The following is a 230,686-nucleotide window of genomic DNA, read 5'->3' on the forward strand; positions in this document are numbered from 1 at the left end:
CGAAGGAAGGTGCTAAGGTCATCGGTTTGGACCGCTCCGCCTCCATGGGCGCCACCAACGCCTCCATGGTGTCCGGCGTGTGGGCCATCGAGTCCACGCCCGAGCTGGCCGAACCGAACTACCTCACGGTGAAGGACATGTTCGATTTCATTTGGACGGGCACGCACTACCAGACCAATGCGCCGCTGCTGCGCAATGTGCTGCCGGCTTCGGGCAAGGGCATCGATCTGATGATCGAAGGCGGCGTGCCCTTCATGTTCGCCTTCCAGGGCGCCGACGAGAACACGCTCATGCTGAACCGCGGCGGACACATCTACGCCACCGCCGGTGCCGAGCGCGCCGAAGCGCTTCAGGGCATGCTGGACAAGTTCGGCGTGGATTCCCGTTGGGACGCCGAGGTGACCAGCCTGCTTGTCGAAGACGGCAAGGTAGTGGGCGTGCGCTATCAGGACGGCTCGAAGGCCATCGACGTGAAAGCCGCCAACACCATCGTCGCCACGGGCGGCTTCATCCAGAACGAGGATATGCTGCGCGAGTACTACTCCGGTGCGGTGATGTACAGCACGGGCAACCAGTACAACGACGGCGCCGGCATTAAGCTGGCCCAGTCGGCCGGCGCGCAGATGGGCAAGAACTTCAGCACCTCTATCAACGAGTCGGGCGCCTGCAACATGAAGTCGAGCGCCCGCTTCGTCAGCCTGGAGGACTGCAACGCCACGCCGGTGTTCAGCCTGCCCCTATTCGGCGGTCTTATGGTGAACAAGCGCGGCTCTCGCTTCATGGACGAGGGCACCATGGCCAAGCACACCATGTACTGCGGCGAGCCTCTTTTGCGCGAGGGCGTGTACTACATGGTCATCGACGATGGTCTGATTCAGGAACTGTCCACCACGCCCATCATGGATTTCATCTCCGAGGACGCCTTCGGCAACATGGCCCCTGGCGTGCAGATGGGCTTTGAGGGCAAGACGCTGACGGCGCTGCCCGACATGGTGCAGCAGGGTATCGACGAGGGCTGGATTTGGAAGGCTGACACCGCTGAGGCGCTGGCCGAGGCCGTGGGCATGGAGAACCTGGTCGACACCCTTGCGACCTACAACGGCTACTGCGCCGCCGGCGTGGACGACGAGATGTTCAAGGAGGCCCAGTTCCTGCGCGCCGTGGACACTGGTGCCCTGTACGTGGTGGAGCTGAACATCGCTGCCTGGGTGACGCTTGGCGGCATCAAGACCGACGGCTTCTGCCGCGCGGTGGACGCCGAGGCCAATCCCATTCCCGGCCTGCTTGTGGCCGGCGTCGACGGTGACTTCTGGGCCGTGCCCTACTTCGAGGGCGGTTCCGCTCAGGGCTTCTGCGTGGGCTCGGGCTATCTGGCTGGCATCACGGCGGCCCAGGCCTAGGGGTTGAGGGCCGCGCCGGGCCTTCTCCCGCCCCGCCCCTCCTTGCGCCCATTGCCTCCCCTCTCTGGAAGGGCGTCGCTTCGCCGAGCGGCGCCCTTCCTTTTGCGTGGCGGGGAAGGCGCGCAGGGCTCGGTGCAGTATGATGAGCGGGGAAGCGAAGGGAGGGCATCCATGGACATACGGCAAATCGAGTACTTCTGCCGGGCGGCGAAGGCCGGCTCGTTCTCGGCGGCGGCCAAGAGCGCGTTCGTGACCCAGCAGACGCTGTCGGCGTCGGTGGCATCGTTGGAAAACGAGGTGGGAGCGCCGTTGTTCCATCGCCGCCGCCAGGGCATCGAGCTCACCGATTTCGGCGCTCAGTTTCTGGCCAAGGGCGAGGCGGTGCTGAATGCCGTGCGCGAGGCCGAGGACTTTGCGGCCCGTTGGCGCGAGAGTGCCCAGCGTACAGCCGCCTTCGCCTATGCGACTGCCAGCCTGCAGGATGACGGCGACGGCTTCACCCGCGAGACGTTACGGGCCTTCCGCGCAGCCCATGACGAGGTGGACCTGCGTCTGTTCGAGCTGACGAGCGATGCCTGCCTGGCCGCGGTGGAGCGCGGGTCGGTGGACATGGCCTTCGTGGTGGGCCGCCCCGATCCCGAGGTGTTCGAGTTCACCCACCTGGGCGATGGCCATCTGCTCGTTGCGGTGCCTGCCGGCCATCCGCTGGCTGCCCGTGAGGCGATCAGCTTCGCCGACTTGGCCGACATCGAGCTGTTCCCCGTGCCCGATCTGGATATGTCCTATCGCCGCATCGTGGAGGGGTTCGCGCGCTACGGCCTGACGCCCCGCTACGCCCCAGTGCCCTTCAGCCTGGACGCCGCCCGCGAATTCGTGCGCAGCGGCCGGGGCGTTGATTTCTCGCCCGCGCACAACGCCGAGACGCCGCATGAGGGCATCGCCTACGTTCCCCTCGCTGAACGGGACGCCTTCACCCTGCCCCTCGGTCTGGCCACCAAGCTCGGCGCCGCCGAAAAGCCCGTGATCGCCGCCCTGAAGCAGGCCGTAAGGCAAGCGGCGTCTCGGTAGGGATCCGCCACAACGCTTTCCCCGCCCCTTCCGTCACCGCCTCAAATCTTACCAGCCGGTAATCGGGGTTAATCGATTACCAGGGTGGTTACCGTCATGCTATCTTGTGGGCAGGTCGGGCGCTCTTTATATTGGGATGCGTTGAAGGCGGCGGCGTCGATCGATACGAGCCCCGCGACGAGAGCGAGACGGAAAAGAGGGGAAGCGATGAGCAATACCATTGCCGCCGACGGGCGTCGATTGACCCGACGCAGCTTTCTGGCCGCGACGGCTGCCGGGGCGGCCGCAGCGGGGCTGGCGAGTCTGACCGGTTGCGCTCCGCAGCCGAGCGCGAGCGGGAGTTTGGCGGAGACGGGCGACCAGGCGCCCATCGACGAGGGAACGTGGATCGCCGCTGCGTGCTGGGACAACTGCGGCGGCCGCTGCGTGAACCGCGTGCTGGTGCGCAACGGGGAAGTGGTGCGCCAGGGAAGCGAGACGTCGCACGAGGACAGCTTCGGCTGGCTGCAGCAGCGGGGCTGCCCGCGCGGACGCGCCCGGGCCCAGCAGGTGTACGGCGAGGACCGCGTGAAGTTCCCCCTGAAGCGCAAGCACTGGCAGCCTGGCGGCGGAGAGAACGCGCGCGGCGATTTGCGCGGCACCGACGAGTGGGAGCAGATCAGCTGGGACGAGGCCCTCGGTTACATCGCCCAGGAGGCCGAGCGCATCTATCGCGATTTCGGTCCCACGGCGGTGATCGGCACCAAGGCCTTGGCCGTAGGCAAGATCCTGCATCAGCTGGGCGGTCACGTGAATCTGTCCGACACCAGCTCGGCCGGCACCTATTCTTTCAACCTGGGGCCGCTGGGGTTGCCCTCCCAGGACTTGGGGAAGCTCAACGACCGTTTCGACAACAAGAACGCCGAGACTATCGTGCTCATGGGCGGCAATTCCGCCTGGTCGTCGGGCGGTAGCACCATGAACAACTTCAACGAGGCCGTCGATGCCGGCGTGCAGTTCGTCTACGTAGGCCCCTCCTACAATGCGACAGCCGCCTACTTCGATGCCCGTTGGATTCCCGTGCTGCCCGGCACCGACACCGCCTTCATGCTGGGCGTGTGCTATGAGATGCTCGCCCAGGGCGTGGCCGATCTCGACTTTCTGCATACCTACTGCGTCGGCTTCGATGCCGAATCGATGCCCGCCGACGCCACCACCGACGAGCACTTCCGCGGATATTTGGAAGGCGCCTACGACGGCGTGCCCAAGACCGCTGCGTGGGCCAGCGCCCTGTGCGGAACGCCGGTCGACGACATCGTGTGGTTCGCTGAGACCATCGGGCGCGACCATGCGGTTATGCTGATGCACAATTACGCCCTGGCCCGATGCAACGGCGCCGACAACGTTCCCCAGCTGTTCATGACCATGGGGGCCATGGGCGCGCACTTCGGCAAGTCGGGGCACGCTTGCGGCGGCGCCTACAAGACCTATGCGGGCGCCGGCGGTCCCGAGCTGGTCACCATGGGAAAGACCGGTTTGCCGGCAACGAAGAATCCTGTGGCTGACACGATGCCCGAGCCGCTGATGTGGCAGTGCATCCAGGAGGGCCGCTACAACAGCACCGGCGCCGCCTACGGCACTGAGTTCAATGCCGAGACTATCAAGGAGGCCGACTTCAAGTGGCTGTGCGTGGAGGGGCGCAACACGTTGCAGACCGCTGTGGGCACCATGGCGGCGATGGAGGCCATCAAGAAGCTGGACTTCGTGACCGACGTGGCCTACACCTTCGACACGACGGCTCGTTTCGCCGATATCGTGCTGCCCTGCGCGACGGAATGGGAACGCGTGGGTGGATTCCCCGGCCATCAGCGCTCGCGGGAGACGCTTGTGGTGTACAACCAGGTGACCGAGCCCTTGTGGGAGGCCAAGACCGAGTTCGAGATCGGCCGTGCCCTTGCGCAGAAGCTGGGCATGAATCCCGATGAGCTGTGGCCCATCAGCGAGAAGCAGGCGTTCTTCAACCAGATCGCCACGAGCACGTACCTGACGCCCGGGGGCGAGACCGCGCCGCTCGTGACGATCACGGCGGACGACATCGCCGAGTGGGGCGTTGACGGCGAGCCCCAGGAGGGCGACATCGCTCTGGCAGATTTCCTGGCGGCCGGCTGCTATACGGTGAAGCGCTCGGAAGGGGATGCTTACTCCTTCATTGGCTACGCCGACTTCGTGGCCGACCCAGCGGCTAATCCGCTGCCGAGTCCGTCGGGCAAGTTCGAGATCTATTCCCAGTACAAGGCCGATACGCTGAACGCCATGGGCTACAGTCCCGCGGGTACCTACAAGCCCTATCCCAATTACGTCGAATCGCCCGAGGGCCGTGAGGGCACCTTCCGCGACCGCGAAGTGGGCGGCGAGGCGAGCGAGTACCCCTTCATCATGTACAACCCGCACTATCTGCGGCGCGCCCACGGCGTGATGGATTCCTCGCCGTGGTTGCGCGAGGCCTGGGCGAATCCGGTCTTCCTGAACGCCGTCGATGCGACGGCGCGCGGTATCGCTGACGGCGACACGGTGCGACTGTTCAACGCCCACGGCGCCACGCTGCGCACGGCGACGTTGACCGAGACGATCATGCCGGGTTGCGTGGCCCTGCCCCATGGCGCGTGGCTCAACTACGATGCCGATGCAGGCGTGGATCGTGGCGGCATGGACAACGTGCTGTGCGGTCAAGTAACGAGCGGCATGGGAACGTCGGGGTACAACAACTACAACTGCAATTACGAGAAATACGACGGCGAGGCCCTCGTGCCCGATTGCGAGCTGCCCCAGCGCGCCGTCGAAGTGGCGTAAGGGAGGCGTGTCATGACTCGCATTGGCTTCTACTACGATCAAACGCGCTGTGCCGGCTGCAAAACCTGCCAGGTTGCGTGCAAGGACAAGAACCGCTTGGGCATAGGGCCTGTGCTGCGCAAAGTGACGAGCCATCAGGTGGGCGCCTATCCCGCAGTGAAGATGTACCACGTGTCGGCATCGTGCAACCACTGCGATGCGCCGGCCTGTATGGCGAAGTGCCCCACCGGTGCCATTGCCAAGAACGACGATGGCACGGTGGTGCGCGATGCCGAGGCGTGCATCGGCTGCTCTACCTGCGTGAACGCCTGTCCGTTCGGACATCCCGCCATCGACGAGACCACGGGACTGTCGGTGAAGTGCGACGGGTGCGCGGCTTGGCGCGAGGCGGGTTATCTGCCCGCGTGCGTGGAGGCCTGTCCCTATCGCGCCCTTGATTTCGGCGATGTGGACGAGCTGGCGGCGAAGTACGGGGCCGATCTGGTGCACGCCCTTCCCGCCATCGGCGAGGGCGACACCGGGCCCAGTACGCAGATCAAGGCCCGGCCCGTGGCCCTGACCGATGCGGGCGCGCCCCTCGTCCTGTAAGCGAGCGCGTGTTGTCTTTCGTGCCGCAAGCCCATCTCGGGCTTGCGGCCTTTGTCGCCTTGGGGATAAAGTAAATCGGTGGCGCAGAGACGAAAGCCGAAGGGAGAGGCCATGGGGGAGCGACTGGAGAAAAGCGCGCGCCGTCCACGACCGCTGGCGGTGCAGTACATTGCGCTCATGACGCTGATCGGTGCGGTGCTGATTGCCCTGTACGGCTGGTGCTCGTACCAGGAGCAGGCCCAGTCCATGGAGCGCCAGATGTTGGCCGAGGCCCGCGTGCTGGAGAAGTCGGTGCGCGCCACTTGGGACTTCATCGACCACGAGCAGCCCAATATCAATTACGACCGTGACGGCACCTACAACTTCAAGGGGCTGTACTGCTCGCTGGTGGGCAAATCGGTGGGCAAGCTCTTCACTATGAGCACCGACTACCAGTACCTGCTGCGCTACACGCGCCTGAATCCGCGCAACGTGATGGACGAGCCCGACGACTTCGAGCGCGCGGCTTTCGCGGCCTTCGAGAACGAGGGCGCGACCGAGTACACCGGCTTCGTGGACAACGGCGAGGGCAAGCGCGAATTCCGCTACGTGGGGGCCATCTATCTGACCGATACCTGCATGGAATGCCACGGCGGCCCGGCCGGCGAGCTGGATGTGACGGGCTTTGAGAAAGAGGGCATGAGCGTGGGCGACATCGGCGGCGCGGTCAGCATCACGATGCCCACCGACTTGTACCAGAGCGCCATCGATCGCAGCACCATCCTCATGATCGGCTTCTTCCTTTTGTTTCTGACGGCCACCTTCGGAGGGAGCCTGCTGTTCTTTCGCCGCAAAGTGACCGGTCCTTTGACGAACCTGGAAGAGGCTGTCGGCGAGATGGGGCGCGGCAATCTGAAGGCGCCGGTGGCCGACGGCGGCAGCGTGAGCGAGATCAGCGCCCTGGCCCAAGGGGTGAAGTCCATGGCCGGCGAGCTGGGCGAGCTGTACGCGACGCTGGAGGAGAAAGTTGATACGCGCACGCGAATGTATCGCGAGGCCAATGAGATGCTGGAAGAGCAGCGCGGCGCTCTGGCTCGGGCGAACGCCCTGCTCGAGCAGGCCAACGAGAAGCTGGCCGAGGAGAACGAGTACCGCACCAACATCGTGGCTATCTTAAGTCACGAGCTGCGCACGCCGCTCACGTCCATCCTGGCGTTCGTCGATCTGTGGGAGGCTTCCGGCGAGCAGCACAGCCGCGAGAGTCGCGAGTGCTTCGAGAAGATCAAGCGGCAGAGCCACGTGCTTTTGGAGATGGTGAACAATGTGCTGGACATGGTGCGGGTGGAGTCGGGCACTCTGGAGATTGCCGACGATGTCATCGATGCCGTGGATTTCGCGGCGACGGTCATGGCGCCCATCGAGCCTTTGGCCGCCCAGCGCGGGGTGGGCACTGCGTGCGAGGTATCTCCTGCGGTGCCCTTGGTGCGCAGCGATTGGGCGCAGTTGGAGAAGATCGTCGGGAACCTGCTGAGCAACGCGGTGAAGTTTACCGATGCGGGCGGTCGGGTGCGCCTGGCCATTGATTTCGATGAGGCGGCGAGTATGCTGGTGCTGTCGGTTTCCGACGACGGTATCGGTATTGCGCCCGATCGGCTCGAGGGGATCTTCGACCGGTTCGTTCAGGCCGATGCCTCCATCTCGCGCAAGTACCGGGGGAGTGGCCTGGGCCTTTCCCTGGTGAAGAAGACGGCCGAGGCCCTGGGCGGCTCGGTGGCGGTGGAAAGCGTGCTGGGTCAGGGTAGCGTGTTCACCGTGCGCGTGCCTGTGACGGTGATAGACGAGGAGGGCCTCGATGAAGATTTTGATTGCCGATGACGAGCGGGATATCTGCGAGGCGGTTCGGCGCATCGTGGAGCGCGCCGGGCACACCTGCATCGCGGTGTACGACGGCGCTTTGGCCTTGGAGGCCTACGAGCGGGAGCGGCCCGATCTCGTCATCGTGGATGTGATGATGCCCGAGGTGAACGGGTTCGATCTCTGTCGCGACCTGCGGGCTCGGGATGCGCGGGTGCCCATCATCATGCTGTCGGCCAAAAGCGACATTGTGGACAAGGGCGTGGGCTTTGCTGCCGGGTGCGATGATTACGTGGCCAAGCCCTTCAACAGCCAAGAGCTGGCCATGCGCATCGAGGCCCAGTTGCGGCGGGTGCGCCTGGCCGACGATGGGCCCGCGCGTCGCAGTCGGGCCGTGGTGAAGGTGGGCGACATGGAGGTGCGCCTGAAGCGCAACGAGGTGCTGGTGCGCGGCGGCTATGTGAATCTGACGCCCAAGGAGTTCCAGATCATCGCGTTTTTGGCGAACCATCCCGCCGAGGTGTTCTCCGCTCAGGAGATCATGGCCAACGTATGGAGCGAGGCCTATCAGCCCGACTCGGCCAGCATCGCCGTGTTCGTGCGCAAGATTCGCGCGAAGATCGAGGACGATCCTGCCAAGCCCCGCTATCTGCAGACGGTATGGCGCGAGGGCTACCGCCTCGGTGATGAGTCGATGATCGACGGGCAGCGGTGATAGCGCAGGGCGAGCGGGCGGCGGCTGTGGCGCGAGCGGCCTTGGTAGCGCGTTTCAAATTGTGCGGGCTGAAAGTGGCGCTGGAGTTCAAAAAGTAAACACGGTGTGCGTACTTTTCGAGCTTTAGCGCCATCGCCCGTTGGAAGCAGTGGCATTTTCCCTGGTAAATGCACGGTGGCTGGCAGGCTGCCGCTAGGCTGGGGCGAGTATCGCGTACTTTTCGCAATCGAGTGCCACTTTTTGGCGAATTTTCTCGAAAAGTTCTGTCGGTGCGATTTGAAGGTGAGGCTCGCAATACGCTCGCATATTCGATTGCGAAGGGCATCATGTCCGAGTTGCCGGGCGGTTCGAATATGTGTCGCCCAAGAAAAAGGGGCCTCCAACAGGCGACAGGCCACGGTCGCGGCGGCCCCGCCGGCCACGTCCCCGACGGGCACCGTCAGCACGGGCCTCCCGCCCGCGCCCGGCGCCGACAGCGAGAACCTCCCCACGTCGGACGCAGCCACCGACGGCGCCTTCGAGAGCGCGCGGTCGGCGATGGCCGCCGACGGGTTGTCCAGCCTCACGGACCTCTCGTCCAGCTCCAGGCACGCCGGCAGCGGGTCGGTGACCACCGCGTCGGTCCACAGCGACCCCTTGGCCCCGTTCGAGGCCGTCACCGTGTAGCGGATGCGGTCGCCGGGCTGCGTCGGGCCGCCCGGGTGCGTCAGGTTCTCGGCCCTCTTGACGAGCTTCGGCGCCGGGGCGATAGCGGGATCGGGGTCCACCTGCACCGGCGCCCAGGGGGCCTCCGAGTCCCCGGAGGGCTCCTCGCTGGCCAGGTAGTTCGCCGGCGCGCCCGTGGCCTGCTGGTCGGCGTCCGGCGGCAGGAAGCGGACCGACACCCGGTGCTCGCCCGCGCCCGCGGTCACCGCGTCGAGCCCCGCGGCGGCCGCCGTCACCGACAGCGACACCCGCGTGCGGTGGCCCGCGGCGTCGTCGCCCTCGCGCACGGCGTTGGCGGGCAGCACGGTGCCGTCGGGCAGCGTCGCGTCCTCGAAGCGCAGCTCCACCGGATCGCCCACGGGCTTCCCGTCCACGTACAGCTGCACGCGGCCCTCGGGCGAGGCGCAGGTGGGCTTGGTGAGGTTCGACCCGTCGGCTGCCGGCGCGGCCCCGTCCACGGTGGCGCCCCGCTCGACGACGGCCTCCACGGCCAGCGCTCGGTCGGCGCCCTCCCCGGCGCCCCACGAGGCCTTCACATCTGTCACCCTCGAGGGGATGGCCCATATCTCGCACCACCCGAAGGCGCGGTGTCCCCAGTAGTTCTCCTTGAAGCCCTCGGTGGTGGAGTACTGCCGCGAGATCATGATGAACTTCATGATCCCGACGTCGGAGGGCATCTTGTTGCCCGTGGACACCTCGCCGGACACGGCGTTTCCGCCCACGGCGTCGAAGCGCTGGTACTTGTAGTCGCAGGCCAGGGGGTCGTTCAGCACGCGGTCGGGGTCCTTCGGCGGGGCGATGGGCCTGGCGGCCAGGTCGTAGGCCTCGAGGGGCAGTCCGTCGTAGTACTTCTTCAGGCCGGCCAGGTAGGACGGGTCCAGCTCGAACTCTTCGTAGCGCTTCAGCTTCGTGCGGTTCGGGTCCTCCGGGTCGGCGGGGCTCGCGGGATCGCGGAACAGGGTGTCCGGCTCCACGCGCGTCCCGTCCTCCCTCTCGTAGCCCAGGTCGATGGAGATCACCTTGTCCTTGGCCGACGCGGGCAGCCAGAGGTACAGCTTGCCCTCGTGGAACTGCGCGGGCGCGCCGTAGCCCTGCGGCACCCCGTCGATGCTCAGGCCCCATTTGTTTATGGTCTCGTTGCCGACCCCGTCCGAGGCTAGGTCGACGGTGATCATGAACACCTTGTCCTCTTCTCGGTACTCGCCTTCGCTGCCGTAGGCTGTACCGCCGAGGCCTTGGAAGCGGCCCGATGAGAAAACCGAGCCTCCCGCGATGACGACACGCCCTTCGCTTCCAGCATCGAAGTCCATGAACGTGCTGCCGAGAGTACTAGGGATCAGCGTACCGCCCGTCACCTTAATGACGTTGCCGGCGTTTGTGCCGCCGTGGCAGCTGGTGCCGAAGCCGCCGCCGTGAGAGCCGCCCACCGAGGTGATGAGACCTCCGTTTATCTCAATGTTGCCAGCGAGAGGGTAGTTGTAGTTTCTGCTCAGAATAGTGTCTGGAGGAGCGAGCGAGGCGAAGTTATTGCCGTTCCAGGCGCCCGCTCCGATGCCTGCTGAATGAAAGCCGCCATGGCTTTCGATACGCCCTGAATTGATAGCGAGCGTCGTGTCAGTGGTATTGCCGCCCGATCCTCCTCCGATCCCCGCTCCTGTGTCGGAATCGTTGCCGCCATACGAGGCGCTTGCTGTTATCTTGCCCCCGTTAATAGTGATTCTGCCGCCGCTTTCCTGACATGAGCCTCCGATGCCCGCGGCCGCCCCGCTGCCTGAAACAGTGAGTACTCCGGGGCTACGACTGTCGAGGGCGGTGTGGGTGCTGTTTGCGGTCAATTTCTTACCGTCTATGAGCGTGACTTCGCGGTTGATAACACCACCGATGGGAATCACCATGTTTCCGGCTGCATCGAGGTTGCGAACGGCATCGTCAATGACGAGATCCGAGCCCTCTCCGCACCGAATGCCAGGGCGATGTCCACCCGACGACGCGAGGCTGTTGTCGCTTTGGTCGGCCAGTACCAGATATAGGCTTGTCCGGTTCCTGACCTGCGCGCCTTCCATCGCCTTTGTTCCGTTGTCGGTATCGAGGCTATGGGTCATGACATTGAGGGGTATCTGATGGGAGACATGCACGCCGTTCAAGGTGATGGCCGCGTGCACGCCGGGGTTCACCTGGATGCCCGTGGCGCCCGGCGCGTCCTTGCTGTGGCCGGCGGCATCCGAGAAGACGAGGGGCGCGGAGGTGAGCACCTCCACGACGTCCGATGTGCCGTAATCAGCCCCGTTGTACTGCACGGCGCCGGGCGTGTACGTGAAGTCCACGCCGTAGGTCCCGCCCTTCACGCGCAGGTCGCCGCAGGTGACCCACCCCTGTGCGTCGGGGGAGGGATCGGCCAGGGGCGCGGCGGCGAGGGGGAGTCCCGCCTCGGCGAGGGCGCGCGCCACGGGGTCGGGGGCGCTGCCGGGCGCTACGTCGGGAGCGCCCGTCTGGGGAGCGGTGTCGGATTTTTCGGAAGAGGGAGAAGCGGAGCCTGCGGCATCGGGGCCCTGCGGTTGGCTGTCGGACGGATCGCCCTCGGCCGGGGTGGTCTCGCCGGGGTCGGTAGCGTCGGCTACCGGCTCAGAAAACTCGATGGGGGGGGGTCTCTGTGATTTGGGCCTCTGGCTCGGCGAGCGCGACCGCGGGCGTCATCCCGCAGGCGAGCGCCGCCGCTAATCCGAGGCGCAGAAGCGACCCCTGCCGCTTCTCTTTCATGGTGCTTCTCCTTCTCTCGGGCGCCTTTTCGGCGCGAGGTCTGACCGAATATACCCCTTCGCTCCGTTTTCCGCAAGCCTGTTCGTTGTAGTCGGGGTTGCGGGCGCCACGGGTGGGGCGGCGATCGTCCGCTTGCTGTGCGGGCGGCCTGTAAGGGCGCCTCAGGCTTTCCAGAGGGTATCGTCTCTGATGGCGGAGGTGAGCCAGGTGCCGTGCTTGGCGAGGTTGCCAACCCAGGAGAGGACGCCGTTGGTCCAGCGGGCAATGGCAACGAATTCAACGGTGTTGTCGAGGAGGACGGCTTCATGGCAGAGGGGCAGAGCGTGCGAGAGGTTGCGTAACGAGGCGCGATAACGGCGGCGCACTGTCTGCTCGTCGATGGGGTGGCCTCCCACGGCCACCCGGTGAGCGATACGATGCAGGGCATCTTCGGGTGTGGCGACGCCAATATAGTACAAGACCACGCGATAGCCGGCAGCGCGGGCGCGCCTGATGTTTCGCACGGCCGTATGCCCCGTCAGCGTGGTCTCTTGGTTAAAGCTCGTGCCCGACTCGAAGTACCGGCCGATAAGCGCCAAAGCCGTACGGCCCGCTTTGATCTGATCGGCATCGGAGCGCGGGTCGCCGCCGTGACAGATGACGATCTCGTCGGAGTTGACGCGCGGCAGACAGGTGGGCAAGTCGTCGGTGCGCCAAAAGCCGGTGTGAAAGAAAGTCGACTTCCCCGCGCCGTTGACTCCTCCGAACACCAGGTAGGTTGGCTGCATCAGAACACTCCGCGCGCAATGAGATCGGCCTGGCGCTGTTGAAGGAAGAAGTCGGCCACGGCCATGTAGAACGAGGCCTCTTCCTGGCTTTCGGCCGCGGCGATGAGCGCACTAGAGGGGCAATGCTGGAAATGGTCGCGGCACTGGCGGTACAGCTCGCGGGCTTTCTCGGGCGCTTCCTGATCGACGTGCTTTTCGACGGGTTGGATAGGGGGGCGGCCGGCCCGAGGGCGCTGTGTCAGCCGTGCGAGCACGTCCTCCTCGCGGAGCACCCAGTTGCGGCCGCATTTGCGGGCGGGAAGACTCTGGGCCTTGATAAGCGCCCGTACGCGAGCCGGTGACACGCCCAGCTGTTCGGAGGCTTGGGAAACTGACAGCATGGCGGTTCCTTCCATTATTATTGCGATAACGCAATAATAATATCATGTCCAGCTATGGAAAAGGGCCCCGGCGGGACCCTTTGTGAAAGTAGGTTATGCGAGCAGTCCGGGCGGGCCGAAGCCCGTCCCTACAGGGTGCCGCGAGCGGCGGCTCTGGGGGGGTCGTAGGGGCTGGTAGAGGTTCGTAGAGGGGAGGGCTCTAGTCCGCCCTCAACCCACGACTCGGCCCACAACCAGCTATTCGGGGAAGAACACCGCCAGGTTGGCATCCTTGCGCTGCTTGCCCGCAAGGCTGCCAACCAGCATGAGCACGGCCGCCACGACAATGCCGATCACAATCTGGTGCAAGTCGGCCACCTTGAAGCCGACGGCCATGCAGGCGCAGTAGGCGAGCGTGCCCCCGGCCATGGACAGCAGGGCGCCGGTGGCGTTGGCGCGCTTCCAGAACAGGCCGCAGACCAGCACAAAGAAGAAGGCGGTCTCCAAGCCGCCGAAGGCGAACATATTGATCTTCCAGATCACGTCGGGCGGCACGATGGACAACACGAACACGATGACGCCGATGACCAGCGTGGTCGCCTGGCTCCATACGGCCACCTTGCGCTCGCGGGGCTGAACGCCGTGGGTGGCACAGGCGTGCAGGCAGATGTCCTTGATGATGGCCGATGCCGACGAGATGAGCAGCGACGACACCGTGGAGATGGAGGCGGCCACGGGCCCCACGATGGCCACACCGGCCAGAAGCGGCGGCAGCGACTCCACGATGACCGTGGGGATGATGTTGTCCACGCTGCCCCCGTAGGCGGCCAGATCTTCCATGAGCACGCCGGCCGACAGCACGCCCAAGGAGGTGACGCCGATCATCATGGCGCCGATGATCACGGTGCCCCAGATCATGGCCGAGTGCAGCGATTTGGTGTCCTTGTAGCCCAACGTGCGCACCACCGACTGAGGCAGCACGAAGGTGAACACGCCCACGAGCAGCCACTGGGTGAGGTACAGCGAGGGCGGCATGGCCCCGTCGGAGAAGGGCTCCAGCATGGCGGGGTTGGTGGCAGCGATGGTTTCCATGATGTTCTCGTAGCCGCCGCCAGCCTCCAGGATGCCTCCGGCCAGCACCACGATGCCCACGAGCATAGCGATACCGCACAGCGCGTCGGTTACGGCCACGCCGCGGAAGCCGCCGATGGTGGTGAACAGGATGACGGCAATGCCGAACAGGGCCAGTCCCACGGTGTAGGAGTAACCGGTCACCGCCTCGAACAGCTTCGCGCCGCCGACGAACTGGGCCACCATGGTGGCGGCGAAGAACAGCACGATCACCAGGGCCGAGATGTTGGCCAGGGCATTGGAGCCGTAGCGGGCGCGCACGATGTCCACCACGGTCACGGCGTTCAGCTTGCGCCCCACGAGCGCCATCTTCTTCCCGAAGATGCCGTAGAGAAGCACGAGCGCGGTCACCTGCACCACGGCCATGTACACCCAGCCGAAGCCGATCTGCCAGGCCTGGCCGGGGCCGCCCACAAAGGAGCTGACCGAGCCGTAGGTGGCGATGGTGGTCATGGCCAGCACGAAGCCGCCCAGGGCGCGGTTGCCGATGAAGTAGCGGTTCACGAACGAGCCGCCGGCAGCACGGCTGCGAGCGCGCACGATGATGCTGACGACAAGGGCCACCAGCAGAAACAGCACGAGGGGTGCCAGCGGGATGAGCATATCCAAGGTGCCGTCGCTGCCGAAGGATTCCAGCAGGCTATTCATGGGCGGCTCCTTCCTCATCGTCGTCATCGAGGCTGAAGTTGGCGAACACGCCGCGGGCCAGCACGATGGCCGCCAGCACCGCCACCAGCCAGGTGCCCACGGTTCCCCCGATGATCCAGACGGGAGTGGAGAACACCTCGATGCCCGAGTCGGCCAGCCCGATGCCGCCGGCGAACCAGGCGGCCACAATCACGGCGAGCGCCACGACGGTGGCCACTGCCTCTCGGTTTGCCTGCCGCATCTTGGCGGCGTAGGTGGCGAACCTCTTCTTTCCCATGGGTTTTCCTCTCATTGAAAAACGACACCGAGGGCAGTGTACCCTCGGTGTCGCGCGGCATGGGTCGCAAGACCCATAGAATTTGGCGATAGGTTAGATCGCGGCGTCCCTGATCACGTCCAGGAACTTGGTGCGGTCCCACTGGCCCAGATCGCCCTCGGAGCGGTCGCGCACCGAAACGACGCGCTCCTCCACTTCCTTGTCGCCCAAGACCACCATGTAGGGGATCTTCTGGCTCTGGGCCTTGGCGATCTTCACCTTCATGGGCTCGTTGGCGTCCATCAGATCCACACGGCCGCCGACGGCTTTGATCTCGCCGGCGAACTCGGCCGCCGCTTCCTTGTGACGGTCGGCGATGGGGATGACGGCCACCTGCACCGGCGCGAGCCACAGCGGCAGGGCGCCCGCGTAGTGCTCGATGAGGATGCCGAGGAACCGCTCGATGGAGCCGAAGATGGCGCGGTGCAGCATCCAGGGAGTCTCCTCGGTGTTGTCCTCGGTGCGGTAGGTCAGCCCGAAGCGCATGGGCATGTTGAAGTCGATCTGCACCGTGGAGCACTGCCAGGTGCGGCCGATGGCGTCCTTCACCTTGATGTCGATCTTCGGGCCGTAGAAGGCGCCGTCGCCCTCGTTGATCTCATAGGCGAGCCCCCGCTGTTTGCAGGCCTCCATGAGCGAGTTGGTGGCGTGCTCCCACATATCGTCGGTGCCGATGGACTTGTCGGGGCGCGTGGAGATCTCGGCCTCGTAGGTGAAGCCGAAGGTGTCCATGATGTAATCTACCAGCTCCAGAATCGCCACTACCTCGTCGACCACCTGGTCCTTGGTGCAGAACACGTGGGCGTCGTCCTGGGTGAAGCCGCGGGCGCGCAGAAGCCCGTGCACCACGCCGCTCATCTCGTGGCGGTACACCGTGCCGAACTCGAAGTAGCGCAGCGGTAGGTCGCGGTAGGAGTGCAGCTCGTTCTTGTACAGCAGCACATGGCCCGGGCAGTTCATGGGCTTCACGCCGTACTCGGAATAGCGCGGCTCCTCCTCGGTGCCCTCGTTGATCTGGAAGAAGTACATGTTCTCGTGGTAGAAGCCGTAGTGGCCCGAGGTCTTCCACACGTCGGCGTTGTAGATGTGCGGGGTGATGACCTCCTCGTAGCCGCGCTCGTACAGATCGCGGCGCAGCCATTCCTGCAGGGTGCGGATGACCCGCGCCCCCTTGGGAAGGTACAGCGGCAGGCCCACGCCGGCCATGGGTTCCATCATGTAGATGCCCAGCTCGCGCCCGAGCTTGCGGTGGTCGCGCTTCTCGGCCTCGGCCAGGTTGTGCAAATGCTCCTCCAGGTCCTTCTTGTTGAAGAAGGCGGTGCCGTAGATGCGGGTGAGCATCTCGCGGTCGGAATCGCCCTTCCAATAGGCGCCGGCAACCTTCGTCAGCTTGTAGGCGCCCAGTTTGTCGGCGCCGGGCATGTGCGGCCCGCGGCACAGGTCGGTGAAGGCGCCGAGGCGGTAGACGGAGATGGTCTCGTCCTCGGGCAGCTCGTCGATGAGCTCCAGTTTCAGGGGCTGGTCGGCGAACAGGGCGCGGGCCGCCTCGCGGGTGACCTCCTCGCGCTCGATGGCCGGGGCGGCCTTGGCGATCTCGGCCATGCGGGCCTCGATGGCCGGGAAGTCCTCGGGGGAGAGGGAGACGCCCTCGGGCAGCCGCACGTCATAGTAGAAACCGTTCTCGATGGCCGGGCCCACGCCGAACTTCACGCCGGGGTACAGGTCGGTGAGGGCGGCGGCCATGAGGTGGGCCGTGGAGTGGCGCAGCAGATCGAGGGCCTCAGGGCTCTTGGCGGTGACGATGGCCACGGTGTCGCCGTCGGCCACGGGAGCGGTCAGATCGACGGGGGTGCCGTTCACGATGCCGGCCAGGGCCGCGCGCGTCAGACCCGCGCCGATGGAGGCGGCCACGTCGGCAACGGTGGCACCGGCTTCCAGGGTCTTCTTCGATCCGTCGGGCAATACGATTTCCATACTGGTTCCTTTCCGGCGCCGGGTGCAGACAGAGCACCTGCGCCTTTCCGCCCGGGCGTTGACTACCAGAGCGATTGACAGAGTGGCCGGCGTTTCCGGCCCGTACTATTAAAACAGAGCCGCCGGGGCGACTCTGCTCTAATCGGAAAACAAGGGGGAAACAAACGGATTCGCCTCCCCGCAACAGGCTCGTGCTTACTTCTGCGAGCCGGAGCGGCCCTGCGAGCTGCGGCGACGACCGGTGGAGGCGGCCGGCGCGCCCACGGGGGTGGCGCAGTAGGGGCACACCGTCCAGGAGGGCTCCAGCGCGTGGTTGCAGCGCATGCAGAGGTTCTTCAGCTGAGTGTGGCAGTTCGGGCAGAGCACGAAATCGGCCTCCACGGGGTAGCCGCAAGCGGCGCACTCGCCGTACTTCATCAGCTGGCGCTGCTTCAGGGCGATCTCCAGCTCCTGCTCGTCGCGGTCGAGCTGCAGCAGGGGCGGACGCAGCAGGCAGTAGGCGATCACGCCGAGCACCGGCACCAGCGACACGATGGCCCAGATGTACCAGGCGGTGCCGCGCAGGTAGGCGTCGCGCACGACCCACACGATGGAGAGCACGTACAGGATGACCAGAAGAACCAGCACGACGGTGAAGGCAGCTTGCAGCTCCGGTGTCCAAAGCTGCGCCAAAAGCTCGCTCATTGAAAACCTCTTCTTTGAATCCTCTGGCCGCTCGCGGGGGCGCGCGGCGGACCGATGAATGACTAGGTCACCAGAATTGATGACACGGCCCCATAGTATAGCAAAAAAGAAGCGCCGTCTGAGATACCTGCACGAATGTACCGCATATCCCGCCATTGGCGCGGGGCCGCGCTCCTAGCGGCCGTCGTCCTCGGCTTCGGGGGCGGGGCACACGCCGCCCGGGCAGCGCTCGGTGAGGTCGAAGACGTCGCTGTGCCTAAGGCCCGCGGCGCGCAGGCGCTCCTTCAGCTGGCGGTGCAGCTCGCGCTCGCGGCGGCGGTGCTCGGCGAGGATGTGCCCGACGGCCCGGGGATGCTCGCGGATTTCCCGTAAAGCACTTCCCAGATCGGCGTTGACCGAGTGGGCCGTGAGCGATGCCAGAAGCGGCATGATGAACACGGTGATGCCGCCGGCGGCCACGAGCACGCTGGCCGTGGCCTGACCCATGGCCCCGGCGCTTACGGCCACGGTGGTGACGGCCACGATGATAGGCAGGGCCGTGGTGCAGTAGAAGGCCACGGTCAGCCGCTCGGGCACGGTCATGTCGCGGGAGGTCTTCCCCAGGCTGAGGGAGATGAAGATGGGCAGGGCCCGCACGAACAGCAGAAGCCCGATGAACATGAGCAGAAGTCCCGGGTTCGCGGCGATGGCGGTCACGTCGATCTTCGCGCCGGACACGACGAAGAACAGCGGGATGAAGAAGCCGTAGGCCATGGCCGAGTGCTTCATCTCCAGGGTGGGGTCGCCGTCGGGGATGAGGTAGCGCATGATGAAGCCGGCGGCGAAGGCCCCCAGCACGATGTCGAGGTCGAACAGGGCCGAGATGGCCGTGAGTCCGATGAGCATCAGGTTCACCGTGCGCACGAGCATCTGGGAGTTGGTGTTGGCATTTTCCACCACGAAGCGGTAGACCCAGCCGCCCAGCCGCTCGGCCCGCTTCGGCACGGCGGCAGTGAGCAGGGCGATGGCGACGAAGGCCATGAGGATGAGCATGGTCTCCCACTTCGCCCGGGTGGACAGGAGCAGGGTCATGGCCAGCACCGGCAGAAGCTCGCCCCAGGTGCCGTAGGCCAGAATCTCGCTGCCGATGCGCGTGTCCATGAGCTTGCGCTCCTGCAGAATGGGGAGCAGGGTGCCCAGGGCGGTGGTGGTGAGCGCGATGGCCACGGCCATGCCGTCCACGGAGAACAGCGAGAACGAGGGCCACGCTGCCACGACGACGGCCGCGATGGCGAAGGTGACGGCCCAGGTGGCCGCCCCGCGCTTGCCCTCGGCGCCGGTGAGGTTCTTGGGGCTGATCTCGTAGCCGGCCAAAAGGAACAGGAAGGCCAGGCCCAGATCGGACAGAAGCGACGTGGCGTCGGTTACTTGCACGATGTTCAGCACGTGGGGGCCGCACAGGGCGCCGGCCGCCAGCAAGAGCACCGTTTCCGGTACTGCCTTGTTGGGGATGAGGCGGCAGAGGATGGGGCAGAGAAACGCGATGAGCGCGATGAAGGCGAGGGATACGAGGTCGGTTACCATAGGGGGTCCTTCTCCGAGTGTGACCATTGGCCTTATGATACACCGAGTGTCGCCCTGCAGCGCGGGCGGCCGCCCATCGGGGATCGCACGATTTTGTGTCAATAGGTTGACAATCCCGCTTACCCGAACGCCGCTGTCGGCGGGACGCTACAATTTGAAGCACTGCGGCGCGGCAGATGCCCGTCGTCGCTTTGTTCGGATTCCCTACTTCCTAGGAGGTTGATCATGGCAGAGGTAATCAAGACTGCCGATGAGTTCCAGACCAAGGTGCTCGAGGCGACCACTCCGGTGCTTGTGGACTTCTTCGCCACCTGGTGCGGCCCGTGCCGCATGGTGGCTCCGGTCATCGACGAGATCGCGGCTGAGAAGGCCGGCTCGGTGGCCGTGTACAAGGTGGACATCGATCAGAGCCCGGATCTGGCCTTCAAGTACCAGGTCTCCAGCGTGCCTACTCTCATCGTCTTCGAGAACGGCCAGATCAAGAACGAGCGCCTCGGCGCCCAGCCCAAGCAGAACATCCTGGCGATGCTTTAAAGTTCCGCCGTTGCTAACGCAACGACGGGAACGTCGATGCTGCGGTTTCGACAGGCACCTGGCCTTGCCATTCAGCGCTTTCCCTCGCGGCGCGAAGGCCGCTCGGCCGCGCTTCAGGGCAATTCCAGGCACCTGTCGAAACCTCGCTGACTTCCTTGGGCGAACCGATGGGGTGAGATGGTAATTATTTTTTAGGGGCGGCCTTTCGGTCGCCTTTTTCCGAAAGGGGAGCGTTTATGACAGAACAGGCTGGGGCCGCGGAGCGCGAGGTGCTGGATGTGGCCATTGTCGGCGCCGGGCCGGCCGGGCTCACAGCGGCATTGTACGCGTCGCGGGCGGGGCTTTCCTGCGCCATGTTCGAGATGCTCTCGCCCGGCGGCCAGTGCGCCCAGACCGAGCACTTGGAGAACTACCCGGGATACACTCGCTCCACGAGCGGCTTCGAGCTGTCCATGGACATGTACGAACAGGCGTCCTCCTTCGGCGCGGGCACCATCTCCGAGGAGGTGACGGCGGTCGACTTCTCCGCCGAGCCGAACAAGCTGACCACGCCCTTCGGCATCTACTACGCGCGTACGGTCATCGTGGCCACGGGCACCAAGGCGGCCCAGCTGGGCCTGCCCCGGGAAGAGGAGCTGCGCGGTCGCGGGGTGTCCTACTGCGCCACCTGCGACGGCAACTTCTTCCGCGGCAAGGACGTGGCGGTCATCGGCGGGGGCAACACCGCCGCAGCCGACGTGATCTATCTGGCGCGCATCTGCCGCAAGGTGTACCTGGTGCACCGTCGCGACAAGCTGCGGGCCACGGCCATCTACCATCAGCGCTTGGCCGAGCTGGACAACGTGGAGCTGTGCTGGGACAGCGTGGCCGTCGAGTTTCTGACCGAGAACGACGAGCGGCCGCGCGTGAGCGGCCTGCGCATTCGCAACCAGAAGACCGATGGCGTGCGCGACCTGGCCGTGTCGGCGGTGTTCATCGCCGTGGGCACCACTCCCAACACCGAGTTCCTCGGCGGGGCCTTGGCCCTGGATGCGGGCGGCTACATCATCGCCGACGGCACCGGGCGCACCGCCACCGCCGACGTGTTCGCCGCCGGCGACGTGCGCACCAAGGAGCTGCGCCAGGTGGTGACCGCCGTGGCCGACGGGGCCAACTGCGCCGAATCGGCCGCCGACTTCCTGAACGCCTAAGGCTCCCTGCCGGCCTTCCGCATTGTCGCGCCTGTGGGCATTGGCCGACAGGCGCCTCATCGGTGTGCCTTTCTGCTACAATATGACGTTGCGCTTGCGGGCGCTATTGAACCCACCCCGTTTCACGCAAAGGACGCACCCATGCAGGAAACTGATATGAAGGAAAAGCTCGTCAAGATCATCGAGGCCTACGACGAGCTGCAGGCCAAGATGGGCGATCCGGCGGTGCTCGCCGACCAGAAGGAGTACAACCGCCTGGCCAAGGAGTACGCCGCCCAGGGGCCGCTGGCCAAGAAGGCCGCCGAGTACGTGGCGGCCATGGACGATTTGGAAGCGGCCAAGGAGATGCTCTCCGACGCCGACATGAAGGAGTTCGCCCAGGAGGAGATCGCCGGCATCGAGGCGCGGCTGCCCTCGTTGGAAGAGGACATCAAGTTCATGCTCATCCCGGCCGACCCGGCCGACGAGAAGGATATCATCGTGGAGATCCGCGCGGCGGCCGGCGGTGATGAGGCCGCCATCTTCGCCGGCGACCTCTACAAGATGTACGAGCGCTTCGCCGCGGCCCAGGGCTGGAAGACCGAGACTATGGACGCTTCGGCCTCCGAAGCCGGCGGCTTCAAGGAGATCCAGTTCAAGGTGAAGGGCGACCACGTGTACTCGGTCATGAAGTTCGAGAGCGGCGTACACCGCGTGCAGCGCGTTCCCAAGACCGAGAGCCAGGGCCGCATCCATACCTCTACGGCCACGGTGGCGGTGCTGCCCGAGGCCGACGAGGTGGAAGTGGAGATCAACGAGGGCGACCTGCGCATCGACGTGTACCGCGCTGGCGGCCCGGGCGGCCAGTGCGTGAACACTACCGACTCGGCCGTGCGCATCACACACCTGCCTTCCGGCCTGGTGGTGCAGTCCCAGGACCAGAAGTCCCAGCTGCAGAACAAGATCGCGGCCATGGCCGTGCTGCGCGCCCGCCTCTACGAGAAGATGCTCGCCGAGCAGCAGGCCGCCGAGGGCGCCGAGAGGTTGGCCCAGATCGGCTCGGGCGACCGCTCCGAGAAGATCCGCACCTACAACGGCCCGCAGGACCGCGTGACCGACCACCGCATCGGCTTCAACTCCACCTACAACGGCGTGCTTCTGGGCGACAACCTGGGCGATGTGATCACGGCCCTGCAGGCCGCTGATCGCGCCCAGAAGCTGGAAGCGGCGGTTTAATGGTTCCGTTCGCCCTGACGGGACGAGCGGACGAGCCGATGCTGCGGATCCGACAGGCACCTGGCGTTGCCATTCAGCGCTTTCCCTCACAGCCCTGAGGCTGCTTGGTTCTGATCGGCGATGCCGCTCAGAACGCGCCCTCTCGGGCGCATGGACGGTGCCGAACAGCCCACGGGGCTGTTCGCTCAAGGCAATTCCAGGCACCTGTCGGATCCTCGCTGACTTCCTTGGGCGAACCTATGTGACAAAGGGCGATATTGTTGAATAATATCTGGACCATAAAATCTGCTCTGGAGTGGACTGAGGGGTATCTGGCCGAGAAGGGGGATGAGAACCCGCGGCTGTCGGCCCAGTGGCTTCTGTCCGAGGCCACGGGGCTTTCCCGCACCCACCTGTTCGTGAACTTCGACCGGCCGCTCTCGGAAGAAGAGCGCGGGGTGCTGCGCGACTTCGTGCGGCGGCGCGGGGCGGGGGAGCCCTTGCAGTACATCACCGGGGAGGTGGCCTTCCGCCACATCACGGTGAAGGTGCGCCCCGGCGTGCTCATCCCCAGGCCCGAGACCGAGGTGCTCGTGAGCGAGGTGCTGGCGGCCCTGCCGGCTCCCGGCAAGCGCGAGGCGCGGTGGAGCACCGAAGCGGCCGAGCAGGAGCGCGAGGCCGTGGAGGCCGTGAAGAAAGCGCTGGAGGAAGCGGGGGTCGCTTCGGCAGAGTCGGTCGGAGGCCTCGCCGCGGGCGGGCTGAAGCCCGCCTCCACGAAAGGTGTCGCCGACCGCCCCGCATTGGCCGACGGTTCTGCGACCGCAGGTGACGGGAACGTCGCCTACCGCCCCGTAGGGGACGGCTTCGGCCGTCCCGCATCAGCCGAGGACGCTGAGCAGGCCGCGCCCGCGCGCCCGCTGCTCTTGGCCGATTTGTGCACGGGGTCGGGGTGCATCGCCTGCTCGCTGGCCTTCGAGCATCCCGATGTGCGGGTCATCGCCACCGACATCGCCCCTGAGGCCGTGGCTTTGGCCCGCGAGAACATCGAGGCGCTGGGGCTTTCCGATCGCGTGGCGGTGCTTCAGTGCAGTTTGGGGTCGGGTATCGGCGAGAAGCGCCTCGGCACCTTCGACGCCGTGGTCTCCAACCCGCCCTACGTGCCCGCCGAGGTGATGGCCGCCCTGCCGGCCGAGGTGGCTGACTTCGAGCCGACCTTAGCCTTGGACGGGGGCGCCGACGGGCTCGACCTGTTCCGTCCCCTGGTCGCGTGGGCCGCCCGCGCGCTCAAGCCCGGCGGTGTGCTCGCCTGCGAGCTGCACGAGGGCCACATGGACGCGGCCCGTGCCGTCGCCGAGGCGGCTGGTTTTGCCGACTGTCGCATCGTGGACGACCTGACCGGCCGTCCGCGGGTGCTGGTCGGCCGCAAGCCGCCCGCCCGCTGATGTCCGGATGCGCGCAACGGTTGCCTGCTTCCCTTTGCGGGTGCCGCTTCTTTTGACAAAAAAGCTCTGAAAGTGGCGCTAAAATACGAAAAGTAAACGCCCTTGGCTACTTTTCGCGTTTGAGCGGCAGAAAAGAAAAACGCGACCCCGCAAAATGCGCATCTATTTGGCGCAAAACAGCGAAAAGTGGGTTCGGGCGTTTACTTTTCGCAATCGAGTGCCACTTTTTCGTCCATGGACAAGAAAAGCGGTTCGAAGCATCGAGAATATAAAGGAGAACGGAGAATCCTCATGGTACGTGGCGGCCTTCTGGAAACGCTGGACGCGGCGCAGGCGGTGATGGAGGAGCGGCTCGGCGCCTTCCGGCCCGACGTGGCGCTCATTCTGGGATCGGGGCTGGGGTCCTTGGCCGAGCGCATCGCCGATCCCGTGCTTATTCCCTTCGGCGAGGTGCCGGGCATGGGAACGTCCACGGCCAACGGGCACGTGGGGCGCTTCGTGGCCGGTATGCTCGGCGGCCGGCCGGTGCTGGCCATGCAGGGGCGCCTTCACGGCTACGAGGGCTACACGGCCCAGGAAGTGGCCTTCCCCGTGTGGCTCATGGAGCGCCTGGGAGCGGCGACGCTCATCACCACCAATGCGGCCGGGGCCATCAACGAGAGCTACCGAGTGGGCGATTTCTGCATCATGGCCGACCAGCTGAACTTCACCGGGCGCAATCCCATTGTGGGCACCGAGCCCGACGCCATGGCCCCGCGGTTCTTCAGCATGCTGGACGCCTACGACCCTGCGCTGCGCCAGCTTGCCCGCGAAACGGCGGCCGAGCTGGCCATCCCCGTGCAGGAAGGAGTGTACCTGGGGCTTCTGGGCCCCTCTTTCGAGACGCCGGCGGAAATTCGGATGTTTCGCGCCTGGGGAGCCGATACGGTGGCCATGTCGGTATGCGAGGAGGTGATCGCCGCGCGTCATCGGGGGATGCGCGTGCTCGGCATGTCGCTCGTGAGCAACATGGCCTGTGGGGTGGAAGGGGCGAGCCCCTCCGACGAGGAAGTCCACGAGGTGGCGAAAACCCGTGAGGAGGACTTCTGCCGCCTCGTCGAGGGAATTCTGGAGCAGCTGTAGGAGGCCGGTGGCCGCAAGCGGGCTGGGGAAGGGGCGGACGGTGAGCATCGAGGCGCTTACGTTGTTCGAGGGGATGTATCGAAAAGGGTCGGTGTCCAAGGCGGCCGAGGCGTGCTTCATGACACCGCAGGGGGCAAATCGCGCGCTGCGCGGATTCGAGGCGGAGTTGCGCTGATCGGATATGGCCGAGCGGTTGCTTTCCTTCGCCTGCTCCCGCGCCAACTGAGCCTGCACGCGTCGCGGCCCGGCAGGCAAGCGAATTGGGTTGCTTGCCTGCCGGGCCGACAGGGCGCCGGGCTGCGCTCGTCTTACGCCAGGGCGATGGTGCGGATGTCGCCGGGCAGGTCGGCACCGTAGTAGAGGATGCCCTGCTCGGCCAGATCGTGACCCACCGCCGCGTAGCCCTCGGCGGCCTCTCGGTTGCTGGCGATCTCCTCGGCGGTGAGGGCGCGGCGCACCTTGCCCGGCACGCCCACCACGAGCGATCCCTCGGGAATTTGGGCCCCTTCCGTTACCAGGGCGCCGGCTGCGATGAGCGAGTTCGACCCCACCACAGCGCCGTTCATCACCGTGGCCCCCATGCCCACGAGCACGTTGTCGCCCAGGGTGCAGCCGTGCACGATGGCCCCGTGCCCGATGGTGCAGCCGCGGCCCACGGTGCAGTCTTGGTGGTAATCGAGGTGCAGGCAGCTGTTCTCCTGCACGTTGGAGCCCTCGCCGATGCGGATGCAGCTGTCGTAGTCGCCGCGCATGGTGACGTTGAACAGCACGGTGGCGGTGCGATCGATTTCCACATGTCCGATGATGGTGGCGTTGGGCGCAATGCGCGCCTCGGGGTGAATCTTCACTTGGCGGTAATCCATGTCTCTGTCCTTCTCCGGTTGCCTGCAAGGATTGCTCCTGCCCACCTTAGCGCAGAACGGCTGTGGAAAAAACGCCCAAAGTGCGCGAAACGTCGCATTGGCGCGGGAAAACGGGGCCGTCTCAGGCGGCGCGCACTTCGAAGACCTTTTCGGCGGCGCCCACGATGTCGGTGAACAGCCAGCCCTTGCCCGAGCGCGTGGGGCTCGTGGGATCGTGCAGCACGATGTGGCTGTCCCGGTCGATGTCGTCCAGTACCACCACGATGGCCGTAGGGGCGAAAGTGCCGGGCCGGGTGACCACGAGCACGGGCGTGTTCGACACGATGGCATGGCGCAGGGCGCGCCCCTCGGCCTTGATGGGGGTGAGCGCAAGACCGAAATCGGGGGCCGCAGAGGTGAGGTAGGCGTCCACGGTGTCGGCCCCGGAGGCGGTGAGGTCGTGGTCGATGGCCCACTGGGCGAAGTCGGCGGGAGCGCGGTCGGTGTTACCCGTGACGGCCACATAGGCCATGGCCAAGGCACAGGGGGCCGCGCCGGCCTCGCCCAAGGTAGCCTGGCCGTAGGGCATGTCGGCCCAGGCGGGGTCGGCCTGGTAGAGCGAGGGGATGGTGCCGGCCTTCCACAGGGCTGACGAGGTGCTCTTCGCCTCGCCCACCTCGGCGGTGAGATAGGGTGAATCGGCATCGGCGGTGGCCGGTGTGAGACAGAAGTAGGCGACGAAGAGGGCGGCCGCCAGGGCCGCGGCTCCCAGCACGGCGATGATCGCGCAGCGCAGGGTGCGCCGCTCGCGCATCATGGTCGCAAGTCCTACCGTGCTCAGCTCGGCCAGGTCGGCTCCGTCGGTGATGTAGTGGCAGAACGATCCCACCGAGGGCGCGCGCAGCAGGTAGGTGCCCCGTAGCGACCGGCCCGCGATGACGGGATCGGCGCGGAAGGCGCCCCAGGCGCTTGCGACCGGGCGGCTCGTGGCCGGGCGCATGCGGCTTGTCAGGCTGCGTGCCGCGGTGCGGACGGCTGTGGGGGCGGGGGCGGCTGCCGCGGACACGGGAGCTCCCGCCGAGGCCACGGGCGGCATGATGGCTTCCAGCTTCGGTGTCTTCGGTTTCGAATGCGGCTTTCGACGATGCACTTTAACCTTCGGCGCGCCCATGGTCACTTCCCCTCTCTCGTCGGCGCCTGGCACTGCATCTTCGATCATAGGGGCCGCAGGGTCGCTCGCGGTGACGGCCCGTCAACCGTCACGGCGCAGATGACGACCTGTCACGGGGTCGATTGCTCGTTGTTACGCGCTGTAGGGCGCCCGTTTCCGAGCCGTCGAAAAGAAAGTTGAGCGTTTCGCCTTGCGTTGGCGCGGGGAAGGGGTATACTGCGCAGCCAAGTTCATAGCGCACATGCGTTGACGAGGACCAGTAGGGGCCAAGCCGACTGACAGCAAGCCTGCGGAATCTGCGAGCAGGCGTCGGCCGTTCCGAACAAGCCCTCCGAGCAGTTTGGTGAGAACGACGCCCGCGCTGCCGGCTTACCGCCGGGTGCGGGTGCGCAAGTAGCACCGGACCGGCGACACCGTCATATGTCGAGGCTCTTCTATGGTCAGGCTTGCCCTGGCGTAGGTTGGCTCATCCCGGACCCGGTGCGAAAGCAGCGGGTTTTTTGTTTGCCGGGGCAAAAGCCGGCACGGGAAGAAAGGAGAGCCAGTGGCACTGCGCAGCGACCAGATCAAGCGCGGGGTGGCTCGTGCGCCGCATCGGAGCCTGCTGAAGGCCGACGGTATCACCGACGAGGAGATGGAGCGCCCCTTCATCGCCGTCGTCAACGCGCGCAACGACATCATCCCCGGGCACACCCATCTCGACAAGATCTGCGAGGCCGTGAAGGCCGGCATCTATATGGCCGGCGGCGTGCCCTTCGAGATTTCCACCATCGGGGTGTGCGACGGCATCGCCATGAACCACGAGGGCATGCACTACTCGCTCGTGAGCCGCGAGGTCATCGCCGACTCGGTGGAATGCGCCGTGGCCGGCCACGGCTTCGACGGCATGGTGTGCATCCCCAACTGCGACAAGATCGTGCCCGGCATGATCTTGGGCGCGCTGCGGGTGAACGTGCCCACGGTGTTCGTCTCGGGCGGCCCGATGCTGCCCGGCGTGGCACCCGACGGCACCGCCACCGACCTGAACACGCTCTTCGACGGGGCGGGGAAGGTGGCCGCCGGCACTATGACCGAGGAGGAGCTGGCCTATTTCGAGGACACGGCCTGCCCCACCTGCGGCAGCTGCTCGGGCATGTTCACGGCGAACTCCATGAACTGTTTGTGCGAGGCCTTGGGCATTGCCCTTCCCGGCAACGGCACCGTGCCCGCGGTGTACTCCGAGCGCATCCGGCTGGCCAAGCGCGCCGGCATGAAGGTGATGGAGCTCGTGGGTGAGAACGTGCGCCTGAAAGACATCCTGAACGGGGCGGCCGTGCGCAACGCCATGGGATGCGACATGGCCTTCGGCGGCTCCACCAACACGGTGCTGCACCTCACGGCCATCGCGAATGCGGCGGGCTGCCCTATCACCATGGACACATGGGATGCCGTCAGCGCCCGCACGCCGCATCTGGTGAAGCTCGCGCCGGCCGGCCCGCGCCCGCTCATCGACCTGTACCGCGCGGGAGGGGTGCCGGTGGTGCTGGCCGAGCTCGACCGGCTGGGCCTCATCGACCGGGACGCCCGTACCTGCATGGGGCCCATGGGGGACTACCTCGATTGCATGCACGCCGCCTGCGCCGGGGCCGACGGCGAGGTCGTCCGCGCCCACGACAACCCCTTCTCGGTCGAGGGCGCCCTGCGGGTGCTCCACGGCAACATCGCGCCGGACGGGGCCATCGTGAAGAAGGCCGCCGTGGCCCCTTCCATGCTGTGCCACACCGGCCCGGCCCGGGTGTTCGACTCCGAGGAGGAGGCCTGCGCGGCCATCAACGGCGGGGCCATCGTTCCCGGCGATGTGGTGGTCATCCGCTACGAGGGGCCGGCCGGCGGCCCGGGCATGCGCGAGATGCTCGCTCCCACCTCGGCCATCTGCGGCCGCGGGCTGTCCGAGAGCGTGGCACTCATCACCGACGGCCGCTTCTCGGGCGCCACCAAGGGGCCGGCCGTGGGGCATGTGAGCCCCGAGGCGGCCGCCGGCGGCCCCATCGCGCTCATCTGCGAGGGCGACTCGGTCACCGTGGACATCGAGGGCGGCCTTCTGACTCTGAACGTGGAGGTCGACGAGCTCGCCCGGCGCCGCGCCGCTTGGGTGCCGCCGGCGCCCAAGCACCACCACGGGGTGCTGGCCAAGTACGCGAAACTGGTAACTTCTGCCGACAAGGGGGCGATCATCCAATGACCGAGACCGATAACAGGGAAGGGGCGCAGCCCGCGCGCCGCAGCGCCGCGAGCGAGGGCGCGTGCCGCGGTCTGGGAAGCCGCACGGCCAAGCAGGGCGCCTCCATGCTCGGGGCCGAGGCGGTGGTGGCGAGCCTGGAGGCCGAGGGCGTCACGACGGTGTTCGGGTACCCGGGCGGCCAGGCCATCAAGCTCTACGACGCCCTGTACGGCTCCGAGCAGATCACCCATGTGCTCGCCCGCCACGAGCAGGGGGCCGTGCACATGGCCGACGGCTATGCGCGGGCCACGGGGCGGCCGGGTGTGGTGATGGTCACCTCGGGCCCGGGCGCCACCAACACCGTCACGGGCATCGCCACGGCCTACATGGATTCGGTGCCGCTCGTCGTCATCACCGGCCAGGTGGGACGCGGGGTCATCGGCACCGACTCGTTCCAAGAATCCGACATCGTGGGCATCACCATGCCCGTGGTGAAGCACTCCTACCTGCTGCAGTCCACCGACGAGCTCACGCGCACTATCCGCGAGGCCTTCCACATCGCCGTCACCGGGCGGCCCGGCCCGGTGCTCATCGACATCCCGAGCGATGTGGCCGGCGAGGAGATGGTCTTCGAGTACCCCGACGAGGTGAGCCTGCCCTCCTACAAGCCCACCTACCGCGGCAACGCCAAGCAGATCCGCACGGCCTGCCGCCTTCTGGAAGAGGCCGAGCAGCCGCTTTTGTACGTGGGCGGCGGCGTCGTCTCCTCGGGGGCCACCGAGGAGCTTGTGGCCCTCATGGACGCCATGCAGGTGCCCGCGGTTGTCACCCTCATGGGCAAGGGCGGCGTGCCGGCGAGCCATCCGCTGAACTTAGGGCCGGTGGGCATGCACGGGGCGAAGTACTCGAACATGGCCATGACCGAGGCCGACCTCATCATCGCGGCGGGAGCCCGCTTCTCCGATCGCGTCACCGGGCGCGTGTCCGAGTTCGCCCCCAACGCCAAGATCGTGCACATCGACATCGACCCGGCCGAGATCGGCAAGATCCGCGATGCTGACGTGCCCATCGTGGGAGACTTGAAGGGCGTGCTCGCGGGCATGCTGGAGTGCCTGGCCAAGGCTGGGGCCGCCCCGCGCGACGACCAGTGGGTGGCCGACATCGCCGCCTGGCGGGAGCGCTACCCGTTCTACCACCCCAACATGGCGGTGAACGAGGAAGAGGACGAGATCGTGCCCGAGCTGGTCATCGCCGAGCTCGGGCGCCAGCTGGACCCGGACGCCTCCATCGTCACCACCGAGGTGGGCCAGCACCAGATGTGGGCCCACCAGTTCCTGCACCGCGAGCGGCCGCGCACCTTCCTGTCCTCCGGCGGCCTGGGCACCATGGGCTTCGGCTTCCCGGCGGCCATCGGGGCCGCGGTGGCGCGCCCGGAGGCCACGGTGGTCTGCATCGCCGGCGACGGGTCGTTCCAGATGAACTCCCAGGAGATGGCCACCGCCGCCATCAACGGCGTTCCCGTGAAGGTGATGATACTCGACAACCGCTGCCTGGGCATGGTGCACCAGTGGCAGAAGCTGTTCTACGGCCGCCGCTACTCCCAGACGCTTTTGGCGCCGGTGCCCGATTTCGTGAAGCTGGCGGAGGCCTACGGCTGGGAGGGCGAGCGCGTGGAGGCGCCCGGCGAGGTGGCCGGGGCCATCGCCCGCATGCTGGCCGCGCCGGGCCCCTACCTCTTGGACGTGGCCATCTCGCCCGAGCAGAACGTGTATCCCATGGTGGCCCCGGGGGCGGCCCTCGACAACGTCATGGGCGCCATCGACGTGGCCGTGGGGGCCGTGCGCACCGATGTGCCCGCCGCTTCTGGATCCCCGCGGGCCCGCACGGCCGGCGCGCCGTCCGGGGCCGCGTCGCCGTGCGCGAAGATCGACGCCCAGTTCGGCGGTCGATGGGAGGTCGACCCGCAGGACACCGGCGCGCGTTTGGGCCAGGACGGCTCCACGGTGGACGTGCGCCCCGAAGACTGGAAGACCCTCTTCCGCGCCGGCGACGAGGGAAAGGAGGACCGGCGATGAAGCACATCCTGTCCGTTCTGGTGGAGAACCGCCCCGGCGTGCTCTCCCGCGTGACCGGCCTCATCTCCCGGCGCGGCTTCAACATCGAGTCGCTGTCGGTAGGCCCTACCGAGGATGCCACCATGTCGCGCGTCACCGCCATCGTCATGGCCGACGATGTGGCCTTCGAGCAGATCACTAAGCAGCTGCACAAGCTCATCAGCGTCCACAAGATCACCGATCTCACCGACGAGGGGGCCATCGAGCGCGAGCTGGCGCTGTTCAAGGTGAGCGCGCCTCCCGAGCGAAGAAGCGAGGTCATCGAGATCGCCAACATCTTCCGCGCGAAGATCGTGGACGTGGGACGTGCGACGCTCACCGTGGAGGCCACCGGCGACGACGCGAAGCTCACGGGCCTGGAGGATCTGTTCCGCGCCTACGGCATCAAGGAGATCGTCCGCACCGGCAAGATCGCCCTGTCGCGCTCGAGCCGCGACTAGCTTCTATTTACCGAACATCAGCCAACGACGAGAAAGGAAACCCATGGCTGTCACCATCTACTACGAAAAGGATTGCAACCCCGAGGTTATCAAGGATAAGAAGATCGCCATCATCGGCTACGGATCCCAGGGCCACGCCCATGCGCTGAACCTGAGGGATTCCGGCTGCGATGTGCGCGTGGGCCTGCGCGAGGGCTCGGCGTCCCGGGCCGCGGCCGAGGAGGCCGGGCTGCGCGTGTGCGACATGGCCACGGCCGCCGAGGAGGCCGACCTCATCATGATCCTCGTGCCCGACGAGCTGCAGCCGGCCGTCTATGAGGAGTTCATCGCCCCGCACCTGAAGGCCGGCGACACGCTCGCCTTCGCCCACGGCTTCAACGTGCACTACGGCTATATCACCCCGCCCGAGGACGTGGATGTCATCATGTGCGCGCCGAAGGGCCCCGGCCACATCGTGCGCCGCCAGTACACCCAGGGCTCTGGCGTGCCGGACCTCATCTGCGTGGCCCAGGACGCCACGGGAGGCGCCTGGGACACGGCGCTCTCCTACGCCTGGGGCGTGGGCGGGGCACGCTCCGGCATCATCAAGTGCACGTTTGCCCAGGAGACCGAGGAGGACCTCTTCGGCGAGCAGGCGGTGCTCTGCGGCGGTCTTGTGGAACTGGTGAAGGCCGGCTTCGAGACGCTCGTGGAGGCGGGCTACCCGCCCGAGCTCGCCTACTTCGAGTGCTACCACGAGATGAAGATGATCGTGGACCTTATGTACGAGAGCGGCATCCACTTCATGAACTACTCCATCTCCAACACCGCCGAGTACGGCGAGTACTACGCCGGCCCCAAGGTCATCAACGACGAGAGCCGCGAGGCCATGCGCGAGATTCTGGCCCGCATCCAGGACGGCTCCTTCGCCCGGGAGTTCGTGGCCGACTACGAGAAGGGAAGCCCCTGGCTCCATGAGCAGCGCGAGGCCATCAATGAACATGAGATCGAGAAGACCGGCGAGCGTATTCGCTCCATGTTCTCGTGGACTTGCGAGTAGGGAAGTCTCCCATCCCCATCCCAGAGGGGCCGACCTCGGTCGGCCCCTTTTCTCTTAACCGTTCTGAACAGGGCAAACGGTCTTTGTCACGTAAAGGGGTGACGGGAAAATTTTCGGCTTGCGTGACAAAATCACGGGTCTGCGTGATAGGCGGCGGCCGGCTTTGAGGGCATAGTGGGCGGCGTTGAAAGCGCAGATACCTTGGAGCGCTCGGCGGCGCGAAAGTCGCCGGCGCATCGAAGCAAGAAGGAGCTGAACTCATGAAAATCCTCGGACTGGGCGTACCGGAGCTCGTCATCATCCTCATCGTCGTGCTGCTTATCTTCGGCCCGAAGAACCTTCCCAAACTGGGCGCGTCGCTCGGCAAGACGGTGAAGAGCCTGCGCGACGGCATGGCCTTCGACAAGAAGGACGACGAGGAAGAGGAAATGGTGGAGATCGTCGAGGACGAGCCCGCCCCCGCTACCGCCAGTGCCAAGACCACCGCGGTCAAGAAGGTCGTCAAGAAGAAGGCCGAGTAACTTCCTTTCGTGAACCGACCCCGTCGCCCTCAGGCGCGGGGTGTTCAACCCTCCCTCCCCAAACGAAGCGGCTGCTGCCTTTTGGCAAGCGTCGCTTCGTTTCGTTTTGGGGTACAATAGACGGCTGGTAACGAACGACGAATGAGAGGGGAGGGCTCGTGGGCTATCCGGCATCGCCGCGGCTGCGGCAGGCGCGATGCGCCATCATCGGGTTCGGCTGCAACCAGGCCTTCCTCTTCACAATGCTGTATCTGGACGGCTCGGTGGCCGGGCCCGAGCACGGGTTTCTGGCCGATCGCGCCGATCTGCTCTGCCTGCTCGCCGTGATGGCCGTCACCTTCGCCCTCATGCTGCACCGTCGATGTCGTGCGGCGCTGCTGGGGGCCGGCGACGGGCTCGTGAACCTGTTCGCCGCCCCGCTCGTACTGGCCCTCGTGGCCCTCGTGGCGCTGCGAGCGTTGCTGCCCGAGGCGCCGTGGATCGGGCTCGCCCTGCTGGAGGGCCTGCTCGTGGGGGTGCCCCTGGCGCTGCTGCTGTGCCTGTGGGGCCGCGCCCTGGGAGCGGCGCCCATCGACCGGTCGGTGCCCGAGGTGTTCATCGGCAGCGCTCTGGGGGCGGCCGTCTGCTTTCTGGTAGCGGCGCTGCCCGTGGCCGGGGCCACGCTGTTGCTGTACGCCCTGCCCCTGGGAAGCGCCTGGGGGCTGCGGGCCCTGGCGGCCCTGGCCGATGCCGATCCTGCGGGCGGCAGGGCTTCCGCGGGCGGGGAAGGTGCTGCCGGTGAGACCGCCGGCACCGCGGGTACCTCCGATGCCCCCGACGACGAGGCCTCGAAGCTGTCGGGTCGCATCCTGGCGGGTACCGTGGTGTTCGGCCTGGCCACCGGTGCCATCGAGGCCATGACGGCCCGGGCCCAGGCAGCCTCCCATACCTCGCTCTCCGTCACCTTCATCCTATTCGTGCTCTACTGTGTGGCAGCCCTGCAGCTCTACGGCGCGCGCCCGCTGTCGCTCGGCACCCGGGCGGTGCTGCCGAGCGGCTCCGGCCAGGAGACGGGCCCGCTCGGCGGCGCCTACCGCTTGGCCGTGCTGCTCATGGTGGGCGGCTTTATCGCCGTGCCGCTTCTGGAGCGCGTGGGGGTGGCCGGCGTGGCCGTGGTGCTGGCGGGCTATCTCGGCGTGTTCTCGGTGCTCGTGTCGCTGTTCCTTGTCATGGGCCGCATCGCCGGCCGCGACGCCACCGCCTCCATCGCCCGGGGCTTCGCGGCCCTGTTCGCCGGCGAGATCCTCGGCGTGCTGGTCGGCGCCGGGGCCCTGGCGGCCTTCGGTGGGGCGGGGGCGGCTCCGGTCCTGGTCACGCTGGCCGGGGTGGCGGCGCTCTACGCCTACTTGTTCCTGTTCACCGACCGCGACATGGCGGCCCTGTCGGTGGTGGTCTCGCGCACCGATCGCTTCGAGGAGGCCTGCGCTCTTATCGCGGCGAGCGCCAGGCTGTCCAAGCGCGAGTCCGAGATTCTGCCTCTGGCCCTGCGCGGCCGCACCGCCGAGCGCATCGCCGGCGAGTTCTTCATCTCGAAGAACACCGTGGACACCCACCTGCGGCGCATCTACGCGAAGTGCGGGGTGCACACGCGTCAGGAACTCATCGATTTGGGCGAGCGCACCGAGCGCGAGCTTCATGAAAGGAACTAGCTTTCTATGGACGTTACCCTGTACTCCGACGGCTCGTCCCGCGGCAATCCCGGGCCGGGCGGCTACGGCACCATCCTGCGCTATCGGGCCCCTTCGGGCACCGTGCACGAGAAGGAGTTCTCGGCGGGCTTTTCCTGCACCACCAACAACCGCATGGAGCTGTTGGGGGCCATCGTGGGCCTGGAGGCCCTCAAGCGCCCCTGCAACGTGACGCTGTACTCCGATTCCCAGTACCTGGTGAACGCCTTCAACCAGAACTGGGTGGCCGGCTGGCTCAAGCGCGGCTGGAAGAACGCGCAGAAGCAGCCGGTGAAGAACGTCGATCTGTGGAAGCGCCTGCTGGCGGCCAAAGAGCCTCACACGGTGACCTTCGTCTGGGTGAAGGGCCATGCCGGCCACGCCGAGAACGAGCGCTGCGACGCCCTGGCCACCGCCGCTGCCGACAATCCCGCCTGCCACCAGGTGGATGCGGGGTTTCGCGCCTAGGCCATGGCGCCGACCTGCTCCAGTTTCGGCGGGATGGGCAGCATGATGACAAGGGTGAACCGGTCGCCCTCGACCGACCAGGACAGGTGACCGCCATACTTCTCGGCGGTCCTTTTCATAGAGCGCATGCCGATGCCATGGGTCCCGTCGTCTTTCTTGGTCGTGCGGGGCAGCACTGTGCCTGCGTCGATGGCTCCATTGAAGCGATTCACGCAGCGGATGACGGCGATGTCGGCGCGGTAGGTGACCGAGAGCGAGAAGTCCCGCGGCTCATCGGCGCAGAGCCGGGAGGTGGCTTCCATGGCGTTGTCTGCGGCATTGCCGATGAGGGCGCACAGGTCGAAGTCGTTGACGAAGGAGAGGCGGCTGCCATCCACGAAGAAGTGGGGACGCAGGTTGCTTCCGAGGCATTGACGGTACTTCTCGGTTAGCAGGACATCGAGGACGTCATTGCCCGTGCGCACATCGGGGACGTAGGGGTCGATCTCGCGTTGGAGGGTTCCGGCGAATGCGCGCAGCTCGTCGAGGGAGTCGTCGGAGCCGCTCTCGGCGAGGGATTCCAGTTGGGAGATAACGTGCTTGAGATCGTGGTGGCGGCGATTCACTGCTTCGACGGCGCTGCGCTGGGTGATGATGTGAAGATGCTGGTCCCGAAGGAGCTGTTGCATGGAGAGCACCTCGTTGGCGCTTACCTGGGCCGCCAAGTTATGGGCGTTGGCCACGATGATGACGACGGTGCACAGGCTCAGGAGCAGCAGCACGATGACCATGTCCTGGTAGAGGGCGGGGTTTGAGTAGTCGTACACATAGCCGGCATTCCGAATGAATGTGTAGGGGATGAGGGGCAGCATGATGAAAAGGCTCTGCCCCCACGAGAGCAGGCTGATGCCCGCACAGAAGACCCATCGGCGAACGACGGCGAGGGCCACGGCGCTGAAGAGGGTGGACAGAGCGATCCATAGTGCAGCGATGGCCTCAGCGGGCAGGGGGGCCAAGGTCCCGTAGAGCGGCTGCATGCACAGGTCCACGGCGACAATCTTCCCGATTTCCGTGCAGAGCAGGAACACGCAGGCCAGATAGAGGGCCTGGCCGCGTTTCGTGCGACGGGTGAGCGCGATGAAGGCGGTCACGAAGACGATATTGATGAGGAAGTCGAAGGCGAAATCGAGGTGCAGCAGGTGGTTGCCGTGCCAAAGCAGGGCCAAAGCCGCCATCGTTCCCCCGACCACGGCCGGGTGACGGAAGACCCGAGGCTCTAAGGGTCGCACGAACAGGAGGAGAAGACCGAGTTCCAGGATGGTGGAGGCCAGCCAGAGGGGGGAGGCGTAGTGGGTCATGAGATCGGTTATCATAGGGCGCTCCCCATGTAGCGGGCCAAGGTGTCGAGAAAGCGGCGCCGACGATGTTTGCTGACAGGCAGGGACGTGCCGCCCACCACGACATCGGTGGGGGTGATGGTTTGGACGAAGGCGAGATTGGCGAGGTAGGCATTGTGGATGCGGAAGAAGGGGTGCCCGTCGAGTTTTCCCTCAATGATCTTCATGGTCTCGCTGCAGGGAAGGGCGCCGCGCTTGGTGTGGATGACCACATGTTTGCGCTCGGTCTCGATGTAGAGGATTTCGCCTGCATCCACGAAGATGGCCTGCTTGCCTTGCTTGAACTCTGTGAGGCGGGGTCGGCGGTATGCGCTGGCCACGCGGGCGCGCTCCATGATGGAGGCGAACGCCCGATAGCTGACGGGCTTGACGAGGAAACCCATGGCCTCGACGGCGTAGCCCTCCGGGGCGAGGGAGCCGTAGTTTGTCATGAAGCATAGCGGGGCATCGACGCCGCGCTCCCGCAGGCGCCTCGCCGCATCGAGGCCGTTGAGCCGCGGCATGTCGATGTCGAGGAGCACAAGATCGGCGTCCCCGGCCAGCCCCGAGGCCACCGCCTCGCCGTCGGGGTAGTGGACAAGGTGCCCCTCTTCATGCTGATCGGCGAGGAAACGGTTCAGATGGTCTCGGATGATGCGGGCGTCATCCGGAGAGTTTTCTGCCATAACGACAGTGAGCATGGTCATCCCTCCTTCCTCCCAGTATAGCCGTCCTGCCGGGGGCGGCGGTGCCCAACTGGTCGCGGTAGCGGGCCAACGAGTCGATGGCGATTGCGCCTGGGGTTCCGGCGGGGCCATGATGGCTTCTGGCGGGCGAGAGGAGCCCGGTCCATGGAAGGGAAAGAAGGAGACTATGGACAACAGAGAGAATACCATGGGAACCCATTCGATGGAGAAAGCCTGCACGCGTCGCTCATTCCTCGCGGGCTCTCTTGCGGCCGGTGCCGGGTGCGCTTTGGTCGGTCTGACGGGATGCGCTCCCCAGAAGTCCGCTCCCGCGGGCGGTGCCATGGCTGCCACGGGCGAGGCCGCGGCAGCCAACGGGACGGTTGAGGCGGGCTATCTGACCTACTTCGATTGGCTGGGGGCGCCGCCGGAGATCGATGAGACTGCGATCACGGATACCGTGGAGGCCGATATCGTTGTTATCGGCGGCGGCAATTCCGGCGTCTGCGCCACCCTGGCCGCAGCCGAAGCCGGCGCCCGAGTGGCGGTCGTGGAGGCGCAGACCGAGGCCGACTACACTTTCTTCGGCCACGATATCGGTCACTTGAACTCGGCTTGGGCCCGAGAGCATGGCGGGGATGCCATAGACGAGATTGAGTTCATTCAGGATTGGGCTCGGCGCAACATGAATCGCACCAACCCGCTGCTTGTGCGCCAGTTCGCGTCCCGTAGCGGCGCCACCCTGGATTGGATTCTCGATCACCTCGATAGTGCCATTGTCGAGAATTGCGGCATCTTCGGCGTGCCGAAGCCTACGGCCTATCCGGGCGAGATATCCGGCTATAAGTGCTGGTCGTCGGCCATCCACTTCCAGGATGAGGGCACCGACTGGCCCGATGCCGCCAAGGCGCTGAAGGCGGCCGCAGAGGCGCTGGGCGCCACGTGGACGTTCGACTGCCGGGCCGTGAAGATCGTCATGGAGGATGGCCGGGCAACCGGGGTGGTGGGGCAGACTTCCGAGGGCTCTCAGCGTCTGTTCACGGCGACCAAGGGGGTTATCATCGCGGCCGGCGACTACAGCGGCAACCCCGAGATGGTATTTGCGCTGAACGACGAGTACCGCGACTTCGTGCAGGCCCGCGGCCAGGACTACACCGAGATTGTCGGCAACGGTCGGGCCGGCGACGGTCAGCGTCTCGGCTGCTGGGCTGGAGGCCGTATGGAGCCGGGCCCGCGAGCCTCTATGGGGCGGGCCATGGGCGCCGGTGCCTTCGGCGGCATCGCCGTTCCGCAGTTCAACCGCGACGGCAACCGCTTCATGAACGAGGGCATGCTCGGCGTGTGGGGCAATTTCTTCCAGGTGATGCGCCAGCCTAAGGGCATCGTGTTCGGCGTGGCCGACGCGAATTGGAAGGACTATGTGCAGAAGAACGCTCCCGAGCATGTGTACCCCGGCACGGGCGGCTTCCACGACGGTGGATTCCTCCAGTCGCTGGAGGAGGAGCTGCCCCAGGTCATGGCTGCCGGTGCCGAGGGCCACAAGATTCGCGGCTGCGTGACTTACGGGGCGGACACCCTGGAGGAGCTTGCCGGATACCTGGGGCTTGAGGACGAAGTTCGGGAGACCTTCCTTGCCGAAGTGACCCGCTACAATGAGTTGTGCGCAAAGGGCGTCGATGAGGACTTTGGAAAGGATAGCTTCCTGATGGACCCCATCGCCACGCCGCCTTTCTACGCCTCCTGCATCGATAGCAGCGAATTCAAGCTCGGTCTCGTGGAGCTGTCGGGTTTGGTGACCGACGGAAACCAGCAGGTGCTCGACGGCGACGATCGTCCCATTCCCGGTCTGTACGCCACGGGCAACAGCTGCGGCGGCCGTTTCGCCCTTCAGTACTGCACGCCCATCGCCGGCATCAGTATCGGCTGGGCTACCACCATGGGCAAGATCGTCGGCGAGACCGTGGCCGCGCTGTAGGACATCTCGTCTTCAATTTAACCCTCCCCTGGACCCCGCCCTAGGGCGGGGTCCCTGTTTGGCCGAACCCTACAGGTCGGCGCAGTAGCCGCGGGTCTGGATGCGGCGGGTGCTTCCGGGGAACAGGTGCTCGTAGATGGCGACGAAGTAGCTGTCGGTCATGCTTGCCATGTAGTCCACCACGATCTGATTGGGCTCGCCGGCCAGGTAGCCCTCGGGTGTGATGGAGCGCGACTGGGCGCAGAGGCGCTTTACGTGGTGGCGGAAGATGGGGGAGTCCTCGCGACCGGCCACCAGGTCGTCCAGCAAGCGCGCGTACATGTCCTCGAACATCTCCTCCACGATGTTCTCCGTCTCGTCGACCATGCCCTCCTTCAAGTAGATGACCTCGTAGTTCTGGCGCTTGGCCGCCTTCAGGTCGCAGAACACCTCCTCGCTTAAGGCGATGCGGTCCTGGCCGTAGGAGTTGTTCACGATGTCCACGGTGAGGTTGTTGATGATTCGCGCGTTGGTGGTGCCGATGACGTCGGAGTCGAAGGCGCCGTAGTCGCCGAGCACGCCCATGGCCAGGGCGTCCTGGCGGTCCTTCCCGATGTAGGCGATCATGTCGCTCACGCGCACCACGCAGCCCTCCAAGGTGGTGGGCCGCAGGGTCTTGATGGCCTGCTCGTCGGCGTTGCAGGCCGCCACCAGATGATCCAGCTGCTCGAAGGAGGTCGTGTCGCCCACGCGCAGCACCTGTTGGGCGAACTCGCCGTTGTGGCAGAGCACGCCGTCTAAGGTCTGCAGCGAGATGTTGCGGCGGTACAGCTCGTCCAGCACGCGCACCGAGTGCACGTTGTGGTTGAAATAGCGTCCCGTTCGGCGGTGGTAGCAGGCCGACAGGAAGCGCTCCCCGGCGTGGCCGAAGGGGGTGTGGCCCACATCGTGGCCGAGCGCGATGGCCTCGATGAGGTCGCAGTTCAGACCGAGCAGCCCGCCGATGCCCCGGGCGATGCGGCTCACCAGCTGCACGTGCAGGCCGCGGCGGGAGATCTCGTCGTTCTGCACGAAGGAGAACACCTGGGTCTTGTCGGCGTAGCGGTTGTAGGCGGGGATGTTCAGCACTTTCTCGATGTCGCGCACGAAGGCGGGGCGGGTGAGGGTGGCCGCGTCGTGGGGAAAGTCGTCGCGGCGCACCACGGCCGCATCGGGGGTGCGCCAGGGCGACAGCGTGTGGGTGGCGCGGTCTTCCAAAATGGCCTGCTCCACCAAGGGATCCAAGGTCAGGTAGGCGGGACGGGTAGGGCTCACGGCTCGCTCGCTTTCTCGCTTCTCGCGTTCGTCGGTGTTTGCGGCCTATTGTAGCGTCGGAACAAATGTTTGCGGCCGAGGTGCTATACTTCACAGGAAAAAGCACAGCGGAAAGGGGAGCGGCAGCGTGGCGGGCATCAGCGACGAGGACATCCAGAAAGTACGCGACGCCAACGACGTGGTGGCCGTTATCGGCGAGCGGGTGCCGGTGAAGCAGAAGGGCCGCGATTTCTGGTGTTGCTGCCCGCTGCACCAGGAGAAGACGCCGTCGTTCAAGATCGATCCATCTACCCAGTTATGGCACTGCTTCGGCTGCGGCGAGGGGGGCGATGTGTTCTCCTTCATCATGAAGACCGAGGATATGACCTTTCCCGAGGCGGTGCGCCGCTTGGCCGAGCGCGCCCACATCGACATCGTGGAGGCGGGCGGCCGCGGCTCGGTGCCGGCTAGCCGCAAGGCGCGCCTGAAGGACATCTGCGCCCGCACGGCCGAGTTCTACCACACCCAGCTCATGCGCGGCCGCGGTGCCGAGGCCGATGCGGCCCGCTCGTACCTGGCGAGCCGCGGGTTCGGCGGGAAGGTGCCGGGGAAGTGGTGTCTGGGCTTCGCTCCGGGCCGCGGGGCACTCGTGCGCCACCTGTCGTCGCTCGGTTTCAAGGCCGACGAGATGGTGGCGGCCAACGTGGCCCTCGACGGCCGCGGCGCCCTGCGCGACCGCTTCTACAACCGGGTGATGTTCCCCATCTTCGACGTGTCGGGCGACTGCATCGCCTTCGGCGGCCGGGTGATCGGCACCGGCGAGCCGAAGTACCTGAACTCCCAGGAGACGCCCTTGTTCCACAAGTCCCAGGTGCTCTACGGGCTCGATCATGCCAAGGCCGCCATGGCCGCCACGGGCGTGGCCATCGTGGTGGAGGGCTACACCGACGTGATCGCCCTGCACGAAGCGGGCATCGAGAACGCCGTGGCCACCTTGGGCACGGCGCTGACCATGCGGCACATCCGGGTGCTGTCGCGCCATGCCTCCAAGCGCATCGTGTACCTGTTCGACGGCGATGCCGCCGGCCAGCGGGCGGCCGATCGCGCGCTGGCCTTCATCGACAAGTCCATGACGCCCGAGGCCGGGCGCTCCCAGGTGGATCTGGTGGCCGTCACCCTGCCCGACAACCTGGACCCGGCCGAGTTCGTTCAGGCCCGCGGCTCCGATGCCCTGCGCGAGCTCGTGGACGACGCGAAGCCGCTTCTGGAATACGGCATCGATCGGCGCCTGGCGAGCCACAATCTGGATTCCGCCGAGGGCCGCGCCCGGGCCCTGGACGACTGCCTGGCGGTGCTCGCCCCCATCAAGGAGTCCATCCTGGCCAAGGACTACGCCGTGCGCCTGGCGGGCCGTCTGCGCCTGCGGGAGAACGACGTGCTGGAGGCGCTGGCAGCGAAGGAGCCGCCCCGCTTCCAGGGCCGCGACGATGAGGAGGCGGCTGCGGCGCCGCCCCCGCGGGCGAAGCGCGCCCTGTCCCGGGCCGAGCGCAACCGCCTGCGCTTCGAGCGCGAGTTTCTGAGCCTGGCAGCCCAGCATCCCCTAGTGGCCCTGGCCCACGCCGACACTCTGGCCCAGATCCAGTGGCACGAGGAGGTGCACCGCCTTCTGGCGGATTCCATCCTGGCCACCCTGGCGGAGAACCCCGCCGCGGCCGGCGTGGACATCGTCACCCGCGCCACCCTGGTCACGCCCCATGCGCCGCGGGTGCTCACCGGCGGGCTTCAGCGCGAGGGGGCCGAGCCGGAAGCCGTGGGCGCCTACCTGGCCGAGGAGCTGGCCCTGGGCGATGCCGAGGAGGCCATCGGCGCGCTTACCGCCCAGCTGGCCGGCGGGGCGGCTCCCGAGGAGGCCGAGCTGCTCCACGCCGCCATCGCCACCTTGCAGATGGACGTGGCCGCCCGCCGCGTGGCCCATCGCGCCGTGCAGCATTCGTAGATTTCGCGGCCCGTATGGACAGAGCGGTCCGCACAGGTCACAATATATAAGTTAAACGCAGCTTCATGCCATCCCCGCCCGCCCCAGGGCGTGGGATTCCATACAAGAGAAAAGGAGCCTCGGTGCTGCCCATCGTCATTTCCCCCGATCCCATCCTGGCCACGGTATGCGAGCCGTGCGACCTCGGGGACAAGTCTTTGAAGCGCCTCTCCAAGCAGATGGCCCACGCCATGTACAAGAACTACGGCTGCGGTATCGCGGCGCCCCAGGTGGGCGTGACGAAGCGGCTCGTGGTGATCGATGTGGACTGGGACGGTGAGAAGGGGGAGAAAAACCCCATCGTGCTGGTGAATCCCGAGATCGTGGAGCTGGCCGGCGAGCCGGAGGAGGGCGGCGAGGGCTGTCTGTCATGCCCCGGCGTCACCGTGCCCGTGAAGCGCCAGCCCTGGGCCCGCGTGCAGTACTACGACCTGGACGGCGAGCTGTGGGAGATCGAGGGCGACGGTCTTTTGGGCCGCTGCCTGCAGCACGAGATCGATCACCTGAACGGCAAGACCCTCTTCGAGAGCTGCGATGCGGCCACCCGCATCGAGGCCCTGCGCGCCTACGAGGAGGCCCGGGCCGCCGGGGCCCGTCCCGGCGACACCGACATCGAGGTGAAGTGACGTGCGCATCGTGTTCATGGGCACCCCCCAGTTCGCGGCCGATATTCTGGAGCAGTTGATCCCCCAGCACGAGATCGCGGCCGTCTATACGCGCCCCGATGCCGTGCGCGGCCGGGGCAAGCAGCTGGCGGCCTCGCCGGTGAAGATGGTGGCCGAGGCCGCTGGCATTCCCGTGCGCTGCCCGCGCACTCTGCGCGATGCCGACGAGCAGGCGGCGCTCGCCGCCCTGGCCCCCGAGGTCATCTGCGTGGCCGCCTACGGGGCCATCCTGCCCAAGGAAGTGCTCGACATTCCGGCCCATGGCTGCTTGAACGTGCACGGCTCGCTTCTGCCCCGCTGGCGCGGCGCGGCCCCCATCGAACGCGCCATCCTGGCGGGCGATGAGGAAGTGGGCGTGTGCATCATGGCCATGGAGGAGGGGTTGGACACCGGCGACTTCTGCGTGTGCCGCTCCATTCCCGCCGAGGGCGCCACGGCAGCGCAGCTCACGGCCGATCTGGCCGATCTGGGCGCGAGCGCGCTTCTAGTGGCGCTGAACCAGGTGCAGGCGGGCCATGTGAACTGGGTGGCCCAGAACGAGGACGAGGTCACCTACGCCGAGAAGATCGCCAAGGGCGAGCTGAACCTGGACCCCGCAGTCTCGGCGGTGGTAAACGATCGCCGCGTGCGGGCGTCGGGAGCGGCGCATCCGGCGCGCTGCGTTATCGCGGGCCGTCCCGTGACGGTGCTTTCCGGGCGCGTGGTCGCAGGGGGCACGCCGGCTCTGGCCGAGGGCCACGCGGTCTTGGCGGCCGGCAAGGTGTACCTCGGCTGCGCCGAGGGTGTTTTGGAAGTAATCGAAGTAAAGCCCGATGGCAAGCGCGCCATGGAGGCTTCTGCCTTTGCAGCCGGCGTGCCCGCGCTGCGGGGCGAGGAAGGAACTTGGTCCCGTGCATAACGATCATCGCTCTCACAATCAGCGTCGCTCCTACGACCGCGCCTCCCAAGGCGACCGCAACGCCCAGGGCGGCGCCCGCCAGAATCGCGGCCCCCGTTCGGGCGGCCCGCGCGGCGACCGCGACTTCCGCGGCCCGAAGCGCGACGGCAGCGGCTTCAAGGGCCCGCGCGGCCCGAAGCGCGACGACGGTCGCGACGACGGCTTCCGCAAGGGCGGCCCCCGCGACGACCGCGGCCCGCGCAAGGATTTCCGCGACCGCGACGGCAAGCCCGGTGGCTTCCGCGGTGGGAAGCCGGGCGGCCCGCGCGGCGATCGCGACTTCCGCGGCCCGAAGCGCGACGGCAAGCCCGGCGGTTTTCGCAAGGACGACCGCGGGCCCCGCAAGGACGGCCCCCGCGACGGCAAGCCCTTTGAGAAGCGATCCTTCGACGGGGATCGTCCGCGCGGCCCGCGCAGGGACTTCCACGACCGTGACGGCAGGCCGACGGGCGATCGCGGCCCCCGCAAGGATTTCGCGCCTCGCGGCGAGGACGGTTTCCGCAAGGACGACCGCGGCCCGCGCCGCGATTCCCGCGAACGGAGCCATCCGCGCGAGGTGTTCGTCGATGGGAAGCTGATGGCCGCTCCCGACCAGGAGGAGCCCCGTTCCCGCGAGGATCGCGATGGCGGTTTCGGCGGCGGTAATCGTGCCGGCGGCCCGCGTCGCGACGCGGTGCAGGGCGTGAAGGCCCGCCACGCCACCACGGCGCGGCAGCTGGCCCTGGCGGCTCTCCACCAGATGCGCGGCCGCGACGCCTTCGCCCAGGACATCATCGCCAAGACCATCGACACCTCCCGCATCTCGCGGGAGGATCGCGCCTTCGCCACGCGCCTTGTGCTCGGCGTGGCCAGCACGCGCGGCACCCTGGAAGAGATCGTGTCCGGCTGCATGGACTCGCCCCAGGATGCGGCGCCCGCGGTGCGCGACGCGCTGTGCCTGTCGGCCTACGAGATCATCTTTTTGCAGAAGAGCCCGCATGCGGCGGTGGATCAGGGTGTGGAACTGGTGAAGTCGGTGGCCCCGCGCGCCGGCGGTTTGGCCAACGCGGTGCTGCGCCGCGTGGTGCGCGCCAAGGAACGCTTCCCCTTCGGCGACCCGCGCACCGACATCGCGGCCTACGCGCGCCTGCACGGATTCCCCGTGTGGCTCGCCGAGCGCCTCATCGCCGAGCTGGGCCCCCAGGGCGCCCGCGACTTCATGGTGGCCTCCAACGAGCCGGCGCCGGTCTACATTGCCGTGAACGCTGCCAAGGTCGCCGACGACGCGGAAGTCACCAGCGTGCTGGCCGCGGCCCATGGCGAGCCGGAGCCCGTCGCCGTGGGCGGCCGTCCCGTGCCCGGCTGCTACCGCGTGTGCTCGGGCGTTCCCCTGCTCGACGGGCGCGTGCGCCGCATGTTCAGCCAGGGGCTGTTGCTCGTGTCCGACGCCACCTCCCAAGCCGTGGCCGGCCTGGTGGTGGGGGAGGACGCCCCCGCGTCGTTTCTGGAGATCGGTGCCGGCCGCGCCACGAAGACCATCCTCGACCAGAGCGTGTCGTGCCGCCGCTTCGGGCATCAGATTTCCGACTACGTGACGGTGGACCTGCACGCCTTCAAGACGAAGGTCCTGGAAGAGCGCGTCAAGGAGTACGGGGTGGACGTGGCCGAGTCCATCATCGGCGACGCCACCGACCTGACCGAACTGGTGGGCGAGCGCACCTTCGACCGGGTGTTCATCGACTCGCCCTGCACGGGCCTGGGCACCCTGCGCCGTCATGCCGACATCCGCTGGCGCCTGCGCCCCGAGACCATCGAGGAGGCGGCCGAGCTGGACGCGCGCCTGCTCGCCAGCGCCGCGCCCCACGTGGCCGAGGCCGGCATCCTGGCCTATGCCACCTGCACCATCACCCACGAGGAGAACGCCGACGCCGTGGAGAAGTTCCTCGCCACCGAGGCCGGCGCCGCCTTCGAGGTGATTCCCTACACCGATCCCGAGCTGGGCATCGAGACCCCGTTCTTCTCCGTCACCCTGGAGCCCGGCAGCCCCGACGCCCACTTCCTCGCACTTTTGCGGCGGAAGGCCTAGAGTCGGAAACGAGAGCGAACCTGAGAGTGCGGCCCCGGCTGGAAACAGCCGGGGCCGTTTGTTTCGCATGCAGCCGGAAGCTGGTCTGTCGGTCGTCCTGCCCTGGCACCCCGGTGGCCGCTTTTTCGGGTCGCGACATCGTTTGCGGGAGCCAAACCCGTCATGTGAGACAGTCGCGAGAAGTTTTGTGGCGCAAACGACCGGTTTGGTTCCCTTTTGCGTGGCCGAAACAAGGGGTTTGGTTCCCTTGCGCAGCAAAACCGCAGGTCGTGAAAAGCTGGAAAAGCAGCCTGGGGAACCAAACCAGTCGTTTGTGACAGAAAAAAGTCGTTTCTGGCACCTCGACGATGGCCGCCCCTTCGTTTCGCTTCGAGCTATGGCTTGCCTGTGGGAAAAACTATGGGCGCGCGGCCGATTAATTAACATTTTCGAAATGTCGATCGGCGCAGTGTCAGTAAAATGAATCGTTACATCAACCGTCAGGGAACGCGTGCCGCGCGGGCATGCCGAGATCGAAAAGGAGGTCGCAGGTCGTGGAGCCGAATATCAAAGAGGTGGCGGGGCGCATCCGTGCTCTGCGCGAGGACTTGGATCTCACCATGCAGGAGATGGCCGAGGCCACGGGCCGCAGTGTGGCCGAGTACGCCGCTCAGGAGGCCGGCGAGGAGGATTTGTCCTTCACCTTCCTGTACAAGTGCGCCGAGAAGTTCGGCGTGGACGTCATCGAGCTGCTCACCGGCGAGAACCCGCACCTGACGGGCTACTCGCTCACCCGCGCCGGCACCGGTCTTTCCATCAAGCGCCGCGCGGGCTTCGAGTACCTGCACAAGGCGCCGCACTTCCGCCACAAGCTGGCCGAGCCCTTCGTGGTGACGGCACCGTATCTGGAAGAGCAGCAGAACGTGCCGGTGCATCTGTCGCGCCACGAGGGCCAGGAGCTCGACTTCATCATCTCCGGCCAGATGCGCTTTGCCTACGAGGACCACGAGGAGATTCTGAATCCCGGCGACGTGGTCATGTACGACTCCGGCCGCGGCCACGGCATGATCGCCACGGGAGGCGCGCCTTGTGTGTTCCTCGCCATCGTGATGAAGCCCGGCGACGAGAAGATTATCTAGGCGGCCCGGCTCGCCGCGGTGCACTCCGCGGTCCTGGCGTCGCCCGACTCCATGAGACGCGCCTTCGGGCGCTGCGCCTCCGCAGTGGGTCGCAAAGGCCCTCGCTGCGGAGTCGCCCCTGATCTTTTCGCACCCGACTTCACCTGAGGAACTATCATGCGCAATATCAACGAACGCTACGTCACCGAGGCCTATGACGAGAACGGCCTGCTCACCCAGTTCGACGTGGACGTGCCCGCCGACTTCAACTTCGCCTACGATGTAGTGGACGACATCGCCGAGCACGACCCCGACCGCACCGCCATGGTGTGGTGCAACCCGGAAGGGGAGGATCACGTCTTCACCTTCGCCGATATGAAGCACTGGTCCGACAAGACGGCCAACTTCTTCGCGGAATGCGGCATCGGGCGGGGTGACTTCGTCATGGTCATCCTGCGGCGCCATTACCAGTTCTGGTTCACCATGCTGGCTCTGGAAAAGCTGGGGGCCGTGGCGGTGCCCGCCACCTTCATGCTGAAGGAGCACGATCTCATCTATCGTTTGAACGGGGCCGACATCAAGGCCGTGGTGTGCACGAGCGCCGGCGACATCGCCGATGTGGTGGACGCCGTGGTCGCCGAGTGCCCCAGCGTGGAATCGCTCATTCTGGTGAACCCGGCCGGCGCGGGGCTGACGCCCCAGAACGCCGACGGAAGCTGGGCGCTGCCCGAAAACGAGCCCGCCGGCCCGGCCCTCTCGGGCCCTGAGGGCATCTGCGCGGCATCTGCGGCCCGCGAAGGCTGGCGCGACTTCAACAGCGAGGTGCGCGCCGCCAGCGCCGACTTCGCCCGGCGCGAGACGGCCGCGGCCGATCCCATGCTCATGTACTTCTCCAGCGGCACCACGGGCAACCCCAAGATGGTGCTGCATAATTCCGGCTACGCCGTGGCCCACCTCATCACGGCCAAGCACTGGCACAACGTGAACCCCGAGGGCCTGCACTTCACCATCGCCGACACCGGCTGGGGTAAGGCCGTATGGGGCAAGTTCTTCGGCCAGTGGCTCATGGAGGCCGCCGTGCTCACCTACGACTTCGACCGCTTCGATGCCGCCGACATCCTGGGGCTCATCGGCCGCTTCGGGGTGACCACCCTGTGCTGCCCGCCCACCATGTACCGGCTCATGACTGAAGTGGACATGGACGCTTTCGACCTGTCCAGCCTGGAGTACTCCACCACGGCCGGCGAGGCGCTGAACCCCGATCTGTTCGACTTCTGGCGCGAGCACACGGGGCTGACCATCTACGAGGGCTTCGGCCAGACCGAGACGCCGCTCACCGTGGCGAACCTGACGAACTCCACGCCGCGGCCCGGCTCCATGGGCAAGCCCGTGCCCCTGTACCAGATGGCCATCCTGCGCGGCGACGGCACCGAGTGCGACACCGGCGAGACCGGCGAGATCTGCATCCATGTGGATCCGCATCCGGCGGGCATCATGATGGAGTACTACCGCAACCCCGAAAAGACCGCCGAGGCCATGGACGGCACCTGGTACCACACCGGCGATACCGCCTGGCGCGACGAGGAGGGCAACTACTGGTACGTGGGCCGCAACGACGACGTCATCAAGTCGAGCGGGTACCGCATCGGCCCCTTCGAGATCGAGAGCGTGCTTCTGGAGCACGAGGCCGTGCGCGAGTGCGCCGTCACCGGCGTGCCCGACCCGGTGCGCGGCTTCGCGGTGAAGGCCACCGTGGTGCTGGCCGACGGATGGAAGGGCTCCGACGCCCTGACCCAGGAGCTGCAGAAGTGGGTGAAGCGCCAGACGGCCCCCTACAAGTACCCGCGCATCATCGAGTACGTGGACGATCTGCCCCGCACCGTGAACGGGAAGATCCGCCGCGCCGCCATCCGCGAGGCCGACCAGACCCACCGCGCGTCGGAGAAGACCCCCGAGGGGCTGATCTAGCCATGGAGCGGGAGACCGCGCCCTTCGAGGTGTCAAGCCTCGCGCCCGTGGTCGTGGTGGTGGGTCATTACGGGGTGGGGAAGACCAACTTCGCCCTGAACTTGGCTCTGGATGCCGCTGCGGCCGGGCGGGCGGTCACCTTGGCCGACATGGACGTGGTGAACCCGTACTTCCGCTCGAGCGAGTACGCCGCAGTCCTGGACGCCGCCGGCGTGCGCCTCGTCGCCCCCGTGTTCGCCGGGGCGGGCACGAGCTTGGACGTGCCCTCGCTCACCGGGGCGGTGGTGCCCGCTATCCAGGCGGCCTATGCGGAGGCGGCGGCCCCCGCGCCGGTCGCCTCAGGGGCCGTCGGGCGTCCCCTCGTCATCATCGACGCGGGCGGCGACGACGTGGGCGCCACGGCCCTGGCGCGCTTCGCCGGCGCCATCCAGGCGGGGCCCCACGAGGTCATCTACGTGGCCAACGCCTTCCGCAACCTGACCCAGGAGCCGGCCGAGGCCGTGGCGGTGCTGCGCGAGATCGAGGCGAAGAGCCGCCTGGCCGTCACGGCCGTGGCGGGCAACTCGCACCTGCAGGGCGAGACCCGTCTGGGACACATCATCGAATCTGTTCCCTTTGCCCAGATGACAGCGGCGCAGGCCGGGCTGCCCCTCCGTTGCATTACGGTGCCAATGTCGGCCATTCGGCGGGAAAACGCCGAGGCGGCCGCGCTGGCCACCATCCCGAAAAGCTATCCTGTACGGGTGCTTGTGTCGGTGCCCTGGGCGCCGGCCGACGCATAGACGCCAAGCGAGAGAAGGGGCCGCCCGCGCGGTGCGCCCGAGGAGATACGAGCGCGAGAGAGGTATGTATGGCACGAATCACCGTTGACGATTTCTTCTGCAAGGGCTGCGGCCTGTGCGTGGACGTCTGCCCGGTTTCCATCCTGGAGCTCGATCCGGACGTCATCACGGCCAAGGGGTACCACCCGGCCCACTGCACCGATCAAGAGAAGTGCACGGGCTGCGCGACCTGCGCGCTCATGTGCCCCGACGTGGCCATCACGGTAGAAAGGTAGCTCCATGGCTCAGAAAGTACTGATGAAGGGCAACGAGGCCATGGCCGAGGCGGCCATGCGCGCCGGTTGCCGCTTCTTCTTCGGATACCCCATCACGCCCCAGACCGAGGTGGCCGCCTACATGGCGAAGAACATGCCGAAAGTGGGGGGCACCTACCTGCAGGCCGAGTCCGAGGTGGCGGCCATCAACATGGTCTACGGCGCCGCCGCGGCCGGCGCCCGCGTCATGACCTCGTCCTCGTCGCCGGGCATCTCGCTGAAGAGCGAGGGCATCTCGTACATGGCCGGCGCCGATCTGCCGGGCGTCATCATCAACGTGCAGCGCGGGGGCCCGGGCCTCGGGTCCATCCAGCCCTCCCAGGCCGATTACTGGCAGGCCACCAAGGCCACCGGCCACGGCGACTTCCAGATCGTGGTGTACGCGCCCTCCACGGTGCAGGAGATGGCCGACTACGCATTTGCGGCCTTCGATACCGCCGACAAGTACCGCGTGCCCGTGATGATCATGGCCGACGGCCTGCTCGGTCAGATGATGGAGCCGGTGGTGCTGCCGGAGCCCAAGGCCGCGGGCGATTTGCCCGAGAAGCCCTGGGCCACCTGCGGCCACGGCATGGCGCGCCCCCACAACGTGGTGAACTCGCTGTACCTGACCGCCGAGGACCTCGACGCTCTCAACCGCGAGCGCTACGAGCGCTACGCCGTGATCAAGGAGAACGAGCAGGAGGCCGAGTGCTACCGCACCGAGGACGCCGACATCGTGCTCGTGGCCTACGGCGCCTCGGCCCGTATCGCCCGCTCGGCGGTGAACGCCGCCCGCGATGCGGGCATCAAGGCGGGGCTCGTGCGCCCCATCACCCTGTGGCCCTTCCCCGAGCGCGCCGTGGGCGCCCAGGTGGATGGCGCCAAGGCCTTCCTGGTCGTGGAGATGTCCATGGGCCAGATGGTGGAGGACGTGCGCCTGGTGGTGGAGGGCCGCGTGCCCGTGGAGTTCTACGGCCGCGCCGGCGGTGTGATTCCGACCCCCGACGAAGTGCTGGCCGCCATCGTCGCGCTGAACGAGAAAGTAGGTGAGTAGCATGGCCGAGACCGAGAGCAAGGACATGAAGGTCGTCTATGAGCGCCCCCATTCGCTGCTGCCCGTGGTCACGAACTTCTGCCCGGGCTGCCCCCACGGCATCGTGGAGCGCCTGATCTGCGAGACCATGGACGAGCTGGGCATCGAGGGCGAGACCATCGGTGTGGCGCCGGTGGGCTGCGCCGTTATCTCCTACGACTTCTTCGGTTGCGACATGATCGAGGCCGCCCACGGTCGCGCGCCGGCGGTGGCCACGGCGGTGAAGCGCGTGCATCCCGACAAGGTGGTCTTCTCCTACCAGGGCGACGGGGATTTGGCCTCCATCGGCATGGCCGAGACCATCCACGCGGCCACGCGCGGCGAGAACATCACCGTCATCTTCATTAATAACGCTATCTACGGCATGACCGGCGGCCAGATGGCCCCCACGTCGCTGCCGAACCAGGTGACCCAGACGAGCCCCTACGGCCGCGATGTGGCCACGGCGGGCAACCCTATCCGCGTGAGCGAGCTTCTGAACGCGCTGGACGGCCCGGCCTATATCGAGCGCGTGACGGTGGATTCGCCCAAGAACGTGCGCAAGGCGAAGAAGGCCATCAAGAAGGCCTTCCAGAACCAGATCGACGGCGTGGGTTACTCGTTCATCGAAGTGGTGTCCACCTGTCCCACGAACTGGGGCATGACGCCGCAGGCCGCCTTCGCGTGGATGCGCGAGAACATGTTGCCCTACTACCCGCTCGGCGTCGTGCGCGACGTGGTGGCCGACGGCTTTGCCAACGCCGCCGAGGCCGCAAGCGCCCGCAACGCCGCGTGCCCCATCGCGCACCCCGAGAAGGCCGAGGAAGGTGAGGCGAAATGAGCCAGGATCTGAAATGCGTCGTGGCCGGCTTCGGCGGCCAGGGATCGCTGTTCGCCGGCAAGGTCATCGCCACCGCCGGCCTCATGGAGGACCGCGAGGTGTCGTGGATGCCCTCCTACGGTCCTGAGATGCGCGGCGGTACCGCGAACTGCTCGGTGACCTTGTCCGATGAGCCCATCGGCAGCCCGCTCGTGCTGGATCCCAATGCGCTCATCGCGCTGAACCAGCCCTCCTTCGACAAGTTCCTCGACACCGTGGTGGAAGGGGGCGTCGTGGTGGTGGACACCGCCATGGTGCCGAACGTGGAGGAGCGTCCCGGCATCGAGGTCATCGGCATCCCCGCCACGAAGATGTGCGAGGAAGCGGGGCTGAAGGGCCTCGGCAACATCGTGCTCATCGGCAAGCTGTGGGCCACCACGGGCTTCTGCACCCGCGAGTCGCTCGACGCGGCCATCGCCAGCGTGGTGCCCGCCAGCAAGCCCGAGAAGCTCGCCCAGAACCGCCAAGCCATCGAGCTCGGCATCAACGCGTAGGAGGTTTGCTGTGGACGAGAATCTGAAGGATCTAGGCGCGCGCGTGCAGGGTCTGCGCGAGGCCTGCGATGTGTCCCGCCACACCATGGCCGAGGAGCTCGGTGTGGACATCGACACCTATCGGGGGTGGGAGGAAACCGGCGAGGACATTCCCATTTCCGCTATCTACCATATGGCACGGAAGTTCTCCGTGGATCTCACCGAGATCCTCACGGGCACGGCGCCCAAGCTCGACACCTACCACTTGGTGCGTCGCGGCGAGACCGAGAAGGTGGAGCGCTTCCCCGGCTACCACTACGAGGACATGGCCAGCCGCTACGCCCGTAAGATCATGCAGCCGCTGCTGGTCATCTTGGATCCGTGCGATGCGCCCGCCGAGTTGGTGTGCCACGACGGCCAGGAGTTCAACTACGTGCTGGAAGGCTCGCTCATACTCACCTTCGGCGATCGCGACATCCAGTTGGACGCCGGCGACAGCATCTACTTCAACCCGGCCTATCCCCACGGGCAGCGCTGCAACGGCGAGGCGCCCTGTAAATTCATCACCATCATCGCGGAGTAGGAAACCATGGATCACGTTCTGAAGAAATACTGCCCGAGAATCGACTTCGACTCCTACGAGGACTTCGCTGAGAACTTCCGCATCGAGGTGCCCGAGGCCTTCAACTTCGGCTTCGATGTGGTGGACGAGTGGGCCGCCGTCGAGCCCGACAAGCGGGCCCTTCTGTGGACCAACGACGCCGGCGAGGAGCGTACCTTCACCTTCGCCGACATCAAGCGCCTGTCGAACCAGGCCGCCAACGCCTTTGCGGAGCTGGGTATCGGCAAGGGAGATGTGGTGCTGTGCATCCTGCGCCGCCGCTGGGAGTACTGGATCTGTGCCGTGGCCCTGTGCAAGCTGGGTGCCACCATCATCCCCGCGTCGCTGCAGCTGACGCGCAAGGATGTGGTCTACCGCGTGAACAGCGCTGATGTGAAGGCCATTGTGGCCGTGAACGACGACTACGTGTGCACCCAGGTGGAACAGGCCATGCCCGACTGTCCGAGCGTCATCGAGAAGTTCATCGTGGACGGCAGCCGCGAGGGCTGGGTCGACTTCGACGATCTCATCGCCGGGTTCCCCGACACCTTCGAGCGGCCCACGGGCGATGCTGCGGTCACCTCGAAGGACATCATGCTCATGTACTTCACGAGCGGCACCACGGGCAATCCCAAGGCCGTCGAGCACAACTTCGCCCATCCGCTGGGCCACATCATCACGGCGAAGTACTGGCAGCAGGTACGCGAGAACGAGCTGCACATGACCGTGACCGATTCGGGCTGGGCCAAGTTCGGCTGGGGCAAGATCTACGGCCAGTGGATCTGCGGCGCGTCCATCTTCGCCTACGACATGGACAAGTTCGTGCCCGAGAAGCTGTTGCAGAAGATCCAGGACTACCGCCTGGCCACCTTCTGCGCGCCGCCCACCATGTACCGTTTCATGCTGCAGGAGGACGTGGCGGCCTACGATTTGTCCAGTGTGCACAACTTCGCCACGGCCGGCGAGCCTTTGAACGCGGAAGTGACCATCCAGTGGGAGAAGCTCACGGGCAAGAAGATCCGCGAGGGCTTCGGCCAGTCCGAGGGCCCCGTGCTTCTGGCCACCTTCCCGTGGATCGAGCCGCGCCCCGGCTCCATGGGCAAGCCCTCGCCCTTGCTGAATGTGCGGCTTTTGGACGATGACGGCCGCGAGGTGGAGGACGGCGAGGAGGGCGCCATCTGCGTCACGGGCCTGAAAGAGGCCTATCCGCCGGGCCTGTTCGTCGGCTACTACGGCGAGCCCGAGCGCACGGCCGAGGCCGTGGGCGGCGCCTACTACAACCTGCACGACCTGGCTTGGCGCGACTCGGACGGTTACTGCTTCTTCGTGGGCCGCGACGACGACGTCATCAAGTGCTCCGGCTACCGCATCGGCCCCTTCGAGGTGGAGAGCGCGCTGGTGGAGCACCCGGCCGTGGTGGAGTGCGCCGTCACGGCGGCACCGGATCCTATCCGCGGCAAGGTGGTGAAGGCCACGGTGGTGCTGGCCCGGGGCTACGAGGGCACCGACGCACTGACCCGCGAGCTACAGGAGCACGTGAAGAAGACCACCGCGCCCTACAAGTACCCGCGCATCATCGAGTACACCGACGAGCTGCCCAAGACCATCGGCGGCAAGATCAAGCGCAAGCTGATCCGCCAGACCGACGGCATCAAGGAGTAGCCCCGGAGCGACCGCTCCGTCCGCCGCAGCCCCTCGTTTCCCGCGCCGCCCGCCCTTATCGCGCATCGCATCGTGGCAACGGGTCCCCGCGGTGGTAAAATAAGAGTGCCCTGCGCTCCGCGAGGGTGCGCTCTCGGGCCTTCACCAGGGGAGGGGTGGAGGCGACGGACGCGCAGGGCATTGGCGAATGAGACGCGGCTCGCCCCAGCGTAACGGCGTCCCCGATGAGGGGTGTCGCGGTTGCGCGACAGGGAAAGGGGCCGCTGGTTCGGGGAGCCCTTGCCAAGGCGAGCGGTTCGATATACGGAGTCAATGGAGAGGGCCGCCCCGCGAGGGCGGCTTTCTTGCAAATAGTCGAAAATCCGTTGCCCTGAACCATGTACGCGAGCGTTAATTTCGGGTATCATCGTTGCGAAGCGAAACCGCAAGGGGCCAGTGCGTCATCATATGGCGTCGCCATGGTCTCTCGTGGTTGGGTCAGCTGGGGAGGGCAGATCTGCTCGCTTCGATAAGAAGGAGGCCTGATGCCTCGAAGATCCCCAGATGAAAGGATGTAAAGCATGTCCGAAGAAGAGAAGAGCGTCGCAGAGGACGTGGTGGTCGAGGAGACCGCCGCGCCCCAGAAGAAGCGCAAGAAGTGGCCCGTGGTCGTCGGCGTGGTCGTGGCCGTGCTCGTGGTGGCCGGCGCTGGCTTTTTCGTGTGGCACGAGCAGCCGAGCTTCTGCAACGCGATCTGCCATACTCCCATGGACGCCTATCTCCCCACCTATGAGGCCGAGGTCGATCAGGCCGGTATCGACAAGTGGGGCAACGAGGTGACCAACAGCCGTGCCATGATGGCCGCGCTGCACCGTGCCGAGGGCGACAACACCACCTGCCTCGGCTGCCATGTGCCCACCCTGGGCGAGCAGATCCAGGAGGGTATGAACTGGGTGACGGGCAACTACGAGGTCTACCATACCCAGGCCGGCCTCACGGTGCCCACCGAGAAGACCCTCGAGGACCTCGTCGCGGCCCGCGGTCTTGAGCCGGACCAGTTCTGCCTGAACGAGTCCTGCCACAACATGACTCGCGATGATCTGATCCAGGCCACCTCTGACATGAAGCGCAACCCGCACGTGGCTCAGCACGGCGAGGTCGCTTGCGGCGAGTGCCATAAGGCTCACCGCGCGTCGGTGATGTACTGCTCCAACTGCCACAACGACGCCGAGGTGCCCGATGGCTGGATCACCGGCGCCGAGAGCAAGAAGCTCGTCAAGGCTGTGGAGGCCGGCGAATAGCCAATCAACCAGCTGCTCTTGCGCAGATGCGGGGCCGTCCTTCGGGCGGCCCCCTTTTTTTTGTTTGCAGAACCGTAAGGGCGACGTTACGGTTGGTTGTCCGATGGACAACGCCCCGCCGTTCGATGAGCGTCGCGGTTCACTATGGAAGGCGACAGCACGGCGCGGCGGCGATGCTGTCGATGTCGTCGCCGCGACCCCCATCGGACCGAGCAAGGAGCGCACCTATGGAACTCGAGAAATCCCAAACCTGGAAGAATCTGGAATCGGCTCTGAGCCAGGAGGCCGTGGCCTATGCCGAGTACACCTTCTACGCCCAGCAGGCGGCCAAAGACGGCTACACCCAGATCTCCGACATCTTCAACGAGACGGCGGCCAACGAGCTGCACCACGCCAAGTTGCACTTCAAGAAGATGCACGACGGTGTCGTGCCCCATACGCTGCAGAACCTGAAGGACGCGCGGTCCGACGAGGACGCCGAGGTGAAGATCTACACCGATTACGCGCGCGTGGCCCGGGAGGAGGGCTTCGCCGATCTGTCGGACTTCTTCGAGGGCCTGGCCGCCATCGAGAAGAGCCACGAGGACCGCTTCGATCTGCTCATCGAGCGCATCAACAATGACGAGGTGTTCCGCCGCAAGGAAGTGAAGGTGTGGGTGTGCACCGTGTGCGGCCACATCGAGATCGGCACCGAGCCTCCGGAGAAGTGCCCCGTGTGCGCCCACCCCCGCGGTCACTTCGAGATCAAGGCCGAGAACTATTAGGAAGGTGATGCGGGGCGCGCGAGGCGCCCCGTTTTCTGCCTTTTCCGAAAAAATCTAAACCAATGCTTGCGCGTCAGCGTTTCGGGGTGTATGGTGCAACCGTCCTTTAAATGCGGTACAGAGAGGCCGACAAGGTACACCCCGTGCGCGGGGGCGCGACTGGCAAGCGTCGCGAACATAAGCGCACTCAGTGAGCCTCGTCGTCCGACGGGCTTTTTTATTGCCCGCCGGCGGCAGCGGAAGCGCGGAAAACTCGGACGCGCTTTCGGGTTTCGTCTGTACGCACTGAACCTGAGAAGGGAGTGTGTATGAACGACGCAAGCTTGGTCAAGTCCGTCTGCATGGATGCAGACGAGATCGAGCGGTCGGTGACGCGCATCGCGCACCAGATCCTCGAGGCCAACAAGGGGGCTGAGAACCTGGCGCTCGTGGGCATCGTGACCCGCGGCGATCTTCTCGCCAAGATGCTCGCCCACAAGATTCAGGAGATCGAGGGGGTGGACGTGCCCCTCGGCAAGCTGGACATCAGCTTCTACCGCGACGACTTCGCGACCCATTTCGCCCCGGAGGTCCATTCCACCGACATCTCCTTCGATATCGACGGCAAGACCGTCGTGCTCGTAGACGACGTGCTCTACACCGGTCGCACCATCCGCGCGGCGCTGGATGCCCTCATGGACATCGGCCGCCCGGCCGCCGTGCAGCTGGCGGTGCTCGTGGACCGCGGCCATCGCGAGCTGCCCATCCGCGCCGATTTCGTGGGCAAGAACGTGCCCTCCGCCTCCGACGAGAACGTGCGTCTGTTCCTCGAGGAAGTGGACGGCATCTCCGCCGTGGAGATCCTGGAAATCGAGCCGGGCAAGCGCGCCGGTTCCGCGCCGATCAAGAACAACGGGGGTGAGTAGGGCCATGGCCTTCAACCACAAGCATCTCATCGACATCACGGAGTATTCCGCCGACGATATCATGACCATCCTGGAGACGGCCAAGAACTTCAAGCAGGTCAACGAGCGCCGCATCAAGAAGGTACCGACGCTCAAGGGCTTCACCGTGGTGAACATGTTCAACGAGCCGTCCACCCGCACCCGCTCCTCCTTCGAGATCGCCGAGAAGCGCCTGAGTGCCGACTCCCTGAACTTCGGCGGGTCTTCCACGGCTACGGTGAAGGGCGAGAGCCTCGTGGACACCGTGAAGACGCTGTGCTCCTACAAGATCGACTGCATCGTGGTGCGCGACCGCTGGGCCGGCGTGCCCCGCAAGATCGCGGATGTGTCCGGCGTGTCGGTCATCGACGCCGGCGACGGCAAGCATCAGCATCCCACCCAGGCCCTGCTCGATCTGTACTCCATCTGGGAGGAGAAGGGCGACCTCGCCGGCCTGCACGTCGGCGTGGTCGGCGACATCGCCCACTCCCGCGTGTGCGGCTCGCTCATCCCGGCGCTGAAGATCATGGGCTGCGAGGTGACGGTGGTGGCCCCGCCGACGCTTTTGCCCGCTCGCCCCGACATCCTGGGCGCCGACCATGTGACGAGCAACCTCGACGAGGCCCTGCCGGAGCTTGACGTGGTGTACATGCTGCGCATCCAGCGCGAGCGCTTCGAGGGCGCGCCCTACCCGAACCTGCGCGAGTACAACCTGCTCTACGGCCTCACCGAGCAGCGCGACAAGCTGTTGAAGCCCGATGCCTGCGTGTGCCACCCGGGCCCCATCAACCGCGGCGTGGAGCTGGACAGCTTCATGGCCGACCACCCCAAGCGCTCCATCATCCTCGACCAAGTCTACGCCGGCGTCCTCGTGCGCATGGCCGCCCTGTACCTGCTCCTAGGAGGTAGCAACGATGGCATTGATGCTTAAAAACGCCCGTCTGATCGACCCGCAGATCGGCCTGGACGAGGTGGCCGACATCCTCATCCGCGACGGCAAGATCGTGGAGGTGGGCCACAATCTCACCATGGAGAAGGGCATCGAGCGCGACCTCTCCGGCAAGATCGTCACCCCGGGCCTCGTGGACATGCACGTGCACTTCCGCGATCCGGGCCAGGAGCAGAAAGAGGACATCGCCTCCGGTTCCCGCGCCGCGGCCCATGGCGGCTTTACCGCCGTGTGCACCATGCCCAACACCGACCCGGTCGTCGATGACGCCGTGGCCGTGGAGTACGTGAAGGCCCGCGCCGCCGCGGTGGGGAAGTGCCGCGTCATCCCGTCGGGCGCCTGCTCGAAGAATCTCAAGGGCGAGGTGCTCGCCGACATGGGCGACATGTACGCCCACGGCGCCCCGGTGTTCACCGACGACGGCCACGGCATCCAGGACGCCGGCATGATGCGCCGCGTCATGGACTACGCCCGCCAGTTCGACACCGCCATCATGGTGCACTGCCAGGACGACTCGCTCGTGGCCGACGGCCAGGTGAACGAGGGCGTGGCTTCCACGCGCCTGGGCATGGTGGGCTGGCCGGCCGAGGGCGAGGAGCTGGAAATCGCCCGCGACATTGCGCTCTGCCGCCTGACCGGGTGCCCCCTGCACATCCAGCACATCACCACCAAGCGCGGGCTCGATCTGGTGGCCGCCGCCAAGGCCGAGGGGCTGCCCGTGACCTGCGAGGTGACCCCGCACCATATGTTCCTCACCGAGGACGCCATCACCGCCGAGTACCAGACCTCGCTGAAGGTGAACCCGCCCCTGCGCACCGCCGAGGACGCCGCCGCCCTGGTGGAAGGGCTGAAGAACGGCGTGATCGACGCCATCGTGACCGATCACGCCCCCCACACCGATTGGGAGAAGGACCGCGAGTTCGAGCTGGCGCCCTTCGGCATGACCGGCCTGGAGACCTCCCTCGGCCTCGTGCTCACGCACCTCGTGCGCGCCGGCGTCATCGACTACGGCCGCATGGTCGAGGCCATGGCCGTGGCCCCGCGCGCCATCCTGCGCCAGGAGCCGGTGAAGATTGAGGCCGGCAGCACCGCCGACCTCACGGTCATCGATCCGGAGGCCGTCTGGACCGTGGAGGTGGAGGACTTCTGCTCCAAGGCCAACAACTCCGGCTTTATCGGCGCCGAGCTTGTGGGCCGCGCCACCGATGTGTACGTGGGCGGCTGGGCCACCATGGAGGACGGCGCCATCGTCGAGTAGCCCCGGCTTCGATACCAGTGCTCGTGCGAGACCCCCTTCAGCGAAGGGGGTCTTTTCTATGGGGCAGGCGGCAAGGGCTGCGGGGCGGACGGTTTCTCTCTTTCTATACGAAAGGGCCTCAGGGAGAAAACGTGTGGGTGATCGGGTCGTTTCGGTGCGGGAAGGCTCTCCTACAATGGGGTGCACCGGCGCTTGTGGAGGTTTTCTCCGGAGTTGAGCGGAGCAAGTAAACCTATGCTAACATCTCCCGCCGTAAGTTTGCTAAAGCTAACTAATCTCGTCAACAAAGAGAAAGGAACTGACCATGGCCCCTCTTTCCCGCCGCACTTTCGCCGCCTTCCTCGGCATTGCCGCGCTGACTCCCGTGCTCGGGGGCTGCGCCTCGAGTGTGACCGGCACTGCCTCTGGCTCCGGTGACACCGGCACGGTCAGTGACGCAGGCGCCGCCGCTTCCGGCTCGGGCATGCGCACCGTGGATACCGACAAGGGGCCGGTGGAGATTCCCGCGAACCCCCAGACCATTGTGACCGACTACTATCTCGGCGAGTTTCTGGCCGTGGACGCAAAGCCGGTCATCGCGAGCCCCTATGCGCTGAACAACCCCTTCCTGGCGGGGCTGTGCGACGGCATCGAGGCGCTGAACACCACGTCGGCCGAGACCTCCCTGGAGATGATCGCCGAGAAGCAGCCCGACCTCATCGTTACCATCACCGAGGCCGACTACGACAAGTACGCCAAGATCGCGCCGACGGTCTACATCGCCGACGGCACCCGCTCCGACGAGGATCTGTTCCGCTACATCGCGGGGCTCGTGAACAAGGCCGAGGCGGCCGAGGCCTACATCAGCGAGTTCAACGACAAGGTGGCCACGGTGAAGGACGAGATCGTGGGCATCGTGGGAGACCGCACCGTGTCCATCCTGGAGGTATGGCCCCAGGAGATCTACACCATGGGCAGCCACTTCGCCCGCGGCGGTTCCATCCTCTACGATATGTGGGGGCTGAAGGCGCCTGAGGCCATCCAGGACCCCATGGTAGACGGGGACGAGGCCTATAAGGTGATCGCGGTGGAGGCGCTGCCCGACTACGCCGGCGACTTCATCTGCTATGGCGTGCTGGACGGGGCCGATGCGGCCTATGTGGACGATTCCCAGCTGTGGAAGAACCTGCCGGCTGTCAAGAACGGCCTCGTGATGCCCTACGAGCAGGTGGCCTTCATGCACCGCGATCCCATCACGCTGACCAACCAGCTGCAGGCGTTCACGGACTTCTTCCGCGCCCATGCGGATGCGGCGGCCTAGGGGAGCGGTCCCTTGTCGCGCCTGAGAACATCGGTGTTCCTGCTCGTCGGCATCGCGGCCGTGGCCCTGGCGGCCGGACTGTCGCTGTTCGTCGGCAGCACCCCCATCGCGCCCGACCAGGTGATCGGCGCGCTCGTGGCGCCGGACATGGCGAACCAGGAGCACGTGGCCGTGCTCGAGCTGCGCGGGCCCCGCACCTTGGGGTGTATCCTCGTGGGTGCCGCCTTCGCCGTGGCCGGCGCCATCATGCAGGGGGTCACGCGCAACCCGCTGGCCGATTCGGGCCTGCTCGGCATCAACGCCGGCGCCGCCTTCGCTTTGGCGCTGTGCCTGGCGCTGCTTCCGGGCATGAGCTTCGCGGGGGTGGTGGCCTGCTCCTTTGCCGGCGCCGCCCTCGCCTTGGCCGTGGTGTTCGGGGCCGTGAGCTTCCGGCGGCGCAATATGGACCCGGTGCTCTTGGTGCTGGCCGGCTGCGCTGTGGGGCTCTTCCTCACGGCGCTGGCCCAGGGCGTGGCCATCTTCTTCAACATCGGCTACGCGCTCACCTTCTGGACGGCCGGCGGGGTGGCCGGCATCCGCGCCGACACCCTTGCCATGACGGCTCCCTTCATCGTGGGGGCCCTGGCCGCGGCCTGCGCGTTGACCCGGCGGGTGAGCGTGCTGTCCCTCGGCGACGAGGCGGCGGCCGGTCTCGGCGTGGCCGTGGGGAAGTCCCGGGCGCTGTGCCTGGCGGTCGTTCTCGTGCTGGCCGGGGCCGCCGTGGCCCTGGCGGGCCCCGTGGCCTTCGTGGGTCTTATGGTGCCCCACATCGTGCGACGCTTCGTGGGGGCCGACTACCGGGCCGTCATCCCCGCCTCCCTTGTGGCGGGGTCGACCTTCATGCTCTTGGCCGACGCGGCGGCCCGCACCCTCATCGCCCCGAGCGAGGTGCCCATCGGCATCATCTTCGCCATCGTGGGCGTGCCCTTCTTCATCTGGTGCGCCCGAAGGGAGGCGACGGGCCTTGACTGAGACGCTGAGGCGCCATCGCGGCGCGGCGATGATCGCCCTTCTGGCCCTGGCGGCCGCACTCGCGCTCTGGGCCGACATCAACGCCGGCTATCGCAGCATCTCCCTGAACGAATTGGGGCAGATCGCTCGGGGCACGGCCCCGGCGAGCCTGACCTACACCCTGGTGGAGCTGCGCCTGCCCCGAGTGCTCACGGCCCTGCTCGTGGGCGCGGGACTCTCTTTGGCCGGCTGCCTTCTGCAGGGGGTGTCGCGCAACGACATGGCCGACCCAGGCGTGCTCGGCATCAACGCCGGGGCCGGGCTGCTCGTGGCCGCCTTCATCGTGTTCGTGCCCGCGGGCCTCGTTCCGAGTACGGTGGCCCTGCCCCTGCTCGCCTTCGCCGGCTCGGCGGCCGTGGCCTTCGCCGGCTGGCGGCTGTCGGTGGTGCGCGGCGCCTCCAGCCCGCGGCGGCTGCTGCTGATCGGCGTGGCCCTAGCCACGGGGCTCTCCAGTGCCACCTCGCTGCTCATGCTGTCGCTGCCCGATGGGGACTACGCCTTCGTGCAGAATTGGATCGCCGGCAACATCTGGGGAGCCACCTGGGAGAACATCCCCATTCTGGCTGCGGGGCTCGGGGTGCTGACGGCATTGGCCCTCTATCAGGCCCGCACCCTGGACGTGCTGGGGCTCGGCGCGGCGGCCGCTACGGGGCTGGGAGCGAACGTGCCCCGGGCCACGGCGGCGCTCACGGCCGTGGCCGTGGGGGCCTCGGGGCTCTGCTGCGCGGTGGGCGGCGGCCTCACCTTCGTGGGGCTTGTCTGCCCCCATGTGGCCCGGCGCCTGGTGGGACCCTCCTTCCGCGTGCTCGTGCCGGCCAGCGTGCTCGTGGGGGCCACCCTCATGCTTATCGCCGACATCGTCTCGCGCACGCTGCTCGCGCCCAACGAGATTCCGGTGGGCATCGTGGCGGCGGTCATCGGCGCCCCGTATTTTCTGTACTTGCTAGCCAGATCCTAGAGAGGGGAGCGCTGTGGAGCCGACTGCGACGCCATCGCCGTCGATGGCACCGGACAACGAGAAAACTGCCTTCTGCGAGACCTGCGACCGCACCTGCGAGCGGTTCGCCGATGCAGCCCTGCGGGGCGAGGGGGTGGCCGTGGGCTACGGGGACCGCCTCATCATCGAGCCCATGGACGTGGCCGTGCCCGCCGGCGAGGTCACCGCCATCATCGGCCCGAACGGCTGTGGGAAATCAACGCTTTTGAAGGCCCTCTCCCGCACCATGCCCCTGGCGGCCGGCGCGGTGTATCTGGACGGCCGGGCCATCGCCGAGATGCCCACGGCCGAGGTGGCCCGCAAGATGGCGCTGCTGCCCCAGGCTCCCGAGGCCCCGGGCGGCCTGACCGTGGGAGAGCTGGTGGCGCTCGGCCGCTATCCGCACCAGAGGGGCTTCGGGCGCCTTTCGGCCCGCGACCGCGAGATCATCGCCTGGGCCCTGGCCATCACGCACCTGGACGACTTCAGCGGCCGCGCCCTGGACGCCCTGTCCGGCGGCCAGCGCCAGCGGGCCTGGATCGCCATGGCCCTTGCCCAGGACACCGACCTCATCCTGCTGGACGAGCCCACGACCTACCTGGACATGGCCCATCAGCTGGAAGTGCTGGAACTGTTGCGCTCGCTGAACGAGGAGCAGGGCAAGACCATCGCGCTGGTGATCCACGAGCTGAACCTGGCCGCCCGCGTCGCCGATTGGATGATCGCGCTCAAGGATGGCTCCATCCGCGGGGCCGGCACGCCCGAGGAGGTCATGACCCCGGCCATGCTGCGCGAGGTGTTCGGCCTGGACGCCCTCATCGAGCCCGACCCCTGGACCGGCCGTCCCAGCCTCGTGAGCTACCAGTTGGCCTCCTAGGGGCCGCGGCCGCGATGTTCGCCGCAGCGGGTGGTCGGGGCTTTCGCGGAAAACCGCAGCGACGAGCCGTCTTCCCCGACGGCCGCCGGGCCGACGCTGCTTGGCTCGCCAGTGCCGCTGAATCTGGCTCCAAGGCCAGTTGCTTTTGCGCAAATGCATAGAAGGCGGGCGGCACGTACTACTACTCCGCCTGGTCGAAGGCCAAGGCAGTAAAGATGAGGAAGTAGCGCCGTCGGCCCCGCTTCCCGACTTTCCGGCCCCGAATCGGCGGATGTGGCGACACGTCCTTCGCTTCGGGGCCATTCTGCGTGTTGCGGGGTTGCTTCCGGCCCCAAATCGCCGCCTGTGCCGACACGAGAGCCGATTCGGGGCCAGCCTCCAGACGACGGCGGGGTAGGGAGCGGCCATTATGCGCTAGAATGTCATCCAATGTTTTGACGGACGCGATGTGACGGGAGAGCCTATGGCGCTTTGCAACGAGAACGCCCCCATTCTGGTGAACGAGGAAGCGGGGTGCAACATCTGGCTCATGACCGTGGCCGCGCCCGAGATCGCGGCGGCGGCGCGGCCGGGGCAGTTCGTGCACGTGCGCGTGCCCGGCATGGACGACCATATCCTGCGCCGGCCTTTAGGCATCTACGTGGCCGATGCGCAGGCGGGCACCGTGGACATGATGTACCAGGTGCTCGGCTTCGGCACCGACCGCATGACCGCACTCGTCCCCGGCGATGCGGTGGAGCTCATCGGCGCCATCGGCCGCGGCTGGCAGCCCCCTGCGGGCTGCAAGCGGGCGCTCGTCGTGGCCGGCGGCGTGGGAAGCGCGCCTCTGTACCCGCTTGTGGAAGAGCTAAAGGCGTCCGGTGCGGAGGTGACGGCCGTGCTCGGCGCCTCCACCATCGATGCCCTCGTGGCCCGCGAGCGCTACGGCGCCGTTCTCGGCTGCGAGCCGGCCTGCTCCACTGACGACGGCAGCTTCGGGCGCGCGGGCTTCTGCACGCCGCTCGTGGAAGAGGCCCTTGCCGCAGCCGCCGCAGAGGGCGCTCCCTACGACTACGTGGCCTGCTGCGGGCCGGAGCCCCTCATGCGCATCGTGGCCGCCATGGCCGCCGATGCGGGCGTGTTCTGCGAGGTGTCCCTCGAGCGCCGCATGGCCTGCGGCGTGGGCGCGTGTCTGTCCTGCGTGGTCGACACGGTGGCCGGCAAGCGCCGCGCCTGCGTGGACGGCCCGGTGTTCCCCGCGAGCGAGGTGGTGTGGTAATGCAGCGTTCCCCCAAAGAGACATCGGTCAAGCTGGCCGTGAACCTCGGCGGCCTGGCCATGAAAAACCCGGTCACCACCGCCTCGGGCACCTTCGGCGCCGGACGCGAGTACCACGACTTCGTGGACGTGGCGGCCCTTGGCGCCGTTACCACCAAGGGCGTGTCGCTGAACGGCTGGGAGGGCAACGCGAGCCCCCGCATCGCCGAGACCGCTTCGGGTATGCTGAACTCCATCGGGCTTCAGAACCCCGGGGTCGCGCACCTGAAGGAGGTGGAGCTGCCCTGGCTCGCCGAGCGGGGCGCCACGGCCATGGTGAACGTGTCCGGCCATTCCTTCGACGAGTACGTGGCCGTCATCGAGGCCCTGGAAGAGGCGCCCGTGGCCGCCTACGAGGTGAACATCTCGTGTCCGAACGTGGATGCCGGCGGCATGACCATGGGCTGCCACGGGCCTTCCGTGGAGAAGGTCGTATCGATGTGCCGGGCCGCCACGAAGCGCCCGCTCATCGTGAAGCTCACCCCTAACGTCACCGACGTGGCCGAGATCGCCCGCGCCGCCGAGGCGGCCGGGGCCGACGCCATTTCGCTCATCAACACGCTTTTGGGCATGGCCATCGATGCGCGCACCCGCACGCCGAAGCTGGCCCGGGTGGTGGGCGGCTTCTCGGGGCCGGCGGTGAAGCCCGTGGCCCTGCGCATGGTGTGGCAGGTGGCTCAGGCCGTGAAGGTGCCGGTGCTCGGCATGGGCGGCATCTCCACCGGCGAGGACGCCGTGGAGTTCATGCTCGCCGGCGCCACCGCCGTGGCCGTGGGCACCGCGAACTTCGTGAACCCCACCGCCACCGTGGATGTCATCGACGGTGTCATCGACTACTGCGAGGAACAGGGCGTCGCCGACGTCAACGAGCTGATTGGAGCCCTCAAGTGCTAACCTCCTTCGATTCCATTCCCGCCCGCGACCGCGTCATCGTGGCCCTCGACTGCGACGCCTGGGAGGCCATCGCGCTGGCCGACAAGCTTCAGGGCCATGCGCAGTGGCTGAAGATCGGCATGACGCTGTACTACGCCGAGGGGCCGGCCATCGTGAAGATGTTCAAGCGCCGCGGCTTCAACGTGTTCCTCGATCTGAAGTTCCACGACATCCCGCACCAGGTGGAGGGCGCGGCCCGCTCGGCGGCCGCAAGCGGGGCCGACATGATCACCATGCACACCGTGGGCGGCATCCCCATGATGGAGGCGGCCCAGCGCGGGGCGGCGGTCGGCGCGGCCGAGTGGGGCGGGGAAGTGCCCGCCACCCTGGGCATCACCGTGCTCACCTCCATGGATGCGGCCACCCTGGCGGCCACGGGCGTCACGCGGCCTTTGCCCGAGCAAGTGGCGGCCCTGGCGGCCCAGGCCAAGCAGGCGGGCATCTCCGGCGTGGTGGCCTCGCCCCAGGAGGCAAGCGTCCTGCGGGAGATCTTGGGTCCCGACGGGTTCATCGTCACCCCCGGCGTGCGCCCGGCCGGCGCTGCCCTGGGCGATCAGAGCCGCGTGGCCACCCCGGCCCAGGCCTTCGCCAACGGTGCCTCGCACATCGTGGTGGGGCGTCCGATCACCGAGGCCGCCGATCCGGTGGCTGCTTTCGAGGCCATTGCGGCGGAATTGGAGTGTGCTTCAATATAAACGCCCTGCGTAGGTGGAGGAATTGCAGGAATTTACCCCAATTCCTCATTCGCCGTAATTTACGTGTTGTTTTGTCATCAATGCATGGTACTATTTCGGCAGCCCTAACCGGAAGGAGAACAGAACCATGGCTATCCCCGAACTCAGCCCCGAAGCCCGCGCCGAGGCACTTGAGAAGGCGAAGGCGGCACGCATCAAGCGGGCGCAGATTCGAGAAGAACTGAAGACCGGCAAGCTGACTGTTGCCCAGGTGCTCGACATGCGCGACGACCATGTGGTGGGCCGCATGAAGATCTCCACTCTCATCGAGACGCTCCCTGGCTACGGCAAGGCCAAGGCCGAGCGCATCATGAAGGAGCTGCAGATCGCCGAGAGCCGCCGCATCAAGGGCATCGGCGAGCGTCAGCGCGAGGCCCTGCTGGCTCGCTTGACCAAGTAACTACGACTGAAAAGGACTCCATGCGTACCGGAAACCTCTTCGTAATCAGCGGCCCCTCGGGGGCCGGCAAGGGAACGCTCGTCGCTCGTCTTGTGGAGGAGGTGCCTGATGCGTGGGTGTCCGTCTCGGCTACCACGAGGCGCCCCCGACCCGGCGAGGTCGAGGGCGTTTCCTATTATTTCCTGCCCAAAGAGGAGTTCCTCGCCCTGACCGACGAGGGCGGCTTTTTGGAGTGGGCCACCTATTCCGACAACTGCTACGGCACGCCGCTTTCCTCGGTGCAGCGCGAGATGGGCGCCGGCAAGCAGGTGATCTTGGAGATCGAGGTGCAGGGCGCCCTCCAGGTGAAGGAGAAGATGCCCGAGGCCCATCTCGTGTTCATCGAGCCGCCGTCGCTGGAAGAGCTGGAGCGGCGCCTGCGCGGGCGGGGCACCGAGACCGATGATGTGGTAAAGAAGCGCATGGACACCGCTCTGGTGGAGCTTTCCCATAAAATGGAGTATGATATACGGCTGGTAAACGACGATCTCGACGAAGCCGTCGCCGAATTGGTCGCTTACGTGAACGACACTGCCGAACAGAAGTAAGAGGATACCTAGTCTATGAGCATCATCGAACCGAAGATCGACGTCCTTCTGGACGAGACCGATAACGACCGATTCCTGCTGTGCGCCCTGGCGTCCAAGCGCGCCCACGACATCAACGACATGATGCGCGGCCAGCGCGATCGCGCCATTCAGCTGCAGACCGCCGTGGAGATCGCCCGCGCGGCCGACACGAAGCCTTTGTCCATGGCCTTCAACGAGATCGCCCGCGGCGAGGTTTCCTACGATCCCGAGTCGATTGACGTGAAGAACCATTAATGGAAGAGTTCCAGCGGATCATTCTCGTCCATTACCACGAGATCGGGTTAAAGGGACGGAATAGAAGCGTATTCGAGAAGCGCCTTCAGAAGAACTTGGAGGCGCTTCTTGGCGCATACCCGATCGTTACCATCCACCGTATCTCCGGGCGCATCCTGGTGTTTCTGCGCGAGGGAACGTCTCTGGAAGCGGCCAACGCCTGCACCGACGCCATCTTAGGCATACCCGGGGTGGCCCGGGTGTCCTGCGGCTTCAAGTGCGAGCAGGACATGGAGGCGATGGGCCGCGCGGCCTGCATCGCCCTGGCCGAGGCCGAGCCCTTCGCCAGCTTCAAGGTGGCGGCGCGGCGCAACCACACTACGTTCCCCATCGACTCCATGCAGATGAACCGCGATGTGGGCGCGGTACTCTGCGAGGCCTTTCCCGCGAAGAAAGTGCAGATGAAGGGCCAGGATATTACCGTGGGCGTGGAAGTGGTAGAGGGCTCCACCTATGTGTATGCCCGCAGCGAGCGCGGCATCGGCGGTCTGCCGGTGGGCAGCTCGGGCACGGTGGTGAGCCTGCTATCCTCGGGCATCGACTCGCCGGTGGCGCTGTGGCGCATGGCGCGGCGCGGCGCGGTCTGCGTGGGCGTGCACTTCTCCGGCCGGCCCCAGACCTCCGATGCCTCGGAGTTCCTCGTGGACGATATCGCCCGGGTGCTGGAGCGCACGGGTTGCATCGGGCGCGTGTACGTGGTGCCCTTCGGCGACTACCAGCGCGAGATCTCCGTTTCGGCACCCCCGGCCCTGCGGGTGATCCTGTACCGGCGGCTGATGTTCCGCGTTGCCGAGGAGATCGCGCGGCGCGAGCGCGCCGGGGCCCTGGTGACAGGCGAGAGCCTGGGCCAGGTGGCCTCCCAGACGCTGGACAACATCCGTGCCACCGACGCCTCGGTGGCGATGCCGGTGCTGCGGCCCCTTATCGGGTCGGACAAGCTGGAGATCATCGACCAGGCCCAGGCGCTCGGCACCTTCGAGATCTCCTCGATGGACGCGCCGGACTGCTGCACGCTGTTCATGCCCCGCAACCCCGAGACCCACGCGAAGCTGGAGGACGTGGAGGCGGCCGAGGCGGCGTTCCCCCTGGAGGCGTGGGTGACCGAGCTGGCGGACGCCGCCGAACCCCGCGACTACCGCTGCCCCGCTTACCGCCCCCCGAAGAAGAGGCCGGCGTAGCGACCGATTACCTACCGAACGGCTTGAAGGCTCCGGTGCTGTGAACTGCGGCACCGGGGCCTTCTTGTATCAGGGTGAGGCTATGGGGGGCGGTTTCGATTGGCGGCCGAATCGAGGACGGTTGCGGGGCGGCCCCGGCGCGAGCCGCGGACGGCTGGGAAGAGGTGGTCGGGCGGTTTTCAGACGAACGGGCGACGGTGGTTCCCGAGACGAAACTGCGGTTGCGGGGGAGTAGGCTGTGGGCATCTCGTTCAAAGGAGGTGACATGGCCTTTCAGGATCAGGCGGATCGCTTCGCCACTCGACTGCATCTGTCGGCGGTGCCGCGCCCGGTGTTCATCGGCATCGCCGTGCTGTTGGCCGTAGCCGTAGTTGTGGCGGTGGGCTTGACGGCGCTTTCGGGAGGGAGTGCCTTCGAGGTGCGCACGGCCGATGATGCGGTTGCAGAAGTGGCGGGGAGTGGGGACAGGGATAATGGCGGCGGGGCGTCGGCTGGAGTTGACGGGGATTCGGGGACTGCGTCGGCAGGGGGCCCGAGCGGGGAGAATGTTGTGCTGCCCTCGTCGGGAGCGGAGGAGGCTGCATCTCTGTGCGTGCATGTGGACGGAGCCGTGCGGGCGCCGGGCGTGTACTACCTGGCTGCGGGCAGCCGCATCGTGGACGCCGTGGCTGCGGCGGGCGGCCTGACTGAGACGGCCTACACGGCCGCCGTGAATCTGGCCCAGGTGCTGCAGGACGGCGAGCAAGTGGTGATTCCCGACGAGGCAGAAGGGGGAGCCGCGGGCGCGGCGACGGCGGGCGGGAGCGCGGGCGCGGCGACATCGAGCAGTGCTGCGGCTCCCGTGAACCTCAATCGGGCCACGGCGGACGAGTTGGTGGCGCTGCCCGGCATCGGGGCATCCACGGCGGCCAAGATCGTGGCAGACCGCGAGGCCAACGGACCCTTCCGCGCCATCGAAGATCTGAAGCGAGTGTCGGGTATCGGCGACAAGAAGTTCGAGGCCCTGCGGGAGCTGGTATGCGTGTGAGCTCCCGCGAGCCGCTGGTGCCTCCGCGGCCCCATCTGCCGCCGGTACTGCTGGCAGGGCTGGCCTTCTGGGCTGCCGGGGCGCTGGTGCACCCGTTCCTGCGGAACGTCGGGGCGGAGGGGTGCGTCTTCCTGGGCGCGGCGGCTATGGCGGCCGGTGTGACAGTGGGGGCCGTGTGCGTGCGCCGGCGCGTCGTGCCCCTGGCGGCGGTGGCGGCTCTGGGTGTTGCCGCAGCTTTGGTGGCCTGCGCCGCCGCGGCTTGGTCTCTGACGGCCGCCGCCTCGATGGCCGGAGGCGAGCGGCTATGGGAGTGCACCTTGACAACGGATGCCCGTCAGTCGGATTTCGGTGCGACGGCCACGGCGCGCGCTGCGAGCGACGGGCGCGTCATAGCTGTGAGGCTGAACCTGCCGGCCGAGGCAGGGGGCCTCATGCGGGGGGAGCGCCTCACGGTGCGGGCTGCCCTGAGGGCTCCCTCGGCCGCGGCGGCGGAATCGTTTTGGAACAGCGGCCTGGCGGGATCGCTCACCGTGCGCGACCTGCCCGCGCCCGAGGAGCGCCGCGGGGCCCTGCTCGCGGGGTTGCGGCGCCACGCTATCGGGTTGATCGAGCGATACGGCGGCGAGGACGCGCCTTTGGTACAGGCCCTCGTGTGCGGGTGGCGCGGGCCCATGGAGGAGTCGGGTGCCTACGAGCAGTTCAAGCGCGTGGGGCTGGCCCACCTGGTGGCGGTATCGGGGGCCCATCTGTCCATCGTGACGCTGTTCGTCACGAGCGGACTGCGCCTGGTCCGCCTGGGCCGACGGGCCATCGCCGTGGTCACGGCGCTGTTCCTCGTGGGCTATGTGGGCTTCACGGGGATGCCCGTCTCGGCGCTGCGGGCGGCGTCCATGGCCGCCACGGGCCTTTTGGCTCTCCTGACCGATCGGCGCTCCTCGGCCCTGGCGGCCCTCGGGCTCTGTCTCATCGTGTTCGGCGCGGCCGACGTTTCCGCCCTTCTGTCGCCCTCCTTCGTGCTGTCGGCGGGATCGACTCTGGGCATCGTGGTGCTGGCGCCGCTCTTCACGTCATGGGCCGCCAGGGCCCGTCCCGCCGTGGCGGCGGCGAGCGCGCCGCTGGCGTTGACGGCGGCCTCGGCTCTGGCCACGCAGCCCTATGCCGCGGCGCTGTTCGCCCAGGTGCCCCTGCTCTCGCCCGTGGCCAATATGGTCGGAGCCCCGCTGTTTACCGTGGCCTGTGTGACCGGGTTCGCCGCCGTGCTCGCCGCCTGCCTCGTGCCAGCTGTGGCCCCGCTGTCGCTGGGCGCGGCGGGTGCGGCTGCCGCGCCTCTGGCCTGGGCGGTGCGGGGTTTGGCCGCGGTGCCGGGCACCTGTCTTCCCGTGGACGGCGACGCGGCCGCTATGGTGCTGCTGTCGGTGGTGATGGTAGCGGGGCTGTGGGCATGGTGGCCCTCTCCGAGCGGGCGGTCGCTGGCGGCCGCGGCGGGAGCGCTGGCGACGGCGGCGCTCTTGGCGGCGGCCCCGTGGCGCGCGGGCGCGGACGAGATCGTGATGCTGGACGTGGGCCAGGGCGATGCCTTTCTCGTGCGCAGCCAGGGGGCGGCCCTTCTTGTGGATACGGGCAATCGGGACGGTCTGCTGAAGGAGGCCTGCGCCCGACAGGGGGTGCGCTTTCTCGATCGCGTGGTCGTGACCCATCCTGATGACGACCACTGCGGCTCGCTGGAGGCCCTGGGAGATGTGGCGGCAGTGGAGGGCCTGCTGGTGGCCGACGATCTGCTGGAGTGCCCCTGCGAGGGCTGCGGCGATCTGCGAGATCGAGCCGGGAGCGAGCGCTATCCCGCGGGTGTGCGCGGCCTGAAGGTGGGCGATGCGGTAACCTGCGGCCGCTTCACTCTGACAGTGGTGTGGCCCGCCTCCTTTGCCGACGAGGGCGGCAACGGCGACAGCCTGTCGTTTCTCTGCTCCTACGACGGCGATGGCGACGGGGCGGCCGAGTGGACGGCGCTTCTGTGCGGCGATGCCGAGGCTGAGCAGCTGCGCGTCATGGCGCCGTCGCTGCCGGCAGACGGGATCGATGTGCTGAAAGTGGGCCATCACGGATCGAAGAAGAGCCTCGACGAGTCGCTGGTCGAGCGGCTGGCGCCCCGTATCGCTCTGGTCAGCGTGGGTGCGGGCAACCGCTACGGGCATCCTGCGCCCGAAGTGTGCGACCTTTTGGCCGAGGGCGGCTGCACGGTGCTGCGCACCGACGAGGTGGGCGATGTGACCGTTGCATTCTCCATGGAAAAGATCGAGGTGAGCACCGAGCACGCGGCGCCGTCGTCCTAATCGGGTACAATGGTCCCATGAGCAACGGAAACGAACAGAACAATCTGCTGGCCGCCTATCTGGCCGTGGGCGATGACGCGCTCAAGCGCAGCGCCGTCATCGAGCGCTTGCGGACCCGTCTGGCCAAGATGGGGGACATGGCCTTCAACTCGGACGACTTCGACGGCGAGCTCGCCGAGGGCGGGGAGATCGTGTCCGCCTGCAACACCATCCCCTTTGCCAGTCCGGTGCGCTTGGTGCACGTGCGCAACGCCGACAAGCTGAAGAAGGCCGACTCCGAGGCATTAGTAGCCTATCTGGGCTCTCCCAACGAGACCACGGTGCTGCTTTTGGAGGCCGAGAAGCTGGCGAAGAACACGCGCCTGTGCAAGGCTGTGGCCGGCGTGGGCCCTAAGGCGGTGATCGACTGCGCTCTGCCGAAGGCGCGCGAGCTGCCCCGCCAGGTGCGCGCCATGGCCACGAGCCACGGCATCGTGATGAGCGAGGGGGCTGCGGCGGCCCTGGTCGATCTGGTGGGCGAGAATACCGTGCATCTCGACAACGAGCTGAGGAAGATCGCCCTGGCCCACAACGGGGGCGATCCGGTGAGCGAGCGCGAGGTGCGCCAGCTGGTGGCCCGCACCTCCGAGGTGAAGCCCTGGGCGCTCACCGACGCCTTCGCCGAGCGCAACCTGGCCAAGTGCCTTGGGCTGCTGAGCAAGATGGATTCCGCCTCGCCCCATGCGCTCATTGCCATGTGCACCGGTCGCGTGCGCGATCTCATGGGCGTGCAGGCCCTGCGGGCCCGTGGCGAGGTGGCCGCCATCGCGCGGGTGCTGAAGGTGCCGGACTGGAAGGTGAAGACCATGACGGCCTGGGCCCGCAACTTCACCCCGGAAGAGCTGCGGCGCGCCGTGGTGGCTGCCCGCGATGCCGAGCGGGCCATGAAGAGCGGATCGGATCCGGACGCGGTGTTCTACCGCTGGCTCGTCGATACGCTGAAGCGCTCGTCCTAGCCGTTGCTCTCCACGGCCACGATGGCGGTGTGCTTGCGGTCGTAGGGCATGCGGAAGTAGTACTCTGCGCCGCAAATGCCCTGCAGGATGCGCCCTTCCCGCACCAGATAGATCAGATGGGCCAGGGTCTCGCCCATGGAGAAGTACTTCTGGTCCAAAGGCCAGCTCTTCCAGTTGGGGTAGCGCCACGTGGCATGCTGGGATACCTGCACGATGTCGTCGTGCCCGGCGGCTACCAACTCGTAGATCTCTTCGAGGCGCGCCCGGTGGTGCTCGATGAGGAAGTTGACGCGCTGGTGCAGGCCCGTGAAGGGCTTGCCGTGGGCCGGCAGCACCAGATCGACATCGTAGGCGCCCACTTTCTCCAGGCTGTCGAGGAACTCGGCCAGGGCGTTGTAGGCGGGGAACCACGACGAGACCGACGGGGTGATGCGCTCCAGCACATGGTCGCCCACGATCATGAAGCGATGGTTCGGCTCGTAGAGGCAGATGTGCCACGGGTCGTGGCCCGGCGTCTCGATCACCTCGAACTCGAAGTCGCCGAGCGTCAGACGATCGCCGTCGGCCAGGTAGGTCATGGCGGGGTAGGTGGACAGCGGCAGCAGCTCGGCCGATACGTGCAGTCGCGGGCCCTCGTCGCCGAAGGTCATGTCCTTCTGCTGCTCTAAGGTAGCGGCCTGCAGCAGCAGCGGCCCGTACACGTTGTCCTCCATCTCCATCAGGTTCTTCACTTCCTGGAAGGAGTGCAGGTTGGCGAACACGGGCATGCCGGTCCGCCAGATGCGGTCGAGGTTGCCGGTATGGTCGGGGTGGGAATGGGTGAGCAGCACCTGCACCTTGTCCCAGGAGCGGCCCAGGGCGGCGAGGGCGTCATCGATGGCCTGCTCGCAGGCGGGATGGTTGAATCCCACGTCCACGATGGTGGTGGTGCCGTCGTCGTCCAGGATGAAGTAGGAGTTGATGGCGCGCAGAGGGTTGTGGGGCAGGGGCAGCCGCACCAGGTACAGGTTGGGGTAGAGGGCCACGGGCTTGCCGAAGGGCGCGTCGGCGGCTGTCTCGGCGGCCAGCAGCGCCCCCTCGTCAAGCGTGATGCGCGGCGTGTCGCGTTCCTCGTCCATGGTTCCTCCCGGTAGTTGTCTATCTTGGGCCGCATGCTCGCGCGCAGCGACTCGGTGCAAGTCTCATTCTAAGCGAAAGCCGCCCCGAAGGGCGGCTCGCAGGGTTGCTTGTCGGGAAAGCGATGGCCAAGGGTTACTCGTCCACCTTCAGGATGGCCATGAAGGCCTCCTGGGGCACCTCCACATTACCGATGGCCTTCATGCGCTTCTTGCCGGCCTTCTGCTTCTCCAGAAGCTTGCGCTTGCGGGTGATGTCGCCGCCGTAGCACTTGGCCAGCACGTCCTTGCGCTTGGCCTTCACCGTCTGGCGCGCGAGCACCCGCCCGCCGATGGCCGCCTGGATGGGCACCTCGAACATCTGGCGCGGGATGATCTCCTTCAGCTTGTCGCACAGCACCCGCCCACGGTCGTAGGCCTTGTCCTTGTGCACGATGAACGACAGGGCGTCGATGGGCTTGCCCGACAGCAGGATGTCCAGCTTCACCAGCTGCGAGGGCTTGTAGCCGTCCATCTCGTAGTCGAGGGAGGCATAGCCCTTCGTGTTCGACTTCAGCTTGTCGAAGAAGTCCAGGATGAGCTCGGACAGGGGAATCTCCCAGAGCATCTCCACAGTGGTCTGGGACAGGTAGTTCATGGTGACGAAGTTGCCGCGCCGGCCCACGGCCAGATCCATCACGGCGCCCACGTAGTCGGGCGGGATGAGGATCTTCGCCTTCAGGTAGGGCTCTTCCACGTGATCGATGGAGCCGGGGTCGGGCATCTCCTGGGGCGAGTGGAGCGAGACCATCTCGCCGCCCTTCAGGTACACGTGGTACTCCACCGAGGGGGCCGTGGCCAAAAGGTCAAGCCCGAACTCGCGCTCCAGGCGCTCCTTGATGACCTCCATGTGCAGAAGGCCCAGAAATCCCACGCGGAAACCGAAGCCGAGGGCGTGGGAGGTCTCGGGCTCCCACACGAGGGCCGGGTCGTTCAGGGACAGCTTCTCCAGGGCCTCCTTCAGAGGCTCGTACTGGTCGCCGTCGATGGGGAACAGGCCCGTGAACACCATGGGCTTCGCCTCGCGGTAGCCGGGCAGCGGTGCGTTCACGCCCCCGTCGGCCAGGGTGATGGTGTCGCCCACCTTCACTTGGCTCACATCCTTGAGGCCCGTGACCAAATAGCCCACCTCGCCCACGTAGAGCGCCTTTTCGGGCACCTCCTGGGGGTGACGGGCGCCCACTTCCTCTACGAGGGTCTCGGTGCCCGTGGCCATCATGCGGATCTTGTCGCCCTTCTTGATTTGGCCGTCCACCACGCGGATGAGGGCCACCACGCCGCGGTAGGCGTCGAAGTAGCTGTCGAAGATGAGGGCGCGCAAGGGCGCCCCGCCGTCGCCGGCGGGGGCCGGGATGTTATAGACCACCGCCTCCAGAAGGTCGTGGACGCCCACACCGGTCTTGCCGCTGGCGAGCACCGCGTCGTCGGCGGGAATGGCCAGGCCGTCCTCGATCTCGGCCTTCACCCGCTCCGGCTCGGCGGCCGGCAGGTCGATCTTGTTGATGAGCGGGATGATCTCCAGATCGGCGTTCATGGCCAGCATGGCGTTGGCCACCGTTTGGGCCTCCACGCCCTGGGTGGCGTCCACCACGAGCACGGCCCCGTCGCAGGCGGCCAGGCTGCGGCTCACCTCATAGGTGAAGTCCACATGGCCCGGGGTGTCGATGAGGTTCAGCTGGTAGGTCTCGCCGTCGTCGGCCGTGTAACTCACGCGCACGGCTTGGCTCTTGATGGTGATGCCGCGCTCGCGCTCGATGTCCATGGAATCGAGCAGCTGGGCCTGCATGTCGCGTTTGGCCACGGTGCCCGTCAGTTCCAGGATGCGGTCCGAGAGCGTGGACTTGCCGTGGTCGATGTGCGCGATGATCGAGAAGTTGCGGATATGGGACAGTTCGTGGGTCATAATGGCTTTCTTATCGCGGTCGGTTCCTGCGTATGTGTGCGTCTCGCGAAGAATTGCCCCTCCCGGGCAGATTTCTTCACGGTGCTGATGCGAATCTTTGGTATTCTACCGCATTGTGTATCCAGCGATACGCACGCGCGGTGATTCCACCGCCAAATCTGCAGACGTGGCTGCGCTTGAGAGATTGCGATTGCTGGCGGCCTTCCGGGCTCAGGGCCCGGGGCTGAGAAAGCGGGCAAATCCCGCCGCTTTCCATCTCGCACGATGCCCGGGCGGGCTTTGCCGCTGCGCGTTCGTGTCGTTGGATACCGCAAAGGAAAAGGATCTGAAACGACCGAACCAGAAAGGGCTAGCAATCATGGCTAACATCAAGTCCCAGAAGAAGCGCATCATCACCAACGAGAAGCGCCGCATGCGCAATCGCGCCGTCAAGAGCGAGCTGAAGACCGCGACCCGTCGCGTGAAGGACGCCGTGGCCGAGGGCAATGGCGCCGCGGCCTACGCTGCCGCCTGCGCTGCCTGCCGTCTGATGGACAAGGCCGCCTCCAAGGGCGTCATCCACAAGAACCAGGCCGCCAACCGCAAGAGCGGCATCATGGCCCTGGCCAATTCCGTGGCCACCGCCGAGGACAAGGCCGCTTACGTGAAGCCGGCGCCTAAGGCCCAGAAGACCGGCTCCAAGAAGGCCGCTGCCAAGGAGGCCCGGAAGGCCGCCATGGCCGAGGCTTCCGCCGAGAAGGCGAAGCGCCGCGAGAAGCAGCTGAAGGAGGAGAAGAAGGCCGCCGAGCGCAAGGCCAAGGAGGCCGAGGAAGCCGCCAAGGCCGAGGCTGAGGCCGCTGCCGCCGAGGCTGCCGAGGGTGAGGAGGCTCCGGCCGAGGACAGCGCCGAGTAGCTTGCACGTCGCATTCGCACTCCCAGCGGGCCGCTTTCGAGCGGCTCGCTTTGCGTTGACGGGAGGGCGGGGCGTTTTCAGGGGAAGGGAACCAAACTCGCGTTTCCTGACACGCCCGTCCGTTTTGTGTCGCAAACAGCGGGTTTGGTTCCCAGGCAGTTCAGATGAGAAGCAATTGACCAGGGGTTTTGTGGCGCGTGGGAACCAAACGACCGTTTTGTGCCGCCAGTTGGGGAACCAAAGCGGTCGTTTGCGCCACAAAAAGATTGCCGCCGCGGGCGCTACCGTGCCTCTCGTGTCGCCGTGGGCACCGCAGTGCCTCTCGTACCGCCGCGGGCGCTACCGTGCCCATGCGTCTTTAGCCCTCGACCGGCAGCACGTCCTCGCGGATGTAGTTCGTCATGACCTTCGGCTCCACCTCGGGCGGGGTGATGCCGGCTTCGCGGGCCGCCGCGAGGCTCTTCAGCATCCAGGCCATGTCGCGGCCGAGGCTGCGCATGGTGTGCATGCCCTCGCCGTCGCCGGCAGCTTCGCCGGGCAGGCGGCCGAAGGCAACGCCCCAGTAGCTGGACGACACCAGCGGCATGTGGTTGAACTGGAAGTACTTGTTGATCTGGTCGGCGGTCTCGATGGCCCCGGCGCGCCGCGCCACGCCGATGCCGGCGGCCGGCTTGAAGCGCATGAGGCTGCCGCCCGCGTAGAACATGCGGTCGAGGAGCCCTATGAGCGATCCGGCTGCGCCTGCGAAGTAGACAGGGGAGCCCACGATGAGTCCGTCGGCCCCGGCTGCCTTCTCGATCAGCGCGTTGCAGGGGTCGTCGGCGAACACGCAGCGGTGATCGCCCTTCTTGCCGCAGATGCCGCAGGCGATGCAGCCCCGTATCTCCTTGTTGCCGATCCAGGCGATCTCGGTCTGAACGCCCTCGGCCTTAAGGGTCGCGGCGACCTCCTCTAAGGCCCGGTGGGTGTTGCCCTTCATGCGAGGGCTTCCGTTGATGAGCAGTACCTTCACGATTGTCTCCTCTTCTCGTGTTTTCGCGCGGCCCGGGGGCCCGCGTCCGTTAAACTGTGCCTATTCTACCCCGCAACCCCCCATCGTTTCGCAAGGTATGTGAGTATGGCACGAGATACAAACGAGGAATACGACTGGGTCAACGACCCGTTCAATGAGAAGAAGATCGCCGAGGAGCAGGAGCGCTATGGCATGAGCGGCACCTCGAAGGCGCTCGTGGGCGTCGGCTGCGTGCTGTTCGTCATCGGCTTCGTGGCGCTCATCGCCCTGTTGCTGTTCGGTATCCTGTAGACACCTATGGAAGGTCTGTTCGGGAAGTACCGGGCGCTTCTGGCGCCCATGGCCGGCGTGTCCGACATCGCGTTTCGCACCCTGTGCCGCGAGGCGGGGGCGGATATGGCCTTCACCGAGATGGTGTCGGCCAAGGGGCTGTCGTTCGCCAACGAGAAGACGCGCCATCTGCTGGCCCTGGCCGAGGGCGAGGAGTCGGTGGCCGTTCAGCTGTTCGGCCACGAGCCCGCTGTGATGGCCTCCCAGGCCGCCTGGATCGAGCAGGAGATGGGGGAGAGCCTGGCGTACCTGGACATCAACATGGGCTGTCCGGCGCGCAAGATCGTCTCGAAGGGCGACGGCTCGGCCCTGATGCGCGACCCGGATCTGGCCGCCGCCATCGTGCGGGCGGTGAAGGCGGCCGTGGCCCATCCCGTGACGGTGAAGTTCCGCCGCGGATGGGGGCTGGGCGACGAGACGGCCCCCGCCTTCGCGCGGTGTATGGAGGAGGCGGGGGCCGATGCCGTCACCGTGCACGGCCGCTTCGCCGAGCAGCTCTATCGCGGCAGCGCCGACTGGGGCGTGATCGCCCGGGTGCGCGCGGCGGTGAGTGTGCCCGTGGTGGGCAACGGCGATATCCGCTCGGGGGCTGACGCCGCGGCCATGGCGGCCGCCACGGGCTGCGACGGGGTGATGATCGCCCGGGGCGCCGAGGGCAATCCGTGGCTGTTCTCCCAGGTGCAGGCCACCCTCGCGGGCCGGCCGGAGCCCGCGCCGCCCACCGTTGACGAGCGCATCGCCATGGCGCGCCGCCATGCCGAGCTGCTCACCCATCGCGAGGGCCGCAACATCGTGCGCATGCGCAAGCACGCCATGTGGTACCTGGCGGGCCTGCCCGGGGCCGCTGCCGCCCGGGGCCGCATCAACTACTGCACCACCCTGGACGATTTCGATCGCGTGTTCGACGAGCTTTTGGAGATAGCCCATGGCGCACGATCCCTATAAGGCGCTCTACCTGCACATTCCCTTCTGCGTGAAGCGGTGCGGCTACTGCGATTTCGCCACGACGGCCGCGGCCGCGGACGCGCCGGCCATGGACGAGTACGTGGAATCCCTCGTGCTGGACATCCGCCGCGCCTCCAAGGGGGGCGAGCTGGGGGCTCTGGAGACGGTGTACATCGGCGGCGGCACGCCGAGTCATCTGGGCATAGCGCGCCTGTCCAGCCTTCTGTACGCCCTGTCGCTGTCGATGCACCTGACGCCCGAGGTGGAATGCACCATGGAGGCGAATCCCGAGAGCCTGACGGTGCCCATGGTGCGCGACATCTGGGCTTTGGGGGTGAACCGTCTGTCCATCGGCGTGCAGTCCTTTGACGATGGGGTGCTGCGACGGCTCGGTCGGGCCCACGACGGCGATGGTGCGCGCCGGGCCGTCGCGGCGGCTCAGGCGCGGTTCGAAAACGTGTCGCTGGACCTGATGTGCGGCATTCCCGGGCAGAGCGCGGCCTCTTTCGAGGCGTCGGTGCGCGAGGCGGTGAGCCTGGGCGTGACCCATGTGTCGGTGTACCCCCTGACCATCGAGCCGCACACGCCCTTCGACCGTGCGGTGATGCGCGGTGAGATGGCCGAACCCGACGAGGACGAGGAGGCCGCGGCCATGGAGGCCGCCCGACTCATCTTAGAGAACGCGGGCTTTCAGCGCTACGAAGTGGCCAGCTACGCGCGGCCCGGCTTCGAGAGTCGCCATAACACCGCCTATTGGACCGGCGCACCCTACCTGGGCCTGGGTGCCTCGGCGGTGACCATGACCCAGAACGCCGATCGGCGCATGCGGGTGCAGGACGGCCGGGTGGTGGACGATCTGGACGCGCGGCAGATGGCCGCGGAGGATCTGATGCTGGCCATGCGCATGGCCCGGGGGGTGGCCGACGAGACCGTGGCTGCGGCGGCGAAGCGGCTGCCCGATGCGCCGGCGGTATTCGACGAGCTGGCCGCCCTCGGCCTGGTGCGCCACGTGGGCGGCCGTTGGCGGCCTACCGACGTGGGGTGGCTCTGCGGCAACGAGCTGTACGGCCGGCTGCTCGATCTGGCGCCCTAGGGGGCGGTTTCTGCGCCCCGCTTCTTCTTCGCTTGCGGGCGGGCTGAAGCCCGCTCCCACGAAGGCCGCCCCTGCGAAGGCCGCCCCTGGGAGACTCCGCGTCTCTTCGCGGGCCTTCCACCTGCTGTTGTGTGTCGCTTGCGTCAAGATGGGCGCTCTTCTTAGCACTCTCGTTGCGCGGTTGCTAAAATGGCGTCAACAACGGACGGAAAGGAGAAGGCGATGCTGTCGGAGAGACGCCAAAAGGTACTGCGCGCGCTCATCGAGGACTACATCGAGTACGCGCTGCCCGTCGGTTCGCGCACGCTGACTGAGCGCCACCATCTGGGCGTGAGCCCCGCTACGGTGCGCAACGACCTTTCCGCCCTGGAGGATGCCGGCTTCATCCAGCAGCCCCATACCTCCGCCGGCCGCGTTCCCACCGATGCGGGCTACCGCACCTTCGTGGACGAGCTGCTGCTGTCGGGCCTGGCCGAGGAGGAGCGCCCCCATCGCGATATGGTGGAGGAGCTGCGCTCGTCGGCCTCCGAGTTGGATGCGCTCATGGAGCGCACCTCGGCGGCTCTGGCGCGGCTGACCAACTGCCTGTCGGTGGTGATGGCCCCTTCCGTGTTCGCCGGGCGCATTCACCAGATCACGCTGGTGTCGCTGTCCGACTGGCAGGCCATCGTCATCGTGGTGGCCGAGGATGGCCAGGTGGTGAACCGCACCATCACCTTCACCGAGGAGGTGAGCGCCGATGAGCTGGCTGGCGCGCAGAATCTGCTCAACCGCGTGCTGGTGGGTCAGTCGGCTCGCGACGTGCGTCGCAGCCTGGACGCGAACACCGTGGAGGCCCTCAGCGATCCGCTCGTGCAGCTCATCATCGATGAGGTGATCGATTGTCTGGGCGAGTCGGACGGCAACCGCGCCCACAGCCTGGGGATCTCGTCGCTGCTGCGCCAGCCGGAGTTCAGCGATGCCAAGGCCCTGCTGCCGGTGATGGAGGTGCTGGAAGACGATCGCGTGCTGCTGCACACCTTCGACGAGACGACCCAGGAGGGCGGCCCGGTGATGGTGCGCATCGGGCACGAGAACCCCGCCTCCGAACTGGCCGGCGTGTCCATCGTGGCCTGCCCCTACGGCCGCGGCGAGGCCGACGGCATCGTCGCCGTCATCGGTCCCACCCGCATGAACTACGCCTCCGCCATCCGCGCCGTGCGCGCCGCCCAGTGCGTGCTGCACGACGAGTAACCGAGCAATACCTGCATCATTTCCCTGATCAAGAAAGGCAAGACGCTTCACCATGGCCGCAAACAAGGACTTGTACGAAATTCTCGGCGTCTCCCGCGACGCCTCCGAAGCCGAGATCAAGAAGGCGTTCCGCCATCGGGCTCGCGAGTTGCATCCCGACGTGAACAAGGCACCGGATGCAGAAGACCAGTTCAAGGAATTGAACGAGGCCTACGACGTGCTGAGCGACCCGCAGAAGAAGGCGGCCTACGACCGCTTCGGCACCATCCCGGGCGCAGCGGGCGGGGCCGGCCCCTACGGCGGTGTGAACATCGACTTCGAGGACTTGTTCGGCGGCGGCTTCGGCGGCATGGGCGACATCTTCTCCACCTTCTTCGGCGGGGCCGCGGCCGGCGGCGCGGGCCGCACGGTGCGCAAGGACGGCCGCGACATGGGTGTGGGCATCCGCATCACCCTGGCCGAGGCGGCCACGGGCGAGAAGAAGGAGATCGTCTACGACCGTCTGGCGCCGTGCCCCGACTGCGACGGCACGGGCCTGGGCGAGGACGGCAAGGAAGTGACCTGCCCCGAGTGCGACGGCCGCGGCCGCGTCGTCACGGTGCAGCACACTTTCCTGGGCGACATGCAGTCGGCCACCACCTGCCCTGAGTGCCACGGTACGGGCACGATCGTCGAGAACCCGTGCCCCGAGTGCGAGGGCCAGGGCCGCGTGCCCGATCGCCAGCGCGTGTCGGTGGAGGTGCCGCGGGGCATCCGCGACGGCCAGCAGCTGCGCATCCACGGCTTCGGCGAGGCGGGCATGCAGGGCGCGCCGGCCGGCGACCTCATCGTCACCGTGCGTATCGCGCCGGACGAGTTCTTCGAGCGCGACGGCGACAACCTGCACTGCAAGCTGGTAGTGCCCATGGTGCAGGCGGCACTCGGCGCCGATGTGGAGATCGACGGCATCTTCGAGGACGAGAAGGTTACCATCAAGGTGCCCGAGGGCTGTCAGAACAACCAGGTGGTGCGCGTGAAGGGCTTCGGTATGCCGCGGCTGAAGAGCGATGTGCGGGGCGATTTGTTCGCGCATATCGACGTGGAGATCCCGAAGAAGCTGTCGAAGCGCGAGCGCGAGCTTTTGGAGGAACTGGCCGCCGAGATGGGCGAGAGCGTGAACGAGGGCCGCACGCCCCTGCAGAAGCTGCGCGACATTTTCGAGTAGGCGGAAAGCGAGCGATCCCATGTCCCTTCCGCGATTCTTCCTGGAAAACCAGGTCTTGGCCGCCGAGACGGAGGCGGTATTTCCGCTGCGGCTGGCCGCCGACGATGCCAGGCACGCGAAGGTGCTGCGGCTGGCGGCGGGCGAGCACATCGCCGTGATCGATGCGGCCCAGGATTATTTCGAGTGCGTGATCGCCGATTTCTCCGACGGGCTGCCGCTGGTGTCCATCGCGCGCCACGATGACGGCGGGGTATCGGGCCCTCAGGTGGTATTGCTCCAGGGCCTGGCCAAGGGCGACAAGATGGAGACGGTCATCCGCCACGCCACCGAGGTGGGCGTAGCGGCCTTCGTGCCCTTGGCCTGCGCGCGCTCGGTCGTGAAGCTCGCCGGCAAGAAGGCCGCGACCAAGACCGAGCGGTGGCGCGCCATCGCCAAGAGCGCCGCCATGCAATCGGGCCAGCTCCGCATCCCCGAGGTGAGCGAGCCGGTGGGCGTGAGGGCGGCGGCCGAGATGATAGTGGGCGCCACCTGCGTGCTCGTGTGCTGGGAGGAGGCGCCCGAGACGGCGCGCCTTTCCGAGGCGGTGCAGGGCGCCCTCGTCGCAACCCGCACACCGGCGGCTGATGCTCGGGTGGCCGTAGTGGTGGGTCCTGAAGGGGGTCTGACCGAAGACGAGGTGCAGGTGCTTCTGGCCTGCAATCCCCGGGCCCGTCTCGTGACGCTGGGACCCTCCATCCTGCGCACCGAGACCGCGGGCATCGTGGCTCCGGCGCTGGCGCTCTACGAGCTGGGCGGCATGGGCAACGCATGAGATTCTCCATCGTCAATTTGGGCTGCAAGGTGAACCAGGTCGAGTCCGACGCCTTCGAGAAGCTGCTCGGCCGCGCCTCGGCCTGCTACAGCGCGCCCGAGGCGGCTGACCTCATCATTGTGAACACCTGCACGGTGACCGGCGAGGCGGAGAAGAAGACGCGCAAGAGCGTGCGCCAGGCCCTGCGGGCCAACGACCACGCCCGCGTGATCGTGACAGGCTGCGCCTCGGCTATCGACCCGACGTTCTTCGCTGAGCTGGGAGAGCGCGTTATAGTGGTGCCCAAGGCCGAGATGGAGGCGTTCTTGGCCGAGCTGGCTGCGGATGGGAGCGGCTTTTCCGGCGAGGGCGGGGCGGGGCTGCACCATGGGCATGCCCGCATCGGCATCAAGGTGCAGGACGGTTGCGATAACGCCTGCACTTACTGCATCGTGCATGTGGCCCGGGGCCGCGCGACGAGCCGGCCGGCCGAGGCTGTGGTGGCCGAGGCGGTGGCCCTGGCGCAATCCGGGGTGCGCGAGATCGTGCTCACGGGCATCAACCTGGGGTCCTACGACGCCGACGGCCTGGATCTGGCCGACCTGTGCCGCCGCCTGCTCGCCGAGACGGCCGAGCTGCACGCGCCGGGCGAGCCGCCCTGCCGCTTCCGCATCGGCTCGGTCGAGCCCATGGACGTGTCGATGGACCTCATCGGCCTTCTCGCCGAGGCCGGGGGGCGCCTCTGTCGCCACCTGCACTTGCCCCTGCAATCGGGCTCGTCGAAGGTGCTGCGGGAGATGGGCCGCCCCTACGATGCCGAAGAGTACCGCCAGCTTGTGGACTACCTGCGCGCCATGGTGCCCGAGATCGCGCTCACCACCGACATCATCGTGGGCTTTCCGGGCGAGACCGACGAGGACTTCGAGGACACCTGTGCCTTGGCCCGCCACGTCGGCTTCGCGAAGATCCATGTGTTTCCGTACTCGCGGCGCGAGGGAACGCCGGCGGCTGAGCGGTCCGACCAGGTGCCTCCCGGGGAAAAGGCCGCCCGGGCGGCCTGTTTGCGCGCCCTGACCGACGAGCTGGCCGCGGCCGATCGCGCCGCGCGTGCGGGCACGGTCGAGCTTGCTCTTGTGGAAACCCCCGGAATTGCCACTACCGAAAGCTACCACGAGATGCCCGTGCCCGCCGGTGCCGCCATCGGTTCTCTTGTCCCGGTAAAAATAGGATAGCCACGCGGGGCGCGATACCCCCCGAGCAAGAGGCGCCCATAATTGCGGCTTGCGCTCTGCGAGGATCCTCTTTCGGTCGGCGAACACCCCCGTTTCTGCGCGAAATCGTGAGTTATGAGCGTCTCGGGGCCGGCGAAGGGCCGAATTCCACGGCACCTTCCACGAAAACGCCTGGTCAGAATATCGCTGCAACCTCTGATGTCGCGGGCTTTGCGTACTGGGATATCCTCAGACGCTCATAACTCGCGATTTCGTGCAATTTCGAGATAGTTCGTCAGCCAAAGCGCATCATACGTCTTGAACACCAAACGGCAAAAGCCCCGCAGGCTTTGGTGCCTGCGGGGCTCAAGAGAGAGAGGGGGGGGTATGGCAGGGCTGGGTTCGTCCCAGTCGAGGTTGCCTTAGGCGAACGGATCCAAGTCCGGAATCTTCTCATCGGCGTTACCGCCGGCAGCGTTGATGCCGGCCATGCGGTCGAAGGTCACGCAACGGCCGTGGCCGATGCCGGGCACGTAGGTGGGGTAGTCGCCCGCGCCGAAGGAGTCGCCCGCCGCCGAGCCGCAGACATAGAGGCCCTGTCGGGGCCGCTGTGGTCTTCTATGTGACGAGCGTCGTGTTCAAGATGGACTTCGACCACCTGACCTACCAGGTGGCCCCGCTGCTCATGGCCGCTGGTTTTCTGTGTCTGCCCCTGCACGAGCCGTTCTCCATTATCGGCACGGCGGTGCATCAGTCCGGCTACCCGTAGCCTACTCGCCATCCAGACGGGCCAGCTGATCGGATCGCTCGCGGCCGACGCGGGAAAACGACGTGTTCCTGCTGTTGACCCGTGGCCGCAACCGCGCCTTCATTCGCAAGGAGCTCGGTATTGGCGACGAGACCGTGAAGAGTCACGTGAAGGCCGTCTACCGCAAGTTCGAAGTCCATTCCCAGCAAGAGCTGATCAATCTCGTGGAAGAAGAGCGCGGCGAGGGCGAGGGGCGGCGCCGAGCCGTGGGGGAAACGTCATTTTGAGCGGACGCGCAACTTGGGGTACAATAGCGAACATGACTGATTTGATGCAGACAACGCTCGCGGCGCCGCCTTCGGTGGATATGGCGTGTGTCGTGGGGGCCCATGATGAGATACTCCATCAGATGGAGGAGGCCTTCGACGCCCGCATCACCGTGCGAGGCGACACCGTGACCCTGGCCGGCGACCCTATCGAGGTGCAGCAGCTCACGGCACTGCTCACCGATCTGTTCCGCCAGGCCGAGAGCGGCCAGGCTCCCGACGTCGACTCCGTGCGCCACTCCATCGAGCTGCTCCGCCACGCCGAGTTCGCCCCGTCGGCTTTGCGCGACGACGTGCTGCTGTCCTACCGCGGCCGGGCCATCCGCCCGAGAACCGCCGGTCAGAAGCACTACGTGGACGCCATCCGCGAGAACACCGTCACCTTCGCCATCGGACCGGCCGGCACGGGCAAGACCTACCTGGCCATGGCCATGGCGGTGGCGGCCTTAAAGCGCAAGGAAGTGGGCCGCATCGTGCTGTCGCGCCCCATCGTGGAGGCTGGCGAGAACCTGGGCTTTCTGCCCGGCACCCTGTTCGAGAAGGTGGACCCCTACATCCGCCCGCTCTACGACGCGCTGTACTCCATGTTCGACATGGAGCGCGCCGCCGCCCTCATCGAGACTGGCGTCATCGAGGTTGCGCCTTTGGCCTTCATGCGCGGCCGCACCTTGAACGACGCCTTTATCATCTTGGACGAGGCTCAAAACACCACGCCCGAGCAGATGAAGATGGCGCTGACGCGTCTCGGCAACGGAGCGAAGATCGTCGTCACCGGCGATATCTCCCAGATTGATCTTCCGCGAGGCCAAAGCGGCCTCGTGCAGGTGCGCTCCATCCTGGAGGGCATCGACGACATCGCGTTTTGCGATCTTTCCGGAAAGGACGTCGTGCGCCATTCCCTGGTGGCCACCATCGTGGCGGCCTACGAGCGCGCGGACAGAAAGGCTTGATTCCCATGGAAATCCTGATCACCTGCAGCCACGGCGAGGACGCGCTGAGCGGGCTGCCCCTGGCGCGCCTGGCCCAGTTCGTGTTGGAGCGCGAGGGCAAGCCCGTGAACACCGAGGTGTCCATCAGCTTCGTGGACAACGAGAAGATTGCCGAGCTGAACGAGCGCTTTCGCGGTATCGAGGGCCCCACCGACGTGCTGTCCTTCGAGTGCGACAACATCGCCGACGATATGACCGCCGCCGACGGACCGAACTGCCCGCTCTACGAGCTGGGCGACATCATCATCGCCCCCGATGTGGCTGCAGCCCAGGCCGACGAGTACGGCAATTCCTTCGAGCAGGAGATCAGCCTCTTGCTCGTGCACGGGCTTCTGCACCTGTGCGGCTACGACCACATCACCGACGATGAGGCCGAGGTCATGGAAGGGCGCGAGAAGGAGCTGCTCACGGCCTGGTCGGAGCGGAATCTGCCCGCTATCGACGAGAATCGCTAGCGGATCGTGTCCGCAGAGCGCGACCGCTGCGGCAGGGCGGACAGCCCCCGTCCGATGATCGGGGGCGGCGCCGAAAAGTCCCGTCCCGATGGGACGGCCCCGACCACCTGCGGCTGCGACGATCATCTGGTGCGCACCGCCGCCGACAGCCGTGCCGCCGGGGCGGGACGCTTCCCGCTGTGGTGCGCGTTTCGCTGCGCCGCCCGCGGCGTCGCCTACGCCTTCGCCACCCAGCGCAACCTGAAGATTCAGCTCGCCGTGGCCGTGCTCGCCGTGGGCGCCGGCATCGTTTTGGGCATCTCGCGGGCCGACTGGCTCGCCATCGTGCTGGCCATCATGGTGGTGGGCGTGGCCGAGGTGGTGAACACGGCCGTGGAATCGGCGGTGGATCTGGCAAGCCCCCAATGGCGCGATCTGGCCCGCGCCGCCAAGGACGCCGGGGCCGGGGCTGTGCTTGTGGCCAGCGTCGGCTCGGTCGTGGTGGGGCTTATCGTGTTCTTCCCTTACATCGTGCAACGTTTCTCCTAGGGCGCAAGCCCCCATCGAAAGGACAGTCATGGATCTGGACGCCTACTTTGCTGAAAACCCCATGGGGGGCTCGTTTCCCACCAACCCCGACTTCAAGAGCGGATTTGTCACCCTGGTGGGACGCCCCAACGCGGGCAAGTCAACCTTGCTGAACGCCATCATGGGGAAGAAGATCGCCATCACCTCCAATACCGCCCAGACCACGCGCCACCGCTTCCGCGCCGTGTACACCACCGATGCGATGCAGATGATCATCGTGGACACGCCGGGTTTGCACAAGCCCAAGGACGCCCTCGGCGAGGAGCTGAACACCTCGGCCATCAAGGCCCTGGAGGACGTGGACGTGGTGGCCATGCTCATCGACGCCTCCCAGCCCATCGGCCGAGGGGACGAGTGGGTGGCCGAACAGGTGCGGGCCGCGAAGGGCTCGGCGAAGATCTGCGTGCTCTCCAAGACCGATATGGCCAGCGATGCCCAGATCAGCGCCCAGCGCGAGGCGGCCGAGGCGCTGTGCGACTGGGACGCCATGGTAGGGCTCTCGTCCACCACGGGCCGCAACGTGGACGCCTTCGTGGAAGAGGTGCAGTTCCTCTTGCCCGAGGGCCCGGCGTGGTTCCCCGCCGACATGGAGACCGATCAGCCCCTGGAAGTGATGGTGGCCGAGTTCATCCGCGAGAAGGTGCTGCGCAACTTCTTCGACGAGGTGCCTCATGCCATCGGCGTGGGGGTGGAGGAGATGGAGTTCGAGAAGCCGAACCTCTACCGCATCTACGCGGTCATCTACGTGGAGCGCGACAGCCAGAAGGGCATCATCATCGGCAAGCGCGGCGCGGCCATCAAGCGCATCGGCACCGAGGCCCGCCGCGACCTGGAGCTTCTGTTGGGTTCCAAGGTGTTTTTGGACCTGTCGGTGAAGGTGCGGAAGAACTGGCGGCGCGACGCGAATCAAATTCGCCGATTCGGTTACGGAGAAGGTGCGTAGGCGGTATATCTGCGCTACAATTCTCCTACTTGCGTACACAATGAGGAGAACCGTTGATGAAATGCCCCCACTGCTCATTCGATAATACCGACGATGCCGCCTTCTGCGAGAAGTGCGGCCACGTTTTTCTGTCCAGCGACCGCATTCCCGAAGTGCCCGATCCCGCCGAGATGGAGCGCCGTCGCGATGCCGCGCTGACCGCCGTGCCCCCCATCTTGAAGGTGCCCGACGTGGTGCCGCCCGCGCCTGCGGCGCGCCCGTCGGTGGCCGATGTACTGGAGCCTCTGCCCGAGCCGGCGAGCGAGCCGGACTTCTCGGGCTTCGAGCGTCTGGTGGATTCCAGCTACGTGCCGCCCGTGGCCGATGCCCATGCCGGCGACACCGCCGAGATTCCCGTGATCCGCGACGAGTACGTGCCGCAGGCGCGCAACTACACCATGGGCCTTTCCGAGCGCGAGCTGCGCCGGCGCGAGCGCGAGCAGCGCCGTATGGCCAAGAAGTTCGAGAAGCAGCAGGCCAAGGAAGAGAAGCGCGCCGCCAAGCAGGCCGCCAAGGCCGCCGCTGCTGCGGCTCGGGAAGAGGCTCGGGCGGCGAAGGCGGCCGAGCGCGAGGATTACAGCGAGGACGAGGCGACGCTGGCGGCCGGGGCCGCGGCGGCTGCGACGGAGGCCGCGGTCGCCGAGGCCGTCGTGCACGAGGACGACGGCGAGCGCGTCGTGGAGGCCCCCGGCGCCGCGGCGCTGCTCGAGCGGACGGGCACCCTGTCCGAGGAAGAGGTGCGCTCCTGGCGCCGCGAGCTGAGCGGCGGGGCGGCCTCCCTGAACGCCGAGGAGCTGAACTCGGTGCTGCTCACCGGCGATGGCGTGGTGGGGCTCTTCGAGCGCGCCGGCCGGCGGGGCAAGGGCCGCGCCAAGACCGCCGAGGCCGCCCGCACCGCCGCTCTGGAACTGCCCACGGCCGAGCGCGGCCTGGCGGTGCTGGGGGAGCGCGGCATCGAGAGCGCCGCCGCCGACGGGACGCCCGTGCCCGACGCGGATGCCGCCGACGGCGCGGGTCTCGTGCTCGGCGGCGCGGCCGGTATGGCCGTGCGCGAGGCCGCGGGCACGAGCGAGCTGCCCGTGGTGCGCGACAAGGCCGAGGCGGGCCCCGCCGACGAAGTCGCCGAGGATGCCGGCAGACATTCCCCGCGCAAGCAGGCGGCTGGCAGCGTGCCTGCGACTGACGAGACGGCGCCGCACGAGGCCTCTGACAGCGCCGCGGCGGCTTCCAAGACCGCCAAGTCCGCGAAGAAGGAGAAGGCCCCGAAGCCGCCGAAGGCTCCCAAGACCGCGAGGGCCCCGAAGTTCCACGCCCCGCGTTCCAAGAAGCCGTTCATCATCGCGGCCGCCGTGGTGGTGGCCGTGCTGCTGGGCGGCGTCGGCGTGGCAGCCGGCACCTATGCGGCCGAGATGTGGGGCGGCAAGACGATCCCCGAGGTGGTGGGCCTGACCAAGGACGAGGCCATCGCGAAGCTGGGGGAGAAGGGCTTTGTCGCCGAGGTGGCCGAGGTGAAGTCCGACGAGGCCGCCGGCACTGTGCTGTCCGCCAGCCCGAACGGGGGCACCCGCGCCGACGAGGGCAGCACCATCGCCCTGGAAGTGGCCACCCCCCGCGTGATTCCCGCGGTGGCGGGCCTGTCCCAGCAAGAGGCCACCGACGCTCTGACGGCCGAGGGCTTCACCGCGGTGGAGATGACCCAGCAGAAGTCCAACGAGGCTGCCGGCACCGTGCTGGCCGTGAGTCCCGAGGCGGGTACCCAGGCGCTCTCCGGCGATACGGTCACCCTCACCGTGGCGGTGCCCTTCACCGTGCCCGAGGTGGCCGGGCTCGGCCGCGATGATGCCGTGGCCGCCCTGGAGGCCGAGGGCTACAGTGTGAACGCCCAGCGCTACTACACCGAGGACGTGGCCGAGGGCACGGCCGTGGGCACCGATCCCGAGGCGGGCACCGAGCTGAACTCCGGCTCAGAGGTGACCCTGCTCATCGCCAAGTCGCGGGCCAACGAGCTGGTGGAGCTGACGAAGTCCATCCTGCCCGGCGCCATTCTCAAGACCGATGAGGCCAGCTACAAGGTGGAATCGGTGGAGAGCGTGTCCTACCGCGGCGACAACGAGGTGAGCTACAAGGTGGTCGCCCGCCAGTTCGAGGTGGTGGACCTGCCCTTCGGCCTGGGTCAGAAGACCTACTACGACAAGGAGACCTCGGTGGTCGAGGGCGGCATCGTGTGGGACGACAACAACAAGGTGTCCTACGCCAACCCCGCCATCACCTACTAGGCCCCGCGCGCCGTGGCGGCTCCCACCTACAACCAGCGGGTGCTCGTGCTGCGGCGCACGAAGCTCTCGGAAAGCGACCTCATCTTAACGATGCTCGCCGAGGACGGCAGCCAGCTGCGCGCCGTGGCGAAGGGGGCCCGCAAGCCGAAGAGCCCCTTCGCTGCGCGCACCGAGCCCTTCTGCGTGGCCGACCTGCTCTGCGCCCGGGGGCGCAGCCTGGACATCGTGAAGGAGGCGCGGCTCGTAGCGGCCCATGATCATCTGCGCTGCTCCGTCGAGGCCTCGGCGGCGGCCATGCCCATGTTGGAGCTGCTCGGCCGCCTGTCTCAGACGGGGCTGGCGAACCCGCGGCTGTTCCAATCGGCCGAACGGGCCCTAAAGGCCATGGACGACGTCGACGACAACCACCGCCTGGCCTTGTCGGCGGCCCATCTGCTGAAGACCCTCGCGTTCTCGGGCCTGCGCCCCAGCCTGGAGGTGTGCGTCGGCTGCGGCGAGCCCGTGGCGCTGCAGGAGGGCGCGCGCCTGCCGTTCTCGTCCATCGAGGGCGGTGTGGCCTGCGAGCGCTGCCGCGCGTTGCTGGAGACCGAGCTGGTGGACGCGGCCACCCTGTGCTGGGGCCAGTACTTCCTCGCAAGCACCTTCGACGCCATCGCTGCGGGGCCGGCCGACGAATCGGCCTCCTTCGCCGTGCTGCACCTGGTGCAGTCCCTCGTGCGCGCCCATGTGGGCAGCCCGCTGAAGTCGCTCGAGTTTCTCTTCGCCAGCGGGCTGTTCTAGGGAAGGGGAGTATGTCCGCCCGGAGGCATTTGCCCGACTCTCGGCCGTTGTGCCGCCGTGCCGCCGGCCGCCGCCCTGTGCAGATACCGTGACGCTGACGAGATCGGCCCTTGTGGATAGGGGAGTGCTCGCCTATACTGGGCAAGCTGTGCAAATAGCCCATCGGCCCCTGGCTCGAATGCGCCACCCGCTTTCCCGCTCGGAGCCGACGACAAGGAAAAGCCGCAGGAAGCGGCGAAGGTACGCGGGGCATTCCCGCAGAAGAAAGGTGGCAATCATGGCCAACAAGGACAGCATCTCCAAGGAGCGCACCGCCGAGCTCATGCGCGAGTTCGGCAAGAACGAGCAGGACTCCGGTTCCGCCGAGGTGCAGGTGGCGATCCTCTCCGAGCGCATCCGCAACCTGACCGAGCACCTGAAGGTGCACAAGAAGGACAACCACACCCGTCGCGGTCTGATGATGCTCATCGGTAAGCGCCGCGGTATGCTGAAGTACATCAAGAACCGCAACATCGACGAGTACCGCGAGCTCATCAAGAAGCTCGGCATCCGCGACAACATCTAGTTCGAGCAGGTACGGGGCCCCTCGGGGCCCCGTTTGCTGTATAGAGCGGTCGTAGGCGCAAGGGTGCGCCGCGGTCGCGGGAGCGGGGGAATATAAGTAGCCCGCTTCCGAAGGAGCTTCCGCGCAATGAGGCGCGGAGGAGAAGAGAAAGAAAAGAAGACATGACCAAGATTGTCGAAGAATTCGAGTTGTACGGCAAGCAGTACCGCCTGGAGACGGGTGAGCTGGCCCGCCAGGCCACCGGAGCTGTGCTCGTCACCTGCGGCGAGACGAGCGTGCTCGTGACCGCCGTCGTCTCCAACCAGGAGCGCGACTACGACTTCTTCCCCCTGACCGTCGATTTCATCGAGAAGATGTACGCCGTGGGCCGTATCCCCGGCGGCTACCTGAAGCGCGAGGCGAAGCCGTCCGATCACGGTACGCTCGTGGCCCGCATGGTGGACCGTCCCATCCGCCCCGGCTTCCCCGACGGCTACAAGAACGAGGTGCACATCGTTGCCACCCCGCTTGTGATCGACGAGGAGCACCTGCCCGACACCATCTGCGTGGCCGGCGCTTCGGCGGCCCTGCTCGTGGGCGGCGCCCCCTTCGACGGGCCGGCCGCCGCGGTGCGCATCGGCCGCAATGCCGAGACCGGCGAGTTCATCGTGAACCCCACCAACACCGAGATGGAGACCTCCGATCTGGAGCTGACCATCGCCGGCACCGCTGACTACATCTCTATGGTGGAGGCCGGCGCCGACGAGATCTCCGAGGAGGACATGCTGGCCGCCATGACCTTCGGCCAGGAGGCCATCGCCGCCTTCTGCGAGAAGCAGGCCGCTTTCCTCGCCCGCGTGAACCCCACCCCCATGGAGTACAAGATCCATGCGGCCGACCCGTCGGTGGCCGAGCGCGTGGACGCGCACCTGGCCGAGATGTCCGCGGCCCTGAAGGACGCCGACAAGGCCGCCCGCATGGGCAAGGTGGAGCAGCTCAAGGCCGCCATCACCGAGAACGACTTCACCGAGGAGGAGCGCACTGCCTGGGGCAGCGACATCAAGGCCGCGCTGAAGTCCCTGGAGAAGCGGGCCATGCGCGCTATGATCATCGAGACCGGCGAGCGCGTCGACGGCCGCAGTGCCGATGAGATCCGCCCGCTGTACATCGTGCCGGGTTACCTGCCCCGCGTCCACGGAAGCGGCCTGTTCCAGCGCGGTCAGACCCAGGTCATGTCCGTGTGCACCCTCGGGATGCTCAACGAGTGGCAGCGCCTCGACACCATCTGGCCCGAAGAGGGCAAGCGCTACATGCACCAGTACAACTTCCCGCCCTACTGCACCGGCGAGACCGGCCGCATGGGCGCCCCGAAGCGCCGCGAGGTGGGCCATGGCGCTCTCGCCGAGCGCGCCATTTTGCCGGTGCTGCCCGACACCGACGCCTTCCCCTACGCCATCCGCGTGGTGAGCGAGGTGCTGGAGTCCAACGGCTCATCGTCCATGGCCTCCACCTGCGGTTCCTGTTTGGCCCTCATGGACGCCGGCGTGCCGATCTCGGCCCCTGTGTCCGGCGTGGCCATGGGCCTTATCAAGGAGGGCGACGACGTGGTCGTGCTCTCCGACATCCAGGGCATCGAGGACTTCCTCGGCGACATGGACTTCAAGGTGTGCGGAACGCCCAACGGCATCACCGCCCTGCAGATGGACAACAAGGCCCGCGGCCTGTCCGTGGAGATTCTCGCCCGCGCCCTGAAGCAGGCCCACGAGGGCCGCGCCCACATCCTTAAGGCCATGCTCGCCACCATCGACGGCCCGCGTGCCGAGATGAAGGAGACTGCGCCGCGCATCGAGACCATCAAGATTCCCGTGGACAAGATCCGCGATGTCATCGGGTCTGGCGGCAAGGTCGTCCGCGGCATCCAGGAGGAGACCGGCGCCTCCATCGACATCCAGGAGGACGGCACCATCCACGTGGGCGCCGTATCCGGCACCGCCATGGAGGCCGCCAAGGCCATGATCTTGGGCATCGTGAAGGAGCCCGAGGTGGGCGAGGAGTTCGAGGGCGAGGTCGTCGGCATCAAGGACTTCGGCGCCTTCGTGAAGCTGACTCCCGGCAAGGACGGCCTGCTGCACATCTCGCGCGTGGCCAACGGCCGCGTGGGCAAGGTGGAGGACGTGCTGAACCTGGGCGACGTGGTGAAGGTGGTCGTGCTGGAGGTGGATCCGAAGACCGGTAAGATCTCGCTCGATCGTCTGGACAAGCCGGACGCCCCCGAGGGGAGCGCCCCGGCCCGTCGCGAGGACCGCGGCGAGCGCGGTCACGGCCATGGCGAGCGTCGCGAGCGCCGGGAGGACAACCGTCCCGGCCGCGCCGGCCGCACCCCGCGCCGTCGCCACGAGGCCTAGACCCCTCAACCTCTTATATCATGACGGATGGCTTTCGCGCCATCCGCACCCCCAGAGAGCCGCCGTCGCGCGGCTCTCTTTGGTTGGTGGGGAAGTTGGGGTTTCCTTAGGCTCGGAGTCGGTATATAATCAGGCGTTATCTACAGCTTGGTAACGAGAGTGTTGCGAAAGGGCATCGAAGCCGATTTCGCGACTCATCCCGATAGAGAGAGCCAGGAGAAGATCATGAGGAACCTGCACCAGCATAAGTTTCTCCGTTGCGCCCTTGCGGTGACGCTCGCCTGCGGTCTGTCCATCCCGACCACGGCGATCTCCGCGTACGCGGACGGTGAAAACACATCTACCCCCCCCCCTCGCTTCTGAGATAACTTCTGACGGGAGCGCCTTCGACGCCCCGCTCGACGACGTCGCCGAGCAGCCATCGACCGGCGGCGAGCCCTCTGCCGACGACGGGGCCGCCCCCGCGCCCGACCAGCCCGATCCGGCTGGTCCCGAGGCCGATGTCCCGGCCGACAACCCCTCCTCTTCCGAAGATACTGCAAACGCGGCCGCTGCAATGGTCGTGAACGCTGCGGCCTCGGTGTTCGCTGCGGGCGCTTCGGAGGGCAGCCGTGCTACGCCCAACGGATGCCAGTTCGAAATCACCGGCGGCACCGAAGGCGTTGACTTCAGCTTCGACGGCAGCATTCTCCACATTCTTACTTCTAAACCGCTTACCATAAAAATGGCTGCTGGCGTGACCACCACAGCCCAGACCATTCAGATTGACAAAGGCGTAAAAGCCGACCTCACGCTCGCCGGCGTGAACATCTCTACTGCTACGGCATCGCCCCTCAACATGATTACGAATTCCGACGAAGATGGCGATGGCGTCAAGGTAACTCATGCCGACCAGATCAAGAACAAGACGATGCTCTATCTCACATTGGCCGACGGAACGGCCAATGTGCTGAAGAACACCAATGCGAACGCCAACGGGTGGCCTGGGATTCGATGCGGGTGGGGCTCTGTTCTGGTTATTGACGACAGCGTGACCAACGTGAGGGCCGGTGGTTCGAAATTCAATCTGAACGATATCGTTACCCCTGCTAACGGAATGATTGGTTCCGACGTGTCTCTCGTAGGGGGTGCGGTTCTCTCCAGTGGCGATCCGCTCGTGAAGATGGACTCTGATGAGCCGGGCTCTTTGCAGACGTTGGCCGGCGGCCAATCAGCTTCCATCGGATCGGGGCCGAAGGAAAACGCGGGTACTATAGTCATTAACGGCGGTGTTGTCAACGCCGATGCTTTTACTGGGAAAACGAGCTATTCCAACGGAGCTGGCATCGGTGGTGGTGCTGCTGGTTCGGGCACGATCATTACGGTCAATGGTGGCAGGATCACCTCCCGATCGGGTTATTGCGGTTCTGGTATCGGCTCGGGTTTGGGCTATTTCGTCCAAAACGCAAGCAACAGCGTTAACATGTCGTGCTCGCCCAAGCCCGACGCTATTGATATTCCTCGAGGTGAGGAGAACTCCAACGGCTACAGCTTCCTCGGGCCCATTGCGAGTTGGATTAAGAGTCTGACTGGCGTTCACCTCATTCAGTACCCGCAGTATGACAACTATCACACGGTGGCAGGCGACATCACTTTGAATGGCGGTTATGTAACTGCCAAAAATGGAGGCCACGGTAACGCTTTCGGTCAGAGTTGCGCTCACGGACCTTCTTCGAATCGCAATCATATTGTTCGCGTTACAGGTGGTACGCTTATTACCGAAGTGGAGGGCATCGACGGCACGAATCCTCCGCTCTGCTCGGTTGGTGCCGCATTGGGTTACACGATCGTGACCGGCGGTTCGGTGCTGGTTCAGAATCGTTCGAATGGCACTCCGGCATTCCAGGGTATCGGAGGTACCGCCTACAATACCCAGGGTATCACCTCGTGGGATGACGTTGAAAAATATGAGTCGGACAACAATGTATCAGGGCTTCCCGACGCTGATAAAGTGCAGATGCTCACCATCAATCTGTCCAGTCGGTTCAGTGCGGGGGAGAATAAGACTGTTCCCATTTCCAAATGGAAGCTAGAGATCAATAACATTGAGCAGGAGTACGGTGCCCCCTCGTACCTGAATAACGGAGAGCTGTATCTATGGGTGCCTGAGGACGCTACGGGCAAGAACGTGACCGTAACGATGTCCTATCTCGACGACGCAGGCAAGGAGCACGACATCGAGCCTCTGTACGTGGAGGAAGTGGGCGGCAGCCAGGGTTCTACGCTGAAGGCCTATGTGGATATCGATGTAGATACGCTCTCGGCCGAGCAGCAGGCCTATTTCGGCAGCCTCAAGAAGGCTTACAACGGTCTCGCCTTCGAGCCCTTCACGGTGTCGGCGGACAAGCCCATCAAAATCACCGAGAAGGACGGCACCGTCACCGAGCTGAAGAATTCCGACAAGATCGAGGTGTCCTACCAGCCCTATGACGAGCGGGACGGCTCGCCGCTGCCCGACAGCGAAGTGGTCACCGGCAAGACGATGCCCTCGGACACCGGCGTCTTCCGCGTGCAGCTGGTCTCCAAGGAGAAGGCCGAGACGCCGGAGTTCGCGAACTTGTACTGGGGCCATCGCATCACCGGATGGGCCGAGATCACGCCGGTGCCCGCGGTGCTCGACCTGCAGGGCGTGGAATGGGGCCATTTGGATGTGGCCACGGGCGACTGGAAGCCCATCACCCAGAGCTCGGCAAGCGGGGTGGCCGGCAATCGCCTGAAGCTCACCTTCAACGTGCGCAGTGCCAACACCACGGCGCTGACCTGCGCCGCGCCCACCGGGTCGTTTCAGGTGAAGATCGACGGCAAGAACGCCGGCGATGCCATCGCGCTGACCGAGGAAGGCGTGGAGGCATCGCCCCATTCCAGCTTCGAGATCAAGGACATCGAGGTGGACGCGGCCAAGGGCGGCAAGGAGACGCGCCATGCCACCGTGGTCACCTACTACCTGGACCCGGCGAATCGCGACGGCCTGCTGGAGCTGCTTGCCCAGGCGGGCGACGGCGGCGAGCACAAGGTGAACATCGAGTACCTCGCCGATAAGAACTATATCCAGGGCGTGGACAAGAACCCCGAGAATGCCAAGGACGACGATACCTTTATCATCCCCGTAGCTCCCGAGGGCGACGTGAAGCCCGAAGGTAACGTGACTATCAAAGACGACGACCCCATCGATCCCGATCCAGACAATCCCACAGGCAAGATGACCATCATCCGCAAGACCATCACGGCCAACTACAGCGACTTCCATAAGAAGGACTCTGCCGACGCGGTGAGCGATTTCTTCGCCCTGGAGGTGACTTCCAGCTCGTCGGCGGCGGGCACGTGGAGCGTGTCGAACGGGGCTGTGGCCGACCTGATCATGGGCGATGATGGGAAGCCGGCGCTGGACAAGAACGGCAAGGTGCAGATCCGCGTGAACAGCTGCGGCACCTCGGTCATCACCATGGAGCAGAAGCCCAACGCCCTCTACACGGGCATCAAGTACATCCTCACGGTGAACGTGACGCCAGATCCCTCGATTCAGCCCCAGGTGCAGATCCGCCTGACCCAGCGCAACCTGACGGCACTGGCGGAGGCGGCAGGCGCCCAGGTGGCGGCCTTCTCGCTCGCGGCGTTCCCGGCGGCGTCCGATGCCGCGGGCGTCACTGCGCTAGCGGCGCGCTCCGCGGCCGACCGCACCTTGATGCCCCCGCGCCCGGGTGATATGATCGAGTACACGGTGACCGGCCTGAACCTCACGCCGGGCTCCGCCTGGCAGGGCGCCGAGCTGGTGGACGCCATCGACGCGCGCCTGACCTTCGCCGATGGCAGCGTTCAGGTGGCCCCGAACTACGCCACCCGCACCGACAAGAGCACGGCGCTCGGCACCAGCGCCTTCTACGACGGCTTCGATTGGGATGGCCTGGATTGGAAGAAGGTGGCCAAGGGCGACTACACCTTCAGCGCCTCCACGTTGAAGAAGGAGATCGGCACCGTCTACGGCGGCCAGTCCACCTCGGTGCGCTTCAACGCCACGGTGCCCGATGGCCTGGGCGAGCGTCCCGAGGACGGCGATCTGCCCGAGATCAAGAACGAGCCGGGCGGCACGGGCGGCTACGGCAAGCCCGAGGACGGCCTGGACCCCGGCGAGACGGCCGAGCCCGCCACGCCTTTGCCTCCTGACAACATCGTGATCGTCGGCGACGACGCTAAGCCCGACCCGAACGACCCTGACAACCCCCAGCCCGCCGACCCCGGCACCGTGGGCCCCACGCCGGTGCTGCCCAAGGACCCGGCGGCGGCCGATATCGTGACCACGGTGAAGGTGGAGACGAAGGACACCGAGGTCAAGCACGAGGACGACCGCATTCTGATCGGCGACACGCTGACGGTGACCGCCACCTCCGAGAACGTGGCCCCCGACTCGAAGCTCGCCAACGCGGTGATCAAGGTGACGCTGCCCAAGGGCGCCGATCTGAAGCCTGGCACCATCGAGCTTGTCGACGCCCAGGGCAACAAGTACAAAGTGCCCGACAGCGCCTACGACCCGAAGACGGGCATCGTGGCCGTGAACGCCGGCGACCTGTACGGCGGAGAGGAGGCCACCCTCACCTTCGAGGTGGAGATCACCTCCACGGTGGACACCCGCGATCCCGAGGAGGGGGAGGACCCGGCGGCCCCGAGCCGACCCGACGACTTCCCCATCGAGGGAGGCACCCTGGGCGAGACGCCCACTGACGAGTGGGAGCGCGAGCACCCCGAGGGCACCGACCCGGGCAACCCGCCCGCGACGGAGGAGCCCAAGCCCGGCACGCCCTTCGTGCCCACGAAGCCCTGGCCCGAGATCGAAGACGAGCTGGTGTCCACGCCGCCGGCCACCGACCCGGACATGCCCCCGGTGCTGCCGCGCGACCCGCAGGTGGAGGGCTCTGACGCCGACATCTCGGTGACCAAGACGGCCAAGAACACGAGTCGCGACGACAAGACGACTCATGTGGGCGACACTGTGCGCTACACCGTGGTGCTCGCCAACTCCGAGCCGCACACCATGTGGTACGACGCGGTGTTCCGCGACGAGCTGCCTAAGGGCGTGGAGCTCGTGCCCGGATCCATCAAGGTGACGGGCCCCGACGGCACCGAGCGCGCCGTGCCCGATTCGGCCTACGACGCGGCCACCCGCACCCTGGGCGTCCGCGCGGGCGATGTGGCCGGCGGCCGCCAGTCGACTCTCGTGTTCGACGTGAAGGTGACCGAGGCGGCCATCGGCGCCGACATCGGCAACGTCGCCAACGCCTACGGCACGCCTCCCTCCCAGGTAGACCCCAGCGAGGTGGCCAGCGGCTCGGCGCGCCCCGCCCCCGGCGAGCCGTTCAAGCCCTCCGAGGGCTGGGAATCCTTTGCCCGCAACCACAAGGGCGTCGCCAACGCCGACGCCGCCTATCCGGAGGGCACCGACGCCAAGGGCGGCGTGAGGCCGGCCGACAAGAAGCCGCTCGCCCAGACCGGCGACGAGGTGTGGGGTCTCGTCGGCCTGCCGCTGCTTCTGTGCGCGGCCGCAGCGGCCGCGATGGTGCTCTGCCTGGTGCGCCGCGGGCGCGAGGAGGGTGCCCGGTAGGCGGCGCCCGCGTCCCGTGCGCCGCCGCAGCGCCGGCGTAATGTTCCTGTAGAGGGGGAGTCGCCCGGCGCGGCTCCCCCTTGGTGTACCATGGGGCCGTCGAACGATGAACGCGGGGCCGCGCGGCCCCTCGCCTTTCAGAGGAGGTTCCCTATGATCAACGTAGCGGTGGCAGGATGCGGGGGCCGCATGGGCACGGCCGTGGTGGACGCGGTGAGCGCCGCCGATGACATGGTCGTGGTCTGCGGCATCGATCCTAACGGGTCGGCCCGCGACGGCTTCCCGGTGTTCGCCACGGTGGCCGAGGCCCTGGACGCCGTGGACGCCGATGTGCTCGTGGACTTCACCCAGCCGGCCGTGGTGGCCGGCAACCTGGCCGAGGCGCTGCCCCGCGGCGTCGACTGCGTGGTGGGCACCACGGGGCTTCCCACCGAGACCTTAGAGGCCCTGGCCGCCGGTGCGGCTGCGGGCGCGGCGCTGTTCTACGCGCCCAACTTCACCACCGGCGCGGTGCTGATGATGGAGTTCGCCAAGGCCGCCGCGCCCTATTTCCCCGAGGCCGAGGTCATCGAGTTCCACCACTGCAACAAGAAGGACGCCCCCTCGGGCACGGCGGTGCGCACGGCCCAGCTGATCGCCGAGGCCCGCAGCCCGCGGGTGAGCGAGGCGCCCGGCCGCGAGACCGAGATGCCCGGGGCCGAGGGCGCCCGCGGGGCGCTCGTGGACGGGGTGCCGGTGCACGCCGTGCGCTCTATGGGGTACGTGGCCTCCCAGGAGGTCATCTTCGGCTCGCTCGGCCAGACGCTGACCCTGCGCCACGACTCGTGGGACCGCACCTCGTACATGCCCGGCGTGCTGCTCGGCATCCGCAGCGTGGGCGAGCGAGAGGGCCTCATCGTGGGCTTGGAAACCTTTATGGACTAGGGCGCCATCCCGCGAATACTCTCAGCGGCACTCCGTCGGGCTCCCACCCGGCGGGGTGCCGTTTGCTTGTTCGTTTGGCGAACTTCGACGCTGCGGTGTTCTCTCAGGCGAACATCAGTGGCATAATAGCGGGCGAGTTTGATGGTCGGCGGCCGTGCCCGCCGCTGGGCAATAAGGAGAAAGATCGATGCAGTTCAAAAAAGAGCCTCGTTTCGGACGATTGATTCCCGCCATGGTCACGCCCTTCAACCGCGACCTGGAACTGGACCTCGACCGGGCGCAGGAGCTGGCCGACCGCCTCGTGCGCGGTGGCGTGGACTCCATCATCGTGAACGGCACCACCGGCGAGAGCCCCACGGTGTTCTACCCCCAGAAGCTGGAGCTGTTCCGCGCCGTGGTGCGCGCCGTGAACGGGCGCGTGCCCGTGATCGCGAACGTGGGCGATAACTGCACCGCCGATACGGTGTACTTCGCTCAGGATGCCGCCAAGCTGGGCGTCGACGGCTTCATGTGCGTGGTGCCCTACTACAACAAACCTCCCCAGGAGGGCCTGTACCGCCACTTCAAGACCATCGCCGACTCCACGGATATGCCCATCATCCTGTACAACATCCCCGGCCGCTGCTCCATCAACATGGAGGGCGAGACCACTCTGCGCTTGGCCCACAACTGCGACAACATCGTGGCCATCAAGGAGGCCTCGGGGAGCATGGAGCAGATCAAGTTCATCATCGACAACGCGCCGGCCGACTTCGCCGTGTACTCCGGCGACGACTCGGCTACGCTCGACATCATGCGCCTGGGCGGCGCGGGCGTCATCTCCACCATCGGCAACGTGGCCCCCGAGCGCATGAAGGAGATCGTGGATCTGGCCGCCCGCGAGGAGTGGGACGCCGCCGAGGCCGCCAACGAGGCCCTGCTGCCGCTGATGAACGGCCTGTTCGAAACTTCGAATCCCATCCTCGTGAAGGAGGCGCTGAGCCTGGTGGGCTTTCCGGTGGGCGGCGTGCGCCTGCCGCTGGTGGATGCCACTCCCGAGCAGTCCAAGCGCCTGGCCGCCATCATGCGCGAGGTGGGCGTGCTGGATTAGGGGCGTATTCCCCGACATGGTAGACGCCGGTCCGCCACGGGCGGGTCGGCGTTTTTGCAAGATAAGACCTGCCGCAGGGCGCGGCGGGACCGAACAAGAGAAGGATATCAATGGCTAAAGAACAACAGGAGAAAACGGCTTCGTCGCGCGAAGGCGACAAGGTCTCGAACGGCCAGGGCGCTCGCTCGGGCGGCCAGCGCGGTCGCGGCAACGGCAGCCGCAAGAACAACACCACCTTCAAGCGGGTGAACCTGGAGCGCAAGCGTCCGCAGCTGTCGCGCGGCGAGGGCGCCGACGGCAGCCAGCAGGCCGGCGAGCGCCGTCGCAGCCGTCGCGGCTCGAAGGCCTCGAAGGACCCCAATGCCACGCTGCGCATCATCCCGCTCGGCGGCCTGGACGCCATCGGCAAGAACATGACCGCTTTCGAGTGCGGCAACGACATGATCCTCGACGATGCGGGCCTGATGTTTCCCGACGACGACCATCCCGGCGTCGACCTCATCCTGCCCGACTACACCTACGTGCTGGAGAACGCCGACAAGCTGCGCGGCATCATCATCACCCACGGCCACGAGGACCACACGGGCACGCTGCCCTACCTGCTGAAGGACCTGGACCGCACGGTGAACATCTACGCCACGAAGCTCACCTTGGGGCTCATCGAGGGCAAGTTCGCCGAGCACAAGATCAAGAACGCCCGCCTCATCGAGATCAAGTCCGGCGAGGAGATTCGCCTGGGCTGCTTCAAGGTGGACTTCTTCGCGGTGAACCATTCCATTCCCGGAGCGGTGGGCCTGTTCATCCAGAGCCCGGCCGGCAACGTGCTGCACACCGGCGACTTCAAGCTGGACCAGACGCCCATCGACGGCGTGACCACCGACTTCGCCGCCATCACCCGCTTTAGCGAGCAGGGCGTCGACCTTATGATGAGCGATTCCACGGGCGCCATGAACCCGAACTTCACGCCGAGCGAGGCCGAGGTGGGCAAGACGCTGGAGCAGATCATCTCCCAGGCCCCCGGCCGCGTCATCATCGCCTCCTTCGCCAGCCACATCCACCGCATGCAGCAGATCTGCGACGCTGCGGTGAAGAACGGCCGCAAGGTGGTGGTCACGGGCCGCTCCATGATCCAGAACACCGACATCGCCCGGCGCCTGGGATATTTGAAGATCTCCGACGACAACCTCATCGACGCCTACGATCTGAAGGGCATCCCCTCCGACCAGGTGGTCATCATGTGCACCGGCAGCCAGGGCGAGCCCTTAAGCGCCCTGGGGCGCATCGCCAACGGCGAGCACAAGACCATCGAGATCGAAGAGGGCGACACCGTCATCATCTCGGCCACGCCGGTGCCCGGCAACGAGAAGGCGGTCACCCGCGTCATCAACTCCCTGGCCAAGATCGGCGCTGATGTGTACGACAAGAGCCGCGGCAAGGTGCACGTGTCGGGCCATGCCGGCGCCGAGGAGCTGAAGATCATGCTCACTCTGGTGAAGCCGAAGGCCTTCATGCCGGTCCATGGCGAGGCCACCCACCTGCGGGCCCACGCCAAGCTGGCCGAGGCCACGGGTGTGGACGCCGATAACATCTACATCCTGGAGAACGGCGATTCCCTGGAGCTGTCGGCGGCGGGCATCGAGCGCGGCGAGGGCGTGCCCTCGGGCATCGTGTACGTGGACGGCCTGTCGGTGGGCGATACCTCCCAGGACGTGCTCGACGAGCGCAACACCCTGGGCAACCAGGGCTTTGCCTCGGTGGCCGCGGCCGTGGACATGAAGAACAAGCGCGTGGTGGGCGACCCTCAGGTGTCCATGCACGGCATCACCGGCGGGGACGACTACTACCTGGCCGATGAGGCGGCCTCCACGGTGGCCGGCGCCCTGCGCAAATGTCTCGGTAAGGATGGCGGCGTGAAGGAGCTGCGCAAGGCGGCCCGCGACGGGCTTCTGTCCCTGTTGTGGGAGCGCACCAAGCAGCGCCCCATGGTCGTCGTGAACATCTTGGAGGTTTAGATTTCCCGTGGCCCGACACTCGCAGCAAGCTAAAAACGCAGCTCAATCGAAGAAGAACGCAAGCGGCGGTGTTTCTAAAAGCGGTACGAGGCGTCCGAGCGCGGCGCGCAGCCGGGCAGTGGAGCCCGAGCCCCGCATCCTGGACGATCGCACTCGCCGCGACATGGTGGGAGTGGGCTTCGTCCTGCTCGGCATTGTGCTGTTCATCGCGGCCGTGGCGCCCACGGGCGCCATCGTCACCTCGTTTCTGTCCGAATCGCTGCACCTCGTGTTCGGGGTGGGCTGCTATATCATGCCGTTCTTCCTGGTGGCGGTGGGCGCGACGGTGCTCTACCGCCAGCAGTCCGAGCGCATGCCCCTGCGCATCACCGTGGGCCTCGGCCTCATTCTCGTGGCGCTGCTGGGCATTATCGCCCTGTTCACGCCCGTGACGCCGGGCGGCGGGGCCGATTACCTGTTCGAGTACGGGGCACTCGTGTCCCACGGCGGGTACGTGGGCGCGGCCCTGGCCTGGGTGGGGCTCACGCTGTTCGGCGGCATCATCTCGGCCATCCTGCTTCTGGGCCTGGCCGTGGGCGGCGTGATCATCATCGGATTCTCCGTGTCCGCCTTCATCGAGAAGGTGCGCGCCCGCCACGAGGCCGAATGGGCGGCCCGGGCCCCCTCTATGCCTGAGGGGCTCTTCGGGGCCATGCGCCGGGGCCACAGCGGTCGCAGCGCGTCGGGGGCGGCCGACGACTCGCTGCCCGAGGCGTCTTTCCGCCCGGGGGCAGTCACGTCGCGCTTGGCCATGGAGGAGCAGCCGCGCCGCCGCTCCCGCGCCCTCGATCCCGAAGCGGCCGGCGCCCTGACCCAGCGCCTGGACGCGACCGGCGACGGTCTCGGCGCGACGTACGACGCGCGGGGAGCTGCCGGTGCCGTGCCGGGTGCGGCGCCCCTGACCGAGCGCTTGGCCCCCGTGGCCGCGCCCGACCCGCGCGAGACTGCCGCCATCCGAGACATCTCCGCCGAGGAGCCGGCTCGTCCCATGACCCGCAAGCTCGGCCGCAAGCACGCCGAGGAGGCTCGGGCCGCCGAGGCGGCGGCAGCGGCGGCCACGGCCAACCCGCGCAAGAAGGCGACCGCCAAGCCGAAGCCCAAGAAGGAGGCCGCGGCCCCCGCGCCCTCGCGCGACGGCTTCCAGCTGCCCTCCATGGACCTGCTGGCCACCGGCGACGGCAAGCGCCGCGGCTCCACGGAGGAGGAGCTGCGGGAGGTGGCCGCCGAGCTCCAGGGCACCCTGGAGGACTTCGGCGTGTTCGCGAGCGTCGTCGGCTGGGTGGAGGGTCCCACGGTCACCCTGTTCAAGGTGGATTTGCCCTCGGGCGTGCGCGTGAGCAAGGTGACGAACCTCACCGACGACATCGCGCTGGCCCTGGCGGCTCCCGGCGTGCGCATCTTCGCGCCCATCCCCGGCACCAACTACGTGGGCATCGAGGTGCCCAATCGCGTGCGCCAGATGGTGTATTTGCCCGACGTGCTGGCCGAGGCCGAGCCGGGACCCTTGCAGGTGGCCATCGGCGAGGACGTCGAGGGCCACGCCATCGTGTCCGACCTGGCCAAGATGCCCCACGTGCTCATCGCCGGCACCACCGGCTCGGGCAAGTCGGTGGAAGTGAACTCCATGATCATGTCCATCCTCATGCGGGCCACTCCCGCCGAGGTGCGCTTCATCATGATCGACCCGAAGCGCGTGGAGTTCGCTCCCTACGACGGCATTCCCCATCTGTACGTGCCCGTGGTCACCGAGTGCCGCGAGGCCTCGAGCGCGCTGTCGTGGGCCGTGGCCGAGATGGAGCGCCGCCTGAAGATGTTCTCGAAGTGCGGCGTGCGCAACATCATCTCCTTCAACGAGAAGGCCCGCGCGGCGGCGATGGCTGCCGAGGCGGCCGAGAAGGACGGGGGAGAGGCGCCGGAGAACCCCTACGGCGAGCCCATTCCCTACATCGTCATCGTCATCGACGAGCTGGCCGATCTTATGATGAACGTCGGCAAGGAGGTGGAGTTCTCCATCAGCCGCATCGCCCAGCTGGCGCGCGCAGCGGGCATCCACCTCATCATCGCCACCCAGCGCCCCTCCACCAACGTGGTCACGGGCCTCATCAAGGCGAACATCACCTGCCGCATCGGCCTCACGGTGGCTTCCGGCATCGACTCCCGCGTCATTTTGGACTCCACGGGCGCCGAGAATCTCATCGGCCGGGGCGACCTGCTCATCTCGAAGCCGGAGTACCCCAAGCCGGTGCGCGTCCAGGGCCCCTGGATTCCCGACGAGGAGATCGCTGCGGTAGTGGCCCATCTGAAGGCCCAGGGCGAGCCGGAGTACCATTCCGAGATCCTGAAGACCAATGTGGTGACCCTCGGCGATTCCTCGCCGGCGGGCGAGGGGGGCTCGGAGGCGGACGATCCGCTGCTGTGGGAGGCCGCCGATGTGGTGGTTTCAAGCGATTTGGGCTCCACTTCCAATCTTCAGCGCCGCCTGAAGGTCGGATATGCCCGTGCTGGACGTATAATGGACCAATTGGAAGAAAAGGGCATCGTGGGCCCCGCGAACGGGAGCCGTCCGCGCGAGGTGCTCGTGGATGCCATGGAGCTGGAAACGCTGAAGGCCTTCGAGGCCAACGACGAATAGGGCCTCCGGACGCGGAGGCGCCTGCGTTGCAACGATATAGAGGAGTAAGACCGTGGCGAGACAATCATCCTTCGGGGATACGCTTCGAATGGCGCGCGAGCGCAAGGGACTCGACCTTGCGACGGCGGCCCGCAAGCTGCGCATCCGCCCGGACATCCTGCGCGCCATCGAGGACGGCGACTTCGCCCGCATGCCCCCGCGCGGCTATACCTCGAACATGGTGGGCGCCTACGCGCGGCTGGTGGGCGTGAACCCCACCGAGGCGACGCGCGCCTACCGCGACGAGGCCTATCAGTTCGAGACGGGCCGTCGACCCATGGGTGCTCGCTCCGAGCGCGGCCGCGGCGAGCGGGTGGGGGACTATCCCGAGCCGCGGCGCTCTCCGGGGCGCGCCTCCCGCGACCGCTACGACGACGGCCACGGCCGTCCGCAGCGGCCGAGCCGCAGCGCCGATCGCGGTCGCCGGAGCGGTCCGGCCCCGCAGCCCCAGTACACCAACTTGGTCCAGGGGCGCCAGGCCCCGGGCTTCACGGCCAACTTCGGCTCCATGCTGCCGCTGCTCGTCGTGGGCGCCATCATCCTCATCCTGCTCATCGTGGTGCTGTCCTTCGCCTTCGGCAATAAGAGCGCTCCGGCCGAGGACACGCCCTCCATTCCCATCTCCGGCATGCCGAACCCCGCCGGCACCGATACGGGGTCGGATGCGAACAATCCCACACCGGATGCGCCGGCGGTGCAGCCGGTGGCTCCTACCAGCGCCAAGTTCACCTACAAGATCGCCGATGGCAAGAAGGTGTATATCGAGGTGATCGTAGACGGCAAGACCAAGGAGGCCGACACAGTGACCGGCCCCAAGGAGAACTCCTACGACGTGACCGGCACGCTGAAGTTCGTCGTGTCGGGCGATCCGTCCAGCGTCGACCTTACGGTGGACGGCGAGAAAGTGGAGCCCACCGAGACCAAGGGCGGCGTGTACTCCTACACCGTTGACTTCGCCACGGTGCTGGAGGACTGGCGCCGCGAGAACGGCGTCGGCGGCGGTACCAGCGGGGATGCTGCGGGCGGCGAGCCTGCGGGCCAGAGCGCCGACGGCGCCTCGGACGGGGCGGCGGACGGGTCCTCGCCGGGCTCGTCGCAGGGCTCCGGCTCGGGCGATTCCGGTGGTTCCGACGAGGGCTCCTCGTCGGGAAGCGGTAACTAGAATTTCGGGCAAGCCGGCGCGCTTGCGGTACAGAAAGGGAGTTTCATGGCAAAAGAGTCCAGCTTCGACGTGGTTTCCACGGTGGATATCCAGGAAGTCGACAACGCCTTCCAGCAGGCCAAGAAGGAGATCGCCCAGCGCTACGACTTGAAGGATGCCGGGGCCGAGATCACGCTCGACAAGGGCGCGGGCACGTTGACGGTATCGGCCCCGGCCGATTTCGTGGCCGGCCAGGTCATCGACGTTATCGGCAGCAAGCTCATCAAGCGCGGCGTCGATCTGACGGCCGTGAAGTGGGGCGATGCCATCGCCGCTTCCGGCGGCTCGGTGCGTCGCGTGGCCACGGTGGTCAACGGCATCGACAAGGACACCGCGGGCAAGATCAACAAGGACATCAAGGCCCAGAAGCTGAAGTGCAAGGTGACCATCGAAGGCGACAAGCTGCGCGTCAGCTCGCCGTCGCGCGATACGCTGCAAGAGGTGATCGCCTTTCTGAAGGGCCAGGATTACGGCCAGCCGCTCCAGTACGTGAACTACCGATAGGACCCGGGCATTCATGGGACTTTCTGCTTGCGACGGGCGTGCCGACGGCGTATCGGCACCCCGTATCTCTTTTGTGACCATGGGCTGCGCCAAGAACGAGGTGGACTCGGCGGCCATGGCCCGCGCCCTTTCCGGCGCCGGCTACGCCGTGGTCGAGGACGTGGAGGGCGCCGACGTCATCGTCATCAATACCTGCTCGTTCATCCAGGCGGCCACCGAGGAGAGCCTGGAGGCGATCTTCGAGGCGGCCCGGCTGCCCCGGGTGGCCGCCGGAGACGCCGCCATCGTGGTGGCCGGTTGCATGCCGGCGCGCTACGGTGACGATCTGGCCGACGAGCTGGAGGAGGCCCGGGCCTTCGTTCCCTGCAGCAAGGAAGATGACATCGTGGCCGTCGTGGAGGCCATCGTGGGCCCGGTTCCGGCCGCGGCCGGCGAGACGGCGACGAGCGCCGGCGCGCCTGCCGAGCTGGCGCGGCCCGCGTTCTCCTACGTGAAGATCTCCGATGGCTGCGACCGCTTCTGCTCGTACTGCACCATCCCGCACATTCGCGGGCGCTACCATAGCTTTCCCTACGAGGACATCCGCGCGGCGGTGGCCCGGGAGGTGGCGCAAGGCGCGCGGGAGATCGTGCTCATCGCCCAGGACACGGGCCGCTGGGGCCAGGATCTGCCCGGCGGGCGCGATCTGGCCTGGTTGGTGGATGCCCTGGCCGGGGCGTTCCCGGACACCTGGCTGCGGGTGATGTACGTGCAGCCCGAGGGCGTCACCGACGCGCTGCTGGCTGTGATGGCCGCGCGCGAGAACGTCTGCTCCTACCTGGACATTCCCCTGCAGCATGTGAGCGAGCCCCTGCTGCGCGCCATGAACCGCCCCGGCTCGGCGGAGAAGTTCGCTGCCGCCATCGAACACATCCGCGCCCTGGTGCCGGACATCACCCTGCGCACGACGCTGATCGCGGGATTCCCGGGCGAGACCGAAGGGGAATTCGAGGCTCTGTGCGATTTTGTGGCCGAGGCGCCCTTCGATTACGTGGGCGTGTTCCCCTATTCCCGCGAGGAGGGCACGGCGGCCTACGATCTGCCTGACCAGCTGGACGAGGACGAGAAGGCCGAACGCGCCCAGATCCTGCGGGACGTGGCCGACACGGCCTGCGCTGCCCGGGTGGCCGCGCGCATCGGGCGGTCCTACCGCGTGCTCGTGGAGGGCGCGGAGGAGGACGGCCAGCTCTACGGCCGTGCCCAGTGTCAGGCGCCCGAGGTGGACGGCGTCACGTTCATCGAGGCCGGCGAGATCGGCTCCTTCGTCGACGTGGTGATCACCGATACGCTGCTCTACGAAATGGAAGGCGAGTAACATGACCACCATCCAGCCCACCGCCCCCGAGAAGCTCTGGACGCCGGCGAACATCGTCACCCTGATCCGCATCTGCCTGGTGTCCGTATTCGTGCTGGCCATCGTGAGCCCTTGGCCCGAGTGGATGGGGCTGCCGGACATCACCACGGAGGCCAAGCGGCTCATCGCCGCGGGCATCTTCATCCTCATCTCGTGCACCGACTGGATCGACGGCTATCTGGCCCGCAGCCGGGGCGAGGTGACCGATTTCGGCAAGTTCATGGACCCCTTGGCCGACAAGATCCTCGTGGCCGCGGCGCTGATCGCCCTGGTGGAGCTGAGCGTGCTGCCCGGCTGGCCCGTGCTGATCATCCTGGCCCGTGAGTTCATCGTGTCGGGCATCCGCATGGTGGCGGCCAGCAAGGGCGAGGTCATCGCCGCCAGCTGGTACGGCAAGGCCAAGACGGTGTTCCAGATGATCGCCATCGTGCTGTTCTTGGCGAAGGACTCGCTCGTGTTCAAAACGGCGGCCGGGGCCTTCACCAACCCGCTGTTCGTGTTGTCGTGGCTCGTGATGGTCGTGGCCCTGGTGCTCACGATCATGTCCATGCTGGACTACCTGGTGAAGGCGCGCCATCTGCTGAAGGGTACGCCGAAGGCCAAGCCGGCGCCGTCGGCCGAGGAGCGGCCGACGGAGATCGCGGCTCTGCAGAAGTCCATCGACGCCCAGGCGGCGCTCGTGGTGGCCGCGGCCAGCCGCCGTGGCCTGACCGTGGCCACGGCCGAGAGCCTGACGGGCGGTTTGATCGCGGCGATGCTGACCTCGGTACCGGGTGCCTCGGCGGCGGTTCGCGGCGGTATCGTGAGCTACGTGAACGATGTGAAGGAGAAGGTGCTCGGCGTATCGGGCGATGTGCTGGGCACCCAGGGCGCCGTGGATGAGCTGGTGGCCCTCCAGATGGCCCGCGGCGCGCTGCGCGATATGGGCAGCGACGTGGCGGTGTCGGTGACGGGCATCGCCGGGCCGGCTGGGGCCGAGCCGGGCAAACCCGTGGGCACCGTGTGGATCGGCTGCGCCACGGTACGGGGCACCCACGCGACCCGCTACCAGTTCGAGGGCGGCCGCGAGGCCGTGCGCCTGCAGACCGTGCTGGCGGCCCTCCAGGTGATGGGGGAGGCCCTGGAAGGGTAGGGGATCCAACCTTCGGTTTCAACGGGATGGCGCTGCGGTGCCGACGGCTCTCGGGGGGGGGTCGCTGGATCGGGGCGCCTTTTCTGTGGCGGCGTGCGGTTTGCGCGGAGCCGTCGATTGCCGTGTCTGCGGCTGGCTGGCGGTTGACTGGCGGCTCGCCGACGGGGTCGATGCGGGTTCGGGGCGCCTCCCGGGCGGTCGCGCGACGGCTCGGGAACGGTCGGCGCACGGTGGTTCCCGCGACGGAACTGCGGTTGGGGCCTGCTAAGATCGCCTTGCACCGTCGGGATATCTTGAATTGGCGAAAACGTCTTGACGTGCATACGTTTGTTCGTATAATAGGGAAGAAATAGGCCACTTGTTCGTATGTGCGCCCCAGACAAGGAGACTCCATGAACGAAGATAAAGAGAAAATGCTCAAGCTCACGACCGATCAGATCGAGTCGAAGTTCGGTAAGGGCGCCATCATGACCTTGGGCGAGGGAGGGGCCGATCTGAATATCGGCGTCATCCCCACCGGCTCGCTGCCCCTCGATGCCGCCCTCGGCATCGGAGGCGTGCCGCGAGGGCGCATCATCGAGATCTACGGTCCGGAATCCAGCGGCAAGACCACCTTGGCCCTGCAGATTCTGGCCGAGGCCCAGGCTCTGGGCGGCATTGTGGCCTTTATCGATGCCGAGCACGCCCTCGATCCCGTCTACGCGGCGCGCATCGGCGTCGATATCGACGAGGTGCTCATCTCCCAGCCCGACACAGGCGAGCAGGCCCTGGAGATCTGCGACATGCTGGTGCGCAGCGGCGCCATCGACTGCGTGATCGTCGACTCGGTCGCGGCCCTCGTGCCCCGGGCCGAGATCGAGGGCGAGATGGGCGATACCACGGTGGGCCTCCAGGCGCGCCTGATGTCCCAGGCCCTGCGCAAGCTGGCCGGCTCGCTGTCGAAGTCGAACACCACCTGCATCTTCATCAACCAGCTGCGCGAGAAGATCGGCGTGATGTTCGGCAACCCCGAGACCACCACGGGCGGCCGCGCCCTGAAGTTCTTCGCCTCGGTGCGCATCGATATCCGCCGCATCGATTCTATCAAGCTGAACGGTGATGTGGTGGGCAACCGCGTGCGCGCCAAGGTCGTGAAGAACAAGGTGGCCCCGCCCTTCCGCCAGGCCGAATTCGATCTCATGTACGGTGAGGGCATCTCCCGCGAGGGCTGCATCGTGGACATGGCCGTGGAGGCCGGCGTAGTCAAGAAGTCTGGCGCCTGGTACACCTACGGCGAGGAGCGGCTGGGCCAGGGCCGCGAGGCGGCCAAGCAGACGCTGCGCGAGAACCCCGATCTGCGCGACGAACTGGAGCTGAAGGTGCGCGAGGCCTTCGAGATCCCCGTTATTGAGCGCCCCGGCGACGGCGATACTTTCACCCCGGCCCCCAAGGCCACCGGCAAGAAGAAGTAGCCCATGGCCACGAAAGCCGCCATTCTCGCCGACCTGCGGGCCTCTATGGCCGCTATCGAGCGCGGCGAGGGGAGCGGGGCGTTCGTTGCCGACAGCTCTTGCGGCGATCGCCGTGCCGCCCGTGGCGATGCTGAAGACACCGGCGGGACCGCGGGTACTCGCGGCGCGGGCTGCACCGCTGCGCCTGCTGCCATTGGGGCGGCGGGCGGGCAGCGCGCCTCTGATGCAAGTAGTTGCGAGCTTCAGGGCGACAGGCGCGGCGGCGGCGAGAGGACGGGGGAGGCGGCCTTTCGAAAGATCCTGCGGTGGGTCTCCGTGCGGGAACGGTCGAGCGCCTATGTGCGCGAGCGTCTTGCCAAGGATGAGTTTCCCCCTGAGGCCATCGACGAGGCCCTGGATCGCGCGGTGCGCGTGCACGCCGTGGACGATCGCCGCTACAGCGACGCCCTTATCCGCATGAAGCTGGCAGCGGGCAAGGGGCTGCGGGCCGCTGAGGCGGAGATCATCGGGCTCGGCATCGACCCGTCCACTTTGGATGCCTGGCAGGAGCACGCCGAGCGAGGGCGCGATGCCGAGGTGCAGCGCGCCCTCGCGCTGCTGCGCCGGCGGCCGCCCCGGGCCAAGCAGGCTCGGGAGGCGGCCTTTCGCAAACTGGTAGGCCAGGGCTTTTCCACCGATATTGCCTCTTCGGCCGCCCGTTTGTGGTCCGAAGAGCATTTCGCGGACATTGGAACCCTCTAACCCATTAGGGGGTTCTTTTATTGCTCGTATCGGCTATACTGTTCTGCGTGGCTTTATGAGCAATGTACCCCACGGGTATTTGATATAGACAATGGTATAGCATCACTATCCTTGGCTGCATACGCTCGTGCCCGTGCCACGGGCTTTTTTTATGACTACGATTGGGCATACTAGCCCAGATGAAAGGAGGAAATCGCCATGGATCCCCTGATGATTGTCTTGATCATCCTCGGTATTGTCGCCGGCGTTGTCCTCGGTTTCATCGTCAACCGTTTCATTGCGAACTCATCTTCCAAGAGCGCTGCCCGCGAAGCGGCCAGCCTGGTGGAGGATGCCAAGAAGCAAGCAGAGACGCTTCGACGTGAAGCCGCGGTGGAGGCGAAGGACGAGGCCCTGCGCTACAAGCAGGAGATGGAGCAGGAGAACAAGGAGCGCATGAAGGAAGTGCGCTCGGCCGAGTCCCGCATCGCCCAGCGCGAGGAATCGCTGGCCCAGCGCGAGGAGTCCCTCGACCGCCGTGTGGAGTCCCTCGACGCCCGTGAGCATCAGATCTCGTCGCTCCAGGGCCAGGTCGAGCGCCGCGAGCGCGATGTGGAGGACGCCGAGAACGCCATCGAGCGCCATCGCGAGGAGGCCCAGGTGGAGATCAACCAGGCCCTGGAGCGCGCCGCCGGCATGAGCTCCGAAGAGGCCAAGGTTGAACTGCTCGACACCCTGCGCGACGAGGTGACCCGCGAGTCGGCCGTCATCATCCGCGATTCCGAGATGCGCACCAAGGCCGAGGCCGACAAGAAGGCCCGTGAGATCTTGAGCCTTGCCATCCAGCGCGTGGCAGCCGATCACTCCGCCGAATCTACGGTCACTACCATCCACATTCCCTCTGACGATCTGAAGGGCCGCATTATCGGCCGCGAGGGCCGCAACATCCGCTCCTTCGAGCAGCTGACCGGCACCAACCTCATCATCGATGACACCCCCGAGTGCGTGACCATCTCGTGCTTCGACCCGGTGCGCCGCGAGATTGGCCGTGTCACCATGGAGAACCTCATTGCCGACGGGCGCATCCATCCGGCCCGTATCGAGGAGATGTATGAGAAGGCCGTGCGCCTCGTGAACCAGCGCGTGCAGGAAGCCGGCGAGCAGGCCACCTTCGATGCCGGCATTCACGATCTGCATCCCGAGCTGGTGACCACCCTCGGTCGTCTGCGCTACCGCACCTCCTTTGGCCAGAACGTGCTGAACCACTCCCTGGAAGTGGCCTATTTAGCCTCGGTCATGGCCTCTGAGCTGGGGCTTGATCCCATTCCGGTGAAGCGCGCCGGCCTGCTGCACGACTTGGGCAAGGCCGTCACCCACGAGGTGGAGGGCAGCCACGCCGTTATCGGCGCCGATCTAGCCCGCCGTTTCGGTGAGCGTCCCGAGATCGTGCACGCCATCGAGGCCCATCATAACGACATCGAGCCCAATTCCACCATGGATGTGCTCATCCAGGCTGCCGACGCCGTGTCGGCCGCCCGTCCCGGTGCCCGCAAGGAAACTCTCGATGCCTACATCAAGCGCCTCGAGAAGCTGGAAGAGATCGCCAACGCCCATCCGGGTGTCGAGCGCACCTACGCCATCCAGGCTGGTCGCGAGGTTCGCGTCATGGTGGAGCCCGAAGTGGTCGACGAGTCTGCTTCGGTGGTGCTCGCCCACGATATCGCCCAGCAGATCGAGAACGAGATGCAGTATCCGGGCCAGGTGAAGGTCGTGGTCATCCGCGAGAGCCGTGCGGTGGATTACGCGAAATAGTCCATGGACGATCAGTCGCTGACCGAGTTCATAGATTCCGTTTGCGGTGAGAGCCATCTCCGAGTCGAGGCCGACCTCGGAGATGGCTTCGTTCGTTTGCGCAGCTCCGAGGCGGAGCGGCGACAGGCGGCCCAGGATATCCGCTCGAGCGAGGACATCGTCATCGAGCTTCTGCGCAATGCCCGCGATGCCGGTGCTCGCCATATCTTCCTCGCTTCCCAGCGCTACGGCGACCACCGCTGTCTTACCATCATCGACGACGGCGCGGGCATTCCCGCCTCGCAGCACGAGCGTATCTTCGAACCGCGCGTGACCTCGAAGCTGGACACGGCCCACATGGACAAGTGGGGCATGCACGGCCGCGGCATGGCTCTGTACTCTATCTCGGTGAATGCCGAGGAGGCGCGCGTGTACAACGCCGCGCCCGAGAAGGGCACGAGCATCGTGGTGCAGACCGACACCACCGTCCTCGGCGAGAAGACCGACCAATCCACCTTTCCCCATTTTGAGAAGGGAGCCGCTGGCGCGCTCGCCATGCGCGGGCCGAAGAACATCGTGCGCACCGCCGCCGAGTTCGCTCTGGAGCATCGCGGGGAGTGCACGGTCTACGAGGGCACGGCCACCGAGATCGCCGCCACTCTGTACGCCTACGGCGCCGCGACGCTTTCGCCGGCCCTGCGCGCCTTCCAGGGCGATCCTGACGATATTCCGCTGGCGAAGCGGCTGGCCCTGGCGGTGGACGACGGACATCTCAGCCAGCTGGCCGAGACCATGGGGCTTTCGCTCTCACCCCGCTCGGCGCGGCGCATCATGGACGGCACGCTGCGGCCGGTGCCGTCGCTGATGGAGCGCCTGGAGATAGAGGCGCTTCCCTGCGCGGGCGCCGGTCGTTCCAAGGCCAAGCGCCCGGCGCGGGCCGATGGGCGCGGGCTCAAGCTGGCCGACGACGACCTGGCTCTCATTCAAAGCCGTGTGAGCGAGGCTTTCGACGACATCGCCGAGCGCTACTTCCTCGCGGGAGTGGGCCAGCCGGAGATCAGCGTGGGGGCCGATGCGGTGCGCATCACCATTCCCATCGACAAGATGCACTAGGATCGCGTTGGCGGTTGCACCCTAGAAGGCGAACGGATAAAATATTAACGTTTGCATCGGGGGTGGAACGCCCCGCGATTCAGCGCTAAACCTACGACAACCGAAACATAAACCAAGCCAAAACGACAAGGATCAGCGACGTGTCCAGCACCTCAGAACCCAAGCCGACCATCGGCTGCCTCAAGGTTTCCTCGAAGTCTTCCCCCGCTTCTGTGGCCGGCGCCATTGCCGGCATGATCAAGGACGGCTCCTCCGTCGAGATTCAGGCGGTGGGCGCCGGTGCCGTGAACCAAGCGGTGAAGGCCGTGGCCATCTCGCGCGGATTTCTCTCGCCGGTGGGTATCGAGATCTGCTGCATTCCCTCGTTCGCCGATATCGTGATCGATGGCGAGTACCGCACGGCCATTCGCTTCGCGGTGGAGCCGCGCGGCAGCGTTGCGCCGTGTATCGATACGGCGGTTTTGGCGTAATCGAACGGATTTCCCATGACCTCTTGCTTTGAAGGGACCGCCTTCTGCATCCACACGTTCGGATGCCAGATGAACAAGCACGATTCCGAGCGCGTTGCCGGCATGCTGGAGGGCCTCGGCTCGCTGCCGGTCGAGACCATCGAAGAAGCCGATATCGTCGTGTTCATGACCTGTTGCGTGCGCGAGGCGGCCGATACGCGTCTCTACGGCCAAGTGGCCTCGATGAAAAACATTCCCGTGCGCGATGGCTCGCCGTTCTTAAAGCGCTACATCGCGGTGGGCGGCTGCATCGGCCAGCGCGACGGAGAGAAGCTCGTGGAGGCACTGCCCCACCTGGACGTGGTGTTCGGCACCCATAACCTGGCATCTTTGCCGGCCCTGCTGTCCGATGCGGTGCAGCGCCATGGTCATTCGGTCGAGGTGCTCGAGTCGGCCGATACCTTCTCGTCGGCCCTGCCGACGGCCCGCGAGCATTCCTGGGCCGCTTGGTTGCCCATCACCGTGGGCTGCAACAACTTCTGCTCCTACTGCATCGTGCCCTACGTGCGTGGTCGCGAGAAGTCGCGTCCGCTGGAGGACATCATCGAAGAGGCCCAGCGCTACGTGGATGCGGGCGTGAAGGAGATCACTCTGTTGGGACAGAACGTGAACTCCTACGGCCGCGACTTGTACGGTGAGCCGCGCTTCGCCGAGGTGCTCGATGCCATCGACGCTACGGGCATCGAGCGCGTGCGCTTCGCCACGAGCCATCCGAAGGACCTGACCGATGGCGTCATCGAGCGCTTCGGCACACTGCGCTCGCTCATGCCGGCCCTGCATCTGCCGGTACAGTCGGGCTCGAACCGCATCTTGAAGGCCATGAACCGTCGCTACACCCGCGAGCACTACCTCGGCCTCATCGAGAAGCTGCGCGCCGTGGTGCCGGATATCGCCCTGTCCACCGACATCATCGTGGGCTTCCCCGGCGAGACTGAGGAGGACTTCATGGATACCTACCGCCTCGTGGAAGAGGTGGGCTACAGCCAGGTGTTCACCTTCATCTACTCGAAGCGCGAGGGAACGCCCGCAGCGAAGATGGAGGACGACACTCCGCGCGAGGTCATCCAGGAGCGCTTCGACCGTTTGGTGGACCTCGTTCAGCGCAAGGCCTATGAGACGAACCAAGCGGAGCTGGGGCAGGTGGTTCCGGTGCTCATCGAGGGCACGTCCAAGCGCGACAGCACCGTGCTGGCCGGCAAGAGCCCCAAGAACCAGACGGTGCACGGGCCGGTTCCCACGGGACGGGCGGCCGAGCAGCTGGTGGGCACCATCGTGCCCATGCGCATCGACGAGGCCCGCACCTGGTATTTGTCCGGCACGGTCATCGATGGCTAAGGCGCGCCCGGTCATCTGCATCGTGGGTCCGACGGCATCGGGCAAAACCGATGCCGCCCAGCTGGTCGCCCGCGCCCTCGATGGCGAGGTGGTCAGCGCCGATTCCATGCAGATCTACCGGGGTATGGACATCGGCACGGGGAAGCTGCCGGCGGCCGAGCGCATCGTGGCCCATCACGGGTTCGATTTGGTGTCTCCGGGGGAGCCCTATTCCGCCGCTCTGTTCCAAGCCTACGCCCGCGCCGTCTTCGATGACATTGCCGCGCGGGGCAAGCGAGCGGTGCTCTGCGGCGGCACGGGACTCTATGTGCGGGCCGCTATCGACGACTACGAGTTTCCTGCTGGCGAGCAGGTGGAAAACCCTGTGCGTGCCCAGTGGACGGCCTTCGCCGAGCGCGAGGGTGCCCAGGCGCTGTGGGACGAACTGAACCGCCGCGATCCCGAGAGCGCCCGCGAGCTGCATCCGAACAACGTGCGCCGCGTGGTGCGCGCCTTCGAGCTTCTGGCCGAGGGTCGCTCCTATGCCGAGCAGAAGCGGAATCTGGCCTTAATCGGCGAGGCCGTTCCCGCGCTTCAGTTCGGCCTGGCCGTGACTCCCGAGGTATTGAACGCGCGCATCGATGCTCGGGTGGACGCTATGGTCGAGGCCGGTCTGGTGGAGGAGGTGCGCGGGCTTCTGGCCGCGGGCTTCCGCGAGGGCGTGACGGCGCCCCAGGCCATCGGCTACAAGGAGGTTGTCGAGGCTTTGGAGGGACGCTGCACCCTGGACGAGGCCGTGGCCACCATCAAGCAGGCGACGCGCCGCTACGGCAAGCGCCAGCGCACGTGGTTCCGCCGCGACGGGCGCATCCGATGGATCGATGCCGACGCGGGGGACGCCCGGGCCGTGGCCGATGAGATCATCGCCCAGTTGGAAACATTGGCCTAGGCCCCTTCTTGCGAAGAAGGGCGCCTGTGCTATCATAGCAGGGCATTCTTCATTCGCGTCTCAGCGACCGGTAGAGAGGGGAGCGTGTTGTCCGTGCGCTTTGTCGGCTAGCCCATACCCCTGTCGGGCATTTCTCGGCGCCAAGGGCGCCTTTTAGTCGCACACTACGCATAAGGAGCACCCCATGACCGAATATCAATCTGTTATCCAAAAGGGTCCCGTCACGCAGGCGGAAGATCGTCGCGAGCGCGCTGTTATCGTGGGCGTCGATCGCCCGGGGCTCGAATGGCCCCTGGAGTCTTCTTTGGCCGAGCTGGAGCGTCTGGCCGATACGGCCGGAGCCGATGTCGTGGCCTCCACGACCCAGCGACTCGATGCCCCCAATCCCCGCACCTTCGTGGGATCGGGCAAGGCCGTGGAGATCGCCGAGCTGGCCCGCAGCTGCGAGGCGGACCTGGTCATCTTCGACGATGAGCTGACCCCCTCCCAGCAGGCGAATCTCGAGAAGACCATGGACAAGTCCGTGAAGGTCATCGACCGGACGGCTCTCATCCTGGATATCTTCGCCCTGCACGCCACCTCCAAGGAAGGTCGTCTTCAGGTGCGGCTGGCCCAGAACCAGTACCTCTACCCGCGCCTGCGCGGCATGTGGGCGCATTTGGCCTCGAACCGTATGGGCGGCGGCGTGGGATCGCGCTTCGGCGAGGGTGAGAGCCAGCTGGAAGTGGACCGCCGCATGGTGCGCAAGCGCATCACCTCCATTCGCCGCGAACTGGCCCATCTTTCCGAAGTGCGACAGCTGCAGCGAGAGAGCCGCTACGGCAGCGGCATGTTCAAGGTGGCCCTGGCCGGCTACACCAATGCGGGGAAGTCGTCGCTCATCAACCGATTGACCGGGGCCGATGTGCTCAGCTACGACAAACTGTTCGCTACGTTGGACTCCACGACGCGCAAGTTCGAGCTGCCGGAGGGTCGCGAGGTTACCGTGACCGATACCGTCGGCTTCATCCAGAAGCTGCCGACCACGCTTGTGGAGGCGTTCAAGTCCACCCTGGACGAGATTACCGGGGCCGACTTGATTCTGCATGTAGTGGATGCCTCGTCGCCCGAGTTCGAGTCGCAGATCGACGCCGTGTGCGACGTGCTGGACCAGATCGGTGCCGCCTCTATCGGGACGATCGAGGTGTTCAACAAGTGCGATCTTCTTGACGAGGAGATGATGGCGGGGTTGCGCCGCCGCTTCCCGCACGCCCAATTCGTATCAGCGCGCACGGGAGCGGGCGTTGACGAGTTGGTGGGCGCCATTGCCGCCGCGGCCAGTGCGGCCGATGCCAAGCTGGATGTGGTGATTCCCTATCAGCGGGGCGATCTGGTGTCGCTCGCCCATGAGCGCTGCCATATCATCTCCGAGACCCATGAGGCGGACGGCACCCACTTGCAGATGCTCGTCGGTCCGGCCTACGCTTCGACCTTCCAAGTCTTCGCGGTGGAATAGGGAAGGGGACTGTGGCGCCCGTGCGCCACAGCGCTCCGCACGGTTTTGATCCTTATATGAGAGCGGGGCCGGGATATGATTCCCGGCCCCGCTCGATGTCGTCGATAGTAAGTGGCGCTAGAGGCGGCGAAACACGGCGACGACCTTGCCGGCGATGGAACAGTCGCTGACGATGATGGGGTCCATGGAGGAATTCTCCGGCTGCAGGCGGATGTGGTCGCTCTCTTTGTAGAAGCGCTTCACTGTGGCACCGTCGTCCACGATGGCCACGACGATGTCGCCGTTGTTGGCCACGGGCTGCTCTTTCACCACCACGTAATCGCCGTCGTTGATGCCGATTTCAATCATGGAGTCGCCGTGCACGGACAGCATGAAGGAAGGGGCATCGCCCACGATGTCGGTGGGCAGGGTGATGGTGTCGGTGATGTTCTCCTCGGCGAGGATGGGCGCGCCGGCAGCTACATCTCCCACGAGCGGCACGTTGACGAGGTTGCTGTAGGTGGCGGCCACGACCGAGGCCGACGGCACTTCCTCAATGGGGTAGGTCAGGGCGATGGAGCGCGATTTCAGGGGATCGCGCTTGATATAGCCCTTGTCTTCGAGCGCCTTCAAGTGCACGTGCACGGTGGAGGGGGAGGAGAGCCCGAGGGTTTGGCAGACCTCGCGCACCGTGGGACCGTAGCCCTTCTGGCGGATGCACGCTTCGATGCAGTCAAGCACTGCCTGCTGTCGCTTGGTTACCTTCTGTGCCATATCTGCATCCTTTCAAATAGGCGTACATTTGTTTGAAAAATCATTGACATGAACCTTTGTTCGCTCTATTATAACTGCGAACAAAGGTTCTACGCAAGAGGTAGGGAGAGAAAAATGACCAGAATCGAGTTTTCCATCGCCTTCGCTCTCAGTACAGTCGCGTCGTTCGTGATTTTCTTCGCCTAGGCGAAAGGCCATGGTCGCGTTGGCCGCCGTACGCATATCGCGATGGTAGCAATGTTTTGAAGTCGGGGACGGCCGGCCGGTTCCTGGGGTATCATGGGTTATCAACTCACGGTTAGGAGAACTCATGCGCTGTCCATCCTGCGGCTACCCAGAATCGAAAGTGGTCGATTCGCGTTCGGCGGACGAGGGCTCGTCCATTCGCCGCCGCCGGGAATGCCTCGAATGCGGCAACCGGTTCACCACTTACGAGCGCTTGGCCGAGCATCCCATCCTCGTCATCAAGACCGACGGCTCATCGGAGGTGTTCGACCGTCAGAAGCTCATGCGCGGTCTGCTCATCGCCTGCGCGAAGCGCCCGATCACGCCTGAGAAGATCGAGGGCCTTATTGTGAATCTGGAAGCGGAGCTGCGCTCTACCCAGCGCACGGAGATCAAGTCGAAAGACCTCGGCGATATGGTGTTGGCGCGCCTCGCCAAGCTCGATGATGTGGCCTATATCCGCTTCGCCAGCGTTTACAAAGACTTCCAGAGCGTTGAGGAGTTCTCCCAGGCGCTCGGAGAGCTCGGGTAGGGGGATAGACGATGGATGTCGATATCACCCTGCTCGACGAGGCTTTGGAGATGCCGCGCTACGCCCACGAAGGCGATGCGGGCCTCGATCTGCGGGCGACGGTGGGGGGGAGTCTTGCGCCCTTCGAGCGCATGACGGTGCCCTGCGGTTTCGCTCTGGCCCTTCCCGAGGGGCACGCGGGTCTGGTCGTTCCCCGGAGCGGTCTGGCCGCGCATCACGGCATCTCGGTGGTGAACGCACCGGGACTTATCGATGCGGGTTATCGCGGCGAGATCCAGGTGGTGCTCGTGAACCTTGACCCGCATGAGACGTTCGCCTTCGAGCGGGGCGATCGCATCGCCCAGCTGATGGTCGTGGCCACTCCCTCCATTACTTTACATAACACTGACAGCCTTTCCGAGAGCGACCGCGGTGGGCGCGGCTTCGGAAGCAGCGGCGTTCACTGAGAAACGAGATATCCATGGAACAGCAGACACCTTCGAACGATCCTTTGCCGCAACGGCCCGAGGCGCCCGAGCCGCTCCAACCGGGCGCGCCCGAGAATCCGCAGCCGAATCCCGATCAGCGCGCGGCGGATCAGTTCGATCTCATGGAACTGAAATCAGCCCGCACGCTTTCGACGGTGGCCACCATCGCCGGTCCCGTATCGTTCATCATCGGCGGTGTGGCCCTCAGCAGCGTGGCGCTCGTCTGCGCCATTCTGGCGTTCACGAAGACGCGCCGCGTGCTGCGCAAGGGCTCGGGCCCGAACAGCAGTTTCGCCAATATCGTGAAGCAGACGGCCGTCATGGGCATCTTCATCAGCTGCGTGGCCCTCGTACTGAACCTCATCGGACTTATGGCCATGATCCCCATTCTGATGGACGCTATGCGGACAGGCGATTACAGCGCCATCCTCGGCGAGAGCGCCGCGTCTCTGCAGGGCGGCACCGGAGCCCCGTCGGACGGCAACGGCGGCGGCAATCCCTGGGGTTAAGGAAGGAGAAAGGTAGATCTATGAAGAAGTCTGATAATATGGGAAGGGGTAAATAGAGGTAAACGGCTGCATATCATCGGCGAAAGGCGCGATAAGATATATTATGTTCAGCCGTGCATTTCCCCATCAAATTCCGCAACGGGCAAGGTCTGTCATATAGGCCTTGACCAGATTCACGTGGGAACTCACATAATCCACGTATTCGGGACGGAACTCAACCAACACCGACATGAGCGCCGCGAAGTTGGTGATGCTCAACTCATTGATAAGATCGTACACGTCGCGGAAGTCGATGTTGTACACATTAGATATGTTAACACGGAAACCAGCCATATGCGAAACCTCGTCCTGCTCGTAGCGGGCCTTGCCAGGCTGGTCGTAGTGGAGCAGATAGCGGTACGCGCCCACTTTGTTGGGGACGGGCTTCACGAAGGCAACGCCGAAATCGGACGGGATGGCATCCAGGGCCGATGACGCGACAACGGGGCTTCCGAACTCCACCATGCAGTGTATATGGGGCTTCTTCGGCACCTCGGTACCGTCCTCCTCGATCTTCAAATCTCGATCATGGACGATGTAGCACCCAGGGAGCATGAGACCGTGCAACTGATCGGCCCAATCGTCGGGAAGATTCTCGATCAGCTGCACGAACCACCAGCAGCGGGACTTCTTAACGGCGGCCATATAGTAAATCCTCTCTCTTTGGAACACGGAACACGCCTCCTATATCAAGTAGGGAGGCGCGTCCCCTCGGGCAAAAAACGCAGTGAAGGGGAGGGGGGACCTCCCCTGGGAAGCGGCAGAGGGCCGCGAAAGAGCCCAGGATGCGCGGGGACGGGGGAAGGGCGCAGTGATGGGGCGCGAGCGCCCCATACCCCGTCTACGGCGCGAGAGCGCGGAGCGGGTGCCAGACGGGCCGCGCCGCGCGGGGACCCCGAGCCCCGCGCATCACGCCCCGCCTGGCACCTGCTCGAAGCGGTTATAGCTGTCGTAGACGCGAAAATAGGCGCGACGGGGGAGCAGCCAGGACATGCCGACGCGCTCCCGAAGGCCGTAGTAGTAGCTGACCGCCGCGAAAGCCTTGCCAGCGAAAAGGGCCGAGAGCACCAGGCCCAGAAAACCGAAGTTGGAAAGACGGCGGTGGTTAACCTCGATCTCGATGAGCGAGCGAATCTGCCTGTCGAGCATCCTATCGAACTGCGCGATAAGGACGATCTTGTAGCCGTAATGGCGGTGCTGGCTGAAGAACTCTATCCAGTCCATGCGCCGCTGGGAAGCGCCCCGGTCCTGCCACGTGCGGGAGTTGAACACCAGCTGGGCCTCATCGATAACGAGCAGGATAGAATCCTCGCGGACGGGGCGGCCCGCAAAGTGCTGCCGCGAGTACGTATAGAGGAACTCGGGCGTGAGATCGGAGTTGGGGCGGTAGCTGAACAGGCTGGCGTAGTTGCGAAGCTTGGAATTGACATCGAAATTGCAAACGACGGGACGGCGCTTGTACAGAAGGGCATCGCGGATATCGCGGGCGACGTGAAGGCTCTTACCGCTGCCAGGGGTGCCACTGTAAAGGTAGATCATATCAACTCCTTAAAACACGAACAAAAATTCGCGTTGGATGGATCCAAAGCGAAAGCAATACCGCATCCGCTACTTTCCTACGATCTCAAGAATACGGACGATAAGAAGGACGGCGTTAACCAAGATGAGCAAGCCGACCCACCAAGAAATTATGGTGATCATATCGCCGATGGGGACGAACCAGTTGAGCGCCGCCATGGCATCCAGAACGGGCTGGGGCATCTGCAAGGGGAGATCAGCCAGGGACACGGTGGGAAGCAATCCGAGGACAAGAAGGACAATGCCCAGAGCGCCGCCGAAGATGAAATCAAGAATGCCAGAGATCATGAGACCGCCCCCGTATAAATGAACCTCCGCGAGGAAACGACCAGGCCGAAAACGAGCAGGAAGCGACAGGCCCAGCCCAGGATATCGACAAAGCCCTGAGCGAAGGCCAGATCAACGTGCATGGTCTCGCCGCCGATGACGAAATCGAACTCGGGCGCGGCGGGGTCGGACTCGACAAGGCCCAGAAGCTGCTTCACGACAAAGGGGATGCAGAATGGGAAGGCATCCTGGGCGGACGCCTGAACCTCGCCGAGCAGCGCAGCAGAAGCCATATCGTCCAAGTCGCCGAGAATGGTATCGATAATGTCCTTCGTGCCAGCTAGCAGCAGGAGACTCTTTATATCGTCCAAACGCGACTCAACGCCCGACATATCCACAGTAACGTTAGCGTCAAAATGCAAATCATCCAGCTTAGACAAAATGCCATCGAGGGTATTTTTTGCTGCAAGCAAATTAACAGAAATAGTAGAGACAGTATTTTGACTGATAAGATTATCCTTGACCAACCCGAGACCGTCTATAACCCTCAAAATGTTATTCGAAATGGTAGAAAGAGTATTCTGACTGACGGCATTAGCGTTAACCGCATCAACAACAGAGGAAAGGCCAGAAATGACCTTAAGGAGATTCACGGAAATAGTGGAAACCGTATTCTGAGAGACGGAGTTGGAAACAACAGCGTCCTTAACCGATGTAAGACCAGAAATGACCTTAAGGAGATTCTCGGAAATAGTGATAATGACAGACGGAGAAACAATACGGTTATAAATGGAGGAGGAATTAGAGTAAAGGCCACTTAGCCAGCCAGCAGGGGAGTTCTTATAAAGAATGGCGGTAGTACCAGAGCCATACCCCCAGCCCCATTGCGAAGTGAGAATATCAGCAATATCGGTATTGTTGGCAATTTTACCGCGACCAGACCCAGTACCGAAAGCGCCGCCAAAACCAGGGCCATCAGAGCCGAAGCCGCCACCAAAACCAGCCAAAAGCATAATGCCAGAATCAGCAGGGGAAATAAGATCAGGAAAATATCCGCCTTGATAAGATAAGTCTAGAGAGTCAGAAAGGGAAGGCTCAACGTACCCCCAACCAGAACTATATGCGTCCTCTGCAGAACCATCCAGGCCAGAATCAGCAGGACCGCCAGAATCAGGAGAAGAACCAGAAGGAACTTCCCGAATATCTTCCGCTTCGGTTTCTCCCGCTGCTGCTCCTTCTCCAGCTTCGTAATCAGCCGCTGATTGCGCTGAACCCTCTTCGAGTTCATCTCCGCTTCCAGCTGCTCTATCGTCTTGCTGGCCATCCACGACCACCTCCGCGCCATCGTCCGCATAGGCAAGAGTATAGCACGGCAGGCACGAGGAGAGGGCCAGCAGGGCCGACAAGGCGAGGGAGAGAGCACGAGAGCGAGTAAACATGGAAATCACCTCCTTAAAGAAAGGGGAGGGCCGAAGCCCTCCCCAGCCCGAGTCAGCAGCGAAGAAAGAACTACTTCGCGAAGCGCTTGACAAGGCGCCAAACGGCGGTGATCACGATGAAGATAGCAGCCACCGACAGCATGGCGGGAAGATTCGCGCCAACGGCGGTCTGGATGTTGGTGGACAGGCTCGTGATGGCCGTGCCCAGGGCGGTGGTGATAGTCTCCATTTTGAAACTCCTTTCTATCGACTGAACAGAGACAAGAGCAAGCCGAACAGCTTGCCGACGGCAAAACCCAGCAGCCCGAGGAAAGCGGCCAGGAGAAACCCAGAGGGGACGGCGGCGAAGAGCGACGCCATGAAATCGGCGAAGCCCTCAACCTGGTAGGACGCGAGAACATCCATCAGAGAAGCACCGCCAGGAACGCGAGCGCGAGAACCCCGGTAAGAACCTTGGGCGGGACGCGCAGCAGGAGCGGGCGGCGGCCCCAATCGTCAGACCAACGATCACGCGCCCAGCGGAAGAAGACGGTAAGGGCCTGGTAGACGCAGACGGCATAGGCGACCACACCGAGGAGCGAGAGGACGAACAGGACATTGAAAACGAAATCCACGGTTACCTCCAATGCTTAAAGAACGCTAGGAAGAGATTGACGCCGACGTTGAGGAGCAGGGCGACGAGGATAAAGGCCGAGACAGCGACCTGCATATACTGCATGCCCATGAGATCGGCAAAAAAGGTCTGGGGAACCTCAACGGACGTATGAACCTCGGTCACCCAGTCAGCGGAATCGGCTTCTGCAGAAAGGGCCTGGGCCTCGTCATCGGCAGGGTTAGGCACCTCGGCGGGCTGGTTCTGCAGAAGCTCAAGCTGCTTGGAACCAAGATCGCGCAGCTGGGCCACGTCCTGGCCGATGGAGTCAAGAGCACGGTAAGCGTCGAGGGCGAGGTTTACAGCGGTCTGCTCATCCATCAGACCACCTCACGGAAGCACGGGAACAACAGATTGAAGTAGGCAATAGCAGAATCGAAATCGGAAAAAAACTTGTCCCAGACAACATAGCCGTCAGGGGCTACCAGAACGCCCCAAACATTGCCGCCAGGGCACCCCTCGAAAAGCGCCGTCCAACCAAAGTCATCCACGAAATGGCGATACATCTAGGCCACCTCCATACCGACACGCTGAGGGACGGCAGGGCGGGGCCGAGGAGGAGCGCCGTACATTTCCTCGTAACGGCCCTCGTCCTCGTAGTCGATAAGCCCGTGACGCTCTGGGCCGTACTCTGCAATGTCGAACATGTCCACCATGTCGGCCAGCTGGGCGACAATAAGACGGATGAAGAAACGGGCTTCGGGATGGTCTTGGAACGCGAGAACGACATTGCCGTTCCAGCGGTTCATCGACACATGGAACAACTCGCCGTAGGGGATGGCGACCAGCTGGGCCACGTCATCGACGTGCTCAAGCGGAAAAACAATGTGCTTGTTCGGTGCCATAGCGACCTCCTTTCAGAATGGCAGATGTTATGTAAACCTGCGAGCCTAGAGGAAGTTATAGCCGCGATAGGCAAGCTTGGTGAACTTCTCGCCAGCGATCACATCGAAGGAGAGTTCGCAATGAACCTGTTCCTCGGGCAGCGCGTCGGCATCGGTCGGAACGGAAACCTTGAAAATCTTGCGGCTGTCCAGATCGTAGAACCGCGCCTTGTGGTAGCTGATCTTCTCGCCGCGATCATTGACAAAATCGCCCTTCTGCTCGTCCAGCAGATAACCTTTGCATTGCGTAAGCATAATCCGAACTCCTTTCGGGTAAAATGATCGGGACATATGAGAGCCCCGCTTGAGAGAAAGATAGATCTATGAAGAAGTCTGATAATATGGGTTATGTAAAGTCACAAAGACGATACCATACCAAGGGGGTTTTAATCTCTCTTCTGGTGGTACTGGCCCTTATGGGTAGTTTGGCGATGCTCAGCGGCTGCTCGGGTCAGAAGAGCGACGATCAGATTATTCGCGACTCACTTACCTCCGAGTTGGACAGCATCAAGAACCTCGATGAGAACTTCGTCAACGAGCTTTCCGAGTCTATCGACATGAGCCAGCTGTCGGTCTACGGTATCGACGGCGTGAAGTTCATGAAGGCCTATCTTGACGGCTTCGACTACACCATCGACAGCGTGAACGTCGAGGGCGACACGGCTCAGGCCCAGATCACGCTCACCTGCAAGAGCTACACGGCCTACCTGCAGGCCCTGCGCGATGCCGTGAACCTGCGCATCGCCAATCCCGACGAGCTGGCGGGCAAATCCAACGACGACATCAACAAGGAGATCGGCGACATCGTCATCGGCTCGCTCGACGGTGTCGGCCTGGCGGCCACGCAGCCGGTGACCATCACCTATACGCGCGACGGCGAGGAATGGAAGCCGGCGTCGTCCACGTCCGGCGATATCGCAGCGGCGCTCATCACCAACTAGAGCCGACCTGCGGCCCGAGTTGCTTCCCGAAGGCGCTTGGTTGCCAAGCGCCTTCTTCTATAATGGACTCAGCCAATAAGTCGCGCCCGTGTCGGACGCTCCGACCGTCCTTTCGCTAAGGAATGAAAACGAACATGAGTACGAATATGGAAAATGAGAAGAGGGGAGCGTTCACTCCCCTCTCGCCGCGTCTGGCCCTGCAGCTGGCCGCCCCCCATACCTGGCCCGCCTCCATCATGCCCGTGCTGATCGCGACGGGGTGCGCTGCGGCAACGACCGGTCGCCTCTCCCCGTTCATGACCATAGTGCTGCTGGTCATCTGTGTCCTCATGCAGGCGTCGGTGAACACATTCAACGACTACTTCGACTACGTGAAGGGCACTGACTCGGCCGATGACAATGTGGAGGTCGCCGATGCTGTGCTGATCTACAATGCGGTGAATCCCCGTTCGGTGCTCGCTTTGGCCATCGGTTTTCTCGCGACGGCCTTTCTCGCGGGCATCTACGTCATGTACTATGCCGGCCTCATCCCGCTGGTCATTGCCGCGGTGGGTGCGGTGATCGTGGTGGCCTATTCGGGAGGCAAGACGCCCATCTCCTATCTGCCCATCGGCGAGGCCGTCAGTGGCTTGGTCATGGGCGGTCTTATCCCCTTGGCCTGCTATCAGGTGCTGACGGGGCGCCTCGAATTCATGATGCTGGTGTGGGCGATCCCTGCGATCATCGGCGTGGGACTCATTATGATGACCAACAACACCTGCGACATCGAGAAGGATATCGCCGCCGGCCGCCGCACCCTGCCCGTGCTGCTCGGGCGCGAGCGGGCGCGTGCCGTCTATCACGGGCTCCTCGTCGCCTGGGTGGTCGCCGTGGTGCTTATCGTGCGCCTGTGGTTTGTGAACGGTTTCGTGGTGATGCCGTTCATGGTCTTGGCCACCTATCCCCTGCTGGCGGCGCTGTGGAAGAGCCCCCTTGCTCCTCCGTCGCGCATCGGGGCCATGGGACAGATCGGCAGCATCAACGTGGCCTTGGGTGCGTTTTACGCCGCAGCTCTTATGCTGTAGGGAATGGGAAGGACACGCTGGCTCGGTCGGTTGTTGCGGGCGGGCCTGAAGCCCGCCCCTACGGAGATGCCGGCGAGTGCGCGGTTGCCTGGCTGAAGCCCGTCCCGACGGGGCGTTTTCAATGGCTTCTTACCGCCACTGGATTTGGATGGGATCGGGGAAGCAGGACTTCAGCTGACCTGCGGAGAACAGGGGCAGCAGCTCTTCGGGGGTGACGGGGTCGGCGCTGGGTGCCAGGCCGGTGAGGCCCGCGATATGGCCGATGATGGCCGCCGGGGTCTTGAAGCGGACGAGCAGCTCGTCGAGGGCCGCGTCGCGATCGCGCTTCGACAGGCGGCGGTCGCGCTCCCCTACGATCAGCGGCACATGGGCGTAGACGGCCCCGGGCAGGCCGAGCAGTTCCTGCAGGTAGATCTGCTGCGGGGTGGAGCAGAGCAGGTCCATGCCCCGAACCACGGAGTTCACGCCCTGCTCGGCATCGTCTACCACCACGGCCAGCTGGTAGGCGAAGGCGCCGTCGGAGCGGCGGACGAGGAAGTCGCCGCAATCGCGGGCCAGATTCTGGGTGTAGGGCCCCTGCACCAGGTCGTCCAAGCCGTAGACGCGATCGGGCACGATGAGACGCTCGGCCGGCACGCGTCCCGTCGCCGCAGCCCGCGCACTGCGTTCATCGGCGCTGAGGGAGCGGCAAGTGCCCGGATAGACCGGTTTCTCGCCGCGATGAGGTGCCGAGGCTGCATGGAGGTCGGCCCGGGTGCAGAAGCAGGGATACACCAGGTTGCGGCCAGCGAGGGCATCGAAGGCCGCTCGGTAGGCCTCGTCGCGATCGTGCTGGAAGTAGGGGCCCTCGTCCCAGGTCAGCCCCAGGGCCTCGAAATCGTGCTGCACGTCGCTGACGAAACGGGGCTTCGACCGCTCCCGATCCAGATCCTCTACGCGCAGCACCATCCGTCCGCCCTGGGACTTCGCCACGAGCCACGCCACCAGAGCCGCGAAGATGTTCCCCGCGTGCATACGCCCGGTCGGCGACGGGGCGAAGCGCCCGACCACGGGCGTCGGCGACGGCGCGCTTGAGCTCACGACTTCCCCACCTTTCTCCTAGCGGCTCGCAAAAGGACCGCGGTGCCTCCGAAGAAGCAGCCGCGGTCCTTTTGCCTACTTGGCGCGCTGGTCGTCCACGTGCTTGGCCTTGCCGATGGCGCGCTCGATGCCGCCGGGCTCCACGAGGCGCACCGTGGGCGCCACGAGCAGCGTGCTCTTCAGCTTCTCGGCGATCTTCCCGCGCAGGGCCTCCATAGAGGCCATGGAATCGGAGAAGGCCTCGGGGCGCAGCTCGGTCTCCACGATGAGCTCGTCCATGCCGCGATTAGTGCGCACGATGATGTGATAGTGCGGCGTCACCTCATCGATGCCCGTGAGCACGTCCTCGATCTGGGACGGGAACACGTTGGTGCCGCGAATGATGAGCATATCGTCGGAACGGGAGCGCACCTTGTCCATGCGCGCCAGGGTGCGCCCGCAGGCGCAGGGCTCGGTGTGCACGGCCGTCAGATCGTGGGTGCGGTAGCGCAGCACGGGAATGCCCTGCTTGCCCAGGGGCGTCAGCACCAGCTCGCCCATCTCCCCCTCGCCCACCGGCTCGCCGGTCTCAGGATCGATGACCTCCCACAGGAAGTGGTCCTCGGCGATGTGCTGCTGGAAGCGCTCGGCCAAACACTCGCCGGACACGCCCGGCCCCATGACCTCGGTGAGGCCGTAGTTATCGGTGCACACGATGTGCATGCGGCGCTCGATCTCGGCCTTCAAGCCCGGCGGGCAGGGCTCGCCGCCGAACAGGCCCACGCGCAGCGGCGACGCCTCCCAGTCGTAGCCCATCTTCTCCCCCACTTCGCAGATGTGCATGGCGTAGGAGGGCGTGGCCACGAGCACGGTGGTGCCGTAGTCCTCGATCATCTGGATATGGCGCTCGGTGTTGCCCGAGCCGGCGGGGATCATGGCGCATCCGAGGCGCTGCAGGCCGTAGTGCAGCCCGAAGCCGCCGGTGAACATGCCATAGCCGAAGGCCATCTGGGCACGATCGCCGGGCACGACGCCGGCCATCTGCACGAGGCGGGCGATGCACTCGCTCCATATATCCATATCGTCGTCGGTGTAGCCCACCACCACCGGCTTGCCCGTGGTGCCCGAGGAGGAGTGCAGCTCGCGGATCTCGTCCAGGGGCACGGCGAACAGGCCGAAGGGGAAGGTGTCGCGCAGGACGGCCTTATCGGTGAAGGGCAGCTTGCGCACGTCGGCCAAGGTCTGGATGTCGGCGGGCGCCACCCCCATCTCGTCCATCTTGGCACGGTAGTAGGGCACGCGCTCGTAGGCGTAGGCCACGGTGTCCTTGAGCTTCGCCAGCTGCACGGCCTCGATCTGCTCGCGCGGGGCGCACTCGATATCGGGCTTGTAGATGGGCAGCGCGTCGAAGCGCCCCTCGGCGGCGGCGCGCAGGGCGCCCCCCTTCTCGGTCACGTTGATGGCGGGAGCGCTCACTTGACGGCCTCCTTCTCGCTGCGATCGGCCACGAAGCGGGCGATATCGTCTTGGCTGATCATCACCACCGGCTCGCCGGAGAGGAGCTCGAAGGCGCGCTTTGTGTCGGTGGTGGACAGCACGATGTAGGTGGAGATCATGGAATAGCTGTACACGACGTTGATGTCGCAGCGGGCGAGCACGCCCATGACGCGTGACAGCTCGCCGGGCGTATCTTCCAACTTCAGGCAGAGCACCGGGGTGATCACGCAGGCGCAGCCGGCCTCCTGCAGGGCTGCAAGGGCCGCTTCGGGCTTGTCCACCACGAAGCGCAGGATGCCGTACTCGCCGGTGTCGGCCGCCGAGAAGCCGCGCACGCTGACGCCGGCGGCCTCGAACAGGTCGAGCACGCGGCCCATGTGGCCGGGCTTGCTGTTGGCGAAAACGCTGATTTGGGAAACGGTCATGATCTCAGGCCTCCTGATTCGCAACGAGGTCGCGGCCGGCGCGCAGGGCGGCCAGGTTCGCCTCCACGGTATGGGCGGGCACGCGGGCGGCCACGGCGCGCTCCCATACCTCGGCGGGGATGTCGAGCCGTGCGGTGAGCGCGCCCACGAGCACTACGTTGGCGCACTTGGCATTGCCGAGCCCGCGGGCGATGGCATCGGCGGGCACGAGCAGGGCGCCAGCGCGGGAAAGCTGGCCCCGGGCGTCGGCGGGCATCGAGGCGGCGCCGATGAGCACGGGCAAGGGCTTGATGGCCTCGTCGTTCACGATGAGCGCGCCGCCCTGGGCCAGCTGGGGCAGATTGCGCAGGGCCTCGGTGGTCTCGAAGGCCACGATGATGTCGGCGCAGCCCGGATCGGACACCATGGACTGCACCGCTTCCCCGATGCGCACCACGGTGGTCACGGCGCCGCCGCGCTGGGCCATGCCGTGAATCTCGGACACCTTCACATCCAGCCCGGCTTCCATGCAGCCGAAGGCCAGAAGATCGGCGGCGAGGATCGTGCCCTGGCCGCCCACGCCGCACAGAAGCACGGTTTTCGTCTGTTCCATGATGATCCTCCCCTATTCCGGAACGATGGCGTTGAAACGGCAGTACTGCACGCACTGGCCGCAGCCGATGCACAGGCCGGCGTCGATGAGGGCCACGCCCGACTCGTCGCGAGCGATGGCCGGGCAGCCCAAGGTGGCGCAGGAGCCGCAGGCGGTGCAGGAGGCGTTTACCCAGAAGGGCTTGGCCGGCTTGCGCTCCAGCAGCACGCAGGGCGAGCGGAACACGATGACGGAGATGTCGTCGATGGCCGTCGCCTCCTTCAGGGCGCTGCGCACGGCGGCCATATCGTTGGGATCCACCACGCGCACGTCCTCCACGCCGCAGGCCGCCACCACGGCCTCGATGTTCAGCTCGCGGCTGGGTCGGTTCTGCAGGGTGACGCCGTTGAAGGGGTTGCCCTGGCGGCCGGTCATGGCCGTGGTGCGGTTGTCCAGCACGCACACGGTGCCCGCGCCGCGGTTGTACACCGTGGAGATGAGCGATGAGAGCCCCGAGTGGGCGAAGGTGGAGTCGCCGATGACCGCCACCACGGGCTTGTGCTCGGTGTGGCCTAAGGCCAGTTCGAAGCCGTGGGCCATGGACACCGAGGCCCCCATGTCAACCGTGGTGTCCATGGCGGACAGCGGTGGCAGGGCGCCTAAGGTGTAGCAGCCGATGTCACCGGTGACGATGGCCTTCATGCGGGCGAGCTCCTTGAACACGATGCGGTGAGGGCATCCCGGGCAGAGCGCCGGCGGACGGCTGGGCAGGCCCTCCACGGCCGGGGCGTGGGGCGGCTCGGCGATGCCGAAGGCGGCGCGCACGAGCCCGGGCGACAGCTCGCCGGCCCGCGGCAGCGGCGCGGGCGGCTCGCTCACGGCAACGCCGCAGGCGCGCACAGCGTCAGCCAAATACTCCGAGCCCTCTTCCACCACGTAGAGGCGATCCACCGAGGCAGCGAAGTCGCGCAGCAGGTTCGCGGGCACAGGCCAGGTGACCCCCAGCTTCAGCACCGAGGCCTCGGGTAGCGCCTCGATCACGTGCTGGTAGGTCGCGCCGGCGCAGACGACGCCCACTGCGCTGCCGCGGCGGACGACCTCGTTGTAGGGGCAGGTCTCTACCCATGCGCGCAGCGCGTCGACGCGATTCAGCTGCACCTGTCGACGGGGCTTGGCGAAGGCGGGCATCATCACCCACTTGCCCGGGTCCTTCTCGTAGGGACGCAGCGGGTGCTCGGCGCGCGCGCCGCAGGTCACGGGCGTCTTCGTATGGGAGATGCGCACGCTGGAGCGCAGCATCACCGGCACGTCGAACTGCTCGGAGATCGCGAAGGCGTCGCGGGCGAAGCGCAGGGCCTCGGCGGAATCGGCCGGATCCATGCACGGGATGGCGGCGGCTTGGGCGTAGTAGTGGGAGTCCTGCTCGTTCTGGGACGAGTACATGCCCGGATCGTCTGCAGCCAGGATGACGAAGCCGCCCCCCACGCCCGTGTAGGCGGCCGTGAACAGCGGGTCGGCCGCCACGTTCACGCCCACGTGCTTCATGGTGGCCAGCACCCGCGCGCCGGCGGCCGAGGCGCCGATGCCCACTTCCACGGCCACCTTCTCGTTGATGCACCACTCGGCGTAGACTCCCTCTTTCCGAGCGAAGGCCTCCAGCGTTTCCGTGGAGGGCGTGCCCGGGTAGGCCACGCCGATGGTGCAGCCGGCCTCCCAGGCGCCCTGGGCGATGGCCTCGTTTCCCGACATCAGTTCCATAAGATACTCTCTCCTCTCATCCCCTGCCGTTTCCCCCGATGGTCGGCCCCGCGCCTCTGGCGCCGACCGCAGCGAGCTGTGCCCTAGTGCTCCTCGTAGCGCATGCAGAAAGTGCCGATCTGGATCATGTCGCCGGGACGCAGGGCCTTGGCCTCGACGGTGTCGTTGTTCACCCACACGCCGTTGAACGAGTTCGCGTCGCGGATGACGTAGCAGCCGGCCTCCGGCTCGATGGTGGCGTGCATGCGCGAGACGGTCATATCGTTCAGGAAGATGGAGCACTGGGGACTGCGACCCACGCTGAGGGGCTCGCTGCCCAGCTCGAAGGTGATGCCCACCTGGGGCCCTCGCACCACGTTCAGCGAGGCGCGCACGGCGTTGCCCTCGGGGGCGGCAGGCGCTGGGCCGTCCATGGTCAGCGGCTTGAAGGCCTGAGTCGTTCCCAGCAGCTTGAATCCGCAGGTGGGACAAGCGGTATCGCCGGGGGCGACGGGGTGGGAGCAAACGGGACACGTATCGCTCATGTTATTCCTCCTTGGAATCGTCGGAGGACGAATCGCCCTCGCTTAAGGGCGCCTCGCCGGCGGCGATGGCCCGAATATCGTCGATGTTCTGATCGGTGGCGGCCTTGCTGTAGATAAGCGGCGTCTCGTTGACGAGCACCGGCTCGGCTACGAGCTCGGTGCCGCCGAAGCCGGCCCAGAGGCGGTCCCACCAAAAGCCGATGGACTGGAGCAGATCCGGCGCCGGAGAGTCTTCTGTGGCCACCAGGTCTTGGGAGGCGATCAGCTGGTTGCCCTGGTAGAAGTTCAGGGTGCCCACCACATCCCCTGCGGCCACGGCCCCGGGCAGGTCGCGGGTGACAAGCTCTTGGCTCACGTTGCCCTCGGGCGCGAACACCTCCACAGTGGCGCTCGGATCGGCCAGGGTGGCCTTCACGCACTTGTCGGGCCAGGCGGTCTGGGGCACCTCGGCGATAAGCGGCACCTCGGTGGCCGCGCCGTCCTTGTCCATGGAGACCGTCTGGGGACTGTGGGCCAGGGCATAGGTCATGCGATTGTCGTACACCCAGTTCAGCAGCGCCTTCGTGTCCTCGAAGCGGGCGCTTTCCGACGGCGTGCCCAGCACGATGGCGTACAAGTCGCCCTCGCCCCGGTTACAGGCGCCGGCGAAGGCGTAGCCGGCCGTGTCGGTGAAGCCGGTCTTGATGCCACAGGCACCCTCGTAGCTGTCGAGCAGAAGGTCGCTCGAGGTGAGGTCGATGATGTGGGTGGCCCCGTCGGGCTTGGTGACGGTCAGCTGGGCGGTGGGCATGGCCACGATAGCGCGGAACGTCTCGTTCTTCATGGCGTAGGCGCACATGACGGCCACATCGCGGGCCGTGGAGTACATCTCGTTGTCGAACTCGCCCACATCCAGGCCGTGGGGGTTCGAGAACAGCGTGCTGGTCATGCCGAGCTCGGCCGCCTTGGCATTCATGGCGGCCACGAAGGCCTCGTTGGGGTCCTGCCCCTCGGCGGCCAGGGTGGCTCCCACGGTCTCGGCGATGGCGATGGCCGCATCGTTGCCCGAGGGCACCATGAGGCCCGTGAGCGCCGCCTGCAGCGACAGCTTGTCGCCCACGGCCAGCTCGGCCGACGATTCGCCCACGGTGCCCGCGGCCTCGCTCACGGTGACCGTGGTGTCCAGGGGCATCCCGGAGTCCAGGGCCACGATGGCGGTCATCACCTTGGTGATGGAGGCGATGTGGGTCTGCGTGTCGGCATCGCGCGAGAAGTATACGGTGCCGTCGGCCCCGACGACGATGGCGTACTTCGCGGTGACGTTCGGACAGGCCACGGCGGGAAGCCCCCGCTCGGCCACGGTGGTGCCCAGCAGCTGGTCGGTGCCGCGTACCTCGGCCAGGGCCGGTGCGGGCGCGAAGATACCGCCGGCCAGAACAGCGGCCAGCAAACAGGCGAGCGCCCGTCTGGTCAGACAGGCGCGTCGGCTGCGGGATTGAGCGGTATGCGGATGTTTAGCTCGGATCAACAACATAAACCTCTTCGGGAGAAAGGATCTTGAAACCGGCCTCGGCCAGAGCGGCCTCGGCTCCCTCGCCGGCGATCTTCAGCACATCGATGGCTGCGCCGGCGGCGGTGGAGAAGCAATAACCGTACTCGATGTTCATGGACGCCTCGTTGCAGAACTCCAGAAGCGAGGCCAAGGTGCCGGGCTCGTCGGCCACCGACACGGCGATGACCGGGGTGACCGTGGCGCGGAAGTTCGCCTCGGCGAGCACGGCCGCGGCGCGCCTTGGGGTGTCGCAGAAGATGCGCACGATGCCGAAGTCGGCGGTGTCGGCCACGAACAGGGCCTGCATGTTGATGCCCGCCTCGGAAAGGGTGCGGCAGGCGGCCGCCAGGCGGCCCTTCTCGTTGGTGAGGAATACCGTCAGCTGCGAGATCATTAGTTCGTCTCCCCTCTCAGGTCGATGACGCGCTTGGCCTTGCCCTCCGAGCGCGCGATGGTCTTGGGCTCCACGAATTTGATGTCGACGGCCACCTGCAGGTTGCTCTTGAGCGCGGCGGCCAGACGGCTGCGCAGATCCTCCAGGGCGCGCACCTCGTCGATGGGGAAATCGGGCTCGGTCTCCACCTGCAGCTCCACGTGATCGAGCGGGCCCTGCATGGTGAGGATGATCTGGTACTGGGTGGCGATTTCGGGGAACTCGGTGATGACCTGCTCGATCTGGGACGGGAACACGTTCACGCCGCGGATGATGAGCATGTCGTCGGTGCGGCCCAGCAGGCGACCGATCTTGCGGTGGGTGCGCCCGCAGGCGCACATCTCGGCGTGGATGGTGGTGACGTCGCGGGTGCGGTAGCGGATCATCGGCGAGCACTCGCGGGTGAGCGTGGTGATGACGAGCTCGCCCACTTCCCCGTCGGGCAGCACTTCCAAGGTATCGGGATCGATGATCTCGCAGTAGAACTGATCCTCGGCGATGTGCAGGCCGCCGCGCTCGGCACACTCCATGGCCACGCCCGGACCCATAATCTCCGACAGGCCGTAGACGTCGCAGTACTGCAGCCCCAGCTTGTCGGCGATCTCCTGACGCATGTTCTCCGAGCAGGGCTCGGCGCCGAAGATGCCGCCGGAGATCTGGAACTCGGTGGCAGGGTCATAGCCCATCTCGATGGCCGTGTCGGCGATGAGCAGGGCGTAGGACGGGGTGCAGCAGAGGATGTCGGTCTTGCAGTCCTTCAGCATCTGCACCTGGCGCTTGGTGTTGCCCGAAGAAGTGGGGATGACGGTGCAGCCCATGGCCTCGCCGCCGGCATGGGCGCCCAAACCGCCGGTGAACAGGCCGTAGCCGTAGGACACCTGGATAGTGGACTCGCGCGAGCCGCCGACCATGGCGATGCCGCGGGCGAAGCAATCGCCCCAGTTCGCTAGGTCGTTGGCGGTGTGTCCCACCACGGTGGCCTGGCCCGTGGTGCCCGAGGAGGCGTGGATGCGGGCCACGTCGGCGTTCTCGCGAGCGAACATGCCGAAGGGGTAGTTGTCGCGCATGTCCTGCTTCACGACGAAGGGGAACTTCTCCAGGTCCTCCAGGCTGTGCAAATCGTCGGGGGTGACCCCGGCCTCATCGAAGCGCTCGCGATAGAGCGGTACGTTCTCGTAGGCGTTGCGCACCGACTCGCGCAAACGCTCCAGCTGCAGCTCGCGAAGCTCCTCACGGGGCATCGCCTCAATCTCCGGTTGATACACGGGCGTCCTCCTTGCCGTCGCTTTCCTTGTCCTTGTCCGTATCCCCTTCGTCGGGGGCCGGTGCGTTCGGCCCTTCCACGATCACCTCGTTGATCGGGTTGTAGTTCGATTCGAAATCCTCCTCGTGCAGGATGGTGCCCGCACGGTCGCGCACGATGCGGTGCACGGTGACGCTGCGGCCGTCGGCGCCCTTGGTCTTCACGTAGCGGGTGCCCGGCGCCTCGTTCTCGTCTACCTTGGTCTTGGTCTGATAGGCCTCGCCAGGGCGCCAGTCGCCGGTCTCGGTAGTGACCACGTAGCCCGGGTCGATGCCGTAGAGCGTGACCGTGAGCGAGCCGTCGGTGTAGCGCGTGCGCAGAAGCACGTCGGAGGTGGTGTCGTTTTGCCACTTGAGATCAAGATAAGGATACGCGATCGCGGCATCGCGGCCCGTGGGATAGCTGGATATGTAAAGGGAATGGTTGCGGCGCTCGGTCACAGGGTAGCCGCCCTCGTAGACAGCGTTGAACACCGTGGTGGCCACCTGGCAGATGCCGCCCCCGATGGCGTCGGTGTACTCGCCGCCGGAGATGACGCCGGCGCCTTTGAAGCCCATGGCCTCGTTGGCCTCGCCGCCAAGCACCTCGGAGAACGACCAGATGCCGCCGTTGGCTCGGGCGATGGAGTCGGTGAGCAGGTCGGCGGCCAGATGGATGTTGTGGCGGCGGTTGGCGGTGCCGGCCCCGTCGTTGTATTCGGTCGTGTAAGAGCTGATCTTGCTGATGAGCCCCTTCTCCAGGGCCTCGTCGAAGGTGGTCTTGGCGGGAGCCGCGCCCCAGCCGATGGCGATGCTGGGCCGCTCCGGCGCCACCTCGGCCGCGCCGGTGTCGCGGAAGGCCGCGAAGATGCCCGTGTCGGCGGCGCTGACCGCGTCGGCGGTCAGCGGGTAGCGCGAACCGTCCTGGGCGTAGACCCACAGCTCGCCGCCCTCGTTGGCGAAGGAGACGGTGACGGCGGAGACGAATCCCGCATCGCGAATGAGGGCGAGCAGGTCTGCGCAGGCCGTCTTCTCGTCGAAAGTCGGGGCCAGGCGCGCGACCCCGTCGCGCTCGATCACGTCGGTGGTGATCCAGCGGCCCATCTCGGCGGCGCCCAGATCCCACTGGTTGCCCTCGAAAGTGAAGGTGATGCCGCGGTCAAGGACGGACTGGATGAAGGCGCGGCAGGCCTCGGCCGCCTCGGCATCGATGCGCGAGGGGGCCCAGGAGGCGTGGGCGACGAAGGAGAAGTTGTCGGGGGTGGCACCGAGGAAGCCCTCGGCGAGCTTGCCCCGCAGCTCATCGCGGTCGACGATGGTGCCGTCGTGGCCCTCGACCAGCGACGTGACCCCTTCTTCGATGGCGACGTTGTAGTCGACGCGGGGCTCGCCGATGGTCTCGTCGATTTCGGTGGCCAAAGCCTCAAGGGCCTCTTCGTCGAAGAAGAGGCGCACGGGCAGGGTCACCGACTGGGTGGCAGCCTCGATGCGCTGGCTCAGACCGCCGTCGCGGCCGATGGCGAACGCCTCCTCCACCAGATCGGTAACGGGAATGCGCGCGCCCAAGGTACCCGCCTCGGCGACCCACAGTTTCTTGTCGGCCCGGGCCTCCTCCACCGACAGCTGCTCGGCTTGGGCGGCCTCCTCGGTCAGCGCCGTGTTCACGTCGACGGTCTGGGCCGCCTCGTCACTCGCGAAAATGATGCCGGCACCGGAACTCACATGATCGCCGTAGGCCTCATCGAGGGCCACGGCTGCCTCTTGGCGGGTCATGCCCGATAGATCGACGGTGCCCACGGACACGCCGCGGTAGATGCGCTCGCCGTTGAGCAGGTGATCGATGCCGAAGGCACCGCCGACCAGCAGACCCGCTAGGAGAAAAGCCGCCGCGATCAGGGGCAATTTTGACTTGCGACGCCTAAGCTGGGTGGCGGGGATCATGGCACGCGGACCGCCGTTGCTCGCAGGGGCCTTCTTGGCGCGCCGCGCCGTTCTCGCATGCGGATGCTCAGTGCCACGACGTTGGATGCGGTCGCGCGCGGATGCCTCGCGGGCGCTCCCGCGCCGCGCGGTGGCGCGGCCCGCAGGCTCGGTGCCACGCTCCCGGCTCGCGCCCGGGCGGGTTGCCGGTGCTTCGGCGGGGCGCGTCCGCGGGGCCGTGCGGCTGGCGCTGCCCTCGCGCACCCGATCGCGGGGAGCGATGGCGCGAGGGGACGGGGCATCTATGCGCGTGCGCGCGGCACGCTGCGCCCCCGTCGTCCCAGCGGCGCGGCGGCCGCGGCTCTCGGATGAGGCGGTATGCGAACGCGGGCGGGAGCCGTCCTCGGCCTTGCGACCCGGACGGGTGTGTACGGTGCGCGAAGGACGGCCAGATGCGCCGCCTCCCTTTCCCGCCCCCCTCTCCGAACGCGGGCGGCCGGTGCGGGGCGTTGCCGAAGAGGCGTCCCGGGCGCTGGCGCCGCGCTCGGTCTGCGAGCGGCCCGGCCGGTGCGGGGAGCCAGCGGCAGAGCCCCTACGCTGCACCATGACCGCACCTCTTCGGGTCGTCGGCCAGGGCCCGCTTCAGAGCGCGGGCCGCGGCGACGGAATAGTATACCGTCACGCCGAGCGACAGGATGAGGCCGGCGTAGATGAACCAGATACCCCAGGACACCATCCCGTCGCTGAAGCCGGGCAGCCACGCCGCGTCGGTCAGTCCCAGACCCGGGACGAGGGGCCAGTTCAGCAGCAGGCCCGCGAAGCCCACGAACAGAAACGTCGTGGCGAACTTGCCCGGGTAGATGACGGGCACGCGAATGCGGAAGCGGGACAGCAGGATGCCCCCGCCGATGAGCAGGTACAGATCGCGCACGACCACCACGACGATGACCCACAGCGGGATGCGGCCCACGATAAACACGCCGAGCACGCCGGTGATCATGAGGATGCGGTCGATGGCCGGGTCCAGCAGCTGGCCCAAGCGCGACACCGTATGGGTGCGCCGCGCGATTTGGCCGTCGAGGAAATCGGTGGCGGCGGCCACGGCGAACACGAGGGTGGCCGCCAGGTCGTAATCATTCAGAAGCAGGACGAGGTAGGCCGGCACCATGAGCAGGCGCGCGAAGGAGATGATGTTGGCCAGGGTGAAGATCCGGTGCGTGACCTCCTCGGTCGCACCGCTTGCGTTCTTCAGCTTCTCGGCCATAGGAACAAGCCTCCCCTTTCCAAAAAATCCGGACCCCCAAGGGAGTCCGGACTGTCATGCCAGCTTGTGCAATTCTACCAGATCGCAGCGGCCTTCAAGGGTTCGCCATGAAACTTAACGCGCTCTTTACCTTACGATTCCGTTAGGGTCTCCGTCTCGGCTGCCGATACCGGCGTCGTCGCGGCGGCCTTCGGGTCGGGCACCTCGACCACGCGGCAGCTCTGGGCCGTGGCCACCGGGGTGTAGGCGGGATCCATGGACAGGCAGGCCTTGGGGCAGGCGCGCACGCAGCTGCCGCACTGCACGCAGCGAAAAGGGTCGATGGACCAGGTGCGGTCCTTCTTCTCCACCACGATGGCATCGGCCGGGCAGGTTTTCGCGCAGATACCGCACAGGATGCAATCGGCAGCATCGATGGCGATGTGGCCCTTCAGTCCCGCAGGGGCCGGCTTGGTCTCAAAGGGGTACAGCAGAGTCTCGGGCTTCTTGAAGAGCGAGCCCAAGGTCATGCCACCCAGCTTGAAGCTACCCATGGATGCCTACCTTTCCGTGCAGCTGATGCAGGGGTCGATGGTCAGGATGATCATGTTCACGTCGGCCAGATCGCAGCCCTTCAGGGCCACGGTCATGCCGGCGAGGTTCTGCGAGGTTGGCGTGCGGATGCGCATGCGCTCGAGGTTCTTGGTGCCGTTGCCGCGGGCATAGTAGTAGCACTCGCCGCGGGGCTGCTCCAGCACGTTGGAGGCCTCGGCGCCCTCGGCCGGCGTGCCCTTCACGGCCACCTCGATGGGGCCGGCGGGCATCTTCGCCGCCAGCTCCTTGATGATGTCGAAAGACTGGAGCACCTCCAGGCAGCGCACCTTCACGCGGGCGTAGCAGTCGCCCTCGGTGGCCACGATGGGCTGGAAGTCGACCAGATCGCCATAGGCGCCGCGGCCGAAGGAACGCACGTCGTAGGGCAGGTTGGAGGCGCGAGCGAAAGGACCCACCATGGACAGCGCCGCGGCGTCCTCGGCAGACAGGTACCCCACGCCCACGGTGCGGTTCTTCACCGAGGTGTCGGTGAGCAGGGTGTTCATGATCTTGGTATAGTCGTCCTTGATGCCCTCCAGGGTGGCGATGATCTCGGCCATCTGGGTGGCGTCGATGTCGCGGACGACACCGCCCACCTTCACCACGGACAGGATGACGCGGCCGCCGGTGGTCTTCTCGAAGATGTCGAGCACGCGCTCGCGCAAACGCCAGCAGTGCATGAACATGGACTCGAAGCCGAAGGCGTCGGCGGCCAGGCCCAGCCACAGCAGGTGCGAGTGCACGCGGGACAGCTCGTGCCAGATGACGCGCAGGTACTCGGCTCGCTTGGGCACTTCCACGCCCATGAGCTCCTCCACGGTTTCGGCGTAGCCCACGGAATGGCCCGTGGCGCAGATGCCGCAGATGCGCTCGGCGATGTAGATGAACTGGTTGTAGTCGCGGGTCTCCACGAGCTTCTCCAGGCCGCGGTGCACGAAGCCGATCTGCGGAAGCACGTCGACGACGGTCTCGTCCTGCACCACCAGATCGAGGTGCAAAGGCTCCGGCAGCACCGGGTGCTGGGGGCCGAAGGGAATGACGGTTGCCTTGCCCATGGTTACTCACCCTTCCCTTCCGCGCTCTGCTGCGCGCGCTTCGCCTTGGCCTCCAGAGCGGCCCGCACCTTGGCGGCCTTCTCGGGATCGAGCCCGGCGATCTTCGCCTGGATCTCCTCTTCGGTGGGGCCGGTCGCGGCCGGCGCCGGAGATGGGGCCGACGCTGCGGCTGCTGCGGCCTTCTTGGCCTTCGCCTCCATGGCCGCGCGCACCTTCGCCGCCTTCTCCGGGTCCAAGCCGGCGATCTTGGCCTGGATCTCCTCCTCGGTGGGGCCGGTCGGAGCGCTTGCCGACGCGGCGGGCTCGGCCGCCTTCTGCGCCGCAGCGGCTTCCTTGGCGGCCTTGGCGGCGGCGATCTTCTTGGCCTTCTCGCGGGCCGCCAGCTGCTCGGGGCTGACCACGGTCATGGGCGCCTTGCTCGACAGCTGGTAGAACATGCCGCCGAAGTCGATGGCGATGTTCGCGATGGCCACGTCGTAGAGGTCGTGGATCTCGTTCTCGCAGACGAAGGCCTCCAGAAACACATCGGTGATGGAGGGCACCACGTCGGTCTTCTGCACGGCCTTCACCGTGAAGTTCTCCAGATGGCCGTCCTTCATGTAGGAGTACACCAGGTCGATGCCCTCTTCGGTGTTCACGGCGAGGATCTGCACGTAGCGCCAGCCCTCAGCGGCGCGGGCGGCCGCCAGGTCGTGCACCTGGCCCAACTTGAGGGGCGCAAAGGTTTGGGTGAACTTATCCATGGGCGCCTCACGCTCCCTTCCGCGCGGCCGCCAGGGCCGCGGACTTCTGATCGAGCACGGCGATGCCGGCCACGATGGCGTCGATGAGCTGCTCGGGGCGCACGGCGCAGCCCGGGGCGTACACGTCCACGGGAATAGCCTTGTCAACGCCGCCGATGACGTTGTAGCAGTCGTGGAACACGCCGCCCGAGCAGGCGCAGATGCCGCAGGCCACGACGACCTTTGGCTCCAGCATCTGGTCGTAGATCTCACGCACCACATTGATGTTCTGCTCGTTCACGCTTCCCGTGACCAAGAAGATGTCGGCGTGCTTGGGGTTGCCGGTGTTGATCACGCCGAAGCGCTCGCCGTCGAAGCCGGGGCAGAGCGTGGCCAGCACCTCGATGTCGCAGCCGTTGCAGCTGGAACCGTCGTAGTGGATGACCCACGGGGATTTGGATGCGAATGCCATGACCATCCCTCCTTACAGAAACGCGAGCAGGGCGATGTTCACGCCGCCGGCGATGAGCGCTACGAGCCACGCCGACTTGAACATGAACTGCCACTTCACGCGGGCGAAGTTGTTGTCGATCCAGATTTCGAGGAAGTACACCAGTACCACGATGAGCAGGGCGAGCGCCACCGAGATGGGGTTGCCCCACACAAAGAACAGGCCGATCCAGCCCATGAACAGGACGTTCTCGCACCAGTGCATGATCTCCACGAGACCTAAGGTGGGGCCGCTCATCTCGGTGGTCACGCCGCGGACGATCTCCTGATGGGCGTGGTGGGACAGCGCCAGGTCGAAGGGCGACTTGCGCAGCTTGATGGTGAGAATGAACAGCACGCCCAGAAACACCAGGCCGATGGCGCAGATGATGGGATGAGGCTGCGCGAAGACGGCGCCCACGTCGAAGGAGCCGGTGGCCTGGAAAAACGCCACCGCCATGAGCAGCACCATGGGCTCGTAGCTCATCACCTGGAGCGTCTCGCGGGCCGCGCCCACCTCAGCGTAGGGGCTGCGGGTGGAATAGGCGGCCATGATGAAGAACAGGCTGGACAGCGTGATGACGAACACGCAGAGCAGCAGGTTGCCGCCGGAGAAGAACACGCCTCCGGCCAGCAGGGCGAACAGCAGGGCCGCGCCCACATAGACCGACTCCACCGAGTTCACGCTGGCGCGCTCCTTCTCGAAGAGCTTGCGCACATCGTAGTAGGGCTGCAGCAGCGGCGGCCCCACACGCCCCTGCATGCGGGCGCTGACGATGCGGTCGAGCCCGGCCAGAAAACAGCCGACCACAGGCGCGATCAGGGTGAACAGAAGGGTGCCGATCAGGGTCGATACCAAAGTCATAGCGATCACACCCTTCCTAGAAGATGAACATCGGGGTAACGACGAAGGCCACCACGAAGGCGACCACCATGATGAGCGAGTTGAACACCACGCCCACCGGCGCGATGCGCTTCTCGCCGAACACGTCGGTCATGTACCAGTTGCGGGCCTGGGCCACGGCGGTGCCCGACAGGGCGTTCTGGAACGCGCGGGAGTCGTCGTCGCGGCTGACGCCGGCCAGGTACACGCTCACCTTGCGGCTCTTCTGGTTGCGCCCCACGCCGGCGAACAGCACGACCACCACGATGATGGTGCAGATGGAGGCGAGCCAGAGGTTGTCGGTGGAGATGTCCTGGCCGAAGGTGCCGTAGACCGACAGCAGGTAGGGTTCCACGGTGAATACCGAGATGAAGGGCAGAAACACACAGCTGAGCACCAGCAGTACCGCCATGAGCAGCAGCGAGGCCCATTCCGTGGGCTTCACCGTGGTCTCCACGTTCTCGGGCGCCCCGGCGATGCCGGCCAGCTTGCCGAGCCATTTGGCCCAGAACATGAAGGTGGCCGCGCTGCCGAAGGCCAGGATGAGGATGAGCGCCACCTGGTGGGTGTCGACGAAGGACACCAGCGTCGCCCATTTCGCCATGAGCATGCCGAAGGGGGCGATGAACATGCACATGATGCCGAGCATCATGAAACGGGCCAGGCGCGGCATGCGGTCGAACAAGAGGTCCATGTCCTCGATGTCGCGGCTGCCGATGTGGTGCTCGGCGGTGCCGACGCACAGAAACAGCAGCGACTTCGCGATGGCGTGGAACAGCACGAGGAAGCAGGCCGCCCACACGGCCTCGGGGGTGCCCACACCGGCGCAGGCGGTGATGAGGCCCAGGTTCGCGATGGTGGAATAGGCCAGCACGCGCTTGGCGTTGGACTGGGAGATGGCCATGAACGAGCAGAGCACGAACGTGATGCCGCCCACCAGCATGACCATGATGGCCGCGGCCGGGGTCACGTGCAGCACGGGCGCCAGCTTCACCAGCAGAAAGCAGCCGGCCTTCACCATGGTGGACGAGTGCAGCAGGGCACTCGTGGGGGTGGGGGCCACCATGGCGCCCAGAAGCCAGGTCTGGAAGGGCATCTGGGCGGCTTTCGTGATGCCCGCGAAGGCCAGGGCGGTCACCGCGAGCGTGGTCAGCACCGGGTTGCTCATGCCGATGGCCAGAAACTCGTAGAACGAGAAGGTGCCCACGGTAAGCGCGCAGGAGTACAGCGCCACGAGAAAGCCCAGGCCGCCGGCCAGGTTCATGATGATCTGGCGGAAGGCGTTTCGGATGGCCTCCTCGGTGCGGGTGTAGCCGATCAGCAAAAAGGAGCAGAGCGTGGTCACTTCCCAGCCGGTGAACATCCACTCCATGTTGTTCGCGAACACGATGACGAACATGGCAGACAAAAAGATGAACATGAGCGCGAAGAACAGCGGGCGGCGATCCGGCGCGCCGGCGGGCTCGTGGGCCTGGAAATCCTCCATGTAGCCGACGGCGTAGATGCAGATGCCGCTGCCCACCACGCCGATGATGAAGGTCATCAGAAGCGACAGGGAGTCGAAGTACAGGCCGTAGGTCACCTCGATGTCATGGGCGAAGACGAACTCCAGCACCAGGGTGCCCACGATCTGCACCACAGCGAGCACGGCGGCCCACGGGTTGCGGTAGCGCACGGCAAATCCGATGATGACAGCGGCGATGGCGACGGAAATGCCCGTGCACACGAAATCGAGCGCCTCGCTCTGGAATTCGAACAAGGTGCACGTCGCGCCCAAATTCATCACCACCAGCGCGACGGACGCGACTCCGATGACGATGCCGGCGGCGCACACGATGACGCGGCGCGGGGCCTCATGCCGCACAACAAGCAGAATGGCGGCGACGACCAGGGGGAACACGATGAGGAAGCCGAGCAGTCCGAGACTGAGTTCCATGCAGGCCCTCCTTACCCTTCAATCGGCCCTGCGCGGCGAAGAGCATCGCCCGCATAGGCGAGATCGCGTGCGATCTTCGCTCTACCATAGCAAAGAACGACTGCGCTCCTCCTCCCCTTCGCCAGGGCAGGGGCGATTGTTCGGTAAAAGGGTTGGGCTAATTGTGCGCTTGCAATAAATTTCGGTCGAACCGTTTCCCCAGGAGACCGCCGATGGCGGCGCCGGCGACGGCGGGAATGAGCCAGCTGAAGCCGAAGCTGTAGAGGGGCGCGGCCTCCACGAAGGCGAGGGAGCCGGTGAGGTCGTGGGTGGTCAGAAGCAGACTTGCGCCCACAGCGGCCAGAGCCGCGCCCTTGAACGTCCAGGTGCTGTGGATATGCTTACGGAACAGCAGCAAAACGACGGTGATCATGAACGGCGGGCAGATGACCGAGAGCACCGGGGCCGCCAAGTTGATGATGTTCGTGAGGCCCAGATTGCAGATGGCCAGCGCGATGACCACCACGGCGATAAGCGCCGCGCGGTAGCTGACGCGACGGTCGGTGATGCGCTCCATATAGGCCGCCGTGGCGCCAACGAGGCCCACGGCCGTGGTCAGGCAGGCGAATCCCACTACCACGCCGAGCACGACAAGGCCAGTCTGTCCCATGAGCTGCTCGGTGATGAGCGTGATGAGCGTAGCCTGGTTCACGTCGTGGGAGACCACGGTGGCCGCCGTGGCGCCCAGGTAGGTGAGGCCGCCGTAGACCAGGGTCAACAGCACACAGGCCACCAGGCTCGCCCGAGCCGTCACCGACAGCTGGCTTTTCCCGTCGGCATAGCCCGCGGCGCGCACCGACTCCTGCACGATAATGGCGAAGCCCACCACGGCGAGGATGTCCATGGTCTGGTAGCCCGCCGAGATGCCGTCGGCTACCACCGTGGCCGTTTCGGGAGCCGTCACGGGGCCGAGAGGGTTGGCGACGCCGGCCACCACCATGATCACGATGCCCGCGACGAGCACCGGGGTGAGCACCTTGCCCACGATGCCCACGATGCGGGTGGGGCGCAGGGTGAACAGCAGCACCACGGCGAAGAACAGCAGTGAGAAGGGCAAAAGGCCGATCTGGTCGCCGAGCAAGGGGGCGATGGACATCTCGTAGGTGGTGGCGGCGGTGCGGGGGCTTGCGATGATGACGCCGGTGCACAGGATGGCCGCGGTGTTCAGCGCCAAAGCGGCGCGCTTGCCGAGCACGCCCTCGATGGAGAGGATGGAGCCGCCGGCACGGTTGATGGCCACCACGCCGACGCAGGAGATGACCACGTCCACGAAGACGAAGCAGGCCAAGCCCAGTGGCCAGTCCCAGCCGCTCTCCAGGCCGAGAAACGGCGGGAAGATGAGATTGCCCGCTCCGAAGAACATGGCGAACAGCGCCAATCCGATTACCAGCGCGTTCTTGTTCATGCGCCCTCCCTTGAAACACCCTGGCCGCGGTGCGCGCACCGCGCGACCCTCTATATAAGTAGGGCCGTTCCGACCCCGCCCATTGCTGCAAACGGAATGATTCATAATGACGCATAGGCCCAGGTGCGCACCCCCGCGCCCCCAAAGCGGCATAAAATCGTCAAGGGAGGGGCGGAAGCGCGATAGCCGACCCCTCCCCTTCCGGCTATGCGGTTTCCACCGAGGCGGTGATGAGGGCGTAGTTGCCGGCGTGGACGCAGTAGGTGCCGCGCCCTCCGCTTCCATCGAGTATTTCTATGGGGCCATAGGCCCTTTCATCCAGTTGTCGCCCCGAGCGCGCAGGCCGTTGGTCACGGCGCGGCCGCCCATGAGGACGAAATCGAAGAGCAACCACAACGCCGCCATGGCCGCCAGCCCATCGCCGATCCGCGGCAGCAGAACAACCGCGAACAGCACCAGCGCGACCAAGTAGACCGCCGCCACCCCGGCGCAGGTCTTCGCGAGGTACTTGAAATCGCCAGCCCCGATGAGGATGCCGTCGAGCGCCCACATCCATCCCTCCAGCGGCAGGCCTGCGCCGGCGGCAATCATACCCGCCGCGATCAGCTGCTGCACCCCAGCGCTTTCCGTGAACAAGGGGGCCGCAGGAAGACTTGCCAGGGCGAAGGCAGCGCCCATGAAGATGCCGACGACGAGCCCCACCCGCGCGGAGAGCCGCGTAATCGAGCGCACCTCCTCCCTCTCTCCGGCCCCGAGGCGGGCGCCGACAAGCGTCTGGGCGGCGATGGCGACAGAGTCAAGGATGTTCAGTACGAAGTTCCAGCCGGCGTTCACCACCTGATAGGCCGCCAGCGCCTCATCGCCTATGGCAGCGGCTGCGACCACCGTGCCCACAAGGGCGACGCGCAGGGCCAGGGTGCGCAGGAACAGCGGTAGCCCGTCGCCGCCGGCCGCCTTTATCCCGGCCACGCGCGGGCGCAGGGAGACCCCCTCGGCGCGTATCCAACGCAGCGCCGGAACGAGCAGGCAGAGGGCCATGAACCACTGGGCGATAAACGTGGCAAATCCCGAGCCGCCGACGCCCCAACCGAGCCCGATGACGAAGATAATGTCGAGCACCGTGTTGACAAGCGCCCCGCCGACGGCGACGACCAGCGTGATGTTCACTTTCTGCAACCCGCGGAACAGCCCGTTCGATGCGTAGACCAGAAGCATGCCGGGCACGCCCAGCACCACGGCGCGCGTGTACGCGACGGCTTGGACGAGCACCTCGCCCCTGCCGCCGAGCGCGTAGCTGAGCGGCTCGGCGAACGAGAAGATGGCCGCCGCCAGAACCACGCCGATCAAGAGGGCAAGCCACAGGCTGTCCACGGCCGTCGCGAGCCCCTCGCGCCTTTTCCCGGCGCCGAACAGGCGGGAGACCTGCGAGGTGGTCGCATAGGCCAGAAAGATACAGAGCCCCACGGCGGTGAGTACGATGGTCGACCCGAGCGAAAGCCCCGCAAGCGCCGTGGTCCCCACGTGCCCCACAATGGCGGTGTCGATGAGTACGAACGCCGGCTCCGCGATAAGCTGCCCGAACGTCGGAATAGCGAGCAGGGCCAACTGGCGGATCGTCCTGCCGTCGCCCCTCCCCCGCCTCAACGTTTGTTGCTCCATCGCCGTATCTGCCTCCCGCCGAAACCTCTTTCGAGAACCCATCTTAGCAGGGATATGGGCAATAGCAGCTCAAATCTTCGCGCCCCCGCGCGCCCTACGCCCTCCTACCGACGAAGGCGCACACCGCGGCGGCTATGGAGGCTGCGGCGAACAGCGAGGGCATCATGGTGCCCTCGCCCATATCCGACGCCATGCCGGAGAAGACGAGGAAGGCCACGGCGCACACAACCGCGACGACGGCAGCTGCCAGCATGGGGGCGCAGCCGCTGCCGCGCAGGACACCGATGACGCCCACCACGAGAAGCACGGCGGCAACGGCCCAAAGGAGCGTGCAGGCCCAGCACGCAATGGCCACGATTGCGGTAATTGCGTCCGCGTCCGATCCTCCGAGCGCGCCGTAGAGGGAGGCATACTCGCTAAAGGTGCCCGCGAATCCCGGAAGCGCCCAGGGGGCGTAGGCCTCGCCGAAAGAGAACGAGGAGAACGACCCCAGGCCGAGGAAGGATGCCGCCTGATCCACGTAACTGGTGAGGGAGGTGTAACCAGGGTATACGTCGAACCACCCGAGAAGCGATACGATAATCGCGATAGCGGCCAGGACGGCGGCCGCTATGCTGGCGGGAGAGACGCTCCCACCAGGGCGAGCCGAAGAAACCCTCGCCGTTGGTGCCGCGGTCTTAGACTGGCCCAGTTGCACGCCGCACTTTCCGCAGAACGCGCTTCCGTCGGGAAGCTGGTTCCCGCATTTCGGACAGAACATGGCTATCTCCTCTCCTAGGCCCTCGACTCGCCGCCAGACGTGATGGTTACGTTGCCGTCTCCATCGGCCCTCACGTGCTCCGACTCGCCGATACCGGACTCGTCCTCGGACTCGACCCTGGCGCCGCAGCTCATGCAGAAGAGGCCCCCCTCGCCGAGGGGCGCGCCGCATTTGGCGCATGCGCGCCCCGAGGGCGCAGCGGCGGCTGCGGGCCGCGCCTTGTCCGCCGGCGCGCCGCAACCCGAGCAGAACAGGTCCGTGCTGCCCATGCGGGCCCCGCACACCGCGCAGCTGAACGTGTCCGCCGCCTGGGCTTCCAACTCGTCTATCTGGCGCTGGCACTCCGCCTTCTCGGCGTCACAGGCGGCGATGCCGTCGTAGAGCGCCTCGCGGCCGACGCGGAGCGCGGCATCCTCCCGCGTCGCCTCGTACAGGCTCGCGCCCAGCTGGGCCGCCAGCCCCTGGCGCTGCTTCGTAAGCTCGTTCATGCGGACCTTCAGCCTGATCTTCTCGGTCTCGCGCCCCGCGGCCGCCGTGCCGCGGTTCACCGCCGAGGTAATGTTGTCCATAAGCCCCATAGGTCACTTCCTTTATATCGCCACTACACCAAGCAGATACAGAGATCTTGTTTACAGAGGGCTTAAACGCTGAAGCCAGGCACTATGCCCTTTGGGTAGTCTGCGTCGTCACGATAACTCGGATCGCCATCAGAAAATACGGCACCAAAGAGTTCCGTATTCTTTGGACGAGGAGACCGCTCCCACCAACCCATGGAAGATCCATCGTAATTCCTCACTAAGATTGAATTAGAGCTATTTGGATCAACTATCAAGTCGCGGAAGATTTTGTACTCAGCGCCTTCTGCATTGAGTACCGCATCATATTGGGAGTCTCCGACATCAAACTGCGCATATGCATCAATCTTTCCGCAAAGTTCCGTCGCTGAAAAGAGCCACAACCTGTCGGATGTGATCGAAACAGAGGACACGCTCTCCGTCTGGCCCACGTTGTTGGTAAGCTTGTCGACGGGAACTATGACCGAGGCTAAATCGTTCGGAAGGAGGTCCAGACCCTCGCTGTTCAGGAACACTCGCATCTGAGAGCTCTCCCAGCCACCCGCATTGGTTTCCGACGGATTCATGGGAGCCTCAGCGATACAGTCACCAAAGATGAAGGTGATGCCGGCCTTGCCGCCGCTCGTCTTGTCGTCGTGCGCGAAGCCGACGATCTGCACGGTGGTCTGCGTGCCGTCGGCGAGCGTCACCGATTTCACCTGCGTGCCGTCGAGCCTACCGTCGGGCGTGCACAGATTGTACTTCTTCGCCACATCGACGGCCGCATCCTCGCTGCCCGCCGCCGCGATCTCGTTGGATATCTGCGACAACTCGTCCCATGTGTAGGCCTCCACCGCCGACTTCACGGCGACGGCCGCCTGCGCGGTCTGCGCATCGTCAGTCTGCGCGCTGCTACTGTCAGTCTGACCGTCGCTTTCAGCAACGGAACCACTCGGCTGCTCGCTCTGCGCGGGTGCCGGAACGTCCACCGCCTTCTTGGGCTGCACGCCGGCGAGCCCGAACCAGTTGGTGGCGAATCCGGCTATCAGCACAACGACGATCACCGCTGCTGCAGCGATGCCGATCACCTTGGGGCTCGCCTTCTTAGGCGCGAGCGCCTGCGCCTGGGCCGCGCCCGCAATCTGCGTGTCTGCCTGTGTTTGAGCGCCAGCCTGGCCACTTCCGAGCTGCGCCCCACAATTTATGCAGAACGCTGCACCTTCCGCTACTTCATTTCCGCACTTCGGACAATACATCACTCAACTCCGTTCTCCTCAAATGATTCACGAGCCGTCTCGCCGAAAGAATCCCAATCTATGGATAAGTTCTTAGGGTCTTCGAAATAATCCAGGGCAGATATCACTCCGTCGCACAGTTCACCGCCCTCAACATCAACGTCCGCCAATGCGACATCCGCTTCACTTGCGTCTTCTCTGTTTTGCCTCTTTTCGATATGCGTCTGCACAGTTGATGCCACTCGCTTAATTCCCCCTGCTATTGGCTTTATATCGAGCAAGCCAATTCCGCCAAACAATGGTCCCGGAAGCGCATCGACAAGCTTTTTTCCGATGCCCCTCGTTGCTCCTTGTATTGCATCGTCTCGAGCCTTACGGACTTTTTCCCTTGTCTCATCGTCCCACAACTTCTCTGCGGCGGCTTTGACGCGAGGGTCGATCGTGTCGTCAGCTTGAATGCGAAAAAGGACATCGCCGAGGATTGTCTGCCTTTCACACCCGTACGGAAGAGGTACGTTAGCTATTTCCCTGAAGAGGATGTCGAAAACAGCTGACATCGGGGTGGCCACAACGAGGTTGTTGAACGAGTTGTCAAAATAGTGATGGCGTCTGATTAAAACATCCTCAAACTCATAGACACTCATCTTATCGGGCAGCATGATTTTCATTTCGCATCCGCTCTTCGCCTTGCGAAGTACGTAGGTCTTATGTTCAAGCACGCCAAGGAAAGTTGAAATCCAGCCGCTCGTCTCGCCTGCGTCGCGGAGCTTTATCTTCGTTCTACGGTTTCGGACCATCTGGGGTGTTATACCGAGTTTCCTGGCTAGCATGAAATCCGTTAACTGCTCCCCCTCGACGCGCTGTGATTCTCTGTCGAAGAAGTCGAACATTCGTAGATCGATTTCAGCCTTTGGGGTCGTTCCAAAATTCCCCCTGTAAAACAGCTCTGCGAGCTCGTAGAAATAGTCGGCCGCGTTTTCATTCTCGAACCGAACGCCGCAGAAGGTTCCGTGCGAGGAGTCTTGGATGTTTCCGTTCGCGCTCATCTCTGCTCCTCTCTGCGAAGGAGCAGGACGGAATAGGGCGCAGTCGCCCGGCTGCTCGCTATTTCGTTGTGATGGGTTGGGTGATGCGGGACACGTGTCCGCGATAAGGGAGCTCTAGCGCACGAGGCAAGAAGAGGTCTTAGTGACCCCCCCCAGGCAATATGTTCGCGCTTCAGAATCTGCATGAGTGCAAGTTTACCAAACTTGCACAAGGCCGCAAGGGGCTTTCCGCTGATGAAATCGATAAGGTCGTCGGGGAGTCCAGCCGCGCACGGTCGAGCCCGCTGGAAAGCGAATCAGACGCTTCTTTGGTCGAGCTCATGCCGCACTTCCTCCCTGAAGCGATTTCGTAGACAAGAGAGTTTACCGCACGAAGGGAACCATCGACTTGAACATGTCATCGAGGGAATCATATCCGGTAACACCGGAAGCTAGCATTTCTCCGATCTCCCTTATTGCCTCCAGTGACTCCCTATTCGGCTTTGGGTAAGCAAGATTGAGCGGGATACGCTGCTCTCGAGCAATCTGGCAATAGAACGCCCCCGTGACGGAGGAAAGATCGAATCCGAAGTCCTCGGCAATCGAGGCAGCAGCCTGCTTCGTGGCCTCATCAACTCGAATGGTAACAGATACGGTGGTCATAGCTGCTCCTTGCATGTCGTAAGACAATACTACTAGTACTACCTCGTCTCACCATATTCAAGGGACAGACGATATGAGCAGAACGCTGTGAGCCCTGCTCGCCACGAGCCGCCGCGCCTAGCTGAACGTGCGATCGGCGGGAACCGCAAGGCCGGCGGCCGTTAGGGCTGCGGCATCTAGGGCGATGAGCACGACGTTCTCGTCGGCAGCTGCCAGACAGTCGGCCAAGTTAATGTCGGCGTAGAAAGCGGCGCGCTTCTCGTCGTCGCCATCGGCCAGGACGATGACGTGGGCGCCGGCGAGAAGCGGGGCGGCGTGCTCGGCGGTGTCCTGCTCCAGCACGCGCACCTCCCCCACTTCCCGCCCCGCCTTGGTCAGGGCCGAGGCCAGATCGAGAGCCAGGTTCTCGGTGGTGGTGGCATCGGCGGGATCGGCCGCCACCATGAGCAGGCGCGGTTGGTCGGGCCACACGTCGGCCAAAGCCTCGGCCAGGCCGGTGTCCTTCAGTGTGGCGAAGCGGTACAGGCCGCGAATCTCGTAGTCGCAGGGCTCCACCGCCAGAAAAGTATGCATAGCGCGCCTCCTCGGTTCGAGTTTTTGCGCCAGCGTACCACAAGCTGCGCGAACCCATTCATAGGCGTTGCCGCTACCCCATAGGAAAGCCCTGGGGAATCAGGATATCGGGTAGGTTCCCGTGAAGCACGCCTCGCACCACCCCTGGTGGCGCGCTCCGCCGACGGCCCGGTGCAGCCCTTCAAGGGAGATGAACGCCAAAGAGTCGCTGCCGATCCAGCGGTTCATCTCCTCCACCGAGCGGTCGGCGGCCAGCAGCTGCTCGCGCGTGGCCGTGTCGATGCCGTAGAAGCAGGGCCAGCGCACCTCGGGGCTCACGATGCGCAGGTGCACCTCGGCCGCCCCTGCCTCGTAGAGCATGGCCACCAGCTGGCGGCTCGTCGTGCCGCGCACGATGCTGTCGTCGATGACCACGAGGCGCTTGCCCGCGATAACGCTCGGCAGCGGGTTCAGCTTCAAGGTGATGCCCCGCTCGCGCATGGCCTGGGTGGGCTGGATGAACGTGCGTCCCACGTAGTGGTTCTTCACGATGCCGAAGGCGTAGGGAATGCCGCTCGCCTCGGCGTAGCCCACCGCCGCCGGCGTTCCCGAATCGGGCACGCCGAGCACCAGGTCGGCCCCAACGGGCGCCTCTTGCGACAGAATCGCCCCCATGGCGCGGCGGGCCTGGTACACGCTCTGCCCGTCGATGACGCTGTCGGGGCGGGCGAAGTACACGTACTCGAAAATGCAGGAAGCGCGGCGCGGCGCGGCAGGACCGCTCTCGGCATCGAGGCCGTCGCGCCCGAGGCGCACCACCTCGGCCGGTTCCACATCGCGCACATAGGCGGCGCCGGCGATATCGAGGCCGCAGGTTTCCGACGACACGACCCAGCCGCCCTGGGGCAAGCGCCCGATGCACAGGGGGCGGATGCCATGGGGGTCGCGGAAGGCGTAGAGGGCCTCGGGCGTGGCGAGAATCATCGCGTAGGCGCCCTCGAGCACCTCCATGGCATGGCGAATGCCCTCGCGCACCGAGCCGGTACGTCGCGTCGCCTCGGCGATGATGCGCGTCGCCACCTCGGTATCGGTGCCGGAGGCGAAGGCGGCGCCCTCCTGCTCGAGCGATGCGCGCAGCACCTCGGTGTTCAGCAGCGTGCCGTTGTGAACGAGGGCGATTTCCACCTCGTCGATGGACGACAGATGGGGCTGGGCCGCATCGCGCGAGGCGGCGGCACCGCTCGTGGAGTAGCGCACGTGCCCCACGGCCAGATCGCCGACGAGGGCGTCCATCACCGCATCGTCGAACACCTGGGTCACGAGCCCCACATTCTTATAGCAGCTCAGGTGCGCCCCGTCGCCCACGGCGATGCCGGCGCTTTCCTGGCCGCGATGCTGCAGTGCCTGCAAACCGTAGCCCGTCAGGCGGGCCACATCCTCGCCCGGGGCGTACACCCCGAACACACCGCACTCCTCCTCAAGGGCATCGGGCATCTCGCGCACAACGGTTTCCATGGATCGCATCGCTCCTTCAACGACGGTAGGGCTGCTCGTCTTATCGGCGGTTTCCCATGGTAGCCAACTCATACGCGCGCAGGGGCGCGCGAGGCGCAGAGGAAATACATCGGAAACAAGACTTGCACGAGGCGGAAACAAATCCGACCTTTCCGCGTAACCTTTCGTCCGTAGCATGGAGACGCTGGAAACCACGAACGAGGAGTCGCAGCTATGACACGCAGGAACATTCCCCGCGAGGGCGAGGTCCGCATCCCCTCGGGCTGCGCCATCGCGGGCATCATGGATCGAAGCGGCGCGCGCCACGACGGAGGCGACATCCTGCGCTCCATCGCGCTCATGCACGATCGGAGCAACGGGCTGGGCGGCGGGTTCGCCGCCTACGGCATCTACCCCGACTACGCCGACCTGTACGCCTTCCATATTATGTACGAGAGCCGCGAGGCCCGCGCCGCCGCCGAGGCCTATCTGGAGCACTTCTACCTCTGCGAGAAGCAGGAGCGCATTCCCACCGAGGATCACCCGTCCATCAAGAATCCACCGGACATCTGGCGCTACTTCATGGCGCCCCATCCCATGCGCCTGGCCGCGAGCGGCCTGGACGAGGCGGAATACACCATGCAGCACGTCTTCCACATCAACGGGAAGATCGAGGGCGCCTTCGTGGCCTCGTCGGGCAAGGACATGGGCGTGTTCAAGGGCGTGGGGTACCCCGAGGACATCGGCGCGTTCTACCGCATCGGCGACTACCGCGCCTGGGCCTGGACGGCTCACGGGCGCTTTCCCACCAACACGCCCGGCTGGTGGGGCGGGGCGCACCCCTTCACCTTGCTGAACTGGTCGGTCGTCCACAACGGCGAGATTTCCAGCTACGACGCGAACCGCCGCTACGTGGAGCAGTTCGGCTACGACTGCGAGCTGCAGACCGACACCGAGGTGATCACCTACCTGTTTGACCTTCTGGCCCGCCGCCACGGCCTGTCCCAGCAGATGGCCGCCCACATCATGGCAGCCCCCTCCTGGCGCGAGATCGACGCCATGGAACCCGACCGGGCCGCCTTCGAGACGGCACTGCGCACGGTGTACGCCAGCGCGCTCGTGAACGGGCCCTTCTCCATCATCGTGGGCTCCGAGGAGGGGCTTTTGGCCCTGAACGACCGCTTGAAGCTGCGGGCGCTCATGGTGGCCGAGAAGGGGCCGATGGTGTATCTGGCCAGCGAGCAGGCGGCCATCCAGGTGGTGTGCCCCGACGCGGAGAACGTGCGCTCCATCGAGGGCGGCATGCCCTTCGTCGTGCAGCGCGACGATGTTGCGGCCGCCAAGGCCGGCGAGGCCGCGGAAAACCGGGCGGTGCGCGACTGGCCGCTGGAACACGAAGTGGGCGTGCTGCCCCGCAAGAGAAGGGAGGTGTGAGCGCCATGGATGCTACGACCAACTGCGTGCTCCCCCGCTACCGGGTCGTGCGCGACGAGGCGGCCTGCACCGGCTGCGCCCAGTGCGTGCGCTCCTGCGCCAACGGCGTGCACCGCCTGCGGAAAGACTCCGATCGCATCGTCATCAACTCCCGCGCCTGCGTGAACTGCCAGCGCTGCGTGGTGTTCTGTCCCGAGCTGGCCCTGACCATCCAGCCGTGGCCCCAGGTGGGCACCGGCTCGTCCACCTGGACGGCCGAGGCCATGGCCGACATCGCCAAGCAGGCCCAGACCGGCGGCGTGCTGCTGTCGTCCATGGGCACGCCGGCGCCCTATCCCATCTACTGGGACCATTTGCTGCTGAACGCGAGCCAGGTGACCAACCCCTCCATCGATCCTCTGCGCGAGCCCATGGAGACCCGGGTGTTTCTGGGCAGTCGGCCTGAGATCCTGAAGGTGAACGAGCGCGCCGGCCAGGTGGTGGAGCCCCTGCCGCCGCAGCTGAAGCTCGATGTGCCGATCATGTTCTCGGCCATGTCCTTCGGCTCCATCTCGCTGAACGCCCAAAAGGCCCTGGCCCTAGCCGCCGCCGAGCTGGGCACCTTCTTCAACGTGGGCGAGGGCGGCATGCACCGCGACCTGGAGCCCTTCGCCGACCACGCCTTCGCCCAGGTGGCGTCGGGGCGCTTCGGCGTGGATGCGCACTACCTGAACACGGCAGCGGCCATCGAGATCAAGATCGGCCAGGGCGCCAAGCCCGGCATCGGCGGACACTTGCCCGGGGAGAAGATCAACAGCGAGGTGTCGCGCACCCGCATGATCCCCGAGGGCAGCGATGCCATCTCCCCGGCACCGCACCACGACATCTACTCCATCGAGGATTTGCGCCAGCTCATCTTCTCCATCAAGGAGGCCACCGGCTACCGCAAGCCCGTGGCGGTGAAGATCGCCGCCGTGCACAATGCCGCCGCCATCGCCAGCGGCATGGCCCGCACCGGCGCCGACATCATCGTGGTGGACGGCTTCCGCGGCGGCACCGGCGCCGCCCCCAAGCGCATCCGCGACGCGGTGGGCATCCCGGTGGAGCTGGCCCTGGCCGCCATCGACCAGCGTTTGCGCGACGAGGGCATCCGCTCCACGGTGAGTTTGGTGGCCAGCGGCTCCATCCGCAACTCCGCCGACGTGGTGCGCGCCATCGCCCTGGGGGCCGACGCCTGCTCCATCGGATCGGCGGCCCTCATCGCCATGGGCTGTCACCAATGCCGCGACTGCTCGAGCGGCCGATGCAACTGGGGCATCGCCACCCAGCGTGCGGCACTCACCGAGCGGCTGCACCCCGAGGCGGCGGCCGAGCGCGTGGTGAACCTCGTGCGGGCGTGGACCGCCGAGATTCAGGAGATGATGGGCGGCATGGGCATCAACGCCGTGGACAGCCTGCGGGGCAACCGCCTGATGCTGCGCGGCGTGGGGCTCAACGAGAAGGAACTGGACATCCTCGGCGTGAAGTACGCCGGCGAGTAGGACGGGAGGAAGCCATGACCGACGCGACCGTTACCTTAAGCGCCGAGGAGACCGCAGCCGAGGCGCCAACGCCCGCAGCCGAGGTGACCTTGGGGCTTGCGCACTTCAAGGAAGCCAACGAGCAGGTGCGCGCCGCCCTCGCCCGCGCTGATGCAGTCACCATTCGCGAGGCAAACGCCCAGCGCTACCTGGGCTGCGCCCTTCCCGCGGGCAAGTCCCTCGACATCTTCGGCACACCCGGCAACGATTTGGGATGCTACCTGGACGGCGGCCGCATCGAGGTGTTCGGGAACGGCCAGGACCAGGTGGGCAACACCATGAACAACGGCGCTATCACCATCCACGGGCGCGTGGGAGATGCCGCCGGCTACGCCATGCGCGGGGGCACCATCCTCGTGCGCGACGACTGCGGCTGGCGCGCGGGTATCCACATGAAGGAATACGAGGCCAAGCGCCCCGCCATCGTCATCGGCGGGGATGCCGGCGCCTTCCTCGGCGAGTACATGGCCGGCGGCATCATCGTGCTGGCCGGCACGCCGGGCGACTACCTGGGCACCGGCATGCACGGCGGTGTGATCTACCTGCGCCATCCCTTAAGCACCGACCGCATCATGGACGGCCTTATCCAGGAACCTGTCGGAGAGGAGGATGTTCCCACCCTGACGGCGCTGCTTGATGCCTACGACGAGGCCTTCGCCGGGGAAAGCCCGCCCCTCGGCGGCGACCTGAGCAGCTGGCACCGCCTGCGCCCGGCCAGCGCCCGCCCCTACGGCGGCCTGTACGCCCACTAGGCCGATCCGCCGCTTTGCCCGTCGCTTTACTGTCGCTTCACCTGTATTCGCCCTGAGCACCGCCTACAGAAAAGGAGATTCCCATGACGAACGTTCCCGAGATCTACGGCTCCCTTGTGTTCAACGAGTCCACCATGCGCGAGCGCCTGCCCAAAGCCACCTACAAGCAGCTCATGGACACCATCAAGGAGGGCGCGCCGCTTGCGCCCGAGGTGGCCAACGTGGTGGCCCACGCCATGAAGGAATGGGCCATCGAGAAGGGCGCCACCCACTACACCCACTGGTTCCAGCCGCTTTCCGGCATCACCTCCGAGAAGCACGATGCCTTCGTGGACCCCACCTCCGACGGCCACGCCATCATGACTTTCTCGGGCAAGGAGCTCATCCAGGGCGAGCCGGACGCCTCCAGCTTCCCCTCCGGCGGCCTGCGCGCCACCTTCGAGGCCCGCGGCTACACCGCGTGGGATCCCACCTCCTACGCCTTCATCAAGGACGACGTGCTGTGCATCCCCACCGCCTTCTGCAGCTACACCGGCGAGGCTTTGGACAAGAAGACGCCGCTTCTGCGCTCGATGAAGGCCATCGAGACCCAGGCGCGCCGCGTGCTGGAGCTCTTCGGCGAGGAGGATGCGGGCCGCGTGGTGACCAACGTCGGCGCCGAGCAGGAGTACTTCCTCATCTCCGAGAAGGACTACGAGCGCCGCATGGACCTCATGCTCACGGGCCGCACCCTGTTCGGCTATTCCCCCTGTAAGGGCCAGGAATTGGAAGAGCACTACTTCGGTGCCATCCGCCCCACGGTGAGCGCCTACATGAAGGAGCTCGACGACGAGCTGTGGAAGCTCGGCGTGCCCGCCAAGACCAAGCACAACGAGGTGGCCCCGGCCCAGCACGAGCTGGCGCCCATCTACTCCGAGGCCAACCGCGGCATCGACGAGAACCTGCTCACCATGGAGAAGATGCGCCTTCTGGCCAGCCGCTACGGTCTGGTGTGCCTGCAGCACGAGAAACCCTTCGAGGGCGTGAACGGCTCGGGCAAGCACAACAACTGGTCCATCTCGGCGGGTGCCAAGAACCTGCTCGACCCCGGCGAGCACCCCATGGACAACCTGCGCTTTCTGGTGTTCCTCGCCGGCGTGGTGCAGGCCGTCGACGATTACCAGGAGCTGCTGCGCATGACCGTGGCCAGCGCCGGCAACGACCATCGCCTGGGGGCCAACGAGGCGCCCCCGGCCATCATCTCGATGTTCCTCGGCGACGAGCTGGGAGCGGTCGTGAACGCGCTCATCGAAGGCCGCGACTACAGCGAGGCAGACCGCGTGTCCATGGACCTCGGCGTAAGCGTGCTGCCCAACTTCCAGAAGGACAACACCGACCGCAACCGCACGAGCCCCTTCGCCTTCACGGGCAACAAGTTCGAGTTCCGCATGCCTGGCTCGGCGGTGAACCTGTCGGACGCGAACATGGTGCTGAACACGGCCATGGCAAAATCGCTGAAGGACTTCGCCGACGCCCTGGAGGGCAAGACCGGCGACGAGTTCGTGCAGGCGGCCTGGGATTACGTAAAGCAGACCCTGCGCGATCACGAGCGCATCATCTTCAACGGCAACGGGTACTCCGCCGAGTGGGAAGAGGAGGCCGCCCGTCGCGGCCTGGCCAACCACAAGACCACGGCTGATGCGCTGCCCTGCTTCGTGGCGCCGAAGTCCATCGAGCTGTTCGAGGAGTTCGGCGTGCTCTCCGAAAGCGAGGTGCGCAGCCGCTACGAGGTGAAGCTGGAGAAGTACAACAAGCTCATCAACATCGAGGCCCGCGTGATGCGGCGCATGATGCGGCGGCTGTACCTGCCGGCCATCAGCGCCTATGCCGCCAAGGTGGCCGACCACATCACCTCGGTGAAGACAGCCATGCCCACCGCCAACACATCTGCCCAGGAAGCCCAGCTCGCGCGTATTATGGACGGACTGAACGACGCCCAGGAGAAGTTCGACGCCCTGGCCGCCAAGCACAAGGAGATCGTGAAGATCGACGACGCCCAGACCGCGGCAAACGCCAACGCCCACGAGCTGCTGCCGCTCATGGAGAGCCTGCGCGAGACCGTGGACAACCTGGAGATTCTCGTGCCCGACAGCGACTGGCCCGTGCCGTCGTACAATGAGATCCTCTTCTATGCCTAGGCGCGCGCGACGAGATATTCAGGGAAAGGTGATGGCCATGGAGATAACGGGAGCAGGCGTTGCGGGTCGCTACCCCTTCGCGAAGCTGCACGGGCTCGGCAACGACTTCGTGTTCTTCGACGACCGTGACGAGACGATGGATGTGTCAGTTGACCAGGTGAAGCAGCTGTGTGACCGCCGATTCGGCATCGGAGCTGACGGGGTCATCCTCGTGCGGCCCGCTCACCTTGAGGGCTGCGATGGACTCATGTACTACATCAACGCCGACGGCACCTTGGCCCAGATGTGCGGCAACGGCGTGCGCTGCTTCGCGAAGTACGTGGTGGACCGCGGCATCGTGGACGCCGCGCGCGGCAGCCTGACCGTGGAGACCCTGGCCGGGCCGCGTGCCATCCGCTTCACGGTGGACGAGGCCGACAAGCTTGCCATGGCCCAGGTGGACATGGGCGCCCCCGTTCTGGAGGCCGCCGAGGTTCCCTTGAATGCCGCCGCGGCCGACGAGGCCTGCGCGGTGGTGCTGGAAGAGCGGGCGGTGCGCCCGTGCGACGGGCAGGCGCGTTCTTCCGCCACGACACTGACGCTGGCCTACCCCACTGGCCCCTCGTTCGCCTTCGTCGGCGTGTCCATGGGCAACCCCCACGCCGTGTGCCTCATCGACGACTGGGAGGCGCTGCCCGCCCATCTGTTCAAGGGCGGCGAGAAGTCGCTGGAGACCTTCGATGTGGATGTCGTGGGCGCCTACTTCGAGAGCCATCCCGCCTTCCCCGAGAAGACCAACGTGGAATTCGCCTGCGTGGATGATAGCGGCATCGCCATGCGCGTCTTCGAGCGCGGCTGCGGCGAGACCATGGCCTGCGGAACCGGCGCCTGCGCGACGCTGGTGGCCGCGGCCCTCACCGGGCGCTCCGAGCGCGAGAACGACGTACGCCTGCGCGGGGGCACCCTGCATATTCTCTGGGACGAGACCGACCACGTCATCATGACCGGCCCGGCCGAGGAGGCTTTCATCGGAGAGGTGGAGCTGTAACCCTCCGCGGCAGTCGGGCGCTCGCGCGAAGCCCCTATCCCCCGGCACGACAACGCCCCCGCAATCATGGCGAAAGCCGCGATTGCGGGGGCGTTTCACGTGCAGGGCCAGCTTTGAGGGCGCGGACGCGCGGCGGGGAGCGCGCTCGAGTGGTACCGCTACCCGAGGGCGCCGATCCGCTCCATGGCCCGCTCGGCGTCGGTGCGCTCGCCGAAGGCGGTCAGGCGCACGTACCCCTCGCCGGCCGGGCCGAACCCGGCCCCGGGCGTGGTGATGACGGCCGCCTCGCTCAAAAGCCGGTCGAAGAACTCCCACGAGCCCATGCCCTCGGGCGTCTTGCACCAGATATAGGGGCTGTTCACCGCTCCGTACACGGTGTAGCCGGCCGCCTCCAGCCCCTCCTTGATGAGACGGGCGTTGGCCCGATAGTAGGCGATGGCCTCGTCCACCTGGCGGGCACCCTCGGGCGTGTAGATGGCCTCGGCGCCGCGCTGGATCACATAGGAGGCGCCGTTGAACTTGGTGCACTGGCGGCGGTTCCACATATCGTGCAGGCTCTGCCCGCCGCGCACGAGGGCCCGCGGCACCACGGTGTAGCCGCAGCGGGCCCCCGTGAAGCCGGCCGTCTTCGAGAAGGAGCGGAACTCGATGGCGCAGGTCTCGGCACCGGGCACTTCGAAGATGGAATGGGGCACGTCGGCATCCACGATGAAGCGCTCGTAGGCCGCGTCGAACATGATGACCGCCCCGCACTCGTTGGCGTAATCCACCCAGGCTTGGAGCTGGCCGCGCGTGAGCACGGTGCCCGTGGGGTTGTTCGGACTGCACAGGTAGATGATGTCCACCGGCACCTCGGGCAGCGCCGGGCAAAAGCCGTTCTCGGCCGTGGTGGGCATGTAGACGATGTTCTCCCACCGCTGGGATGCCTCGTCGTAGTCGCCGGCGCGTCCGGCCATGGCGTTGGAGTCCACGTAGACGGGGTACACCGGGTCGCACACGGCGATGACGTTGTCGGTGGCGAAGATGTCGCCGATGTTGCCGCAATCCGACTTGGCGCCGTCGGAGATGAAGATCTCATCGGCATCGACGCTCACGCCCCGCGCCGCGAAATCGCCCTGGGCGATGGCCTCGCGCAGGAAGGCGTAGCCCTGCTCGGGACCGTAGCCGTGGAACGTTTCGGCCGCCGCCAGGTCGTCCACGGCGCGGTGCATGGCCTCGATGACTGCCGGCGCAAGCGGCCGCGTCACATCGCCGATTCCCATGCGGATCAGATCGGCATCGGGATGCTTCGCGGCAAACGCCGCCGTGCGCCGTGCGATCTCCGAGAAGAGATAGCTTCCCGGCAGTTTGCCGTAGTTCTCGTTGATATGGGCCATAACCTTGCCTTTCTCGCGGTTTTGCCCATTGTAGGCGGGCTCTGTTACCCGCAGGTTTCGGCTGCCCGAAACGGCCAGGATGCCATCCCCGCGAACGGCCCGTCAGCCCGAGCGCGCCCCTGGGCTCGCATCGGCCCGGTGCACCAGGGTGCCCGGGCTGGTGCGGGCCCCGTGCGGCCGAAACCGTGCCAGCGCGAGCCCTGCGGCCGAATGGAGCCGCTGAAAGCAAACAGGCTCTGACACCTTGCGATGCCAGAGCCTGAAACAAGCTGGTCGGGTTGACAGGATTTGAACCTGCGGCCCCTTGACCCCCAGTCAAGTGCGCTACCAAACTGCGCCACAACCCGTTGTGCGTTTAAGCCTCTGCTCAAACAGCTTGATTATAATAACCTTACCCCCGAAGCATTGCAAGAGGTAATTTTCCATTTTTGGCCCCAGCGGTGCCAACGTGCGCGAGAGGCTACCCATACAGCTCCCCCCCCCCGCCATCCTCGACAGCCTCGCGTCGGAATCTCACCCGGCCCGGCCGTTTTGCGGAGAAAATCACGGTTCTCGTACCCTCGCCGGCGCAGACGGCGCTTCGGAAATTCCGCGAACTGGGGAAACGCTCGCGTACTGTCCCAGGGGAAGGCGCTGTTCGCCCTGAAAACTACAAGAACCGTCGATTTCATCACATTTCAGCGTACCTCGCCACCTGTCAGCGCATCTCAGCGCTGTTCCCGTATGCGCGCCCGCTGCTCCCTCCCGCAGCGGAGGCTTCTTCATTTTCCCAGTTCATAGCCTTGGGTTATGGCGCGGGTTAGGCATTTAACCCAAAAGTTTCCCCTCGCCCGATGCGCCGCAGCGCGTTCGTCGGGCATGATGCGGGCCGTCAGAAGCGCTGAACGGCACGCGGTACCGCCGACGATCCCCAGGGATACCGGCCCCCGTTAAGCGCATCGGGAACGCGGCGCCTGAGAGAGCGCCGCCCATCTCTTAGGAGGGAAATCATGGAAGTCACCCGTCGCGATCTGTTCAAGCTCTCCGGTCTGGCCGCCGCTGGCGTCATGGGAGCCGGCGCCCTGGCCGGCTGCGCCCCGAAGTCGCCGGCCGCCGACGCCGGCCTTGCCGAGACCGGGGCCGCTGATGCCGGCCTGCCAGAGTTCCTGCAGGCCCCCGAGCCCATCACCGACTTCGCGGATACCAAGGAGTTCGACATCGTCGTCATCGGCGCGGGCGAGTCGGGTCTGGCCGCTGTGCACACGGCCCTGGAGGGCGGCGCGAAGGTGGCCTGCGTGCAGAACATCGGCACGGCTCAGACTACGGGCAACATGGGCGCATCGGTGGATACCACCAAAACCGACGAGGCCGGCATCCAAGCCTGCGTAGGTTTCCTCATGGAGAAGAACGCCTACCGTTCCAACCGCAAGCTTTTGGAGGCGTGGGCGCGCAACTCCTATGAAGCCGTGACCTGGTGGGCCGAGACGGCGGCGGCCGGCGGCGTGGAGTCGAAGCCCTACGATAGCGATCGCGAGTACAACGGCTATGCCTACTCGCTGCACGCCAACACCTACAACCATGTGGAAGGCGCGCACAACGCCGCCGCCCTGGTGATATGCGACGCTCTGGCCGCCAAGGGAGCCGAGTTCTTCTTCAACTCCCCCGCTGTGCAGCTGCACAAGGAGGGCGAGCGCGTTGATGGCGTTGTCTGCGAGACCGAGAACGGATTCGTGCTGTTCAAAGGCGCCAAGGGCGTCATCCTCGCCTCGGGCGACTGCTCGGGCAACCAGGAAATGCGCGACTACTACTGTCCCGACCAGCGTGGCTTCAAGGGCGCGAGTTCCTTCCGCGATGGCATGGGCATGATGGCCGGTGTGTGGGCCGGCGCCCAGATGACCCCGGTGAACCATTCGAAGATGGTTCACGGCGGCGGCGCGCTCACCCGCCTGGAGCTACCCTTCCTGAACCTGGACATCCACGGCAAGCGCTTCATGAACGAGGTCTTGTCCTTCGCCTATCTGAACAACCTCATGCGCGGGTATCTGGAGGAGTACGATTTCGAGAATCCCATGGCAGCGAAGTTCTTCACCATCATGCCAGCCAACTGGGTCGAGATCGGCGAGCAGTGGCAGGCCGCCTATCCCGGCGAGGTGAAGTTCAACGTGGGCAACATGAAGCTTCCCACCGAAGACCAGTTCGTTCGCGGTGAGACCTTTGCCGAGCTGGCGGCGAATATGAACGCCTACATGAAAGCCGATGAGTGGAATATCGACCCCATTGACGAGGCGACCATCGTCGAATCCATCGAGGCTTACAACGAGCTGTGCGCCACCGGGGTCGACGGCCAGTTCGGCAAGCGGGCCGCCTTCATGACGCCTATCGAGCAGGGTCCGTTCTTCGCGGTGCCCCGTGGCGCGAATATAGTGTCAGCGGTACTGGGCGGCCTGACCGTAGACGAGAACCAGCAGTGCCTGAATGCCGATGGCGAGCCCATCGAGGGTCTGTTCGCCGTGGGCAATGCCTCGGGCCAGTTCTATGGCGGCATTGACTACCCCATGGATGTGGAGGGCCTGTCGGTCGGCCGCGCCATCACCTCCGGCTACGTTACCGGCCGCTACGTGGCCGCCCTGTAGAGCCATCCCATCCCGTCTTTTCCCGTCCCTTCCCTTGCACAGCGCCCGCCGGCCTCCCTCCCCCTGGCGGGCGCTGTGGCCTTCCCGCATCGCGGGCGGCACGAGAAGCCTCCTCCTCGCGCCCATCGGGACGGTAGAGTCGCTATAATGGCCCCATGAACTCCACCGATCGCAAACCTCGCCCCTGGCAGCGCATCGATCATCTCGACCAGATGATCCCCTACCTGTTCGCTCTTGGCTGCGCACGAGCGTGGATGACGCTCACCTTCGCGGCCCCCGAGGGCATCGCCCTGTCCGTGGGCTTCGATCCCCATACGGTATTCGACTACGCCTATGCGCTGACGGGCATCCTGGCCACCCTGGCCGCGAGCCGCATCGCGCCGCTGCATGCTCAACCGTGGGCGCGGCCGGCAGCGCTGCTCGCGATGTTGGCGGCCTCGGCCTGCATGATCGGCGCTCCCGGCGCCGGCGATGGGGCGGCGCCCCTCCTGTTTGCGGGGGCCATCCTGGGCGCTTTCGGCTTCTGCACCACTCTGCTCATGTTCAATGAGGCCATCGCGCCTTTAAGCCTGGTGCGCATCGCCCTGTATATGGCGGCCTCCCGCTTTATTGCCGTGCCGCTTACCTACCTGTGCCAGGGACTAGTTGGCGAGCGCTTCTCGCTCATGCTCGTGCTGCTGCCCCTGCTCTCCCTGGCCAGCCTGACGCTGGCCTTCCGCCAGCTGCCCGAGCGCGACCGGAAGGCGGGTCCCTACCCGAAGTTCTCCTACCCGTGGAAGCCCTTGGCGGTGCTGTGCATCTATGCCTTTGCCTACGGCATGCGCGCCAGCCAGCTGCCGGCAGGGGCGGGCGTCCATTCGTCGCTCTCGACGGCCCTGGTCATGGGTGTGTTCTTTGTCATCGTGTACTTTTTCTCGAACCGTTTCAGCGTCAGCGTGCTGTTCCGCTCGCCGCTTTTGCTCATGGTGTGCGGCCTTCTGCTCATTCCCGCTGAGGGCATTCTGGGCACTGCGGCTGCGGGATACCTCATCTCCATGGGCATGACGCTGATGTCGCTGCTCGTATCGCTGCTGTTCTTCGATCTGTCGAAGCGCATGGGCGTAGCCGTCCTGGCGCTGACCGGTGCGATGTGCGTGAATCCGCTATTCACCATTTGGGGTGGAAACTGCGCCGATCTGCTGGCAGGCACGGGGCTGGCACCCCAGACCCAGGACATCGTTATCACCGTGGCCGTGGTGATGCTCGTGCTGGCGAGTACGCTCGTGCTGCTGTCGGAGAAGGACCTTGCATCGCGCTGGGGCGTCAAGCTGCTGGAAACCGAGAACCTAGCTGCCGACAGCCTGCGCGCCGAGGCCATGGCCGAGCGCTGCGATGCCGTAACGGCCCAGTACCATCTGAGTCCGCGCGAAGACGAGATCTGCCGCCTGATCGCCCAGGGCAAGACCAACGCCGAGATCGAACGCGAGCTGTTCATCGCGCCGGGCACCCTGAAGGCCCACATCCAGCACATCTACGTGAAGGTCGGCGTGCACAGCCGCAAGGAACTGGTGGCCCTCTGCGGAGGCGAGGCGGCCTAAGCGGCGGGGCGCCCATCGCCGAAGAGGAGCTCGCGCTCGGGGCCCGGCAGGTTGGCGCGGGCCTGCTCACGCAGGTTGTTCAGGCCGGCGAGGAACTGGCGGTACATCACCACGGTGAGATAGCGGCCCCGTGGCGTCAGCGTCAGCTCATCGGCGTTGTCGGTGGCAAAGGCCCCGTTCAGGCGTAGAAAGGCCATCTCCATGGGCAGCCCCGCATCCACGCTGCAGCCGAAGTCGGCCCGAAACTGTCTCTTGTCGAAGCGCAGGGCGTACAACTGCAGAAGGAAGCGATAGCGCATGAGATCGTGGCGCGACAGCGCCGTCTTCCCCAGCAGCGGCAGGCGCCCGGCCTCCACGGCGGCGCGGTACTCGTTCAAGCCGAAGCTGTTCACATACAAGTCGCCGCCCAGATGAGTGATCGATCCCGAGCCGATGCCCACGCACTCCTCGTAGGCCACGGCGTACTCATCCACCTCGAGGCGCTCCTGGGATTGGTTCTCCCCGTCCAGGCGATTGAACGTCCACAGGGTGCGCCGCTCAAAGTCTGGGCGCTCGCCGCCGGCCAGCGTCTCGTCGACGATCTCGTAGAAGCACCGCTCGCGGTCGTAGCTCAAAGGACCTAAGGTAGCGGCCATCTTCCTCATCGTAGCGTTGGACTGGTACAGGGGCGAGAACGTTGTCTGCTGGCAGCCGCAACTCGCGATGCGCTCCAAATCGCTACGCAGCACGGCTTCGGTCTGGGAGGGGAAGTCGAAGATCATGTCCACATTGAGCGACTCGAAGTACCCCGCAGACGCTCCGATGCGCTCGAAGATCTCCTTCCTGCTGCCGTATTTGTCGTAGCGATCCATCTGGCGCAGCAGGTCGTCGTCGAAGCTCTGCACGCCCACGGACAGGCGCTGCACGCGGCCGGCCAGCTTGTCCAGGTAGGCGGGAATAAGGTGGTTCGGGTTCGTCTCGGAGTTCACCTCGCGGATGGAGAACAGGTCGCGGGCCAGGTCGATGGTCTCGCACAGCTCGTCGATCATCACCGTGGGCGTGCCGCCGCCCACGTACAGACTCTCGAAGTCGTATCCGCGCTCGGCGAGCATCCGCATCTCACGGCGCAAGGCACTGAAGTACGGTCGCGCCACTTCTTCGCGGAAGGGATAGCGGTTGAAGCTGCAATAGGGGCAGAGACGCTCGCAGAAGGGCACATGGGCGTACAGGGTATAGATGCGGCCGGGCTCAGGATCGGGCAGGGTGATGCCCGGAGTGGGGTTTAAGGCCAGCTGGTCTTTCGTCATGGTGCGCACGACCGTAGTGAGGAAGCGCTCGGAAAGCATGGGGAATCTCCTTGGGGCTTGCGGAATGGGACGTCGCGAATCGGCGCCCTAGTCGTCCGATCCCCGACTGTGTCCATGATAGCACCGACTTGGTGAGCAAACCTGAGGTTGTCCCTCATCGTTATCGTGAGGTAAACCGCCGACCGGAGCGCGTCGCCTTCCGCGCCGCGCTCCGGTCTCGAGCTTCGCGCGGCAAATGCGCCGGCGAGCAGGGCTGTCCCTATTCCCAGCCGGGCTTGCCCACGCCGCCCTGCTCGATGGCGTCCAGCAGGCCCTGGCGGTCGGCGACGCCCAACTTGCGGTAGATGTTGCTCACGTGGTGCTTCGTCGTGCCCTGGGCGATGGACAGCTCGTCGCTGATATAGGGCACCGAGCGACCGCGGGCCAGAAGCACGATCACCTCCGACTCGCGGTTGGTCAGCTTGCCCATGGCAGCAATGGCGGCGCACTTCTCCTCCAAACTGGTGTCGGCCGCGCCGCTGCGAGGCGTGACGTAGAGCCTCTGCACATCGGCGATGGTGAAAAACAGCATGCCGATAATGGCCAGGACCAGCACGGCCAGCAAAAACACGTCGGTGTGCATCTGCGATGACCAGACGGGAAGCATGGGCAGCCAATCAGCGAGAAACGTGCCGGTGAGCGTACCCGTGCGCGCCACGAGAATGGTCACACCGAAGGAGGCTGCCACCGAGATGCGGCCGCGGAAGGCCACGTCAGTGGAAACGAGCATCATGAGCATGTCCAGGCAGTAGACGCCCATGATGATAAGGCCGCAGCCGATGAACGGGTAGGGCATCGGCTCTAGCAGCAGCAGGATCAGCCCGATGACCATCGCGGGAATCACGGGACGGTACAGGGCGGCGGCCTCCGAGGGCGCCTGGGACACCATCATGGAGAGGGTGATGGCACCGATGCCGCCGCCGGCCAAAAGCAGGGCCCTCGCCATGAAGTGCCCATCGTTGCCCGCGTAGGGGTCGAGCATCCCCTGGCTTGTGCCCCACACCACGCTGATAAGGAAGACGCAGAGCAGAAGGCGGCCCACGGGCACCGTTTTGGTATCAAGGGGGATGACCGACGGCTCGCGCCGCGGCTCGCTCTTACACGCCGCCAGAATAGCCGCCGACACTACCGGCAGCGCCGTCGCATAGCCGATAGCCACCGCTTTCGGCATAGCGTAGGCGATGAAGAACAGCACGAAGGCGAAGGTGTAGGACGCATAGAGGTGACGCCCCACGCGGCCGGTGGCCAGGGCGCTCCACAGCTCGCCCCACATAATAATAAGGAGGGCGTTGCCGAAAGAGGCCGCTGCCGCGCCGATCAAGAACAGCACCAAGGCTGCCGCGCCCGCGAGCAGGCCCAGACTGACCGGTATGAGAGCGGTGCCCAAGGCCGTGAGACCGCCGGCTAAGATAAACGAGTCGCGCCGGCTCAAGAAGGGCGCGAAGCGGCGCGAGAGCAGCACCACAAGCGCGTAGCTGGCGGTCATCAGTGCCAGTAAAATCAAAACCGGGTTTTCACCGGGAACCTCCGGCGATGCGGCGGCCACCACTTTGTGGGTGCAGAGCACAACCATCTGCCAGGCCTGCCAAAAGCCCAGACCCAGTAGGCGCCAATCGGCGAAGCGCGGCTCCTCGGCCCGCGTCCGATGCGTTGCGGACATCTTGGCTCCCTCCCTTTCCCTGGCCAAGTGTGCTTTCCCAATCTACCTTAAACCGCCCCTCTCCACAAGAAGTGCGAGGAAACTTATATGGGCCGTTTCGGCCCATTTTGCGCTCATGTGGGAAAATGTGCCGATTAGCTAGATGGCCCCAGCGGCCGGCAGAGGCATGATGCGCTGCGGGAGGGAACACAGCCGTACGGTTTGTGGATCCCCGAAAGAAAGGAAGCGGAGCGGAGGCGCTCCGCGAAACGGAAGGGGTTTCAATGTCTGAAATCACTAACAAGGGAATGTCTCGCCGCGCGTTCTTCGGCCTGGGCGCCACCGCCGCTGTGGCCGCGGGCGCCGCAGGGCTCGCCGGCTGCGCGCCGGCTGCCGAGACCAAGGACGCCGGCGCGCAGGGCGGTCAGATGGCCGCTACGGGCAAGGCCACCTATGAGTGGGAGATCGCGCCCGAGCCTATCACCGACATCGCCAGCACCGTGGACACCGACATCCTCGTGATCGGCGCCGGGCTGGCGGGCTGCGCCTGCGCCGCCGCGGCGGCCGAGAAGGGCGGCAAGGTGACCGTCGTGGAGAAGTCCTCCAGCTGGAACGGCCGCGGCGGCGGTTTCGGCGCCATCAACTCCCGCTATATGGACGAGCTGGGCATCAAGGTGGACAAGGTGAACGCCAAGCAGCACTGGATCGCCCAGTGCGCGAGTCGCACCAACGAGGACCTCATCGTGAAGTTCTTCAACAACTCCGAAGAGGCCTCCAACTGGCTGCTCGACAAGTGCGAGGCCCTGGGCGGCTCCGCCATGGTGGGCGCCTTCTACAGCCACGACGACGTGTACGCCGAGCAGCCGGGCTACCACATGCTCATGATTCCCGAGGAGGCCGGCCTGACTTCCACCGGTTTCGCCGGTGCCGAGCTGTGCTACCTGGACGCCGTGAAGGACGGTGCCACCTTCGTGTTCGATTCCCCCGCCGTGCAGCTTCTGAAGGACGATTCCGGCAAGGTGACCGGCTGCATCTGCGAGACCGCTGACGGATATGTGCAGTACAACGCCGCCAAGGGCGTCGTGCTGGCCACCGGCGACATCGGCGGTAGCCTGGAGATGTGCGAGGCCTACGCCCCCATCTGCGCTGAGTACGGCCAGCCCCGCAGCCAGTACACGCCCGCCGGCGTGAACACCGGCGACGGCCATAAGATGGGCATGTGGATCGGCGCCCAGCTGCAGGATCTGCCCTTCCCCACCATGATGCACCCCCAGGCCTTCTGCTGGTTCCACGGCCCCTTCCTGTTCGTAAACGACAACGGCGAGCGCTTCATGTGCGAGGACACCTGGGTGCAGGGCAAGTCGCTGGCCATCAACCGCCAGCCCAACGGCGAGGCCTGGTCGGTGTTCGATGCCAACTGGCCCACCGATCTGGTGAACGGCCTGCCCTATGGCGGCGGCATGTTCTGGGACAGCTTCCGCCCCTACGGCAGCGACCTGAACCTGGCCCCCGAGTACTTCAAGACCCAGATTCCCGCCTACATCGAGCAGGGTATCGCCTACGAGGCCGACACCATTGAAGAGCTGGCCGGCAAGATCGGCTGCGACGCCTCCACGCTTTCTGCCACGGTGGAGCGCTACAACGGCATGTGCGAGGCCGGCGAGGACACCGACTACTACAAGAAGCCCGTGTTCCTGACCCCGGTCAAGCAGGGCCCCTTCTACGCGCTGAAGGTCGGTCCCGCGCTTCTGGCTGTGACCGGTGGCCTGAAGTGCAACAACGACTTCCAGTGCCTGGACGCCGAGGGCAACGCCATCGAGGGCCTCTACGTGCTCGGCAATATCATGGGCGACATCACCGCGGTGGACTACCCCATCAACGTGGCCGGCAACAGCCACGGCCGCTGCATCACCTTCGGCTATATGCTCGGCCACGAGCTGGCCGAGGCCTAAGCGCCGACGACCCCCGCTGCCGGCGGCGTCCCCTCCCCTTCCGCCGGCAGCTCCCTCCAACCAAGAGACCCCCGATGCTCGGGGGTCTCTTCGCATAGGCGCTTGGAATGGGGTGTCGCGCGAAGGGGAGGGTGTTTCGCAGCTATTCCAAGCCCGCCAGCTGGCGGCCGATAAGGTAGCCGAAGGTCATGCAGCGCCCAAGGCTGTTGCCGGCGAAACGGGTGCTGTACTGGTTGGCGCAGAAGTCGCCCGCGGCCAGGCCGATGGCGTACAGCCCTACGATGGGCTCCTCGGTCTCGGTGAGCACCTGAGACAGCGCGTTCACATGCAGGCCGCCCATGCAGGCGAGGGACGCGGGCACGTCGTACTTGGTGGCGAAGTACGGGGCCGTCAGCTCGTGGAGGGTGGCGGGATTTTTATGGAACTCGCCATCCTCGCCTGCGGCGCAGTAGCCGTTGTAGGTTTCCACCGTGCGAGCCAGCACATCGGCGGGCAGATCGTAGGCGGCGGCGATCTCGTCAAGCGAGTCGGCCTTCATGAAGATCCCCTCTTCCACGAGTGCGTTCCACTTCGCCAGAAGCTCTTCGGGCTTCGCTGCCCAAGAGGGGTCGTCAGCGCGGTAGGAAATGGCGGGCAGCTGGCTCGCGTAGGACTCGTTCCACAGTGCCACCATAGTGCCCCCGGGCTGGTTGAACTGGGCGGCGGCGAAGTTCGACTGGCCTGCGTTCTCGTCGATGAACCGGCGGCCCGTGCTGTTCACCATCACATTTTTGATGCAGTTGGTGGATCCCCAGAACATCATGGGCGGATGGTCGCCGTTGTTCTGCATGGTGCCGCCCACCCACAGCGCCTGCTTGATGCCGCTTCCGTCGCCCATGTTGAACTGGGCCACCTTGTCGCCCACAGGGTTGTGGGTCACCATGGGGCAGAAGTACTCGAGCATGGCGGCATCTTGGCTGTAGGACCCCGTAGCGATCACGATGCCCTTGGTGCCGACGAACTTCTTCAGAGCACCGGTCTCGTCGGCAGCGATCACGGCACTCACGCGGCCGTCGCCATCGCGCACCAGCTGCTGGGAGGTGTGCTTGAAGCGAATATCGGCGCCCTTGTCCTGGATGTGGCCGAGCAGCGCGCCGAGCAGATCGATCTCGGGCACGAAGCCGAGGCCCAAATCCCCGTTGTAGGGATCCTGATCGATGGCGGAGGTGGGCTCGTTGGCCCCTCCAATGAAGATGATCGTGCCAGGGTAGATGCGCTCGATCACCTCGTCATCGGAGTGCTGAAGCACCGGATGCAGCCCGTAGGGCTCCACCACATCGGCAAACCAGTCGGCCGCCTCGCCCGAACGGTTCGCCCAGGTCCATACCGCCTGGCCGTCCATCTTGAAATTGCCGATGCTGAGGAAGTCCTTCACAGCCATGGGAACGTCCACCGGCTCGCCCTGCTCCAGCTGGGCCCGGGAGTTGAACATATAATGCGACCCGCCATTGGCATTGTAGGTGTCGTTTCGCTCGAGCACCGTGACGGACAGACCGCATTCGATGGCCGAGGTGGCTGCATAGATGCCCGAGGCTCCCAACCCGATGATGACCACATCGGACTCCACGGTCTCGGTGATCTGGTCCTCGGCGATGGGAGCCGGCGCGATCTCCCAGGGGCGTTCGCCGGCCGCAGGCGTGGCGGCGCCGTCTGCGCCGGCGGACGCGGACACATCTTCCCCGCTCTTCTCGGCCGCAGGCGCACAGCCGGTCAGGCCCGCCAGGCCCAGGGCGCCGGCCGCCAAGCCACCGGCAATGAAATGACGTCGAGTAAGTGCTGTCATGGTTCCCTCCTATGGTCTCCTTGGTAGTAGTCCACGATACGGCTCTCTTGTGGCGTGCCGCGAATCCACCATAGGCCGCGCGGGCCCTTGCCGCCTATCGGGAATCCCCATGAGAACATCACCTGATCGGGAAAATCAGGTGATTCACGTGATGGCCGCAGCATCGCATCGCAGGAGTGCTGGCGTACAATATTGTCAGGAGGAAGCCCTATGACCGACATCGCAACCACCCCGACCGTTCTGCGCGCCCGCAACGGGAGCCTGCGCCACAGCCTGCCCGACATCGGATGGGGCTTCATCGTGGCCTGGGGCCTCGCCACGGTGTTCACGCCGGTGTTCTCAGCCGGCGACACGGCGAATATGGGCGTCTTTTGGCTCGCCTCGATGATCGGGGCGCCCGTGGGGCTGTTCTCCTTGTTCCTGCTGCCCGTGTCCTTGACCACAACACGTGCCCGCACCCTCGCATTCCTGGGAGCGGTGGCTAGCATGACGCTGGGCGTGGCCCTGTTAACCGTTTCGCCCTCCATGGCAAGCGACGTCGGCGTCCACGCGCTGCAGGCGGCCGGAGGCTTCGTGTCGGCCGTGGGCACAGCGGTGTTCACCGTGCTCTGGGGCGCCCATTACGCCTCTCTCGACATGACGCGCATCGAGCGCATGGCCACAGCCTCGCTCATAGCCGCTTTCGCGTGCTACGCTGTGGTGCTCGTCCTGCCGCGCTTGCCTGCCATCTTGTTCGTCGGGTGTCTGCCCTTCCTATCGGCCTTCTGCCTTGCGGCTGCCCATAGTGGCAACGAGAGTGCCCCGTGCGTTCGCAATCGAAAAGACGCGCAGAGACTCGGTCATTTGAACGTGCCAGGATTTGTGCGGCTCGGGCTGGGCATCGTGGGGGCGACCACCGTCGTCTCCCTGTTCTGGACCTTCGCCAATGACGGCATCGTGCCCGCGGCCGCCGGCGTGCTCACCACTTCGGTGTTATCGGGATCAGTGGTGGCCGTGCTTATCACGGCCTACCTCTCGCGCTTCTCTCGGGCACTGAACCTGGGGACGCTCTATCGCTGGGTGCTGCCGCTGATCGCCGTGGCCTTCTCGCTGCTCGTGCTGCCTATCCCGGGCGCCATCATGGGAGCCGCGTTTCTCGTCAACGCAGCCCAGGCCCTCTTGAACCTGACAACCTTCATCTATTTCGCCGAGCTGTCCCAGCGCACGGGCGCCTCGGCCCAGCGCGTCTTCGGATTGGGCCGCTTCTTCTTGGAAGGGGGATTTCTCGTCGGGCTGCTCTTGGGGCCGCCTGCCGCCTCTTGGGCAGCAGAGATTGGTTTCTACCAAGGCGTTCTCTTCGTGGCGCTGACGGGATTCATCGTGTTGGCCATGGTATCCATTGCCAATCAGGACCGTCTCGCCTTCACGCTGGAAGAGACGGGCCGCGACTGTTCCGCATCGCCCGCACCGACGCAGAGCGCAGCGAGCGCGCCGTCGTCGCAGCCCGACGAAACGGCGATGCCCGCAGAAGACGCCTCGGCCGATCGCTTCGCCTTGGCCTGCGCCGCTGCAGCCGACGAGTTCGGGCTCACCAAGCGCGAGCGCGAGATCCTCCCCTACCTGGCCCAGGGCTATTCTCTGCCCTATATCCGCAACGAGCTGTACATCTCCCAATCCACCATCGACACCCACGTGCGGCATATCTACAAGAAGATGGGCCTGCACTCCAAGGAGGAGCTGATCACCGCCGTGCGCGGACGGTGCTAGATGCGCTTGGCACGCGGAGACTCGCCCGTGGCCGCAGCTTGCGCCCATATATATGCGCGTCACTTTTCGCCGGCCTGCGGCACCTCGCTCGCCTCAGAAAAGCAGGTAGCCGCCGCCCCGCCACCGCAACGTGGAATAGTTGCTTTTTTATTCAATTTCTCTGGTATTGGCAAATTCGAAAAAGGAAAAAGCAGATATTCCACGTTGCCATCTTTCTGCACATTCATAGCTTGAAACGGAGGGCAACATAATCGCAGGTCAAGGACTTATGAATCTTGACGATCTTAAATAGTTTCGGTGAGAACCGCGAAGAACTGCTTTTTCTGCTTCCCAAACGTGGAATATCTGCTTTTTTTGTCTAGCGAATTCCATAGTTGAACAAAAAATGCGTGATTTATCACCTTTTCCACCTTTTGTTCCTCTTGCAAGATACTGAAGCGAGCGCTGGGGCCTAGCCGTGGGTGTTCCGGGCACGGCAAGAGGGGATCGTGCCTGTTTCGGGAGAAGACGGGCAGCAGGCTACCCCTCATCGCCCACGTAGGGGGCGAGCACGGCGGCAAGCACCTTCAGGTGCGCCTTCGACTTGTTGAGACAGGGCACATAGATGAAGCTCTCCTCGGGCGTGGGGCGGCGGTGGCTGCCGCGACGGAAGGCGGGCTCGCCGGTGCGGTCGCGACCGGCGTGGGCCGCTGCCTGCCGCGCCGCGAGATGATCGTCGCAGTGGGCGGCGCGCCTGCCCGTGTTCTCCAGGGCGCCGGGCTCCTCCTCGGCGTTCACCGCTTCCCCTGCCAAGGCCGCGCGGTAGAGGGGCTCCAGTTCGAAGGGAATGTCGTAGAGGGTTTCCAGACAGTCCACGGCGAAGTTCGGGCACACCATGAGCAACCGGCTGTCCGGCTCGGCGGCTCGGGCCAAGCGCACGAGCGTGGGACGCGTGAAGGGCGAGAGCCACGTGCGCCCTTTGTCGAAGCGGCTCTGGTAGCTGATGGTCCAGCGGCGCCGATCGAGTCCCAGCTCGCCGGCCACGGCCAGGCTCGTGGCCCCGGTCTGCAGCTCATAGGTGTCCCCCGCCTCGATGTCCTTCAGCGGGATGGAATGGTAGGAGAACAGCAGCCGATCGCCGCGTTCCTCCGAGAAGCCGGCGTTGCGCACCGACGCGGCGATGGCCCTCACGTAGGCGGGATGCTCGCTATAGTCGTCCACAATGGCTACGGGGTGCTTCCAGCGAGCGCGGCGGGTGGCCCGCGCCACGGCGTCGCGCACCGAACCGGTGGTGGAGAGGGCCGACTGCGGGTACATGGGCAGCACCACGAGCCGCGTGCAGCCCGCCTCCTTCAGCGCCTTGATTGCCTTCTTGAAGGTGGGCTTGCCGTAGCTCATGGCGCAGCGCACCACCACGGGCGCGCCCTGCTGCTTGTAGTGGGCCGCAAGGCCCCGCTCCAGGGCGTCGTAGGTCACGGCCATGGGCGAGCCCTGGGCCGTCCAGATGGCGCGGTATTTCTCGGCCGAGGCGCGAGCGCGCTTGCGCAGGATCACGGTGTGCAGCAGCAGCCACCATATCGGACGCGGCATGGGGCAGATGCGGTGATCCATGAGGAATCGGGAGAGGTACTTCTTGACGGCCTTCTTCGTAGGCGCGGCGGGCGTGCCCGTGTTCGCGATGATGACGCCGACAACCTCACTCATGGAACACGTCTCCTTCCACGGAGGGCACAGGGGCCTCCTCCATCAGGGCGAACACCTCGCGTCCCGCCTCGGTGACACCGAGCGAGCGCGGGGCGAGCCCATCGAGGGCCTCGCGCAGATCGCGGGGCAGCTGATCGGCGAAGGCGAGGGACTCGCCGGTTACGGGATGCTCGAAGGCGATGCTGTAGGAATGGAGGAACTGGCGGCGCAGACCCAGCTGGGCCCTCTCGTCGCGCGGTCCGTGGGCGTTGTAGACCGGGTCGCCCACGATGGGGTGCTTCGTGTACTGCATGTGCACGCGGATCTGATGGGTGCGGCCGGTGAACAGCTTGCACTCGATAAGGCTGTAGCCGTCGTCGCGCACCCCGTGCTCGAAACGTTCCAGCACGCGGAAGGTGGTGATGGCCTCGCGGGCGCTGGGCACGTCCCGCACGGCCATGCGGCAGCGCTCGTCGGCCGATCGCGCGATGGGGGCGTCGATCATGCCGGTATCGTGGGCCATGATGCCGTGAACGAGGGCGAGGTAGTGGCGGTCCACGGCGCGATCCTGGATCTGGGCCATGAGCTCGCGGCCCGCCTCGTCGGTCTTGGCCGCCAGCATAAGGCCGCTCGTATCGCGATCGAGTCGGTGCACGATACCGAGGCGGTCGGCCTCTTCTCCCTGCACGTTGCAGAGGTTCTCCTCCCCGCAGTGCCAGATGAGCGCATTCACGAGCGTGCCGTGGGCATGATCGACCGAAGGGTGGCACACGAGCCCCACCTGCTTCGACAGCACGAGCATGTCCTCGTCCTCGTAGCGGATATCCAGATCGATGGGCTCACCGTAGACCACGACGGACTCCGGCTCGTCGTCCACCTCGTAGACCACGGTATCGCCCGCGGCTACGGCCTGCTTCTTGGACACCGTGGCGCCATTCACGAACACGCGGCCCTCCTCGATGGCCCGGGCCGCCGCCGAGCGCGAGGCATAGAGCCCGCGGGCGGCGCAGAGGGCATCGAGGCGCGTGCCGGCGTCGTCGGCCGCCACGATATGGCAGAGCGATCGGGCCACGCTACTCGCCCTCCCCCGGCTTGGCGGATGCGCCGGATGCGGCCGTGGCGGCCGGGGCCTTCCCCTCGGTGCGCGAGGCCCACAGCATTCCCAGGAAGAACAGCACGAACCCGCAGGTCACACCAATATCGGCCACATTGAACGTGGGAAACTCGATGAAAGTGGTGTCGATGAAGTCCACCACATAACCCAGGGTAAAGCGATCAAGCGCATTACCCAGGCCGCCAGCGAACACGAGTGCGATGCCCACCACCTCAACCACGTTCGCACGCCTGGCGATGGCGAGCAGATAGACCGCCAGTGCCGTGCACACCACCAGCGACATCACCCCCAAGGCGAAGGTGGAGTCGCCGAACATGCCCCAGGCCGCACCCGTGTTGTGCACGAGGCGGAACTGGAACAGGCCCAGGAAGGGACCGGCGATGACCTGGCCCAGCTGATAGCTGTTGAAATCGGCCTTGGTGGCGATGTCGATGGCGAGCCACGCCACCGCCACCAAGGCGAAGATGATCCCGTTGCGGCCCCGCAGCGACCGCTTGTCTGCCGGAGCCGTCACTTACTCGGCCTCGTAGCCCAGAACGTCCAGGGCGTTACCGCAGCGCTCGCACACATCGGGGTGCGCCGGGTTGCCGCCCAGGGTGCGGATGTTCCAGCAGCGCGGGCACTTCTCGCCCGCGGCCACGGTCACCGCGGCGGACACCTCGTCGTCGGCCCCTTCCTCGAAGGTAACCGAGGCCACGATGAAAAGCTCCTCGAACACGGCGGCATCGAAGGTACGGGCCGTGGCCACCACGGCGGCCGGGGCGCATACCACCACGGCGGCCTCCTGGCTCTTGCCGATGATCTTCGCCGTGCGGGCATCCTCCAGGGCCTTGGTGACCACCTCGCGCACGGCCATCATCTCCTCGAAGGCGGCCACGGCCCCGTCGGCCTCGGCGGGCACGGCCGGTGTGAAGTCGGTCGGGCGCGGCCAGCCGGCCAGCTGCACCGAGAGGGCGCGGCCCTCCTCGGTGCGGAACGCCGGCGGGAAATGGTCCCACACCTCGTCGGTGGTAAACGACAGGATGGGGCTCATCACGCGCACGAGCACCTCCAGGATGTTCATGAGCACGGTCTGCACGGCACGGCGGCGCGCCGATGCGGGGGCCTCGGCGTAAAGGCGATCCTTGGTCACATCCATGTACACGGCCGACAGGTCGTTCACGTAGTCGTAGAGCGCACGGTACACGCTGTTGAACTTCAACGCCTCGTAGGCCGCCTCCACCTCGGCCAGCAGCTGCACGGTGCGCACCATCTGCCACTGGTCGATGGGCTCAAGCTCGTCCCAGGCCACGAAGTCGGCGGGGCCGAAATCGTCCAGGTTGCCCAAAAGGAAGCGGAAGGTGTTGCGGAAACGGCGGTAGGCATCCGACACCTGCTTCAAGATGCCGTCGGAGATGGCCACATCCTGGGAGTAGTCGCAGGAGGACACCCACAGGCGCAGCACGTCGGCGCCGAACTTGTCGCAGACCTCGGCCGGATCGATGCCGTTGCCCAAGGACTTCGACATCTTGTGCCCCTCTTCGTCCACGGTAAATCCGCAGTGCATGACCGAGCGGTAGGGGGGTACCCCGTAGGCGCCGATGGAGGTGAGCAGCGACGACTGGAACCAGCCGCGGTGCTGGTCGGAGCCCTCCAGATACAGATCGGCCGGGAAGCGCAGGCCCTCACTCTCGCGATGACGGCACACGCTGGTGTGGGACACGCCGGACTCCCACCACACGTCCAGGATGTCCTTCTCGGGCACCAGCTCGGTGCAGCCGCAGGCCTCGCACTTGGTGCCCCGGGGCAGGTACTCGGACGGCTCCATGGTGAACCAGGCGTCGGCGCCCTTGACGTTGAACAACTCGATCACCGCGTCAAAGGTGGCCTCAGTGGCCACCGTGTTGCCGCACTTGGCGCATTGGAACACGGGAATGGGCACGCCCCAGCTGCGCTGACGCGAGATGCACCAGTCGGGGCGATCGGCCACCATGGACCCGATGCGGTTCTTCGCCCAGGCGGGCACCCAGCTCACCTCGGAGTTGATGGCCGTGAGCGCCCGCTCGCGCAGGGCGTTCTTGTCCATGGAGACGAACCACTGGCTCGTGGCGCGGAAAATGACCGGCTCATGGCAGCGCCAGCAGTGGGGGTAGGAGTGATTGATCTTCTTCTCGGCCACGAGCGTGCCCTGCTCGCGCAGCCAGCCGATGATGACCGGGTTGGCCTCGTCGGTGGAAAGCCCCGCGAACTGGCCGGCCTCGTCGGTGAACACGCCGTTATCGTCCACGGGCATGAGCAGCGGGATATCGAACTCCAGGGCCACCAGGTAGTCGTCCTGGCCGTGGCCGGGAGCCGTGTGCACCGCACCAGTGCCGGTATCCAAGGTGACGTGGTCACCGTAGATGACCGTGCCGGTGATGTCGTGGCGCACCGGCGCCGTGTAGGTGAGACCGAACAGCTGCTTGCCCTTGAGGGCCACCGGCTCGCCCGCTCCATCGCGCACGAAGTCGTAGCCCTCCCAGCCGGCCACCTCGGCCACGGCTTCCACCAGATCCCGAGCCATGACGAGGTTGCCGTCGGCCGTGATGACCATGACGTAGTCGGCCTCGGGGGCCAAGGACACGGCGGTGTTGGCCGGCAGCGTCCAGGGGGTGGTGGTCCAGATGAGCAGGAAAGCGTCGCCGGCGGCCCCGTTGGCCTCGAAGACGCCGGGCATGGCGTCCAGCTTGAACTTCACGTAGATGGAGGGCGACACCTCGTCGCCGTACTCGATCTCGGCCTCCGCTAGGGCGGTGTGGCAATGGGTGCACCAGTGGATGGGCTTGCGGCCGCGGTAGACCGAGCCCTTCAGGTACAGGTCCTTGAACACCTCCACGTTGCCGGCCTCGTAGTTCGGAATGAAGGTGAGGTAGGGGTGCTCCCAATCGGCATTCACGCCGAGGCGCTTGAAGCCCTCGCGCTGGATATCGACGTACTTCTCGGCCCACTCGCGGCACAGCTGGCGCAGCTCGGGCTGACTGATCTCGGCCATGCGCTCAGGGCCGATGGTCACCTCCACCATGTGCTCGATGGGCTGGCCGTGGCAGTCCCAGCCGGGGATGTAGGGGGCGAAGTACCCGCGCTGGGCATGGCTTTTCACCACGAAGTCCTTGAGGATCTTGTTGAAGGAGTGACCGAGGTGGATGGGACCGTTGGCATAGGGAGGCCCGTCGTGGAGGATAAAGGGCTTGCCGTCGGCGTTCTTCTCGAGCACGCGGCGGTAGATATCCATCTCGCGCCAAATCTCCAGGCGCTTGGGCTCCTTCTCGGGCAGATTGCCGCGCATGGCGAAATCGGTCTGCGGCAGGTTCATCGTGTCCTTGTAGTTGTTTGCCACCTTGATTCCCTATCCTTCTCGTCCGGGTTCCAGCGTATCGGTCAGGGCCCCGCGCGGGGCCCGTATGGGTAACTGGTCAAGTATACGCCACAGGCCGCCCGCCGTGAACAGCCGCCGCCCTCCCCTGCGCGGAAAAACCGCGGACGGGGCCGAGCGCCACCGAACTGGGCCGCGGGCAACGGCCATTCGCAAGCACCCGGCAGGCGCGCTCTGCGAGAACGGAAAAGTTACCGTTTCAATTCCCGTCCCTTTCCCCTATCGCGACGGGTATCCATGGGCTAGAATAGCGCCAGCGAGACCATCGGCCCGCCCGAGGAGCAGCGCGGCCGAATACCCTGATAGGAGCGCCCATGAGCTTTGCCATCGTCACCGATTCGTCGAGCAACCTCACCGAGGAGATGATCGACCGGTTTGACCTGTCCATCCTGCCGCTCACCTTCATGGTGGACGGCGAGGAGTACCGCAGCTACCTGAAGGGCGAGAAGACCGACCTGTCGCAGTTCTACGCCATGATGCGCGAGGGCAAGGTGATCACCACCTCGCTGCCGAACCTGCAGGAGTCCCGCGAGACCATCGAGGCCCTGCTGAAAAATGGTCGCGATGTGCTGTACCTGGGCTTCTCCAGCGGGCTTTCCGGCACCTACCAGGCCATCGAGCTTTTGCTGGCCGAGTTGGCGGGGCTCTACCCCGACCGTACTGTGTACTCGGTGGACACCCTGGCCGCTTCCGGCGGCGAGGGCCTGCTCGTCTACTACGCGGCGAAGATGCGCGATGAGGGAGCGACGGTGGAGGCCGTGCGCGACTGGGTGGAGGATCACAAGCTGCACCTGGCCCACTGGTTCACCGTGGACGATCTGATGTTCCTGTTCCGCGGCGGCCGGGTGTCCCGTACGGCGGCCTGGGCCGGCACCGTGCTCAACATCAAGCCGGTCATGCACGTAGATGACGAGGGGCACCTCATTCCCCTCGAGAAGGTGCGCGGGCGCAAGAAGTCGCTCAAGGCGCTCGTGGATCACATGGAGCAGACGGCCGACGCCCCCGTGGCCGACCAAACTGTGTTCATCACCCACGGCGACTGCCTGGAAGACGCGGAATACGTGGCCGACCTGGTGCGCGAGCGCTTCGGAGTGACCGACATCATGATCAATTGGGTGGATCCGGTCATCGGCGCCCATTCGGGACCGGGCACTATGGCCCTGTTCTTCCTGGCAAGCCAGCGCTAGCGCTCTTCCCCTGCAGTCTCTCGCGGACCTGAGGCCCCTGCTCTGCGGAGCATGGGCCTCAGGTCCGCTCTCTTTTTGCATCGCCTCTTCACTAGAACGGCTGTTCGATGCTACAATGGGGCCATGGAAACTTTCGACGACATCCCCCTGCCGCCCTGGGAGGGGCCGGCCATCCTGCTCGTGGATCTGGACGCCTTCTTCGCCTCGGTGGAGCAGCTCGACCATCCCGGGTGGCGCGGCAAGCCCGTCATCGTAGGCGGTGATGCCGATGCCCACGGCGTGGTATCCACCTGTTCCTATGAGGCCCGGGCCTTCGGCGTGCGCTCTGCCATGGCCGCCTCGCTCGCGCGATCGCTGTGCCCCGACGCCATCTGGACCCACGGCAACTTCCACCGCTACCGCGAGGTGTCGTCGGCCATTATGGCCATTCTGCGCGACGAGACGCCCCATGTGCAGCAGGTGTCCATCGACGAGGCCTTCATGGACGTGACCCCCACCGCCGTGAACACCGAGCATCCCGTGGCCGTGGCCCGGCGCATCCAGGCGCGCGTGGCCGCTCTGGGCGTGACCTGCTCCATCGGCGTGGGCGCCTCGAAGTCAGTGGCCAAAATCGCCTCGGACGTGGACAAGCCCCGCGGGCTCACCGTGGTGTACCCGGGCACCGAGGCCGCCTTCCTGGGCAATCTGCCCGTGCGCAGCTTGAGCGGCGTGGGGGCGGCGGCCGAGCGCATCCTGCACAGCTACGGCGTGCGCACCTTGGGCGATATGGGCACAGCCGAGCCGGCCCTGCTGCGGCGCGTGTTCGGGAAGAACGGCGAGATGATGCGCGACCGGGCCCTGGGGCGCGACCGCTCGGTGGTGGCCGAGGACGATACGGTGAAGTCGGTCTCCAACGAGGTCACCTTCGCCGACGATCTGACCGAGCGGGCCGACATCGAGGCGGCCCTGTCCACCATTGCCGCGAAGGTGGGGCGCCGTCTGCGGCGCAAGGGGCTCGCGGGCCGCACGGTGGCCGTCAAGGTGCGCTTCTCCGACCGCACCACCCACTCGGTCCAGCGCTCGCTGCCCGCCCCCACCGATGACGACATCGCCTTCGCCCCGCTGCTGCACGCCATGATCGACGATATCTGGATACCAGGGGCCCGGGTGCGCCTGCTCGGCGTGGCGGTCACCCACTTCGACGAGGCGCCCGTGGTGCAGGAGAGTCTCTTCGACGGGAGCGCCTTCGAGGGGCAGCGGCCCGAAGAGGCTCCCCTCATCGAGGACGAGGCCAAGCGCCGCGAGCTTCTGCGCGCCACCGACGCCCTGCGCGACCGCTTCGGCGACGATACGGTGCGCTTCGGCTTCGAGCTGCGCCAAGCCGGCAACACCACCGGCAGCTCGTCGAAGAACGTGGAGGATTACAAGTAGCGGGCGGCCTAAAGACCGATCCTGCGGGCGCCCGGTCGAGCGAGGCCGCCCCTCCTGACGAGCGCATCCTAGCGGCGGTTCAGCCCGTACAGCTCCACGAGGCCGCGCAGGCCCAGGGTCTGGTCCACCGACGCCTCGTGCCGCATCAGGGCGGCGATGGCCTCGGCGCCCCGCCCGGTGAGCACCACCGGGGTGGCATAGCCGGCATCGGCCCAGATCATCTCGATGAGCCCGTCGATGCGGGCCACCTCCCCCATCACGATACCCGACTGCATGGCCTCGGCCGTCGTGCGCCCCAACAGCGCCCGTGGGGCCCGCAGCTCCACCGAGGGCAGCTGGGCCGCGCCGCTGGCGAGCGCCGCCGCGCCCAGGCGCATGCCCGGGGCAATAATGCCGCCCTTGAACGACCCTTCCCGGTCGAGCAGCTCGAAGGTGGTCGAGGTGCCCAGATCCACCACGAGCACCGGCGCGCCCCAAGCGGACTTCGCGGCCACCATCTCGGCCACGCGGTCGGCGCCCACCGACGCGGGGTCGGAAAAGCCCATCTTGAGCCCGCTCTTCAGCCCGGGCCCCACGGTGAGGGGGCGCGCGCCCGTCAAACGGCGCGCCGCTTCCACCCATACCTCGGTGAGCGAGGGGAACACCGAGGCGATGATGGCCCCGTCGGCCAGGGGCGCCTGCGACGGCAGGTCGTTCCCCTCGAGAGCCGCACCCGGCTCGATGGGGGCCAGGCCGCAGGCTACGGCATCGAAGAAGCCCGCCACCGCGGCCACGGCCTCGTCGGGCGTGCAGCCCGCATCGGTGCCGAGCGACCACTGGGCCGCCAGCGCGCCATCTGCGGCTAAACCGAGCCGCGTATGGGTGTTGCGAATATCGATGGCGAGCACGAGCGACGACATGGCCCGGACCCCTTAATTGAATTTGAAGATCTTCTGGGCGATCTGGTATCCCTTCAGCCCGATCTTCTCGCCGGCTTCGGTGGGCAGGTTCGTGGCCAGGTTCAGGGCATTGGAGCGCACACGGCGGTACAGCGAGGGGTTCTGCTCCTTCAGGTAGGCCCAGATGCCCTTCAGATCCTCCTCGTCCTGCTCGCCACCGCGCATGCGCAGAAACACCGAGCAGATGCACATCATCATGGACAGGTAGTTGCGCAGGTAGTGGCGCAGATGGCGCTCGCGCACCGCCTGGGGGTCCACGTTGTCGATCATCTGGCGGGTGACGCGCAGCTGCTGGTCCATGCGGCCCATCATCACCTTCTCGTTGACCGACTGGTCCTCGCGCCCGATGAAGTAGCGGTAGGCGTCCACGTTGAAGTAGCGGATGGTGCGCACGTACACGAGCGGCTCGTAGACGAAGATATTGTCCACGTAGAAGGTGTGCTCCGGCAGGGTGAGGCCCATTTTGCGCAGCATGTCGGTGCGGTAGTACACCGAGTGCATGAGCAGGTACTGGGACGGCAGGAAGCTGCCCACGTCGTGCCAGCCGAACTCGTAGCCCTCGGGCAGCACGTTGCCGTAGCCCATGACCTTCTGCACGCCCTCGTCAACCTTCTCGTAGACGTAGTTGGCCACCACCATGTCGCAGGGCACCGGGGCATCCACCTGGCTGCGCATGTACTCCATGAGCGGGAACATGGCCGCAGCATCCAGCCAGTCATCGGAGTCCACCACCTTGAAGTAGAAGCCCGTGGCATTGGCGAGCCCCGTGTTCACCGCGCCGCCGTGGCCCTTGTTGGGCTGGTGGATGGCGCGCACGATATCCGGATAGCGCTCGGCCCATCCGTCGGCGATCTCGGCGGTGTTGTCCTTGGTGGACCCGTCGTCCACGAGCAGGATCTCGATGTCCTCGCCACAGGCCAGGAGCGTCTCGACGCAATGGTCCATATAGGCGGCGGAATTGAAGCAGGGTACGGCGAAGGTGATGGTCTTCATAGCTGGGCAACTCCTAGGAAACGGCCGGGGTCGCCCCCGTCTCGGCGTCGATGTCATCGGGGGCGTCGGGATGGTCGAGTCGGAACATGATGCGCCGGCTGGCCGCCAGGGCGTCTACCACCACTTTGTCCATGTTGAAGTAGCGGTACTGCGCCAAGCGCCCGAGCGGGTAGAAGTTCGGCAGGGCGTCGGTCAGACGGCGGTAGCGCTCGTAGCGGGCGTCGTTGTCGTCGTCGATGATGGCGTAGTAGGGAATCTGGGTGGCCGGGTCGTCGTAGGGGCGCGGGTACTCTTTCATGATGGTGGTCTTCGAGCCCGTCTGGCCCGTGAGCCACTTGAACTCCGTGATGCGCGTGTAGTCCTCGGTCACCGTGTAGTTCACCGTGCCGCAGGGCAGGTGGTAGTTCTCATCGTAGGTCTCGTAGACGAAGTCGAGGGAACGGTAGGGCAAGCGGCCGAAGCGGGCCAAGAACAGCTCGTCCAAAGGTCCGGTGTACACGATGGGGCCCTCGAAGTCCTCGTCCTTGATGCGGATGGCCTGCAAGGGAGCGTCCTCGGCGCCGCTCTCGAACACCAGCTCGAACACGCTCTCGGCCTCGGTTTCCAAGCACACGGTGATGCGCTCGTGGCCGAGCAGGTTCTCGAACAGGCGCGTGTAGCCCTCTTCGGGCATGCCCTGGTAGGTATCTTGGAAGTAGCGGTCGTCCCGCGAGATGAACACGGGCACGCGCGCCGTTACGGACGGGTCCACCTCCTCGGGGGTGAGCCCCCACTGCTTCTGGGTGTAGTACAGAAACACGTTCTCGTAGACGAAGTCGGCCACCTCGGCCAGCTCGGGATCGGCCTGGGCGCGCAACTCGTTGAGGGTCACCTTGCGCTCGTCGCCGAAGGTGGCGATGAGCTTCTCGATGAGGCGGGCGGCCTTCTCGTCCCCGAAGGCAATCTCGAGCGAGCTCTTGTTCACCGGCACCGGCAGGTAGGTGCCATACCAGTCGGCCAGCACGCGGTGCTGGTAGGCCGACCACGCCGAGAAGCGGTTCAGGTAGTCGAAGGCCTCCTGGCTGTTGGTATGGAAGATGTGCGGCCCGTAGCGGTGCACCAGAATGCCGGCCGCGTCATACTCGTCGTACATGTTGCCGGCGATGTGGTCGCGCTTCTCGATGATGAGCACGTTGAGCGCGGCCTGCTCGGCCAATTCGCGGGCAGCGACGGCGCCGGCGAATCCCGAGCCCACGACCACGGCGTCAAAATCGGCGATGGCGATGTCGCGGAAGTCAGCGTAGCGAACTGTCATGGCGGATGGCTCCCCCTGTCTTCTGTCTTCGCTTATGGCGGAGAGAGGGGCGGCTTTCCGGCCGCCCTTTTTCGTCGCGCAATATTGTACCGAGCCACAGCCGAGCTCTTCCCAAACCCCATACAAACCGAATAATTGGGCACCTCGGCCGCAAATGCGCCCCTGCGCGGCCGTAAAGCCCCACCGGGGCCCTATCATGGGGAGGACGCATTCCCGCGCGACGAAAGGACCCCGCCCATGAGTGCATTTCTCGAGACCATGATCGCCCGCGCCAAGGCCGACAAGCAGACCATCGTGCTGCCCGAGGGCAACGACGAGCGCACCCTGGCCGCCGCCGAGCAGATCCTCGCCGATGACCTGGCCGACCTCATCATCCTCGGCAGCCCCGACCAGATCGCCGGCGCCGGCTACCGGCTCGACGGCGCCCGCATCATCGATCCGCTCACCTCCGAGCTGCGCGCCCCCTTCGCCGAGGAGCTGGCCCGTCTGCGTGCCGCGAAGGGCATGACGGTAGATGAGGCGATGGCCCTCATGGACAACGAGCTGTACTTCGGCATGATGATGGTGAAGATGGGCGAGGCCGGCGGTCTCGTGTCCGGCGCCTGCCACTCCACCGGCGACGTGCTGCGCCCGGCCCTGCAGATTCTGAAGACGGCCCCCGGCGCGCAGATGGTCAGCTCCTTTTTCATCATGAACGTGCCCGACTGCGACCTGGGGCATGCCGGCACCTTCCTGTTCTCCGACTGCGGCCTGGAGGTGCAGCCCGACGCCGACCGCCTCGCCCAGATCGCCCTGAATGCCGAGAAGGCCTGGGTAAGCCTCATCGACGATGCCGACCCCGTCATCGCCATGCTGTCCCACTCCTCCTACGGCTCGGCCAAAAACGACGACGCCGACAAGGTGGTGCGCGCCACGGCCAAGGTGAAGGAGCTGGCTCCCGATCTGGCCGTGGACGGCGAGCTGCAGCTGGACGCCGCCATCGTGCCCGAGATCGGTGCGGCGAAGGCCCCCGCCTCGCCGGTGGCAGGACGGGCCAACGTGCTCGTGTTCCCCGACATCGACGCCGGTAATATCGGCTACAAGCTGGTGCAGCGCCTGGCGAAGGCCGAGGCCTTGGGCCCCATCCTCCAGGGAATCGCCGCCCCGGTGAACGACCTCTCGCGCGGATGCACGGCCGAGGACATTGTGGGCGTGGTGGCCATCACCGCCGTGCAGGCCCAGAACAAGTAGGCATGGGCGAAGGGCGCACGCGAAGGGGGAGAGCCCGCAAGGCCCTCCCCCTTCGCTTGCCCGCACAAGAAGAGGGCCGCTCCTCACCAGGTCGCGGCCCTCTTCTTGTCGATTGGGGAAACGGCGTTGGGCCGTCGACCTCCCAGCTCGGTGCTCCCCTACAGCTCGGTGACCTCCAGGGAGCCTTCCTTCACGAGCTGGTAGGTGTCACGGGCGATCATGTACTCCTCGTTGGTAGGGATGACCACGATGCGCACCACGGAGTCGTCGGTGGAGATCTCGCGCTCGGAGCCGCGCAGCTTGTTGCGCTCCGGGTCGATCTTGATGCCCAGGGGCTGCAGGCCCGCGAAGATCATGCGGCGCATCTTCTCGCAGTTCTCGCCGACGCCGGCCGTGAGCACGATGGCGTCCACGCCACCCATGACGGCGGTGTACTGGCCGATGTACTTCTTCACCGAGTTCGAGTACATCTCATAGGCCAGCTGGGCGCGCTCGTTGCCGCTCTCGGAGGCATCGCGCACGCTGCGCAGGTCGTTGGAGATGCCGGAGATGCCCAGAAGGCCGCTCTTCTTGTTCATGAGATCGTTCACCTCTTGGGTGGTGAGGTTCTCCTTCTCCATGATGAAGGGCACGATGGCCGGGTCGATGGCGCCACAGCGGGTGCCCATCATGAGGCCGTCTAAGGGCGTCAGTCCCATGGAGGTGTCAACGGCCACGCCGTGATCGATGGCGGATACCGAGCAACCGTTGCCCAAGTGGCAGGTGATCAGCTTCAAGTCCTCGATGGGCTCGTCCATAAACGCGGCGGCGCGCTCGGCGATGTAGCGGTGCGAGGTGCCGTGGGCCCCGTACTTGCGGATGGCGTACTTCTCGTACAGCTCGTAGGGCAAGGGATACATGTAGGCCTTCGGCGGGATGGACTGGAAGAATGACGTGTCGAACACGGCCACCATGGGCTTGCCGGGCATCTGCTCCTGGCAGGCCTTGATGCCCATGAGGGCAGCCTTGTTGTGCAGCGGCGCCAACTCGGCCAGCTCGTCAATCCTGGCGATGACGTCCTCGTCGATGACGACGGAACGGTCGAAGTACTTGCCGCCCTGCACCACGCGGTGGCCGATGGCGTCGATATCGTCCAGGGAATCGATGGCCGCATTCGGGCCGGACGTGAGCGCTTGCAGCACCACGGCCATGGCGGCGTTGTGGTCCTCCATGGGCTCGTCGATGACGAGCTCGTTCTCGTCGATGCCGTGCTTGTGGAAGGCCTCGGCGGAACCGACGCGCTCGCAGATGCCCTTGGCGAGCACATCCTGAGTCTCGACATTGACGAGCTGGTACTTCAAGGAAGAGGAGCCAGCGTTGATAACGAGGACGTTCAAGACTTACCTCCTAAGCAATGGGTATTGAAATATTGTAGGAGTCTCACCTCGGGCTCCCCATCCTCAGCGAAGCCCAATCGGCGAATGGAGCGCCGCTCACCGATTGCCGCGGCTCGGGGCAGAGGCCCTTAGGACAGCGTCGTGTCGCGGGTCTCGTCGTCGGGAGCGGCCGCGAGCTCGCCCATGAGCACCTCCACCTGCTGCTCGGCGGCAGCCAGGCGCTTCTGGAGCGAACCGAGCAGCACCACGCCGCGCTCGTAGCTGGCCAGGCTGTCCTCCAGCTCGAGGGTGTTGGATTCCAGCACCGCCACGATGGACTCCAGCTCGGCCAGAGCCTGGCGGAAGGTCAGCTCGTCGACGGGGGCGAGCGTGCCCTCGGTCGTCTCGATGGTCTCCTCCATGCTATTCCCTCCAATCTTCCACCGCCGCATCGATGCGGCGGCAACGGTCTACGGTACAGTCGATCTCGCCATCGCCCACGGCGACCATAAGCAGTGCGCCCGGGGCCACCTGGTCCACCGAGCGCACCACCGCGCCCTCGTCGGTGCGGGCGATGGAGAAGCCGCGGCCGATGACGGTCAGCGGCGACAGGTCGTGCAAGCGGGCCGCATTCACGGCCACGCTGCGGCGGAAATGGTCGGTCATGCGCTCGCCGGCGCTATGCAGACGTCCGCGGTCGCGCAACACGGGGGCGGCGAAGCGATCGGTCAGGGTGGTGCCTCGGGCCACGAGGCGCGCCCGGGCCGTGGACACCTGGCCGGCCGGGCGATCCAGGGCGCCGGGCAGCATGCGGGTCAGCGCCTCGCCGAGCAGTCCCACCCGATGGCGGTTCTCGCGCAGGGTATCGGGCAGGGCGCGGCCCAGGCGATCCGATAGGTCGTCCAAGGCCAGGGCCTCGGTATCGAACAGGCGCTCCGGCTCGCGGAACAGCGACAGCGCGGCGATGCGCTCCACCGAGCGCGCCGCCCCGGTCAGCTTCAGCTCCATGCCGCGGCCGAGGCGCTGGCCCAAACTCTCGAGCCGGCCGTCGGTCTCCTTGCGCGTGGGGGCCACGGCCTCGGCCGCCGCCGTCGGCGTGCTCGCCCGCACGTCGGCCACCAAGTCGGCGATAGTGGTGTCCGGCTCGTGGCCGATGCCCGTGACCACGGGCACGGGACAGGCGGCGATGGTGCGCGCCAGCCGGCGGTCGTTGAAGGGCATGAGGTCCTCGAAGGATCCGCCGCCGCGGCCCAATAGCACCAGCTCGGCCCCGGCGAACACCACCTTCGCCAGGCCGTCCACCATGGCATCAGCCGCTCCGGGGCCCTCTACGGGCACGCCGGCCACCAGCACCTTCGCCAACGGGTAGCGACGGCGCAGGGTGCGCAGCATGTCGTGGATGACGCTGCCCCGCGGCGAGGTGACAATGCCCACAACCTGGGGGTAGACCGGCAGCGGCCGCTTGCGCTCGGGCGCCATAAGGCCCATGGCCTCCAGCTCGCGGGCCAAGTTCGCCACCTGCAGACGCAGCTGGCCCTCCCCGGCCAAGGTAAGGGAGAGTACGTCGAAGTTCATGCGCCCCTTGGCCGCGTACAGCGAGAAGCGCCCCGTCATCTCCACGAGCGCCCCCACCGCCAGGCTCACGCCGGCGGCCTGATAGCGGTTCATCCACATCATGCAGGGCAGCGCGGCCTTCTCGTCCTTCACGGTGAAGTACACGGCCTTGTAGCCGGGCTTGTCGTTCACCTCGGACACCTCGCCCACCAGCCGCACGACGACCGATTCAAGGGCGCCCTTGGCAAGCCCCATGGCCGCCGACACCGACAGGGCCGGCTTAGCCTCCCCCTCCGTCGCGGCAACGATCTCCTCGTCGGCCATAGCCGGGCCGCCCGTCTAGTCCTCGCGCTGGTTCAGCAGCCACAGCAGCTGCAGCACCGAGGTCAGAGCCGCGGCCAGGTAGGTGAAGGCGCAGGCGCGCAGCACGTCGAAGGCGCCTTTGCGCTCGGCGGCCGGCAGGCCGATCTGGCCCATGTACACCATGGCCCGCTGGGAGGCGTTGAACTCCACGGGCAGGGTGACCAGCTGAAAGAGCACCACCACGGCGTACATGATGATGGCGGCCGTGGTCAGCCCCGAGATGTGCAGGAAGATGCCGGCCATGAGCAGGAAGATCCACGCGTTGGAGGCCAGGTTCACCGCCGGCACGATGGCGCCGCGGATCTTCATGGGGGTGTAGTCCTGGGCGAACTGGCAGGCATGGCCCACCTCGTGGCAGGCCGTGGCCGTGGCCGTGATGGTGCGGCCGTCGTAGGCTTCCGGCGACAGGGTCACCGAATTGCTGCGCGGGTCGAAGAAGTCCTGGCCCGGGCCGCCGCGGAACACCTGCACATTGGTGATGCCGTAGTAGGCGAGCATCTGGCGGGCGGCCTCGGCGCCGGTAAGCCCCGTGGAATTGGCCACGTGGTTGTAGACTTTCAACTTGTGGTTCACGTACCACTGGGCGCCCAGACCGATGATCAGGGTCACCACCACGAGCATCAGGTAACTGCTTTGCATAGTCTCTCACTCCTTGGGAACATGCGTCCGAAAATGTTTGGAAGTCATTATAGGGAAGGAAGCCCGACCTGAGCCCCCTTGCACCGAAATGTGTGAAACCTTCGTAACCGGCGCGGGTTTGCCGTCGGGGGAATGCGTTTGCCTGAGTTTGCCTGAATCTATCCGGCGAGGGGCCTGGTGGGAAGGCCACAGACTGTCTTCGCGGAAGAGCAGGCGCGGAGGGCGGCGGGGAGGCCTCGCGCGCAGATTCCGCAGACTCGGAAAAATGGGTATAAAATCCCTACCCCCATTTTTCCGAAAGCGAGGACTTGTTTGAGCACGTGGCCTTCCCGCCGCCCTCCGCGCCGGACAAACCCAAAAAAACCGCTCCCTCACCTCCCCGCTTCCCTACTCCCCTGTGCGGGTCACCACGAGGCCCTCAGGGCCCAGGGACAGGGATATCTTGCCGGCGAGCAGATCCAGCAGCTCATCGCCGATGATGGCGCGCCGCCACCCCTTCAGCACATCGATGTCGTCGCGGTAGCCCCGGGCCACGCGGGCAAGCTCGCCGTGGCTGGCCAGAGTCTGCATGGCGATGTCGTTCTCGCGGGCCCGCAGCCGCACGAGCGCCTCCATGAGATCCAGCTCGGCGTCTACGTTCGGCTCGCTCTTCAGGGACTTGTCCAGCTCGGGCCACTGCTCGGGAGGGGCGTCCAGACCGCGCACGAGGGCGGCCACCACGGCGCGGGCGTCGCGGGTGCCCAGCCGCTCGCGCACGCCCCGCACCATGAACAGGTCGTCGATGGTGCGTGACTCGCGGCGGCAGGCCTCCACCACCTGCTCGTCGGTGAGCACCCACTTGCGCGGCAGATCGCGCTCCTGGGCCATCAGCTCGCGCCAGCAGGCCACCTCGCGGGCGGCCGACAGCTGGCGACGACTCAGCTGGCCCACGCGCTTCAGGCGCTTGAACCGCGTGGCGGCGTCGCTCACGTAGTTCGACGGGTCGCTCAGCGCGGCGAAATCGTTGTCGAGCCACGACAGGCGCCCCTTGGCCTCCAAGCGCTCGCACATGATGCGGTACATCTTGGGCAGGTAGATCACGTCGTCGGCGGCGTAGTCAAGCTGCGAGGGCGACAGGGGCCGGCGCGACCAGTCGGTGAAGGAGTCGCTCTTCTTCAGGCTCACGCCGCACAGATTGTGCACGAGCGGCCCGTAGCCGATCTGCTGGGTGTGGCCGAGCAGCGTGGCGGCCACCTGGGTGTCGAACACGGGGCTCGGCAGCACGCCCAGCTCGCGGTAGATGATCTCCAGATCCTGACCGGCAGCGTGGAGCAGTTTTACGATGGCGGGGTCTTCCAGAAGCGGCACGAGCACCTTCAAGTCATCCACGGCAAAAGGGTCGACCACGGCCACCTCGGTATCGGTGGCCAGCTGCAGCAGGCACAAATTCGCGTAGTAGGTCTTCTCGCGGAGGAATTCCGTATCGATGGCCAAGACCGACGAGGAGGCCGCGCGTCGGGCGAAGGCCTCGAGGTTTTCTTGGTTCGCAATGTATTCCACGGTGGTCCTTGTTCCTTGGGGCTCTGGTTGTAGTACCATCCCATGATAACAAAGGGAAAGGAATTATGTGAAACTGCTCATCGTCAACAACCTCTCCTCGGGCTTCCGCGACGGCGCCATCTACGATTTCGTGCGCGCCTTCGCCCGGGACGGCGACGAGATCTGCATGCGCTGCACCAACGGCTGCACCGACTTGGCCGACTTCCTCCGCGATGCCGAGGATTTCGATGCCGTGGTGGCGGCCGGCGGCGACGGCACCGTGGCCACGGCGGCCCACCTCTTGGCCGAGACGGGCATCCCCCTGCTCCCCTTCCCCGCCGGCACGGCGAATCTGCTGGCCATGAACTTGGCCTCGCCGGCCGAGCCCCACGCCCTGGCCAAGCTGATGCGCGAAAGCCTGCTCATGGACTTCGACATCGGCGAGATCGAGCTGGCCAACGGCGAGCACTTCGGCTTCACCATGATCGCCGGCGCGGGCTACGACGCCACCATCATGCAGGGCGCCGAGTCCACGAAGAAGCTGCTGGGCCCCATGGCCTATTTCACCTCGGCCTTCGTGAATCCGCTGCCGCAGTTCTCGAAGATTACCCTGGACATCGACGGCGAGCACGTCGAGACCCAGGGCGTGGGCGTGCTCGTGGTGAACTTCTCGAAGCTGCAGTTCGATATCTCGCTCATCCACGAGAACAAGCCCCGCGACGGCGTGTTCGATGTGGTGGTCATGAACACCCACGATGCCGTGGGGCTCATCCCCGCCCTGCTCAGCTGCATGCTCGACCGCACCGGCGAGTTCCCCGCACGGCCCGGCAGCCTGGAGGTGTACCGCGGCAGCGAGGTCACCGTGCATGCCGATCCGCCGCTGGCCGTGCAGTACGACGGCGAGGTCACGAACACCACCACCCCCTTCACCGCCCGCATGCTGCCCGAGGCAGCCCGCTTCGTCGTAAGCGAGGAGTGCCTGAAGCTCTACGACGAGGAGAGCGCCGAGCCCCTCCTGCTGGACTAACGGCTCCGAGGAGCGCCCCTTTCTCGCCAAACCCCGCAGAGGCGGGCTTTAGCCCGCCCGCAACCCGCATCCCCCCAAAAAAAACCAAAGGCCCCCTGGACGATCCCAGGGGGCCTTCCTCATGCATTCTGCGGCTCGATACCGCTCGGCGCGCTGCGTCTAGATGACCACGGTTCCGGAAATGAGCAGGTACAGCGAGAAGGCAGCGGCCAGCAGGATGATGGCCACGACCACGCGGTCCACGGTGTTGTCGAGGTACTTCTCGCCGCGCTCCCTCTTGCCCCAGATGTACACGAACACACCGGGCAGGTACAGAAGGCTCATCAGCGTAAGGCCCACCGCCCCCGAGGCCCAGGACAGAAACAGGCTGTAGATCACGCCCACGATGCCCAGGATGCGCCAGCACCACAGCGGGGCCGTCAGCTTGCCACGGAACAGCTCGGGCTCAGTGAAGGCCACCTTGGCGAAGTAGGCCGCCGACAACAGGTAGGGCAAAAGGATCATGCCCGCCGAGAGCGTGTAGAAGAACTGGTAGGAAATGGGCGAGTCGGGGAACAGCCAGGTAAGCAGGAACAGCTCGATGACGATGTTGGTAACCACGAGGGTAACCACCGGGGCGCCCTTCTTGTTCGTCTTGGCGAAGGCCTTCACGAACACGCCCTCCTGGGCGGCCTCGAAGGGCGACTCGCTCGTGAGCACGGTGTAGCCGAGCATGGCGCCGATAAGCGACAGCGACACGGCGAAGTTGATCAGCACGGCTCCCCACGGGCCCACGGCCCGCTCCATCACGTAGGCGAGCGCCGGGTTCTCCAGCGTGGCCAGCTCGGACAGGGGCATAACACCCATGGACAAAAGCGACACCATCATGTACAGCGACAGCACGCAGACAAAGGCCGTGATGGTAGCCTTGCCCACGTCCTTGGATTTCTTGGCGCGGCCCGAGATGGCCACGGCACCCTCGATGCCGATGAACACCCAGATGGTCACCATCATGGCCGACTGCACCTGATCGAAGAAGGCCAGTTCGGGATCGGCGCCGGTCTGCATGTTAGCGAAGAAGATCTCGGGGTTGAATGCTCCCAAAAAGATGATGGCGACGATGGCGATGAGCAGCGGCACGAACTTCGAGATGGTGATGACCGCGTTGATGAGGGTCACCTCGCTGATACCGCGGCTGACCAAAAAGGCGTAGAACCAGATGATCACCGAGGCGCCAATGAAGGCGGCCAGGTTGGTGCCGCTCTCGAAGATCGGGAAGAAATAGGCCAAGGCGCCGAACAGAAGCGCCGAGAAGCTGACCGTGCACAGAAGGGCCGAGATCCAGTATCCCCAAGCGGAATTGAAGCCGAGGAAGTCACCGAAACCGGCCGAGGCGTAGGTGTAGATGCCGCCCTTCAGGTTCGGTTTCACCCGGGACAGCGCAAAGAAGGTCATGACGAGGCAGAACACGCCCACCGCCGAGATGGACCACGCGGTGATGATAGCCCCACCGCTCGCCCCTCCTGCAGCCTGGTCGCCCGCCAAGGTGAACACGCCGGCGCCGACGATGAGGGTGATAACGGTGGTGACCAGACGGAAAAGCCCGATGCCGTTCGGATTAGTCACGCCGTTGTCGGCGCCCTGGGGCGCATCGGCCCCCGTAGATGCCAATGCTTCCTTGCTCATGGTGAGATCAGCTCCTTGGGTCGGTTCGAAGCATTGCAAACCATAATACCCGACCTCATGTTCTCCCAACCGAACAATTTTTCAACGTAACGGCCATGTTACGCTTTTCTCCCCGTGCGGTCGCCTTCCGCAACAGGGCCCCCAGCAGGCAGCGGCTCGCCGTCGATGAGGGCGATAAGCTCCTCGCGGCACACGATACCCATCTTCCGATAGATGTTCTTGATATGAGTGCGCACCGTACTGTCCGAGATGAGCAGCACCTGGGAAACGTACTGCGAGCTGTGGCCGCGACCGAGGAAGCGGCAGATCTCAGCCTCCCGCTGCGTAAGGCCGTAGCGGGAGGCAAGGTCGCCGCACCGTTCGGTCAGAGCCTCGCTGATGGAGAGCACGGGCGGTGCCTCGAGATTTCGGTAGTCGGAAAGCCACTGCACCACTGACGGGTAGAGAGCCTGTATGCAGAAATAAGCGATCCACACGCCGAGGGCCAATCCCGCCGGATCGACGTCGATCCCTTCCAAAGCGAAACGCGTCCCGCGCCCCACCAGCGCAAAGAGCGTATAGAGCCCATAGGCGCACGCGACAATGAAGGACACGGGAAGCTCGTCGGCGTGGCCCATAGCCGCGATGGTGGCAAAAGAGATCACGATGACGGCTCCGAACATGATGTGAAGGCCGATATCGAAGAGAGAGGCCCCTGCGAACCCCTCGCCCACCAGCACGCGAGCGGCCAGCACGCCCACCGCTAGAAGTGGGAGCATGACTTGATAGGCGAAAGGATAGAGCGGTTTGCGCGATGGAATGAGGAGCAGCGCCGCCGTAAGGGCCGCGCCGAGCACATAGCCGAGAATCTGCTCCCCGTAGGCGCGGGCGATCACCTGAGCATCGAGCAGGGATCCCACAAAGCCGAACACCATCAGCCCGAGCAGCGGAGCGAGCAGCAGCCCCGCCGCAGAGCGCAACTTATCCGCGTCGACCCGAGGGTGCCGACTCCCTTTCCATCCCGCTCCCCGTTGCTCGCCCTGCGCCGTGGGTGCCTGGGCCCAGGCGAGAAACGGCGTCCATACTCCTGCCATGAGCACGCAGGGGAACAACAGCATGAACGTCTCTTCAGAAACGGCGAAGAGCATCCAGTTGAGGAGCGAGGCCAACACCACGGACAGGGCGACGTTCAACAGCGCCCCTCGCAACCCCAAACGGGCGTAGAGGCGCCCCCACGTCTCGTAAACCGACAGGCCGCCGAACCCCGCCGCCGCACCGAGCAGCAACGCCAGAGGCGGCGCAAGGCAGCTGGCTTGACGCGCGACGAGAAAGCCCAACGTACCCGCAGTGAACAGCAATGCGCCGGCACCGCGCCCCCAAAGGGGAAGACGACGACCCCTGACGGACGCCCCCACGCGCAGTGCTCCGGATACCAGGCCGAAGAGCAGCGCGCCGAAGACGAACAGTCCCAGAGCGTTTCCCCCATCGTCCAGTCCCAAGCACGCGATATAGGTGGACGGATAGGCCAACGAGGCGGCGATGAGCGGCCCGAAGCCGAGCAAAGCCGGGCGAATCGCCAGCGGTGTCGAGGGGGCGGCCGCGCCGTCGCGCGGCCACGTCCACCTACGAATGCCGGGCCTTTTCGTGTCGATCTTCGCCATGTTCCCTCCTCGCAGCTTCTTCCAACACTACTACGAGTGCAGCGCCCTCGTAAATACCCAATTCCGTCTATACGCCGCTGACCTGGAAATACACGATTTTGACGATTGCGTCCGTTGCCTCGCGGGCCCTATGGTGGGCCCAGAGCGGCACTCGCCAGCTCGCATACCCGAAGGAGGAACGTTATGAGCATGGAAGTAAATCGCAGGGAATTTCTGAAGGGCGGCCTCGCCGCCGGCGCGGTCTTCGCGGCTGCGGGCGCTCTGGGCGGGTGCTCCCCCGCCCCGAGGACCGACAATGCCCCCGGCGAGAACCTCGCCGGCACCGGCGCAGCGGCGACACCCGCGGCCGGGGACGGGGCACCCGCAGGTTATATGTGCGCCGATGACTGGCTGGGCGCCGCGCCCGTCATCGACGATGCGGACATCGTCGAGACCGTCGATGTGGATGTGGTAGTGCTCGGCGGCGGCCATGCCGGCACCCAGGCGGCCCTGGCCGCGGCCCAAGAGGGCGCCTCGGTCGCCGTCATCGAAATTCAGGCAAAGGACACCTTCAACTGCTTCGGCGACGACATCTGCGCCTACAACTCGCAGTTCATGATCGAGCACGGATTCGGCCCCTACGATGTGGGCGAGATCGTCACCGAGTTCCATCGCCGCAGCGGCGGCCGCGCCAATCCCCAGATCATCCGCCTGTTCGTGGAGAACTCCGGCGAGATGTTCGACAACTTGATGGCCGTCACGCCCGCCACGAGCAACGTGTTCGAACTTGCGCCCGACAACGCCATCATCCAAACGGCCTACGGAAAGACCACGGGGGCCGACTACCCCATCGAGCTGGGCGGCTACAAGGCATGGGCGTCCACCCTGCAGACCATCGGCTCGTTCAATCCCACCCCCATCGAGGGCCGCGAGGAAGTGAGCCGCCTCACTGAGCTGGAAACCTATTGCCGCCTGGCTGCCGAGGAACTGGGGGCAGCGTGGTACTGGGAACACTCCGCCACGGTGCTCGATGTGGCCGCTGACGGCGCAGTGACCGGTGCCATCGCCACCGGCCCCGACGGCGCCCGTCGTTTCAACGCCGCCAAGGGCGTCATCTTGGCTACGGGCGACTTCTCCGGCAACCCCGACATGGTGTACAACCTGCTCACCGATGTGACCGAGTGGGGCATGCGCGTCGGACAGGACCGCGAAGCCATGAGGGGCATGGGACGCGACGGCATGGGGCTGAAACTCGGATGCTGGGCGGGCGGCATGATCGAGCCCCAGCCGCGCCCGGCGCAGAACTTCGCCATGTGGATGCCGCCCGGCCCGTGGGGTACCACGCCGTTTTTGATGCTGAACTCCAAGGGCAAGCGGTACGTGAACGAGGCCATGGCGCAAATGCTGGCTCCGGCCACGTACCGCCAGCCCCTCGGCATCTACACCGCCATCGCCGACGCCGACTACATGGAGATGGTGAAGTTGGCCAGCGTGGATCACGGGGCGCCTAACTGGGGCGTGCCCGATGTGGTGGAAGAGATGCACCAGTCCATCGAAGCTGTGCCGGTGGGCAATCCGGCGGGCGGCGAGGTGAAGGACGTGTCCATGTACATTCTCACGCGCCGGCAGACAACGAACGTGTTCGCCGCCGAAACCTTGGAAGAGCTGCTCGGGTTCCTGGGTTACGAGGGTGACGCCCTTGAGACCGCTTTGCAGAGCATCGAGCGCTACAACGAGTTGTGCGAGGCGGGCATCGACAGCGATTTCGGCAAGGACGCCCATCTGATGCGCGCCATCAAGAAGCCGCCGTTCTACGGCGCAGTGCGCGAGTACGACGGCACGGCATCGGCCGGCCTGGTAACTATGGCGGGCCTCATGACCGACGAGAACCTCAACGTGCTGCAAGCCGATCACACCACGCCGATCAAGGGCCTCTACGCGACCGGAAACTGCCTGGGCCAGCGTTACGGCAACGCCTATTCCACGCCCTCGGCCGGCAATTCGATGGGCATGGCAATGACCCACGGGCGCGTTGCCGGCAAGATCGTCGCCCAGCTGTCCTAGGTGGCAAAACGGAGCCCCTGCCGCCCGATGCGGCCCTCCCCCTCTCCCGCTGAAGGAAAAGTTCAAAAAACCTTTGACAGGGGCTCTGTTTCTGTTAAACTACTAACTCGTTGCTGAGAATGCAACTGCCCTGAATGCGCGATTAGCTCAGGGGGAGAGCACTACCTTGACACGGTAGGGGTCACAAGTTCAAATCTTGTATCGCGCACCATGAACCACCAAAGGCCGCCGAGATTACTCGGCGGCCTTTTCTTCGGCCTGATCTGCCTTGCCTGCTTCCGAGACGGGAGTGGGGGCAAGGGTGATCTTATCGTAGTTCCAGCCCTTCAGGTAGGCGGGCACCTTGCTGGCGGTGTAGCGGGCCCCACAGTGGGAGCAGATCACCGCCGCGCCCTGCTTGGGACGGTACATCCAGACGACCAGCCCGATGCTTACCAGAGTGATGAGGCCGGCCGCGACCAGCAGCAGGTCCATCATGCCCGCCTCGGAGGGATCGGCCACCGCGCTGGCGGCGAAGCCGCTGAGCACCCACATGCCCGCGATGTAGATGGCCAGGCCCACCAGAAGCACCGTGGCCACGCCACGGGTCGGCAGCAGCCCCTCGTACTGGGTAGCGCGCTTGCCGCACTCGCGGCACTTCACCTTTTTCTCGTCCATGACCCTGGCCTTTCCATCGGTGCGTTTTCTCTCGTGCGGCAGCATACCATCCCCGCCGAGACCACCACATTTGTGCAGCCGCACAACATGAAAACTACGCCAGCGGAAATCGGAAATGGATTCTGCTTCCACGCTGCTTCCAAATGAATGCGAAAAGAAAAAAGGCCAGGAGCTATGCGAGCTCCCGGCCTGGGGTTTTATGGAGCGGACAACGGGATTCGAACCCGCGACCCTCACCTTGGCAAGGTGATGCTCTACCAGCTGAGCCATGTCCGCGTTTGGTGCAAGGTTGGAGGCGACGCCCGGATTCGAACCGGGGGTGAAGGCTTTGCAGGCCTCTGCCTTACCACTTGGCCACGTCGCCATTTCCTTGGCGGCTGTCATTGAAAAGGCCGGTCAAACAAGTGCCTGACCGGCCTTCTGATGACAATGGAGCGGACAACGGGATTCGAACCCGCGACCCTCACCTTGGCAAGGTGATGCTCTACCAGCTGAGCCATGTCCGCATCGCGAGGAAGTACTATACGGGAATATCCGGCACCGCGCAAGACCTTTTTCGAAATTTTTTTCGAAAAAGCTGTCAGCGGCCGCCTCCGGCGGTGCTCCCCTAGCGCTCGCCCGGCTCGCTCGGCGCTGCAGGCTCCTCGGCCACGCGCTCGCCGTTCTCGATGGCCGCGTCCACGCACCGCTTGGCGCGCTCACCCACCTGAGACGGGGCCAGACCCGCCTCGGCCTGGGCAACGGCGGTGTCGATGGCGACATCGGCCAACTCCTTCTTCCAGCGGTTCAAGTTGCTGTTGAAGCGCATCTGCACAAGCTCCAGAACTACGGCGAAGATCATCGCGAAGTACACCATGATCTTCTCTAGGTGCATGTCCAGAACCTCGATGCCCGTGGTGATGCCGGCGGAATCCAGCACCAGCAGCACGCCGATGGCCACGATGAACACCAGGGCGAGAATCTTCATCTCGGGATGGCTGTTGATGAAGTTCGAGATGGGGTCGATGAAGATCATCATGACGAACACGGCGATCATCACAGCCAGGATCATGATGATCAGATGCTCGGCCAGGCCCACGGCGGTGATGACCGAGTCGATGGAGAACACCAGGTCCATCACCATGATGGTGCCCACAGCCTGGGGCAGCCCGATGAGGTGGAGGGCCTTGTGGGCCTCGGAGGTCTCGGCCTTGATCTCGGTGAGGGCCAGCACATCAACGAGCTCGCGGATGCCCTTGTAGATAAGGTAGCCGCCGCCGGCGAGCATCACGATGTCGCGCACCGAGAAGCCGTGGCTGAAATCACCCAGGGCAACGGTGAACAGCGGTGTGGTCATATGCACCAAAAAGGACGCGAAGCAGAGGAACAGCACGCGCATCACAAGCGCGCCCCCCAAACCCAGCTTGCGGCCGATGTGCTGCTTATCGGCGGGCAGGCGGTTGGTGGTGATGGAGATGAACACCAGATTGTCCACGCCCAGCACGATCTCCAGGAAGATGAGGGTCAGCAAGCTGATCCACGCCTCCGGGGTCGCGAAAATTGACAGGTCCACAGATTCCTCCTCAGTATTCGGGGCCGCCCCATCCTCGTCGCGGGAAGGCCGTCGCACGGCAACAAAAAAGACCCATGGTGCCGACCGGGCCGCACATCGGCTTCCAGTCTGCACCATGAGTCTCGCTATTTCAGGCTCGCCAGGCCGGTGTCACCGCCTGCGCGGGAAACCGTGACCATGATGTTGAACGAGCCGCGCACCGCTGCGCCAGCTACTCCCCCATGGGGTTTGATCATCCTAGCAAAGGGAAGGCCCTCTCGCAATGGTATAATCGGCAACGCTACTGCGATTACCGAAGAGCCCCACAGGAGAGCCGTTCATGAGCTTCGATTCCGAAACCCCCGCCGACGCCCCGGCCGAGCAGCGCCGCGGCCGCCATTCCCACGCCGCCGAGGGCGCCCATCGCGGGCCGAGCCACGGCGAGACGGATCGCCCCACCTTCCGCAATCCCTTAAGCGCGCTGTTCCGCCGCCGCAAGAGCACGGTCACCATCGGCGATGTGCGCTACTTCGACGGCGCCGAGCTGTCGCGACCCCTGGAGATGCCGCCCGTGGTGCGCTACGTCGCCTTGGGCGCCATGCTGGTGGCCGCGGTGCTCGGGGGTATGTTCCTGTACAACTGGATCGACCAGATCACCAACGAGCCCTTGCGCCAGCAGGAGGCCCTGCAGGAGAACCTCGCGCGCGAAGTGACCCTCGATCTGCCGTCTCTGGCCGCGCTCATGCCCATGGACGACGCCACCATGATGGCCACTCTCACCGAGGCCGGCTATACCCTCTACGAGCGCACGCCGGTGGGCACCAACCCCGAGGGCGGCTTCGAGGTGATCAAGCTGCCGGCCGACCTCTCCGTGGAGGAAGCGGGCGTCATGTACCTGACCGGCATCGACAAGCTGTCGGCCGCCGACGCGGTGCGCCTGCTCAAGGGCGCGTGGACCATGGACGTGTCCCGCAAGGCCGGCGAGAGCATCCGCTTGCGCTACGCCGACTTCGAGTCCGGCACTATCGAGAAGGCCGTGCAGTCCGCCATGGCCGCCGAGGGGCTGGAAAGCGCCGAGGTCACCGACAACGGCGTGGACGACTCCGGCAACACCTACCAGGCCGGCACCGTGGCTACCGACAACGGCACCTACAACTGGCGCGTGTCGGTCATCGAGCTGTCCGAGGTCTACGACATCTCGGGGCTGCCCAACACCGCCTACTTCGTCGGCATCCGCTTCAGCGCTTAGCGCGACGCGCCGCCATCGTTGACAGCAGGGGACGCCCTCGGGCGTCCCTTTTCGTTGCTGCGCGCCTCATGCGTCTCGGAGGATGTTGGCGGCGCGAGCGCTTAGGCGGCTTAAGTCAGGGCACCGCCGCGCTCCCTAAACGGTTTTGTCCCGGGCCGTCTCGTCGGCGCCCACCGGCTCGATATGGACGAGAACCTCCTTCACCTGGGGAAAGGCCCTGCGCACGGCATCTTCCACCTCGTCGCCGCGGCGATGGGCCTCCATCACCGTCATGGACGGGTCCACGAGCGCGTGCAGGTCGCAGTACACCTCGGCCTCGGTGCCGCGCGTGCGCACGCAGTGCACCTCGGCGATGCCGGGCACCGACTCGGCCACGACGGTCACCTCTTCGGCGGGAATGCGGGCATGGTCTGACAAGGTGCGCAGACCCGTGCGGAACACGCTGACCGCCGAGAACAGGATGGCCACGGTCACGAGCAGGGCCATGATCGGGTCGGCCACCGGGAAGCCCGCCGCCACGAATCCCAGGCCCACGATAACGCCGATGGACACGAAGGCGTCGGACAAGGTATGGGCCGCGTCCGCCGCGAGGATCTCGCTGTGCAGCCGCTTGCCGGCGCGGCGCTCGTAGAGGGTCACGCCCAGATTCACCGCCAGCGTGCCCGCCATCACCACGAAGGACACCGGCGTCACCTGGGCCGTGTAGCTCTGGCTGACCAGCTTGCCCACCGCGCTCGACCCCACCTCGAAGGCCGCCACGAGCAGAAGCACGCCGATGGCCAGCGAGCCGTAGGTCTCGAACTTGGAATGGCCGTAGGGGTGCCCCGCATCGGCGGGCCGTGCGGCCAGGGAAATGCCGATGAGCCCGATCACGTTGCCCAGGGAATCGAACACCGAGTGGATGCCGTCGGCCTGCATGGAGGCCGACCCCGAGGCCAGGCCGTAGAAGAACTTCGCCGCCGCTACCAGCATGTTGAGCAGCAGCACGATCCATAAAACCCGCTCCACCTGCCGCCCGTGGGTAGAAGCCGCCCTCATCGCCGCCATATTCTGCCTCCTGTCATGCCGCGGGCCTGCGCGCTCGCGGGCGGGCCGAAGGCCGCCCCCACGAAAACGCTCGAACGGAAAGCAGCGTCGCATCGGACGCTTATCCGCAGGGGTGGCCTCTGGGCCGCCCGTTCGCCCGCATTCGCCATCCGGTAATACGAAAAGGGAGCCCAAAGGCTCCCTGATTCTTCGCTGGTGTCGGAGGCGGGATTTGAACCCGCACACCCGGTATATGGGCACTAGCACCTCAAGCTAGCGTGTCTGCCGTTCCACCACTCCGACATGCTTTTTGCAGCGACGATTATTCTAGCAGAATGAACCGACGGCGCAAGGGGTAATTTTTCCTTTACTGGGAAATGGTTCCGTGCGGATAGACGATCATCAGCACGAGCAGCGACAGCAGGAACACCACGGCGCAGCCGATGGTGATGCGGTCCAGGTTCTTCTCGATGATAGAGGTGCCCGTCTGGGTGGAGTACATCGAGCTGGCAATCATATCGGAGATGCCCGTGCCCTTGCCCGAGTGCATGAGGATGAAGATGATCAGTCCGATGCCGGACAGCACCAGCAGGACCAGGAACACGATTACCAGGGGATTCAAAATGTCACGCTTCCTTCGTTGATGAGTACAAGTACGCAAGTTAATTAGTATAGCGGAACCTTATGAGGCCAGCAAGCTGTTTCCCGTCATTTCCTCGGGCTGCGGCAGTCCGATCATGGCGAGCAGCGTGGGGGCGATGTCGGCCAGGCGACCCTCTTCGCCCGACAGCGCCAGACCCGCGCCCGACGCGTCCACCAGCACCAGCGGCACCGGAGCTGTGGTGTGGGCCGTAAACGGGCCGCCGTCCTCGGCGATCATCTTGTCGGCGTTGCCGTGGTCGGCTGTGACGAGCGCCACGCCCCCCTTGGTCTCAAGGGCCGCCAGCACCTGGCCCACGCCGGCGTCCACCGCCTCCACGGCGGCCCGGGCGGCGTCCACCACGCCGGTATGCCCCACCATGTCGCAGTTCGCGAAGTTCACGATGTACACGTCGGCCTCGTCGGCCTCAATGGCCGCCGCCAGCGTGCGGGCCACCTCGGGCTCGCTCATCTCGGGCTGCAGGTCGTAGGTGGCCACCTTCGGGCTGGCGATGAGCTTGCGGCTCTCCCCCGCCTTCAGGGCCTCCACGCCGCCGTTGAAGAAGAAGGTGACGTGGGCGTACTTCTCCGTCTCGGCGATATGGTACTGGGCCAGCCCCGCTGCGGCCAGCACATCGGCGAGCACGTTGTCGGGAAACTCCTTGGCGAAGGCCACGGGCGCGGGGATGGACGGGTCGTACTCGGTCAGGCACACGAAGTGCACCTGGGGGAAGCGCGGCCGCGCGAAACCGTCGAAGTCGGGATCCACCAGCGCGCGCGTCAGCTCACGGGCCCGGTCGGGACGGAAGTTGAAGAACACCACGGCGTCCCCCTCGCGCACCCCGCGCCCGGCCAGGGCCACCGGCTCCACGAACTCGTCGGTGACGCCTGCGGCGTAGGAGGCCTCCATGGCCGCCACGGCCGCGAGATCGCGGCAGGGCTCGGCGTTCACCACGGCGTCCCAGGCGCGCCGCACGCGCTCCCAGCGGTTGTCGCGGTCCATGGCGAAGTAGCGGCCCTCGACCGACGCGATCTCGATAGTGGCCGGGCTGTCCGCCCCGCGGTTCGCCGCGCGCTCGATGAAGTCCACCAGCTCGGCCATATAGCCCGCCCCACTTGAGGGCGGCACGTCGCGGCCGTCCATGAAGCAGTGGATCATGATGTGGCCCACCCCTGCCGCCAGGGCCGCGTCGATGAGGCCGTAGAGGTGCTCGTTGGAGGAATGCACGCCGCCGTCGGACAGAAGTCCCATCAGATGCAGGGCCGCGTCCGGCTGGCGGGCGGCCTCGAAGGCCGCGCCGAGCACGGGGTTGGCAGCCAGCTCGCCGTTGCGGCACGCGCGGTTGATGCGGGTGAGCTCCTGGAACACCACGCGACCGGCGCCGATGTTCAGGTGCCCCACTTCCGAGTTGCCCATCTGCCCGTCGGGCAGGCCCACGGCCTCGCCCGAGGCGGCCAGCCGCGTGCAGGAGGCCCCGGCGAACAGGCGGTCCAGATTCGGCGTATCGGCCAGGGCGATGGCGTTGCCCGCGCCGGCCTCCTCCAAACCGAAGCCGTCCATGATGATGAGACAGGCGGGCAGGCGCAGGCCGCCGCGCGGGGCAACGGCCTGGAAGTTCGTCTGATCCATTACTTGGCTGCCTTTACGATCTCGAGGAAGGAAGAGGCCTTCAGGGCCGCGCCGCCGATGAGGCCGCCGTCGATGTCGGCCTCGGCCAGCAGCAGGGCCGCATTGCCCTCGTTCATGGAGCCGCCGTAGAGCACGCGCATCGACTCGGCCGTCTCCTCGCCGAACAGATCCCATAAGGTGGCGCGGATGGCGGCACACACCTCCTCGGCCTGCTCCGGCGTGGCCGTGCGCCCCGTGCCGATGGCCCACACCGGCTCGTAGGCCACCACGGTGCGCACGGCGTCCTCGGCATCGATGCCGGCGTAGGCGGCGCGCACCTGGGAGGTGACGAAGTCGAGGTAGACGCCCTCGTCGCGCACGGACAGCGACTCGCCCACGCAGATGATGGGCGCGATGCCCGCCTCGATGAGCGCGCGGGCCTTCAGGCTCACGCCCTCGTTGGTCTCGCCGAACAGGTTGCGGCGCTCGGAATGGCCGATGATGCAGTAGGTGCAGCCGATCTCCTTGATCATGGGGATAGAGATCTCGCCGGTAAACGCACCCTTGGGCTCCCAGTACACGTTCTGGGCCCCCAGCGCCACGTTCACCTTGTCGAACTCGAAGACGGTCTTCACGGGCTTCAGGTCCACGAACGGCGGGCAGACAGCCACGTCCACCGCATCCAGGGTGGCCGGATCGGCGCCGTTGGAGATCTCCTGGGCCAGCACGACGGCCTCGGGGATCGTCTCGTTCATCTTCCAGTTGCCCGCAATCAGGTGCTTTCGGGTCATGGGAACTTCCTTTCCTATCGCAGGGCCTCGACGCCGGGCAATACCTCGCCCTGGACGAGCTCCATGGAGGCGCCGCCGCCCGTGGAGATGAACGTCATGGCGTCAGCCAGGTCGAACTTGTTCACCGCGGCCACAGAATCGCCGCCGCCGATGATGGTATCAGCCGCCTCGTTGGCCGCCACGGCCTCGGCCACGGCCCGCGTGCCGGCCTCGAAGGAGGGCATCTCGAACACACCCATGGGGCCGTTCCAGAACACGGACTTCGCCATGCCGATGGCCTCGGCGTACAGGGCCGCGGTCTCAGGACCAATGTCCAGGCCCATCATATCGGCGGGGATGTCGTCTACGGAAACCGTTTCGATCTTGGCATCGTTGGCAAAGGCGTCGGCCACCACCACGTCGGTGGGCAGAAGCAGCGACACGCCGCGCTCACGGGCCTTCTCGATCATGGCCGCCGCGCGCTCGACCCAGTCCTCTTCCTTCAACGAGGTTCCCACGGCCTTGCCCTGGGCCAGCAGGAAGGTGAAGCACATGCCGCCGCCGATGATGAGGGTGTCGGCCTTGTCGAGCAAAGCGTCGATCACCTTGATCTTGTCGGAGACCTTCGAGCCGCCCAAAATGGCGACGAAGGGGCGCCGCGGCTCGTCGAGCATGCCGGTGAGCGTGGCCACCTCCTTCTCCATGAGGTAGCCCGCATAGGACGGCAAGAACTGCGCCACCCCGGCCGTGGAGGCGTGGGCGCGGTGCGCGGTACCGAAGGCGTCGTTCACGTAGGCATCGGCCAAATCGGCCAACTCGCGGGCGAACTCGGGGTCGTTCTTCTTCTCGCGCGCATCAAAGCGGATGTTCTCGAGCAGCACGACGTCGCCGTTCTCCATGGCGTCCACGGTCTCCCTGGCCACAGGGCCGACCAACTCGCTGGAGAGCACGATGTCGCGATCGAGCAGCTCCTGAAGGCGCCGGGCGATGGGCCCGAGGCTGAAGGGCTCCTCGTAGCCGGTGCCGGCCGGACGCCCCCGGTGACTCGTCAGGATCACCCGCGCGCCGTCGCCGATCAGCTTGTTGATAGTGGGCAGCGCTGCGCGCAGGCGCGTGTCGTCGCTCACCGCGCCGTCGTCGCCCACCGGCGCATTGAAGTCGACGCGCACGAGCACCCGCTTGCCCGCGAAGTTCGCATCATCGATGGTCTTGATATCGGCCATGTCTCATCCTTTCCTTCTATACGGGAAAACCCAGCTCGGCGGTTGAGCTGGGTTTTCGAAGTCAATGCCGGGTTGAGCCTTAGGGCAGCAGGATCTTCACGAGGTCCTTCACGCGGTTGGAGTAGCCCCACTCGTTGTCGTACCAGCTGACGCACTTGACGAAGTTGCCCTCGCCGCCGAGCACCATGGTCAGCTGGGAGTCGAAGATGGAGGAGTGGTCGTTGCCCACGATGTCGATGGACACGATGGGGTCCTCGGTGTACTCCAGGATGCCCTTCAAGGGGCCCTCGGCCGCAGCCTTCATGGCGGCGTTGATCTCCTCGGCGGTCACCGACTTCTCCAGCTCCACCGTGAGGTCCACCATGGACCCGTCGGGAGTGGGAACGCGGGTGGCGAAGCCGTCCAGGCGACCCTGCAGCTCGGGGAGCACGAGCGACACCGCGCGGGCGGCGCCGGTGGTGGTGGGGATCATGGACACAGCGGCGGCACGGGCGCGGCGCAGGTCCTTGTGGGGAAGATCGAGGATCTTCTGGTCATTCGTATAGGAATGGATGGTGTTCATGTAGCCGCGCTTGATGCCGAAGTTCTCCAGCAGCACCTTGGCGAAGGGAGCCAGGCAGTTGGTGGTGCAGGAGGCGTTGGAGATGATATTGTGCACCGCGGGATCGTACTGATCGTCGTTCACGCCCATGACGATGGTAATGTCCTCGTCCTTGGCCGGGCAGGTGATGACGACCTTCTTCGCGCCGGAATCGAGGTGCTTGCGCGCCAGCTCGCCGGTCTTGAAGATGCCGGTGGCCTCGACGACCACGTCCACGCCCAGCTCGCCCCAGGGCAGGTTCGCCGGATCGCGGTCGGAGAGCATGGTCACGTGCTTGCCGTCCACCACCAGGCCGTCGTCCACCACTTCGATGTCGAAGTTGCGAATGCCGTGAATGGAATCGTACTTCAGCAGGTGAGCAGCGGTGGCCTTCTCGCCCAGGTCGTTGACGGCGACGACCTCGATCTCGGGATCGTCGGCCATGGCGCGGAACACGAGGCGGCCGATGCGGCCGAATCCGTTGATGCCTACCTTAGTTGTCACGGGTATCTCCTTTCAAAAGATGCCACACGTGCCGTGCAAAACGGCACTGAAATGCTGAAAAGCTCCTCATAGTTTACTACGAAGCCGCGCCATGTGTTCCATTTCTTGTGCCGATGGAAAAAGAAAGCGTCACACCTGCACAAAGTGACGAAACGGAAACGAGACTCGCTAAGAGACCGCTCCTGCCTCTTTTACCAGGCGCATGTCAGCAGGAAGGGGATCGGCACGGCCGTCGATACGCGTGGCGATGAAATAATGGCGCAGGGCCGCGGAGATGACGGCGCCCTGGGAGCGCATCGCAGGATCGGTGTCGAGCAGCCGGCGCAGCATGTCGTCCGCGGCACGATCGATGACGGCGGTGATCTTCACTTCGTCGGGGCGCTTGCCGAAATACTCGTCGAGCAGCGCTCCGACGCGCTTGCCGCCGTGTTCCTCCACGAACTCACGGGCGCCGATGGCATCCACGGGCTGGATGAGCTCGCCGGCCAGAGGCTTGCTCTGCCCCGGTCGCGTGAACCGCGCCGCGGGCGATTCCGAGCCGCCCTCGCAGTGCAGGAAGAACTCGCCGGTGCGCTTGCGGTAGAGCGTCTGGCGAAAGAACTGCGGGGACGCGGCGGCCTTCCCGTTATCGGCCGCCAGCACCATCCGCGCCGTCTCGGTGTCGTAGGTCTTGCCGTTTCGCTGGTACTTCATAGCTCCTCCTACCGTAAGTACAATAAATCCGTATTACCATAACTCATTTAATATATGAGTTAACTAATTATTGAAGTAAATGCATAGCATAAAATTACTCTAGCGTATTCACCTTAAATCTTTAAGATAATCCGTTATGGTAGTTGAAATTGGGCCCCTTGTCGCTTTTCAATATTTTTGCTCTGAAAGTGGCACTAAATTTCGAAAAGTAGGCACAAGCAGCGACTTTTCGCCATCCAGCGCCCTATCGAATACCGAAGTCCTGGGCAAACTTCGCGATATCGGCCGCACAGGGATCCGACAGCCCTCCCTTCTGTCAACTTTTCGACAGTCAGTGCCACTTTTGGACCCCCTAAGCGAAAAGGCAACCGGTACCGACTTGACCGATGCGGGCGATAGCAGCACCGCCGATCAGGGGATCGCCCCCACCTGGGCGCCAGAGCCCTCCTCCTGCCGTGCGAGTTCCTGCCGTCTTCACGGCACCCGTCAACAGGGGACGGAACGGCGATGGGCATAAGCCGCGGGGAATCTTCAATGCCGCCAAGCTCATTGGAGCCGGAAAGGCGTTCCAAAGCCCCACCCCGGTTCCGGCCACCGACTCCCTATTCCCCTGCGGCGGCCTCCTGGGCCATCGACTCGATGCGACGCACCCGGTGATAGACAGCGCTCTTGGAAAGCGGCGGGTTGGCGCGCTCGCCCAGCTCCTTCAGGCTTGCCTCGGGGTAGGTGACGCGCAGGCGGATGAAGTCCTGCAGGGCCGGCGGCAGGTTCTCCATGCCGAAGTGCTCGACCACGGTGCGAATGGCGTAGATCTGTTCCACCGCGGCGTTGGAGGCCTTCTGCTGGTTGGCCATCTCGGCGTTGATCATGCGGTTCACGTCGTTGCGGACGCTTTTGACCACCCGCTCCTCCTCCATGGACAGCGCCGCCTGGTGCGCGCCGGTCCAAGCGAGGAACTCCAGAATGGAGGCGCCGCTCTTCAAATACACCATGTACGAGCTGCGGCGCTGCATGATGCGGGCGGCGATGTCCTTGCGCGCCATGAGCTCCACGAGCCCTTCGGCCAAAGACGCCGACTCCACGGTGATCTCGAAGTGGAAATCGCTCTTGGGATTCGAGATGAAGCCCGAGCCGAGGAAGGCGCCGCGCAGGTAGGCCGCCGCGCAGCAGGGCTTCGCCACCAGGGCCTGCTTCACACCCATCTCCAGGCCGCCCTCGGCCGAAAGTACGCCCATGTCGCGCAGGGCGTCGGCCAAATGGGGCTGGGCCGGCACCTCGATGAGGTAGTTCGGCGTCTTGTGCAGCACGCTGCGGCGCATAGTGAGGTTCGTCTTCAGCTGGTAGATGGTGTGCAGAAGGCGCACCACGAGCCGCGCGGCGGCCGGCGCGTCCGTGGCCACTTCCACGCGGTAGCGCGACGGGCCGCTCACGAACAGCGTGCCCTCGATGCGCACCAGGGCCGCCAGCGTGGCCTTCTCGCAGGCGGGGCAGGGCGGCGCTACGCGGGCCAGTTCGTCTTTCACCTCGGCGGTAAACGACATCGGCTACCCCCTGCGCGCCCGAGACAGCTTGATGACGTTCTGGAAGGCATCGCGCAGGGCAAAGGGCGAATGCCACGTGGGGCGCTCGGCGTCGGCGAGGTTGCGGCTGATGACGATGGGGCCGCGCGACTGGATGGCCAGCAGATCGGCATAGGAGATGGAGATGGGACGGACGCCGCGGGTCAGCTGGGTGTCGTTCAGGTCCGACGTGGAGGCATGCTCCAGATCGGCCCCGGAAAGCGCCGCGAAGCTGCCCGTGGCGGGGCTCTCCGCCCGCAGGGGCACCTTCGAGTGCACGAGCATGTAGTCGATGAGCCCCTCCATGCCGTGGGCCGCCAGGGCCTCGAAGTGCTCCCGGGCCGTGAGCCCCCAGGTCTCCCCCTGCACATCGGCCAGAGCGCAGACGAACAGCACGCGCCCGCGGCTCTCGCGGATGGCCTCCACGATGCCCGGTATCAGCAGGTTCGGGATGATGGAGGTGAACAGCGAGCCGGGCCCGAGCACGATGAGGTCGGCCTCGCGGATGGCCTGGCAGGCCGGCTCGTAGGGGCGCGGCGGCCGGCCGTCCTCGGCGGCGAGCCATACCGACTCCAGGGCCGTACGAGAATGGCAGGCCACAGCCTGGCCGTCGAGTACGCGCCCATCCTGGGTACGGGCCGACAGCACCACATGATCCAAGGTGGAGGGGTACACGTGCCCCTGGGCGTTCACGAGCCGCTCGCAGATGGCGATGGCATCGGGGAACGACCCGCAGGCATCTTCCAGGGCCGTGAGCAGAAGATTGCCCAGGGCGTGGTCGCGGGCCACGGCGAAGCGGTACTTCAGCGCCCGCACCAGAGGATCGGATGGGTCCTTGGCGAAGGCCACAAGGCACTTGCGGATGTCGCCGGGGGGCGTGGCATCGGCCTCTTCTCGCAGCACGCCGGTGCTTCCGCCGTCATCGGCCATGGCCACCACCGCGCTCGTCTGCACGCCCAAAGACAGCAGGGTGCGAATGGACACCGGAGCGCCCGTGCCGCCGCCGATGACCACGGCGCGCAGGGCCCGGTCGCTCTCGTCCAGGCTGCGCAGGTTCGGCAGGGCGCTCTTCAGGGCCGAGAAGGCCGCCGTGGCCGCCGGGTCCACGCGGAAGGCGTCGGTTTTGCGGATCGCCATGGCCCTACGCGCCCTTTCGGGCGCCGGCACGCTCGTCCAGCACGTTGTCGCTCTCTACCAGCACGTCCTTGCCGCGCTCGGCCAGCCGCAGGTCGCGATGGGCCACGCTGACCCGATAGCCCTTGGACTTCAGGTAGTCGCCCGTGGCCTCGGCCAAAGCGACGCTGCGGTGCTGGCCGCCGGTGCAGCCCACGCCGATGGCCAGCTGTTGCTTGCCCTCGGCCACATACCCCGGCATCACCACGTCCAGAAGATCGTGCCAGCGCCGCTCGAACTCGATGGTCTCCTCGCGCAGGCGCACGAAATCGCGCACGGCGGCATCGAGACCGGTCAGGGGCCTCAGCTCGGGATCATAGTAGGGATTCGGCAAGAAGCGCACGTCCATCACCAGGTCGGCATCGTAGGGCGCGCCGTGCTTGAAGCCGAAGGAGTACACCGTCACGGCCAGGCCCTTGCGCTCGCTGCCCGTGGAGAACAGGCCCCGGATGGTGCTGCGCAGCTTCTGGGGCAGCATGTCGGTGGTGTCGATGACGAAATCGGCCTTGTCGCGCAGGCCCATGAGCAGGTGGCGCTCCCGCTGGATGCCCTGCCAGATGGTGGTGCCGTCGGTGCACAGCGGGTGCCGGCGGCGGCTCGACTTGTAGCGGGCGATGAGCTTGTCATCGGCCGCGTCCAAGAACAGCGTCTTGTAGGAGATGCCGCGCTCGGTCATGGCGGCCAGCTCGGCATCCAGATCACCGAAGAAGTCGCCGTTGCGCGAGTCGCATACCACGGCCAGACGACGGCGCTCGCCGTCGCGGCCCGTTTCCTCGTTCACCTGCACCAGATTGCCCAGCAAGCTGGAGGGCAGGTTGTCCACGCAGAAGTAGCCCAAGTCCTCGAAGACGTGCATCGCCTCGGTGCGCCCCGCCCCGGACATGCCGGTCACGATGACGAAATCGGGCATCTGGTCGATCTCAGTTGATTCCTCGGCCATCTTCGCTCCCTTCCGCAGCCTCCTGGTTGAGGCGCTCTTCCTGCTCCGTCTTCCGCTCATTATACTGCGCCAGCACGCGCACCAGCTCCTCGGCCACCTCTTCGGGCACCACCTTCGCCGCCTTGATCTCCTCCAGCGTGGCGTTCTTGAGGTGCTTGAACGACTTGAAGTGCTTGAGCAGGGCCTTCTTGCGCACCGGCCCCATGCCGGCCACCTCGTCCAAGATACTCGCCGTCATGCCCTTGCCGCGCAGCTCGCGGTGGAAGGTGATGGCGAAGCGGTGAGCCTCGTCGCGCACCTGCTTCACCAAATACAGCGAGGCTGAGCCGCTCGGCAGCACCACGGGGCCCGTGTCCTGCCAGGGCACGAACAGCTCCTCGTCGCGCTTCGCGAGACCGCAGATGGCGATGTCGTCGATACCCATCTCCTCGAACATGGCCAAAGCCGCCGTGAGCTGGGGCTTGCCGCCGTCCAGGATGATGAGGTCGGGCTTGCTTCCGAAGCGCTCGTCGGCCATGCGCTCGGGCGCGTAGCGCCGCCGCATCACCTCCTGCATGGAGAGGAAGTCGTTGGCCTCGGAAAGCGGCGTCTTTATCTTGAAGCGGCGGTACTGGTTCTTGTCCGGCTTGCCGCCGGTGAACACCACCATGGAGGCCACGGTGTAGGACCCGTGGATGGTGGAGATGTCGAAGCACTCGATGCGCATGGGCGGCGCGTCTAAGGCCAGCGCGCTCTCCAGCTGCAGAAGCGCGTTGTTGATGCGCTTGTCGTCGTAGTTGGTGCGCACCTTGTAGCGCATGAGGGCGTGGCGCGCGTTGGTCTCGGCCATGGCCACCAGATCGGCCTTCTCCCCTTTCTGGGGCGCCGTGAAACGCACCTTGGCCCCGTGGGCGGAATCCAGCTTGGCCGTGAGCCACTCCCCCATGGCCTCGGCATCCTCGGGAGGGGTGCGCACGATCACCTCGCGCGGCACCGAGGTGGTGGTGTCGTAGTAGCGGAACAGGAAGTTGCGCAGCAGGTCCTGGTCGGGCACGTCGGAGCCGCGGTTCAGCACGAACTCGTTGGAGATGACGATGTGCCCCTCGCGGATGACGAGCACGTGCGCGCCGGCCACGGTCTCCTCGCGGAAGAACCCGATGACATCAGCGTTCAGATCGCGCGACGACACAGCATGCTGCTTGTCGGCCAGGGAGTTGATGGTATCGATGCGCGCCTTCAAACGGCCGGCCCGCTCGAAGTCGAGCTCCTCGGCGGCCTCGCGCATCTCGGAGGCCAGCTCGTCCACGAACTCGCGGTGGTTGCCAGCCAGGAACCGCTCGATGCGGCGCACGTGATCGGCATAGGCCTCGGGCGTGATCTGACCGCAGCAGGCTCCCGGCCCCAGGCCCACATGGGCGTCGAAGCAGGGCCGCGCCTCGCGCTTCAAGAAGGCGAGCGGATCCTTCTCCAGGGCGCGGGTCAGCTGGCGCCAGTCGGCGCAGGAGGCCGCGCACAGGGGCACCACGCGTCGGGCGATATCAACCATCTCGCGGGCGGCCCGCGCGTCGGTGAAGGGCCCGAAGTACTTGGTGTCGGGCCGCCGCTTCTCACGGGTGTACTTGATGGCCGGAAACACATCGCCCTTGGTCAGGGCGATGAACGGGTAGGACTTGTTGTCCTTGAAGTCGGCGTTGAAGAACGGGCTATACTGGTTGATGAGGTTCTTCTCCAGCACGAGAGCCTCATGCTCGTTGTCCACCACGATATAGTCGAAGGAGTGAATGGACTCCACCAGAAGCGGAATCTTCGCGCGGTCGTCGGCGAAGTTCACGTACTGGCGCATGCGGGCGCGCAGCTGCTTGGCCTTGCCCACGTAGATGACCTCGCCGGCCGCGTCCTTCCACAAATACACGCCGGGCACCGTGGGCACCGCCTCCAGCTCGCGCTTGATGCGAGCGATTTTCTCTTGTTGTGTCTCTTGTTGCGTCTCTTGTTCCATGGCACCAGTATACCGAGCCAGCCCGATCGGGGAAACGCGCGGGCGGCGGTGGCGCTCAATCTACATGGCCGCGGCGGCCCGATGACCCCCTTCCGCGCCGCCGCGGCTGGCGGCGGCTTATCCACCCCCGGGGGGCGTCAGCGTGGCAAGGAGTAGATTGTCCATACGGGAGATGTACGCCGCCACATCGGACGCAAGGCGCATGGTAAACGGCGCCCTCGCCAGCGCCGCGTCCACCGAGGCCCCGATCTGCCGCAAGAAGTTGTTGGCCGCCGCGGCCGTTCCCGCCATGGCGCGGAAAACTCATTCTGCACCACGACCACTAACAGCTGCATCCCCAACCCCGTGCCGAAACCGAGCACGAAGAGGTGCATCCCCGGCGCCCACAGAGCGCCGGCCGCCTCCGAGCGCGACAGCAGAAACCACGCAGAGAGGGTCTTCCCATTGCAACGAAATGACGATTTTCAGAACCCGAGGCGAACATTTTGCAGTCAAATGGCCCCGATACACGAAGAAAGCCCAGGTCGGCTTCATCGCAATCCCACAGATTCGCCCGCGCAACTCTGATAATCGTTATTTTGTTCCCAAGCGCCTCCTCTTCGAGCGGGCGAATCGCCGCCGAGCACGTCTGCGGTGCGACCGACTAAACCCCCGGCGCGCCTCCCCCTCTTTGGCCCCAGCGCTCCCCTCCGCGCCGGGGCTGTCCTTTATCTTCTTGGAGAAATTCCGTGGGATGCGGGGAGTTGTTGCGTAGAGTGGGTGGTTCGGGGGGCGGCCGCGCGGACCCGTGGTACTTTGTGGTACCGAAACATCGGTTATCGGGAGGGTTTTCTTGACAGCATCTCAGACGACGGGACGTCGCGCCAGCCAAAAGCGCGACGTGGCCCTGGGCCTCGGCGCCACCTTGGTGCGCGGGGCGTTCTTCGCGGGCGCGGTGGCGCTCGGCTTTCTGCTCATCGAACTGCCCTGGAGCGACGGCATTCCCACCATGGGCGCGAGCCACCTGGCGGCGAACCTCGCCATCGTGGGGCTGCTGGGCGCGGTGGTGTTCCTGCTCGGCCAGCGCAGTCGCGCCTCGCTCGCCGTGTTCGTGGGCCTCTGCCTGCTCATCGGCGTAGTGAACTTCTTCATCATCGAGTTCAAGGGCCAGCCCGTCGTGCCGGCCGACCTGTTCGCCCTGTCCACGGCCGCCTCGGTGGCCGGGGGCTACGGACTCTTCCTCACGCCGCGCTTGATCGGCTGCATCGCACTGTTCGCGGCTTTCTGCGTGGCAGTGGCCCTATGGTGCCCGAAGCGTCCCGTCACCGGCCGCGCCGCGACGGCCAACTGCATCGCAGCCGTGGCCCTGGCGGCTGCGACAGGGCTGGCCTACCAGGCCGTGGATATCCGCGACGCCTTCCAGGTGAAGGTGGACGTGTGGGACGTGCGCGGCTCCTACAGCAGCCAGGGCACAGTGCTGTGCTTCCTCTCGCGCGCCCAAGAACTGACGCCGAAGACTCCCGAGGGCTATTCCGATGAGGCGCTGACGGCCATCCTCGGGGCGGCTCCCGCACCCGATGGCGCTGAGGGCACCCATGGGTCCAGCGCGCCCTATGACGGCCCCAACGTCATCGCCATCATGAACGAGACCTTCTCCGACCTGTCCACCTATCCAGGACTCGCCGAGGCCGAGGGCGCCTCACCGCTGTTCTTCCACGAGCTGGCCAGCGATTCGCTGGCCGCGGGCAGCGTGTACACCTCGGCCATGGGCGGCGGCACCTGCAACAGCGAGTTCGAGTTCCTCACCGGCGCCTCCATGGGCAATATGGGCGGCGGAGTGTACCCCTATGTGCTCTACGACCTGGCGGGCACCGATAATCTGGCCTCCTACTTCCGCGATCTGGGCTACGGCACCCACGCCATTCACCCGGCCGAGGCATCGAATTGGCGGCGTGACCGCATCTATGACCAACTCGGTTTCGACGCTTTCGATGACATCACTGCCTTGAGCGGGGCCGACACTTTCCGCGGCATGGTGACCGACAAGGTCACCTACGAGCGCGCCCTGGCCAAGATCGACGAAGCAGACGGTCCCCAGTTCGTGTTCGATGTGACCATTCAGAACCATGGCGGCTACGACACAGGTCTCGTGCCCGAGGCGGATCGCGTGCACCTGGGATCGAACACGGTAGACAGCCCAGAGGTGGACGAGTTTCTCAGCTGCATCAAGCGCTCCGACGAGGATTTGCGCTGGCTTGTCGATGAACTGAACAGGCGGGACGAACCCACAATGCTCGTGTTCTTCGGCGACCACCAGCCTGGTTTCGCCGACTGGCTCTTCGAGCGCACCTACGGCAAATCGGTGAACGACGCCTCGGCCGAAGAGGTGCAGCAGCGCTACCGCACCCCCTACCTCGTATGGGCCAACAATGCCGCGCGGGCCCAGTACGGCAACCGTCTGAGGTCGATTGAGAACGCCGATGTAACGAGCCTGAACTATTTGGGCGCGCTTCTGCGCGAGGCTGCCGGCCTGCCCGAAACGCCTCGCAGCCGCTTCCTCGACGAGCTGCGCGACGTGCTGCCCGTCATCAATCTGAACGGCTACCGTGCCGCCGACGGCCAGTGGCATTGGTTCGGTGAGGAAGAATCCGGCTCCGCCGCGGATGCGCTCCGCGACTACAAAATCGTCCAGCATGACCAGCTCTTCAACAAAAACTCCGCTTGGAATGGACAAGCTGCTCGCCCACGAAGCAGTGCCGAGTAGTCCCCGTCTGCCCGGCCCTTCGGAGGATCCAGGGATCTGGCCGGCAACGGAAACAGAGGCACAGCCCCCTAGCGCATCGCGCATCTGCATCACAACGTGGAATACCTGTCTTTTATGACATTTTTGCCATGTCTTCAAAATTTGAAAGTCGGAAAAGCAGATATTCCACATTGCCAGGCCCCTCCTTCCGAAGAGACGAAAAACGCGTTCGTATATCCCCTGGTCAGAGTGTTATCCGTAGATACAGTTTCACAAAAAGGTGGGTCAAATATGGAATTCCTGCTTTTTCCGACAATGTAAACGTGGAATATCTGCTTTTTCATCACGATCTATGCTGTATCAGCACCAATATACGAGAAATAGCAGATTTTCCACATTCGAGACCTCGACCGCACTGAAAGAAGTCGCGTCCAGTAGCCGATATCCCCGCAAAGATGCAGGATGCGGGTGCGCACGGTGTTGTTGCCCGTACAGAACGACTCGGCGACGAACGGCGGCGGGAAGCCAGCACCGAGACACAGTTCAGCGGCGTGTCCCTCGCGCTTTTGTCGGCTGCCTTTCCAAAAGGCGGAGGGCGGCAAGCGCCCTACAGGTTCTCGCGCACCCAGGCGATGTTGCCCATCACGGTGGCGATCAGCTCCTCGGTGGAATCGAAGCTGCGCATGGGGCGCAGCCACTCGATGAATTCCACCTCGATGGGCTGTCCGTAGATGTTCTCGTTGAAGTCGAGGATGTGCACCTCGATGTTCTCTTTGGCCTCATCGGCGAAAGTGGCGGGGACGCCCACGTTCACCGCGGCCTTGTAGCGGGCGCCGTCCACGACGGCGTAGCAGGCGTACACCCCCTCGCCGATGGCGAGCATATCGCCGGGCACCTCCAGATTTGCCGTGGCGAAGCCGAAGTCGCGCCCCTCGCCGCGGCCCGCGCGCACGGTACCCGACAGCCCGTAGGGGCGGCCCAAAAGCTCGGCGGCCTCCCGCGAGCGCCCTTCGCCCAGAAGGTGGCGAATGCGCGTCGAGGTGACCGGCACACCGCCCTCGGCCACCAGCTCGTGCCCGTGCACCTCCATGCCGCGCTCGGCGCCCCAAGCGCGCAGGTCCTCCACGTTGCCCGCGGCGCGGTTGCCGAAGCGGAAGTCGCTGCCGATGTGGATGTGGCGGGGCACGCCGCCGCCGAAGCAGACCTCCAGAAAATCGGCCGGCGCCTGGGCGGCGAACTCGCGGGAGAACGGCAGTGCCACGACGGCGTCCACGTCCAGCTCGGCCAGCTTGGCGATGCGGGCCTCGTTGGTCATGAGCTTCTTCAGCTTGTCGGCCGCGAACATCTCGTCGGGATCGATATCGAAGGTGATGACGGCGCTTCGCTCGCCCTCTTCGCGAGCCGTATTGGCAGCCTCGCCGATAATGAAGCGGTGCCCCTCGTGCACGCCGTCGAACACGCCGAAGGCCACGGAGGCCCCGGCCAAGTAGGCCTCGTCGTAGGCGGGATCGTTCCTATAGATCACTGCAGCCACGGATGACTCCTATCGGGAACACGCACCGGGGCTTCCACCGATGCTTGTCGAACTGATACTCGTAGAGCGCGATCACGCGATTGGCGTGCACCAGCGCGATGACCTCGTCGGGCCGCGGCGCCTCGCAGCTCTCGCGCACCCCGGCGGTGCAGGCGCACAATTCCGAGGCCGCATCGGCGCAACGCCGCTCGCAGAGCGCCAGGGCGTCGGCGGCCAGCACATTGCCGTTGCGCACCCGGGCGGCTAGGGCATCGTCTACGTAGGCGAAGCGGTAGCCGAGGGCGCGCAGGGGGTCTAAGGCGGCGCGCTGGCCGATCTCCTCCAGCACGTCCAAGCTCACGCACTCGTCCAGGCCGATGGAGCCCACACGCGTGCGACGCAGGGCCCCCACGTGGGACGGGCAGCCCAGGGCGTTGCCGATGTCGCGGGCCAAGGCGCGGATGTAGGTGCCCGCCGACACGGCAAAGGCGATGTCCCACCGCGGCGGCTCGACCCCCTCGGCGCCCCAGATGCCCAGAAGCTCGGCCGAGGACACCTCGATATCGCGCGGGGCCAGATCGATGATGCGGCCCTTGCGCGCCGCGTCGCAGGCCTTGGTGCCCGCCACCTTAATGGCCGAGTACACCGGCGGCAGCTGCTTGGACTTCCCCACGAGCCCCGCCACGAACGTGGTGGCGAAGAAGGGGTCGAACACCTCTTCGGGCACATCCCCGGTGCGGATGACCTCGCCGTCGCAGTCGTCGGTGTCGGTGGCGGCGCCGAAGACGACCGACACCACGTAGGACTTGTCATGGCCCACCAGGTAGTTATCCAGGCGCGTGGCCGGCCCGATGCACAGGGGCAGCACACCCGAGGCCAGCGGGTCCAAGGTGCCGGTATGACCCACGCGGCGCTCGCCGAAGATGCGGCGCACGCGGTTCACCACATCGTGGGAGGTCATGCCGGTGGGCTTGTCGACGGCGATCATGAGGGACAGATCGGTGGTACCGCGTTTGGCCATCTAGCGCCCCTCTTCGCCGGGGCGCACGGGATCGTCGATGCCGAGGCGCACCGCCAGGGCATCCACAGCCTCGGCCAGCGAACCGGTGAACGTGAAGCCGGCCGCGGCGGTGTGCCCTCCCCCGCCGAAGGAGCGGGCGATGGCGGCCACGTCGGTATCGCCCTTGGCGCGCAGGCTACCGCGGACCTCGCCGCCGGGCTGCTCCCGCAGCATGCAGGCCACTTCCACGCCGTCGATAGCGCGCAGCACGTCCACCATGGGCTCGGCATCGGCCTTGCAGGCCCGGCATGTCTCGAAGTCGGCCAGGGACAGCCAGGACAGCGCGGACGAGTGGTCGGCCGACAGCGCCATATGCTCCACGTTGAGCCCCTCCAGCCGCACCGAGGCCAGAGAGCGGCTCTGGAAGATGAACCGCGCGACCAGGGGCGGCTCGGCCCCGGCGGCCACCATCTCGGCAGCGCCGGCGAAGGCCGCGGCCGTCGCGTTCTGGTGCTGGAAGCGGCCCGTATCGGTCACGAGGCCCGTATAGCAGCAAGTGGCGATAAGACGCTCCCGATCGGCGCCCAGAAGCGCCGCCAGCTCCCAGATGAGCAGCGACGTGGAGGGGGCATCGGGATCGGTGTAGCTGAGATTGCTCATGGCCCGGGGCACGGCGTGGTGATCGATGGTCACCGTGAGATCGGCCGCGGCCATGAGCGCCGCGCCGTCGCCCAGGCGCTCGGGGGTGGGCACGTCCACGGCGATGAACACCTCGCAGGGGCCCGTGAAGCGTGCGGCGGGCACGAGGCGCTCGGCCCCGGGCAAAAACGTAAGATCGCGCGGCGGCTCCTCGTCGCAGGCCAGCACACAGGCGACGCACTTCCCCATCTGGCGCAGAGCCCAGGCGAGCCCCAGCTGCGAGCTGAGGCAGTCGCCGTCGGGGCTCACGTGGCCGCAGATCACGAAATGGTCCCGGCCGCGCAGCGCATCTGCGATGGCAGCCAGGGTCGTATTGGTCTGAGGGGTCACCGCCATGGGCCTAGAACTCCCCATCCTCGCCGATGGTCTCCTCCACGATGCGCTGCTGCTGGTGCTCGCGCTCGGAGGCCAGGGCGGCCCCGATGGCCTCGGCCTGGTCCACCGACTTGTCCAGATGGAAACGCAGCTCGGGCGCCACGCGCCACGACAGCTTCTTGGCCATGAGCGAGCGGATATGCCCGGCGGCCTGCTCGAAGGCGGCCTGCACATCGGCGTAGCGCTCGGGGTCGGTGGTGTAGTACACGTTGCAGGCGGAACGGTCGTAGCTGACCTCGCAGCCGGTGATGGTCACCAGGTGCAGGCGCGGATCGGACACGTCGAACAAAAGGATGCTCGCGATGACCTCGCGGGCCTGCTCGTTCACCTTGCGGTTGGAAGCACTCTGCTTCATAACGCCATCTCCTTAGGTCGTGGCGGACAGATTAGTTCAAGTATAGGGAAAGCCCCGTCTTCGCACCCTCCGACAGCCCAACGTATGCGAAACCGTAAGAGTAGGCAGCCCTCGACCGATTGAGGCCGCTGGTCGCTCATAACATTAGCGAGGTTCCGACAGGTGCCCGGAATCGCCCTGCCTTTCGCCCAAGCGTACTTCGGTACGCTTGGGCGAAAACAAGGGGCAAGGCCAGGTGCCTGTCGGAACCGCAGCGGCGGCCCTTTCGTCGTTGCGTCGGCAACGACGAAAGGAGTTACTCCGTGCGCTCGACCTCCTTGACCTGATAGCCCTCGATGGTGTCGCCCACCTTGAGGTCCTGGAACTTCTCGATGCCGATGCCGCACTCGTAGCCCTGCTTCACGCTCTTCACGTCGTCCTTGAAGCGGCGCAGGCTGGCCATATGGCCCTCGAAGATCACCGTGCCGTCGCGCACGATGCGCACCTTGTCGTCGCGGTTGATCTCGCCCTCGATGATGTAGCAGCCGGCGATGGTGCCCACCTTCGGCACCTTGAAGGTCTCGCGCACCTCGGCGATACCGGTGTCCACCTCCACGATGTCGGGCGAGAGCAGGCCCACGCGGGCCGCGTTGATATCCTCGATGGCCTGGTAGATGACGCGGTACAGGCGGATGTCCACCTTCTCCTTCTCGGCCTGGACGCGGGACTTGCCCGTGGGGCGCACGTTAAAGCCGATGATGATGGCGTCGGAGGCGGCGGCCAGGGTGACGTCGGTCTCGGTGATGCCGCCCACAGCCGAGTGCACGATGTTGATGCGCACCTCGGACTGGTCCATCTTATCGAAGGCGTCGCGCAGAGCCTCGATGGAGCCCTGGACATCCGCCTTCACGATGAGGTTCAGATCGGTCTGCTTGCCCTCCTCGATGCGGCTGAACAGGTCGTCCAGGCTCATGTGGCTCTTGGTCTCCTGGGCGGCTAGGCGGGCGCGCAGGGCGCGCTCCTCGGCCAGCTTGCGGGCATCGCGCTCGTCCTCGAACACGCGGAACTCATCACCGGCAGTGGGCACCGAGTTTAGGCCCAGGATCTCCACCGGGTCGGCGGGACGGGCCTCGGCCACATGCTCGCCGCGGGGGTTCACCAAGGCGCGCACGCGGCCGTAGCTCGTGCCAGCCACTACCACATCGCCCGTGTGCAGGGTGCCGCGCTGGATGAGCACCGTGGCCACAGGACCGCGGCCCTTGTCCAGGTTCGCCTCGATGACGAAGCCGGAGGCCTCGGCATCGGGGTTGGCCTTCAGCTCCAGCACGTCGGCCTGGAGGATGATGGTCTCCAGCAAATCGTCGATGTGCAGCTTCTTCTTGGCCGACACCTCCACGAACATGTTGGAGCCGCCCCACTCCTCGGGGATGACGCCGTACTCGGTGAGCTCCTGGCGCACGCGGTCGGGGTTGGCGCCGGGCTTGTCGATCTTGTTCACGGCCACCACGATGGGCACCTCGGCCGCCTTGGCGTGGTTGATGGCCTCGATGGTCTGGGGCATCACGCCGTCGTCGGCGGCCACCACGAGCACGATGACGTCGGTGACCTGGGCGCCGCGGGCGCGCATGGCGGTGAAGGCCTCGTGGCCCGGGGTGTCGATGAAGGTGATCTGGCGATCGCCGATGTTCACCACGGAAGCGCCGATGTGCTGGGTGATGCCGCCGGCCTCGCTGGCCACCACGCCGGTGTCGCGGATGGCGTCCAGCAGCGAGGTCTTGCCGTGGTCGACGTGCCCCATGACGGTGACCACCGGCGGGCGCGGCTTCAGGTCGGCCTCGGAGTCGTTGTACACCACGGCGTACTCCTCCTCCGGCGACACGACGCGCACCTTGCGGCCCATGTCGTCGGCGATGAGCTCCATGGTCTCGTCGTTCATCGACTGGGTGAGCGTGAGCACCTGGCCCAGCATGAACAGGCGCTTGATGACGTCGTTGGGCTGCACGCCGAGCAGCTCGGCGAACTTGGCCACGGTCGCGCCCTGGGGAATCTCCACCACCGAGTCGTCCAGCACCAGCGACGGGTCAAGGCCGCGCTCGATGGCCTCGGCCTCGGCGCGCTCGCGGGCCTCGGCCTCGCGCTTCTCCTTGCGCTTCTTGCGGCGCCCCTCCCCCTCGTGGGTGGTGGCGGCGGCCACGGCGGCGCGGGCCTCGGCGAGCACCTTGTCGCGCTGGAGCTTCTCGGCCTGGACGGCCATCTGGGCATAGCGGTCCTCGGGCGCTGCCTGCTGGACCTCCAGCTCGGGCACCACCTGATGTCCCGTGCCCTTCTTGCCCTTCTTGCCGCCGGCGCGGCCGCCACTGCGACGGGCCTCGGCCTCGGCGCTCTTCTGAGCCTCCATACGCTGCTTCTCGGCCTCGATCTGCGACAACAGCGAGTCGAAGTTGGCCTTGGGCCGCGCTGCCACCGGCGCCGGGGCGGCCTTGGGGGCCTCGGGCGCGGAAACGGTCGCCTTCGCGGGCTTCTTGTGGCCGCGCCGCAGGGCCTCTTCCACGGCGCGCTTCTTGGCCACCTCGGCGGCGGCCTTCTCGGCGCGCGCGCGGGCGCGGGCGGCCTCGCGCTCGCGCTCCACGCGCTCTTTCTCGGAGGCGATCTGCTGCTCCAAGCTGGCGAAGGCCGAGGGGGCCGGGGCCGCCTTGCGCGGCGCGGCGGGCGTCTCGTCGGCGGTCTCGCCGGCCTTGGCGCTCACGCGCTGGGCGCGGGCGGCTTCGCGCTCGGCCAGCTCCTTCTCGCGGGCGGCCTTGCGGGCGGCCTCCTCCTCCACGCGCTTGCGCTCGGCCTCCTCCTGCTCGGCCGCGAGCGCCGCGGCCTCCTCGGCGGCCAGAGCGCCGGCACGGGCGCGGATCTCCGGCTCGAGGTTCTTGCGAATCTTGTCCACGTAGGCCTCGTTGAGCATGCTCGCGTGAGACTTCGCGGGGATCTTCATATCTTTCAGGCGGTCGAGCAGATCCGCGCTCGACATATCGAATTCCTTCGCCAATTCATGGACTCTCATGCTGGCCATAAATCACTCCTCATTCTTTCCCGGTGCCTCGACGAGAGCAATCTCGCGCCCAAGCCGCTCGTAATCCTGGTCGGTTACCTT

At 65.9% G+C, this 230,686-nt stretch carries 202 protein-coding genes and 6 tRNA genes (2 of these 208 only partly in view); 110 read left to right on the top strand and 98 right to left on the bottom strand.

Annotation, left to right across the window (positions count from 1 at the left end; all coding sequences use genetic code 11):
• The 6 genes from G503_RS13170 to G503_RS0101835 all read left to right on the top strand — a co-directional run.
• Positions 1 to 1,400, top strand: the 3' portion of a protein-coding gene (locus G503_RS13170; protein WP_035021440.1) for an FAD-binding protein. 274 nt of this gene lie to the left of the window's left edge; 1,400 of the gene's 1,674 nt are visible here — the last part of the coding sequence; its start codon lies off the left edge, out of view; the stop codon is at positions 1,398 to 1,400.
• Between the two features lie 171 nt (positions 1,401 to 1,571).
• Positions 1,572 to 2,468 carry a LysR family transcriptional regulator gene (locus G503_RS15430; protein ID WP_051190825.1) on the top strand — a complete coding sequence of 299 codons (897 nt, stop codon included), beginning with the start codon at positions 1,572 to 1,574 and terminating at the stop codon, positions 2,466 to 2,468.
• A gap of 207 nt (positions 2,469 to 2,675) precedes the next feature.
• Positions 2,676 to 5,297, top strand: coding sequence for a molybdopterin-dependent oxidoreductase (locus G503_RS0101820; protein WP_028026234.1), 2,622 nt, complete (start codon positions 2,676 to 2,678; stop codon positions 5,295 to 5,297).
• Between the two features lie 12 nt (positions 5,298 to 5,309).
• On the top strand, positions 5,310 to 5,885 hold the full coding sequence (locus G503_RS0101825; RefSeq protein WP_028026235.1) for a 4Fe-4S dicluster domain-containing protein: 576 nt from the start codon (positions 5,310 to 5,312) through the stop codon (positions 5,883 to 5,885).
• Positions 5,886 to 5,996: 111 nt separating this feature from the next.
• The gene (locus G503_RS0101830; RefSeq protein ID WP_051190826.1) at positions 5,997 to 7,739 is read left to right on the top strand and encodes an ATP-binding protein; all 1,743 of its coding nucleotides are present in this window, start codon (positions 5,997 to 5,999) and stop codon (positions 7,737 to 7,739) included.
• Positions 7,717 to 8,433 carry a response regulator transcription factor gene (locus G503_RS0101835; RefSeq protein ID WP_028026237.1) on the top strand — a complete coding sequence of 239 codons (717 nt, stop codon included), beginning with the start codon at positions 7,717 to 7,719 and terminating at the stop codon, positions 8,431 to 8,433. Before G503_RS0101830 ends, G503_RS0101835 begins: the two co-directional genes overlap by 23 nt.
• Here the strand turns inward: G503_RS0101835 and G503_RS0101840 are convergent.
• From G503_RS0101840 to G503_RS13180, 8 genes are all read right to left on the bottom strand, one after another.
• Positions 8,391 to 11,585 carry an isopeptide-forming domain-containing fimbrial protein gene (locus G503_RS0101840; RefSeq protein WP_028026238.1) on the bottom strand — a complete coding sequence of 1,065 codons (3,195 nt, stop codon included), beginning with the start codon at positions 11,583 to 11,585 and terminating at the stop codon, positions 8,391 to 8,393. The genes G503_RS0101835 and G503_RS0101840 overlap by 43 nt on opposite strands.
• 471 nt (positions 11,586 to 12,056) lie before the next feature.
• Positions 12,057 to 12,662 carry an AAA family ATPase gene (locus G503_RS0101850; RefSeq protein WP_035021444.1) on the bottom strand — a complete coding sequence of 202 codons (606 nt, stop codon included), beginning with the start codon at positions 12,660 to 12,662 and terminating at the stop codon, positions 12,057 to 12,059.
• Positions 12,662 to 13,042 carry a helix-turn-helix domain-containing protein gene (locus G503_RS0101855; RefSeq protein WP_028026240.1) on the bottom strand — a complete coding sequence of 127 codons (381 nt, stop codon included), beginning with the start codon at positions 13,040 to 13,042 and terminating at the stop codon, positions 12,662 to 12,664. The genes G503_RS0101850 and G503_RS0101855 overlap by 1 nt, the downstream gene beginning before the upstream one ends.
• Before the next feature lie 237 nt (positions 13,043 to 13,279).
• A complete protein-coding gene (gene panF, locus G503_RS0101860) occupies positions 13,280 to 14,800 on the bottom strand; it encodes a sodium/pantothenate symporter (protein ID WP_235715468.1) in 1,521 nt (506 codons plus the stop codon).
• Positions 14,793 to 15,077 (bottom strand): DUF997 family protein, encoded by a 285-nt coding sequence (locus G503_RS0101865; protein ID WP_028026242.1) that lies wholly within the window; start codon positions 15,075 to 15,077, stop codon positions 14,793 to 14,795. Before G503_RS0101865 ends, panF begins: the two co-directional genes overlap by 8 nt.
• Positions 15,078 to 15,170: 93 nt before the next feature.
• Positions 15,171 to 17,090, bottom strand: coding sequence for a threonine--tRNA ligase (gene thrS, locus G503_RS0101870; RefSeq protein WP_028026243.1), 1,920 nt, complete (start codon positions 17,088 to 17,090; stop codon positions 15,171 to 15,173).
• 195 nt (positions 17,091 to 17,285) lie between these two features.
• Complete coding sequence (locus tag G503_RS0101875; protein WP_028026244.1) at positions 17,286 to 17,774, bottom strand: zinc ribbon domain-containing protein; 489 nt, start codon at positions 17,772 to 17,774, stop codon at positions 17,286 to 17,288.
• 174 nt (positions 17,775 to 17,948) lie between these two features.
• Positions 17,949 to 19,337 (bottom strand): cation:proton antiporter, encoded by a 1,389-nt coding sequence (locus tag G503_RS13180; RefSeq protein WP_051190827.1) that lies wholly within the window; start codon positions 19,335 to 19,337, stop codon positions 17,949 to 17,951.
• A gap of 225 nt (positions 19,338 to 19,562) precedes the next feature.
• Here G503_RS13180 and trxA point away from each other — a divergent pair, with 225 nt between their 5' ends.
• From trxA to G503_RS16200, 6 genes are all read left to right on the top strand, one after another.
• Positions 19,563 to 19,871: a thioredoxin gene (gene trxA, locus G503_RS0101885; protein WP_028026245.1), complete on the top strand. Its 309-nt coding sequence runs from the start codon at positions 19,563 to 19,565 to the stop codon at positions 19,869 to 19,871.
• A 236-nt stretch (positions 19,872 to 20,107) separates the two neighbouring features.
• Positions 20,108 to 21,061, top strand: a complete 954-nt coding sequence (locus G503_RS0101890; RefSeq protein ID WP_028026246.1) for an NAD(P)/FAD-dependent oxidoreductase — start codon at positions 20,108 to 20,110, stop codon at positions 21,059 to 21,061.
• 141 nt (positions 21,062 to 21,202) lie between these two features.
• The gene (gene prfA, locus G503_RS0101895) at positions 21,203 to 22,276 is read left to right on the top strand and encodes a peptide chain release factor 1 (protein ID WP_236759088.1); all 1,074 of its coding nucleotides are present in this window, start codon (positions 21,203 to 21,205) and stop codon (positions 22,274 to 22,276) included.
• Between the two features lie 260 nt (positions 22,277 to 22,536).
• Entirely contained in the window at positions 22,537 to 23,697 is a 1,161-nt protein-coding gene (locus G503_RS0101900; protein ID WP_035021446.1) for a N5-glutamine methyltransferase family protein, read from the top strand.
• Between the two features lie 291 nt (positions 23,698 to 23,988).
• The gene (locus tag G503_RS0101905; protein WP_035021448.1) at positions 23,989 to 24,819 is read left to right on the top strand and encodes a purine-nucleoside phosphorylase; all 831 of its coding nucleotides are present in this window, start codon (positions 23,989 to 23,991) and stop codon (positions 24,817 to 24,819) included.
• 40 nt (positions 24,820 to 24,859) lie between these two features.
• Entirely contained in the window at positions 24,860 to 24,994 is a 135-nt protein-coding gene (locus tag G503_RS16200; RefSeq protein WP_156891874.1) for a LysR family transcriptional regulator, read from the top strand.
• A 133-nt stretch (positions 24,995 to 25,127) separates the two neighbouring features.
• On the opposite strand, the gene G503_RS0101915 is transcribed toward G503_RS16200, so the two are convergent.
• On the bottom strand, positions 25,128 to 25,682 hold the full coding sequence (locus G503_RS0101915) for a gamma carbonic anhydrase family protein (RefSeq protein WP_035021450.1): 555 nt from the start codon (positions 25,680 to 25,682) through the stop codon (positions 25,128 to 25,130).
• Positions 25,683 to 25,803: 121 nt separating this feature from the next.
• Entirely contained in the window at positions 25,804 to 26,832 is a 1,029-nt protein-coding gene (locus tag G503_RS0101920; protein WP_028026251.1) for a hypothetical protein, read from the bottom strand.
• Between the two features lie 544 nt (positions 26,833 to 27,376).
• Here G503_RS0101920 and ilvD point away from each other — a divergent pair.
• From ilvD to rnhA, 7 genes are all read left to right on the top strand, one after another.
• Positions 27,377 to 29,053 carry a dihydroxy-acid dehydratase gene (gene ilvD / locus G503_RS0101925; RefSeq protein ID WP_028026252.1) on the top strand — a complete coding sequence of 559 codons (1,677 nt, stop codon included), beginning with the start codon at positions 27,377 to 27,379 and terminating at the stop codon, positions 29,051 to 29,053.
• On the top strand, positions 29,050 to 31,107 hold the full coding sequence (gene ilvB, locus G503_RS13185; protein ID WP_084636207.1) for a biosynthetic-type acetolactate synthase large subunit: 2,058 nt from the start codon (positions 29,050 to 29,052) through the stop codon (positions 31,105 to 31,107). Before ilvD ends, ilvB begins: the two co-directional genes overlap by 4 nt.
• Positions 31,104 to 31,586 (top strand): acetolactate synthase small subunit, encoded by a 483-nt coding sequence (gene ilvN, locus G503_RS0101935; RefSeq protein WP_028026253.1) that lies wholly within the window; start codon positions 31,104 to 31,106, stop codon positions 31,584 to 31,586. Before ilvB ends, ilvN begins: the two co-directional genes overlap by 4 nt.
• 43 nt (positions 31,587 to 31,629) lie before the next feature.
• The gene (gene ilvC, locus G503_RS0101940; protein WP_028026254.1) at positions 31,630 to 32,625 is read left to right on the top strand and encodes a ketol-acid reductoisomerase; all 996 of its coding nucleotides are present in this window, start codon (positions 31,630 to 31,632) and stop codon (positions 32,623 to 32,625) included.
• Between the two features lie 260 nt (positions 32,626 to 32,885).
• Entirely contained in the window at positions 32,886 to 33,146 is a 261-nt protein-coding gene (tatA, locus tag G503_RS0101945; RefSeq protein ID WP_028026255.1) for a twin-arginine translocase TatA/TatE family subunit, read from the top strand.
• Between the two features lie 158 nt (positions 33,147 to 33,304).
• Positions 33,305 to 34,834, top strand: coding sequence for a helix-turn-helix transcriptional regulator (locus G503_RS0101950; protein ID WP_051190828.1), 1,530 nt, complete (start codon positions 33,305 to 33,307; stop codon positions 34,832 to 34,834).
• A gap of 6 nt (positions 34,835 to 34,840) precedes the next feature.
• Positions 34,841 to 35,320 carry a ribonuclease HI gene (rnhA, locus tag G503_RS13190; protein ID WP_035021452.1) on the top strand — a complete coding sequence of 160 codons (480 nt, stop codon included), beginning with the start codon at positions 34,841 to 34,843 and terminating at the stop codon, positions 35,318 to 35,320.
• Here rnhA and G503_RS0101960 read toward each other — a convergent pair.
• Both G503_RS0101960 and G503_RS16460 read right to left on the bottom strand, forming a co-directional pair.
• Positions 35,317 to 36,672, bottom strand: a complete 1,356-nt coding sequence (locus tag G503_RS0101960; protein ID WP_028026257.1) for an ATP-binding protein — start codon at positions 36,670 to 36,672, stop codon at positions 35,317 to 35,319. The two genes, rnhA and G503_RS0101960, sit on opposite strands and share 4 nt — an antisense overlap.
• Positions 36,669 to 37,382 (bottom strand): LytR/AlgR family response regulator transcription factor, encoded by a 714-nt coding sequence (locus G503_RS16460; protein WP_028026258.1) that lies wholly within the window; start codon positions 37,380 to 37,382, stop codon positions 36,669 to 36,671. Before G503_RS16460 ends, G503_RS0101960 begins: the two co-directional genes overlap by 4 nt.
• Before the next feature lie 166 nt (positions 37,383 to 37,548).
• On the opposite strand from G503_RS16460, the gene G503_RS0101970 reads away from it, so the two are divergent.
• The gene (locus G503_RS0101970; RefSeq protein ID WP_028026259.1) at positions 37,549 to 39,336 is read left to right on the top strand and encodes an FAD-dependent oxidoreductase; all 1,788 of its coding nucleotides are present in this window, start codon (positions 37,549 to 37,551) and stop codon (positions 39,334 to 39,336) included.
• Between the two features lie 69 nt (positions 39,337 to 39,405).
• Here G503_RS0101970 and G503_RS0101975 read toward each other — a convergent pair whose 3' ends face one another.
• Positions 39,406 to 40,629: a deoxyguanosinetriphosphate triphosphohydrolase family protein gene (locus G503_RS0101975; protein ID WP_035021454.1), complete on the bottom strand. Its 1,224-nt coding sequence runs from the start codon at positions 40,627 to 40,629 to the stop codon at positions 39,406 to 39,408.
• Positions 40,630 to 40,756: 127 nt separating this feature from the next.
• Here G503_RS0101975 and dnaG point away from each other — a divergent pair, with 127 nt between their 5' ends.
• The 33 genes from dnaG to holA all read left to right on the top strand — a co-directional run bounded on the left by dnaG (position 40,757) and on the right by holA (position 74,313).
• A complete protein-coding gene (gene dnaG, locus G503_RS0101980) occupies positions 40,757 to 42,604 on the top strand; it encodes a DNA primase (protein ID WP_028026261.1) in 1,848 nt (615 codons plus the stop codon).
• Between the two features lie 122 nt (positions 42,605 to 42,726).
• The gene (gene def / locus G503_RS0101985) at positions 42,727 to 43,269 is read left to right on the top strand and encodes a peptide deformylase (protein ID WP_028026262.1); all 543 of its coding nucleotides are present in this window, start codon (positions 42,727 to 42,729) and stop codon (positions 43,267 to 43,269) included.
• Between the two features lies 1 nt (position 43,270).
• The gene (gene fmt / locus G503_RS0101990) at positions 43,271 to 44,206 is read left to right on the top strand and encodes a methionyl-tRNA formyltransferase (protein ID WP_028026263.1); all 936 of its coding nucleotides are present in this window, start codon (positions 43,271 to 43,273) and stop codon (positions 44,204 to 44,206) included.
• Positions 44,199 to 46,310, top strand: coding sequence for a transcription antitermination factor NusB (locus G503_RS13195; RefSeq protein ID WP_051190830.1), 2,112 nt, complete (start codon positions 44,199 to 44,201; stop codon positions 46,308 to 46,310). Before fmt ends, G503_RS13195 begins: the two co-directional genes overlap by 8 nt.
• Before the next feature lie 187 nt (positions 46,311 to 46,497).
• Complete coding sequence (locus tag G503_RS16205) at positions 46,498 to 46,773, top strand: hypothetical protein (RefSeq protein WP_156891877.1); 276 nt, start codon at positions 46,498 to 46,500, stop codon at positions 46,771 to 46,773.
• 70 nt (positions 46,774 to 46,843) lie between these two features.
• Positions 46,844 to 47,428: a helix-turn-helix domain-containing protein gene (locus G503_RS0102000; RefSeq protein WP_028026264.1), complete on the top strand. Its 585-nt coding sequence runs from the start codon at positions 46,844 to 46,846 to the stop codon at positions 47,426 to 47,428.
• Positions 47,429 to 47,584: 156 nt separating this feature from the next.
• Positions 47,585 to 49,375 (top strand): AMP-binding protein, encoded by a 1,791-nt coding sequence (locus G503_RS0102005; protein WP_028026265.1) that lies wholly within the window; start codon positions 47,585 to 47,587, stop codon positions 49,373 to 49,375.
• Positions 49,376 to 49,377: 2 nt separating this feature from the next.
• Complete coding sequence (locus G503_RS13200) at positions 49,378 to 50,157, top strand: hypothetical protein (RefSeq protein ID WP_051190831.1); 780 nt, start codon at positions 49,378 to 49,380, stop codon at positions 50,155 to 50,157.
• Positions 50,158 to 50,225: 68 nt separating this feature from the next.
• On the top strand, positions 50,226 to 50,432 hold the full coding sequence (locus G503_RS0102015) for a 4Fe-4S binding protein (protein ID WP_028026266.1): 207 nt from the start codon (positions 50,226 to 50,228) through the stop codon (positions 50,430 to 50,432).
• Positions 50,433 to 50,436: 4 nt separating this feature from the next.
• Positions 50,437 to 51,507 (top strand): 3-methyl-2-oxobutanoate dehydrogenase subunit VorB, encoded by a 1,071-nt coding sequence (locus G503_RS0102020; protein WP_028026267.1) that lies wholly within the window; start codon positions 50,437 to 50,439, stop codon positions 51,505 to 51,507.
• A 1-nt stretch (position 51,508) separates the two neighbouring features.
• Positions 51,509 to 52,366, top strand: a complete 858-nt coding sequence (locus tag G503_RS0102025) for a thiamine pyrophosphate-dependent enzyme (RefSeq protein ID WP_035021457.1) — start codon at positions 51,509 to 51,511, stop codon at positions 52,364 to 52,366.
• Positions 52,363 to 52,899, top strand: a complete 537-nt coding sequence (locus G503_RS0102030) for a 2-oxoacid:acceptor oxidoreductase family protein (RefSeq protein WP_028026269.1) — start codon at positions 52,363 to 52,365, stop codon at positions 52,897 to 52,899. Before G503_RS0102025 ends, G503_RS0102030 begins: the two co-directional genes overlap by 4 nt.
• A 10-nt stretch (positions 52,900 to 52,909) precedes the next feature.
• Positions 52,910 to 53,461: a helix-turn-helix domain-containing protein gene (locus G503_RS0102035; RefSeq protein ID WP_028026270.1), complete on the top strand. Its 552-nt coding sequence runs from the start codon at positions 52,910 to 52,912 to the stop codon at positions 53,459 to 53,461.
• 6 nt (positions 53,462 to 53,467) lie between these two features.
• Entirely contained in the window at positions 53,468 to 55,141 is a 1,674-nt protein-coding gene (locus tag G503_RS0102040) for an AMP-binding protein (RefSeq protein WP_028026271.1), read from the top strand.
• Positions 55,142 to 55,701: 560 nt separating this feature from the next.
• Positions 55,702 to 56,421, top strand: a complete 720-nt coding sequence (gene cgr1 / locus G503_RS0102045) for a cytochrome c-type protein Cgr1 (RefSeq protein ID WP_028026272.1) — start codon at positions 55,702 to 55,704, stop codon at positions 56,419 to 56,421.
• A gap of 227 nt (positions 56,422 to 56,648) precedes the next feature.
• Positions 56,649 to 57,185, top strand: coding sequence for a rubrerythrin family protein (locus G503_RS0102050; RefSeq protein ID WP_028026273.1), 537 nt, complete (start codon positions 56,649 to 56,651; stop codon positions 57,183 to 57,185).
• Between the two features lie 308 nt (positions 57,186 to 57,493).
• Positions 57,494 to 58,090, top strand: a complete 597-nt coding sequence (gene pyrR, locus G503_RS0102055; protein ID WP_016308900.1) for a bifunctional pyr operon transcriptional regulator/uracil phosphoribosyltransferase PyrR — start codon at positions 57,494 to 57,496, stop codon at positions 58,088 to 58,090.
• Between the two features lie 4 nt (positions 58,091 to 58,094).
• The gene (locus G503_RS0102060) at positions 58,095 to 59,039 is read left to right on the top strand and encodes an aspartate carbamoyltransferase catalytic subunit (RefSeq protein ID WP_016308899.1); all 945 of its coding nucleotides are present in this window, start codon (positions 58,095 to 58,097) and stop codon (positions 59,037 to 59,039) included.
• Positions 59,023 to 60,315 carry a dihydroorotase gene (locus G503_RS0102065; RefSeq protein ID WP_028026274.1) on the top strand — a complete coding sequence of 431 codons (1,293 nt, stop codon included), beginning with the start codon at positions 59,023 to 59,025 and terminating at the stop codon, positions 60,313 to 60,315. The genes G503_RS0102060 and G503_RS0102065 overlap by 17 nt, the downstream gene beginning before the upstream one ends.
• A 304-nt stretch (positions 60,316 to 60,619) precedes the next feature.
• Positions 60,620 to 61,615 (top strand): ABC transporter substrate-binding protein, encoded by a 996-nt coding sequence (locus G503_RS0102070; RefSeq protein ID WP_051190832.1) that lies wholly within the window; start codon positions 60,620 to 60,622, stop codon positions 61,613 to 61,615.
• Positions 61,616 to 61,627: 12 nt separating this feature from the next.
• Positions 61,628 to 62,626: a FecCD family ABC transporter permease gene (locus G503_RS13205; RefSeq protein ID WP_035021459.1), complete on the top strand. Its 999-nt coding sequence runs from the start codon at positions 61,628 to 61,630 to the stop codon at positions 62,624 to 62,626.
• Positions 62,619 to 63,623 carry a FecCD family ABC transporter permease gene (locus tag G503_RS0102080; RefSeq protein WP_028026276.1) on the top strand — a complete coding sequence of 335 codons (1,005 nt, stop codon included), beginning with the start codon at positions 62,619 to 62,621 and terminating at the stop codon, positions 63,621 to 63,623. Before G503_RS13205 ends, G503_RS0102080 begins: the two co-directional genes overlap by 8 nt.
• A 13-nt stretch (positions 63,624 to 63,636) precedes the next feature.
• Entirely contained in the window at positions 63,637 to 64,518 is an 882-nt protein-coding gene (locus G503_RS0102085; RefSeq protein ID WP_235715469.1) for an ABC transporter ATP-binding protein, read from the top strand.
• 463 nt (positions 64,519 to 64,981) lie between these two features.
• Positions 64,982 to 65,776, top strand: coding sequence for a dihydroorotate dehydrogenase electron transfer subunit (locus tag G503_RS0102090; RefSeq protein WP_028026278.1), 795 nt, complete (start codon positions 64,982 to 64,984; stop codon positions 65,774 to 65,776).
• Positions 65,776 to 66,708, top strand: a complete 933-nt coding sequence (locus G503_RS0102095) for a dihydroorotate dehydrogenase (RefSeq protein ID WP_035021461.1) — start codon at positions 65,776 to 65,778, stop codon at positions 66,706 to 66,708. Before G503_RS0102090 ends, G503_RS0102095 begins: the two co-directional genes overlap by 1 nt.
• A complete protein-coding gene (gene pyrF, locus G503_RS0102100) occupies positions 66,702 to 67,442 on the top strand; it encodes an orotidine-5'-phosphate decarboxylase (RefSeq protein ID WP_028026280.1) in 741 nt (246 codons plus the stop codon). The genes G503_RS0102095 and pyrF overlap by 7 nt, the downstream gene beginning before the upstream one ends.
• Positions 67,443 to 67,569: 127 nt before the next feature.
• Positions 67,570 to 67,881 carry an integration host factor, actinobacterial type gene (mihF, locus tag G503_RS0102105; RefSeq protein ID WP_028026281.1) on the top strand — a complete coding sequence of 104 codons (312 nt, stop codon included), beginning with the start codon at positions 67,570 to 67,572 and terminating at the stop codon, positions 67,879 to 67,881.
• Positions 67,882 to 67,901: 20 nt separating this feature from the next.
• Positions 67,902 to 68,468 carry a guanylate kinase gene (gene gmk / locus G503_RS0102110; RefSeq protein WP_028026282.1) on the top strand — a complete coding sequence of 189 codons (567 nt, stop codon included), beginning with the start codon at positions 67,902 to 67,904 and terminating at the stop codon, positions 68,466 to 68,468.
• A gap of 15 nt (positions 68,469 to 68,483) precedes the next feature.
• Positions 68,484 to 68,744 carry a DNA-directed RNA polymerase subunit omega gene (locus G503_RS0102115; protein ID WP_028026283.1) on the top strand — a complete coding sequence of 87 codons (261 nt, stop codon included), beginning with the start codon at positions 68,484 to 68,486 and terminating at the stop codon, positions 68,742 to 68,744.
• The gene (gene thiI, locus G503_RS0102120) at positions 68,744 to 69,961 is read left to right on the top strand and encodes a tRNA uracil 4-sulfurtransferase ThiI (RefSeq protein WP_028026284.1); all 1,218 of its coding nucleotides are present in this window, start codon (positions 68,744 to 68,746) and stop codon (positions 69,959 to 69,961) included. Before G503_RS0102115 ends, thiI begins: the two co-directional genes overlap by 1 nt.
• A 265-nt stretch (positions 69,962 to 70,226) precedes the next feature.
• A complete protein-coding gene (locus G503_RS0102125) occupies positions 70,227 to 70,988 on the top strand; it encodes a ComEA family DNA-binding protein (RefSeq protein WP_028026285.1) in 762 nt (253 codons plus the stop codon).
• Positions 70,979 to 73,318 (top strand): ComEC/Rec2 family competence protein, encoded by a 2,340-nt coding sequence (locus G503_RS0102130; protein WP_028026286.1) that lies wholly within the window; start codon positions 70,979 to 70,981, stop codon positions 73,316 to 73,318. The genes G503_RS0102125 and G503_RS0102130 overlap by 10 nt, the downstream gene beginning before the upstream one ends.
• Before the next feature lie 17 nt (positions 73,319 to 73,335).
• Entirely contained in the window at positions 73,336 to 74,313 is a 978-nt protein-coding gene (gene holA / locus G503_RS0102135) for a DNA polymerase III subunit delta (protein WP_028026287.1), read from the top strand.
• Here holA and G503_RS13210 read toward each other — a convergent pair.
• Both G503_RS13210 and lepA read right to left on the bottom strand, forming a co-directional pair.
• Positions 74,310 to 75,431 (bottom strand): MBL fold metallo-hydrolase, encoded by a 1,122-nt coding sequence (locus tag G503_RS13210; RefSeq protein ID WP_051190833.1) that lies wholly within the window; start codon positions 75,429 to 75,431, stop codon positions 74,310 to 74,312. The genes holA and G503_RS13210 overlap by 4 nt on opposite strands.
• 133 nt (positions 75,432 to 75,564) lie before the next feature.
• Positions 75,565 to 77,370, bottom strand: a complete 1,806-nt coding sequence (gene lepA / locus G503_RS0102145) for a translation elongation factor 4 (protein WP_028026288.1) — start codon at positions 77,368 to 77,370, stop codon at positions 75,565 to 75,567.
• Between the two features lie 358 nt (positions 77,371 to 77,728).
• Here lepA and rpsT point away from each other — a divergent pair, with 358 nt between their 5' ends.
• Entirely contained in the window at positions 77,729 to 78,262 is a 534-nt protein-coding gene (gene rpsT, locus G503_RS16840) for a 30S ribosomal protein S20 (RefSeq protein WP_028026289.1), read from the top strand.
• 358 nt (positions 78,263 to 78,620) lie between these two features.
• Here rpsT and G503_RS0102155 read toward each other — a convergent pair whose 3' ends face one another.
• Positions 78,621 to 79,274: a flavodoxin family protein gene (locus G503_RS0102155; protein WP_028026290.1), complete on the bottom strand. Its 654-nt coding sequence runs from the start codon at positions 79,272 to 79,274 to the stop codon at positions 78,621 to 78,623.
• Positions 79,275 to 79,379: 105 nt separating this feature from the next.
• Here G503_RS0102155 and G503_RS0102160 point away from each other — a divergent pair, with 105 nt between their 5' ends.
• The 34 genes from G503_RS0102160 to hflX all read left to right on the top strand — a co-directional run bounded on the left by G503_RS0102160 (position 79,380) and on the right by hflX (position 122,092).
• Entirely contained in the window at positions 79,380 to 79,565 is a 186-nt protein-coding gene (locus tag G503_RS0102160; RefSeq protein ID WP_028026291.1) for a hypothetical protein, read from the top strand.
• 6 nt (positions 79,566 to 79,571) lie between these two features.
• The gene (gene dusB / locus G503_RS0102165; RefSeq protein WP_028026292.1) at positions 79,572 to 80,549 is read left to right on the top strand and encodes a tRNA dihydrouridine synthase DusB; all 978 of its coding nucleotides are present in this window, start codon (positions 79,572 to 79,574) and stop codon (positions 80,547 to 80,549) included.
• The gene (gene hemW, locus G503_RS0102170) at positions 80,530 to 81,642 is read left to right on the top strand and encodes a radical SAM family heme chaperone HemW (protein ID WP_028026293.1); all 1,113 of its coding nucleotides are present in this window, start codon (positions 80,530 to 80,532) and stop codon (positions 81,640 to 81,642) included. The genes dusB and hemW overlap by 20 nt, the downstream gene beginning before the upstream one ends.
• Positions 81,643 to 81,864: 222 nt before the next feature.
• Positions 81,865 to 82,875, top strand: a complete 1,011-nt coding sequence (gene hrcA / locus G503_RS0102175; RefSeq protein ID WP_028026294.1) for a heat-inducible transcriptional repressor HrcA — start codon at positions 81,865 to 81,867, stop codon at positions 82,873 to 82,875.
• A 52-nt stretch (positions 82,876 to 82,927) separates the two neighbouring features.
• Complete coding sequence (dnaJ, locus tag G503_RS0102180) at positions 82,928 to 84,079, top strand: molecular chaperone DnaJ (protein WP_028026295.1); 1,152 nt, start codon at positions 82,928 to 82,930, stop codon at positions 84,077 to 84,079.
• Between the two features lie 19 nt (positions 84,080 to 84,098).
• Positions 84,099 to 84,890 (top strand): RsmE family RNA methyltransferase, encoded by a 792-nt coding sequence (locus G503_RS0102185; RefSeq protein ID WP_028026296.1) that lies wholly within the window; start codon positions 84,099 to 84,101, stop codon positions 84,888 to 84,890.
• A complete protein-coding gene (locus tag G503_RS0102190; protein ID WP_028026297.1) occupies positions 84,887 to 86,101 on the top strand; it encodes a MiaB/RimO family radical SAM methylthiotransferase in 1,215 nt (404 codons plus the stop codon). The genes G503_RS0102185 and G503_RS0102190 overlap by 4 nt, the downstream gene beginning before the upstream one ends.
• A gap of 589 nt (positions 86,102 to 86,690) precedes the next feature.
• Complete coding sequence (locus tag G503_RS16635; protein ID WP_235715470.1) at positions 86,691 to 86,849, top strand: hypothetical protein; 159 nt, start codon at positions 86,691 to 86,693, stop codon at positions 86,847 to 86,849.
• Between the two features lie 62 nt (positions 86,850 to 86,911).
• A complete protein-coding gene (locus G503_RS16640) occupies positions 86,912 to 87,115 on the top strand; it encodes a LuxR C-terminal-related transcriptional regulator (RefSeq protein ID WP_028026298.1) in 204 nt (67 codons plus the stop codon).
• Between the two features lie 32 nt (positions 87,116 to 87,147).
• A complete protein-coding gene (locus tag G503_RS0102210) occupies positions 87,148 to 88,104 on the top strand; it encodes a PhoH family protein (protein WP_028026299.1) in 957 nt (318 codons plus the stop codon).
• A 5-nt stretch (positions 88,105 to 88,109) separates the two neighbouring features.
• The gene (gene ybeY, locus G503_RS0102215) at positions 88,110 to 88,598 is read left to right on the top strand and encodes an rRNA maturation RNase YbeY (protein WP_028026300.1); all 489 of its coding nucleotides are present in this window, start codon (positions 88,110 to 88,112) and stop codon (positions 88,596 to 88,598) included.
• 6 nt (positions 88,599 to 88,604) lie between these two features.
• On the top strand, positions 88,605 to 89,126 hold the full coding sequence (locus G503_RS0102220) for a diacylglycerol kinase family protein (protein ID WP_202805149.1): 522 nt from the start codon (positions 88,605 to 88,607) through the stop codon (positions 89,124 to 89,126).
• 61 nt (positions 89,127 to 89,187) lie between these two features.
• Positions 89,188 to 90,108, top strand: coding sequence for a GTPase Era (era, locus tag G503_RS0102225; protein ID WP_028026302.1), 921 nt, complete (start codon positions 89,188 to 89,190; stop codon positions 90,106 to 90,108).
• A gap of 56 nt (positions 90,109 to 90,164) precedes the next feature.
• Positions 90,165 to 92,423 (top strand): PASTA domain-containing protein, encoded by a 2,259-nt coding sequence (locus G503_RS15435; protein ID WP_051190834.1) that lies wholly within the window; start codon positions 90,165 to 90,167, stop codon positions 92,421 to 92,423.
• A gap of 12 nt (positions 92,424 to 92,435) precedes the next feature.
• The gene (recO, locus tag G503_RS0102235) at positions 92,436 to 93,203 is read left to right on the top strand and encodes a DNA repair protein RecO (protein ID WP_028026303.1); all 768 of its coding nucleotides are present in this window, start codon (positions 92,436 to 92,438) and stop codon (positions 93,201 to 93,203) included.
• A gap of 277 nt (positions 93,204 to 93,480) precedes the next feature.
• Complete coding sequence (gene rpsO / locus G503_RS0102240; protein ID WP_035021466.1) at positions 93,481 to 93,768, top strand: 30S ribosomal protein S15; 288 nt, start codon at positions 93,481 to 93,483, stop codon at positions 93,766 to 93,768.
• A gap of 161 nt (positions 93,769 to 93,929) precedes the next feature.
• On the top strand, positions 93,930 to 96,152 hold the full coding sequence (locus tag G503_RS0102245; RefSeq protein ID WP_028026305.1) for a polyribonucleotide nucleotidyltransferase: 2,223 nt from the start codon (positions 93,930 to 93,932) through the stop codon (positions 96,150 to 96,152).
• Between the two features lie 556 nt (positions 96,153 to 96,708).
• The gene (locus G503_RS0102255; RefSeq protein WP_028026307.1) at positions 96,709 to 101,784 is read left to right on the top strand and encodes an isopeptide-forming domain-containing fimbrial protein; all 5,076 of its coding nucleotides are present in this window, start codon (positions 96,709 to 96,711) and stop codon (positions 101,782 to 101,784) included.
• 153 nt (positions 101,785 to 101,937) lie between these two features.
• Complete coding sequence (gene dapB / locus G503_RS0102260) at positions 101,938 to 102,708, top strand: 4-hydroxy-tetrahydrodipicolinate reductase (RefSeq protein WP_028026308.1); 771 nt, start codon at positions 101,938 to 101,940, stop codon at positions 102,706 to 102,708.
• A gap of 187 nt (positions 102,709 to 102,895) precedes the next feature.
• Positions 102,896 to 103,798 carry a 4-hydroxy-tetrahydrodipicolinate synthase gene (dapA, locus tag G503_RS0102265; protein ID WP_028026309.1) on the top strand — a complete coding sequence of 301 codons (903 nt, stop codon included), beginning with the start codon at positions 102,896 to 102,898 and terminating at the stop codon, positions 103,796 to 103,798.
• A gap of 110 nt (positions 103,799 to 103,908) precedes the next feature.
• A complete protein-coding gene (locus tag G503_RS0102270) occupies positions 103,909 to 105,810 on the top strand; it encodes a ribonuclease J (RefSeq protein WP_028026310.1) in 1,902 nt (633 codons plus the stop codon).
• A gap of 118 nt (positions 105,811 to 105,928) precedes the next feature.
• Entirely contained in the window at positions 105,929 to 108,481 is a 2,553-nt protein-coding gene (locus G503_RS0102275; protein ID WP_156891878.1) for an FtsK/SpoIIIE family DNA translocase, read from the top strand.
• 52 nt (positions 108,482 to 108,533) lie between these two features.
• Positions 108,534 to 109,682 carry a helix-turn-helix domain-containing protein gene (locus tag G503_RS13220; RefSeq protein WP_156891879.1) on the top strand — a complete coding sequence of 383 codons (1,149 nt, stop codon included), beginning with the start codon at positions 108,534 to 108,536 and terminating at the stop codon, positions 109,680 to 109,682.
• A 45-nt stretch (positions 109,683 to 109,727) separates the two neighbouring features.
• Complete coding sequence (locus G503_RS0102285; RefSeq protein WP_028026312.1) at positions 109,728 to 110,225, top strand: YajQ family cyclic di-GMP-binding protein; 498 nt, start codon at positions 109,728 to 109,730, stop codon at positions 110,223 to 110,225.
• A 13-nt stretch (positions 110,226 to 110,238) separates the two neighbouring features.
• Positions 110,239 to 111,579 (top strand): 30S ribosomal protein S12 methylthiotransferase RimO, encoded by a 1,341-nt coding sequence (rimO, locus tag G503_RS0102290; RefSeq protein WP_028026313.1) that lies wholly within the window; start codon positions 110,239 to 110,241, stop codon positions 111,577 to 111,579.
• Between the two features lies 1 nt (position 111,580).
• Positions 111,581 to 112,750 carry a CDP-diacylglycerol--glycerol-3-phosphate 3-phosphatidyltransferase gene (pgsA, locus tag G503_RS0102295; protein ID WP_028026314.1) on the top strand — a complete coding sequence of 390 codons (1,170 nt, stop codon included), beginning with the start codon at positions 111,581 to 111,583 and terminating at the stop codon, positions 112,748 to 112,750.
• Between the two features lie 392 nt (positions 112,751 to 113,142).
• Entirely contained in the window at positions 113,143 to 114,201 is a 1,059-nt protein-coding gene (gene recA / locus G503_RS0102300) for a recombinase RecA (RefSeq protein WP_028026315.1), read from the top strand.
• A gap of 3 nt (positions 114,202 to 114,204) precedes the next feature.
• Positions 114,205 to 114,942, top strand: a complete 738-nt coding sequence (locus G503_RS13230; RefSeq protein ID WP_051190836.1) for a regulatory protein RecX — start codon at positions 114,205 to 114,207, stop codon at positions 114,940 to 114,942.
• Between the two features lie 198 nt (positions 114,943 to 115,140).
• Positions 115,141 to 116,733 carry a ribonuclease Y gene (rny, locus tag G503_RS0102310; RefSeq protein WP_028026316.1) on the top strand — a complete coding sequence of 531 codons (1,593 nt, stop codon included), beginning with the start codon at positions 115,141 to 115,143 and terminating at the stop codon, positions 116,731 to 116,733.
• A 3-nt stretch (positions 116,734 to 116,736) separates the two neighbouring features.
• Entirely contained in the window at positions 116,737 to 117,825 is a 1,089-nt protein-coding gene (locus G503_RS0102315; RefSeq protein ID WP_028026317.1) for an ATP-binding protein, read from the top strand.
• 140 nt (positions 117,826 to 117,965) lie between these two features.
• Complete coding sequence (locus G503_RS13235) at positions 117,966 to 118,295, top strand: stage V sporulation protein S (RefSeq protein ID WP_035021471.1); 330 nt, start codon at positions 117,966 to 117,968, stop codon at positions 118,293 to 118,295.
• Positions 118,296 to 118,310: 15 nt separating this feature from the next.
• Positions 118,311 to 119,669, top strand: coding sequence for a tRNA (N6-isopentenyl adenosine(37)-C2)-methylthiotransferase MiaB (miaB, locus tag G503_RS0102325; protein WP_028026318.1), 1,359 nt, complete (start codon positions 118,311 to 118,313; stop codon positions 119,667 to 119,669).
• Complete coding sequence (gene miaA / locus G503_RS0102330) at positions 119,662 to 120,597, top strand: tRNA (adenosine(37)-N6)-dimethylallyltransferase MiaA (RefSeq protein ID WP_035021473.1); 936 nt, start codon at positions 119,662 to 119,664, stop codon at positions 120,595 to 120,597. The genes miaB and miaA overlap by 8 nt, the downstream gene beginning before the upstream one ends.
• A 184-nt stretch (positions 120,598 to 120,781) precedes the next feature.
• A complete protein-coding gene (hflX, locus tag G503_RS0102335) occupies positions 120,782 to 122,092 on the top strand; it encodes a GTPase HflX (protein ID WP_028026320.1) in 1,311 nt (436 codons plus the stop codon).
• Positions 122,093 to 122,209: 117 nt separating this feature from the next.
• On the opposite strand, the gene lexA is transcribed toward hflX, so the two are convergent.
• Positions 122,210 to 122,845 (bottom strand): transcriptional repressor LexA, encoded by a 636-nt coding sequence (gene lexA / locus G503_RS0102340; RefSeq protein ID WP_028026321.1) that lies wholly within the window; start codon positions 122,843 to 122,845, stop codon positions 122,210 to 122,212.
• A 310-nt stretch (positions 122,846 to 123,155) separates the two neighbouring features.
• On the opposite strand from lexA, the gene nrdR reads away from it, so the two are divergent.
• Genes nrdR through G503_RS15440 form a run of 3 tightly spaced genes read left to right on the top strand, consistent with a single transcriptional unit; the run spans position 123,156 to position 124,578 of the window.
• Positions 123,156 to 123,602, top strand: coding sequence for a transcriptional regulator NrdR (gene nrdR / locus G503_RS0102345; protein WP_028026322.1), 447 nt, complete (start codon positions 123,156 to 123,158; stop codon positions 123,600 to 123,602).
• 11 nt (positions 123,603 to 123,613) lie between these two features.
• Complete coding sequence (dut, locus tag G503_RS0102350; protein ID WP_028026323.1) at positions 123,614 to 124,048, top strand: dUTP diphosphatase; 435 nt, start codon at positions 123,614 to 123,616, stop codon at positions 124,046 to 124,048.
• Positions 124,049 to 124,062: 14 nt separating this feature from the next.
• Complete coding sequence (locus G503_RS15440) at positions 124,063 to 124,578, top strand: hypothetical protein (protein ID WP_051190837.1); 516 nt, start codon at positions 124,063 to 124,065, stop codon at positions 124,576 to 124,578.
• Positions 124,579 to 124,704: 126 nt separating this feature from the next.
• On the opposite strand, the gene G503_RS15445 is transcribed toward G503_RS15440, so the two are convergent.
• The 11 genes from G503_RS15445 to G503_RS0102415 all read right to left on the bottom strand — a co-directional run bounded on the left by G503_RS15445 (position 124,705) and on the right by G503_RS0102415 (position 129,692).
• Entirely contained in the window at positions 124,705 to 125,262 is a 558-nt protein-coding gene (locus tag G503_RS15445; RefSeq protein ID WP_028026324.1) for a Rep family protein, read from the bottom strand.
• Positions 125,263 to 125,526: 264 nt separating this feature from the next.
• Positions 125,527 to 126,156, bottom strand: a complete 630-nt coding sequence (locus tag G503_RS13250; RefSeq protein WP_035021475.1) for a zonular occludens toxin domain-containing protein — start codon at positions 126,154 to 126,156, stop codon at positions 125,527 to 125,529.
• A 69-nt stretch (positions 126,157 to 126,225) separates the two neighbouring features.
• A complete protein-coding gene (locus tag G503_RS0102370) occupies positions 126,226 to 126,483 on the bottom strand; it encodes a hypothetical protein (protein ID WP_028026325.1) in 258 nt (85 codons plus the stop codon).
• Positions 126,480 to 127,901, bottom strand: coding sequence for a hypothetical protein (locus G503_RS16215; RefSeq protein ID WP_156891880.1), 1,422 nt, complete (start codon positions 127,899 to 127,901; stop codon positions 126,480 to 126,482). Before G503_RS16215 ends, G503_RS0102370 begins: the two co-directional genes overlap by 4 nt.
• A gap of 70 nt (positions 127,902 to 127,971) precedes the next feature.
• Positions 127,972 to 128,130 carry a hypothetical protein gene (locus G503_RS16220; protein ID WP_156891881.1) on the bottom strand — a complete coding sequence of 53 codons (159 nt, stop codon included), beginning with the start codon at positions 128,128 to 128,130 and terminating at the stop codon, positions 127,972 to 127,974.
• 14 nt (positions 128,131 to 128,144) lie between these two features.
• Positions 128,145 to 128,306, bottom strand: coding sequence for a hypothetical protein (locus G503_RS16225; protein WP_156891882.1), 162 nt, complete (start codon positions 128,304 to 128,306; stop codon positions 128,145 to 128,147).
• Entirely contained in the window at positions 128,306 to 128,515 is a 210-nt protein-coding gene (locus G503_RS0102395) for a hypothetical protein (RefSeq protein WP_028026328.1), read from the bottom strand. The genes G503_RS16225 and G503_RS0102395 overlap by 1 nt, the downstream gene beginning before the upstream one ends.
• A 2-nt stretch (positions 128,516 to 128,517) precedes the next feature.
• Positions 128,518 to 128,874: a hypothetical protein gene (locus G503_RS0102400; RefSeq protein WP_028026329.1), complete on the bottom strand. Its 357-nt coding sequence runs from the start codon at positions 128,872 to 128,874 to the stop codon at positions 128,518 to 128,520.
• A complete protein-coding gene (locus G503_RS0102405) occupies positions 128,874 to 129,059 on the bottom strand; it encodes a hypothetical protein (protein WP_028026330.1) in 186 nt (61 codons plus the stop codon). The genes G503_RS0102400 and G503_RS0102405 overlap by 1 nt, the downstream gene beginning before the upstream one ends.
• Entirely contained in the window at positions 129,060 to 129,398 is a 339-nt protein-coding gene (locus G503_RS0102410) for a hypothetical protein (RefSeq protein ID WP_028026331.1), read from the bottom strand.
• Positions 129,399 to 129,443: 45 nt separating this feature from the next.
• Positions 129,444 to 129,692 carry a hypothetical protein gene (locus tag G503_RS0102415; RefSeq protein WP_028026332.1) on the bottom strand — a complete coding sequence of 83 codons (249 nt, stop codon included), beginning with the start codon at positions 129,690 to 129,692 and terminating at the stop codon, positions 129,444 to 129,446.
• A 161-nt stretch (positions 129,693 to 129,853) separates the two neighbouring features.
• Here G503_RS0102415 and G503_RS0102420 point away from each other — a divergent pair, with 161 nt between their 5' ends.
• Positions 129,854 to 130,378 carry a hypothetical protein gene (locus tag G503_RS0102420; protein ID WP_035021477.1) on the top strand — a complete coding sequence of 175 codons (525 nt, stop codon included), beginning with the start codon at positions 129,854 to 129,856 and terminating at the stop codon, positions 130,376 to 130,378.
• Between the two features lie 134 nt (positions 130,379 to 130,512).
• Positions 130,513 to 131,442 (top strand): prenyltransferase, encoded by a 930-nt coding sequence (locus tag G503_RS0102425; protein WP_084636213.1) that lies wholly within the window; start codon positions 130,513 to 130,515, stop codon positions 131,440 to 131,442.
• Positions 131,443 to 131,571: 129 nt separating this feature from the next.
• Here the strand turns inward: G503_RS0102425 and gluQRS are convergent, their stop codons facing one another.
• The 26 genes from gluQRS to purF all read right to left on the bottom strand — a co-directional run bounded on the left by gluQRS (position 131,572) and on the right by purF (position 158,770).
• Entirely contained in the window at positions 131,572 to 132,522 is a 951-nt protein-coding gene (gene gluQRS / locus G503_RS0102430; protein WP_028026335.1) for a tRNA glutamyl-Q(34) synthetase GluQRS, read from the bottom strand.
• A gap of 75 nt (positions 132,523 to 132,597) precedes the next feature.
• Positions 132,598 to 133,977: a phenylacetate--CoA ligase family protein gene (locus G503_RS0102435; protein WP_235715471.1), complete on the bottom strand. Its 1,380-nt coding sequence runs from the start codon at positions 133,975 to 133,977 to the stop codon at positions 132,598 to 132,600.
• A complete protein-coding gene (locus tag G503_RS0102440) occupies positions 133,974 to 134,423 on the bottom strand; it encodes an amino acid-binding protein (protein ID WP_028026337.1) in 450 nt (149 codons plus the stop codon). Before G503_RS0102440 ends, G503_RS0102435 begins: the two co-directional genes overlap by 4 nt.
• Positions 134,424 to 134,427: 4 nt before the next feature.
• A complete protein-coding gene (locus G503_RS0102445) occupies positions 134,428 to 135,015 on the bottom strand; it encodes an indolepyruvate oxidoreductase subunit beta (RefSeq protein ID WP_028026338.1) in 588 nt (195 codons plus the stop codon).
• A 12-nt stretch (positions 135,016 to 135,027) separates the two neighbouring features.
• Entirely contained in the window at positions 135,028 to 136,752 is a 1,725-nt protein-coding gene (locus G503_RS0102450) for a thiamine pyrophosphate-dependent enzyme (RefSeq protein ID WP_028026339.1), read from the bottom strand.
• 83 nt (positions 136,753 to 136,835) lie between these two features.
• Complete coding sequence (locus G503_RS0102455) at positions 136,836 to 137,276, bottom strand: FHA domain-containing protein (RefSeq protein WP_028026340.1); 441 nt, start codon at positions 137,274 to 137,276, stop codon at positions 136,836 to 136,838.
• Position 137,277: 1 nt separating this feature from the next.
• Positions 137,278 to 138,705, bottom strand: a complete 1,428-nt coding sequence (locus tag G503_RS13255; RefSeq protein WP_235715472.1) for a D-alanyl-D-alanine carboxypeptidase family protein — start codon at positions 138,703 to 138,705, stop codon at positions 137,278 to 137,280.
• Between the two features lie 64 nt (positions 138,706 to 138,769).
• On the bottom strand, positions 138,770 to 139,201 hold the full coding sequence (locus G503_RS0102465; protein ID WP_028026341.1) for an amino acid-binding protein: 432 nt from the start codon (positions 139,199 to 139,201) through the stop codon (positions 138,770 to 138,772).
• A complete protein-coding gene (locus G503_RS0102470; protein WP_035021479.1) occupies positions 139,201 to 140,481 on the bottom strand; it encodes a phenylacetate--CoA ligase family protein in 1,281 nt (426 codons plus the stop codon). The genes G503_RS0102465 and G503_RS0102470 overlap by 1 nt, the downstream gene beginning before the upstream one ends.
• 4 nt (positions 140,482 to 140,485) lie before the next feature.
• Complete coding sequence (locus tag G503_RS16910) at positions 140,486 to 142,423, bottom strand: VanW family protein (RefSeq protein WP_169628136.1); 1,938 nt, start codon at positions 142,421 to 142,423, stop codon at positions 140,486 to 140,488.
• A 610-nt stretch (positions 142,424 to 143,033) separates the two neighbouring features.
• Positions 143,034 to 143,705, bottom strand: a complete 672-nt coding sequence (locus G503_RS0102480; RefSeq protein WP_028026343.1) for a CDP-alcohol phosphatidyltransferase family protein — start codon at positions 143,703 to 143,705, stop codon at positions 143,034 to 143,036.
• A gap of 131 nt (positions 143,706 to 143,836) precedes the next feature.
• Positions 143,837 to 144,238, bottom strand: a complete 402-nt coding sequence (locus G503_RS13265) for a 4Fe-4S dicluster domain-containing protein (protein ID WP_051190839.1) — start codon at positions 144,236 to 144,238, stop codon at positions 143,837 to 143,839.
• Positions 144,239 to 144,244: 6 nt separating this feature from the next.
• Positions 144,245 to 145,333 (bottom strand): hydrogenase large subunit, encoded by a 1,089-nt coding sequence (locus tag G503_RS0102490; protein WP_028026344.1) that lies wholly within the window; start codon positions 145,331 to 145,333, stop codon positions 144,245 to 144,247.
• 2 nt (positions 145,334 to 145,335) lie between these two features.
• Positions 145,336 to 146,076 (bottom strand): NADH-quinone oxidoreductase subunit C, encoded by a 741-nt coding sequence (locus tag G503_RS0102495; RefSeq protein ID WP_028026345.1) that lies wholly within the window; start codon positions 146,074 to 146,076, stop codon positions 145,336 to 145,338.
• 7 nt (positions 146,077 to 146,083) lie between these two features.
• Complete coding sequence (locus G503_RS0102500) at positions 146,084 to 146,527, bottom strand: NADH-quinone oxidoreductase subunit B family protein (protein WP_028026346.1); 444 nt, start codon at positions 146,525 to 146,527, stop codon at positions 146,084 to 146,086.
• Positions 146,528 to 146,539: 12 nt separating this feature from the next.
• The gene (locus G503_RS0102505; protein ID WP_028026347.1) at positions 146,540 to 147,409 is read right to left on the bottom strand and encodes a complex I subunit 1 family protein; all 870 of its coding nucleotides are present in this window, start codon (positions 147,407 to 147,409) and stop codon (positions 146,540 to 146,542) included.
• Between the two features lie 16 nt (positions 147,410 to 147,425).
• The gene (locus G503_RS0102510) at positions 147,426 to 149,363 is read right to left on the bottom strand and encodes an NADH-quinone oxidoreductase subunit 5 family protein (RefSeq protein WP_035021482.1); all 1,938 of its coding nucleotides are present in this window, start codon (positions 149,361 to 149,363) and stop codon (positions 147,426 to 147,428) included.
• Positions 149,364 to 149,520: 157 nt separating this feature from the next.
• Positions 149,521 to 150,807, bottom strand: a complete 1,287-nt coding sequence (gene brnQ, locus G503_RS0102515) for a branched-chain amino acid transport system II carrier protein (RefSeq protein WP_028026349.1) — start codon at positions 150,805 to 150,807, stop codon at positions 149,521 to 149,523.
• A 294-nt stretch (positions 150,808 to 151,101) separates the two neighbouring features.
• Entirely contained in the window at positions 151,102 to 152,466 is a 1,365-nt protein-coding gene (locus tag G503_RS0102520; RefSeq protein WP_028026350.1) for an MATE family efflux transporter, read from the bottom strand.
• A 94-nt stretch (positions 152,467 to 152,560) separates the two neighbouring features.
• The gene (locus G503_RS13270; protein WP_035021484.1) at positions 152,561 to 153,226 is read right to left on the bottom strand and encodes a zinc ribbon domain-containing protein; all 666 of its coding nucleotides are present in this window, start codon (positions 153,224 to 153,226) and stop codon (positions 152,561 to 152,563) included.
• Between the two features lie 14 nt (positions 153,227 to 153,240).
• Complete coding sequence (locus G503_RS13275) at positions 153,241 to 153,804, bottom strand: double zinc ribbon domain-containing protein (protein WP_156891884.1); 564 nt, start codon at positions 153,802 to 153,804, stop codon at positions 153,241 to 153,243.
• Between the two features lie 62 nt (positions 153,805 to 153,866).
• Positions 153,867 to 155,036 carry a DUF6273 domain-containing protein gene (locus tag G503_RS0102535; protein ID WP_028026351.1) on the bottom strand — a complete coding sequence of 390 codons (1,170 nt, stop codon included), beginning with the start codon at positions 155,034 to 155,036 and terminating at the stop codon, positions 153,867 to 153,869.
• Positions 155,036 to 156,061 carry a hypothetical protein gene (locus tag G503_RS0102540; RefSeq protein ID WP_028026352.1) on the bottom strand — a complete coding sequence of 342 codons (1,026 nt, stop codon included), beginning with the start codon at positions 156,059 to 156,061 and terminating at the stop codon, positions 155,036 to 155,038. Before G503_RS0102540 ends, G503_RS0102535 begins: the two co-directional genes overlap by 1 nt.
• 363 nt (positions 156,062 to 156,424) lie before the next feature.
• Positions 156,425 to 156,703, bottom strand: a complete 279-nt coding sequence (locus tag G503_RS0102550; RefSeq protein WP_028026354.1) for a type II toxin-antitoxin system RelB/DinJ family antitoxin — start codon at positions 156,701 to 156,703, stop codon at positions 156,425 to 156,427.
• Positions 156,704 to 156,820: 117 nt separating this feature from the next.
• Positions 156,821 to 157,276 carry a hypothetical protein gene (locus G503_RS0102555; RefSeq protein ID WP_028026355.1) on the bottom strand — a complete coding sequence of 152 codons (456 nt, stop codon included), beginning with the start codon at positions 157,274 to 157,276 and terminating at the stop codon, positions 156,821 to 156,823.
• Positions 157,277 to 157,375: 99 nt separating this feature from the next.
• Positions 157,376 to 158,770, bottom strand: coding sequence for an amidophosphoribosyltransferase (gene purF / locus G503_RS13280; RefSeq protein WP_035021559.1), 1,395 nt, complete (start codon positions 158,768 to 158,770; stop codon positions 157,376 to 157,378).
• Between the two features lie 213 nt (positions 158,771 to 158,983).
• Between purF and G503_RS13285 the strand changes: the two genes are divergently transcribed.
• The 5 genes from G503_RS13285 to dapF all read left to right on the top strand — a co-directional run bounded on the left by G503_RS13285 (position 158,984) and on the right by dapF (position 165,698).
• Entirely contained in the window at positions 158,984 to 160,183 is a 1,200-nt protein-coding gene (locus tag G503_RS13285) for a class II glutamine amidotransferase (protein ID WP_084636216.1), read from the top strand.
• A 5-nt stretch (positions 160,184 to 160,188) separates the two neighbouring features.
• Complete coding sequence (locus G503_RS0102570; protein WP_028026356.1) at positions 160,189 to 161,703, top strand: glutamate synthase-related protein; 1,515 nt, start codon at positions 160,189 to 160,191, stop codon at positions 161,701 to 161,703.
• Between the two features lie 14 nt (positions 161,704 to 161,717).
• Complete coding sequence (locus tag G503_RS0102575) at positions 161,718 to 162,494, top strand: GltB/FmdC/FwdC-like GXGXG domain-containing protein (protein ID WP_084636217.1); 777 nt, start codon at positions 161,718 to 161,720, stop codon at positions 162,492 to 162,494.
• Positions 162,495 to 162,577: 83 nt separating this feature from the next.
• Complete coding sequence (locus tag G503_RS0102580; RefSeq protein WP_028026358.1) at positions 162,578 to 164,671, top strand: glutamine synthetase III family protein; 2,094 nt, start codon at positions 162,578 to 162,580, stop codon at positions 164,669 to 164,671.
• Between the two features lie 37 nt (positions 164,672 to 164,708).
• Positions 164,709 to 165,698 carry a diaminopimelate epimerase gene (gene dapF / locus G503_RS0102585; protein WP_084636230.1) on the top strand — a complete coding sequence of 330 codons (990 nt, stop codon included), beginning with the start codon at positions 164,709 to 164,711 and terminating at the stop codon, positions 165,696 to 165,698.
• Between the two features lie 158 nt (positions 165,699 to 165,856).
• Here dapF and G503_RS0102590 read toward each other — a convergent pair whose 3' ends face one another.
• The gene (locus tag G503_RS0102590) at positions 165,857 to 167,074 is read right to left on the bottom strand and encodes an LL-diaminopimelate aminotransferase (protein WP_028026360.1); all 1,218 of its coding nucleotides are present in this window, start codon (positions 167,072 to 167,074) and stop codon (positions 165,857 to 165,859) included.
• Positions 167,075 to 167,344: 270 nt separating this feature from the next.
• Positions 167,345 to 167,421, bottom strand: a tRNA-Pro gene (locus G503_RS0102595).
• A gap of 642 nt (positions 167,422 to 168,063) precedes the next feature.
• Between G503_RS0102595 and G503_RS0102600 the strand changes: the two genes are divergently transcribed.
• On the top strand, positions 168,064 to 169,686 hold the full coding sequence (locus G503_RS0102600; RefSeq protein ID WP_028026361.1) for an FAD-binding protein: 1,623 nt from the start codon (positions 168,064 to 168,066) through the stop codon (positions 169,684 to 169,686).
• A gap of 155 nt (positions 169,687 to 169,841) precedes the next feature.
• Positions 169,842 to 171,263 (top strand): response regulator transcription factor, encoded by a 1,422-nt coding sequence (locus G503_RS0102605; RefSeq protein ID WP_028026362.1) that lies wholly within the window; start codon positions 169,842 to 169,844, stop codon positions 171,261 to 171,263.
• On the opposite strand, the gene G503_RS0102610 is transcribed toward G503_RS0102605, so the two are convergent.
• Together G503_RS0102610 and G503_RS0102615 are read right to left on the bottom strand one after the other, a co-directional pair.
• Positions 171,260 to 172,588, bottom strand: coding sequence for a coproporphyrinogen III oxidase family protein (locus G503_RS0102610; RefSeq protein WP_028026363.1), 1,329 nt, complete (start codon positions 172,586 to 172,588; stop codon positions 171,260 to 171,262). The two genes, G503_RS0102605 and G503_RS0102610, sit on opposite strands and share 4 nt — an antisense overlap.
• A gap of 220 nt (positions 172,589 to 172,808) precedes the next feature.
• Positions 172,809 to 174,248: a response regulator transcription factor gene (locus G503_RS0102615; protein WP_028026364.1), complete on the bottom strand. Its 1,440-nt coding sequence runs from the start codon at positions 174,246 to 174,248 to the stop codon at positions 172,809 to 172,811.
• Between the two features lie 263 nt (positions 174,249 to 174,511).
• On the opposite strand from G503_RS0102615, the gene G503_RS0102620 reads away from it, so the two are divergent.
• Entirely contained in the window at positions 174,512 to 176,179 is a 1,668-nt protein-coding gene (locus G503_RS0102620) for an FAD-dependent oxidoreductase (protein WP_028026365.1), read from the top strand.
• A 142-nt stretch (positions 176,180 to 176,321) separates the two neighbouring features.
• On the opposite strand, the gene G503_RS0102625 is transcribed toward G503_RS0102620, so the two are convergent.
• Complete coding sequence (locus G503_RS0102625; protein ID WP_028026366.1) at positions 176,322 to 178,001, bottom strand: FAD-dependent oxidoreductase; 1,680 nt, start codon at positions 177,999 to 178,001, stop codon at positions 176,322 to 176,324.
• Positions 178,002 to 178,211: 210 nt separating this feature from the next.
• On the opposite strand from G503_RS0102625, the gene G503_RS0102630 reads away from it, so the two are divergent.
• The gene (locus G503_RS0102630) at positions 178,212 to 179,747 is read left to right on the top strand and encodes a helix-turn-helix transcriptional regulator (protein ID WP_028026367.1); all 1,536 of its coding nucleotides are present in this window, start codon (positions 178,212 to 178,214) and stop codon (positions 179,745 to 179,747) included.
• 59 nt (positions 179,748 to 179,806) lie between these two features.
• Here G503_RS0102630 and G503_RS16230 read toward each other — a convergent pair whose 3' ends face one another.
• From G503_RS16230 to ileS, 5 genes are all read right to left on the bottom strand, one after another.
• Positions 179,807 to 179,950, bottom strand: a complete 144-nt coding sequence (locus tag G503_RS16230; RefSeq protein WP_156891885.1) for a hypothetical protein — start codon at positions 179,948 to 179,950, stop codon at positions 179,807 to 179,809.
• Between the two features lie 316 nt (positions 179,951 to 180,266).
• Entirely contained in the window at positions 180,267 to 181,430 is a 1,164-nt protein-coding gene (gene hemH, locus G503_RS0102640; protein ID WP_028026368.1) for a ferrochelatase, read from the bottom strand.
• Positions 181,423 to 182,481, bottom strand: coding sequence for an RluA family pseudouridine synthase (locus G503_RS0102645; RefSeq protein ID WP_028026369.1), 1,059 nt, complete (start codon positions 182,479 to 182,481; stop codon positions 181,423 to 181,425). Before G503_RS0102645 ends, hemH begins: the two co-directional genes overlap by 8 nt.
• A 1-nt stretch (position 182,482) precedes the next feature.
• The gene (gene lspA, locus G503_RS0102650; protein ID WP_084636218.1) at positions 182,483 to 183,037 is read right to left on the bottom strand and encodes a signal peptidase II; all 555 of its coding nucleotides are present in this window, start codon (positions 183,035 to 183,037) and stop codon (positions 182,483 to 182,485) included.
• Positions 183,038 to 185,878 (bottom strand): isoleucine--tRNA ligase, encoded by a 2,841-nt coding sequence (gene ileS, locus G503_RS0102655; RefSeq protein WP_028026371.1) that lies wholly within the window; start codon positions 185,876 to 185,878, stop codon positions 183,038 to 183,040.
• Between the two features lie 350 nt (positions 185,879 to 186,228).
• On the opposite strand from ileS, the gene G503_RS0102660 reads away from it, so the two are divergent.
• Together G503_RS0102660 and dinB are read left to right on the top strand one after the other, a co-directional pair.
• Positions 186,229 to 187,101: a DegV family protein gene (locus G503_RS0102660; RefSeq protein WP_028026372.1), complete on the top strand. Its 873-nt coding sequence runs from the start codon at positions 186,229 to 186,231 to the stop codon at positions 187,099 to 187,101.
• A 123-nt stretch (positions 187,102 to 187,224) separates the two neighbouring features.
• A complete protein-coding gene (gene dinB / locus G503_RS0102665) occupies positions 187,225 to 188,511 on the top strand; it encodes a DNA polymerase IV (RefSeq protein ID WP_028026373.1) in 1,287 nt (428 codons plus the stop codon).
• A gap of 68 nt (positions 188,512 to 188,579) precedes the next feature.
• On the opposite strand, the gene G503_RS0102670 is transcribed toward dinB, so the two are convergent.
• Genes G503_RS0102670 through glf form a run of 3 tightly spaced genes read right to left on the bottom strand, consistent with a single transcriptional unit; the run spans position 188,580 to position 191,736 of the window.
• Positions 188,580 to 189,410: a type III pantothenate kinase gene (locus tag G503_RS0102670; protein WP_028026374.1), complete on the bottom strand. Its 831-nt coding sequence runs from the start codon at positions 189,408 to 189,410 to the stop codon at positions 188,580 to 188,582.
• Positions 189,411 to 189,422: 12 nt separating this feature from the next.
• Positions 189,423 to 190,442 (bottom strand): glycosyltransferase family 2 protein, encoded by a 1,020-nt coding sequence (locus G503_RS0102675; RefSeq protein WP_028026375.1) that lies wholly within the window; start codon positions 190,440 to 190,442, stop codon positions 189,423 to 189,425.
• A gap of 13 nt (positions 190,443 to 190,455) precedes the next feature.
• Positions 190,456 to 191,736 (bottom strand): UDP-galactopyranose mutase, encoded by a 1,281-nt coding sequence (glf, locus tag G503_RS13290; protein ID WP_084636219.1) that lies wholly within the window; start codon positions 191,734 to 191,736, stop codon positions 190,456 to 190,458.
• A gap of 237 nt (positions 191,737 to 191,973) precedes the next feature.
• Here glf and pta point away from each other — a divergent pair, with 237 nt between their 5' ends.
• On the top strand, positions 191,974 to 192,966 hold the full coding sequence (gene pta / locus G503_RS0102685) for a phosphate acetyltransferase (RefSeq protein ID WP_028026376.1): 993 nt from the start codon (positions 191,974 to 191,976) through the stop codon (positions 192,964 to 192,966).
• A gap of 158 nt (positions 192,967 to 193,124) precedes the next feature.
• On the opposite strand, the gene G503_RS0102690 is transcribed toward pta, so the two are convergent.
• The 5 genes from G503_RS0102690 to rnd all read right to left on the bottom strand — a co-directional run bounded on the left by G503_RS0102690 (position 193,125) and on the right by rnd (position 198,416).
• Positions 193,125 to 194,342: an acetate/propionate family kinase gene (locus tag G503_RS0102690; protein WP_028026377.1), complete on the bottom strand. Its 1,218-nt coding sequence runs from the start codon at positions 194,340 to 194,342 to the stop codon at positions 193,125 to 193,127.
• Positions 194,343 to 194,470: 128 nt separating this feature from the next.
• Complete coding sequence (gene xseB, locus G503_RS0102695; RefSeq protein ID WP_035021488.1) at positions 194,471 to 194,743, bottom strand: exodeoxyribonuclease VII small subunit; 273 nt, start codon at positions 194,741 to 194,743, stop codon at positions 194,471 to 194,473.
• Position 194,744: 1 nt separating this feature from the next.
• Positions 194,745 to 196,199, bottom strand: coding sequence for an exodeoxyribonuclease VII large subunit (gene xseA, locus G503_RS13295; RefSeq protein WP_035021490.1), 1,455 nt, complete (start codon positions 196,197 to 196,199; stop codon positions 194,745 to 194,747).
• 15 nt (positions 196,200 to 196,214) lie between these two features.
• Positions 196,215 to 196,877, bottom strand: a complete 663-nt coding sequence (locus G503_RS0102705) for a zinc metallopeptidase (protein ID WP_028026379.1) — start codon at positions 196,875 to 196,877, stop codon at positions 196,215 to 196,217.
• 387 nt (positions 196,878 to 197,264) lie between these two features.
• Positions 197,265 to 198,416, bottom strand: a complete 1,152-nt coding sequence (gene rnd / locus G503_RS0102710) for a ribonuclease D (protein ID WP_028026380.1) — start codon at positions 198,414 to 198,416, stop codon at positions 197,265 to 197,267.
• Positions 198,417 to 198,483: 67 nt separating this feature from the next.
• On the opposite strand from rnd, the gene G503_RS0102715 reads away from it, so the two are divergent.
• On the top strand, positions 198,484 to 199,422 hold the full coding sequence (locus G503_RS0102715) for a diacylglycerol/lipid kinase family protein (protein WP_028026381.1): 939 nt from the start codon (positions 198,484 to 198,486) through the stop codon (positions 199,420 to 199,422).
• Positions 199,423 to 199,581: 159 nt separating this feature from the next.
• Here the strand turns inward: G503_RS0102715 and G503_RS0102720 are convergent, their stop codons facing one another.
• Together G503_RS0102720 and G503_RS0102725 are read right to left on the bottom strand one after the other, a co-directional pair.
• Positions 199,582 to 201,087 (bottom strand): basic amino acid/polyamine antiporter, encoded by a 1,506-nt coding sequence (locus tag G503_RS0102720; RefSeq protein ID WP_028026382.1) that lies wholly within the window; start codon positions 201,085 to 201,087, stop codon positions 199,582 to 199,584.
• A gap of 98 nt (positions 201,088 to 201,185) precedes the next feature.
• Entirely contained in the window at positions 201,186 to 202,727 is a 1,542-nt protein-coding gene (locus G503_RS0102725) for a helix-turn-helix domain-containing protein (RefSeq protein WP_028026383.1), read from the bottom strand.
• 183 nt (positions 202,728 to 202,910) lie between these two features.
• Between G503_RS0102725 and G503_RS0102730 the strand changes: the two genes are divergently transcribed.
• Together G503_RS0102730 and G503_RS0102735 are read left to right on the top strand one after the other, a co-directional pair.
• A complete protein-coding gene (locus tag G503_RS0102730) occupies positions 202,911 to 204,770 on the top strand; it encodes an FAD-binding protein (protein WP_235715474.1) in 1,860 nt (619 codons plus the stop codon).
• A gap of 136 nt (positions 204,771 to 204,906) precedes the next feature.
• Positions 204,907 to 204,981: transfer RNA gene (locus tag G503_RS0102735), tRNA-Val, on the top strand.
• 23 nt (positions 204,982 to 205,004) lie between these two features.
• Here the strand turns inward: G503_RS0102735 and G503_RS0102740 are convergent.
• From G503_RS0102740 to G503_RS13300, 5 genes are all read right to left on the bottom strand, one after another.
• A complete protein-coding gene (locus G503_RS0102740) occupies positions 205,005 to 205,427 on the bottom strand; it encodes a hypothetical protein (RefSeq protein ID WP_028026385.1) in 423 nt (140 codons plus the stop codon).
• Positions 205,428 to 205,627: 200 nt separating this feature from the next.
• Positions 205,628 to 205,703, bottom strand: a tRNA-Gly gene (locus tag G503_RS0102745).
• Positions 205,704 to 205,717: 14 nt separating this feature from the next.
• Positions 205,718 to 205,791 (bottom strand) — tRNA-Cys (locus G503_RS0102750).
• Positions 205,792 to 205,857: 66 nt separating this feature from the next.
• Positions 205,858 to 205,933, bottom strand: a tRNA-Gly gene (locus G503_RS0102755).
• A gap of 101 nt (positions 205,934 to 206,034) precedes the next feature.
• Positions 206,035 to 206,979, bottom strand: a complete 945-nt coding sequence (locus G503_RS13300; protein ID WP_084636221.1) for a TerC family protein — start codon at positions 206,977 to 206,979, stop codon at positions 206,035 to 206,037.
• Between the two features lie 319 nt (positions 206,980 to 207,298).
• Here G503_RS13300 and G503_RS0102765 point away from each other — a divergent pair, with 319 nt between their 5' ends.
• On the top strand, positions 207,299 to 208,207 hold the full coding sequence (locus G503_RS0102765) for a hypothetical protein (protein ID WP_051190842.1): 909 nt from the start codon (positions 207,299 to 207,301) through the stop codon (positions 208,205 to 208,207).
• A 135-nt stretch (positions 208,208 to 208,342) separates the two neighbouring features.
• Here the strand turns inward: G503_RS0102765 and G503_RS13305 are convergent, their stop codons facing one another.
• The 13 genes from G503_RS13305 to G503_RS16235 form a co-directional block, all read right to left on the bottom strand.
• A complete protein-coding gene (locus tag G503_RS13305; protein ID WP_035021493.1) occupies positions 208,343 to 209,254 on the bottom strand; it encodes a cation diffusion facilitator family transporter in 912 nt (303 codons plus the stop codon).
• A 193-nt stretch (positions 209,255 to 209,447) separates the two neighbouring features.
• Positions 209,448 to 209,536 (bottom strand) — tRNA-Leu (locus G503_RS0102775).
• A gap of 64 nt (positions 209,537 to 209,600) precedes the next feature.
• A complete protein-coding gene (gene secG / locus G503_RS0102780) occupies positions 209,601 to 209,855 on the bottom strand; it encodes a preprotein translocase subunit SecG (protein WP_028026387.1) in 255 nt (84 codons plus the stop codon).
• Between the two features lie 60 nt (positions 209,856 to 209,915).
• The gene (gene gpmI / locus G503_RS0102785) at positions 209,916 to 211,502 is read right to left on the bottom strand and encodes a 2,3-bisphosphoglycerate-independent phosphoglycerate mutase (protein WP_051190843.1); all 1,587 of its coding nucleotides are present in this window, start codon (positions 211,500 to 211,502) and stop codon (positions 209,916 to 209,918) included.
• A complete protein-coding gene (gene tpiA / locus G503_RS0102790) occupies positions 211,502 to 212,272 on the bottom strand; it encodes a triose-phosphate isomerase (protein WP_028026389.1) in 771 nt (256 codons plus the stop codon). Before tpiA ends, gpmI begins: the two co-directional genes overlap by 1 nt.
• Before the next feature lie 14 nt (positions 212,273 to 212,286).
• Positions 212,287 to 213,474 carry a phosphoglycerate kinase gene (locus G503_RS0102795; RefSeq protein WP_028026390.1) on the bottom strand — a complete coding sequence of 396 codons (1,188 nt, stop codon included), beginning with the start codon at positions 213,472 to 213,474 and terminating at the stop codon, positions 212,287 to 212,289.
• 79 nt (positions 213,475 to 213,553) lie between these two features.
• Entirely contained in the window at positions 213,554 to 214,558 is a 1,005-nt protein-coding gene (gene gap, locus G503_RS0102800; protein WP_028026391.1) for a type I glyceraldehyde-3-phosphate dehydrogenase, read from the bottom strand.
• 168 nt (positions 214,559 to 214,726) lie between these two features.
• A complete protein-coding gene (locus G503_RS0102805; protein ID WP_028026392.1) occupies positions 214,727 to 215,251 on the bottom strand; it encodes a hypothetical protein in 525 nt (174 codons plus the stop codon).
• A gap of 602 nt (positions 215,252 to 215,853) precedes the next feature.
• Positions 215,854 to 216,792: a DNA-binding protein WhiA gene (gene whiA, locus G503_RS0102810; protein ID WP_028026393.1), complete on the bottom strand. Its 939-nt coding sequence runs from the start codon at positions 216,790 to 216,792 to the stop codon at positions 215,854 to 215,856.
• 3 nt (positions 216,793 to 216,795) lie between these two features.
• Positions 216,796 to 217,947 (bottom strand): gluconeogenesis factor YvcK family protein, encoded by a 1,152-nt coding sequence (locus G503_RS0102815; RefSeq protein WP_028026394.1) that lies wholly within the window; start codon positions 217,945 to 217,947, stop codon positions 216,796 to 216,798.
• A gap of 4 nt (positions 217,948 to 217,951) precedes the next feature.
• Positions 217,952 to 218,923 (bottom strand): RNase adapter RapZ, encoded by a 972-nt coding sequence (gene rapZ / locus G503_RS0102820; RefSeq protein ID WP_028026395.1) that lies wholly within the window; start codon positions 218,921 to 218,923, stop codon positions 217,952 to 217,954.
• A complete protein-coding gene (uvrC, locus tag G503_RS0102825; RefSeq protein ID WP_028026396.1) occupies positions 218,904 to 220,901 on the bottom strand; it encodes an excinuclease ABC subunit UvrC in 1,998 nt (665 codons plus the stop codon). Before uvrC ends, rapZ begins: the two co-directional genes overlap by 20 nt.
• Before the next feature lie 117 nt (positions 220,902 to 221,018).
• On the bottom strand, positions 221,019 to 221,192 hold the full coding sequence (locus G503_RS16235) for a hypothetical protein (RefSeq protein ID WP_156891886.1): 174 nt from the start codon (positions 221,190 to 221,192) through the stop codon (positions 221,019 to 221,021).
• Between the two features lie 541 nt (positions 221,193 to 221,733).
• On the opposite strand from G503_RS16235, the gene G503_RS13310 reads away from it, so the two are divergent.
• Positions 221,734 to 223,644 (top strand): LTA synthase family protein, encoded by a 1,911-nt coding sequence (locus G503_RS13310; RefSeq protein WP_156891887.1) that lies wholly within the window; start codon positions 221,734 to 221,736, stop codon positions 223,642 to 223,644.
• 586 nt (positions 223,645 to 224,230) lie between these two features.
• On the opposite strand, the gene ribF is transcribed toward G503_RS13310, so the two are convergent.
• The 6 genes from ribF to G503_RS0102865 form a co-directional block, all read right to left on the bottom strand.
• Positions 224,231 to 225,157, bottom strand: coding sequence for a riboflavin biosynthesis protein RibF (ribF, locus tag G503_RS0102840; RefSeq protein WP_028026397.1), 927 nt, complete (start codon positions 225,155 to 225,157; stop codon positions 224,231 to 224,233).
• A complete protein-coding gene (gene truB / locus G503_RS0102845; RefSeq protein WP_028026398.1) occupies positions 225,138 to 226,157 on the bottom strand; it encodes a tRNA pseudouridine(55) synthase TruB in 1,020 nt (339 codons plus the stop codon). The genes ribF and truB overlap by 20 nt, the downstream gene beginning before the upstream one ends.
• A complete protein-coding gene (locus G503_RS0102850; protein ID WP_028026399.1) occupies positions 226,158 to 227,171 on the bottom strand; it encodes a DHH family phosphoesterase in 1,014 nt (337 codons plus the stop codon). It abuts the gene before it with no gap.
• 4 nt (positions 227,172 to 227,175) lie between these two features.
• Positions 227,176 to 227,565: a 30S ribosome-binding factor RbfA gene (gene rbfA, locus G503_RS0102855; RefSeq protein WP_028026400.1), complete on the bottom strand. Its 390-nt coding sequence runs from the start codon at positions 227,563 to 227,565 to the stop codon at positions 227,176 to 227,178.
• 295 nt (positions 227,566 to 227,860) lie between these two features.
• Complete coding sequence (gene infB, locus G503_RS0102860; protein ID WP_028026401.1) at positions 227,861 to 230,605, bottom strand: translation initiation factor IF-2; 2,745 nt, start codon at positions 230,603 to 230,605, stop codon at positions 227,861 to 227,863.
• Positions 230,606 to 230,608: 3 nt separating this feature from the next.
• On the bottom strand, positions 230,609 to 230,686 hold the end of the coding sequence (locus tag G503_RS0102865; RefSeq protein ID WP_028026402.1) for a YlxR family protein. 213 nt of this gene lie beyond the right edge of the window; 78 of the gene's 291 nt are visible here — the last part of the coding sequence; the start codon falls outside the window, past its right edge — the gene reads right to left on this strand; it ends in the stop codon at positions 230,609 to 230,611.

This window comes from Adlercreutzia mucosicola DSM 19490 (assembly GCF_000422625.1).
In the GTDB taxonomy this organism is placed as follows: domain Bacteria; phylum Actinomycetota; class Coriobacteriia; order Coriobacteriales; family Eggerthellaceae; genus Adlercreutzia; species Adlercreutzia mucosicola.

Bases quoted from the DNA above. Each gene is read 5' to 3' on its own strand.
- G503_RS15430 (WP_051190825.1), top strand. From the start codon at position 1,572: ATGGACATACGGCAAATCGAGTACTTCTGCCGGGCGGCGAAGGCCGGC.
- G503_RS0101820 (WP_028026234.1), top strand. From the start codon at position 2,676: ATGAGCAATACCATTGCCGCCGACGGGCGTCGATTGACCCGACGCAGC.
- G503_RS0101825 (WP_028026235.1), top strand. From the start codon at position 5,310: ATGACTCGCATTGGCTTCTACTACGATCAAACGCGCTGTGCCGGCTGC.
- G503_RS0101830 (WP_051190826.1), top strand. From the start codon at position 5,997: ATGGGGGAGCGACTGGAGAAAAGCGCGCGCCGTCCACGACCGCTGGCG.
- G503_RS0101835 (WP_028026237.1), top strand. From the start codon at position 7,717: ATGAAGATTTTGATTGCCGATGACGAGCGGGATATCTGCGAGGCGGTT.
- G503_RS0101850 (WP_035021444.1), bottom strand. From the start codon at position 12,662: ATGCAGCCAACCTACCTGGTGTTCGGAGGAGTCAACGGCGCGGGGAAG.
- G503_RS0101855 (WP_028026240.1), bottom strand. From the start codon at position 13,042: ATGCTGTCAGTTTCCCAAGCCTCCGAACAGCTGGGCGTGTCACCGGCT.
- panF (WP_235715468.1), bottom strand. From the start codon at position 14,800: ATGAATAGCCTGCTGGAATCCTTCGGCAGCGACGGCACCTTGGATATG.
- G503_RS0101865 (WP_028026242.1), bottom strand. From the start codon at position 15,077: ATGGGAAAGAAGAGGTTCGCCACCTACGCCGCCAAGATGCGGCAGGCA.
- thrS (WP_028026243.1), bottom strand. From the start codon at position 17,090: ATGGAAATCGTATTGCCCGACGGATCGAAGAAGACCCTGGAAGCCGGT.
- G503_RS0101875 (WP_028026244.1), bottom strand. From the start codon at position 17,774: ATGAGCGAGCTTTTGGCGCAGCTTTGGACACCGGAGCTGCAAGCTGCC.
- G503_RS13180 (WP_051190827.1), bottom strand. From the start codon at position 19,337: ATGGTAACCGACCTCGTATCCCTCGCCTTCATCGCGCTCATCGCGTTT.
- trxA (WP_028026245.1), top strand. From the start codon at position 19,563: ATGGCAGAGGTAATCAAGACTGCCGATGAGTTCCAGACCAAGGTGCTC.
- G503_RS0101890 (WP_028026246.1), top strand. From the start codon at position 20,108: ATGACAGAACAGGCTGGGGCCGCGGAGCGCGAGGTGCTGGATGTGGCC.
- prfA (WP_236759088.1), top strand. From the start codon at position 21,203: ATGCAGGAAACTGATATGAAGGAAAAGCTCGTCAAGATCATCGAGGCC.
- G503_RS0101905 (WP_035021448.1), top strand. From the start codon at position 23,989: ATGGTACGTGGCGGCCTTCTGGAAACGCTGGACGCGGCGCAGGCGGTG.
- G503_RS0101915 (WP_035021450.1), bottom strand. From the start codon at position 25,682: ATGGATTACCGCCAAGTGAAGATTCACCCCGAGGCGCGCATTGCGCCC.
- G503_RS0101920 (WP_028026251.1), bottom strand. From the start codon at position 26,832: ATGGGCGCGCCGAAGGTTAAAGTGCATCGTCGAAAGCCGCATTCGAAA.
- ilvB (WP_084636207.1), top strand. From the start codon at position 29,050: ATGACCGAGACCGATAACAGGGAAGGGGCGCAGCCCGCGCGCCGCAGC.
- ilvN (WP_028026253.1), top strand. From the start codon at position 31,104: ATGAAGCACATCCTGTCCGTTCTGGTGGAGAACCGCCCCGGCGTGCTC.
- ilvC (WP_028026254.1), top strand. From the start codon at position 31,630: ATGGCTGTCACCATCTACTACGAAAAGGATTGCAACCCCGAGGTTATC.
- tatA (WP_028026255.1), top strand. From the start codon at position 32,886: ATGAAAATCCTCGGACTGGGCGTACCGGAGCTCGTCATCATCCTCATC.
- rnhA (WP_035021452.1), top strand. From the start codon at position 34,841: ATGGACGTTACCCTGTACTCCGACGGCTCGTCCCGCGGCAATCCCGGG.
- G503_RS0101960 (WP_028026257.1), bottom strand. From the start codon at position 36,672: ATGATAACCGATCTCATGACCCACTACGCCTCCCCCCTCTGGCTGGCC.
- G503_RS16460 (WP_028026258.1), bottom strand. From the start codon at position 37,382: ATGACCATGCTCACTGTCGTTATGGCAGAAAACTCTCCGGATGACGCC.
- G503_RS0101970 (WP_028026259.1), top strand. From the start codon at position 37,549: ATGGACAACAGAGAGAATACCATGGGAACCCATTCGATGGAGAAAGCC.
- G503_RS0102005 (WP_028026265.1), top strand. From the start codon at position 47,585: ATGCGCAATATCAACGAACGCTACGTCACCGAGGCCTATGACGAGAAC.
- G503_RS13200 (WP_051190831.1), top strand. From the start codon at position 49,378: ATGGAGCGGGAGACCGCGCCCTTCGAGGTGTCAAGCCTCGCGCCCGTG.
- G503_RS0102015 (WP_028026266.1), top strand. From the start codon at position 50,226: ATGGCACGAATCACCGTTGACGATTTCTTCTGCAAGGGCTGCGGCCTG.
- G503_RS0102020 (WP_028026267.1), top strand. From the start codon at position 50,437: ATGGCTCAGAAAGTACTGATGAAGGGCAACGAGGCCATGGCCGAGGCG.
- G503_RS0102025 (WP_035021457.1), top strand. From the start codon at position 51,509: ATGGCCGAGACCGAGAGCAAGGACATGAAGGTCGTCTATGAGCGCCCC.
- G503_RS0102030 (WP_028026269.1), top strand. From the start codon at position 52,363: ATGAGCCAGGATCTGAAATGCGTCGTGGCCGGCTTCGGCGGCCAGGGA.
- G503_RS0102040 (WP_028026271.1), top strand. From the start codon at position 53,468: ATGGATCACGTTCTGAAGAAATACTGCCCGAGAATCGACTTCGACTCC.
- cgr1 (WP_028026272.1), top strand. From the start codon at position 55,702: ATGTCCGAAGAAGAGAAGAGCGTCGCAGAGGACGTGGTGGTCGAGGAG.
- G503_RS0102050 (WP_028026273.1), top strand. From the start codon at position 56,649: ATGGAACTCGAGAAATCCCAAACCTGGAAGAATCTGGAATCGGCTCTG.
- pyrR (WP_016308900.1), top strand. From the start codon at position 57,494: ATGAACGACGCAAGCTTGGTCAAGTCCGTCTGCATGGATGCAGACGAG.
- G503_RS0102060 (WP_016308899.1), top strand. From the start codon at position 58,095: ATGGCCTTCAACCACAAGCATCTCATCGACATCACGGAGTATTCCGCC.
- G503_RS0102065 (WP_028026274.1), top strand. From the start codon at position 59,023: ATGGCATTGATGCTTAAAAACGCCCGTCTGATCGACCCGCAGATCGGC.
- G503_RS0102070 (WP_051190832.1), top strand. From the start codon at position 60,620: ATGGCCCCTCTTTCCCGCCGCACTTTCGCCGCCTTCCTCGGCATTGCC.
- G503_RS0102090 (WP_028026278.1), top strand. From the start codon at position 64,982: ATGGCGCTTTGCAACGAGAACGCCCCCATTCTGGTGAACGAGGAAGCG.
- G503_RS0102095 (WP_035021461.1), top strand. From the start codon at position 65,776: ATGCAGCGTTCCCCCAAAGAGACATCGGTCAAGCTGGCCGTGAACCTC.
- mihF (WP_028026281.1), top strand. From the start codon at position 67,570: ATGGCTATCCCCGAACTCAGCCCCGAAGCCCGCGCCGAGGCACTTGAG.
- gmk (WP_028026282.1), top strand. From the start codon at position 67,902: ATGCGTACCGGAAACCTCTTCGTAATCAGCGGCCCCTCGGGGGCCGGC.
- G503_RS0102115 (WP_028026283.1), top strand. From the start codon at position 68,484: ATGAGCATCATCGAACCGAAGATCGACGTCCTTCTGGACGAGACCGAT.
- thiI (WP_028026284.1), top strand. From the start codon at position 68,744: ATGGAAGAGTTCCAGCGGATCATTCTCGTCCATTACCACGAGATCGGG.
- G503_RS0102125 (WP_028026285.1), top strand. From the start codon at position 70,227: ATGGCCTTTCAGGATCAGGCGGATCGCTTCGCCACTCGACTGCATCTG.
- G503_RS0102130 (WP_028026286.1), top strand. From the start codon at position 70,979: ATGCGTGTGAGCTCCCGCGAGCCGCTGGTGCCTCCGCGGCCCCATCTG.
- holA (WP_028026287.1), top strand. From the start codon at position 73,336: ATGAGCAACGGAAACGAACAGAACAATCTGCTGGCCGCCTATCTGGCC.
- G503_RS13210 (WP_051190833.1), bottom strand. From the start codon at position 75,431: ATGGACGAGGAACGCGACACGCCGCGCATCACGCTTGACGAGGGGGCG.
- lepA (WP_028026288.1), bottom strand. From the start codon at position 77,370: ATGACCCACGAACTGTCCCATATCCGCAACTTCTCGATCATCGCGCAC.
- rpsT (WP_028026289.1), top strand. From the start codon at position 77,729: ATGGCTAACATCAAGTCCCAGAAGAAGCGCATCATCACCAACGAGAAG.
- G503_RS0102160 (WP_028026291.1), top strand. From the start codon at position 79,380: ATGGCACGAGATACAAACGAGGAATACGACTGGGTCAACGACCCGTTC.
- dusB (WP_028026292.1), top strand. From the start codon at position 79,572: ATGGAAGGTCTGTTCGGGAAGTACCGGGCGCTTCTGGCGCCCATGGCC.
- hemW (WP_028026293.1), top strand. From the start codon at position 80,530: ATGGCGCACGATCCCTATAAGGCGCTCTACCTGCACATTCCCTTCTGC.
- hrcA (WP_028026294.1), top strand. From the start codon at position 81,865: ATGCTGTCGGAGAGACGCCAAAAGGTACTGCGCGCGCTCATCGAGGAC.
- dnaJ (WP_028026295.1), top strand. From the start codon at position 82,928: ATGGCCGCAAACAAGGACTTGTACGAAATTCTCGGCGTCTCCCGCGAC.
- G503_RS0102185 (WP_028026296.1), top strand. From the start codon at position 84,099: ATGTCCCTTCCGCGATTCTTCCTGGAAAACCAGGTCTTGGCCGCCGAG.
- G503_RS0102190 (WP_028026297.1), top strand. From the start codon at position 84,887: ATGAGATTCTCCATCGTCAATTTGGGCTGCAAGGTGAACCAGGTCGAG.
- G503_RS0102210 (WP_028026299.1), top strand. From the start codon at position 87,148: ATGACTGATTTGATGCAGACAACGCTCGCGGCGCCGCCTTCGGTGGAT.
- ybeY (WP_028026300.1), top strand. From the start codon at position 88,110: ATGGAAATCCTGATCACCTGCAGCCACGGCGAGGACGCGCTGAGCGGG.
- era (WP_028026302.1), top strand. From the start codon at position 89,188: ATGGGGGGCTCGTTTCCCACCAACCCCGACTTCAAGAGCGGATTTGTC.
- G503_RS15435 (WP_051190834.1), top strand. From the start codon at position 90,165: ATGAAATGCCCCCACTGCTCATTCGATAATACCGACGATGCCGCCTTC.
- rpsO (WP_035021466.1), top strand. From the start codon at position 93,481: ATGGCCAACAAGGACAGCATCTCCAAGGAGCGCACCGCCGAGCTCATG.
- G503_RS0102245 (WP_028026305.1), top strand. From the start codon at position 93,930: ATGACCAAGATTGTCGAAGAATTCGAGTTGTACGGCAAGCAGTACCGC.
- G503_RS0102255 (WP_028026307.1), top strand. From the start codon at position 96,709: ATGGTCGTGAACGCTGCGGCCTCGGTGTTCGCTGCGGGCGCTTCGGAG.
- dapB (WP_028026308.1), top strand. From the start codon at position 101,938: ATGATCAACGTAGCGGTGGCAGGATGCGGGGGCCGCATGGGCACGGCC.
- dapA (WP_028026309.1), top strand. From the start codon at position 102,896: ATGCAGTTCAAAAAAGAGCCTCGTTTCGGACGATTGATTCCCGCCATG.
- G503_RS0102270 (WP_028026310.1), top strand. From the start codon at position 103,909: ATGGCTAAAGAACAACAGGAGAAAACGGCTTCGTCGCGCGAAGGCGAC.
- G503_RS0102285 (WP_028026312.1), top strand. From the start codon at position 109,728: ATGGCAAAAGAGTCCAGCTTCGACGTGGTTTCCACGGTGGATATCCAG.
- rimO (WP_028026313.1), top strand. From the start codon at position 110,239: ATGGGACTTTCTGCTTGCGACGGGCGTGCCGACGGCGTATCGGCACCC.
- pgsA (WP_028026314.1), top strand. From the start codon at position 111,581: ATGACCACCATCCAGCCCACCGCCCCCGAGAAGCTCTGGACGCCGGCG.
- recA (WP_028026315.1), top strand. From the start codon at position 113,143: ATGAACGAAGATAAAGAGAAAATGCTCAAGCTCACGACCGATCAGATC.
- G503_RS13230 (WP_051190836.1), top strand. From the start codon at position 114,205: ATGGCCACGAAAGCCGCCATTCTCGCCGACCTGCGGGCCTCTATGGCC.
- rny (WP_028026316.1), top strand. From the start codon at position 115,141: ATGGATCCCCTGATGATTGTCTTGATCATCCTCGGTATTGTCGCCGGC.
- G503_RS0102315 (WP_028026317.1), top strand. From the start codon at position 116,737: ATGGACGATCAGTCGCTGACCGAGTTCATAGATTCCGTTTGCGGTGAG.
- miaB (WP_028026318.1), top strand. From the start codon at position 118,311: ATGACCTCTTGCTTTGAAGGGACCGCCTTCTGCATCCACACGTTCGGA.
- miaA (WP_035021473.1), top strand. From the start codon at position 119,662: ATGGCTAAGGCGCGCCCGGTCATCTGCATCGTGGGTCCGACGGCATCG.
- hflX (WP_028026320.1), top strand. From the start codon at position 120,782: ATGACCGAATATCAATCTGTTATCCAAAAGGGTCCCGTCACGCAGGCG.
- lexA (WP_028026321.1), bottom strand. From the start codon at position 122,845: ATGGCACAGAAGGTAACCAAGCGACAGCAGGCAGTGCTTGACTGCATC.
- nrdR (WP_028026322.1), top strand. From the start codon at position 123,156: ATGCGCTGTCCATCCTGCGGCTACCCAGAATCGAAAGTGGTCGATTCG.
- dut (WP_028026323.1), top strand. From the start codon at position 123,614: ATGGATGTCGATATCACCCTGCTCGACGAGGCTTTGGAGATGCCGCGC.
- G503_RS15440 (WP_051190837.1), top strand. From the start codon at position 124,063: ATGGAACAGCAGACACCTTCGAACGATCCTTTGCCGCAACGGCCCGAG.
- G503_RS15445 (WP_028026324.1), bottom strand. From the start codon at position 125,262: ATGGCCGCCGTTAAGAAGTCCCGCTGCTGGTGGTTCGTGCAGCTGATC.
- G503_RS13250 (WP_035021475.1), bottom strand. From the start codon at position 126,156: ATGATCTACCTTTACAGTGGCACCCCTGGCAGCGGTAAGAGCCTTCAC.
- G503_RS0102370 (WP_028026325.1), bottom strand. From the start codon at position 126,483: ATGATCTCTGGCATTCTTGATTTCATCTTCGGCGGCGCTCTGGGCATT.
- G503_RS16215 (WP_156891880.1), bottom strand. From the start codon at position 127,901: ATGTTTACTCGCTCTCGTGCTCTCTCCCTCGCCTTGTCGGCCCTGCTG.
- G503_RS16220 (WP_156891881.1), bottom strand. From the start codon at position 128,130: ATGGAGACTATCACCACCGCCCTGGGCACGGCCATCACGAGCCTGTCC.
- G503_RS16225 (WP_156891882.1), bottom strand. From the start codon at position 128,306: ATGGATGTTCTCGCGTCCTACCAGGTTGAGGGCTTCGCCGATTTCATG.
- G503_RS0102400 (WP_028026329.1), bottom strand. From the start codon at position 128,874: ATGGATGAGCAGACCGCTGTAAACCTCGCCCTCGACGCTTACCGTGCT.
- G503_RS0102405 (WP_028026330.1), bottom strand. From the start codon at position 129,059: ATGTATCGCCATTTCGTGGATGACTTTGGTTGGACGGCGCTTTTCGAG.
- G503_RS0102410 (WP_028026331.1), bottom strand. From the start codon at position 129,398: ATGGCACCGAACAAGCACATTGTTTTTCCGCTTGAGCACGTCGATGAC.
- G503_RS0102415 (WP_028026332.1), bottom strand. From the start codon at position 129,692: ATGCTTACGCAATGCAAAGGTTATCTGCTGGACGAGCAGAAGGGCGAT.
- G503_RS0102420 (WP_035021477.1), top strand. From the start codon at position 129,854: ATGGGTAGTTTGGCGATGCTCAGCGGCTGCTCGGGTCAGAAGAGCGAC.
- G503_RS0102425 (WP_084636213.1), top strand. From the start codon at position 130,513: ATGAGTACGAATATGGAAAATGAGAAGAGGGGAGCGTTCACTCCCCTC.
- G503_RS0102440 (WP_028026337.1), bottom strand. From the start codon at position 134,423: ATGACCGTTTCCCAAATCAGCGTTTTCGCCAACAGCAAGCCCGGCCAC.
- G503_RS0102445 (WP_028026338.1), bottom strand. From the start codon at position 135,015: ATGGAACAGACGAAAACCGTGCTTCTGTGCGGCGTGGGCGGCCAGGGC.
- G503_RS0102450 (WP_028026339.1), bottom strand. From the start codon at position 136,752: ATGGAACTGATGTCGGGAAACGAGGCCATCGCCCAGGGCGCCTGGGAG.
- G503_RS0102455 (WP_028026340.1), bottom strand. From the start codon at position 137,276: ATGAGCGATACGTGTCCCGTTTGCTCCCACCCCGTCGCCCCCGGCGAT.
- G503_RS0102465 (WP_028026341.1), bottom strand. From the start codon at position 139,201: ATGATCTCGCAGCTGACGGTATTCCTCACCAACGAGAAGGGCCGCCTG.
- G503_RS0102470 (WP_035021479.1), bottom strand. From the start codon at position 140,481: ATGCCCCGTGAGGAGCTTCGCGAGCTGCAGCTGGAGCGTTTGCGCGAG.
- G503_RS0102480 (WP_028026343.1), bottom strand. From the start codon at position 143,705: ATGGCCGAGAAGCTGAAGAACGCAAGCGGTGCGACCGAGGAGGTCACG.
- G503_RS13265 (WP_051190839.1), bottom strand. From the start codon at position 144,238: ATGGGTAGCTTCAAGCTGGGTGGCATGACCTTGGGCTCGCTCTTCAAG.
- G503_RS0102490 (WP_028026344.1), bottom strand. From the start codon at position 145,333: ATGGGCAAGGCAACCGTCATTCCCTTCGGCCCCCAGCACCCGGTGCTG.
- G503_RS0102495 (WP_028026345.1), bottom strand. From the start codon at position 146,076: ATGGATAAGTTCACCCAAACCTTTGCGCCCCTCAAGTTGGGCCAGGTG.
- G503_RS0102500 (WP_028026346.1), bottom strand. From the start codon at position 146,527: ATGGCATTCGCATCCAAATCCCCGTGGGTCATCCACTACGACGGTTCC.
- G503_RS0102505 (WP_028026347.1), bottom strand. From the start codon at position 147,409: ATGACTTTGGTATCGACCCTGATCGGCACCCTTCTGTTCACCCTGATC.
- G503_RS0102510 (WP_035021482.1), bottom strand. From the start codon at position 149,363: ATGGAACTCAGTCTCGGACTGCTCGGCTTCCTCATCGTGTTCCCCCTG.
- brnQ (WP_028026349.1), bottom strand. From the start codon at position 150,807: ATGAACAAGAACGCGCTGGTAATCGGATTGGCGCTGTTCGCCATGTTC.
- G503_RS0102520 (WP_028026350.1), bottom strand. From the start codon at position 152,466: ATGGAGCAACAAACGTTGAGGCGGGGGAGGGGCGACGGCAGGACGATC.
- G503_RS13270 (WP_035021484.1), bottom strand. From the start codon at position 153,226: ATGTTCTGTCCGAAATGCGGGAACCAGCTTCCCGACGGAAGCGCGTTC.
- G503_RS13275 (WP_156891884.1), bottom strand. From the start codon at position 153,804: ATGGGGCTTATGGACAACATTACCTCGGCGGTGAACCGCGGCACGGCG.
- G503_RS0102535 (WP_028026351.1), bottom strand. From the start codon at position 155,036: ATGTATTGTCCGAAGTGCGGAAATGAAGTAGCGGAAGGTGCAGCGTTC.
- G503_RS0102540 (WP_028026352.1), bottom strand. From the start codon at position 156,061: ATGAGCGCGAACGGAAACATCCAAGACTCCTCGCACGGAACCTTCTGC.
- G503_RS0102550 (WP_028026354.1), bottom strand. From the start codon at position 156,703: ATGACCACCGTATCTGTTACCATTCGAGTTGATGAGGCCACGAAGCAG.
- G503_RS0102555 (WP_028026355.1), bottom strand. From the start codon at position 157,276: ATGCATACTTTTCTGGCGGTGGAGCCCTGCGACTACGAGATTCGCGGC.
- purF (WP_035021559.1), bottom strand. From the start codon at position 158,770: ATGGAAACCGTTGTGCGCGAGATGCCCGATGCCCTTGAGGAGGAGTGC.
- G503_RS13285 (WP_084636216.1), top strand. From the start codon at position 158,984: ATGACACGCAGGAACATTCCCCGCGAGGGCGAGGTCCGCATCCCCTCG.
- G503_RS0102570 (WP_028026356.1), top strand. From the start codon at position 160,189: ATGGATGCTACGACCAACTGCGTGCTCCCCCGCTACCGGGTCGTGCGC.
- G503_RS0102575 (WP_084636217.1), top strand. From the start codon at position 161,718: ATGACCGACGCGACCGTTACCTTAAGCGCCGAGGAGACCGCAGCCGAG.
- G503_RS0102580 (WP_028026358.1), top strand. From the start codon at position 162,578: ATGACGAACGTTCCCGAGATCTACGGCTCCCTTGTGTTCAACGAGTCC.
- dapF (WP_084636230.1), top strand. From the start codon at position 164,709: ATGGAGATAACGGGAGCAGGCGTTGCGGGTCGCTACCCCTTCGCGAAG.
- G503_RS0102590 (WP_028026360.1), bottom strand. From the start codon at position 167,074: ATGGCCCATATCAACGAGAACTACGGCAAACTGCCGGGAAGCTATCTC.
- G503_RS0102600 (WP_028026361.1), top strand. From the start codon at position 168,064: ATGGAAGTCACCCGTCGCGATCTGTTCAAGCTCTCCGGTCTGGCCGCC.
- G503_RS0102605 (WP_028026362.1), top strand. From the start codon at position 169,842: ATGAACTCCACCGATCGCAAACCTCGCCCCTGGCAGCGCATCGATCAT.
- G503_RS0102610 (WP_028026363.1), bottom strand. From the start codon at position 172,588: ATGCTTTCCGAGCGCTTCCTCACTACGGTCGTGCGCACCATGACGAAA.
- G503_RS0102615 (WP_028026364.1), bottom strand. From the start codon at position 174,248: ATGTCCGCAACGCATCGGACGCGGGCCGAGGAGCCGCGCTTCGCCGAT.
- G503_RS0102620 (WP_028026365.1), top strand. From the start codon at position 174,512: ATGTCTGAAATCACTAACAAGGGAATGTCTCGCCGCGCGTTCTTCGGC.
- G503_RS0102625 (WP_028026366.1), bottom strand. From the start codon at position 178,001: ATGACAGCACTTACTCGACGTCATTTCATTGCCGGTGGCTTGGCGGCC.
- G503_RS0102630 (WP_028026367.1), top strand. From the start codon at position 178,212: ATGACCGACATCGCAACCACCCCGACCGTTCTGCGCGCCCGCAACGGG.
- hemH (WP_028026368.1), bottom strand. From the start codon at position 181,430: ATGAGTGAGGTTGTCGGCGTCATCATCGCGAACACGGGCACGCCCGCC.
- G503_RS0102660 (WP_028026372.1), top strand. From the start codon at position 186,229: ATGAGCTTTGCCATCGTCACCGATTCGTCGAGCAACCTCACCGAGGAG.
- dinB (WP_028026373.1), top strand. From the start codon at position 187,225: ATGGAAACTTTCGACGACATCCCCCTGCCGCCCTGGGAGGGGCCGGCC.
- G503_RS0102670 (WP_028026374.1), bottom strand. From the start codon at position 189,410: ATGTCGTCGCTCGTGCTCGCCATCGATATTCGCAACACCCATACGCGG.
- G503_RS0102675 (WP_028026375.1), bottom strand. From the start codon at position 190,442: ATGAAGACCATCACCTTCGCCGTACCCTGCTTCAATTCCGCCGCCTAT.
- glf (WP_084636219.1), bottom strand. From the start codon at position 191,736: ATGACAGTTCGCTACGCTGACTTCCGCGACATCGCCATCGCCGATTTT.
- pta (WP_028026376.1), top strand. From the start codon at position 191,974: ATGAGTGCATTTCTCGAGACCATGATCGCCCGCGCCAAGGCCGACAAG.
- xseB (WP_035021488.1), bottom strand. From the start codon at position 194,743: ATGGAGGAGACCATCGAGACGACCGAGGGCACGCTCGCCCCCGTCGAC.
- xseA (WP_035021490.1), bottom strand. From the start codon at position 196,199: ATGGCCGACGAGGAGATCGTTGCCGCGACGGAGGGGGAGGCTAAGCCG.
- G503_RS0102705 (WP_028026379.1), bottom strand. From the start codon at position 196,877: ATGCAAAGCAGTTACCTGATGCTCGTGGTGGTGACCCTGATCATCGGT.
- G503_RS0102720 (WP_028026382.1), bottom strand. From the start codon at position 201,087: ATGAGCAAGGAAGCATTGGCATCTACGGGGGCCGATGCGCCCCAGGGC.
- G503_RS0102725 (WP_028026383.1), bottom strand. From the start codon at position 202,727: ATGGCGAAGATCGACACGAAAAGGCCCGGCATTCGTAGGTGGACGTGG.
- G503_RS0102730 (WP_235715474.1), top strand. From the start codon at position 202,911: ATGAGCATGGAAGTAAATCGCAGGGAATTTCTGAAGGGCGGCCTCGCC.
- G503_RS0102740 (WP_028026385.1), bottom strand. From the start codon at position 205,427: ATGGACGAGAAAAAGGTGAAGTGCCGCGAGTGCGGCAAGCGCGCTACC.
- G503_RS0102765 (WP_051190842.1), top strand. From the start codon at position 207,299: ATGAGCTTCGATTCCGAAACCCCCGCCGACGCCCCGGCCGAGCAGCGC.
- G503_RS13305 (WP_035021493.1), bottom strand. From the start codon at position 209,254: ATGGCGGCGATGAGGGCGGCTTCTACCCACGGGCGGCAGGTGGAGCGG.
- gpmI (WP_051190843.1), bottom strand. From the start codon at position 211,502: ATGGATCAGACGAACTTCCAGGCCGTTGCCCCGCGCGGCGGCCTGCGC.
- tpiA (WP_028026389.1), bottom strand. From the start codon at position 212,272: ATGACCCGAAAGCACCTGATTGCGGGCAACTGGAAGATGAACGAGACG.
- G503_RS0102795 (WP_028026390.1), bottom strand. From the start codon at position 213,474: ATGGCCGATATCAAGACCATCGATGATGCGAACTTCGCGGGCAAGCGG.
- G503_RS0102805 (WP_028026392.1), bottom strand. From the start codon at position 215,251: ATGAAGTACCAGCGAAACGGCAAGACCTACGACACCGAGACGGCGCGG.
- whiA (WP_028026393.1), bottom strand. From the start codon at position 216,792: ATGTCGTTTACCGCCGAGGTGAAAGACGAACTGGCCCGCGTAGCGCCG.
- G503_RS0102815 (WP_028026394.1), bottom strand. From the start codon at position 217,947: ATGGCGATCCGCAAAACCGACGCCTTCCGCGTGGACCCGGCGGCCACG.
- rapZ (WP_028026395.1), bottom strand. From the start codon at position 218,923: ATGGCCGAGGAATCAACTGAGATCGACCAGATGCCCGATTTCGTCATC.
- uvrC (WP_028026396.1), bottom strand. From the start codon at position 220,901: ATGGAACAAGAGACGCAACAAGAGACACAACAAGAGAAAATCGCTCGC.
- G503_RS16235 (WP_156891886.1), bottom strand. From the start codon at position 221,192: ATGGCGGGAACGGCCGCGGCGGCCAACAACTTCTTGCGGCAGATCGGG.
- truB (WP_028026398.1), bottom strand. From the start codon at position 226,157: ATGGCCAAACGCGGTACCACCGATCTGTCCCTCATGATCGCCGTCGAC.
- G503_RS0102850 (WP_028026399.1), bottom strand. From the start codon at position 227,171: ATGGCGGTGACCCCTCAGACCAATACGACCCTGGCTGCCATCGCAGAT.
- rbfA (WP_028026400.1), bottom strand. From the start codon at position 227,565: ATGAAGCAGAGTGCTTCCAACCGCAAGGTGAACGAGCAGGCCCGCGAG.
- infB (WP_028026401.1), bottom strand. From the start codon at position 230,605: ATGGCCAGCATGAGAGTCCATGAATTGGCGAAGGAATTCGATATGTCG.